General features: G+C 57.7%; 162 protein-coding genes and 3 pseudogenes. 65 read left to right on the forward strand and 100 right to left on the reverse strand.

Annotated elements, in window-relative coordinates; all coding sequences use genetic code 11:
• Positions 1 to 22: 22 nt before the first annotated feature.
• Together fahA and IPM39_03610 are read right to left on the reverse strand one after the other, a co-directional pair.
• Complete coding sequence (fahA, locus tag IPM39_03605) at positions 23 to 1294, reverse strand: fumarylacetoacetase (GenBank protein MBK8985156.1); 1272 nt, start codon at positions 1292 to 1294, stop codon at positions 23 to 25.
• Between the two features lie 77 nt (positions 1295 to 1371).
• Complete coding sequence (locus tag IPM39_03610; GenBank protein ID MBK8985157.1) at positions 1372 to 1569, reverse strand: hypothetical protein; 198 nt, start codon at positions 1567 to 1569, stop codon at positions 1372 to 1374.
• 257 nt (positions 1570 to 1826) lie between these two features.
• Between IPM39_03610 and IPM39_03615 the strand changes: the two genes are divergently transcribed.
• From IPM39_03615 to IPM39_03655, 9 genes are all read left to right on the forward strand, one after another.
• Entirely contained in the window at positions 1827 to 2816 is a 990-nt protein-coding gene (locus IPM39_03615; protein ID MBK8985158.1) for a DUF368 domain-containing protein, read from the forward strand.
• Between the two features lie 7 nt (positions 2817 to 2823).
• Positions 2824 to 3606 carry an HAD-IA family hydrolase gene (locus IPM39_03620; GenBank protein ID MBK8985159.1) on the forward strand — a complete coding sequence of 261 codons (783 nt, stop codon included), beginning with the start codon at positions 2824 to 2826 and terminating at the stop codon, positions 3604 to 3606.
• A gap of 156 nt (positions 3607 to 3762) precedes the next feature.
• Positions 3763 to 4581: an SEC-C domain-containing protein gene (locus IPM39_03625; GenBank protein ID MBK8985160.1), complete on the forward strand. Its 819-nt coding sequence runs from the start codon at positions 3763 to 3765 to the stop codon at positions 4579 to 4581.
• Positions 4578 to 5909: a 3-phosphoshikimate 1-carboxyvinyltransferase gene (gene aroA, locus IPM39_03630; protein MBK8985161.1), complete on the forward strand. Its 1332-nt coding sequence runs from the start codon at positions 4578 to 4580 to the stop codon at positions 5907 to 5909. The genes IPM39_03625 and aroA overlap by 4 nt, the downstream gene beginning before the upstream one ends.
• Positions 5910 to 5935: 26 nt before the next feature.
• Positions 5936 to 6814 carry a shikimate dehydrogenase gene (locus IPM39_03635; protein ID MBK8985162.1) on the forward strand — a complete coding sequence of 293 codons (879 nt, stop codon included), beginning with the start codon at positions 5936 to 5938 and terminating at the stop codon, positions 6812 to 6814.
• A gap of 35 nt (positions 6815 to 6849) precedes the next feature.
• Complete coding sequence (locus IPM39_03640; protein ID MBK8985163.1) at positions 6850 to 8454, forward strand: amidohydrolase; 1605 nt, start codon at positions 6850 to 6852, stop codon at positions 8452 to 8454.
• Positions 8455 to 8501: 47 nt separating this feature from the next.
• Positions 8502 to 9302 (forward strand): hypothetical protein, encoded by an 801-nt coding sequence (locus tag IPM39_03645; GenBank protein MBK8985164.1) that lies wholly within the window; start codon positions 8502 to 8504, stop codon positions 9300 to 9302.
• A gap of 121 nt (positions 9303 to 9423) precedes the next feature.
• Positions 9424 to 9705: a type II toxin-antitoxin system RelE/ParE family toxin gene (locus IPM39_03650; protein ID MBK8985165.1), complete on the forward strand. Its 282-nt coding sequence runs from the start codon at positions 9424 to 9426 to the stop codon at positions 9703 to 9705.
• Positions 9706 to 9713: 8 nt separating this feature from the next.
• The gene (locus IPM39_03655; GenBank protein ID MBK8985166.1) at positions 9714 to 10097 is read left to right on the forward strand and encodes a HigA family addiction module antidote protein; all 384 of its coding nucleotides are present in this window, start codon (positions 9714 to 9716) and stop codon (positions 10095 to 10097) included.
• Positions 10098 to 10316: 219 nt separating this feature from the next.
• On the opposite strand, the gene IPM39_03660 is transcribed toward IPM39_03655, so the two are convergent.
• Together IPM39_03660 and IPM39_03665 are read right to left on the reverse strand one after the other, a co-directional pair.
• Positions 10317 to 13004 (reverse strand): CBS domain-containing protein, encoded by a 2688-nt coding sequence (locus IPM39_03660; GenBank protein ID MBK8985167.1) that lies wholly within the window; start codon positions 13002 to 13004, stop codon positions 10317 to 10319.
• Between the two features lie 105 nt (positions 13005 to 13109).
• Positions 13110 to 15167 carry a cation:proton antiporter gene (locus IPM39_03665; protein ID MBK8985168.1) on the reverse strand — a complete coding sequence of 686 codons (2058 nt, stop codon included), beginning with the start codon at positions 15165 to 15167 and terminating at the stop codon, positions 13110 to 13112.
• 263 nt (positions 15168 to 15430) lie between these two features.
• Here IPM39_03665 and IPM39_03670 point away from each other — a divergent pair, with 263 nt between their 5' ends.
• From IPM39_03670 to IPM39_03685, 4 genes are all read left to right on the forward strand, one after another.
• Positions 15431 to 16807, forward strand: a complete 1377-nt coding sequence (locus tag IPM39_03670; protein ID MBK8985169.1) for a transposase — start codon at positions 15431 to 15433, stop codon at positions 16805 to 16807.
• 372 nt (positions 16808 to 17179) lie between these two features.
• Positions 17180 to 17413: a DUF433 domain-containing protein gene (locus IPM39_03675; GenBank protein MBK8985170.1), complete on the forward strand. Its 234-nt coding sequence runs from the start codon at positions 17180 to 17182 to the stop codon at positions 17411 to 17413.
• Positions 17414 to 17415: 2 nt separating this feature from the next.
• Positions 17416 to 17607: a DUF5615 family PIN-like protein gene (locus tag IPM39_03680; GenBank protein MBK8985171.1), complete on the forward strand. Its 192-nt coding sequence runs from the start codon at positions 17416 to 17418 to the stop codon at positions 17605 to 17607.
• A gap of 508 nt (positions 17608 to 18115) precedes the next feature.
• Positions 18116 to 20251, forward strand: a complete 2136-nt coding sequence (locus IPM39_03685) for an acetate--CoA ligase family protein (GenBank protein MBK8985172.1) — start codon at positions 18116 to 18118, stop codon at positions 20249 to 20251.
• Between the two features lie 39 nt (positions 20252 to 20290).
• Here IPM39_03685 and IPM39_03690 read toward each other — a convergent pair whose 3' ends face one another.
• The 44 genes from IPM39_03690 to IPM39_03905 form a co-directional block, all read right to left on the reverse strand.
• The gene (locus tag IPM39_03690; GenBank protein MBK8985173.1) at positions 20291 to 20875 is read right to left on the reverse strand and encodes an SH3 domain-containing protein; all 585 of its coding nucleotides are present in this window, start codon (positions 20873 to 20875) and stop codon (positions 20291 to 20293) included.
• A gap of 123 nt (positions 20876 to 20998) precedes the next feature.
• Positions 20999 to 22462 (reverse strand): nucleoside triphosphate pyrophosphohydrolase, encoded by a 1464-nt coding sequence (gene mazG / locus IPM39_03695; protein MBK8985174.1) that lies wholly within the window; start codon positions 22460 to 22462, stop codon positions 20999 to 21001.
• 163 nt (positions 22463 to 22625) lie between these two features.
• On the reverse strand, positions 22626 to 23030 hold the full coding sequence (gene rpsI / locus IPM39_03700) for a 30S ribosomal protein S9 (protein MBK8985175.1): 405 nt from the start codon (positions 23028 to 23030) through the stop codon (positions 22626 to 22628).
• An 11-nt stretch (positions 23031 to 23041) separates the two neighbouring features.
• Positions 23042 to 23470 carry a 50S ribosomal protein L13 gene (gene rplM / locus IPM39_03705; GenBank protein MBK8985176.1) on the reverse strand — a complete coding sequence of 143 codons (429 nt, stop codon included), beginning with the start codon at positions 23468 to 23470 and terminating at the stop codon, positions 23042 to 23044.
• Positions 23442 to 24215 (reverse strand): tRNA pseudouridine(38-40) synthase TruA, encoded by a 774-nt coding sequence (truA, locus tag IPM39_03710; protein ID MBK8985177.1) that lies wholly within the window; start codon positions 24213 to 24215, stop codon positions 23442 to 23444. Before truA ends, rplM begins: the two co-directional genes overlap by 29 nt.
• An 80-nt stretch (positions 24216 to 24295) precedes the next feature.
• Entirely contained in the window at positions 24296 to 24718 is a 423-nt protein-coding gene (gene rplQ, locus IPM39_03715; protein ID MBK8985178.1) for a 50S ribosomal protein L17, read from the reverse strand.
• 196 nt (positions 24719 to 24914) lie between these two features.
• Positions 24915 to 25874: a DNA-directed RNA polymerase subunit alpha gene (locus IPM39_03720; GenBank protein ID MBK8985179.1), complete on the reverse strand. Its 960-nt coding sequence runs from the start codon at positions 25872 to 25874 to the stop codon at positions 24915 to 24917.
• A gap of 55 nt (positions 25875 to 25929) precedes the next feature.
• Positions 25930 to 26568 carry a 30S ribosomal protein S4 gene (rpsD, locus tag IPM39_03725; protein ID MBK8985180.1) on the reverse strand — a complete coding sequence of 213 codons (639 nt, stop codon included), beginning with the start codon at positions 26566 to 26568 and terminating at the stop codon, positions 25930 to 25932.
• Positions 26569 to 26697: 129 nt separating this feature from the next.
• Positions 26698 to 27093, reverse strand: a complete 396-nt coding sequence (rpsK, locus tag IPM39_03730; GenBank protein MBK8985181.1) for a 30S ribosomal protein S11 — start codon at positions 27091 to 27093, stop codon at positions 26698 to 26700.
• A gap of 67 nt (positions 27094 to 27160) precedes the next feature.
• Positions 27161 to 27541: a 30S ribosomal protein S13 gene (gene rpsM / locus IPM39_03735; protein MBK8985182.1), complete on the reverse strand. Its 381-nt coding sequence runs from the start codon at positions 27539 to 27541 to the stop codon at positions 27161 to 27163.
• 12 nt (positions 27542 to 27553) lie between these two features.
• A complete protein-coding gene (gene rpmJ, locus IPM39_03740) occupies positions 27554 to 27667 on the reverse strand; it encodes a 50S ribosomal protein L36 (GenBank protein MBK8985183.1) in 114 nt (37 codons plus the stop codon).
• Positions 27668 to 27735: 68 nt separating this feature from the next.
• Positions 27736 to 28308, reverse strand: coding sequence for an adenylate kinase (locus IPM39_03745; GenBank protein ID MBK8985184.1), 573 nt, complete (start codon positions 28306 to 28308; stop codon positions 27736 to 27738).
• 2 nt (positions 28309 to 28310) lie between these two features.
• Positions 28311 to 29687 (reverse strand): preprotein translocase subunit SecY, encoded by a 1377-nt coding sequence (gene secY / locus IPM39_03750; protein MBK8985185.1) that lies wholly within the window; start codon positions 29685 to 29687, stop codon positions 28311 to 28313.
• Positions 29688 to 29719: 32 nt separating this feature from the next.
• The gene (gene rplO / locus IPM39_03755; GenBank protein ID MBK8985186.1) at positions 29720 to 30178 is read right to left on the reverse strand and encodes a 50S ribosomal protein L15; all 459 of its coding nucleotides are present in this window, start codon (positions 30176 to 30178) and stop codon (positions 29720 to 29722) included.
• Positions 30178 to 30360, reverse strand: coding sequence for a 50S ribosomal protein L30 (gene rpmD, locus IPM39_03760; protein ID MBK8985187.1), 183 nt, complete (start codon positions 30358 to 30360; stop codon positions 30178 to 30180). Before rpmD ends, rplO begins: the two co-directional genes overlap by 1 nt.
• Positions 30357 to 30881 carry a 30S ribosomal protein S5 gene (rpsE, locus tag IPM39_03765; protein MBK8985188.1) on the reverse strand — a complete coding sequence of 175 codons (525 nt, stop codon included), beginning with the start codon at positions 30879 to 30881 and terminating at the stop codon, positions 30357 to 30359. Before rpsE ends, rpmD begins: the two co-directional genes overlap by 4 nt.
• A 13-nt stretch (positions 30882 to 30894) precedes the next feature.
• Entirely contained in the window at positions 30895 to 31257 is a 363-nt protein-coding gene (locus IPM39_03770; protein ID MBK8985189.1) for a 50S ribosomal protein L18, read from the reverse strand.
• An 11-nt stretch (positions 31258 to 31268) separates the two neighbouring features.
• Positions 31269 to 31814, reverse strand: coding sequence for a 50S ribosomal protein L6 (rplF, locus tag IPM39_03775; protein MBK8985190.1), 546 nt, complete (start codon positions 31812 to 31814; stop codon positions 31269 to 31271).
• A 13-nt stretch (positions 31815 to 31827) separates the two neighbouring features.
• Positions 31828 to 32235: a 30S ribosomal protein S8 gene (gene rpsH, locus IPM39_03780; GenBank protein MBK8985191.1), complete on the reverse strand. Its 408-nt coding sequence runs from the start codon at positions 32233 to 32235 to the stop codon at positions 31828 to 31830.
• A 10-nt stretch (positions 32236 to 32245) separates the two neighbouring features.
• Positions 32246 to 32428: a type Z 30S ribosomal protein S14 gene (locus IPM39_03785; protein MBK8985192.1), complete on the reverse strand. Its 183-nt coding sequence runs from the start codon at positions 32426 to 32428 to the stop codon at positions 32246 to 32248.
• A gap of 13 nt (positions 32429 to 32441) precedes the next feature.
• Positions 32442 to 32987 carry a 50S ribosomal protein L5 gene (rplE, locus tag IPM39_03790; GenBank protein ID MBK8985193.1) on the reverse strand — a complete coding sequence of 182 codons (546 nt, stop codon included), beginning with the start codon at positions 32985 to 32987 and terminating at the stop codon, positions 32442 to 32444.
• A 131-nt stretch (positions 32988 to 33118) separates the two neighbouring features.
• Positions 33119 to 33451, reverse strand: coding sequence for a 50S ribosomal protein L24 (rplX, locus tag IPM39_03795; GenBank protein ID MBK8985194.1), 333 nt, complete (start codon positions 33449 to 33451; stop codon positions 33119 to 33121).
• A gap of 56 nt (positions 33452 to 33507) precedes the next feature.
• Complete coding sequence (gene rplN, locus IPM39_03800) at positions 33508 to 33879, reverse strand: 50S ribosomal protein L14 (GenBank protein ID MBK8985195.1); 372 nt, start codon at positions 33877 to 33879, stop codon at positions 33508 to 33510.
• Between the two features lie 12 nt (positions 33880 to 33891).
• A complete protein-coding gene (rpsQ, locus tag IPM39_03805) occupies positions 33892 to 34143 on the reverse strand; it encodes a 30S ribosomal protein S17 (protein ID MBK8985196.1) in 252 nt (83 codons plus the stop codon).
• 7 nt (positions 34144 to 34150) lie between these two features.
• Positions 34151 to 34552, reverse strand: coding sequence for a 50S ribosomal protein L29 (rpmC, locus tag IPM39_03810; GenBank protein ID MBK8985197.1), 402 nt, complete (start codon positions 34550 to 34552; stop codon positions 34151 to 34153).
• 26 nt (positions 34553 to 34578) lie between these two features.
• Positions 34579 to 34995 (reverse strand): 50S ribosomal protein L16, encoded by a 417-nt coding sequence (gene rplP, locus IPM39_03815; GenBank protein MBK8985198.1) that lies wholly within the window; start codon positions 34993 to 34995, stop codon positions 34579 to 34581.
• Positions 34996 to 35071: 76 nt separating this feature from the next.
• A complete protein-coding gene (gene rpsC / locus IPM39_03820; GenBank protein ID MBK8985199.1) occupies positions 35072 to 35743 on the reverse strand; it encodes a 30S ribosomal protein S3 in 672 nt (223 codons plus the stop codon).
• Between the two features lie 13 nt (positions 35744 to 35756).
• Positions 35757 to 36134, reverse strand: coding sequence for a 50S ribosomal protein L22 (gene rplV, locus IPM39_03825; protein ID MBK8985200.1), 378 nt, complete (start codon positions 36132 to 36134; stop codon positions 35757 to 35759).
• A 2-nt stretch (positions 36135 to 36136) separates the two neighbouring features.
• Positions 36137 to 36424: a 30S ribosomal protein S19 gene (gene rpsS, locus IPM39_03830; GenBank protein MBK8985201.1), complete on the reverse strand. Its 288-nt coding sequence runs from the start codon at positions 36422 to 36424 to the stop codon at positions 36137 to 36139.
• Positions 36425 to 36438: 14 nt separating this feature from the next.
• Entirely contained in the window at positions 36439 to 37281 is an 843-nt protein-coding gene (gene rplB / locus IPM39_03835) for a 50S ribosomal protein L2 (protein ID MBK8985202.1), read from the reverse strand.
• 121 nt (positions 37282 to 37402) lie between these two features.
• A complete protein-coding gene (gene rplW, locus IPM39_03840; protein ID MBK8985203.1) occupies positions 37403 to 37702 on the reverse strand; it encodes a 50S ribosomal protein L23 in 300 nt (99 codons plus the stop codon).
• Between the two features lie 3 nt (positions 37703 to 37705).
• Positions 37706 to 38371, reverse strand: a complete 666-nt coding sequence (rplD, locus tag IPM39_03845) for a 50S ribosomal protein L4 (protein MBK8985204.1) — start codon at positions 38369 to 38371, stop codon at positions 37706 to 37708.
• A 17-nt stretch (positions 38372 to 38388) separates the two neighbouring features.
• Positions 38389 to 39057, reverse strand: coding sequence for a 50S ribosomal protein L3 (gene rplC / locus IPM39_03850; protein MBK8985205.1), 669 nt, complete (start codon positions 39055 to 39057; stop codon positions 38389 to 38391).
• A gap of 81 nt (positions 39058 to 39138) precedes the next feature.
• A complete protein-coding gene (gene rpsJ, locus IPM39_03855) occupies positions 39139 to 39447 on the reverse strand; it encodes a 30S ribosomal protein S10 (protein ID MBK8985206.1) in 309 nt (102 codons plus the stop codon).
• 56 nt (positions 39448 to 39503) lie between these two features.
• Entirely contained in the window at positions 39504 to 40706 is a 1203-nt protein-coding gene (gene tuf / locus IPM39_03860) for an elongation factor Tu (GenBank protein ID MBK8985207.1), read from the reverse strand.
• 76 nt (positions 40707 to 40782) lie between these two features.
• Positions 40783 to 42861 carry an elongation factor G gene (fusA, locus tag IPM39_03865; GenBank protein MBK8985208.1) on the reverse strand — a complete coding sequence of 693 codons (2079 nt, stop codon included), beginning with the start codon at positions 42859 to 42861 and terminating at the stop codon, positions 40783 to 40785.
• 22 nt (positions 42862 to 42883) lie between these two features.
• Positions 42884 to 43357 carry a 30S ribosomal protein S7 gene (gene rpsG / locus IPM39_03870; protein MBK8985209.1) on the reverse strand — a complete coding sequence of 158 codons (474 nt, stop codon included), beginning with the start codon at positions 43355 to 43357 and terminating at the stop codon, positions 42884 to 42886.
• Positions 43358 to 43369: 12 nt separating this feature from the next.
• Positions 43370 to 43798, reverse strand: a complete 429-nt coding sequence (gene rpsL / locus IPM39_03875; protein MBK8985210.1) for a 30S ribosomal protein S12 — start codon at positions 43796 to 43798, stop codon at positions 43370 to 43372.
• 422 nt (positions 43799 to 44220) lie between these two features.
• Positions 44221 to 48156 (reverse strand): DNA-directed RNA polymerase subunit beta, encoded by a 3936-nt coding sequence (locus IPM39_03880; GenBank protein MBK8985211.1) that lies wholly within the window; start codon positions 48154 to 48156, stop codon positions 44221 to 44223.
• Positions 48157 to 48375: 219 nt separating this feature from the next.
• Positions 48376 to 49083 carry a glycosyltransferase family 4 protein gene (locus IPM39_03885; protein ID MBK8985212.1) on the reverse strand — a complete coding sequence of 236 codons (708 nt, stop codon included), beginning with the start codon at positions 49081 to 49083 and terminating at the stop codon, positions 48376 to 48378.
• 31 nt (positions 49084 to 49114) lie between these two features.
• Entirely contained in the window at positions 49115 to 49546 is a 432-nt protein-coding gene (locus IPM39_03890) for a glycosyltransferase (protein MBK8985213.1), read from the reverse strand.
• Positions 49547 to 49647: 101 nt separating this feature from the next.
• Positions 49648 to 50619, reverse strand: a complete 972-nt coding sequence (locus IPM39_03895; protein MBK8985214.1) for a prephenate dehydrogenase/arogenate dehydrogenase family protein — start codon at positions 50617 to 50619, stop codon at positions 49648 to 49650.
• A 110-nt stretch (positions 50620 to 50729) separates the two neighbouring features.
• Positions 50730 to 51254, reverse strand: a complete 525-nt coding sequence (locus tag IPM39_03900; protein ID MBK8985215.1) for an HD domain-containing protein — start codon at positions 51252 to 51254, stop codon at positions 50730 to 50732.
• On the reverse strand, positions 51254 to 51901 hold the full coding sequence (locus IPM39_03905; protein ID MBK8985216.1) for a site-2 protease family protein: 648 nt from the start codon (positions 51899 to 51901) through the stop codon (positions 51254 to 51256). The genes IPM39_03900 and IPM39_03905 overlap by 1 nt, the downstream gene beginning before the upstream one ends.
• A gap of 272 nt (positions 51902 to 52173) precedes the next feature.
• Here IPM39_03905 and IPM39_03910 point away from each other — a divergent pair, with 272 nt between their 5' ends.
• On the forward strand, positions 52174 to 52386 hold the full coding sequence (locus tag IPM39_03910) for a DUF951 domain-containing protein (GenBank protein ID MBK8985217.1): 213 nt from the start codon (positions 52174 to 52176) through the stop codon (positions 52384 to 52386).
• The gene (locus IPM39_03915; GenBank protein ID MBK8985218.1) at positions 52383 to 53849 is read left to right on the forward strand and encodes a glycosyltransferase; all 1467 of its coding nucleotides are present in this window, start codon (positions 52383 to 52385) and stop codon (positions 53847 to 53849) included. Before IPM39_03910 ends, IPM39_03915 begins: the two co-directional genes overlap by 4 nt.
• A gap of 78 nt (positions 53850 to 53927) precedes the next feature.
• On the opposite strand, the gene IPM39_03920 is transcribed toward IPM39_03915, so the two are convergent.
• Both IPM39_03920 and IPM39_03925 read right to left on the reverse strand, forming a co-directional pair.
• On the reverse strand, positions 53928 to 56309 hold the full coding sequence (locus IPM39_03920) for a PEP/pyruvate-binding domain-containing protein (protein MBK8985219.1): 2382 nt from the start codon (positions 56307 to 56309) through the stop codon (positions 53928 to 53930).
• A 101-nt stretch (positions 56310 to 56410) separates the two neighbouring features.
• Positions 56411 to 58774: a PEP/pyruvate-binding domain-containing protein gene (locus tag IPM39_03925; GenBank protein ID MBK8985220.1), complete on the reverse strand. Its 2364-nt coding sequence runs from the start codon at positions 58772 to 58774 to the stop codon at positions 56411 to 56413.
• Between the two features lie 376 nt (positions 58775 to 59150).
• Here IPM39_03925 and IPM39_03930 point away from each other — a divergent pair, with 376 nt between their 5' ends.
• The gene (locus IPM39_03930; protein ID MBK8985221.1) at positions 59151 to 59501 is read left to right on the forward strand and encodes an HIT domain-containing protein; all 351 of its coding nucleotides are present in this window, start codon (positions 59151 to 59153) and stop codon (positions 59499 to 59501) included.
• Positions 59502 to 59548: 47 nt separating this feature from the next.
• Here the strand turns inward: IPM39_03930 and IPM39_03935 are convergent, their stop codons facing one another.
• Positions 59549 to 61147, reverse strand: a complete 1599-nt coding sequence (locus IPM39_03935) for a peptidoglycan DD-metalloendopeptidase family protein (protein MBK8985222.1) — start codon at positions 61145 to 61147, stop codon at positions 59549 to 59551.
• A 139-nt stretch (positions 61148 to 61286) separates the two neighbouring features.
• On the opposite strand from IPM39_03935, the gene IPM39_03940 reads away from it, so the two are divergent.
• From IPM39_03940 to IPM39_03955, 4 genes are all read left to right on the forward strand, one after another.
• Positions 61287 to 61949 (forward strand): DUF2344 domain-containing protein, encoded by a 663-nt coding sequence (locus IPM39_03940; protein ID MBK8985223.1) that lies wholly within the window; start codon positions 61287 to 61289, stop codon positions 61947 to 61949.
• Positions 61950 to 62852: a phosphodiester glycosidase family protein gene (locus IPM39_03945; GenBank protein MBK8985224.1), complete on the forward strand. Its 903-nt coding sequence runs from the start codon at positions 61950 to 61952 to the stop codon at positions 62850 to 62852.
• A gap of 182 nt (positions 62853 to 63034) precedes the next feature.
• Positions 63035 to 63331, forward strand: coding sequence for a BrnT family toxin (locus tag IPM39_03950; protein ID MBK8985225.1), 297 nt, complete (start codon positions 63035 to 63037; stop codon positions 63329 to 63331).
• Positions 63309 to 63545 (forward strand): CopG family transcriptional regulator, encoded by a 237-nt coding sequence (locus IPM39_03955; GenBank protein ID MBK8985226.1) that lies wholly within the window; start codon positions 63309 to 63311, stop codon positions 63543 to 63545. The genes IPM39_03950 and IPM39_03955 overlap by 23 nt, the downstream gene beginning before the upstream one ends.
• A 296-nt stretch (positions 63546 to 63841) precedes the next feature.
• Here the strand turns inward: IPM39_03955 and IPM39_03960 are convergent, their stop codons facing one another.
• Together IPM39_03960 and IPM39_03965 are read right to left on the reverse strand one after the other, a co-directional pair.
• The gene (locus tag IPM39_03960) at positions 63842 to 64189 is read right to left on the reverse strand and encodes a hypothetical protein (protein ID MBK8985227.1); all 348 of its coding nucleotides are present in this window, start codon (positions 64187 to 64189) and stop codon (positions 63842 to 63844) included.
• Positions 64190 to 64331: 142 nt separating this feature from the next.
• Positions 64332 to 64469: a hypothetical protein gene (locus tag IPM39_03965; protein ID MBK8985228.1), complete on the reverse strand. Its 138-nt coding sequence runs from the start codon at positions 64467 to 64469 to the stop codon at positions 64332 to 64334.
• An 838-nt stretch (positions 64470 to 65307) separates the two neighbouring features.
• Here IPM39_03965 and IPM39_03970 point away from each other — a divergent pair.
• Positions 65308 to 65913: a hypothetical protein gene (locus IPM39_03970; protein ID MBK8985229.1), complete on the forward strand. Its 606-nt coding sequence runs from the start codon at positions 65308 to 65310 to the stop codon at positions 65911 to 65913.
• A 79-nt stretch (positions 65914 to 65992) separates the two neighbouring features.
• On the opposite strand, the gene IPM39_03975 is transcribed toward IPM39_03970, so the two are convergent.
• Positions 65993 to 66418 carry a hypothetical protein gene (locus IPM39_03975; GenBank protein MBK8985230.1) on the reverse strand — a complete coding sequence of 142 codons (426 nt, stop codon included), beginning with the start codon at positions 66416 to 66418 and terminating at the stop codon, positions 65993 to 65995.
• Positions 66415 to 66651 (reverse strand): hypothetical protein, encoded by a 237-nt coding sequence (locus tag IPM39_03980; GenBank protein ID MBK8985231.1) that lies wholly within the window; start codon positions 66649 to 66651, stop codon positions 66415 to 66417. Before IPM39_03980 ends, IPM39_03975 begins: the two co-directional genes overlap by 4 nt.
• A gap of 975 nt (positions 66652 to 67626) precedes the next feature.
• Here IPM39_03980 and IPM39_03985 point away from each other — a divergent pair.
• Entirely contained in the window at positions 67627 to 70095 is a 2469-nt protein-coding gene (locus tag IPM39_03985; protein ID MBK8985232.1) for a penicillin acylase family protein, read from the forward strand.
• A gap of 150 nt (positions 70096 to 70245) precedes the next feature.
• Here the strand turns inward: IPM39_03985 and IPM39_03990 are convergent, their stop codons facing one another.
• Together IPM39_03990 and IPM39_03995 are read right to left on the reverse strand one after the other, a co-directional pair.
• Positions 70246 to 70719 (reverse strand): DUF1232 domain-containing protein, encoded by a 474-nt coding sequence (locus IPM39_03990; GenBank protein ID MBK8985233.1) that lies wholly within the window; start codon positions 70717 to 70719, stop codon positions 70246 to 70248.
• Positions 70720 to 70805: 86 nt separating this feature from the next.
• Complete coding sequence (locus IPM39_03995; GenBank protein MBK8985234.1) at positions 70806 to 72065, reverse strand: hypothetical protein; 1260 nt, start codon at positions 72063 to 72065, stop codon at positions 70806 to 70808.
• A gap of 81 nt (positions 72066 to 72146) precedes the next feature.
• Here IPM39_03995 and IPM39_04000 point away from each other — a divergent pair, with 81 nt between their 5' ends.
• Complete coding sequence (locus tag IPM39_04000) at positions 72147 to 72989, forward strand: hypothetical protein (protein MBK8985235.1); 843 nt, start codon at positions 72147 to 72149, stop codon at positions 72987 to 72989.
• Positions 72986 to 73759, forward strand: a complete 774-nt coding sequence (locus IPM39_04005) for a hypothetical protein (GenBank protein ID MBK8985236.1) — start codon at positions 72986 to 72988, stop codon at positions 73757 to 73759. Before IPM39_04000 ends, IPM39_04005 begins: the two co-directional genes overlap by 4 nt.
• Positions 73760 to 73973: 214 nt before the next feature.
• Here the strand turns inward: IPM39_04005 and IPM39_04010 are convergent, their stop codons facing one another.
• Entirely contained in the window at positions 73974 to 75260 is a 1287-nt protein-coding gene (locus tag IPM39_04010; protein ID MBK8985237.1) for a citrate synthase, read from the reverse strand.
• Positions 75261 to 75515: 255 nt separating this feature from the next.
• On the opposite strand from IPM39_04010, the pseudogene folE reads away from it, so the two are divergent.
• The 3 genes and pseudogenes from folE to IPM39_04025 all read left to right on the forward strand — a co-directional run bounded on the left by folE (position 75516) and on the right by IPM39_04025 (position 87404).
• Positions 75516 to 76075, forward strand: a pseudogene (folE, locus tag IPM39_04015) (GTP cyclohydrolase I FolE).
• A gap of 177 nt (positions 76076 to 76252) precedes the next feature.
• Positions 76253 to 80956, forward strand: coding sequence for an LLM class flavin-dependent oxidoreductase (locus IPM39_04020; GenBank protein ID MBK8985238.1), 4704 nt, complete (start codon positions 76253 to 76255; stop codon positions 80954 to 80956).
• Between the two features lie 88 nt (positions 80957 to 81044).
• The gene (locus IPM39_04025; GenBank protein ID MBK8985239.1) at positions 81045 to 87404 is read left to right on the forward strand and encodes an SDR family NAD(P)-dependent oxidoreductase; all 6360 of its coding nucleotides are present in this window, start codon (positions 81045 to 81047) and stop codon (positions 87402 to 87404) included.
• Between the two features lie 114 nt (positions 87405 to 87518).
• Here IPM39_04025 and IPM39_04030 read toward each other — a convergent pair whose 3' ends face one another.
• The 6 genes from IPM39_04030 to rplU form a co-directional block, all read right to left on the reverse strand.
• Positions 87519 to 89156: an HDIG domain-containing protein gene (locus IPM39_04030; GenBank protein MBK8985240.1), complete on the reverse strand. Its 1638-nt coding sequence runs from the start codon at positions 89154 to 89156 to the stop codon at positions 87519 to 87521.
• 296 nt (positions 89157 to 89452) lie between these two features.
• Positions 89453 to 90013 carry a hypoxanthine phosphoribosyltransferase gene (hpt, locus tag IPM39_04035; protein MBK8985241.1) on the reverse strand — a complete coding sequence of 187 codons (561 nt, stop codon included), beginning with the start codon at positions 90011 to 90013 and terminating at the stop codon, positions 89453 to 89455.
• A 7-nt stretch (positions 90014 to 90020) separates the two neighbouring features.
• Positions 90021 to 90620 (reverse strand): thymidine kinase, encoded by a 600-nt coding sequence (locus IPM39_04040; protein ID MBK8985242.1) that lies wholly within the window; start codon positions 90618 to 90620, stop codon positions 90021 to 90023.
• A gap of 87 nt (positions 90621 to 90707) precedes the next feature.
• Positions 90708 to 91157 (reverse strand): 50S ribosomal protein L31, encoded by a 450-nt coding sequence (gene rpmE / locus IPM39_04045; protein MBK8985243.1) that lies wholly within the window; start codon positions 91155 to 91157, stop codon positions 90708 to 90710.
• Positions 91151 to 91426: a 50S ribosomal protein L27 gene (gene rpmA, locus IPM39_04050; GenBank protein ID MBK8985244.1), complete on the reverse strand. Its 276-nt coding sequence runs from the start codon at positions 91424 to 91426 to the stop codon at positions 91151 to 91153. The genes rpmE and rpmA overlap by 7 nt, the downstream gene beginning before the upstream one ends.
• Before the next feature lie 12 nt (positions 91427 to 91438).
• Positions 91439 to 91753, reverse strand: coding sequence for a 50S ribosomal protein L21 (gene rplU / locus IPM39_04055; GenBank protein MBK8985245.1), 315 nt, complete (start codon positions 91751 to 91753; stop codon positions 91439 to 91441).
• Between the two features lie 175 nt (positions 91754 to 91928).
• Here rplU and IPM39_04060 point away from each other — a divergent pair, with 175 nt between their 5' ends.
• The 12 genes and pseudogenes from IPM39_04060 to galE all read left to right on the forward strand — a co-directional run bounded on the left by IPM39_04060 (position 91929) and on the right by galE (position 111880).
• Complete coding sequence (locus IPM39_04060) at positions 91929 to 92684, forward strand: prepilin peptidase (GenBank protein ID MBK8985246.1); 756 nt, start codon at positions 91929 to 91931, stop codon at positions 92682 to 92684.
• A gap of 159 nt (positions 92685 to 92843) precedes the next feature.
• Positions 92844 to 93770: a sugar ABC transporter permease gene (locus IPM39_04065; protein MBK8985247.1), complete on the forward strand. Its 927-nt coding sequence runs from the start codon at positions 92844 to 92846 to the stop codon at positions 93768 to 93770.
• On the forward strand, positions 93760 to 94446 hold the full coding sequence (locus tag IPM39_04070) for a carbohydrate ABC transporter permease (protein ID MBK8985248.1): 687 nt from the start codon (positions 93760 to 93762) through the stop codon (positions 94444 to 94446). The genes IPM39_04065 and IPM39_04070 overlap by 11 nt, the downstream gene beginning before the upstream one ends.
• 205 nt (positions 94447 to 94651) lie before the next feature.
• Positions 94652 to 95953, forward strand: coding sequence for a sugar ABC transporter substrate-binding protein (locus IPM39_04075; GenBank protein ID MBK8985249.1), 1302 nt, complete (start codon positions 94652 to 94654; stop codon positions 95951 to 95953).
• 751 nt (positions 95954 to 96704) lie between these two features.
• On the forward strand, positions 96705 to 103811 hold the full coding sequence (locus IPM39_04080; GenBank protein MBK8985250.1) for a carboxypeptidase regulatory-like domain-containing protein: 7107 nt from the start codon (positions 96705 to 96707) through the stop codon (positions 103809 to 103811).
• Between the two features lie 181 nt (positions 103812 to 103992).
• Positions 103993 to 104874, forward strand: coding sequence for a GNAT family N-acetyltransferase (locus tag IPM39_04085; protein MBK8985251.1), 882 nt, complete (start codon positions 103993 to 103995; stop codon positions 104872 to 104874).
• Positions 104875 to 104927: 53 nt separating this feature from the next.
• Positions 104928 to 106047 (forward strand): annotated as a pseudogene (menC, locus tag IPM39_04090) (o-succinylbenzoate synthase).
• Between the two features lie 75 nt (positions 106048 to 106122).
• The gene (locus tag IPM39_04095; protein ID MBK8985252.1) at positions 106123 to 106959 is read left to right on the forward strand and encodes a pyrroline-5-carboxylate reductase; all 837 of its coding nucleotides are present in this window, start codon (positions 106123 to 106125) and stop codon (positions 106957 to 106959) included.
• 255 nt (positions 106960 to 107214) lie between these two features.
• Positions 107215 to 108927 (forward strand): aminodeoxychorismate synthase component I, encoded by a 1713-nt coding sequence (gene pabB, locus IPM39_04100; GenBank protein ID MBK8985253.1) that lies wholly within the window; start codon positions 107215 to 107217, stop codon positions 108925 to 108927.
• Positions 108928 to 108960: 33 nt separating this feature from the next.
• Positions 108961 to 109542 (forward strand): hypothetical protein, encoded by a 582-nt coding sequence (locus IPM39_04105; protein ID MBK8985254.1) that lies wholly within the window; start codon positions 108961 to 108963, stop codon positions 109540 to 109542.
• 47 nt (positions 109543 to 109589) lie between these two features.
• Entirely contained in the window at positions 109590 to 110234 is a 645-nt protein-coding gene (locus IPM39_04110; GenBank protein ID MBK8985255.1) for a hypothetical protein, read from the forward strand.
• 629 nt (positions 110235 to 110863) lie between these two features.
• Positions 110864 to 111880: a UDP-glucose 4-epimerase GalE gene (gene galE, locus IPM39_04115; GenBank protein ID MBK8985256.1), complete on the forward strand. Its 1017-nt coding sequence runs from the start codon at positions 110864 to 110866 to the stop codon at positions 111878 to 111880.
• A 52-nt stretch (positions 111881 to 111932) separates the two neighbouring features.
• Here galE and IPM39_04120 read toward each other — a convergent pair whose 3' ends face one another.
• The 6 genes from IPM39_04120 to IPM39_04145 form a co-directional block, all read right to left on the reverse strand.
• Positions 111933 to 112958 (reverse strand): XdhC family protein, encoded by a 1026-nt coding sequence (locus tag IPM39_04120; GenBank protein ID MBK8985257.1) that lies wholly within the window; start codon positions 112956 to 112958, stop codon positions 111933 to 111935.
• Positions 112951 to 113550, reverse strand: coding sequence for a carbon monoxide dehydrogenase subunit G (locus IPM39_04125; protein ID MBK8985258.1), 600 nt, complete (start codon positions 113548 to 113550; stop codon positions 112951 to 112953). Before IPM39_04125 ends, IPM39_04120 begins: the two co-directional genes overlap by 8 nt.
• Positions 113551 to 113594: 44 nt before the next feature.
• The gene (locus IPM39_04130; protein ID MBK8985259.1) at positions 113595 to 114164 is read right to left on the reverse strand and encodes a pesticidal protein Cry15Aa; all 570 of its coding nucleotides are present in this window, start codon (positions 114162 to 114164) and stop codon (positions 113595 to 113597) included.
• Between the two features lie 193 nt (positions 114165 to 114357).
• Positions 114358 to 114735, reverse strand: coding sequence for a phasin family protein (locus tag IPM39_04135; GenBank protein MBK8985260.1), 378 nt, complete (start codon positions 114733 to 114735; stop codon positions 114358 to 114360).
• A 63-nt stretch (positions 114736 to 114798) separates the two neighbouring features.
• Positions 114799 to 114993 (reverse strand): phasin family protein, encoded by a 195-nt coding sequence (locus IPM39_04140; GenBank protein ID MBK8985261.1) that lies wholly within the window; start codon positions 114991 to 114993, stop codon positions 114799 to 114801.
• Complete coding sequence (locus IPM39_04145; protein MBK8985262.1) at positions 114938 to 115189, reverse strand: phasin family protein; 252 nt, start codon at positions 115187 to 115189, stop codon at positions 114938 to 114940. The genes IPM39_04140 and IPM39_04145 overlap by 56 nt, the downstream gene beginning before the upstream one ends.
• A 275-nt stretch (positions 115190 to 115464) precedes the next feature.
• Between IPM39_04145 and IPM39_04150 the strand changes: the two genes are divergently transcribed.
• From IPM39_04150 to IPM39_04225, 16 genes are all read left to right on the forward strand, one after another.
• A complete protein-coding gene (locus tag IPM39_04150) occupies positions 115465 to 116145 on the forward strand; it encodes a hypothetical protein (protein ID MBK8985263.1) in 681 nt (226 codons plus the stop codon).
• Between the two features lie 39 nt (positions 116146 to 116184).
• Entirely contained in the window at positions 116185 to 117435 is a 1251-nt protein-coding gene (locus IPM39_04155) for a hypothetical protein (protein MBK8985264.1), read from the forward strand.
• Positions 117436 to 117572: 137 nt separating this feature from the next.
• Positions 117573 to 118736: a DegT/DnrJ/EryC1/StrS family aminotransferase gene (locus IPM39_04160; GenBank protein MBK8985265.1), complete on the forward strand. Its 1164-nt coding sequence runs from the start codon at positions 117573 to 117575 to the stop codon at positions 118734 to 118736.
• 71 nt (positions 118737 to 118807) lie between these two features.
• A complete protein-coding gene (locus IPM39_04165; protein ID MBK8985266.1) occupies positions 118808 to 119305 on the forward strand; it encodes an acyltransferase in 498 nt (165 codons plus the stop codon).
• A 1-nt stretch (position 119306) separates the two neighbouring features.
• Positions 119307 to 119981: a class I SAM-dependent methyltransferase gene (locus IPM39_04170; GenBank protein MBK8985267.1), complete on the forward strand. Its 675-nt coding sequence runs from the start codon at positions 119307 to 119309 to the stop codon at positions 119979 to 119981.
• Positions 119968 to 121461, forward strand: a complete 1494-nt coding sequence (locus IPM39_04175; GenBank protein ID MBK8985268.1) for an MOP flippase family protein — start codon at positions 119968 to 119970, stop codon at positions 121459 to 121461. Before IPM39_04170 ends, IPM39_04175 begins: the two co-directional genes overlap by 14 nt.
• A 47-nt stretch (positions 121462 to 121508) precedes the next feature.
• The gene (locus IPM39_04180; GenBank protein MBK8985269.1) at positions 121509 to 122666 is read left to right on the forward strand and encodes a glycosyltransferase; all 1158 of its coding nucleotides are present in this window, start codon (positions 121509 to 121511) and stop codon (positions 122664 to 122666) included.
• 14 nt (positions 122667 to 122680) lie between these two features.
• Entirely contained in the window at positions 122681 to 123352 is a 672-nt protein-coding gene (locus tag IPM39_04185; protein MBK8985270.1) for a hypothetical protein, read from the forward strand.
• A gap of 3 nt (positions 123353 to 123355) precedes the next feature.
• A complete protein-coding gene (locus IPM39_04190; protein ID MBK8985271.1) occupies positions 123356 to 124891 on the forward strand; it encodes an O-antigen ligase family protein in 1536 nt (511 codons plus the stop codon).
• Complete coding sequence (locus tag IPM39_04195) at positions 124888 to 126099, forward strand: glycosyltransferase (GenBank protein MBK8985272.1); 1212 nt, start codon at positions 124888 to 124890, stop codon at positions 126097 to 126099. The genes IPM39_04190 and IPM39_04195 overlap by 4 nt, the downstream gene beginning before the upstream one ends.
• A gap of 1 nt (position 126100) precedes the next feature.
• Entirely contained in the window at positions 126101 to 126856 is a 756-nt protein-coding gene (locus tag IPM39_04200) for an acyltransferase (protein MBK8985273.1), read from the forward strand.
• Positions 126853 to 127989, forward strand: coding sequence for a DUF1972 domain-containing protein (locus IPM39_04205; GenBank protein ID MBK8985274.1), 1137 nt, complete (start codon positions 126853 to 126855; stop codon positions 127987 to 127989). Before IPM39_04200 ends, IPM39_04205 begins: the two co-directional genes overlap by 4 nt.
• Positions 127990 to 127992: 3 nt before the next feature.
• Positions 127993 to 129216 carry an O-antigen ligase family protein gene (locus IPM39_04210; GenBank protein ID MBK8985275.1) on the forward strand — a complete coding sequence of 408 codons (1224 nt, stop codon included), beginning with the start codon at positions 127993 to 127995 and terminating at the stop codon, positions 129214 to 129216.
• Positions 129217 to 129444: 228 nt separating this feature from the next.
• Positions 129445 to 129855, forward strand: coding sequence for an SCP2 sterol-binding domain-containing protein (locus IPM39_04215; protein MBK8985276.1), 411 nt, complete (start codon positions 129445 to 129447; stop codon positions 129853 to 129855).
• Positions 129856 to 129911: 56 nt separating this feature from the next.
• Positions 129912 to 131081 (forward strand): iron-containing alcohol dehydrogenase, encoded by a 1170-nt coding sequence (locus IPM39_04220; protein MBK8985277.1) that lies wholly within the window; start codon positions 129912 to 129914, stop codon positions 131079 to 131081.
• Positions 131082 to 131095: 14 nt separating this feature from the next.
• The gene (locus IPM39_04225) at positions 131096 to 131929 is read left to right on the forward strand and encodes a patatin-like phospholipase family protein (GenBank protein ID MBK8985278.1); all 834 of its coding nucleotides are present in this window, start codon (positions 131096 to 131098) and stop codon (positions 131927 to 131929) included.
• A gap of 14 nt (positions 131930 to 131943) precedes the next feature.
• Here IPM39_04225 and ablA read toward each other — a convergent pair whose 3' ends face one another.
• The 20 genes and pseudogenes from ablA to IPM39_04325 form a co-directional block, all read right to left on the reverse strand.
• A complete protein-coding gene (ablA, locus tag IPM39_04230; protein MBK8985279.1) occupies positions 131944 to 133347 on the reverse strand; it encodes a lysine 2,3-aminomutase in 1404 nt (467 codons plus the stop codon).
• 182 nt (positions 133348 to 133529) lie between these two features.
• Positions 133530 to 133946, reverse strand: coding sequence for an OsmC family protein (locus IPM39_04235; protein ID MBK8985280.1), 417 nt, complete (start codon positions 133944 to 133946; stop codon positions 133530 to 133532).
• Positions 133947 to 134450: 504 nt separating this feature from the next.
• Positions 134451 to 139319 (reverse strand): glycosyltransferase, encoded by a 4869-nt coding sequence (locus tag IPM39_04240; GenBank protein MBK8985281.1) that lies wholly within the window; start codon positions 139317 to 139319, stop codon positions 134451 to 134453.
• A 66-nt stretch (positions 139320 to 139385) separates the two neighbouring features.
• Positions 139386 to 140339 carry a hypothetical protein gene (locus tag IPM39_04245; protein MBK8985282.1) on the reverse strand — a complete coding sequence of 318 codons (954 nt, stop codon included), beginning with the start codon at positions 140337 to 140339 and terminating at the stop codon, positions 139386 to 139388.
• A gap of 72 nt (positions 140340 to 140411) precedes the next feature.
• Positions 140412 to 145262: a hypothetical protein gene (locus IPM39_04250; GenBank protein ID MBK8985283.1), complete on the reverse strand. Its 4851-nt coding sequence runs from the start codon at positions 145260 to 145262 to the stop codon at positions 140412 to 140414.
• Positions 145263 to 145328: 66 nt separating this feature from the next.
• Complete coding sequence (locus IPM39_04255) at positions 145329 to 145646, reverse strand: hypothetical protein (protein MBK8985284.1); 318 nt, start codon at positions 145644 to 145646, stop codon at positions 145329 to 145331.
• Positions 145633 to 146900: pseudogene (locus tag IPM39_04260) on the reverse strand (baseplate J/gp47 family protein). Before IPM39_04260 ends, IPM39_04255 begins: the two are co-directional and overlap by 14 nt.
• Positions 146901 to 146997: 97 nt before the next feature.
• Positions 146998 to 147477 carry a GPW/gp25 family protein gene (locus IPM39_04265; protein ID MBK8985285.1) on the reverse strand — a complete coding sequence of 160 codons (480 nt, stop codon included), beginning with the start codon at positions 147475 to 147477 and terminating at the stop codon, positions 146998 to 147000.
• A gap of 50 nt (positions 147478 to 147527) precedes the next feature.
• Positions 147528 to 147818 (reverse strand): PAAR domain-containing protein, encoded by a 291-nt coding sequence (locus tag IPM39_04270; protein ID MBK8985286.1) that lies wholly within the window; start codon positions 147816 to 147818, stop codon positions 147528 to 147530.
• A 71-nt stretch (positions 147819 to 147889) separates the two neighbouring features.
• On the reverse strand, positions 147890 to 148696 hold the full coding sequence (locus IPM39_04275; GenBank protein MBK8985287.1) for a hypothetical protein: 807 nt from the start codon (positions 148694 to 148696) through the stop codon (positions 147890 to 147892).
• 100 nt (positions 148697 to 148796) lie between these two features.
• The gene (locus IPM39_04280; protein MBK8985288.1) at positions 148797 to 149792 is read right to left on the reverse strand and encodes a hypothetical protein; all 996 of its coding nucleotides are present in this window, start codon (positions 149790 to 149792) and stop codon (positions 148797 to 148799) included.
• Positions 149792 to 150520: a hypothetical protein gene (locus IPM39_04285; protein ID MBK8985289.1), complete on the reverse strand. Its 729-nt coding sequence runs from the start codon at positions 150518 to 150520 to the stop codon at positions 149792 to 149794. Before IPM39_04285 ends, IPM39_04280 begins: the two co-directional genes overlap by 1 nt.
• Before the next feature lie 14 nt (positions 150521 to 150534).
• Complete coding sequence (locus tag IPM39_04290) at positions 150535 to 154536, reverse strand: peptidoglycan-binding protein (GenBank protein ID MBK8985290.1); 4002 nt, start codon at positions 154534 to 154536, stop codon at positions 150535 to 150537.
• 59 nt (positions 154537 to 154595) lie between these two features.
• Positions 154596 to 155015, reverse strand: coding sequence for a hypothetical protein (locus IPM39_04295; protein ID MBK8985291.1), 420 nt, complete (start codon positions 155013 to 155015; stop codon positions 154596 to 154598).
• 133 nt (positions 155016 to 155148) lie between these two features.
• Positions 155149 to 155703 (reverse strand): hypothetical protein, encoded by a 555-nt coding sequence (locus IPM39_04300; GenBank protein ID MBK8985292.1) that lies wholly within the window; start codon positions 155701 to 155703, stop codon positions 155149 to 155151.
• Positions 155704 to 155789: 86 nt separating this feature from the next.
• A complete protein-coding gene (locus IPM39_04305; protein ID MBK8985293.1) occupies positions 155790 to 157061 on the reverse strand; it encodes a hypothetical protein in 1272 nt (423 codons plus the stop codon).
• The gene (locus tag IPM39_04310; protein MBK8985294.1) at positions 157058 to 157528 is read right to left on the reverse strand and encodes a hypothetical protein; all 471 of its coding nucleotides are present in this window, start codon (positions 157526 to 157528) and stop codon (positions 157058 to 157060) included. The genes IPM39_04305 and IPM39_04310 overlap by 4 nt, the downstream gene beginning before the upstream one ends.
• A 44-nt stretch (positions 157529 to 157572) precedes the next feature.
• Positions 157573 to 158130: a hypothetical protein gene (locus IPM39_04315; protein ID MBK8985295.1), complete on the reverse strand. Its 558-nt coding sequence runs from the start codon at positions 158128 to 158130 to the stop codon at positions 157573 to 157575.
• A 57-nt stretch (positions 158131 to 158187) separates the two neighbouring features.
• Complete coding sequence (locus IPM39_04320; GenBank protein ID MBK8985296.1) at positions 158188 to 159858, reverse strand: phage tail sheath subtilisin-like domain-containing protein; 1671 nt, start codon at positions 159856 to 159858, stop codon at positions 158188 to 158190.
• A gap of 101 nt (positions 159859 to 159959) precedes the next feature.
• Entirely contained in the window at positions 159960 to 161372 is a 1413-nt protein-coding gene (locus IPM39_04325; GenBank protein ID MBK8985297.1) for a hypothetical protein, read from the reverse strand.
• 181 nt (positions 161373 to 161553) lie between these two features.
• Between IPM39_04325 and IPM39_04330 the strand changes: the two genes are divergently transcribed.
• Positions 161554 to 162549, forward strand: coding sequence for an Rpn family recombination-promoting nuclease/putative transposase (locus IPM39_04330; GenBank protein ID MBK8985298.1), 996 nt, complete (start codon positions 161554 to 161556; stop codon positions 162547 to 162549).
• A 63-nt stretch (positions 162550 to 162612) separates the two neighbouring features.
• Here IPM39_04330 and recQ read toward each other — a convergent pair whose 3' ends face one another.
• Positions 162613 to 164964: a DNA helicase RecQ gene (gene recQ, locus IPM39_04335; protein ID MBK8985299.1), complete on the reverse strand. Its 2352-nt coding sequence runs from the start codon at positions 164962 to 164964 to the stop codon at positions 162613 to 162615.
• On the reverse strand, positions 164964 to 165449 hold the full coding sequence (locus IPM39_04340; protein ID MBK8985300.1) for a DUF488 domain-containing protein: 486 nt from the start codon (positions 165447 to 165449) through the stop codon (positions 164964 to 164966). The genes recQ and IPM39_04340 overlap by 1 nt, the downstream gene beginning before the upstream one ends.
• Before the next feature lie 392 nt (positions 165450 to 165841).
• Between IPM39_04340 and IPM39_04345 the strand changes: the two genes are divergently transcribed.
• From IPM39_04345 to IPM39_04355, 3 genes are all read left to right on the forward strand, one after another.
• A complete protein-coding gene (locus IPM39_04345) occupies positions 165842 to 166957 on the forward strand; it encodes a serine hydrolase (GenBank protein ID MBK8985301.1) in 1116 nt (371 codons plus the stop codon).
• A 184-nt stretch (positions 166958 to 167141) separates the two neighbouring features.
• On the forward strand, positions 167142 to 167999 hold the full coding sequence (gene rocF / locus IPM39_04350; protein ID MBK8985302.1) for an arginase: 858 nt from the start codon (positions 167142 to 167144) through the stop codon (positions 167997 to 167999).
• A gap of 57 nt (positions 168000 to 168056) precedes the next feature.
• Positions 168057 to 169877 (forward strand): ABC transporter ATP-binding protein, encoded by a 1821-nt coding sequence (locus IPM39_04355; protein ID MBK8985303.1) that lies wholly within the window; start codon positions 168057 to 168059, stop codon positions 169875 to 169877.
• Positions 169878 to 169924: 47 nt separating this feature from the next.
• On the opposite strand, the gene IPM39_04360 is transcribed toward IPM39_04355, so the two are convergent.
• Positions 169925 to 173722, reverse strand: a complete 3798-nt coding sequence (locus tag IPM39_04360) for a GAF domain-containing protein (GenBank protein MBK8985304.1) — start codon at positions 173720 to 173722, stop codon at positions 169925 to 169927.
• An 81-nt stretch (positions 173723 to 173803) separates the two neighbouring features.
• On the reverse strand, positions 173804 to 174424 hold the full coding sequence (locus IPM39_04365; protein MBK8985305.1) for a TetR/AcrR family transcriptional regulator: 621 nt from the start codon (positions 174422 to 174424) through the stop codon (positions 173804 to 173806).
• Between the two features lie 303 nt (positions 174425 to 174727).
• On the opposite strand from IPM39_04365, the gene IPM39_04370 reads away from it, so the two are divergent.
• The 5 genes from IPM39_04370 to IPM39_04390 all read left to right on the forward strand — a co-directional run bounded on the left by IPM39_04370 (position 174728) and on the right by IPM39_04390 (position 181644).
• A complete protein-coding gene (locus IPM39_04370; GenBank protein MBK8985306.1) occupies positions 174728 to 176185 on the forward strand; it encodes a PLP-dependent aminotransferase family protein in 1458 nt (485 codons plus the stop codon).
• Positions 176186 to 176390: 205 nt separating this feature from the next.
• On the forward strand, positions 176391 to 177560 hold the full coding sequence (locus IPM39_04375; protein ID MBK8985307.1) for an AI-2E family transporter: 1170 nt from the start codon (positions 176391 to 176393) through the stop codon (positions 177558 to 177560).
• 72 nt (positions 177561 to 177632) lie between these two features.
• Complete coding sequence (locus IPM39_04380) at positions 177633 to 180488, forward strand: PQQ-binding-like beta-propeller repeat protein (GenBank protein ID MBK8985308.1); 2856 nt, start codon at positions 177633 to 177635, stop codon at positions 180486 to 180488.
• A gap of 12 nt (positions 180489 to 180500) precedes the next feature.
• Positions 180501 to 181184: a nitroreductase family deazaflavin-dependent oxidoreductase gene (locus IPM39_04385; protein ID MBK8985309.1), complete on the forward strand. Its 684-nt coding sequence runs from the start codon at positions 180501 to 180503 to the stop codon at positions 181182 to 181184.
• A 145-nt stretch (positions 181185 to 181329) separates the two neighbouring features.
• A complete protein-coding gene (locus IPM39_04390) occupies positions 181330 to 181644 on the forward strand; it encodes a hypothetical protein (GenBank protein ID MBK8985310.1) in 315 nt (104 codons plus the stop codon).
• Between the two features lie 383 nt (positions 181645 to 182027).
• On the opposite strand, the gene IPM39_04395 is transcribed toward IPM39_04390, so the two are convergent.
• Positions 182028 to 182738, reverse strand: coding sequence for a hypothetical protein (locus tag IPM39_04395; GenBank protein MBK8985311.1), 711 nt, complete (start codon positions 182736 to 182738; stop codon positions 182028 to 182030).
• Positions 182735 to 183016, reverse strand: a complete 282-nt coding sequence (locus tag IPM39_04400; protein ID MBK8985312.1) for a hypothetical protein — start codon at positions 183014 to 183016, stop codon at positions 182735 to 182737. Before IPM39_04400 ends, IPM39_04395 begins: the two co-directional genes overlap by 4 nt.
• Before the next feature lie 564 nt (positions 183017 to 183580).
• On the opposite strand from IPM39_04400, the gene IPM39_04405 reads away from it, so the two are divergent.
• Positions 183581 to 187225 (forward strand): tetratricopeptide repeat protein, encoded by a 3645-nt coding sequence (locus IPM39_04405; protein MBK8985313.1) that lies wholly within the window; start codon positions 183581 to 183583, stop codon positions 187223 to 187225.
• A gap of 34 nt (positions 187226 to 187259) precedes the next feature.
• Here the strand turns inward: IPM39_04405 and IPM39_04410 are convergent, their stop codons facing one another.
• From IPM39_04410 to IPM39_04425, 4 genes are read right to left on the reverse strand one after another with little or no spacing between them, the layout of a single operon-like run.
• Entirely contained in the window at positions 187260 to 188081 is an 822-nt protein-coding gene (locus IPM39_04410; GenBank protein MBK8985314.1) for a glycosyltransferase family protein, read from the reverse strand.
• Complete coding sequence (locus IPM39_04415; protein MBK8985315.1) at positions 188074 to 188658, reverse strand: hypothetical protein; 585 nt, start codon at positions 188656 to 188658, stop codon at positions 188074 to 188076. The genes IPM39_04410 and IPM39_04415 overlap by 8 nt, the downstream gene beginning before the upstream one ends.
• Positions 188589 to 188930 carry a hypothetical protein gene (locus IPM39_04420; protein MBK8985316.1) on the reverse strand — a complete coding sequence of 114 codons (342 nt, stop codon included), beginning with the start codon at positions 188928 to 188930 and terminating at the stop codon, positions 188589 to 188591. The genes IPM39_04415 and IPM39_04420 overlap by 70 nt, the downstream gene beginning before the upstream one ends.
• Positions 188911 to 189102, reverse strand: a complete 192-nt coding sequence (locus IPM39_04425) for a hypothetical protein (GenBank protein ID MBK8985317.1) — start codon at positions 189100 to 189102, stop codon at positions 188911 to 188913. Before IPM39_04425 ends, IPM39_04420 begins: the two co-directional genes overlap by 20 nt.
• Positions 189103 to 189136 lie beyond the last annotated feature (34 nt).

Genomic DNA, 189136 nt, shown 5'->3' on the forward strand with positions numbered 1-189136 from the left:
CGATAGTCACCTTGTCACCTTGTCAGGTATAACCCTCTTTGGTCGGCAAAACCTGGCCGCGCACCTCACCAAAACCAACCCGGTAGCCATCTCCCTGGCTCCAGCCAGTCAGCGCCACTTCGTCGCCATCGGCCAGATAGCCGCGGGTTTGGCCGTCAGGCAGGCGCAGCGGCCGTTCCCCCCGCCAGGTTAACTCCAGCAAACAACCGGCCGAATCGGCCGTGGGACCGCTGATAGTCCCCGAAGCCAACAGGTCGCCAGGGTGCAAATCGCAGCCATTGCTGCTGTGATGGGCCAACTGCTGGCAAATGTCCCAATATAAATAATGATGGTTGGTGCGGCTGATGATGACCGGTTCACTCATTTCCGCGCTGCGAATATGCGCTTCCAGGTGAATATCCAGCGACCAATCGGCGGCGCGCTGCAAGTGGGGCAGGGGGGCGGGTTCCTGGGGAGGGCCAGGCTGCCGAAACGGCGCCAACGCTGCCAATGGTACCACCCAGGGAGAGATGGAAGTGGCGAAGTTTTTGGACAAAAATGGACCCAGCGGCTGGTATTCCCACCGTTGTATATCACGGGCGCTCCAGTCGTTCACCAGGACCAGGCCAAAAATATGGTCGGCGGCCTGGCTGATGGGAATCGGCTGCCCCAGGTCGTTGCCAGGACCCATAAAAAAGCCGACTTCCAGCTCAAAATCCAGCTCTTGGCTGGGACCAAATACAGGCGCGGCCTGGGGTTCGGGGCGGGTTTGCCCGTGCGGCCGCCGCACCGGCTGCCCGCTGACGACGATGGAACTGGCACGGCCGTGATAAGCCACCGGCAAATGACGCCAGTTGGGCATCAGGGCGTTGTCTGGGCCGCGAAACATGGTCCCCACACTGCGGGCGTGGTCCAGCGAGGCGTAGAAATCGGTGTAATCGCCAATCGCCGCCGGCAGGTGCATGGTGACGGCCGTTTGCCGCCAAAACGCCGCCGCCCGCAGCGGCTGGTTGTCGCGCAGGGTGGGGGTATCGGCGTGCAGCAGGGTTTGCAAGCGCGCGCGTGTTGGCTGCCAAAACGGCCGTCCCCCGGCCATAAACGCATTCAGGCTGCTTTGCCCAAAAACGGCCGCTGCCGTAAATGGTAAATCAGCCAGCAGCCCGGCTTGCGCCAGAACAAGCAGGTCCAGCACCCATTCGCCCACGGCCACACCCACGCGCGGCCGTCCACCACCTGGCGGCGTAAAAACGCCATAGGGTAAATTATGCCAGGAAAAATGGGAATCTGATTTTATCTCAACAAAAGAGTGGGACATAAAGCGGTGGTGAGGATAAAAAAAGCCCCGCTGATGCAACTGGCGGGGCTATCATCTGACTCAGCGCTGCGCTTGAATTAAGCAGCTTTTTTCAAAACGGGCAAACCATTGCGGCTTTCAGAAACCTGGTAGCCGGCCGGAACGTCATCAATAGCGCCATCTTTCACTTCTTTGGCGAAAAAATAAATCGTTTGCTGACGGCCGTTCTTCAACGTAGTTTCCCGCTTGTGCAGATAGTAAGTTCTATCTTTGGAGTTCTTGAAACTGTAAGCCATTTTTCCCTTCCTTATAGAATGAATTTCGTTTGACTGGCTGCTGTTTGCCAGCCAATCTCGTTGAAACGATTTTGCCGTCCTGACCCCATACTCCTCACAGGAGGTAGGATAGTGCAGCAGAGACACATCTTAAAACAAGATGGGCAACTTGGCAAGCAATTTGCGCCACGATTAAGAAATTACTACCAGAGAAGCTAGATTTGACACCCAACCGCTTCACCTGTGTTATAATGCTGCGTTTTATTCCAACAACCATCATGAGGTATAAACCTGTGACTAACACAACCGAACGAGAAACGGCCGTCGCCAGACCAACAAGAAGCCTCAAAGCCTACGCCGGGTTAACCCTGCGCGGCATGGCCATGGGCGCTTCAGACATCGTGCCCGGCGTTTCTGGCGGCACCATGGCCTTTATCCTGGGCATTTACGAAGAACTGATAGATTCTATCCGCACCATCGGCCGACCAGAATTTCTTAGCGCCGCGTTGCGCCTGCGCATTCGCCAGGCGCTGCAAATCCTCAACTGGCCCTTCTTACTGGCCGTTGGCCTGGGTATCTTCATCTCCGTACTCACGCTGTCTGGCTTGCTAGAATGGCTGCTGGTCAACCAGCCCGTCTACATCTGGAGCTTCTTCTTTGGTCTGGTTCTGGCGTCTGCCTTCACTGTGAGCAAGCGGATTCCCCACTGGACGGTACCGCTCATCCTCACCACCCTGGCCGGGGCGGCGGCGGCTTATCTGCTGGTGGGCATGGTCCCAGCGCAAACCCCCAATACCTGGTGGTTCCTCATTCTCAGCGGTGCGCTGGCAAGCTGCGCCATGATCCTGCCGGGTATCTCTGGCGCATTTATTCTGGTGATTCTGGGCAAATATGCCTTCATCCTCAACGCAGTGAATACCCGCGACCTTGTGAGCATCGGTTTGTTGGGCATTGGCGCGGCCATTGGTCTGATCTCATTCGCCCAGGTTCTCAGTTGGATGTTTAAGCAGCACCACAATCTGACCGTCGCTGTCTTGATTGGCCTGATGCTGGGCAGCCTGCGTAAGATTTGGCCCTGGCAAATCGCCATCGGCGATGGTCATGGCGCTGAAACCACCAGCCAACACATCAACATCTTGCCCAGTCTGGCTACGTCGGCCGACGTGCTGCAAGTGGTGGCGGCCGTGGCGTTGATGATCACTGGCATCGTCGCCATTGTGGTTCTGGATCGGGTAGCCAATCTCAAAGAACAAGTTGCCGAGGGGTGATGTAGCCGTGCCACAAAGACCGATTCAGGCTGTTTTGTTTGATTTGGATGATACCTTGCTGGATTGGTCGGCGCGGCGTGACGATGGGGCTGTCTATCACCGGCCACATCTGACCCGGTTATACGGCTATCTGGCCGAATGTGGCCACGATCTGCCAGCAGAAGCGGTGTTTTTGGGCGCTTTTGACACGGCCGTCACTGCTGCCTGGGCCGAAGCCAAAAAAACGTGGCAGGGCGTCAACTTCGCCAACACCCTGCAAACCATCTTCACCAACCTCGGTTTAGATACCGCCAGCATAGACATAACGGCCGTCCTCCTTGCCTACGACTGGCAACCCATTCCCGACGTTAGCCTCTACGCCGACGCCATCCCGGTGTTAGCGACGCTGCGCCAACAGAACTACCGGCTGGGGCTGATCACCAATTCCATGATGCCTATGTGGATGCGCGACATTGAACTGCAAGCCTATGGCATCCTCGACTATTTTGCGGCGCGCATCACTTCGGGCGACGTTGGGTATATGAAACCCCACCCCGCTATTTATACCCACACACTATCTTTGTTAAACGTCCGGCCAGAGCAAGCCGTATTTGTCGGCGACCGGCCGTCTAACGACATTGTTGGCGCCAACGCCGCCGGGCTTACCAGCGTGCTGATGGCCCCATCTCACCTGGGTCGTGAACAAAAAGAACTCGCCGCCGAAGCCCGGCCAGACTTTGTGATCACCACATTGACCGAATTACTGCCACTGCTAGACAGCCTGCAAGGTGGGTCAGGCAAAGATGGTTGATCCAGTGTTCAGTGTTCGGTGTTCGGTGTTCGGTGTTCAGTGTTCAGTGTTCGGTGTTCGGTGCGTGTTTTCCAGAGGCAACGCCGACTGAAAACTGGTCACTGAACACTGGTTACTGGTTACTGGTTACTGAATACTGATCCTCAGGAGGAAGACATGACAAAAATTGGTCGAAATGATCCCTGCTATTGTGGCAGCGGCAAAAAATATAAGAACTGCCATATGCAAGCCGACAACGATATCACCCGCGAAAAACGGGCCTGGGCAGAAGCCGGCCGCTTCCTACGGCGCGACATCATCCAATTTGCCCGGCAAGAACGTTTTGCTACGGCCGTCGCCGAAGCCCTACCCTTTTACTGGAACAACTTCTACGACGCGGCCACGGCCAGCGACATGAGCATGCCCGAAGGCGTGCGCTTTTTTGACTGGTTTGTCTACGATTATCAGCCCGACGGCCGTCGTCTGTTAGACCTCTACGCTGAAGAAAATCGAGACAGCCTCTCCCATCACCAGCAAATCACGCTAGATCGCTGGCTGACCGAGACCGTAACCGGCGCCTACGAGCTGACCGGCTACGACGGCCAGACACTCCATCTGCGCGACTTTATGACCGGCGAAACCTACGACATATTTGAAGCCGGCGGGCATGGCAACGTGGAGATCGGCGAGGTGATCATCACCCGCCTGGTTCCGGTGCATGATCAGTTGGAAATGAGCGTCTCAGCCGCCTACCTGCCCGCTGCCGAAATCGCCGACCTGGCCGACAAATTGGCCGCAGCCAAAGCCGCCGATGCCGAAACATATCCCGATGCCGACCACCAGGAGTTTATGCGCCGCCACAACTACATATTGGTACACCACGCCCTGGAACACGCCGCCATCCAGGGCCGCCCACCCGTCGCCCGGCTCAATCCCGACCGCGATGACCTGAAAACGCAGAAGCGCGTCACCAAAATAAAAAGACGTCTGCAATGAACCAGCTTCTCATTCGCCCGCAAAAAACGCCTTTGCGCGGCCGCATCCACGTGCCCGGCGACAAGTCCATCAGCCACCGGGCCGTTATGCTGGGCGCATTGGCCGAGGGCGTCAGCCGCATTCGCAACTGGCTGCCGGCCGGGGACACCATCGCCACATTGCAAGGATTTCAGGCTTTGGGTGTGCCCATTACCATCGAAGAACGCAGCCCGACAGCCTGGGATTTAACCATTGAGGGGCGGGGATTGTTTGGTTTACGGCCGTCAGCCCAGCCCATCAACTGCCGCAACGCCGGCACCTTCATGCGCCTGATGGCCGGTATTCTGGCCGGGCAGCGCTTCGCCGCCACCCTGGACGGCAGCGAGCAGCTTCGCCGCCGCCCTATGCGCCGCATCGCCGAACCGCTGCAACAGATGGGCGCAAACATCACCACCACCAACGGCCGTGCCCCCTTGCACATCCAACCGGCCAGCCTGCGCCCCACCGAATTCCGCCTGACCGTCGCCAGCGCCCAGGTGAAAAGCGCCCTGCTTCTGGCCGCCCTCTACACACCCGGCGAAACGCGCATCTACCAGCCCGGCCCGGCCCGCGACCACACCGAACGCATGTTACAAGCTGTCGGCGTAGACGTACAAGTCGCGGGTGACTGGATCAGCCTGCACAATCCGGGTGATTTGCGCCTGAAGCCGTTGGACCTCACCGTGCCGGGCGATATTTCCTCGGCCGCCTTTCCGCTGGTGGCGGCGGCCATCGTCCCCCATTCAGAAATCACCATCGCCAACGTGGGCTATAACGAGACGCGCACCGGCATCCTGGACATGCTGGCGCAGATGGGGGCGCAGTTTACGGTGAGCAATGAGCGGCTGACGGGGGGAGAAACGGCCGTTGACCTCACCATCACCTTCAACGAACTACACAGCGCCGACATCAGCGGCCCGGTAGTCGTGCGCGGCATAGACGAGTTTCCCATCCTGGCCGTGGCCGCCACCCAGGCCGCCGGCCCCACCACCGTGCGCGACGCCGCCGAACTGCGCGTTAAAGAGGTAGACCGCATCAGCGTGCTGGCCGGTGAACTGCGCAAATTGAACATCAGCATGGACGAGCAGCCCGACGGTTTCACCATTCACGGCCCCGTCCACCCCTACGCCGCCGCAGTAGACAGCCACGATGACCACCGCCTGGGCATGGCCCTGGCCGTCCTCGGCCTGGTCACCCGCGGCCACAGCCTCATCCATCACGCCGACTGCATGGCCGACAGCTTCCCCGGTTTCGTGGAAACCATGCAGGCGTTGGGGGCCGACATGACCTGGGTGGCGGCTGACGACTGACAGGTAAACATTCATCGCTCATCGTTATGACAACTATTTCCGGCAAAACCCAACTGCTCGGCCTGCTTGGTTGGCCGGTGGCCCACAGCCTCAGCCCGGCGATGCACAATGCAGCAGCGGCCGCTTTGGGGTTAGATGTAGTCTATGTGCCGCTGCCGGTGCGCCCGGAGGATGTAGGCACGGCCGTTCCTGCCCTTATCACCCTCGGCTTTTTGGGGGCCAACGTCACCGTGCCCTACAAACAAACCGTCATCCCCTACCTGGACGCTCTGGAACCCGCCGCTGAAGCCATCGGCGCAGTCAATACAATTGTGGTGCAGCAATCAGCCGTGAACAATCGCCAGACCCTCGGCGGCAACACCGACTGGTCCGGCTTTCTGGCCGATTTAGCTGAATTGGGCGTGCCGGTAAACGGCCGTGACTGTCTGGTCCTCGGCGCCGGCGGTTCGGCGCGGGCGGTGGCCTATGGGCTGGCGACGGCCGGTGGTCGGGTGCAGGTATTGGCCCGCCGCGTAGCCCAGGCGCAGGCATTGGTCGAAGCCATCGCCCCCCGTTTGCCCCACCCGCCAGACGGCTGGCTGAACGCCTGGCCGCTGGCCGAATTGGCAGCGGCCGTCACCGCCACCACCTCCCCCCTCATCGTCAACACCACCCCCCTGGGCATGATCCCCCACCTGGATTCTTCGCCCTGGCCCGCTGGCCTGCCCATTCCACCCGGCGCTTTTGTGTACGATCTGGTCTATAATCCGCCCATCACCAAATTCATGCGCCAGGCGCAAGCCGCCGGCTGCCAGACGACCAACGGCCTGGGCATGTTGCTCTGGCAAGGCGCAAAAGCGTTTGCCTTATGGACCGGGCGCGCGCCGGACGTGGCCGTGATGCGCGCGGCGTTGGGGACAAGATGACAAGGTGACAAGTGATGGGTTAAAAGGATTCTCTTATGACTGCGGACCTGATTTTACATAACGCGAAGATTTACACAGTGGATGAAAGACGGCCGTGGGCCGAAGCGGCGGCCATCGCCAACGGCCGTTTTGTGGCCGTCGGTGACAACAACACCATCGGTCAACTGGCCGGGCCACAGACAAAATGGATAGACGCCAACGGCCGTCTCGCCCTGCCCGGCCTCACAGACGCCCACGTCCACTTCTTGCAAGTCGCCATCCGGCGGCGGCAGGCCAGCCTGTTTGGCGTGGCCGATTTTGCCGCGGTGCAGCGGTTGGTGGCAGCGGCCGCAGCCCAAACCACGCCCGGCCACTGGCTGCTGGGTTGGGGCTGGGACGAAAACCTGTGGGACGTGGCCCCGACCGCCGCCCAACTGGACGCCATCGCGCCCGACATACCCATCGCCCTGGCGCGCATGGACATGCACACCTGGTGGGTTAATTCGGCCGCGCTGCGCCTGGCAGGCATAGACGCCACCACGCCCGACCCGCCAGAAAGCAAAATCGAACGAGACGAAAACGGCCGTCCCACCGGCATCTTGCGCGAGTGGAACGCCATCGAACTGGTCCAGGTCCACATCCCTGAACCCGACATGGCCGCGATGGAAACCTGGCTGCGCGAAGCCATCGGCGAAGCCCACCGCCTGGGCCTCACCGGCATCCACGACCAGCGCGTCGAGCGCGAAGGCTGGCAGAGCTTCCGCCTGTGGCAAACGCTGCGCCGCCAAAACAAGCTGAAACTGCGCGTTCACATGAACATCGCCGCCGATTATATCGGCGAGGCGGCCGTGTTGGGCTTGCAGCCCGGTTTCGGCGACGATACCTTGTGGATTGGTCACGCCAAGTCGTTTGCCGACGGCACGATGGGGTCGCGCACCGCCTCCATGCTGGCCCCATTTGAGCGCGAGCCAGACAACCAGGGCGTCATCGTCACCGGCGCAGACGAATTGTGGCAGATTGCCACCCAGGCCGCCGCCGCCGGTTTCGCCATGTCGGTCCACGCCATCGGCGACCGGGCCGTGCGCGAGGTGATTGATGTGTTGGGCGAGCGGCAAAGCGCCGACGCCGCCGCCGGGCCACTGCTGCCCCATCGCATCGAACATGTCCAACTGATCCACCCCGACGATTTGCCACGGCTGGCGCGGCACAATCTGGTAGCCTCCATGCAGCCGGTGCATTTGCTCACCGATTGGTCCACCGCCGACCGGGTATGGGGTGGACGCGCCCGCTATGCGTATGCCTTCCGCGCGCTGTTGGACGAGGGCACGCCCCTGGCCTTCGGCTCAGACGCGCCGGTTGCGCCCTTAAACCCAATGTTGGGCATCTACGCCGCCCTGACGCGCCAGGATGAACAGGGTTTACCGGCAGCCGGCTGGTACCCGGAGGAGAAACTGAAGCTGCCGGAAATTATCTGGGCCTACACGATGGGACCGGCGGCGCTGGCCGGCAAAACGGCCGTGCAAGGCTCCATCACCCCCGGCAAATGGGCCGACCTCATCCTGTTGGCCGACGACTTGTTCACCATCCCCCCCGCCGCCGTCAAAGACGCCAGGGTAGACATGACAATTTTTAGCGGCGAGGTTGTATTTCAGAGGAAGTGACCAGTAAGCGGTGAAGTATCTTCCACTGACCACTGAACACGCCACCTATGACCAACCATCCCCTCACCCCCGCCCCGCCGTCCTGGCAGCTTCGGGCGGAATTGGCGCAGGCGCAGCAGGCGTGGCGGCAGGCGGAAGCGGATTTGGCTGCGGAGCAGGCGGCCGTGAACGCCTTTCGGATGCACTGCCGCCTGAAATTAGATGACCTGGTAGACCATTTGCAGGTATTGGCGACGGCGAAACAATCGCTGCTGACGCGCCTGGAACTGCTGCGCCAGACGGCCGCAGCGCTGCCCGACGACGCTGATTCATTCTGGCAAACGGCCGTTCCCCCCGCCGACCCCGAAGCCGACCTGTCCGACCTGCTGCCCACCGCCACCCCCCGCGATAAAGCCGCCGAAAAACGGCTCTATCGGGAACTGGCGCGCCGCTTTCATCCTGATCTGGCGGAAACGGCCGTTGAACAAGCCTATCGCACGGCCATCATGGCCGCCGTCAACACGGCCTACGAGCGCGACGACGCCCAGGCCCTCTACGACCTGGCCGGGGAATTAGACCCGCGCGAATTGGCCGAATTACAAAGCATCGAATCCAGCGAAACGCGCCGTCTGCGCGAACAAATCATGAAGGTGCAGCGGCTGCGGCGCAAGGCCATCCAGCAGTTGCAATCACTGCGCCAGGAGAACACGGCCAAATTGTGGCGCAAAGCGCAAGAGTTGGAGCAAGACGGGGACAATTGGTGGGACAGCGTACGGCGGGAACTGGCAGCGGCCGTCGCCCGGCGGCAGGCGGTGGTAGACCACCTGGCGGCGCAGTTGGCGGCGCTGGAAGCATGGGCGGATGAGTAAAAAAATGGCAACGGCCGTTCCCGGCGCACAGATTGCCTGACACTTTATTGACAAGATAAGACGCCGCAAACCGATTTGTTTAACGATTGACGTATAACGCCGAACGTTACAAACTTCAAAAATGATTCAAAGCTTCAAAGGCAAAGAAGCTGAAAAAGTATTTCAACGTACCCGATCCCGTCGACTGCCACAAGATATTCAACAGGCGGCTTTGCGTAAGCTGCGTATGCTGAATCGGGCCACCGATTTGAACGATTTGCGCGTCCCGCCCGCCAATCGGTTGGAGAAGTTAAGAGGGGATCGGGATGGCTTAGACAGTATTCGCATTAACGATCAGTGGCGAATTTGTTTTGAGTGGCGCGATGGCGATGCTTACGACGTCGAGATCGTGGATTATCATTGAGGGATGTGATGAACGACGAAAAATTAGACCCGGTTCATCCTGGTGAAGTGCTGCTGGAAGAGTTTTTGACGCCTATGGGACTGAGCCAAAATCGTCTGGCGGTGGACATTCGTGTACCGCCACGCCGCATCAATGAGATTGTCCAGGGCAAGCGGCGTATCACAGCCGACACTGCCCTGCGACTGGCCCACTACTTCAATATGTCGGCCGAGTTTTGGCTAGGCTTGCAGATGGACTATGACCTGGATATGGCGATGGATGAAATCGGTCCACGCATCGCCAGGGAAGTAATCACATACGCTGTTTCTACACCGGCAACGGCCGTTCTTCACGACGCATCGGAAACGCTTTACCCGGCTGTCGCCACCACCAAGGTGGATGCCGAGATTTAACAAATCTGTACCAATTATCTCTCGATTTACGGCAATTCCAATTTTGGTAGGGGCGCGCGGGCAGCAGCCACAGCGGACGCCATTTTCCCGCGCCGTCTCGCCCATTTTCGCCTGAACCGGGCGAGACAGGCGGCCGCCGAGATGTTGGCGAATGGCCGAGACATTGGCCCGCCTGTCCCGCCACTACGAGCAGGTTCATCATTGGAATTGCTGCTCGATTTATCCATCTGGCGCTAAATCCGGCAGGATGGCCGCCAGCAGCGCCCGTTCCCCTGCTTCATCACAAACTTCACCGTCTAGCCGCGCCGCCAACAGCCGGTCTAGGATGACGGCAAACTGCGGCCCTGGCTTCAGCCCTATCTGGCGCAAATCGTCGCCCGAAACGGCCGTTTCCACCCGCCGCCCCTCACGCACATACCACTCCAACCAGCCAACTGCGGCCGCATCGGTTACGGCGATTCTGGCCGTCAGCAGCACGCGGGGAGGGAACGGCCGTAAGACAAAGGCCACCTGGCTGCGTCGCGCCGCCGCCGACAAACCGGACACCACATCCAGCAAACGGACCACCGCGGCCACATCGTCCCGTGTGGCTTTGCGCACCCGCAGGCGGCTCATCACCACCGTCTGTTCGGCTGGCGGCAGCGGCAGCAGCCACAGCGCAAAATACAAAAAGACCGGCGTATCATCCGGCAAAGCCGCCCGCCAGACCGGGTCGGCCAGGAGGATGGGGACGCGGGCAAAGGCAACGGCCGTTGCCGCCTCCCAACGCAGCGCCGGATGAATGTGGGGCAGCACCCCCATCGCCCACAAGCGGGCCATCACGTCCGCCGGAGAGCGTTCGCGCAGCGCCAGTTCCAACTCATGGCGGATGCGGTCGCCGGTCACTCGGTCCAGCATCGGTAGGCCATCGGCCAGCAGTTCGGCCGTGCGCGGCTCGATGACAAATTTCAGCCGCTGCTCGTAGCGTGCGGCGCGCAGAATGCGCGTCGGGTCATCAATAAAGCTGAGGCTGTGCAGCACGCGCACCAACCCCTGCTGCAAATCTTTGCGCCCGCCGTAAAAATCCAACAATTCACCCAAATGCGCCCCATCCAGCCGCACGGCCAGGGTATTGATGGTGAAGTCGCGCCGGTGTAAATCCAGCTTGATGGAGCCACGTTCCACCTGCGGCAGCGCCGTCGGTTCCTTGTAAAATTCGCTGCGCGCCGTGACAAAATCAATCGAATCGGGCAGCGGCCGGCCAGACACGGCCGTCCAACCCTCTGCTTGCGGCGTAAAAACGGCCACCACTTGCTGCCAAATGTCCGCGGTGACAAACCATTTGCCGGTTCCAAAACGGCGGTGGGTATGAAGTTCGCCGCCGAAGCGCGCCTGTAATTTTTTCACCAGGGCGATGGCGTCCCCTTCTACCACCATGTCCAAGTCGGTGGGCGCATGGCCCAGCAGCAGGTCGCGCACCAGCCCGCCGACAAAATAAAGCGGCATATCCAACTCGGCGGCGGCGGCGCTGACGGCCAGCACCATGCCCCACAGCGGCGGCGCCAGCGCGTCGCGCAGCAGCCGTTTCACGTCCGGCTCGGCAGCGTCACGCGGCGGCTGGAAGAGGAAACTGAGCAGATCGGTGCGGGTGACGACGCCGATGGGGTAGCCCGCAGCATTGTCCGGGCCGCCGTCGGCGACCACCGGAATCTGCCCCCAACCTTCGTCCAGCATCAACTGCTGCACGCGCTCAATCGAATCCGACGGCCGTACCGTCACCGCCCCCTTTTTCATCACCCGCGTCACCGGGAAGCGGCCCAGATCATGGCTGACAGCGCGGTCTACGCCGCGCCGGGTGAGCAGCCCTACCACCTGGCGCGTCTGCGGGTCTACCACCGGGTAGCCTTCGTGGCCCGAACGCTGCATCAAAACGGCCGCTTCGGCCACGGTCGCCGTCGGTTCCAGGGTTTGCACCCCAAAAGACATGATTTGGATGACGCGGACCATTGGCTCGACGGCCTGGGGCAGCAAGCTGTTTAACTCGGCCACCACCACCGCCAACGGCCGTCCGACAATCATCGCGGCGGCCGCCCGGCTGTGGCCGCCGCCGCCCAACGCCCGCGCCACCTGAGCCACGTCTACGGTGTCGTGGTTGCTGCGGGCTACCAACTGCACATCTTTGCCTAACTGTACCAGGGCAAACAGCCCGGCCGGCGTCAGCGCATCGCGCAGCCGGTGGACAACAGAGGAGATTTCGTCGTCAAAATCATCTGGAGCGGCGGCAGCGGCCACGACGATGTTTTGGCCGTGAATGCGCTGCCAGTTAGCGGCAGTCTGGAGGCGGTCGTAGAGTTCTCGCTGCACGGCCGTCAGCGGAATGTTCAAAAAGCGCCGCACCACCGGCAGCTGCGCCCCCTGATCCAGCAGCCAGGCGGCCGCCAAAGCGTCTCGACCGGTTGTTGTATCATAAGTCAACGAGCCGGTGTCCTCGTAAATGCCCAGGAGCAGCAAAGTAGCTTCCTCGGTCGTCAGCGCCAGCCCGGAAGCCTGCAAGCGTTCCACCAGCAGCGTTGTGGTCGCGCCCACCGCCTCCACCTGATACGTCCAGCCCGCCTGCTCGCCCCGGTCTAACTGGCCGACGTGGTGATCAATCACCAATACCTGCGGCTTCCGTGTCAGGCCACGCACGCTGGCGAGCGCCTGGGTATCCACCAACAGCACCTCATCTACGCGCCGTTTTTGCCAATCTTGCGGCCGGGTGTAGGGCAGCGCGTCCCAATACAATGTCAGGAACTGCTGCACGTTGCGGTTTACCCGACGGGGCAGCAGCGGGATGCCGTGCGGATACAACTTGTAGGCTCCCAATTGAGAAGCGATGGCGTCAAAATCGCCGTTTTCGTGGGTGAGGATGAGCAGCATAAGGCTCATTATACCTCAGGTGATCACCTTCTCAACTGGACACTGGGCGTTTTTGTCCGCCACTATCGCGTGACAACGCCAGAGGTCGGTGCATTGTCAAGGATATCCCATTGGTCAAGCCGTCATATACTCCAGGTTTTGCCCTTGCGGCCGTTGGCCGGTGGCGGGGTCAATGGCGTTTTGCTCTGGATAGATGATGATAAAGCTGGCCGATTGATGCTCGGTGGCTAATTTTTGGGGGATAGCATCGTGGTATTTGTGATGGGACAACGTGCTGCCGCGGGCGCTGATCACCAGCAGCAGATCGTCATCCGATACTTCTTGTAGAATGACCAAACAGTTGTCCCAATCTTCAAAATGGTGGTAAGTTGCGTCTACGGCCGGTTTACTGGAGTCCAAAACGGCCGTCACATGTTGCAGCGTCGTGGACGAACCCCAAAATTCAATGCCAGCGCCAATTTGCCGCGACAGGTTCCTGACCATGCGTACCCAGCGGATAAAGCCGGTTTCGCGTTCCGCATATTCTGGGATCAGGACCACAATTTTCTGGGTGATATTCAACGAGTGGACCAGCTTGCAGACCAACACCATCTGGCGCGACAAAGCAAGCAGATGGTCTAACACGCCACCCAACACCCGTTGACGCGCCGAAATCTGCCCATTCCAGCCGATGACCACTTCGGTAATCATCAATTCGGTGATGGCGCGGGCGATACCGGCGGCTATGTTCAGGTCCACGCGGGAGACAACCTGCACGGCCGTTTCCGTCGCTGACGCATGGGTGATTGCCTTGTCCAAAATTTTAAGATTGGTCGCCACCTGCTCCCGCGCATTGGCATCATCCCGCACCACCATCAGCGGAAAAATTGGCTCCGGCGACTGCGGGTTTTTAATCATGATGGCCACGTCTAGCAGTTGTTCAATGGTTGCCGGGTGAGCAATGGGAACCAGGATACGCTCCGGCACTTCACTCAGGTCAGGTCGGCGCTCGCTTTCAGTAATCGCCAACCGCCGCCCGGCCGATTCCACCACAAACGAGCTGATAAAGCAGGTGACCAAAATCATCAGGATCGTGCCGTTCAGCACGTTCTCGTTGAGCAGCCCCAGGTTAAAACCGACCAAAACGGCCGCCAGCGTGGCCGCCGCCTGTGCATTACTCAGGCCAAACATCACTTGGCGCTCGTCACGCGAATAACCAAACACCTTCTGCGTCGCCCAGGCGGCGGCAAATTTGCTGCCCGTCGCTACCACAATCATCACCAGGGCCACTTGCAGCGCTTCTGTGCCCTGAAACAACACGCGCAAATCCACCAGCATCCCTACGCTGATTAAAAAGAACGGGATGAACAAGGTGTTGCCCACAAATTCAATCCGGTTCATCAGCGGCGACGTGTGCGGAACCAAACGGTTTAGAGCCAACCCGGCCAGAAACGCGCCAATAATAGCCTCTACGCCGGCCAGTTCCGCCAAAAAAGCGGAGGCAAACACCATCGCCAGGACAAAAATGTACTGCGAACCGCCATCCCCCTGCCCATTGCGGAAAAACCAACTGCTGATTTTAGGAACCAGGACCAGCACAATCACCATGAACACGGCGAAGGCGATGCCCAGCCGCAGCCAAAAGACGCTGTTTAATTCGCCATTGGTCGAGCCGGCAATCACCGCCAACACCAACAACGCCAGTGTATCGGTAATCATGGTGCCGCCGACGGTGACGGTGACAGCCTCGTTGCCGGCAATGCCCAGGCGGCTGGCAATGGGATAAGCCAGCAGCGTGTGCGAAGCAAACATGCTGGCTAACAAAATGGACGACGGCCAGCCAAAGCCTAACACATAATGACCAACCAACGTGCCGACCGTTTGGGGGATCAAGAAGGTGAACGCGCCAAAAACCAGACTGCGATTGCGGTTCTTTTGAAAATCGTTCAGGTCAATTTCCAACCCGGCCAGGAACATGATGTAGAGCAGCCCAACCGTGCCAAACAGCACAATACTGGCGTCGCGCAGCAGCAAGTTCAGGCCGTTGGGTCCCACAATAACACCGGCCATAATCAGGCCGATCAGGCCGGGGATGCGCAGCCGTTTCATGATCATGGGGGCCAGCAGGATGATAAATAGAACAACAGCAAAAATCAGAACTGGGTCTTCAATGGGTAACGAGAAATGGTTCATTGGTTTATCCTGATAAAATGTATGGGTAGTTGTCCAGGCAAAACGGCCGTCAACACCTTCTGTTTGTTTTTACTCGCTCGCATGTTTTCTGGAGAAGGGTGGAGGACGATTAGAGACCGGTCATCGCCCCTGCTTGTTTTACCAAACACGACTTTTGCAGTGACATAATGTTTTGATAGCACCTTTACAAACGAATACGCCATAGAGCACAATACCAGGGGAAGGATGAATAGCGCAATTTACTACGCAGGAGGTGTTGAACTATGGTTCCCCTGGTTGAATTTCCACGATTGGTTGATCACTATGCACCACATTTCAGTTCGGTCTTTTCGGCCGATGCCTTCATCCAGTTCAAGCGGTACATCAGCGGTTTGATTGTTTCCGAAAACAAAACTGTTGAGGGAATCAACCGATTGTTTGTCCATGAAAGCCGTAACCAAAGCTCGCTCAACCGTCTACTAACGGAAAGCCCTTTTTCGCTCGACGAACTCAATCGTTGTCGCTTAGCTGTCATGAGCAGCCTACCGGGTACAGCCTTGAAAAAAGACGGGGTGTTGAGTTTTGACGATACGTTACTCACCCACTATGGACACCACTTTGACAAGATCGCCATCTTGTATGACCATGTGCAAAAGTGTTGGGTCTGGGCGCACAACCTGGTGACGTTGCATTACAGCGATGACCAAACTGACTACCCTATATTCTTTGGGCTGTGGCAACCGGCTGACCTGGTCAAGATTGAAGCAGGGTTACGCGCAGCGAACATCAAGTTGAAGGAAAGCAAGCTGGAGCTGAAAGAAAGCGATCCAACCAAGTGGCGTCAGTATTTGCTAGGCGTGTGGCGACGAAATGTCAAAAAACCGGGCGTAGCTGACCTGTATGACAGCAAGTTGCGCATGGCTGAGCAGCAGTGCCAGCAATGGCTGGCACAGTTCCCTGACTTCAAGCCGCCTATCGCTTTTGATAGTTGGTACACACAACCCAGCTTCTGCCGCTTTCTTGATGAGAAAGGCTTTGCTTATGTGGGCGCCTTGGGCGAGAGCGGTGAAGTGGCGCTGGCAACAGGTCGGGAACGATTAGACAAGTTTGCCCAGCGCCTCAAGGCGGAACATCTTGCGGCCATAAAAGCCGGTCAAACTCCTGCGTTTCAAACGACGACCATCACCTTTAAGGGAACAACCGAGACTTACTATACCTACTGCCGTACGCATCGGCTGCACAACTTTGGTAAAGTCCGTCTCGTCATCAGCTATCGTCGGGCTGACCTATCCGACAATCCAGTATTTCTCATCAGCAACCGCTTGCACTGGCAGGCCAAAGGCATGACGCGCATTTATCGCCATCGTTGGCCCGTTGAAGTGTATCATGAAGAAGGTAAAGCCGAAGGGCTGGACCAGTATCAGCTACGGAATTTCGCGGCTATTGAACGACATATCGCCCTGGTCGCCGTGGTGTACAGCTTACTGCGTGCCGCTCAACAGGATACAGACCTGCAACAGACGCTTCAACGTGAACTCGAGCTAGACCTCGACGGCAGCGTTCCTTTTTGGCGACGAGCAACTCAAGCCCAAAGTCTGTGGAGCCTCGCTTTGTTTATTACGGCGGGGCTGGCTCAGGGCAATCTTTGCAAGAAATCATGACGCCGCTTGTGCGAGCTGTCTGCCCGCGTTGACCTGAGCCTTTTCAGTCCTGGTTGTGATGCTGTCCAGCTAACTGATGATAAGCTGGAGATACTGGTTTGTTGCCACAGCCCGGACAGAGGTTGACAGGATGGGCGTTTTTTTGCTGTTTGGCGTATTAGTTTTTAAGGTGCAAAAGTCGTGTACCAAAGTTTGTGGCATTTGGGAAGCAACGGCCCCCCATTTTGCGGCCATATTTTCTACGACTGCTCATCTGCGGATGGTGGGGAACGGCCATCTTCTATTCTCTATTTCGCAACGTATAGTCCGCACTCTGCAATGGGTTAACGGCCGTTGGTTGTTTTCTGCTATAATCTGCCAGGAGAGGTTGATATGAATTGGCAAGACTATATTACGATTGATCCAGACGTATTGGGTGGCAAACCGGTTATCAAAGGAACGCGCTTATCGGTTGACTTCATCCTGGGCTTGCTGGCGCAAGGTTGGACGGAAAGCGAAATCCTGCGTAATTACCCTGGAATCAACGCACTTGATATTCGTGCCTGTCTTTCCTATGCCAGCGAAACGCTGCGTCTTGAAAAAGTATATCCCCTGGTTCTTGCCTGATGCTGCGTTTGTTAGCAGACGAGAACTTTCCTGGGGATGCCATTATTGCTTTGCATCGGGCTGGGTACGACGTTCTCTGGATGCGCACCGCAGCGCCGGGCAGCAGTGACCCTCAAGTAATGGCTCAGGCCCAGACAGAAGATCGTATTTTGCGACATGGTTTATTTCAGTCAATTTGTGCTTTACAAATTTAGCAAAAAAGCGTGTCATTGCTGAGGTCCTCCGAAGACTGCGCTCAGCATGACAATTTGCGGACTAATTTGTAAAGGACAACTTCTGCTTTTTGAACCATGCCTATTCTGCTAACCTTTGACAAAGATTTCGGTGAACTAGCGTTTCGTGCCGGATTACCGGCTGTAAGCGGGGTCATTCTGTTTCGCGTCTCCGCCAGGTCAGGGGACCATGTCGCCCGAATTGCCGTAACTGTGTTATCACAGCGCGTAGACTGGGCCGGACACTTCTCAATCATCGAAGATCAGCGAATTCGGATGACGCCTCTGCCCACACATTCCAATGATTAATAATTGGGGGAACGGCCGTGTTTTTCCAACTACTATGGTAAGAATGTGAGGGGTGGAAAACGGCCGTTCTCACCCAAAAGCCACAATCGGCGTGCCAAGATTTCCCCTGCGCAGCGCCGTGTCCTGCACATCACCATGATGTATCGTTCTTCTCCAAAAGTCGAACCCAGGAGTAAACCGCATGACCCCACAAGTGTCCCCCTCCCTGACGCCCTTTTTTAATCCCCAGGGTATCGTCCTATTCGGCGCATCGCCTAACCCCACCAAACTCGGCTTTGGTCTGGCGCGCAATCTGGTGCAAAGTGGCTACCGCGGCGCCATCCATTTCGTCAATCCACGCGGCGGCGCCCTGCTGGAGCGCCCCGTCTACCGCAGCCTGGCCGACGTGCCCGACCCGGCCGACCTGGCAGTGCTGCTGCTGCCGGCCGAACTGGCCCCAGAGACGTTGGAAGCCTGCGGCCAACGCGGCATCCGCGCCGCCATCCTCGCCTCCGGCGGTTTCCGCGAAACCAACGAGACCGGGGCGCAGCTGGAAGAAGCCTGTCTGGCAACTGCCCGCCGCCACGACATGCGCCTCATCGGCCCCAACTGCATTGGCCTGATCAACACCCATTTACCCCTGGACACCACCTTCCTCCCCCCACCCGGTCCCACGCCGGGCGATGTGGCCTTCATCAGTCATTCTGGGGCGATTTGCGCGGCCGTCATTGATTGGTCACGTGGGCAGGGATTTGGCCTGTCGCAGTTGGTCAGTCTGGGCAATCAGGCTGACGTGACGGAAACCGACGTGCTAGGCCCTGTCGCCGCCGACCGCCACACGCGAGTCATTACCTTATATCTGGAGGGAATTGGCAACGGCCGTCGCTTCGTCCAGCAGGCGGCGCAAATCAGCCGGCAAAAGCCCATCATCGCCGTGAAAGTGGGGCGCTTTGCCGCCGGGCAAAAAGCTGCGGCTTCCCACACCGGAGCGCTCAGCGGCAGCGAATCCGCCTTTAACGCCGCCTTTCGCCGCGCTGGGGTCATCCGCGCCGACAACAGCGAGGCGCAGTTTGATTGGGCGCGGGCGCTGGCCTGGTGCCCGCTGCCCAACGGCCCCAACGTGGCCGTGCTGACCAACGCCGGTGGTCCCGGCGTCACCGCCGCCGACGCGCTGGAAGCAGAGGGATTGCAGCTCGCTTCGTTGGGCGCAGACAGCATCGCCAAACTGCAAGCCATCCTGCCCCCCTTCGCCAGCCTGCACAACCCGGTAGACATGCTCGCCAGCGCGTCGCCGGAGCAGTACGCCGACGCGCTGCGCATCTTGCTGGCCGATCCGGGAGTGAACAGCGTTCTCATCGTGCTGCCACCGCCGCCGATGTATGCCACCGGCGCGGTGGCCCGCGCCCTGATCCCGGTCATTTACGCCACCGGCAAACCGGTGGTGGTGGCGCTGATGGGCGAGCGGCTTATTCAGGAGGCGGTAGAACATTTCCGCGCCGCCCGCGTGCCGGAGTTCCGCTTCCCGGAGCGGGCGGCCAGCGCGCTGGCCGTGCTGGCGCGCCGGGCTGCGTTTTTGGCGCAAGAAGCGCAGCCACCGGTTGTTTTCGATGACGTGCAGCCGGAGATTGTGCGCGCCGTTCTGGCGAGCAAACCACAAAATGACTCGACCAACCTGCCAACCGAGTCTCTCAATAAGATATTGGCGGCATATGGCATTCGCACGCCGCCGCTGGCGTTGGCCGAATCGGCGGCAGCGGCCGTTCACCGGGCCAATACTCTGGGCTACCCGGTCGTTCTCAAAATCGCCTCGCCGGACATCCAGCACAAATCGGACGTGGGCGGGGTTCTGCTGCACGTGACCTCACCAGAGGCGGTTGCCCAGGGATTTGCGGCGCTGGTGGGAAGGGCGCGGGCGGCACGACCAACGGCCGTTATCCAGGGCGTCTACGTCCAGCCGCTGATTCCTGGCGGGCAGGAAGTGATTATAGGAGCGGTACAAGACCCGCAGTTTGGCCCGGTACTCATGTTTGGCTCTGGCGGTGTGGAAGTGGAGGGTTTGCGCGACGTGGCTTTTGCTCTGGCGCCGCTGACGGCCGCCGACGCCGATTATTTGCTGGCCGACACCTGGGCAGGACGGAAGCTGGCCGGGTATCGCAACATTATGGCGGGGGATAGTACGGCCGTGCGCGACACACTCTTCCGCCTGGCCCAACTCGTTCATGACTTCCCCCAACTTGCCGAAATCGAAATCAACCCCCTGCGCGTGCTGCCCGGTCAGGGAGGTGTTTACGCTGTTGATGTTCGGGCAGTCACAAACGCAAATGGCAAAAGTCTATGAGACTTTTATCGTTTTGTTGGGGTGAAGTCTGGTCCGCCTTTAAGGGGTCAGTTCAATGAAAGCGGTAGCCACCCAACCTTCATTACCGGCCGGAGTGCGGACAAAAATCCAGGTGTACCCATCCGCTTCCGCGTCGCCGGGCAGCACAACAAGCTGCGTGCCTTCCAGCAGCCATTCCACGTCTGGGGCAGACGTGGAGGGTTCTGAACGCAAATAAACGCCAACAGGACTGGTGACAACGGCCGTTGCTGGCGCAGGTTCCGGGGTATGGGTGGGGGTAGCTGCCAGGGTGGCCATCACCGTTGGCAAGACAGTAACCTGGGAGGTGGGAAAAGGAACGGGGGTCACGGTAGCCGTGGCGGCGGGTGTAGCCGTGGCCGCTGCCTCAGCCGAGTCAGTAGGAGACAACGTCGGCACAAAAGCGGGTTCTGGCATCATCTCGCCGACTGAGGGCGCTACGGCAAACACGGCGAAAAAAATGAGACCCAACAAGACAGCCATAACGGCCCGAATGAAATCCATCTGCATTGCCTGACGCGCTTCCAACTGCCCAAAACCGTAAGACTCCTTACCGGTTTGGGAGCGGGCTGAAACAGCGCGCAGCAAAAAATAGGCGGCAGCCAAAAGGCTAATAGCTCCCAGTAATGGGATAATTATGCTAAAGACAACCTGCACAACAACTCCTTGTATTTCACAATGCCTACTTTAGCCAAGCCCGCCCACTTTGGCAAGTACCAGAACCCGTTTTCAGGCGTCTTCTGCCGAATTGGTGGTTGGCAAAGAGACCTTTACCTCCTGCCACAGAACCTCCAGAGCCGCCATATCTAGCTGCGACAAGTCTAGCTGGCGCGCCGCCGCCAGCCGTTCCACTTCGCGGAAGCGGCGGCCAAACCGCAAATTTGCTTCGCGCAGGGCGCTTTCGGCGTCTACGTCCAGCCAACGGGCCAGATTGGTAACGACAAACAAGATGTCGCCCAACTCTGCCTGACGCTCGGCGGGGGTAACGGCCGTTTGCAATTCCCCCACCTCTTCATGCAGCTTGTCGTACACGCCGGCCACGTTGGGCCAATCGAAGCCCACTTTGGCGACTTTATGTTGAATCTTCTGCGCCCGTGCCAGCGCGGGCAAAGCCGGAGGGATATTGTCTAACAACGAAACCGGCTGATTCCCCTTTTCATCTTGTTTGATTTGCTCCCAATTGCGCAAAACGGCCGCTGTATCCGCCGCTTCCCAATCGCCCCAGACATGTGGGTGTCGCCGCCGCAGTTTCGTCTCAATCCCGGCAAGCACATCGCTCAGGCGGAAGGTTTCCTCTTCTGAGGCCATCTGCGCCTGCATCACCAGGTGATAGAACATATCGCCCAATTCTTCGCACAAGCCATCGTCGTCGCCGGTGTCTAAGGCGTCCAACACCTCGCCGGCCTCTTCCAGGAAATCGGCGCGCATACTTTGCGGCGTTTGCTCCCGGTCCCAGGGGCAGCCGTCGGGGCTGCGCAAGATGGCTACCGTCTCAGCCAGGGCGGGCAAGGAGGCTTTGTAGGGTAGAGCCGGCACATATAGGCTGGTGAGATGGCTAATTTGCTCGCTGTGGTCAATGGCGTACAGGGGCACTTCTTCGGCTGTCTGCCCGGCCATACCGGCCGCGTGGATGAGGTGGACGGGGTGTTCTTCGGGGTAAACGGCCGTCAGCACCAACTTCAAATCGCTGGCAACCAGGCGGCTGTACACCTGGCCCAGGAGCAAGGGCACGTCTGGGTTAAGCGGCGGGTAATGAAACGCCAGCATTTCGACAGCGTCGAACAGCTGCAAGCCATCGAGACCATCGTAGCCAACGGCCGTCAACATCGGCTCGATAAAGCTCAGTCCGGGCACAATCCGCACGTCTACGCCGGCTTCTTGCGCCGCCGTTTCCAGCGCCGTCACCGTAGATTCGCCCACGTGAGGATGGCCGGGCACGGCGTAGACCACCGGTCCCGCCCCAGCCAAACGCAGCAGTTCGGCCACAATTTGGCTGTAAACTGCCTCGAAGTTAACGGCCGTTTCATAAATCCCATCAAAGCTCACCAACGTCACGCTGGCCGGTAAATCAGCCACCGCCGGGTGGCGTTTGGTGCGCAGGTAAACCGTGTCCGCCTCGGCTAACACCTGCCATGCTTCACGGGTCAGAAAACGGCCGTCGCCTGGCCCCAATCCCACAACAGTAATACCCATCACACAACCTCTACCCCAATGCGAATGACCATAGACCCGAAGGGTTTGGGCAATTGCCAATGCAAAGCAAAAAGGCGAGTTCCAGGACTCGCCTAACTTACTGTCTGATTAAACCAACAATGGTCAACAAGCTGCGGTAAGGCAGCCCATTGCCGCCACAAACCTAACGCTTGGTATAGGTCGGGGCCTTGCGGGCGCGTTTCAAACCGGGCTTCTTGCGTTCCTTAATGCGTGCGTCGCGTGTCAGGTGACCGCCAGAGCGCAGGACGCCGCGCAGGTTCTCATCATATTTAACCAGGGCGCGGGCCAGACCCAGGCGCACGGCGCTGGTCTGTCCGGTGATGCCGCCACCTTCAATATGCACCGTCACGTCCATCTTACCCAACATGTCCGCCGCCGCCAAAGGGCCGCTGAGGATTTCATGATCGCCAAAGCGCGGGAAATATTCCGTCACGTCCTTGTCGTTTACCGTGAACTGACCAACGCTGTCTGCGCCAGGATAAATGCGCACGCGGGCGGAAGCGCGTTTGCGACGACCGATTCCCTCAAAGTATTCTCTGTCTGCCATAAATCTATCTCCTAAAACTCCATCGGGACAGGCTGCTGCGCGGCATGTGGGTGGTCCGGCCCCGCGTAAACCTTCAATTTCTTGATCATCTGGCGACCCAGCCGGTTCTTTGGCAGCATCCCTCTGATAGCCAGTTCTACCGGGCGGGTAGGATAACGATTCAACTGCTCTTTCAGCGTTGCTTCGCGCAGGCCGCCGGGGTAGCCAGAATGGCGATAGTACATTTTCTGTTCCATGCGCCGTCCTGTCACCTGAATTTTATCGGCATTGACGATGATGACAAAATCACCCGCATCCACCGATGGGCTGTAAATGGGCTTGTGTTTGCCGCGTAAAACGGCGGCTACTTGCGAAGCCAGACGACCAAGCGTCTGGCCTTCTGCATCTACCACATACCAACTGCGTTCTATGTCAGCCGGTTTTGTTACGTATGTTTTCATGCTGTTCTTCTCCGTAAGTTACAGATACCAGGTAAAGGCCGTGCGCCGGGGCCGCCATGCCAGAGAGACGACGGTCGCACGCTGCAAATGCAGCCTTAAACTCGTCAGTGGACCAACGGCCGTCACCCACGGCCTTCATGCTGCCCACCAGACTGCGCACCATGCGATACAGGAAAGCGTTGGCTTCGATGAAAAAGACCAGCATCTCTCCCTGGCGCTGCCACTGAGCGGCAAAGACCTCCCGGATCGTCTGCTCACCCTGCGGTGGCTGACCAAAGGTGGCAAAATCATGCACCCCTGGCAGACATCTCGCCGCTTCATTCATCAGCGCCATATCAAGAGGTTGGCTGACATGCCAACTCCGGTAACGCTGTAATGGATGACGCACGGCCGTGTTGCTGATCTGATACACATAAGCTCTTCGCCGGGCATCAAAGCGCGGGTGAAACGTCGCCGTCGTTTCGTCTAGCTGTAAAATAACAATGTCGGCCGGCAAATTGGCGTTGAGGGCGCGCTGCAACTTGTCTAAACCATGCCGCCACACAACGTCAAAACCAATTACCTGGCCTGTGGCATGGACGCCACTGTCTGTTCGTCCAGCCCCGGCCACACGAACTGGCTGCCGGACAACCTGGGCTAAGGCGTCTTCTATTGCCCTTTGAATCGTGGGTTGATCATCTCGTTGGCGTTGAAAGCCATAATAACCCGTCCCATCATACTCTATTCGGGCGCAATACCGAGCCAAGCACACTCCTAATCACGTAAATGTTCAAATTGGTCAGGCAGGTCAGCGTTTACTAGTGCCGACCACCTGAACAGATATTGTTAATCAACCAGCATCAGTACAGCCATGTCGGCATTATCGCCGGGGCGCTTGCCGATTTTGACCATACGGGTGTAACCACCCGGCCGTTCCTGGTATCGGGGGGCGATCTCTTCAAACAATTTTTTGACTACATCCACTTCTTCCGTTGCTCCGGCCTCATCGGTGAAGGTACGGGTTTTGGGCAGGCGCGCAGCCGCCAGACGGCGGGCGTGTACGGCCGCGGCCGGGTCTGCACCCGCCTGATCCAGGCCGCGCTTGGCCAGGGTGATCATCTTTTCGGCCGCCGGACGGATGGTACGCGCTTTGGCTTCCGTAGTCAGCACCTGCTCATAACAGATCAGGTCGGCCACCAGATTTTGGCGCAAAGCCTTGCGGTGGGCAGAGCTACGATTTAGTTTACGACCAAATACTCGATGTCGCATAATTCTTACCTCTTACATACAGTCTAAAAACCGGGCCTGGCAAGCAAGCCCGGTTTTCAGGCAATTCCATCTATATCAGAAGAAACTCGTAGCCGTGTTCGGTAATCCGTATCCCGTAGTATTCCGTAGGGCGCGCCTGCGGCAAATGCCAACGGAAAACGGCATACGGACTTTGGTTTACGGCTACCAGGAACGATCAGGCTCCCAGTCCGCCATCTATATCGGCCAGAAAACCTTTGGCTTGAAGCTGCTGCTTCAATTCATCCAACGATTTTTCGCCGAAATTACGGATGGCTAACATCGTCTCTTCGCCACGTTCCAGCATATCCAACATTTCACCGACTTTGGTGATGCCTGTCCGTTTGAGCGAGTTGAAGACGCGCACACTCAGGTCGAGCTGCTCAATGGGTGTGTCGTAGATTTCGTTGGGGATGGACCCTTCTTCTTCCACTTCCATCTCAATCGGCAGGAATGTCTCTTCACTGACGCCGGCGATGGGACGCAGGTATTGCATGAGAATCTGCGCCGACTGCGCCAAAGCCTCTTCTGGCTTAATGCTGCCATCGGTCCAGATTTCCATCACCAGCCGGTCAAAGTCGGAGACCTGACCCACGCGGGTATTGTCAACTTCATAGCCCACCCGGCTGATGGGACTGAAGATGGCGTCTACGGGCAGTTCGCCAATAGGCAGCCGACCCCGGTCTTCGGCGGGCGAGTAACCGCGTCCTGTTTCGGCCGTCATTTCAATTTCCAGAAATGCGTCGTCAGAATCAACCGTGAACAGATACAGTTCCGGGTTGATAATTTCAACTTCGGGCGGCGTTTGCAGGTCAGCAGCGGTCACAACGCCGGCCCCATGAACTTCCAGGCGAAGGCGCGCGGTGTCGGTGTTGTGCAGTTTAATGCGCAGTTTTTTGATGTGCAAAATGAGCTGCATCATGTCCTCACGCACGTGAGGAATTGCGGAAAACTCATGGGGCACGTCTGTTACACGGATAGATGTGATAGCGGATCCCGGCAAAGAAGATAAAAGGACACGACGCAGCGAATTACCGACTGTTGTCCCAAATCCTCTTTCCAACGGTCCAACCACAAACCGCCCATATTCTAATGACATGGCGGTGCTTTCAATCTTGGGTAAAATCAAGTTGCTAATAGCCAAAGATATACCTCCCTTCCCTAACTAATCAAACCTACCGGCCTCACAAACTTTAGCGGGAGTAGTATTCAACGATTAACTGCTCATTCAAGGAAACATCAATGTCTTCCCGAACAGGCAAACTCAGGATTTTACCCGATAGGCTGCCGGTATCCAAAGATAACCAGCGCGGTACCTGACGGTCATCAATATTTTGCCGCAGGCCCTTGAAGTAGGGCCGACGGCCGCTTTCGGGACGAACAGAGACGATGTCTCCAGCCGACACGAGGGCGGATGGGATGTTGGTTTTACGGCCGTTCAGCATAATATGCCCATGGGCCACCAACTGCCGCGCATGGGGGCGCGACGTAGCCATACCCAGGCGGTACACCACATTGTCCAACCGGCTTTCCAGCAAGATCAACAAGTTAGAGCCTGTCAGGCCAGCACGGCGTTCAGCGCGGTTAAAATAAATGCTGAACTGATGCTCCATCAGGCCATAAATACGCCGCGCTTTTTGCTTCTCGCGTAATTGCAGCAAATAGTCAGAAGCGCGTCCACGACGGAACTGCCCCTCACGGCCGTGCTGCCCTGGCGGATAAGAGCGGCGTTCAAAGGAACACTTAGGCGTCAAACAACGTGACCCCTTCAAGAATAGCTTTTCGCCTTCACGGCGACAAAGCCGACACACTGGTCCTGTATACTTTGCCAACTTATGCCTCCAAATAGATAGATTTACGAGAGGTTTACAGGTGTGGCAACCTTTCGTCCCTCTCAAGCAAGCCCGGTACTCTTGTCGCCGAATTGTCAGACCACAAGGCTACCAGACAAATTGACTCAATTACACACGCCGTTTCTTCGGCGGGCGGCAGCCATTGTGCGGTACGGGGGTAATGTCACGAATCGCCGTGACGCGAATACCCGACGTTTGCAGCGCCCGAATGGCCGACTCACGACCTGGGCCTGGCCCCTTCACGATGATTTCCATCTCTTGCATACCATGATCTTGGGCAATTTTTGCCGCATTTTTGCTGGCCAAACCGGCCGCATAAGGCGTACTTTTGCGTGAACCTTTGAACCCGGAACTGCCAGCGCTGGCCCAGGAAACTGTGTTCCCTTTGGTATCCGTGATCGTCACAATCGTATTGTTGAAAGTCGCATGAATGTGGGCCTGCCCTTGCGGCGCCATCTTCTTGACCTTCTTGCGAACCTGCGTAGTAGTTCTTCTACGTCCCATAATTTCTCCCGCTTATTTGTGTATGCAGTCCGGCGGCTAAAGCCCCAAACACAAAACACAATAACTATTACTTACCCTTACGACGTCCACGGCCGGCAACCGTCTTCTTCGGACCCTTGCGTGTGCGCGCGTTTGTCTTCGTGCGCTGCCCATGCACCGGTAGATGGCGGCGATGGCGCAGCCCACGGTAGCACCCGATTTCTGTCAGGCGCTTGATGTTCATAGCCACTTCGCGGCGCAAATCACCTTCTACGATGTAACCATCGTCTATGATCTGTCGCAAACGGCCGACTTCGGCTTCGGAAAGGTCTTGCACCCGTGTGTCCGGATTAATGTTGGCCGAAGCCAGAATATTCTGGCTGGCCGTCTTACCGATGCCGTATATATAAGTTAAGCCAATTTCCACCCGCTTATTACGGGGAACATCTACACCAGCAATACGTGCCATAATTCCTCCAGCCTACCCTTGCCGCTGCTTGTGATTAGGGTCTACACAAATCACACGCACAATGCCTTTGCGCTTAATAATTTTGCATTTCGGACAACGACGTTTTACAGACGCTGATACTTTCATTTTTTCTTCCTCTGATTGTGCCGCTTATAAAATGCACAATCTCTTATCTACTCATCAACTATCTGATTCTAACTTGCTTGCGCCACCTGGAGCAATTCCTGAAATACTTCGTCAATGTCTTGCTCACCATTTACTGTAACCAGGAGATTTTTGTTCTGGTAATAGTCAAGCAGCGGTTGCGTTTGCTCGGCGTAAACCCGCATTCGGGTTCGGATCGTTTCCTCGTTGTCATCAGAACGACCTTCTATTTCCGCCCGCTTGAGCAGACGTTTTACCAGTTCATCCTGGCATACATGAATATAAGGAACAGCTTTGATCGCCCCAGAAAATTCGGCTAACAACGCCTCCAAAGCCTCTGCTTGAGCCGGATTGCGTGGAAAGCCATCCAAAATCGCGCCCTGTTCACAATCTGCTTGCGCCAGTCGGGCGCGAACCATAGCGATGGTCAAGTTGTCCGGGACTAATTGGCCCCTATCCATGTACGTTTTGGCGAGTTTGCCTAACTCCGTTTCGTTCTTCAGGTTGTAGCGAAACAAATCGCCCGTTGCTACTTGTGGTAAACCTAGTTTAGTTTCCAATTTCTTGGCCTGGGTTCCTTTACCGGCCCCAGGGGCTCCCATCAAAACCAGGTAAGTTCCCATGTCTAGATAAATCCCTCGTAATTACGCATGAGCAGTTGTGCTTCTAACTGCCTCATGGTGTCTATAACCACACCAACAATGATAATGAGGCCAGAACCATTTACCACCAAGACACTTTGCTCAATGCCAGGCAGCCCCAATATCGCCCCTAGTCCTTGCATAATGCCGGGCAAGATGGCGATAATGCCCAGGAAAACAGCGCCGGCGAAGGTAATTCGGCGCACAACAGCCATGATGTAATCGGCCGTGCGTTTGCCAGGGCGAATGCCGGGAATAAAGCCACCCTGCCGCTGCAATGTCTGGGGAATGTTCTGCTGCTGGACCATGACGTCTGTATAGAAGAAGGTGAACCCAACAACCAACAGGAAAAAGAACAGCCAGTAAAAGATGAACAACCAGGGGTTGAGCGTTGGGTCTTGTACGGACCCAAAGGAGGCGATGGTTTGAGCAATCTTATCCATCGTGCTGCCACTGCCTGAGACGAACAGCCCGGCGATCAAGGGCGGGAAGGTCAGGATGGATTGGGCGAAGATGATCGGAATCATGCCCGCAGTGTTAACCTTCAGGGGGATGTAGCTGCTTTGTCCTTGATAGACCTTACGGCCGCGCACACGACGGCCGTACTGCACCGGTATACGTCTTTGCCCTTCCTGCACAATCACAATCACCAAGACCGTCAGGAGGGTGATGACAATGAATGCCACAAAGGTGAAGATACGGGTAACGGTGTCTGATAGGGAAAACATGCTGGCAATGCTCGGCAAGATCCCGGAAACAATGCCGCCAAAAATGATCAGCGAAATACCTTGACCAATGCCATCTTCTGTGATCATCTCGCCTAACCAAATGGCAAACATTGTGCCACCCAACATCGCCATCAACGTGGTAAACGTTGCCAACAGTTGCGGCGGCGTAAAGCCAAAGTTCGGCATAATCACTTCCAGCCCACCAACCGATTGGTAGCTAAAACCAACCAGTCGAATCTGACCCACCGCATTCACCAGGGCCAGTGGAACTGTCAGGTAATAGGTGTAACGATTAATCTTATTACGGCCAGATTCGCCTTCGGAAGCCAATTCCTCTAGCTGAGGGATAATCGGCGTAATCAACTGGATGATAATGGAGGCTGTAATGTAAGGATACACCCCCATGGCCATCACCGAGAAATTACGCACGGCCCCACCGGACAAGAAGTCCAAAAAGGCAATCACCTGATTATTGCCAATTGGTTGGCTCGTAAACGCCAACCACGCTTCCAGGTTAACCCCAGGCACGGGAATATTGGCCACCAAACGATAAATCACCAACAAGCCGATGGTGAACAAAATGCGTCGGCGCAGATCAGGCAGCATGAAGGCAGAACGTACAGAATCAATCATGATTTTTCTCCGTGTTCGATGGTCGGCGTGAATTACCCCTCAAGAGGGAGAATTTCCACCTGACCACCGGCTGCCTCAATCTTTTCTTTCGCCGACTGGGAGAAGCGATGCGCTTTAACGGTCAACGCTTGCGTCAATTCCCCTTCACCGAGGATAACGACCGGATCGTTCTCTTTTTTGATGAGTCCTAAGAAAGCCAGCACTTCTGGCGTTACGTCTACGTCTTCGAACTCATAGTCAGCCAGGTCTTTTAAGTTAACGACCTTATAGTAGATTTTATTGTCGTTGGTAAAACCACGTTTATAGGGCAAACGACGGGCCAATGGCAGCTGGCCACCTTCAAAATAAACGCCTTTACCACCGCCACTGCGGGCGTTTTGACCCTTGGTACCACGCCCGGCGGTTTTGCCTTGCCCGGCGGAAATACCACGACCCACTCGCTTGCGCTTTTTCTTTGATCCAGAATTAGGGCGCAGATCGTGTAATTGCATTATTTCACCTCTTGCACAGAAACCAGATGTTCCACTTTTCTAACCATACCCCGAATGACCGGGTTATCGTCGTGTTCCACAGATTGGTTCAACTTTTGCAAACCCAGCGCTTTAATCGTTGCTTTTTGTCGCTCGTTGTACCCAATCACACTTTTGGTATAAGTGATGATCAACTTACTCATTGCTTACGACTCCAGAATGGCATAACCTCGGCCACATCTTTGCCTCGTTCGGCGGCCACCTGATTGACGTTCTTGAGTTGTTGCAGCCCGTCCATCGTGGCTTGCAGAACATTGAGGACGTTCTGGCTGCCTAACGACTTGGAGAGAATGTCTTTATACCCTGCGGCTTCAATAATTTGGCGAACGGCGCCGCCGGCGATAACGCCTGTACCGGGCGAGGCCGGCTTTAAGAGTACTTTGGCCGAGCTGTGTGTGCCGATTACCTCGTGGGGGATGGTGTTACCCATCATGGAAACAGCGTGCATATTTTTGCGAGCAGCTTCCAGCGCTTTACGGATAGCATCGGGCACAGAGCGGGCTTTACCCACGCCAACAGCAACGCTGCCTTTGTTATCGCCTACCACCACAGCGACGCGGAAGGCAAAGCGACGGCCACCCTTGATGACTTTGGCAACGCGCGTAATGTCTACAATACGCTCGTCTAATTCGCTACTTTGTTCGTATTGACGTCTTTGTCCCATTGTATTCTCCTGTTTAGAACTTCAGACCGCCTTCGCGGGCGCCGTCGGCTAAGGCTTTGATACGGCCGTGATAGAGAAAACCACCCCGATCAAATACGACCTGCTCAATACCGGCTGCCAGGGCGCGCTCGGCCACTGCTTTGCCTACCAATGTGGCCTGCTCACTCTTTGTCTTGCCCGCCATCTGGTCCTTCAGTTGGTTATCAATGGAGGATGCGGACACAATCGTGCGCCCAGATACGTCGTCAACAAGTTGTGCATAAATCTGTTCCGTGCTGCGGAACGCGCTCAAACGTGGACGCTCTGGTGTACCGGAAACCTTCATCCGAATACGGCGACGGCGTCGTTCACGTGTTATATGAGATTTTACAGCCATGATAGTACCTCTTAAACCTTGCCTGTCTTGCCGGCCTTGCGCCGCACGATTTCGTTGTCATAACGAATGCCTTTGCCTTTGTACGGTTCTGGCGGTCGTTGTTTGCGGATTTGTGCAGCAATTTCGCCTACCACTTGCTTGTCAATGCCGGAGACGATCACGGTTTTGTTACGGTTTTCTACCGCAAACTGCACATCGGCCGGCGGGTCGAAGTGTACCGGATGCGAATAACCAACATTTAACACCAGTACATTGCCGTTCATTTCGGCGCGGTAGCCAACACCTTCGATTTGCAACTTTTTAGAAAACCCGTCGCTGACACCCACAACCATGTTGTTAAGCAAGGCGCGGGTTAAACCATGCAAAGAGCGATGTTCTTGGGAATCAGACGGCCGTTTCACTATCATCATCCCATCTTCCATTTCCAGAAGCATTTGGGGATGCAGCGGCTGCGTTAAACTGCCCTTTGGCCCTTTAACCGTTACCAAATTCCCTTCCTCAACATCAATCTTTACTTTGTCAGGTATTTGGATGGGCGCTTTACCAATTCGAGACATGGATTACCTCCAACTACCAGACCCTGCAAACAACTTCACCACCAATACCCCGGCGGCGAGCTTGCTGTCCAGTCATGATACCCTGAGATGTTGTCACGATGGAAATGCCCATGCCGCTCAACACCCAAGGAATATTTTTTGTACCAACGTAAACACGACGTCCCGGCCGGCTGACTCGTTCCAGACCCGTAATCACGGACCGGCGATGGCGACGGTCGCCTACGTATTTTAACGTCACATTCAACACAGATTGTGGTTTTTCAGGAATAACCTGATAATCCTCAATGTACCCTTCCGCTTTCAACACACGGGCCACTTCCACTTTGATTTTGGAATTGGGCATAGACACAGTGGGGTGTAACCGCATCTGCGCATTACGAATGCGTGTTAGCATATCAGCAATTGGATCACTCATTGACATAATGCACCTCTTACCAACTTGATTTCACCACGCCAGGAACATTGCCCTTCAGCGATTCTTCGCGGAAGCAAATGCGGCATAACCCAAAGCGGCGCATGTAGCCACGAGGACGACCACAAAGCCGACACCGATTTCTGACCTGTACGCGATATTTCCGCTTGGTTTCCCGTGCGATCATTGATTTCTTCGCCATTTTTTCTCCTACCTCAACTCTGCCAGAACGGCATCCCTAACAAGGTCAACAAACGGCGACCTTCTTCATCCGTCTGCGCCGTTGTCACGATGGTTACTTCCATTCCCCGCAGTTTATCAATCTTGTCAAAATCAATTTCAGGGAAGATCAATTGCTCGCGCAGACCAAGCGTGTAATTGCCACGGCCGTCAAAGGAATCAGGCGAAATTCCCTGAAAGTCACGTGTACGCGGCAGAGCCACATGGATCAGACGTGTCAGAAAACTCCACATCCGTTCGCCACGCAGAGTTACCTTCACGCCAATAATTCGGCCTTCACGCAACTTGAAACCAGCGATAGATTTCTTTGCTTTTGTAACCACCGGTTTTTGCCCGGTAATCGCCGTCACGTCGCTGACGGCAAATTCTATGGCCTTAGCGTTGTCCAACGCCTCACCCAGACCCACATTGACGACTACTTTCGTCACTCGCGGCACTTGCATAACAGAACTGTACTCGAACTCTTTCATCAGAGCCGGGGCAATTTCTGTCTGGTACCGCTCTTTTAACGGTGTAAACATTTTTCCTCCAGGTTAAGTGGCAGGTCAACCAACGGTTCAGGCTTTCACCTAGGTGGTCTGGCAGTGGAGCACCCACTTATCACAACCACCATTTACCGTTTTAAAGCGCCTGGCTCACCATGGGTTGTTAATCAGGATTTATCAATAATGTCTTTGCCACTCACTTTGGAGTAGCGAATAGAACGGCCGTCATCATTGCGGCGAAAACCAACCCGCGTCGGTTTATCGGTATGCGGGCACACCAGCATGACGTTAGACAGGGAAATCGGCGCTTCAAACTCAATAATACCGCCCTTGGCCTGCGACCGACCACCGGTAGCCTGCGGCTTCTGGTGCTTCTTAACCATATTCACGCCAGACACCACAATGCGGTTCTTCTTAACGATCAAACGCTGCACTTCACCGCGCTGTCCCTTATAATTTCCGGCAATCACTTCTACTTCGTCACCGACTTTAATGCGCATCTCTTACCTCATTTCCTGCTAAACGATGGCGCTAAACCCCATCGTCTGACCCATGTCTACAGCGCCTCCGGCGCCAAAGACATGATGCGCCCAAACCCCTTGTCGCGCAGCTCACGGGCTACCGGCCCGAAAATACGTGTACCAACCGGGTTCGTGCCCGATGAATCCAGGATAACCGCCGCATTGTCATCAAAGCGGATGTAGCTGCCATCATCGCGTTTGTACTCTTTGCTGGTGCGTACAACCACCGCTTTGACAATAGACCCTTTCTTCACCGACGAATTAGGCGCAGCCTTCTTCACAGAAGCTGTCACAACCTCGCCAACGCCACCATAACGGCGCACAGAACCGCCCATTACCTGAATAACCAGAAGTTCACGGGCGCCTGAATTATCTGCCACTTTCAAACGACTTTCTTTTTGAATCATGACAATTCCTCGCTATTTTGCCCGTTCCAAAATGGAAACGACAGCAAATCGCTTATGGCGGCTAATTGGCGCAGACTCGATAATCTGCACGCGATCACCCGTGCGGCAATCATTGGCTTCATCATGCGCCTGATATTTCTTGCGCAAACGCAATACTTTGCCATAGACGGGGTGGCGTTTTGTTGTTGTCACTTCCACAACCACCGTCTTGTCCATCTTGTCACTGATGACCACGCCTACCAGACGTTTACGTTGTTCTCTCATCTTATACCTACCCTACAACCTCATAGCTGGTAACCAGGCGCGGTTGCGACTTTTGCTGCCGGGCACGTCGCCCATGAAGGCGTTTTTTGTTTAGATTCACCAAAGCAGAGGCTAATTCTCCGCCCCCTTGTTCAGCAAAAGCCACCCGCCAGGCGCTGTCTTCGTAATTGAAAGCGGCCGTCGCCTGCCACTCTTTGCCGGTCAACACCGATGCGATAGACGGTTCGGCAGCGGCGGCTTCAATGGCTAACTGGCGCATGTGCAGCACAGACTCAATCTGGGCGGTCTCCCGGCGCACTGCGCGAATGCGCGTGTAATCTTCCAGGCGCGCGCCAGCTTTCTGGAAGCGAAGATTAAACATCTCCTCTCGATTATTTTCGAGCATTTCTCCCAGTTTCTGATCACTCATTCCGCGTAACTCAACGATTTTAGCCATTAGAGCTTATCCTCCCGTGAAATAACCTGGGCACGGATAGGCAGTTTATAAGCCGCCAATCGCAGCGCTTCGCGCGCCATATCTTCCGGCACACCGCCGACTTCAAACATAATACGCCCAGGCTTCACAACGGCGACCCAATGATCGACCGAACCTTTACCTTTACCCATGCGGGTTTCGGCCGGTTTGGCGGTCACAGGTTTGTCCGGGAAAATCCGAATCCAATATTTACCGCGGCGGCGCATATGGCGCACCACGGTACGGCGCATCGCTTCGATCTGGCGGCTGGTAATCCAGCCTGGTTCCAATGCTTGCAGGGCGAAATCGCCGCTGAGTAAATCGGAGCCACCTTTGGCCATGCCTTGCATACGCCCTCGGAACTGTTTCCGATATTTCACACGTTTTGGCATTAACATGATTACAAAACTCCGCAAAATTAAAGATTTAGGTATGCGGCTCTTGCCCACATTGAACCTAATCTTTAATCCTCATTTATTCACTAATGTAGACGTCCATGGCCGATTCGGTTCGTTGTGGCAAAACTTCACCACGATAAACCCAAACCTTGACCCCAATTTTGCCAAATGTGGTCAGCGCTTCGGCAAAGCCATAGTTCAGATCAGCCCGAATGGTGTTCCGCGGAACACGGCCGTCCCAAACCTTTTCCTTGCGCGCCATTTCCGAACCACCCAAACGGCCGCCTACCTCAATACGTACACCTTCCGCGCCCTGGCGCATAGCCTGCTGTACAGCCCGTTTCATCGCCCGACTGTGAGAAATCCGGCGCTCTATCTGCCCGGCAACATTCTCAGCGATCAACTGCGCATCCGTATCCGGCTGCCCAATCTCTTCAACTTCCAGCTTCACCGCTTTGTCAGTCAGTTTGCGCAGCTTGCCACGCAGTTCTTTCACAGAAGCGCCTTTACGGCCGATCACAATACCCGGCTTAGCCGTGTGGATCGTTACCTGAACCTGATTAGGTGCAGCGCGTTCAATGTTTAACGCAGAAATACCGGCCTGAGCCATTTCTTTGCGGATCAATGCCCGAATGGCGAAATCTTCATGCAGGAGATCCTGATACTGCTGTTTTTCAGCGTACCAGCGCGTATTCCAATCACGGATTATGTTCAAACGAAAACCGACAGGATGTACTTTACGTCCCATTACACTCCTCCAGCTAATTGTCGTAATCAACGACTTCGCGCTCAGCCAACACAACGGTAATGTGCGACGAACGGCGAATGATGGGCCGGAAACGACCACGCCCGGCAAAACGACCACCATGCGGCGCTTTGCGGTGCTGCGGTCCTTTGTCGGCATAGATACGGCTCACGTAAAGCTCATCCATTTCCAGACCAAAGTTCTGTTCCGCATTAGCCACAGCCGATTCCACCAGCTTGTAAACGACGCCGGCCGCAGTCTGAGGCATAAACCGCAATGTTGCCAACGCTTCATCCGCATTCTTACCACGGACAACATTACATACCAGGCGTACCTTCTGTACGGCAATAGGTATATGATGAACACTCGCTTTAACTTCAAATGCTTCAGCCATGATTACCGACGCCCCTTCCCTTTCTTCTCAGATTTCGAGACGTGACCACGAAACATGCGTGTAGGAGCAAATTCACCCAGCTTATGACCGACCATGTTTTCTGTAACGTAGATCGGAATGTGACGACGGCCGTCATACACCGCAATCGTATGCCCCACCATCTGGGGAAAGATTGTACTCGATCGAGACCAGGTACGAATCACCTGACGGCTCTTCGCCACATTCAGTTTTTCAACCTTCTTTAGTAATTTAGGACTGACAAATGGCCCTTTCTTCAAAGAACGTGACATTTTCTTCTAACCTCCTACCGACGCTTCTTCGTGCGGCGACGGAAAATATATCGGTCCGTAGCCTTATTCTTGCGCGTCCGTCGCCCCTGCGCCGGTTGACCCCATGGCGTCTTAGGACCAGGCATACCAATTGGCGAACGGCCTTCACCACCACCATGCGGATGATCATTCGGATTCATCGCCGAGCCGCGCACTGTCGGGCGCACACCCAAGTGCCGCTTACGACCAGCCTTGCCCAGCTTCACGTTTCCATGTTCCACATTCCCCACCTGACCAATCGTCGCCAGGCAGTCCTGTGGCACATAACGCTCCTCACCAGAAGGCAAACGCAACGTCACATACTGCGGGTGATCCTTCGCCAACAACTGCGCCGACGTACCCGCCGCACGCACCATCTGCGCACCCTTGCCAACTTGCATCTCCACGTTGTGGACCATCGTACCCAACGGAATGTTGATCAGCGGCAGCGCATTTCCCGGCCGTATTTCAGCCTTTGGGCCACTCATCACCTGGTCCCCAACACGTAAGCCCAGCGGCGCAACAACATACCGCTTCTCGCCATCAGCATATGTCAGCAGTGCAATTCGCGCCGAACGATTTGGATCGTATTCAATAGACGATACCCGGGCCGGCACGCCAAACTTATCACGCCGGTTAAAATCAATCACCCGATAACGCCGCTTGTGACCACCGCCTTGATGGCGCATCGTGATCTTCCCACGATGATTACGTCCGCCTCGCTTCCGCAAACCGCGCGTCAGCGCAGGTTCCGGAGCTACACGGGTGACTTCCTCAAATGTCTGGCTGGTCATATCACGCCGGCCAGGAGAAGTCGGTTTATACACTTTGATCGGCATCTTACCTCCAGAGACGGACTTCAGCTCGCATAAACAATGGGAACATCAACCCCATCATCCAACAAACCTCGTCCCTGCTCAAAATATCTAAAACCACCAACCTAAATAGTCAGTGATTAAATTACACACCCTCAAACAAATCAATTGAGTCGCCAGGAGCCAAAGTAACAACAGCCTTCTTCCACCCTGGTTTCCGTGTTGCCACGCGACGCCAACGCCGCGCCCGCTTGGGCGGCATATTCGCCACCCGCACTTTTTCCACAGTCACATCAGGCCAGGCCAATTCAATCGCTTCCTTGATTTGCACCTTGTTCGCCCGCGAATCAACCGCAAACGTGTATTGGTTATTAATGTCGACCCGATAACTGCTCTTTTCAGTAATTACCGGCCGGCGAATAATCTCACGCCAATGAATCTGCATCGCTTATTCCTCCTCTTCAACATCCTCAAAATCATCAAAATAATCTTCTAAACCCAGAAAAGAATTGATGACATCAAGGGCTGCCAGAGGCATCACGAGCTTGTTATAACCTAACAAGTCGCGAATATTCAGATAAGTTGCCCGCAGAGCCTTTATTTCTGGCAAATTGCGAGCCGACAATTCAACATTCTCGTTACGCTCCGCCAGCAGCAGCAGCGCGCTCTTACTCACATTCAGGCGATCCATAACGGCCGCCATTTCTCTGGTCTTAGGAACATCCATGTGGATCTCATCCAGCACAATAATGTCCCCATTGCCCGCTTTTACGGAAAGCGCAGACCGCAGCGCGGCGCGGCGCATCTTGCGCGGCATTTTCTTCTCGTAGCTGCGCGGCAAAGGGCCATGCGCCACGCCACCACCTACAAAAATAGGGGCGCGCCGGCTGCCATGCCGGGCATTACCAGTGCCTTTTTGGCGGTAAATCTTACGCGTGCTGCGATTAACTTCAGAACGACCCTTCGCCTTATGTGTACCCAGCCGCCGGTTCGCCAACTGACGTACCAAAGCCTGGTGCATCAAGTCACGATTGATATTTGCTTCGAAGATGTCGGCCGGAAGCTCAACGTTGCTCACTTCCATACCAGACATGTTATAAACAGGAACTTCCATGACAGTGCCTCCGCCAGTTAGTTCTTCGCGGAATCTCGGATAACCACGAGACTCCCCTTATGGCCAGGAATGGAACCTTTAATTGCTAACAGATTCCGCTCCGGGTCAATCTTGACAACTTGTAGATTCTGAGCCGTAAAACGCTCGTTACCATAATGCCCAGACATCTTTTTACCTTTGAACACATGGGCTGTCCCTGACGTAGCGCCCACCGAGCCAGGCGCGCGCCAACGGTCAGATTGACCGTGCGTTTTAGGCCCGCCACGAAAGCCATGTCGCTTAATCGTACCCGCAAAGCCACGACCTTTGGTGGTTCCCATGACGTCAATGTGGTCACCGGCCACAAATTGTTCAACCGTCAGAACCTGACCAACTTTATAATCGGCCGTACTCTTCGTGCGGAACTCGCTCAGATGACGCACAGGGGGTATACCGTTGTTCTTCTTACGCTGGGGATGCTGCTTATCGGTTTTTAACAAACCCAAATGGCCCTTCTGCCCCTTGGTCAAACGCTTTTCAGAGATGTCTCCAAAACCTACCTGGATGGCGCTATAGCCATCCGTCTTTTCTGCTTTTACTTGTGTGACATAACAGGGTCCCGCCTGCACAATGGTGACCGGCGTAACCACACCCTTTTCATCAAAAACCTGGGTCATGCCCAGTTTGATGCCTAGTAATCCTTTCACGTTAACCTCCCGGGACTGTCAGCTACCAGGCTTAAGCTGCATCATCCCACGCTCGCAGATTCAACCTGCGGCCAAAATGGTTTAGATCGAAATTTCGATATCCACACCAGCCGGCAAATTCAACCGCATCAACGTGTCAATAGTCTTTGAATCAGGATTGATCACGTCTATCAAACGCTTGTGAGTGCGGATTTCAAAATGCTCGTGTGAATCCTTGTCAATAAACGTACTGCGACGCACCGTGAAGCGCTCAATTTTAGTTGGCAACGGCACGGGTCCCACAACATGGGCGCCAGTCCGCTCAGCCGTTCCTACGATACGCTTTGCAGATTGATCGAGAACACGATGATCGTATGCCTTCAAACGAATGCGGATTCTTTGCTTAGCCATAATTGCCTCAATATGAAGGGCGCTGCTGCCTGGCAACAACGCCCTTCCAAACTAATTTATTTGATGATCTGGGTGATAACCCCAGCGCCAACCGTCAGACCGCCTTCGCGAATGGCAAACTTGCTGCCCTGCTCCAACGCCACCGGCGTAATCAGCTTGACATTCAAGTTCACATTGTCGCCGGGCATTACCATCTCCACACCCTCCGGCAAGGTGATCTCGCCGGTCACGTCTAGCGTGCGAATGTAGAACTGTGGCCGATAGCCAGGGAAGAACGCCTTGTGCCGACCGCCTTCATCCTTGCGCAGCACGTACACCTCGCCCATGAACTCGGTGTGCGGCGTGATGCTCTTCGGCGCAGCCAATACCTGCCCCCGCTCAATGTCGTCGCGGGCCACACCACGCAGCAGCAGACCGGCATTGTCCCCCGCCTGAACCTTGTCCAGAATCTTGTGGAACATTTCCATCGAGGTCACCACCACTTTACGGGTGTCTTCGCGCAGCCCCACAATCTCCACCTCGCTCATCGGCGTCAACGTGCCCCGGTCTACACGGCCGGTCACCACGGTGCCGCGCCCTTTGATGGAGAACACATCTTCTACCGACATCAGGAAGGGCAGGTCTACCATGCGTTCTGGCTGCGGAATGTACTCGTCTACCACACGCATGAGTTCCCAAATGGGGGCGTATTCCGGCGCGTTGGGGTCTTTGCTTTCGCTTTCCAAAGCGGCCAGCGCGCTGCCGCGCACGATGGGCGTCTCGTCGCCGGGGAAGTCGTAGCTGTCCAGCAGTTCACGCAGTTCTAGCTCTACCAACTCCAGCAGTTCTTCGTCGTCCATCATGTCTACTTTGTTCAAGAAGATGACCATGGCCGGCACTTCTACCTGACGAGCCAACAACACGTGTTCCCGTGTCTGAGGCATGGGGCCATCGGGCGCAGCCACAACCAGGATAGCGCCATCCATCTGCGCCGCCCCGGTGATCATGTTTTTGATGTAGTCACGGTGCCCCGGACAGTCTACATGGGCGTAGTGACGATTTTCGGTTTCGTATTCAACGTGGGCAATCGCGATGGTGATACCACGCGCTTTTTCTTCGGGCGCGTTGTCAATCTGGTCGAAGGCCCGGAAGTCTGCCCAACCTTTTAAGGACAGCGTTTTGGTGATTGCCGCTGTCAGGGTGGTCTTGCCATGGTCGATGTGACCGATGGTGCCAATATTGCAGTGTGGCTTCTCGCGCACAAATTTTTCTTTGGCCATAATTTCCCTTTCCTCTCTAAAACTCGTATTTCTACCGGTTTGTATCGCAACTTGCTACCGGGCCAAGACCGTATTGTTAACGGCCGCCTCGTATAATCGCCTGGGCAATATCTTCACTAACCGGAGCGTAATGATGAAACTCCATGGTAAACGTGCCCCGCCCTTGTGTCATCGAACGCAAGCGCGTCGCATAACCAAACATTTCGGCTAATGGAACCATAGCCCTGATAGATTGAATCCCTTCCACGCGCAGTTCCATCCCTTCGATGGCGCCGCGGCGCGAAGACAAGTTGCCGATCACATCACCGGTATAGTCATTAGGGGTAACGACTTCTACCACCATGATTGGCTCCAACAAAACCGGTTTGCCTCGCTGCACGCCATCTTTCAACGCCATCGAGCCGGCGATCTTGAAGGCCATTTCCGACGAATCTACTTCGTGAAAAGAGCCGTCGTACAACGTTGCTTTAAGGTCCACCAGTGGATAACCAGCAATTGCACCGCTGCTTAAAGCCTCTCGTATACCAGATTCAGCTGGGTTGATATATTCCCTAGGAATAACACCACCTACGACGCCATTTTCAAAAACAAAGCCTGAACCAGGCGGAAGTGGCTCCAGACGTAAAATGACGTGACCAAATTGCCCGCGTCCACCCGTCTGGCGCACAAAACGACCTTCGGCTTTTTCGACAGGACGGGTAATTGTTTCACGGTAGGCGACACGCGGCTGGCCGACATTGGCTGCCACTTTGAACTCACGCATCAATCTGTCAATCAATACTTCGAGGTGCAGTTCGCCCATGCCGTACAGAACGGTTTGCCCGGTTTGGTCGTCAACGCGAATCTGGAATGTGGGGTCCTCTTCCGACAAAGCCTTGAGCGCGACGCCCATTTTTTCTTGATCCGCATTACTTTTTGGCTCAACCGCCAGCATAATAACCGGTTCTGGGAAGTCTATAGATTCCAAAACGATAGGCGCGTCCGGCGTACAAAGTGTATCGCCGGTAAAGGTGATTTTTAGACCCAACGTGGCCGCGATGTCGCCAGCACGTACTTCCTTGAGATCTTCTCGATGGTCGGCATGCATTCTCAGAATTCGGCCGATTCTTTCTTTTTTGTTTTTGGTAGTGTTAATCAGGGTGTCACCAGCGTGCAAAACGCCGGAATACACCCGAAAGTAAGCCAGACGACCAACGTAAGGGTCCGTTACAATTTTAAAGACCAGGGCAGACAATGGCTCGTTGTCGTCAGGCTTCCTGGTTTCAACATCACCCGTAATTGGGTTCGTCCCCTCAATAGGGGGCACATCTGACGGCGAAGGAAGGTAATGAACTACTGCATCAAGCAAAATCTGGATGCCCTTGTTCCGCAGAGCCGTGCCACATAATACAGGCGTCACTTCACCCCGTATAGTAGCCTGCCGCAAGGCAGCCCGAAGTTCTTCAGGAGAAATCTCTTCATCTTCCAGATAACGCGCCATCAATTCTTCATCTGTCTCGATGATGCGATCCAGAATCGCCTGACGAGCTTGCTCAGCATCTTCGCGCACATGGTCTGGGATGGGAACAGAGATAGGTTTCGCGCCCAAATCATCATCTTCCCAAACAATCGCTTCCATCGTTAGCAGATCCACAATGCCTTCAAAGTCAGATTCCTGACCAATGGGCCATTGGATGGCGATGGGATTCGCCTTCAAGCGGCTACGGATCATACCGATTGTGCGGTTAAAATCAGCGCCGACGCGATCCATCTTGTTAATGAAGCAGATGCGGGGTACGTTGTATTCATCCGCCTGACGCCACACAGTTTCCGACTGGGGTTCCACACCGGCAACGGCATCAAACACCACAACACCACCGTCCAATACTCGCAGGCTGCGCTGCACTTCGGCCGTGAAATCTATGTGACCAGGCGTATCAATGATATTAATTTGATGATCAAGCCAGGAGGTACTGGTGGCCGCCGAGGTAATCGTGATGCCACGTTCCTGCTCCTGCACCATATGGTCCATCGTGGCTGTGCCTTCATGCACTTCCCCCATACGATGAATGCGACCTGTGTAATACAAAACGCGTTCCGTCGTAGTGGTCTTGCCGGCATCAATGTGGGCAATAATGCCAATATTCCGAACGCGGTCTAACGGTAAACGACTCATTAATACGACCTATACAAAAGCATTAGAAACGGGAGAAGTGCGAGAACGCCCGGTTAGCCTCAGCCATACGATGCGTGTCATCACGTCTCTTCACCGCAGCGCCTTGATTGTTCGCCGCATCCATTAATTCAGCGGCCAATTTTTCAGCCATCGAACGGCCGCCACGATTACGCGCGGCCGTTAATAACCAACGCATTCCCAATGAGATCTGACGCTCTGGTTCCACAGGCATCGGGACCTGATAGGTAGCGCCACCGACACGCCGCGGTTTTACTTCAATGTGCGGCATGACGTTATGCAAAGCCTGATCAAACACTTCTAAAGGAGGACGCTTAACACGTCCTTCAATAATGGTGAAACTATCATACAAAATGCGCTGTGCCGTGCTTTTTTTGCCGCTTCGCATCAGGCGGTTCACAAACATAGAAACCGTGACGCTGTTGTAACGCAGGTCCGCTTCTACGACACGTTTTTCAGGGGTGTAACGTCTTGGCATTTCTCAATCTCCCTACTTCTTTTTTGCCTTAGGCATTTTGGTTCCATACTTGGAACGGGCCTTCTTGCGATTGTCTACGCCACCCGCATCCAGGGTACCGCGGACGATGTGATAACGAACGCCCGGCAAGTCCTTCACACGACCGCCTCGCACCAAGACGACGGAGTGGTCTTGCAAAGAGTGGCCTTCACCGGGAATATAGGCTGTCACTTCGATGCCATTTGTTAAACGGACACGCGCAATTTTACGCAGCGCCGAGTTTGGTTTTTTGGGTGTCAGGGTTTTTACTTGGGTGCAAACACCACGTTTTTGCGGCGCGCCTTTCGGCTGGCGGGTACGACGCTGTTTAAATGAATTTAATGTCCATTGAAGGGCTGGCGCTGTGCTCTTTTTGCCTTTGGCCACACGCCCCTTCCGTACAAGCTGATTAATTGTAGGCACGCTTGCTCTTCTCCTTAATCTATTTTGTAACTTCCACGACCTGATGGTAACTTGCTAGAGGATGTTATCTAACAGCAAATTGTCATAATATGGGAAATATGCCATTACTTACCGACAAATGGAGGCCATCGTAGTTATAATAACTCGATGGCCTCCATGCTAAAACCTTATTCGGTTGGTAACTTCGGTTAAGTTACCGGGCGAAGCTAGTTAGCAAACATACGAATGGCGATTCTACCACAAGTAAATTGATTGTCAACAGTATGTCACGAGGATCGAGACGCATGATCCTCGTGACAATTTCGATGTAAATCTTGGTGATGTTAAGCAAGACAAACCTGAGGTGTCTATACTCGCAAAGGTCATAATCTGACACTCTTTTCACCTTGTCAGATGTTACCTTGTCACCTTGTCAAGTATATCTAATGGTGGCTTCTAGCCAGGTCCATCAGCCCTGTGCCGGCCCAGCGGCGATTTTTCTTGTCGTCCTCTTTGCCGAAACGGATAACGTCGCCTGATTCGGTGACGGCTTCTACGGCCAGACCCAGGCTTTGCAGCTCTTTGACCAACACGCGGAACGATGCGGGCACGCCTGGCTCTTCGATAGGCTCGTCTTTGACGATTGATTCGTAGGTCTTTACCCGGCCTTGCACATCATCTGATTTGACGGTGAGCATTTCTTGCAGGGTATATGCAGCGCCGTAGGCTTCTAAGGCCCACACTTCCATCTCACCGAAGCGCTGACCACCGAATTGGGCTTTACCGCCAAGAGGCTGCTGCGTTACCAGGGAGTATGGGCCAGTTGAGCGGGCGTGGGCTTTGTCTTCGATAAGATGTGCCAGCTTGAGCATATGGATGATGCCGACTGTAACAGGTTGATCGAAAGGTTGCCCTGTTTTGCCATCTATCAGGCGTTCTTTGCCATAGACGGGTAATGGAATGTGGTTAACCAAGGTGATTTTATCAGCCAGTTTGCGCAATGTGTCTACGGCCGTTTCCAATGGATCAACCTTAACGCTCTCAGGCAGCATGTCGCTGTATTTTTCCAGCATCAGGGAGTACCACTCGCGGATACAGACTTCAATGGCATACTCGTCAAACTGACCAAAATCTTGCTTGCGCAATGCTTCCCGGCCACCAAACAGCAGTTTATCCGGATCCCAACCGCGTGTGCGCAGCCATTCTAGCCCGGCATTATAGCGGGCATAATGATAGTCCGTCTCCAGCCGGGGCACGTCGTAACCCATCTCGCCCAACCAGTTGGATAAGAAGAGGATACGCGCCTCGTGGTCATTCTCCAGGGATTCCAGGTTGTAGTTCATTTCAACCAACCAGTCCCAGGCCCACTGCGTGACAATATCCCAGCCCCGTTCGACCAGCCAGGCGCGGGCCAATTCGGCGCTGATTTCGATCTCTTTGGCGCCGTCAAACACGGGGGTAATCGCCCGGAAACCAAGCTGATGAGCAGCCCAGCCCAGGTGTGTTTCTAGCACCTGGCCGATATTCATACGGCCGGGTACACCCAATGGGTTCAAGATAATGTCAATTGGTGTGCCATCGTCCAGGTAGGGCATATCTTCAATTGGCACAACCTTTGAGATAACACCTTTGTTGCCATGGCGTCCAGCCATTTTATCGCCTTCTTGCAATTTACGGCGTTGGGCCACACTAACACGCACCATCGTTTCTACACCAGCAGGCAAGTCGCGGTCATGCTGGCGATCAAAGACGTGTACGTCTACCACCTTACCGCGCGCACCATGGGGCAGGCGCAAGCTGGAGTCTTTGACTTCACGGGCTTTATCACCAAAGATGGCCCGCAGCAGTTTTTCTTCTGGGCTGAGTTCTTTCTCGCCTTTGGGGGTAATTTTGCCGACCAGGATGTCGTTTTCTTTAACGTCTGCGCCGACACGGATGATGCCGCGCTCGTCCAAATCTTTTAGAGCGTCTTCGCTGACGTTGGGAATGTCGTAGGTAATTTCTTCGGGACCCAGTTTGGTGTCGCGGGCTTCAATCTCATGTTTTTCAATATGGACAGAGGTGAAACGATCTTCACGAACCAGACCTTCGCTGACCAGGATAGCGTCCTCAAAATTGCCGCCTTCCCAGGAGAGGAAAGCGACGACAACGTCTTGACCCAAGGCCAGTTCACCATTTTCAGTGGAGGAACTGTCGGCCAACACGTCCCCGATTTCGACCCGCTGGCCCTTAACGACAACGGGACGCTGGTCAATGCAGGTGCTTTGGTTGGAGCGATTGTATTTGCGCAGGTTATAGGTACGCGGGCCATTTTCGCCCACAACGGTGATTTTGTCGCCAGCAACGCTGACAACTTCACCGGGTTCCTTAGCCACCACAACCTGGCCGGTGTTTAACGCGGCCTGTTTTTCCATGCCCGTGCTGACGATGGGCACATCGGGCTGCAGCAGGGGCACAGCCTGGCGCTGCATGTTGGAACCCATGAGGGCGCGGTTGGCGTCGTCGTGTTCCAGGAAGGGGATGAGCGAGGCGGAGATACCGACGATCTGGCGTGGGGCGACATCAATGTAGTCTACTCGCTGCACGGAGGTGAAGCGGAACTGCTGGTTGCGCCGGGAGGAGACGCGCCGTTCAATTAGCTGACCACGCGCATCGCTGTGGGCGTTGGCTTGCGCGATGGTGTAATGGTCTTCTTCGTCAGCCGACATGTAGACGATTTCGTCGGTCATGAAGGGCCAGACTTCTATCTGGTCCATGCCAGCTTCGCGCATGGCGGCAGCGTGTTCGGCGGTGATGGTTTCGTCCATGGCGACAATGATTTCGCCGGTTTCGGGATGGACGATGTTTTGGAAGGCGTCGTGGCCCACCAGTTCGTCGCTGGTGGCAGGGATGATATTGCGCACGCGGCGGTAGGGAGTTTCGATGAAGCCGTATTTATTGACACGGCCGTATGTCGCCAACCGACCAATCAGACCAATGTTCGGGCCTTCGGGGGTTTCAATGGGGCAGATACGGCCGTAATGACTATGATGCACATCACGCACCTCAAACCCGGCCCGTTCACGCCGCAAACCACCTGGTCCCAACGCCGACAGCGTGCGCTTGTGGGTCAATTCCGCCAGCGGGTTGGCCTGCTCCATGAACTGGCTCAACTGCGAACTGCCAAAAAACTCACGCACCGAGGCGACCACCGGGCGAATGTTGATCAAATTCACCGGCGTCACCGTATCGCTCTCACGGATGGACATACGTTCGCGCACGACTCGTTCCATGCGGCGCAGGCCAACACGCAGCTTGGCTTGCAGCAGCTCCCCGACGGTCTTCACGCGGCGATTGCCCAGGTGGTCAATGTCGTCCGGCCCTTCCAACCCGTTGTTGATGAGGATCATGCGTTTGACCATGCGCACGATGTCGTGCTGGGTGACGGTGCGATGCTCTTCAGGAATGGTTGTTGCCAGGTCCAGGCGTTTGTTGAGCTTATAACGCCCTACTTTCGCCAGATCATACCGGCGGCGATCATACAGTTGTTCATACAGGTATTGGGTGGCGTTGTCCAAAGTTGGCGGGTCGCCGGGGCGCATCCGCTTATAGAACTCGATCAACGCCTGTTCAGCGACCGGTTTGTCCAGGTCCCAGGGTGGCTCTTGCTCAATGCTGCCCTGAATGTACAGATGCTCGCTGTTGGTATCTACATCTTCAAACAAAGCATACAGATCCGCGTCGTCCCCTTTGTTCAAGATGCTGTCACCCAGATCATCTTTTACCGCGGCCATGGCCCGCAAGAAAAGGGTAATGGGCACAGTACGCTTGCGGTTGAACTTGACGGTGATGTAATCGGTTTTGCGGGTTTCAAATTCCATCCACGCACCGCGGTCGGGGATGAGTTTGCTCATGGCTAACGGCCGTCCCGTGGTACGCTCTTCCACCACCTCAAAATACGCGCCAGGCGAACGAATAAGCTGGCTGACGACGACGCGCTCGGTTCCATTGATAATGAAGGTTCCGGCAGGGGTCATCAGGGGGAAGTCCCCCATAAAAATCTCTTGCACAATCGGCTGGTCTTGATCTGTGCTGTATAACAAGCACTTCACGTAAAGCGGCGCGGCATAACTCATATCACGCTCGACGCACTCTTCCACGCTGTATTTCGGCTCCCCAAACCAGTATTTCAGGTCAAATCCTTCTGTCTCCGGCCGGTCGCAAGGAAAATACAATTTCAAGTCGCCATTGAAGCTTTCAATGGGCGAAATCTCGTCGAACAGTTCGGACAGGCTTTCGTCTTTAAAGACGTCAAAAGAATTTAACTGAACATCAATAAGGGTGGGTAGTTCGAGTGGGTCAGTGGTGCGTGCATAGGTTTTTGTTGGCAGTCTAGACATTGATTCTTCACCTGTTCCCCAGATAAACACGCCAGTTTATCCTTAGAAAATTATGAAATTGCTCCACCTGATCGCGTTAGCAAACCGCAAACAAGGGGTGCAACACCTCTGCTGCACCCCTTGGGCTGTTCCTCTCAGGTCAACATACCATTCCGATTACTTGCGGTTCTATAAAGAAATTTCCACAAATACGCGAACGTGCATTATAGCTGCGGCATTTTATCTTGTCAAGGAATCGTAGATGGCGATGATGTGGCGGCCGGCGCGCTGCCAGCTATATTCCTGCAGGGCGCGTTGACGCAGTTGTTGGCCGAGTTCCTGACGCCGTTCTGGCTGGTGGGCCAACTGTCTGACGGCCGTTGCAAAACCGGCCACATCGCCCAACGGCACGTACACGCCCAGGTCGGCCAGGTATTCGCGGTGGACGGCCGAATCGTAGGCCACGATGGGTTGACCCAGGGCCATGTAATTGAGGACTTTGCCGCTGCCTTCGGTGCTGGACATTTTGGGGGCGACGGCGATGTCGCCGAGAGAGAGGTAGTAAGGCGCGTCGCGGTACTCTACTTTGCCGGTGAAGGTCATCGTGTCGGCTACGCCTGCTGCGTCGGCCATGCTCTGGTAGCGGGTGGCATCAGGATAGCCCATGACCAGGAAGTGCATGGCTTCACCGGCATCGCGACAGCGCACGGCCGTTTCAATCAAATGCGGGATGCCCTGGTAATCGGTGAGCAAACCGAGGTAGGCGACGATGAGACGGCCGTCGGGGATGCCCAACTGGTGGCGCAGTGTCTGTTTGGCTTCCGACGAGAATTTTTGCGGATCAAAGCGGGTGGTGTTGGCGCAGTCTGGCAGGGGATGGATGCGCGCCTGGGGGACGGCAAACTGCTCCTGCAAAAAGTGACTGGCCTGGATGGAACTGGTCAGCACGGCGTCTGGCAGGCGGCCGCTGATGGTTTCTTCAGGCGGCGGGCGTTAGGGTGGGACACGGGCCGTTGGGGTTCAAAAAGTGGTGGTCTACCATCTCTTCTGTCAGGCTGCCCTGGAAGTCAAACACCAGCGGAACGCGCAGCAGCTTCGCCACCACGCCGCCAATCAACGCCCCCTCGTGCATGTGTCCGTGAACCACATCCGGGCGGAAGCGCAGCCCTTCGGCCACGCTTTTGACCGCCAGATAGATGTCAAAAGCCAGCTTATGGCGGGAAGAGCCAACCTCGTAATCGGTGTGATAAGGCAGCGGCGGCGTGCGCCGAATGTCCAAATCCGGCATGTCGCTTCCTTTATAATAGGTAACGATGGCAACTTCCTGCCCCAATTCTTGCAGCGTGTAGGTTTCTTCCAGAATGCGAATATGTCCGCCATAGTCGCTAAAAAAGGACGTAGGCGCAATCATCAGCACGCGGAAACGGGGAGAGAGTGGGGGGAAGGCATGGTGTGGTCAGTGTTCGGTGGTCAGTGGTCAGTAATCAGTGTTCAGCAAATACTGAACACTGATTACTGGTTCCGTTTACGGCCAAAAACGCCCAAGAACTGAGAACCAATCGTATTGCCCTCAATTTCTGGCGCCTGGCCTTCGGCCCATTCATTTTTGGCCCGGTCGGCCAGCCAGCGCTGCCGTTCCATGTGCAGGTCGGCAAAAATCGAGGATACCATGTCTAAGTCGCCCTCATCCACCAGGCGTCGCAGCGCTTTCATCTCGTCAATCAGGGAATCCAGCCAGCGGAGGGTGGCGGTTTTGTTGGTGAACGCCTGGTAGGCCACATCGGCCCCGGCGCTGAGGGGTTGGGTGGTTTGGGCGAAGGACAGGCCGGCAAAACGGAGCATATCGCGCCAGCCAGGGGATTGGGTGATGGCGCGATACATGGCGGCGGCTAATAGGCCGGGAACCGTTTCTAGCCCCTGCGCCAGATTGTCGTACTCCAGTGGGTCCACAAAGTAGGGAACCGCGCCGAGCATGGAACCAAAGGCAACGGCCGTTGCCACAGCTTGCGGGTCGGCCTGGGGTGCGGGCATCAGGCAGAAGATGCTGTTCCTAAACAAATCGGCGCTGGCGGCTTCGATGTGGATACGGCCGTCGCTCAGCCAATCGGCCGCCAACACCGGGCTGGCCCCTACATAATGCCCCTGGCTCAGATGGGCCGCCGCCCACTTCAGACCAGGCTGCTTCAGGGTGGAAAAGTCCAAAATGAGGGTATGCGGTTGGATGGCGTCGCCGATGACCGACAGCAGCGGTTCCAGTTCAGACATGGGCACAGCCAGCGCCAGAATGTCGGCGCGGGCAGCCAGACTGCGGGCGTTGGCCTCTGCCTTGTCTATGGCGTGCAGCGAAGTCTGGGCGATGCGGGCCATGTCTGGCTGGCGATCATGGCCGATGATGGTGAGGGTGGGCGAAGATTGTTTGACGGCCAGGCCGATGGACGCGCCCAATCGCCCCAGGCCGATGATAGATACGTTTTGCGCTTTCATTGCCTTCCTCCTTGTTCCTTAGGGTTCATATGTTTTTAACCTGGTGAGATTGGACCAATCTCCAAGATTGGTCCAATCTGGAAACTCCAAAGTTAATTGCAAACGAACCCTTAGTTTTGGTCGTCGGCCCATTGCAGGTGGCGGAGCAGGTGGTCAGTTTCGGTAACGGCCGTTACCAACCCATTATCCTGGTGGCGGCGAATCAACTCAACGGCCAGCGGGCGGCTGCCAACGGCGGCGGCCATCTCCGCGCCCCAGGCGGGATGCTGCGCTTTGACGACAAACGGCCGTCGCCAGCCCACTGCTTGCCCCTGCCCCCAAACGGCCGTTTTCCGCGGGCACACCATCTGCCCCAATACCACCCAGGAGCGCTCCCAGACAGACAGCGGCGCGCGCGTTTTGCCCACGTCGTGCAGCAGCGCGGCCGTCCACAAATCGGGCTGATCGTGTCCGGCGGCCTGCAACGTTTTTAGCACCCGGTAGCTGTGCCATTGGTCGCTGCTGCTAAAACGTTGAAACAGCGCCAGTTCGGCCGGCGTCAGGTGAGCGGCGATTTCCGCCTGGGCAGCGGTGGGTAACGGCCGTGCCGAGACATTCCGCCAGAACTGCCGGAGCCGATAACCAAAGTCGCCCACTACAACCCAATCAAAAACGAAAGCAGCATGGAAGATGGGACCATAATCAAATTGCTAATAAGGTTGATACCCAACATCGGCAGGATGAAAATGGCAAACATCAGAATCAAGAAGCCATACTGTTCCAGCGGCCATAAGCGGGAGGCCATGTCGGGCGGCAAGATGCCCATCAAGATTTTAAAGCCGTCCAACGGCGGGATGGGAATCAGGTTAAAAAAGGCCAGAATCAGATTAATCCAGACAAATTGGAAGAGCAGCTCGCCCAAAGAAGGTAAGACGCTGGAACCGCCAAAAGCGGAAAAGCCAACCAGCCCCAATTGAAAGGGCAGGGCGAAGAGGACGGCCATAATTACGTTAGAAAGGGGGCCAGCCGCGGCGACAATTGCCATGCCAGTGCGTGGGTTGCCGCGAAAATTCATCGGGTTCACCATCACCGGTTTGGCCCAGCCGAAGCCAGAGACCAGCAGTAAAATTGTGCCGACGGGGTCCAGGTGGGCCAATGGATTGAGGGTGATACGCCCCATGCGGCGCGGCGTGGGGTCGCCCATGCGGTCGGCGGTGACAGCGTGGGCCAATTCATGAATGGTAAAAGCCACCAGCAGCACGATAGCTCGCGCAATCAGGGTGGCGGCGTCTAAACCTAACATACTTGCCTCATTTATGTGCAGATTGGTAATTGGGGGCAAGTATACCGTGCCCCTCTGGTGGTGGCGAATTGGCAGGTGGGGTGACGGCCGTTCCTCCCACCCGCCTCTCATCTGCCATAGGTGTCCAGAGAAATCTTCGCGCAATTTGTAGAACGATTTTCCAAATCGTTCCCTGGGCGATTTGGAAAATCGCCCTACCATCGCAGGAAAAGAGTTTTCTGGATAGCTGCATCACTTGCCTGTCTGGGGCGCTGGCCTATAATTCCCGCCCTATGTATATTGAAATTCACGTGGGCGATGTGGTGCGCCTGCGCAAACCCCACCCTTGCGGGAGCTTTGATTGGGACGTGGTCCGTATTGGCGCAGACATTGGCCTGGTATGCCAGAAATGTGGCCGGCGCGTGCTGCTGCCACGCGGTGAATTTAACAAGCGCCTCAAAACTATCTTACAACACGCGCCTCAAGACCCGCCCGAAAACGAATGACAACCCTCCTTGGTTTTGTTTATGTCACGGCCGTTGCTCTTTTGTCGCTGTTTGGTCTGATGGGCCTGTACACCCTCTGGCAGTATGGGCGGCATCGCCACGACGCCTTCCCCTGCCCGGTGGTGGACCCGGAAACGCTGCCGCCGGTGACGGTGCAGCTGCCTATTTATAACGAACGCTATGTGGTGGCGCGGTTGATTGAAACGGCCGTACACCTGCACTACCCGCCCGCCCGGCTGCAAATCCAGGTCCTCGATGACTCCACTGACGATACGACCCACCTGGCCGCCGACCTGGTAGCCGGTTATCAGGCGCAGGGTGTCAACATCCAGCTTATCCACCGCGACAACCGGCAGGGATACAAAGCGGGCGCGTTGGCCGCCGCCCTGCACCAGGCCAACGGCGACTTCATCGCCATCTTCGACGCCGATTTTCAACCACCGCCGGGGTTTTTGCTGCAAACCATCCCCCACTTCCTGCCCACGCCAAACCTGGGCATGATCCAGACGCGCTGGGGCCATCTGAACGCCGAAGCATCGCCGCTGACCGGCGCCCAGGCCATCGCCCTGGACAAGCACTTTGCTATGGAGCAGACGGTGCGCCATCGCGCCAACCTGTTTCCCAAGTTCAACGGCGCGGGCGGCGTCTGGCGGCGCGCCTGCCTGGAAGACGCCGGGGGATGGGAGACCGACACCGTCTGCGAAGATTTGTGCCTGAGCACCCGCGCTATTTTACGCCGCTGGCAGTTCCGCTTCCTCAACGACGTGACGGCCCCGGCGGAACTACCGGCGACCATCACCGCCTTTAAAATTCAGCAGGCGCGTTGGGCCAAAGGCTCTACCCAGTGTTTGCTAAAGTTCGGGCGGCAAATTGTGTCTAATTCCGGCCTCACACCGGCGGCGCGGCTGTATGGCCTGTTGTCTATGGCCGCTTATTCGGCCCATTTGCTGCTGCTGCTGCTGTTTTTGCTGCAAATCCCGCTCATTCTCGGCGACTACCGCGCTCCGAGTGGGCTGCTGCTGTTTTCGCTGATTGCCATCGGCCAGCCGCTGCTGTTTATCTGGGGGCAGCAGTCGTTGTATCGGGATTGGGTCTGGCGGCTGCGTTATTTTCCGACGCTGTTGATTGTGGGCGTGGGGCTGGCTCCCAGCAACAGCCGGGCGATTCTGGAGGTGTTTATGCGTCGGGGGCATCCTTTTTTGCGCACGCCGAAGCTGGGCGACGGCCGTTCTCTAGGCTACCGACTGCCTTTTGATTGGATTATTGGTGTGGAACTGCTGCTGGCGGTGTATGCGGCCGTGGGGTTGTATCTGGCGGTGAGCCGACAAAATTATGGCCCTATTCCGTTCCTGGCGACGTGCCTCTTGGGCTTTGGCAGTGTGGCATACCTGGGCCTGCGCGACTTTCTCCACCACCGGCGGCAAGAGCTGACGGCCAACGAGCCTGCGCCATACCATATTTAGCCCGGAATGGGTGGTTGAGTTGGTTAATTGGTGGGCTGGTCAGCCAACCGTCAAACCAACCCACTGATAAACTGCGCCTCAGAAAGTGGAGACTGTACCTTCTTTGCCGTTGACGTTCCAATGGCCGTCTACCAGAAAGCCAATCGCTTCGTCTCGTTCGCCATCCATGAGGATTTTCAGGCGGCGGCTGCCGCACACGGCCGCTAAATCTATCACCCGCAGGTAATCGCTCAGGGGAGCGTCGGCCGGGGAGAGGGCGGCCAGGCTGTTAGCTGACTGGCGGAAGAACTCCCAATTGAAACGGCCGTGTCCATCGCCCAAATGCAGTGGCAAAGAAAAGATTCCCGCCTCCACCAAATCCTGCAAAAAGTGGGTCCCGTAGGACAATTCCGGCATCTGTCCATCATGCGGCACACCTATTTCGATGAGTACCAGCGTGTTGTGAATGTCGGCATAGGTCACGCGCACGCCCAACTCCAGATTGGCGCTGCCCCAACGGCCTGGCCCCATCAAAATAAAACGCTCGTCGGCCAGCACATGGTTTAGTCGCCCAACGGCCCGCCCCAATTCCAATTTCATCGTCTGATCGGCAATCTGAGAATATGTCTCCGGGTCTACAAAGACAATGTAGCGAATGCCTTCCGCCTGACCATCAGGGATGAGTTTGTGGGCGGCAAAGAGGATGTCTTCCCGCGGGATGTCCGGCGGGATGCGTACTGTGCCATGCTCGTGGCGCTGGCTGAGGGGACGGCACTGAATCATGCTGAGCAGGTAGTCGGATCGGGGATGTCCAGTCTGAATCTGCACGGCAAATTCAATATCTACCGGCGTGCCATACACTTTTTCCAATCGTTTCAGGGCATGGCGCATCAGGTCTATGAACCTGGCGTCTTTGGTTAAATTGTTGAACGTAAGGACCAGCCGGGTATGCTCGTCCAGGGAGGCGGAAGACAAAACAGCCTGGAAGTAATCGCCCATGTCCACCGAAACCAGGGTGCGCAGATGGGGATACCGTTCGTCTAACACGTCGCCGACGGGCAGGGTTTTGAATTGGTTGTCGGCCAGGTCCAGCACATCTATGTACCATTGGGAATGCTGGCGGATGGCGGAAGCGGTGGTTTCCGGGCGCAGTTGGGGATGGCTCAGGCCGATCATGCGTGGGTAATCTTTGTCCACGCGGTCTACGGCGCGGGTTCCCAGCCCCCAGACCAAGCGCAAGAAGCCATCGTGGCGGCGGATGCGCGGGTTCCAGCGGTAGGGATTTTGGCTGAAGCCAACGCCGGCGAGGGTGGGGAAAAAGTAACGGCCGTATGCCTCCCCCTCCACTTTTTGCAGCAGCACCCCCATCCGTTCGTCGTAATCAATCATGCCGTGCTGCCCACGATACAGCAGCGCATCCGGGTTCAACGTGCTGGCAAACACCCGCCGGATGGCGTCCATGAGCGCCTGCAAATTCCCCTCCGGCGTGCCCTGGTTGGGGCAGAAAAAGCTGTCGTACTTACCGGCAAAGGCTGTGCCAAAATTATCCTCCAATAAACTCGACGAGCGCACAATAATCGGGCTGTTACCCATCTCCTCCAGGAACTCCACTAACCCTTCCATCACTTCGTCTGGCAGCACCCCCTCCAGATGCGCGGTCACGATGTCCGGGTATTCCATTTGCGTCTCTTCCAGCGACCGGTATTTCTGGTTCATCAAATCGGCCAGATTGTTGATCAGGTAAAAGTCGTAGATGACTTCTGTGCCGATAAAACAAGTCTCTGGCATCCTTACCTGGTCGCCCAGGTAAGGTCCCCATTCCGGGTTGTCTTGTTTGAGGATCTTGTAGGCCAGCATCATGCCGGCCGCTTTGCCGCCAATTTTGCCGCTGCCAATGCGCCGCCGGTAAATATCGCGCAAATCGGCAATGGTAAAAACGTTTTTGGCAACGCCAATGTAGGGCAGTTGGTCGCTGACCATGCGCTTAATCAGAACAACCTTAATTTCGCGCAGGTGGTGTTCCACGTGGTCGCGCTGTGGGCCGGTCATTGCCTCATAAATTTCGCCTTGCCGGAACAGCAATTCCCAAGGGGCGATTTCCGGGTTGAATGTGAGTTCGCTGGACAGGCTGGGGGATGGCTGATCGGCCAGAACTTCTTCAATGACCTGGTTGAGCAAAGCGACGCCCAGATTGTTGGCGAAGTAAGCGTCGGTATGAAAGTCGCGCACGCGGTCTTTACGTTTTTGCCAGGTGATGGTTTCCTCCTGGTAATAGGGGTCCATCAGACCCTCGCGCTGCTGCGAAGCCATTGCCAATTGGCGCACTTCCTGGTAGAAGGTTTCTTTGCTGACAATGCCGCGCCGGAATAACTCCTGGCGCATTCGCCGCCGGATTTTGTCGCACAAAATAGGGTATTGCGCCAGTCGAATATACACATCAATGGCTGGCGTCGTACTTCTTAATTCGTCCAGGTACTCCATAAGCCACCTCGTGGGAAATTGGGAAATGGGATAAAGGCAATGCGGTTCAGTGATGGCTAATTTGCTGGTTGGTTAGTTGGTTGGGGCGCTTTTACACCTTGTCACCTGTCATCCTGCTCACCCTGCGCCCAATCTCCTTCGGTCAAATAGCCGATGGCTTTGTCTACGGCGCCATCCATGATGATATTGAGGCGTTTGTTAGGGGTGACGGTTTGCAGGTCTATGACGCGCAGGTAGGAAGCCAACGGCGCATCGTCGGGGGAGAGGTCTGGCAAGGCGTTGGCGGATTGGCGGAAGAAGTCGAAGTTGAAACGGCCGTCACCGTTCCCCACCTCCAACCCCAACGAGTGAATGCCCGATTCCACCAAGTCCTGAAAAAAGTGTGTGCCATAAGAAAATTCCGCGCCGCCGCCCTCGGACAGATCGGCCACTTCGATCAACACTCGCGTGTTGTAAATATCGCCATACGTCACGTGGACGCCCAGGTCCAGATTCACGCTGCCCCAACGCCCCGGTCCAATCAAAACAAACAACTCGTTTTCTAGCAGCTTGTTTAGCCGGCCAATGGCCCGACCCAATTCCATCTTGGCGGTCAGGTCGGGAATGCAGCGGTACTCCTGGGGGTCCACATAAATCACGTAGCGAATGCCTATCGCTTTGCCATCGGGAACGAGGTGATCCGTCACAAACAGCGTATCTTCTTCCGGCACATTCTCCGGGAACGCGATGATGCCCCCCTCAGCTCGCTGGCTTAAGGGGCGGCATTGCAAAATATTGAGACGATAATGAGGGTATGGGTAATCGGGCACAATGTCTATGGTAAATTCCACGTCTACCGGCCGTTGGTAGCGCTCTTCGAGACGGCGCAGGGCCGTGCGCAGCAGCCGCACGAACTTCCGATCCTTAATGATGAAGCTAAAAGTCAGCACAAATCGCTCCCCATCGTTAGCCGACGCCGACACCATTTCCTGTAAATAATCCCCCTTGTCCACTGAGACCAGATAGCGCAGTTCAGGATAATTGTTGTTGAGGATGTATTGGATGGGCAGGGTGACAAAGGTGTTGGCTTCCAGGTCTATGGCGTCCAGATACCACTGGGCGTATTGGCGGATGGATTGGGTGTCGGTTTCTGGCCGCAGTTGGGGATGGCTCAGGGCGATCATACGCGGGTAATCGTTGGCGACGCGGGTGACGGCGCGGGTTCCCAAGCCCCAGACCAGGCGCAAGAAGCCATCTTCGCGCCGTATTTTGGGATGCCAGCGGAATGGGTTTTGGCTGTAGCCAACACCGGCAAGCGAGGGAAAGAAGTAACGGCCGTGCTGCTGCCCCAACACCGGTTGAATCAACACCGCCATGCGCTCGTCATAATCAATCATGCCATTCTTGCGCCGGTACAAAATGGCGTCCGGGTTCAGTGTACTGGCATACACCCGGCGGATCGCATTTTGCAGCGCCTCCAGATTCTCGTCCGGCGTGCCCTGGTTGGGGCAAAAAATGGTCTCGTACTTCCCGGCAAACGAGAAGCCAAAGCTGTCTTCCAACAAACTGGACGAGCGCACCACAATCGGGCGGCTGCCCAAATGAGACAGCACCTCGCGCAGTTGGTCCACAATGTTTTCGGGAAACTCCCCCGCCAGATGCGCCGCCACAATTTTGGGGTACATATCCCGAATCTCATCCAACGGCCGATACTTCTGATTCATAAAATGGTCCAACCGGTTCATCAGCCGAAAATCATAAATTACCTCCGTGCCGATGAAATGCGAGTCGGGAATATCCACCCATTGGCTGATATCTGGCCCATGCGCCGGGTCCTGTTGGTGCAAAATACGCCGCGCTAACAGCATCCCGGCCGCCTTACCGCCAATTTTGCCCGATCCAATGCGGTTGCGATAAATGTGGCGCAAATCGGCAATGGTAAAGGCATTTTTAGCCACGCCAATAAACGGCAGTTGGTCGCTGATCAGCCGTTTGATCAACACCACTTTAATCTCTTGCAGGTGGTGTTTCACTTTATCTTGCGCCGGTGCGGGCAAGGCTTCGTAGATTTCACCCTGGCGGAACAATAGTTCCCAGGGCGCAATCTCCGGGTTAAACGTTAACTCAATGTTTCGCGTGGGGGTGGGCTGGTCGTTCAGGGCAGCCTCAATCAACTGCGTCAGCAGCCCACTGCCCAGGTTATCGGCAAAATAAGCATCGGTAATAAAATCGCGCACCCGGTCTTTGCGCCGCTGCCAGATGCTCGACTCTTCCTGGATATAGGGGTCCTCCAAACCTTCGCGCCGCTGCGATTCAATGGCGCGCTGACGCACCCGCTGCTCAAACTCTGCCTGAGAGATGATACCCCGGCGAAAAAGCTCCTGGCGCATCATCACCCGAATTTTGTCACAGAGAATGGGGTATTGGGCCAGCCTGATGTAGATGTCAATGGCCGGGGTTACGCTGCGCAAAGGTCTGGTATTCATAGGCATCTCCATGACATGATTATAACAGGTTGTTGGCGGCGGGCGGGATATATACCTGACAAGGTGACAAAAATGTCAGATTATGACCTTTGCGCGTATACTTTCAGCAATTCCAATTATGAACCTGCTCGTAGAGGCGGCACAGGCGGGCCATTGTCTCGGCCATTCTCCAACACCTCTGCTGCCGCCTGTCTCGCCCGGTTCAGGCAAAAATGGGCGAGACGGCGCGGGAAAATGCCGTCCGCTGCGGCTGTTACCTGTCCGCGCCGTCCCGCCCCTACCACAATTGGAATTGCCGATATACTTTGAGGAGCGCCGACTTCCAGTCGGCTCGCTGCCAGCAGGATGCTGGCACTCCATTTTCAAGGAGGATGGCATGACAACGATTTTTGCCAAAATTGTGCGCGGCGAACTACCGGCGACGAAGTTGTATCAGGATGAGTTGGTGACGGCGTTTCGAGACATCAATCCCATCGCCCCAACCCATATTTTAATTGTCAGCAACAAGGTGATTCCAACGGTAAATGACCTGACCGAAGATGACGAAAAAATCACCGGCCGGATGCTGACCGTTGCCAAAAAACTAGCCGAGCAAGAAGGCATTGCCGAAAGCGGCTACCGCCTGATCATCAATTGCAACGGTCATGGCGGGCAAGAGGTGTTTCATTTGCACATGCACCTGGTGGGGGGACGGCCGTTAGGCCCCATGTTGTATCGGCAGAAGTAGGGAAGGGTCACACAGTGTTCAGTGAACTGGATACTGGATACTGAACACTACTCACTACTGATCGCATTCCCCTCTTCCCGGCAGGCGCACGCTTCCTTGCTTACGCCGCCGCGGGTCAGCAGGCCATCATATTCACGCCCCAGGCCAGATGTGACCCACCCGGCCATCTCCAGCGGCATCGAACCATCGGCGGAGACCCAACGGCCGTTATACAGCCGGGCCACATGCACATGCGTGCCATTGGAAAAGCCCCCCTCGCATGAGGGATGCCCCAACCGGTCGCCGGTCTGCACAAAACTGCCGACGGCGATACGGTCGCGGCTTTCCAGGTGCATATACACAATCGCCCAGCCCGTCCCGGCAAACCCATCGCCGTCCAGGTCTACCACCACCGCCCCCTTGTCGCTGCGCACCACCCGGCCATCGGCCATGGCCGTCACCCAGGCATCGGAGACCACACAGCCCAATTCGTCGGCTGGCGGCGCAAAATCAATCGCTGCCCAGGCGGAGCCAGAGGCCCAACCGCCGTGCGGCCCGCCGGTGTAATACCAGGTTTCGCCGCTGCCCCAGGGCAGTTGTAATGGCGGTTGGCGCAAATCAGCCGGCCACAATGGGTCCACGGTAAAGGCGAACGGGCTGCCAAACAGCCGGTCGTAGGTCGCCAAAAAGCCGGTCACGCCCACGTCTTGCAGCCAACTTTCATAAGTGACGCCGCTGAACGCGCCGAGGGCGTTTTGCACCCCGGCCGTGCCGTCGTTGATGTCGGCGGCAAAGGCGACGCGCGTGCCATCATCCAGCGTGGTGGCGCTGATGCCGCCTTCGGCACGGCCGTAATAGCCCCAGTTGAGCAAATTGGCCGCTCGGCCAAGCTGCTGATACAGGCCAGACAGCCCGGCCGCTTCATAGCCCAGGGGAAATGGCACGGTGTTGGCTCCGGTAACGGCCGTTTTTGTCACCCACCCCGCCCGATGTTCCACAAACGCCAGCAGCAGGCGCGGATTGACGCTGTAGCGGTCGGCCACCAACTGCACAATCTCCGGCCCGGCCATATAGACCCCTTCCACCTCTTCACCCACTGTCAGCAAATGGCCGCCATACGTTTCGGCAAAAGCGCGAATAACAAACTCCCTGGCCGCCGGACCATACACCAATTCGCTGTCGGGGATTAGCTTAAAGCTGGGGCCAGTGGCTTCCATCTGGCTGGGCACGCGGATTTCTTGCCCTACCAACAAAATAGCATTGGCGTCTAGCTGATTCAGTTCCAGCAAGTCGGCCACCGTCGCGCCGTAGATTTGGGCGATGTAACCCAACGTTTCACCCGCGCCGACAAAATGGCTGGCAACCGCGCTGCTGCCGGCCGCGGCCACCGCGTGCGGCGCGTCTGGTGTGGGCGTGCCCACATAGGCCGGGCGGGTAGGCAAAATCATCGCCGGGATGATGGGCGTCGGCAGCGCATCTCCCGACGCCGCAGGAATGGCGGGCGCGCCGACGGCCGTTGGCTGCGACTGATCGGCTGTGGGCACGGTCGGGTCGGGTCGTTCGCAGGCAGCCAACAGCAGCAGCAAGACGACCAGCGCTGCCCACCAAGTCCTGGCAGGTCTGCCCGTGTAAAACCATTTTCGGTACTGTCTGAGCTTCTCATTCATCAAGAAATTGTACCTCAGGGTGGCCCTTTACGGGGGCGGGGTTATAGCGATTTTTGATTGACGATTGACGATTGGTCCTGAGCTTGCCGAAGGATAGACGTTTTTGTACTGCACCCGATATTAAGGGAAAATGGGCGGTATGCAAGCAAATTATGTACAACGCCTACGATTGACCTTTAGAAAAGAGGGGCCGACGCGCTACATCGGCCATCTGGACCTGGCGCGGGTGATGGAACGGTCGCTGAACCGGGCGCGGATTCCTATGTCTTACAGCCAGGGTTTTAATGCCCGGCCGCGTATGCAAATGGCCGCCGCTTTGCCGCTGGGCTATACCAGCGCCTGCGAGTTGGCGGACATCTGGCTGCAAGAGGCGATGGCGCCGGAGGCGGCCCGCCAGCAGATGATGGCTCGCATGGCCCCCGGCATTGTCATCTGGCAGGTGGTCGAAGTGCCGCTGAAGGAGCCGCCGCTGCAAGTACAAACGGCCGATTCTACCTACGAAGTTACTCTGCTGGACCCAATCAACCGGGACGCGCTGCAAGCCGGTATCGCCGGGCTGCTGGCGGCCGACTCGCTGCCACGCATTCGACGCGACAAGGCGTATGATTTGCGTCCGCTGCTGCTGGACCTGGCGCTGGCCGAACCGGCTGGCGACCTGACGCGGCTGACCATGCGCCTGATGCTGCGCGAAGGGTTGACGGGCCGCCCCGACGAAGTCTTGGAAGCGCTGGCAATAGACCCGTTGGCGGCACGGATACACCGGGTGGCGATTGGGCTGCTGCCGTTGGCGGAGGCAGGCTGAGTGAAGGTTGTTGGACGTTGGTTGGTTGGTTGGTTGGTTTGTTTATTGGTGGGGTGTGGCACTGCCGTTTCCCCGCCACCACCACCCACGCCCATCGTCCCCCTAAACACAGCCACGCAGCCATCGGCGCCAGACACTGCCGTTCCGCCCGCCGAGCTATCCCCCACTGCCACGCAGCAGCCCACGATGCAGCCAACACGCCAGCCAACGCCCATACCGGATACCGGCTGGCAGCCGGTGCAGCCCGGCCTGGAGCAGCGCACGCTGCACCTGTTTGATGCGGCGGGCGTGGCCCGCGAGCGGCTGTTTGTTCTGCGCCTGGAGCCAGCGCAGTTCACCTTCGGCGTCGCCTACCGGCCGGGCGCGCCGCAGTTCATCCCGCAGTGGCAGGCGGAGACGGACGCGCTGCTGGTGGTGAACGGTGGCTACTTCACCCCGGAAAATGTGGCGACCGGCCTGATCATTGTGGCGGGGCAGGCCAGCGGCAGCAGCTACGGCGATTTTGCCGGAATGCTGGCCGTTGACGCGCGCGGCCCGGAAGTGCGCTGGCTGCGTGAACGGCCGTATTCCCCCGACGAACCCTTGCTGTATGCGCTGCAATCTTTCCCCATGCTGGTGCGGCCCGGCGGTGTATTGGGTTTTCCGGAGGAGGATGGCGTGGCAGCGCGGCGCACGGCCGTTGGGCAGGATGAGGACGGCCGTATCCTCTTCATCTTCGCCCCCTGGGGCAGCCTGACTCTGCACCAATTCAGCACGTTCCTGGCCGAGTCTGACCTGGGACTGGATGCGGCCTTTAACCTGGATGGCGGCCCTTCGACAGGGATGCTGCTGGTGGGGGAAACGGCCGTAGAGATTCCGGCCTTTGCGCCGCTGCCGGCCGTCATCACGGTGCTGCCGCGGTGAACGGTACGAACTCGTAGGACACGTAATCCGTTATCCGTCTTCGGTTTAAAACGGCCGTTCCCCACAACCAACTGAGAACAATGAGCGGTGAACGGCCGTTCCTTCACAATTCAAAACGGCCGTTCCCCATATTTCCATATAAACGTATTGCTATTTAACCATATTAACCATACAATTATCATATGCGTGCATCGGAATCTTCATCATTTGAGTGGGATGATGAAAAAGACAACTTGAATCGGAAGAAACACGATGTCTCGTTTATTTTGGTGCAATACGCCTTCGCCGACCCTAAGCGTGTCATCTTGGAAGACATTACCCACAGCACGGAAGATGAAAAACGGTATTTCTGTATTGGCAAGATCGGCGAAGGCATCATGACAGTTAGATTCACCTATCGCACTGACCGGATACGCATCTTTGGCACCGGTTATTGGCGCAAAGGAAAGCAGATATATGAGCAAGAAAATCATTTATGAGAAAGGTCCGATAAATGAAGTAAAAATAGTGACCGATTTTTTACCCTCACCAGAAGAGCTTGTTTTTCGCGAGGAAACTGTCAAAGTTACCATTGCTTTAAGCAAGGGCAGCGTGGAGTTCTTCAAAAACGAGGCTGATAAATATCACACTTCCTATCAAAAAATGATTCGCCGTTTGCTAGACGAATATGCGCTACATCATTCGGCATCGTAAATCACGGCCGTTACCTCACCACAAATCGCTAACTGTGAATGGGCACGGCCGTTTCCCAACACCACCCGCTAACAATGAATGAGGAACGGCCGTTCCCCACCACCACTCGCTAATAATGAATGGGGAACGGCCATTTTCTCCACAATCCACCCTGCTCTGGTAGACGGCATCAACCAGGACTAGAAAATGGGAAAGAAGGTGTGTCACCACGAGGACACGGGACACAATAGGCAGCAGACAGCAAACCCAAAAACCTCACCAATACAAGGTGTCCTGCCACAGTGAGCATATTATTTTTACTTTAATACTATGGATATTATCCATCTAAGTGCTGCTAAAAGGACGATTCCCCCAGAGTAAACATAAAGCGTGGTTTTTATCACACCATTCCCACCCCATAAACTTGCAGCTATCAAACAAACTACCAAATAAACGATAGACCAAATTTGAATGATCCCTGGACCTACATATACAAATTCTTTTCCTGGAGACAAGCCGAATAATACAACAATCAAACTTGTGGTCTTAAAGTGTAGTGCCTCTGATCTGCTGAGGTTTTCTGCTTTTTGTATTATAAACGCGAGCCCCCAAGGTACTGTAATAAGCATAGTGACTAAAAGAATTAGACTATATTTGTAAACCATTACATGATCTCCTCAGATAAATTTCGCTATTTTCAGTCTAGTACCTCAACTTTCTAATTTTGAGGGGTAATACCCCCTGCTGTGGCCGGTCTTCCAGACCGTGCCACCCCACCCCACCGTTGCCCACCGGAACTCGCCTGTTTTACCACGTCACGGCCGTCAATATCACATCGCTCTCTCCTGGGGGGTCCAACAGCCAATAGGTCGCCGACGAAAACCGCCAGGCCGTTGCCTCCCACACCAGCCCTTTGCGCACCGGGTTGTCGTGAACATAGTCCACTTTCGTCTGCCAGAAGGAGTTAGTAGAGAATAGCCCCCTCTTGAATCTGGTAGGTTTCCATGCCGCGCATTGTACGTCAGGAAGCAAGGCCGCGCGAAAAGTGACGCGGTAGTGGACGAAAACCAGGTTGGTGACTGGCAAGCAGCTGGGGCACGGTCTGGAAGACCGGCCCCAGCAGGGGGGTTGAAACTTTGGGGATTTGTCGGGTCGGGTATAACGGTGTCGGGAGAAACCATTCGGTATATATAAGACCAGCAGTTCTCAATCTGAAAAACTAGTGACATGAAGGGCAAAAAGTGATAGTGTCAGGCATTTGCCCAAAGGAGAAAACATGAGCCACGCACTATCACTAGATAAAATCATGGAACATTTTCAAGAATCCTGGCGCAAGTTGCCAGACTACCGGAAACCAATAACAACACTAAATACGAGGTAGCGGATGCTGCGTTGTCAGCCTACAGCGTCTGTTTTATTCAATCGGCTTCCTTTTTAGCCCACCAGCGGGTTATGAACCAACGTAAAGGTCAAGACTACGCAGGAACTTTGTTTTGCATCAGCAAGATACTCAGTAACAATCAGATACGAAACTTGCTAGACCCAGTGACACCTGACCACTTTCATGGAGATTTCTCTTGGATTCATGGGGAATTAAAGCAAAGTGGTTGTTTGGTGAACTTTCAGGATTATAAAGCACTTATCTGATCCCTTTGATGGAGTTGTCTTTCATTCCTCAGAAAATCCATTGTGATAAGGGATGGTCATGAGAAGCAAGATTGTGAACGAGCTGCAGTTAAGCGCTGGTTAAAGGCAGCATCAGGGTCAGTTTGAGGCCCAAAGTGTGACCTTTCTGGGTGATGATTTGTACGCTAACCAGCCGCTGTGTCAGTTAATTGACCAAACCTATCAACAATTCTTTATCTTTGTCTGCAAACCTGATTCCCATCCCACCCTTTATCAATGGGTAGACTCTCTGGCTGGTGTCGCGGGTTTAGAGACCATGCAAGAACGCTTTTGGAATGGCCGACATGGGGAAATCTGGTCCTATCGCTTTGTCAACCAGATACCCTTACGGGCGGGCGAGGATGCTATGTTGGTCAACTGGTTAGAGTTAACCATTACCCATGAAGGCACTGGCGAACAGATCTTTCATAATGCTTGGATTACCAGCCATCAGGTCACGCTCAAGAATGTGACTTCTTTAGCTAAGAGGGGGCGTACACGCTGGAAGGTTGAAAATGAAAACATCAATGTCCTCAAGACCAAAGGTTACAATCTAGAACACAATTTTGGTCATGGGCTGAATCATTTGTCTAATGTCTTTTTCTCGCTCAATATTCTGGCTTTTCTGACTCATACAGCCCAGCACTTGCTCAACAAGGCTTATCGTCTCTTACGAGATACGTTAGTTGTACGGCGCACTTTTTCAATGATCTCAAAGCCTTAACTCGCTATATCGTTTTCGATAGTTGGGATGCCTTGTTTGCTTTTATGATAGATGGGTTGGAGTTATCCCCTTGATTCTTTCATTTAATTTCAGATTGAGAACTGCTGATATAAGACACATAAAACCGTGCGTTCATGTAAATCAGCCCCAGGTCGTCGTTGTGTTTGTGCCCTGTGTACCCCCTGTCTGTCACCTCATTTGGCCCGCTGCCCTCGCGGTAGCCGCCAAAGGGATAGTAGCGCGTCACGTCGCCCACCAACTGCCCCGCTTGCGGGTGCGGGTCGCCATTACCATCCAGACCATAAGTCATGGCGCTGGCGCTGCCTAAATGGTCGCTGTAGAGATAGTACAGCCCATCATGGCCCTCCGGGTCGCCGGTGACGCGCACAGCTGCTGCCTGCCCCGCCAACATATACGTGCTGCGCCGGATGATGTCGCCCGCCGCCAGGTATTGCAGGTCAACATCGCCGAAGGCCAGGTGGCCCGCAGCCAGGGTGATGGTCAACTGCCGTCCCGCTGCCGCTGTGTGGCGCGTCCGCCCCGGCCACAGGCATGGGCCACAGGCATGGCCGGGAGCCGCTCATTGGTGACCTGCTCCCAGGTGTTCGTCATCTGCCAGGGCGTCGGCTGGGTCTGGTCAAGAACGGTGACGGCATCCACTGCCAGACGCAATTGTTCTACTTGCGCAAATTGCCAGTCATCGAATTCCGGGGCATCCCCTAGAACAAAACCAGCCATAAAATCTCCCCGATATAGCTTAACCGCCCTATCCAAATGCTCACACCGCTCATTCACAGAAATTTATGGTGCTGAAGCAGCTGCCAGGCTGCACTGAAAAGCGAATAAGTCAACGACAAGTGGTGCGTCCGGGGTTATGGTTACATAAGCCCGATCAACCCTTAGGGCCCGTAAATTTATTACTTCCCGCACTTCCTCAACTTTCTATGACCAGGGTGCGGGAACTTATTCTTTTACGGACCCTTACAAACTTATCCAAAATAGGGCATGGTTCATCGGGCGAAACATCTTCTTTACAAATTTACGCGGCATTGTCATGCTGAGCGGAGTCTTCGGAGCGAAGCATCCCGCTAACGCCAGAGGAACGGGATGCTTCGGAGGACCTCAGCATGACACGCTTCTTTGCAAAATTTGTAAAGCACAGATCAACTGAAATGAACCATGCCCAAAATAGTTTTTTGGAGAATTCAGCAGGTAGCTCCGAATGTAAGGGCGAACCTTTGGGTTCGCGCAAAGGTAGGGCAGATACACAGGTCTGCACCACCTGCTATAGCGCGATCTTCCGCTGGTTGCTGTGAACGGGCTGTGTTCCAGCCACACCCCGCCTGCCAGTTACCAATCAACGTTCAAACCAAATCACCACGCAGTCTAGCACAAAGCTCTTCCACCCCGCCTACAAATCAACTACAAATCACCTGCAAACTTTTTGGGTAAAACGGCCGTTGCCCACCGCCTGAAACAATTTCGTAAACTGCGGAGGAACGGCCGTTCCCCACCAACCAACCGAGACCAATGAACAAAGAACACGGAACACGGCCAATACACCCCCCGTCAAATCGCAGTTGTCAGTGAAAGCGCACAACGGGTATCATTGTTGGCTACACAAACGGTCACTGGCAAACAAAATACCCCCGGACACCGTCGCAGCTTGTCGGCAGCCGATCCCACATCCCATACTTTGTTGAAGGAGAGAAAATGAAACGCTTTACCCGTATTGGCTTGATCATTGTCGGCGTCTTGCTGCTGCTGCTTGTAATTATCTCTGTGAGCGGCGGGGTGATGGCCCGACGGCCGTTTCCCCAGACCGACGGCTTTGTCACTCTACCCGGCCTGAAGGAACAGGTAGAAATCTACCGCGACAACTTTGGCGTGCCCCATATCTACGCCCAAAATGAAGAGGATTTGTTCTTCGCCCAGGGCTACGTCCACGCCCAAGACCGCTTCTGGCAAATGGAATTCTGGCGGCACATCGGCCAGGGACGCATCGCCGAAATCGCCGGAGAATCGGCCGTCGAACAAGACAAATTCATCCGCACCGTGGGCTTTAATCGCATCGCGCAATCATATATTGATTATTACGAGAAAAATGCGCCCGATTATATGCGCATCATGGACGCCTACAGCGCCGGGGTCAATGCCTACATCCAGAACAACGGCGACAGCCTCGGCTTGCAATTCGACATCCTCGGCCTGGTGTTCGACCCGTGGGAGATCGAGCCATGGGAGCCGGTGGACACAGTGGCCTGGGGCGTGGTGATGTCTTGGGACCTGGGCGGCAACTGGCGCAACGAGATTACCCGCGCCCAGCTTTATCAAGAATTAGGCGAGGCGATGACCGCCACGGTGCTGCCCGGCTACCCTTACGCCACGCGCCCGGTCATCGCCCCCACCGCCGATCAGGTGAATAAGTTGGCGCTGGGGGAAACGGCCGTTCCCCCCACCCGCGTCAACTGGCAGCGCGTCAACACCAGCATCATCGGCCAGGCGCCGGCCAACGGCTTCGCTCTGGGCGGCGGCGAGGGTCTCGGCAGCAACAACTGGGTCGTTGGCGGCGACCACACCACCACCGGCCTGCCCTTGCTGGCAAACGATCCCCACCTGAGCGTGCAAATGCCCTCCATCTGGTATGAAGTGGGCCTGCACGCACCCGGTTGGGACGTGCGCGGCTTCTCCTTCGCCGGTGTGCCCGGCGTTATCGTCGGCCACAATGACCGCATCGCCTGGGGCGTCACCAACGTCGGCCCCGATGTGCAAGACCTCTACATCGAAAAGCTCAATCCCAGCAGCGCCAACCAATACGAATATATGGGCGAATGGCAAGAAATGGAGGTCATCGAAGAAATCATCAAAGTCAACGGCGGCGCAGACGTGCCCCTGACAGTGCGCATCACCCGGCACGGCCCCATCATCAACGACGTGGTGGACGACCTGACCGACCCCCTGGCCCTGCGCTGGACCGCCCAGGAGCCGTCGCGCATCCTGCAATCCGTCACCCTGATCAACCAGGCGCAAAATTACGAAGAATTCCGCGAGGCCCTGCGCTATTGGGACATCCCCTCACAAAACTTCATTTACGCCGACGTAGATGGCAACATCGCCTATCAGGCCCCCAGCCTCATCCCCATCCGCGCCAACAGCAATGGCCTGACGCCCGTGCCCGGCTGGACCGGCGAACACGAGTGGGAAGGCTTTATCCCCTACGACGAACTACCGGCGCTTTTCAACCCGTCCCAGGGTTACATTGTCACTGCCAACCACGCGGTGGTAGACGAAGAATACCCCCATTTCCTGAACTTCGACTGGGCTGATGGCGACCGGGGACTGCGCATTGAGCAGATGATCCAGGCTAAAATCGCCAATGGCGGCAAGATCAGCGCCGCCGATTTTGCCACGATTCATTTCGACGGCCGTTCGCTGCCCGCCGAAGCCTTTGTCCCCCTGCTGCAAGGTCTATCCAGCGACAACGCCCAGGCCCAGGCCGCCCTGGAGCGGCTGCGCGGCTGGGATTTGCAAGAAACGGTAGACAGTGTGCCGGCCACCCTATTTGAGATTTTCTACACCCAACTCCAACTCAATCTGCTGGCCGACGAAGTGGGCGAAGACAATGTGTTCACCATCACTGGCCGCGACATCTTCATGTTCCAACTGGCCGATGATTTGGATTCCGCTTTCTGGGACAATGTCAACACTCCGGAAACAGAGACGGCCGAGATTATTCTGCGGCAGTCGGTCGAAGACGCGGTGGATTGGCTGGCGGCCAATGTGGGCGGCAGCATGAATGATTGGACCTGGGGCAAGATTCACACCATCACTTTTGCCGATGGCGTGTTGGGGGCCAGCGGCATTGCCCCGGTGGAAGCGATCTTGAACCGGGGGCCGTTCCCGGTGGCTGGCGGCCTGGACCTGGTAAACGCCAACAATTGGTCGCGCAGCACGCCAGCCATCGTGCGCTCCCATCCTTCCATGCGCATGATTATTGACATGAGCAATTTTGCCAACAATCAATCGGTCATTCCGACCGGGCAGAGCGGCCACCCGTTTAACGCCCATTATGATGACCAGATGCCGTTGTGGTTGGCCGGGCAGTATCACCCCATGGTGTTTGCGCGGGCGGAAGTGGAAACGGCCGTAACCGATCTTCTGGTATTACGGCCGTCCCCATAAAGAATCGTTATCCGTTATCCGTTATCCGTTATCCGTCGGGTAAAGCATGTCGCATAAACGGTAAAAAGCAAAACGGGGCGATGACGCTGGTGAACAGCGTCATCGCCCCGTTTTGGCAAAGAGCGGGCGAGATGCCCACGCTGCCAGACTTTACAGCACGTCTTCGTCGTCTTCGACGAGATTTTCTGGCTCTTTTTCCACCAGATGATAAGCATCAGGATTCAGGATGATCGCTTCTTCGATGTCCTCAACCTGATCCAGGGGCAGCACCTGCCCCTCCACCACCGTCTCATACCCATCAGCCGCCCGAATATCATGCAAATGGCGGGCCACCGCGGCCGGCGGAGCCAGCTCAATAAATACCTTCGCGCCGACAATCATCGCCGTAATGTCATCCAACTGGCCGATAATCGGCGCAAAGTCGGTGATAAAATCAAAGGGAAATATCAAATACAACAGCCCCAAGAAGGGGACAAATTTCAGATAAAACGGCACTTCCGGATCACGCAGCAGCCGCATGACCAGGCGCATTTGCTGCCACACTTCACGCCAAAAACCCGGGTCTTTGGGCTGCGTTGTCAGAGCTGATTCCATGTCTTGTTCTTCCTTTTTATTTTGACTCATTTTATCCATCACTCCTTATTACGCAGATTGCAGCAAAAGGTTGCCGCGTTGAGGCAGACCTTCAGAAAATCGCCAACGCGGCCAGCTTACCGCTGGCCGACAACATAATCGGCCAACTGCGACAAGATGGGGCCGATGTCGTAAGGCTGCCATTGGCCGATGGCCCCGGCCGTAAACACCGTAAACCCAATAACATAGCCGTCCTGGCGCACGCCGTTGTCGTACCAATTTAGCTGCTTCACAAATGCCTCTTCCCCCGTAGCCGCCCAGCCCTGCTGCACCCAATACTCGCTAAAATCAGCCCAGCCCAGGCCGCTGGGACCAGGGCGATTGCCAATGATACCATCAATGCCCGCCTCAGAAATGACCAGGGGAATAACCAATCCGGCCGGTTCCAAAATTTCCCGGTAATACCAGCGATAACGAAACGTCAACGAACCGCGATCGGCGTAGGCGGGATAACCAGGCAGCGGACTGCCATAGAGGTAGGTCATTTCCGGCGCGCCATATTCATGCAGCGATAAAATGCCGCCATGCTCTTTCGCGGTGGCGATGGCCGGCACAAACAGTTCAAACTCGTCCATTTCCGGCACGCCAGTGGCAAAGCCACCTATGGCTGCTTTTAGTCCGTGGGAAGCCAACAGCCGGATCCGTTCCTGCTCGAAGCGAGCATACCAGGCCATATTATCAAGATTAGGGTCTGGTTCATTCCAGCCTTCCCAATAATCCACGTAGGGATTGGCCAGGTATTGCGCCAACTGATAGGCGACAAAATCGCGGGCGGTTTCTTCAGGCACACCGGCGTAAGTCTGGTCGCGGGCGCTGAGGCGGCCGATGGTGATGGTGCGGGGCGAGACAGCCTTCACTTCTTGCAGAAAGCCCAGGTCGTCTACGCCTTTGACAACGGCCGGTTGGCCGCGGCGCACAAATTCCAGGATGCCCGGATCGTTATTGCGCACGACGTGGATGCCGAGTTTGCTGGGTCCCAGTTGGTTGCTGGGCGGCAAATTGGGGATGAGGCTGACGTAGCGCGTCGGCGTCACGGAGGCTTCCGGGGTGGCTGTCGGCGTGGCGGTGCGCGAGGCAAAGGGGGAACTGGTGGGCAAGATAGGCGGCGGGGTAGGCGTGAGACTGGGTCTCAGGGTGGTCAATGCGTCTGGGGATTGCACGTGGGTAACGGCCGTTCCCCCTTCCGGTGTGTAGGTGAGCGGCAAATTAGCGACGGCCGTCATCTGCGGCGCAGCGGCAGCGGCAGCCAGGGTGGGTACGGCCGTTTCGCCGCCACACGCCGCCAAAAGCCAGACCATCAGCCAGGCCATGCCCATCAACCATTGTCGTTTATCCATGGCAAAATCATACCATCGCCACCAACCGCCTGCCACCTGTTGCAGTTTGCACCCTTACCCACGAGTGCTAAAATCAGCCCCATGACAATCATTTTAGCCGTTGAACTCCTGATTGTAATCGTTTTTCTGTTGATGTTTCTCAGACGCCCCAGTCTGACGGGCGGCATTGGTTTGTTGACGGTGACAACGGCCGTGCTGTTAGACACCTTTCTCAGCACCTTCAACCGCGCCGAAATGCTGGACGAGTTTGGCTTCTTCTTTTACCTGATCGCCGGTGTTTTGGTAGGTGGTATGGCGGTTTGGACCTGGGGTGTGCTGCATCCGGTGCGCGAAGCTGCGGCCGTGCCCGCCGCCGCGCCAACTCACACGCCACTGCCGCCTATGCCAGCCGGAACCATGACAACGGCCGCTCTCCCCCCGCCGCCGCTGCCAGAAATGCCCACCGACCAGGACGCCATTTTCGACCGCCAGATGTTGTACAACGAAATCCGCACTCGCTTCAGCCACGAAGACGTGCGCGACCTGATGTTCGACCTGGGCATCCATGAAAACGACGTTGCCGCCCTGGACCAGCCAGTCAACCAACTGATCGTCAACGTCATGGACGTGGCGCAGCAAAATGGGCAAAACAGCGCCCTAACCCTGGCCGTCGAGCGCATCCTCACCCCCATCTCGCCCGATTTGCTGCCCCGGCCAGAAAAAATCAGCGTCGCCTCACCGCCAACCATCCTGCGTTACTACCTATTAGCCAACTACACGCTCAGCGAATTACGCGAGATGGCCGCCCTGTTGGGCATTGATTGGGAGCAGATTGGCGGCGACAACAAAAAGGCCAAAGTCCGCAATTTTCTACTTTACCTGTACCGGCGCAATCGAATTGATGAATTGATTGGCCGTCTGCAACACAGCGAAGAGGAAGAATGAACCGCCTATCCCCCCATATCAGTGCATTAAACAAGTCGCGCCGCCAGATCACTTTCCTGTTGTTATATTTTCTGTTTTTTGTCTCTGCGGCTTTTGCCCAAACAGACGGCGCGCTGCAACTGAACCTGCGCCGCGACTTTGGCACGGGCATTGGGGCCAACATTCAGGGAACCTTTTCTTTGCGCGCCGAAGGCCCAGCCGATTTGGAGCGGGTGGTCTTTCTGCTAGACGACGAACCGATGGCCGAGGCCAATGCCGCGCCGTTTCGTTATCAGTTCCACACCGACGCCTACCCGCCGGGGGTACACACCTTCAGCGCCGTTGGTTATACGGCCGTCGGCCAGGAACTTTCCTCCAATACCATCACCCGCAACATCATGACCGGCGCGGAAGCCACTCGCGGCATGGTATGGATGATCGTCCCGGTACTGGTGCTGATCGTCGGCGGCAGTTTGCTGACCGGGTGGATTGCCAAACGAGGACAACGCGCCAATCCAGAAACGGCCGCCGTAAACGGCGCTTTTGGTGGGACCATCTGCCCGAAGTGCAAACGGCCGTTTGCCCGCCATTGGTGGGGTCTTAACATCATCGTTGGCAAATACGACCGCTGCCCCCACTGTGGCAAATGGAGCGTGGTGCAGCGCGTCCACCCAGACATCCTGGTCGCTTCGTTAGACGCAATGCGCCAGGCAGACACCCCAACCAGTCCCCCAGCCGACGAGGCCGATGCCCGCCAACGCCGCCTGGACGACTCCCGCTACGAAAACTAACCGATCATGACCGATGTCCTAGACCTTCCTTCCCATTGTCACGGGCGGCTTAAAAACCTATACTTTCTTCATAAGTAACGCGAAATGCTTTTTCGACTCGTTTTCCTCCTTCCTAAAGCTCCGGGCCTCCCCACCCGGAGCTTTTATGTTTAAAACAAAACGGCCGTTACGCGGGTAACGGCCGTTTCATACTCAAACCCAAACAATCACACGCTTACCGCGCCGACATAGGCACATAATCTCGTGTATCGTGGCCCAGATAAATCTGGCGCGGCCGGGCAATCTTCTGCTCATTGTCGCCCAACATTTCCTGCCACTGCGCCAACCAACCCACCGTGCGCGGAATGGCAAACAACACCGGGAACATCGAAATTGGGAAGCGCATCGCCTGGTAAATAATGCCCGAATAAAAGTCCACATTCGGATACAGATTACGTTCCACAAAATACTCATCTTCCAGGGCAATCCGTTCCAATTCCAACGCAATGTCCAGCAGCGGATTCTTACCCGTCACATCAAATACTTGTTCCGCAATTTCCTTGATAATCTTGGCCCGCGGGTCATAATTCTTATAGACGCGATGCCCAAAGCCCATCAACAAACGCTCGCGGTTCTTCACCCCCTTCACAAAATCAGGCACATTTTTCAGATCGCCAATCTCCAGCAGCATTCGCAGAACTGCTTCGTTGGCCCCGCCATGCAGCGGACCATACAGCGCAGCGGCCGCCCCGGCCATCGAAGTATACGGGTCTGTCTGGCTGGACCCAATGACGCGCATCGCCGCGGTGCCACAGTTCTGTTCGTGGTCGGCATGCAAAATAAACAGCACATCCAGCGCCCGCTCCAGAATCGGGTTCGGCTCATACTTCACCTGCGTCATCTTGTCCAACATACTGAGGAAATTGCCAGAGTAACTCAGATCATTATCAGGGTAAATATAGGGCAAACCACGCATATGCCGGTAAGAAAAAGCGGCCACCGTCGGCACTTTGGCGATCAGGCGCATAATCTGAATCAGGCGATTGTGCGGGTCGCCAACGTTCCGCCCTTCGGGATAGAAGGTAGACATGGCAGCGATGGTGGCAATAAACATGCCCATCGGGTGCGCATCATACCGGAAATGCTGCATGAATCGTTTGATATTTTCATGTACAAAGGTATGATGCAAAATTTCGTACTGCCACTCCTGGTAGGCGGCCTCGGTAGGCAGCTCGCCATGCAAGATGAGGTAGGCAACTTCCAGGTAATTAGACTTTTCGGCCAACTGCTCAATCGGATACCCTCGATAACGCAAGATACCTTTGGCCCCATCTATATAGGTGATGGTGCTGATGGTGGAAGCTGTGTTTTTAAATGCCGGGTCATAACTCATCATGCCAAAATCATCGGCTTTTATTCTGATCTGCCGCAGATCCATAGCGTTGATGGTGTCATGAGTGATGGGAATTTCATAACTCTGACCGGTGCGATTGTCAACAATAGTTAGGCTATCTTTCGTCATGTTTATTACCTCCAATGGTTGCTCCCAGGGTTCATGTGGGTGTTAAGGGATAAAATAGGGTCAATTCTGACCAGACGTGACGCACTATATGGGAAATTTACGGCCGTAATTATACCCCCTTTTCCTTCTTCAAGCAGGTACACAGCAGTTCTCAATTTGTCATGGTGTTTGGTAGGGGCAGGACAGAGCGGACAGGGAACAGAGCAGCAGTGGTGATATAATACCTCCCCTTTTAACTGAACGACGGAGTGAACAATGATTCAAAACAAGGTTGAGGAAGCCGTCCGCGCTTTACTGGAAGCTGTGGGAGAAACACCCGAAAGGGCAGGCTTGCGCCGCACCCCTGCTCGCGTTGCCGACATGTACGCTGAAATCCTGGCCGGCTACCAGATCGATCCGGTCGAGCTAATGGCTGAATCGGTGATGGAGGTAACTTACGACCAGATGATTCTGGTGCGCGACGTGGAATTTTTTAGCATGTGCGAACACCATCTGCTGCCTTTTTTTGGCCGCGTCCACGTGGCTTATGTACCTCAGGAAAAAATTATCGGCCTGTCTAAAATTCCGCGTATCGTGGAGATGTTTGCCCGGCGCTTGCAAGTGCAGGAACGGATGACACAGCAGATCGCCCAAACATTGGCCGATGTTCTGTCGCCGCAAGGCGTGGGCGTTGTCGTCGAAGGCGCGCACTTATGCGCCATGATGCGCGGCGTTAAAAAAGAAGAGTCGCGGTTAGTGACCAGCGCCATGCTAGGCTCTTTTAAAGCAATCCGGCGACACGCCAGGAGTTTTTGGCCTTGCTGCAACGGCCGTAATCCATCCGTCCATCCCCTTGCCCACAGCACATCTGTGGGCATTAAGCCTACTTGTAAGCAGTTATGAGTATTTTCTTAATGTTGGGGAATTAATTTTCAGCCCTGACACAGCTCCCATGTGAGACAAATCTATCTTTTTTCCACTTGCAGCAGCAGCTCCAGGTAAAGGTATGTGCCATGACAAACTTGAAATTCAACTGCTATCTGATCGGCGCTGAGTCCCTGTTGATCCAGTGCGCCGAGATTTTGCAGCAGCGCGGGCATCAGATAGAGGGCATCGTCACCACGGCCGTTCCCCTTCTGCAATGGGCGCAGGCCCAAAACATCCCCACATTCACCCTCAACAAAAACCTGACCGCCGAATTGCAGCAGCGTCCTCCCTTCGATTACCTCTTCAGCATCACCAACCTGGCTGTCTTGCCCGCCGACTTGCTGGCCCTGCCACGCCTGGGCAGCATCAACTTCCACGATGGCCCCCTGCCCAAATACGCCGGGCTGTACGCCACCTCCTGGGCGCTGTTGCATCAGGAAAAACAGCATGGCATCACCTGGCACACCATGACGGCCGTCGTAGACGAAGGCCAGATTCTGCGCCAACGCCTGGTAGACGTCAGCGAAACCGACACCGCCTTCTCGCTCAACATGAAAACCTACGAAGCGGGCATCGAATCCTTCCCCGTCCTGGTCGCTGACATCGAAAACAACAGCCTACAACCGCAAATACAAAACCTGGCCGAAAAAACCTACTTCGGCAAATACCAACGGCCGTCGGCCGCCGCCACCCTCCATTGGACCCAACCCGCCGCCGAAATCGCCGCCCTGGTGCGGGCGCTGGACTTTGGCGCATACGAAAACCCCCTCATTCTGCCCAAACTGCGCCTCGGCGAAACGGTCTATTACGCCGCTGAAATCACCATCCTCAACAATGGCGCAGCCGCCGTCCCCGGCCAGATCATCACCCTCAGCGCCGACAGCCTCACCGTGGCCACCGCCACCCAACCGGTGCAGTTTACCCGCCTGCGCGGTCTCGACGGCGCCGAAGTAGATGTGCAAACGTTGGGCCTGTCGGTGGGCAGCATCCTGCCTGTTTTGTCCGCCAAACAGCAGGAGCAATTGACGGCCGTCACCGACCAGACCGCCCGGCAGGAGGGCTTCTGGGTCAAACGCCTGGCGCAGCTCGCCGCCGTAGAAATCCCCTACGCCAACCACGCCGAAATCAGCAGCGGTCGTTACGCCCGCCAGCAAATGAACCCGCCAACGGCCGTCCAGTCCATCGCCGCCCACCTCCAGGCCACCCCCGCCGATGCCCTCACCACCACCTTCATCGCCTACCTGGCCCGCCTCAGCGACGCCGTCGCCTTCGACGTGGCCGTCAGCTACCCCGCCCTGGCGCAAAAAACAGCCCCCTGGCCCGCCTACTTCGCCGCCGAACTCCCCTTCGCGGCGCGGCTGGACCCCCACGCCCCGGCCACAGACACCCTGGCCGCCTGGCAGCGCGACCTGGACGACCTGCGCGCCAAACGCCACACCTTTGCCTGGGACGTGTTCGGGCGCTACCCGCAGCTAAAAGCCAGCCAGTCCAAAGCGGGCAAGGCGCTGCTGCCCGTCAGCGTGGCGCAGGTAGACGACACGGCCGTCGCCCAACCCCAACCCGGCAGCGAACTCAGCCTCTTTATCGGCGCGGCTGGAGAGATGGCCTGGGTGTATGATACGGCCGTTTACACCGCCACCGCCATCAGTGCCATGCAGTCCCAATTCCACGCCTTCCTGGACAACTTGGCCGCCACCCCCGGCCAATCGCTGGCGCAAACCTCCCTGCTCACTCCGACCGAATACCAACAGCTCATCCACGATTGGAACGCCACCGACGCCCCCTATGACCAGGCCGCCTGCATCCACACACTCATCGAAGCGCAGGCCGCCCAACGCCCAGACGCCATCGCCCTGGCCCACCAAAACCAGCAAATAACCTACGGCGAACTGGACCGGCGCAGCAACCAATTGGCCCATTACCTGCGCACCCTCGGCGTTGGCCCAGACGTGGTTGTTGGCGTCCTCATGGAACGCTCCATTGAATTGATGGTCGCCCTGCTGGGCATCCACAAAGCCGGCGGCGCATACCTGCCCCTGGACCCCGACTACCCGCAGGAGCGCCTGGCTTTCATGGCCGAAGACGCCGCCGTCACCGTCCTGCTCGCCCAGGAACGCACCCAGGCCGACCTGCCCACCGCCAACGCCACCGTCGTTCGCCTGGACGCCGACTGGCCGACCATCGCCGCCTACAGCGCCGCAAAAGTCCACAGCGGCGTCACCCCGGCCAACCTCAGCTACCTCATCTACACCTCCGGCTCCACCGGCAAGCCCAAAGGGGTGATGGTGCAGCATGGCAATGCCGTCAACTTCTTCGTCGGCATGGACCAGCGCATCCCCCACAACCCGCCGGGGATCTGGCTGGCCGTCACCAGCCTTTCCTTCGACATCTCCGTGCTGGAGTTATTCTGGACCCTCTCGCGGGGCTTCAAGGTGGTTATTTTTGATGGCTACAAACGGGAGGCAGAAACGGCCGTCACCGCCAGCACCGCCCACAAACCGCTGGACTTCAGCCTCTTCTACTTCGCCAGCGACGAAAGCGAAGAAGGCGTGGCCGACAAATACCACCTGCTGCTCGAAGGGGCCAGATACGGCGACCAACATGGCTTCGCGGCCATCTGGACGCCAGAGCGCCATTTCCACGCCTTTGGCGGCCTGTACCCCAATCCGGCCGTCGCCAGCGCAGCCATCGCCGCCATCACCCAACGCATCCAGATTCGCGCCGGAAGCTGCGTGCTGCCCCTGCACCACCCCGCCCGCGTCGTCGAAGAATGGTCTCTGGTAGACAACATCTCCAAAGGGCGCGTCGGCATCGCCTTCGCCGCCGGTTGGCAGCCCAACGATTTCACCCTGCTGCCGCAAAATTACGCCCGGCGCAAAGAACTGCTCTTTGAAAACATCGAAGTTGTGCGGCGGCTGTGGCGCGGCGAAACGGTGGCCTTCCCCGGTCCCAGAGGTGAAGATGTCCACATCCGCACCCTGCCCCGCCCTATTCAGGAAGAACTGCCCATCTGGATTACGGCCGCTGGCAACCCGGAAACCTTCCGCATGGCCGGGGCCGGTGGCTTCCACCTGCTCACCCACCTGTTGGGCCAGACGGTGGAACAGCTTGGCGAAAAGCTGGAGGTTTACCGCCAGGCGTGGCGCGACGCCGGTCATCCCGGCGAAGGCCACGTCAGCCTCATGCTGCACACCTTCATTGGCGACAACCTGGAGATGGTGCGCGACACCGTGCGCCAGCCGATGAAGGAATATCTGCGCAGCGCCGTAGACTTGGTGAAAGAAGCCGCCTGGCATTTCCCCACCTTCAAACAAAAAGCGGAGACGACCGGCAAAAGCCCCAAAGAAATCTTCGAGACCGAAGAGTTAACGGCCGAAGAGACCGATGCCCTGCTGGAGTTTGCCTTCAACCGCTACTTCGAGACCAGCGGCTTGTTCGGCACAACCGAGTCGGTGATGCCCCTGGTGAACCGGCTCAAACAAATCAACGTGGATGAAATCGCCTGCCAGATTGATTTTGGCGTGCCGTCGGCGCTGGTGCTGCAAAATCTACCCCTACTGAACCAGGTGAAGAACCAGGCCGCGCCCACCGCCGACGCCGATTATTCTATTGCCGCCCTGGCGCGGCAGCACCAGGTGACGCATTTCCAATGCACCCCTTCGATGGCCCGGATGCTGCTGCTAGATGAGCTTACGGCCGTACCCACTTTCGGCGCGCTCCAGGCGATGATGGTCGGCGGCGAAGCGCTGCCGGCCGCCCTGGCGCAGCAGCTTCAGCAGATCGTCCCCGGCGTGGTCGTCAACATGTACGGCCCCACGGAAACAACTGTCTGGTCTTCCACCTACCAACTGGCCGGCGGCGAAACGGCCGTGCCCATCGGCACGCCCATCGCCAACACCCAACTCTACATCCTCAACAGCCACAACCAACCCGTGCCCGTCGGCGTCGCCGGCAGCCTGTTTATCGGCGGCGCTGGCGTGGTGCGTGGCTACCTGAACCGACCAGAACTGACGGCCGAACGCTTCGTCGCCAACCCATTCCGGCCCGGCGAGCGCATGTACTACACCGGCGACCTGGCCCGCTACCGCCCGGACGGCTGCGTCGAATTCCTCGGCCGCGCCGATTTTCAGGTGAAGATGCGCGGCTACCGCATCGAGTTGGGCGAAATTGAAGCGCTGCTCAATCGCCACGAAGCCGTCAACGAAGCCGTCGTTGTGGCGCGGGAGGATGTGCCCGGCGATGTGCGCCTGGTGGCCTACATCACCCTGCTGCCCGGCCGTTCGGCCAGCGACGACAGCCTGAAAGCCGCCCTCAAAGCCGACCTGCCAGAGTTCATGGTCCCGGCCCATTACGTCGTCATGGACGCCTTCCCCCTGACGCCCAACAAAAAGGTAGACCGCAAAGCCCTGCCCGCCCCAGACCAGAGCCGCGCCATGCCCCAGGTGGCCTACGTGCCCCCCACCAGCCAACTGGAAGAGCAAATCGCCGCCATCTGGCGGCAGGTCCTCAACGTGCCGCAGGTGGGCCTGAACGACAATTTCTTCGACCTGGGCGGCCATTCGCTGCTGACGGTGCAAGTCCACCGGGAGTTAAAGGGACTGGTGGCAAAGCCGCTGGCAATTACCGACCTGTTCCGCTTCCCGACGATTCGCGCACTGGTAGAGTTTTTGGATGGGCAGAGCAATGGACAGAGCAATGGGACGGCAACGGCCGTTACTGCCGGTTCCGATCGCGCCGCCGCCCGCCGTGAAGCCCTGCAAGGTCGCCTGCAGCGCGGCCAACGTCGCTAATTCATTATGCCTCAGCGAGACACAGGCGCACAGAGGAAAGTCTTACATCCTCTGGTTCCCCGTGTCTCCGTGGTAAACGTATCAACCCATGAACAATGAAGAACTTCTAGACACACTCGTAGGCACAGAAATCGCCATCGTCGGCATGGCCGGCCGCTTCCCCGGCGCGGAAGATATAGACACATTCTGGCGCAATGTGCGCGACGGCCGTGAAGCCCTGCGCGCCTACACCGACGACGAACTACGCCAGGCCGGCGTCAGCGAAGCGCTGCTGCGCCATCCCAATTACGTGCGCATGGGCATGCCCCTAGACAGTATGGAACTGTTCGACGCCGCCTTCTTTGGCTTTGGCCCCCGCGACGCGGCCATCATGGACCCGCAGCATCGCCATTTCCTGGAAGTGTGTTGGGAAGCGCTGGAACACGCCGGCCACGACCCCGCCCGCTTCAACGGGGCGATTGGCGTCTTTGGCGGCTCCGGCCACAACGCCTACCTGCCCTTCAACCTGCTGACCAACCCCGACCTGCTGCAAACAGTGGGCTTTTTCTTGCTGCGCCACACCGGCAACGACAAAGATTTCCTGACGACCCGCGTCTCCTACCTGCTGGATTTGCGCGGTCCCAGCGTTAACGTGCAAACCGCCTGCTCCACCTCGCTGGTCGCCATCCATTTTGCCGTGCAAAGCCTGCTCAACCGCGAATGCGACATGGCTCTGGCCGGGGGCGTCACCCTGGAACTGCCCCATCGCCAGGGCTACCTGTACCAGGACGGCGAAATTTTATCGCCCGACGGCCACTGCCGCTCCTTCGACGCCGATTCCGAAGGCACGGTGTTTGGCAGCGGCGCAGGCGTAGTCGCCCTGCGGCGGCTGGCCGACGCCATTGAATCCGGCGATACGATTCACGCTGTCATCTTAGGCTCGGCTATCAACAACGATGGCGCGGGCAAGGTGAGCTATCTGGCCCCCAGCGTAGATGGGCAGTCGGCGGCCATCGCCGAAGCGATTGAGCTGGCGGGCGTTGCGGCCGATACCATCACCTACGTGGAGGCGCACGGCACGGGCACTCGCATCGGCGACCCGATTGAAGTACAAGCATTGACCCAGGCGTTTCGCCATTCCACCGACAAAACCGGCTACTGCGGCCTCGGTTCGGCCAAGACCAACATCGGTCACCTGGATACGGCCGCTGGCGTGGCCGGGCTGATCAAAACGGTGCAGGCGCTGAAGCACAAGCAGCTTCCACCCAGCCTGAATTACAGCAAGCCCAACCCGCTGATTGATTTTGACAGCAGTCCGTTTTATGTCAACCATACGCTGCAAGATTGGCGCGTGGCTGGCTCCCCGCGTCGCGCCGGGGTCAGTTCTCTGGGCGTCGGCGGGACCAATGCCCACATCATTTTGGAAGAAGCGCCAGAACTAGAGCCAACGGAGGGGGGGCGACGGCCGTATGAACTCCTGCCCCTCTCCGCCAAAACCCAAACCGCCCTGGACCGCGCCAGCGAACGCCTGGCCGCCTATCTGCAAGACCACCCGGGTGTAAACCTGTCCGACGTGGCCTACACCTTGCAGCTAGGTCGCCAACCCTTCGCCCGGCGGCGCATCCTGGCCGCCAGCAGCACAGCCGAAGCGCTGGAACTGCTGCAAGCCAACGACCGCAAGCGCATCCTCAGCCAATCCATCGTCGCCGAAAAACCGTCGCTGGTTTTTATGTTCCCCGGCGGTGGGGCGCAGTATCCCAACATGGGTCGGGAACTGTATGAGACCGAACCCGTCTACCGCGAACAGATTGATTTGTGTCTGGCCTGGCTGAAAGAGCAGTTAGACGTAGACTTACAGGCCATCATGTTCCCCCCACCGGGCGCGGAAGAGGCGGCGGCTCAAGATCTGCAAAGAGCCTCGCTCTCCTTGCCCGCCATCTTCATGGCTGAACTGGCCCTGGGCAGGCTGCTGCTCTCCTGGGGCATCGAACCGGCAGCCATGACCGGCCACAGCCTGGGCGAATACACCGCCGCCTGCCTGGCCGGTGTTCTTTCGCCCATAGACGCCCTGTCCATCGTCACCCTGCGCGGCAAACTGTTTGAATCGCTGCCCGAAGGGGCCATGATCAGCGTGCCCCTGCCGGAAGCGGAAGTACAGCCGCTGCTGATTGAAGATTTAGGCGTGGCCGTCATTAACAGCCCCGAGATGTGCGTGGTTTCTGGCCGCGTGGCGGCGGTGGCCCGCATGGAAGCGCTGCTGGCTGAGAAGGGCATCGAATCGCGCCGGGTAAAAATCCGCGTGGCGGCCCATTCGGCCATGCTGGACCCGATTCTGGCCGAGTTCGAGCGCCATCTGCAAACCATCACCTTCCACCCGCCGCAAATCCCCTTCATCTCCAACTACACCGGAACCTGGGCGGACCCGCAGCAGGTGACGACGCCCGGCTATTGGGTGACGCACCTGCGGCGCACGGTGCGCTTTGCCGCCGGGTTGGAGACGTTGATGCAGGAAAACGGCCGTATCTTCCTGGAAGTGGGTCCTGGCCAGACGCTCAGTTCCCTGGTGCGCCAACACCCGGCCAAACAAAACAGCCATACGGCCGTGCCCACCATGCGCCACAGCCAGGAAGAGATCTCCGACGCGCTGTTCCTGACAAACACCATTGGCCGACTGTGGCTGGCCGGGGCGGCCATACCCTGGGATAGGCGCTACGAAGGCGAAACACGGCGGCGCATCCCGCTGCCCACCTATTCATTTGACCATCAGCGCTTTTGGATTGAGCCGGGCAAGGTATTGGGTACGGCCGTCACCCCCGCCCCCGCCCCTTTGCGCAAACTGCCAGACATCAACCAATGGTTCTACAAACCAGAGTGGACCCGCAGCGAGATTTCCCTACCCGCCAACGCCGATACCCCACTGACCTGGCTCATTTTTACCGATGAATTGGGCGTGGGCGCTGCATTGGGCGCGAAGCTGCAAGCCACCGGCCACGACGTGGTGTTTGTCCGCCCCGGCGCAGCCTTTGCCCGCCCCACCCTGAACCAATACCAGATCGCCCCCGACCAGGTGGAAGATTACCAGCAGTTGTTAAGCGAACTGGAGAGCCAAAATCTGTTCCCACAGCGCATCTTGCACTTGTGGACGGTGAATGAACGGCCGGCGGGGCAAACGGCCGTAGCCGCCTACCACCACAACCAAACCCTCGGCTTCTACAGCCTGCTCCATCTGGCTCAGGCTCTAGCCGCCGAAGAACGGCCAGACAAAATACACCTGCGCATCCTCACCAACGGCGCGCTGCACGTCGGCCAGACGGCCGCCGCCGCGCCCGAAAAAGCCACCCTGGTTGGCCCGGCGCGGGTTATCCCCCACGAACTAGCCCACGTCGCCGGGCAGCTGCTAGACATCTCCCTCCCACCCACCGCCAAACCAGGCGCACCACACAGCGCCGACAGCCTGGCCCCCATCGTCGCCCGGCTCTTCGATGAGATTCGCGCCGACCTCGACGAACCCATCATCGCCTATCAGGCTGGGCAGCGCTGGGCGCAGCGCTTTGTCCCAACCTCCCTGGCGGCGCAAAAGGAGCTGAACAGTGTCATCAAAGATGGCGGCGTCTACCTGATCACCGGCGGGCTGGGCGGCATCGGCCTGGTCATGGCCCACAACCTGGCGCAGCAAGCGCGCGTCAAACTCGTCCTGACATCCCGCTCTGGCCTGCCCGACCGGGCGGAATGGGACAACTGGCTGGCCCGCAGCGGCGAAACCGACGCCGCCAGCCGGGCCATTCAGCAGGTACGCGCCCTGGAAGCGGCCGGCGCCGAAGTCCTGGTGGTCCAGGCGGACAGCGCCGACCGGGCGCAAATGGGCGCTCTACTGCAAACCGTGCGCCAGCGCTTCGGCGCTATTCAGGGCGTTGTCCACAGCGCCGGGGTCATTAACGACAGCCTCATCCCGTTCAAAACCCGCGAAGAAGCGCAGCGCGTGCTGCGCCCCAAAGTGGAAGGCGCGCTGCTGTTAGACGAACTGCTGGCCGGGACGCCGCTAGATTTCTTCGTTTTGTTTTCCTCCACCAGTACCGTGTTAGGCCCAGTCGGGCAGATTGATTACGTGTCGGCCAACGCCTTCCTCAACGCTTTTGCCGGCAGCTTTGCCGCCCGCACCCAGGTTCCAACCATCGCCCTGAACTGGGGGGTGTGGCAGGAAGTAGGCATGGCCGCCCGTGCGGCGCGGGGCGAACTGACCGAGCCAATTGGTGCGCCAATGCCCCATCCACTGCTGCGTCGGCTGGTGGTGGACGCCCCGGACCGCCTGGAGTACGTCACCGATTACCGCGTTAGCGATTATTGGCTGCTGGACCAACACCGCCTGAAGAACAACGAAGCGCTGCTGCCGGGAACTGGATATCTGGAAATTGCCAAAGCGGCGCTGGACAAAGGCGCGCCCAACGGCGCGGTGGAAATTCGGGACCTGGTGTTTATGCAGCCCCTCGGCGTAGAGGCGGATGAGACGCGGCGGGTGAAAGTGCTGCTGGAAAAAGAAGGGGATGAGGCGTTTGCCTTCACGGTGGCCAGTCAGAACGGCCGTAACCAATCCGATTGGCTAGAACATGCGCGAGGCATAGTCGCCCGCGCCGCCGGCGCCGCGCCGCTGCCCTGCAACTTGCAAGAAATTGTGGACCGCTGCCAGAAGCGCACCCTGACGCTGGGCCTGATGGAACAACAAACAGAGCAAGAGGCCTATCTAAACTTTGGCCCGCGTTGGAAAAATCTGCGCCGCCTTTATTTTGGTCAGGGTGAAGCGCTGGCTTACCTGGAACTGCCACCCCAATTTGCCGCCGATACCCAGGCGTACCTGGTGCATCCGGCGCTGATGGACCTGGCAACCAGTTTTGCCCTACCGCTCATTGATGGCTACGATGGGCAACAGTCGTTTTACGTGCCTTTTGTGTACCGGCAGGTGCGTATTGACCATCCACTGCCGGACAAAATTTACAGCCACGCCCGCCTGCGTGTCGGTAATGCACCCGACATGCCGGAATTTGACGTGACGATTTATGATGAAGCAGGACGGCCGTTAATAGACATCCGCAGTTTCACCCTGAAAAAGATAGACCCGACCGCGCTGCTGAAACCGGCGGCAGCACGGCCGTCGGCCGCCAAAACAACGCTGCTAGACCTGGCGCTTACCGATGGCATCCTGCCAGCCGAAGGGGCCGACGCCTTTAACCGCGTCCTGACCGGCGGTGCGCCGACGCAAATCATCGTCTCGTCGCTAGATTTGGCGGCGCTGATCGCCCAGGCACAAGAGAATGAAGCAGAAACGGAAGCTGAATCTTCCGGCAGCCTAAAGCTGGAACGACCAGACCTGCAAAGCGATTTTGTCGCCCCAAGCAACCCGGTGGAAAGAACGCTGGCCGGAATGTGGCAGGAGATGCTGGGCATCAGCCAGGTTGGTATTCACGATGATTTCTTCGATCTGGGCGGGCAATCGCTCATTGCCGTGCGCTTTTTTGCCCGGATTAAGAAAACCTATGGCCTGAATTTGTCGCTGGCGACCTTGTTCACAGCCCCGACTATTGCCGCGTTGGCCGAATTGGTGGTGGAGGAATTGGGGGATGGGGTGTTGGCAGAAACTGCCGTGCCTGAAATCCTAACCGCAAAACCCACCCCGCGCAAACGGCGCGAATGGTCGCCGCTGGTACTCATCGAAAAGGGACAGGCAGGCAAACGGCCGTTCTTCTGCGCCCATGGCGCTGGCGGCAATGTCTTAAACTTCCGCGACATTTCCCGTTTTCTGGGCAAAGACCAACCCTTTTATGGCCTGCAAGCTCTGGGTGTAGATGGCAAACAGGAACCGCTGTCTACCATCGAAGCCATGGCCGAACTGTACCTGCCGCCCATCCTGGAGACCCAGCCCAATGGTCCCTACATCCTGGGCGGCTACTCTGGTGGAGGTGTGATTGCCTATGAAATGGCGCAGCGCTTGCGCAGCCAGAGCAAACAGGTGGACATGGTTGTCTTCTTCGATACGTTCCACCCCGGGCTGGGGATGCTGCACAAAAGCCGGCCAGAACAGTGGGCTGATCTGCGCGCCAATGGGCCAGGCTACCTGACCAAACGGACGCAGCAGAAAATCAAGCGAGATTATGAACGGCTGAGCAAGGAAATACGACTGAAGTATTATACGCGCCAGGGTGGCGAACTGCCGTTTGAACTACGCGATTATAAGTTGACCACCAATTTTTTAAATGCGGCGTCGCGTTACCAACCACAACCGTATAACGGCCGTGTACTGCTGTTCACCGCCGCCGAGACGGCCGAAGTATACCGCCACGCCGGGTTGGACCGGGGCTGGAAAAATCTGGTCCCCAATCTGGAAATCGTCGTCATTCCGGGCAACCATGATAGTTTGATTTTGGAGCCTAACGTGTATACGGTGGTGGAGAAGTTACGCGAGGCGTTGAGGAGCTGATGTAGTGTTCAGTGTTCAGTAAGAGGTCTAACTGAGTATGGGAGCGCAGGCGTCCCGCCTGCCAATGCGGGCAAGATGCTCGCGCTCCGTTTCGATCTACTGATACTGAACTGACTACTGCTTACTATCCCACGCCAGGGCCAGGGCTTCTTCACGGCTGTGGATTTCCCCGGCGGCCTGGGCTTCGCGGATCAGGCGCAGCAGACGACCGATTTCCGGCCCAGGTTTTAGCTGCAATTGGCGCGCCAGTTCATGCCCGTCCAGCAGCGGCGGCGGGGCGATGGTGTCGGCGTGGTGGTCGAAATAATGGCGCAGCAGGCGGGCGACCACGTTTACCAGATGCGCCCATATCTCCATCGGGCCAGGACCGTCATAAGTTGCCAGGTGGTCGGCCAGACTGAGCAGGCCAATGTCCAGCCCGGCGGTTTGCGTGGCCTGGAAGTAGCGGTAAATAGCCCGGCGTGAAGGCAGCCCAGCAGTTCCGGCTAACTGCAACGGCCGCATATGCCCGGCGACAATAACTTCGACGTGTTTGATGGCCTGGTTGCTCAGGCAAAGCTGGCGCAAACGGCCGTTCGCCATCGCCGCCCCCACCCCATCATGCCCCAGAAAACGAATACGGCCGTCGGCCTCGATGGTTTGCGTCGCTTTTTTGCCCACGTCATGAAACAGCGCCCCCAAACGGAGCAGCACACGGCCGTCCAGACTGCCATCCACCGGCCGCGCCAGGTGTTCGGCCAGATGGGGGGCGTAAGGGGCCAATGCCTGCTGGGCAATGTGTAGGCTGTCATCGGGGGTGGGGATTTGGCTGACGACGGCCGTCTCCACCAGCGCCAGCCAGCGTAACACTTGAACAGTGTGGGGCAGCACAGCAAACAGGTGCGGCGGCGATTGGGCCACGCCGTCCAGCGCGGCAATTTCCGGCAGCACCTCGGCCAACACACCCAACTGCCACATGTCGCTGAGAGCCTGGTGTGGTACGGCCGTGTTGAACAGCTTCAGCAGTTCGTCGCGCACCCGTTCAATGGACGCCTGGGACAGCAGGGGGGCAGCGGCGCGCACGGCCGCGCCTGTTTCTGGCGTCAGGCTCAGATCCAGCGTCAGGCATTGGCGGATGGCGCGTAAGGCACGCACCGGGTCATGGGCCAACGCCTCTGGTTGTACCAGGCGCAGACGGCGGGCAGCCAGGTCTGCCAGCCCGCCGTGAGGATCAACGAGCGCGGCCTGGGTAACGGCCGTCGCCGGCAGAGCCATCGCGTTGACGGTAAAGTCGCGGTCCTGCAAATCGGCGGCCAGGTCTGGCCCGCGAAAGCGAGAAAAATCCAGGGTAGTATCCGCTTCGCGCAGCACCACCCGCCCGGCGTCGCGCTCCTGGTCCAGCACATAAGCCGGCCTATGCAGAAAATCGGCCACCTTAAAAGCCAGGCGAATGGCCTGGTCGGGCACGACAAAATCCAGGTCGTGGCCGGGGCGACCCAGTAAGGCGTCGCGCACGGCCCCGCCCACCAGGTAAACGGGGATGTCGAGTTCGGCGAAGAACGGCCGTAAATCGGCCAACAGCGGCGGCAAGGCCAGCGGTTCCCCACCCGACGCTTCCACGTAGCGCAGCGCCAGCCGCTCCTTGGGGCGGTTGTGCTGCGCCAATCGTCTGGCCGCCTCCGGCGTCTCGCCAACGCCAGCCACCTGGCCTTGAATCAGCGCCACCCAACGGCCGGCATAAGGGGTGAGGTCTATAGCAAAAGATGAAGTCATGGCAAACGATGAACGTATCTTCTCAATATCTTGGGGTAATCGGTAGCAAAGAGGTAAAAGCCGGGTTTACCCGGCGCTGTTTTATAGACCGGCGCTTTAGCGCTGGTCGTCGTCGGTGGTCCGCTGCGCCTGGAGCTAAAGCCCCAGGCTAAAAAACGACGCCCTGTAAACGGGGCTAAAGACGACCGTGGCGGCAGCGACAAACCTCTCATAGGCTCCCCCGATTTATTGAGATGTTACCGATGAACGATAAAAAGTCTCACCGAACACTGAACACCGAACACTGAACATGAACACTACGCCGTCAGATGGGCAAAGACGGCCGGTTTTAGCACGGCAATGCACGGCAGATTGCGGTAAAGTTCGTCAAAGTCCAGGCCATAGCCCACCACAAATTCATCGGGGATGTCGAAGCCGACATATTCGACGTGGACATCAATTTCGCGGCGCGAGGGTTTGTTCAGCAGCGAGCAGATGCGCAAGGAGGCAGGCGAACGGGCGAGCAAATTACGGCGCATGTAATCCAGGGTACGGCCGCTGTCTATGATGTCTTCGACAATCAGCACGTGTTTACCAGCAATGGGCTGTTTGAGGTCCATGATGATCTGCACCGCGCCGCTGCTGCTGGTCCCAGAGCCATAGCTGGAAATGCCCATGAAATCAAGGGTGTGCGGCCGTTTCAGAGCGCGGCTCAGGTCAGACAAGAATATATAGCCGCCTTTTAGCACGCAAATCAGCAGCAAATCTTCAATACCTTCATAATCTTCGGTGATTTGGGCAGCAATGGCCTCGATGCGACTCTGCAAAGCAGCCTCATCAATCAAGATGCGGTCAATGTCGGCGGATAGATTGCGGATAGTCTCATTACTCATGGCTGTTTGCTCCATTGCGCGGCGGCAAAACGGCGTGGCACTGCCGACAGCGCGCCTCGTAGGCTTCGGCCGCGCCCACCAGGACGACGGGATCGTCGTAGGCGGCGGGATGGCCTTCGACCAGGCGTTGGGTGCGGCTGGCTTCTTCACCGCAAACCACGCAGATGGCGTGCAGCTTGGTCACCTGTTCGGCGCGGGCCAGCAGAGCGGGCATGGGGCCAAACGGTTCGCCGCGAAAGTCCATGTCTAGCCCGGCGCAAATGACGCGCCTGCCTTGATGGGCCAGCGTTTCGCAGACTTCGACGACCTGGGCATCAAAAAACTGCACCTCGTCAATGGCGACGACGGTGGTTTGCGGTTGTAGTTGGTTTAGAATGTCTGCGGCGCGGCCGACCGGATGGGCTTCAAAGGCATTGCCGACGTGCGAGGTGACTTTTTGGATGTGAAACCGGTCGTCAATGGCTGGTTTAAAGACCTGAACCTGCTGTTGGGCGATGACCGAGCGGCGCAGCAGGCGGATGAGTTCTTCAGTTTTGCCGCTGAACATGCTGCCGCAGATGACTTCAATTTTTCCTCGTGTATGCTTTCCCATAATTGTCGTAGTGACGCTTAAACAAAGAAGGGCAGATACGTTACCGCATCTGCCCTTAGATTGTAACTCGAATGCAACGGCCGTTACTTACTCGATCAGACCCTCGGCGCGCAGGAAGCGTTTGATGTCAATCAGCGCTTTCTGACCAATGCCGGGCAGAGCTAACAGCGCGTCGTCGCCTTCTTTTAACAAGCCGAGTACATCGCCGACGGTGCTGAGATTGGCGTCTTCCAACGCTTTTTCAGCCCGTGTGCCCAGACCCATCGCGCCAACTTCCAAATTGGTGGGAATGGCCTGCTCTTCTTTGACGGCCTGGTCGGTAAGAATGGCTTCGCGGCGCTGCAAACGGCGCATGAAGCGATCAACCTGCCCTTCGGTGTCCAGCAGACGTTGGGTTCCGGTATAGAACGGATGCGTGCCGGACCAGATTTCCACGCGGATTTCGGGGCGGGTAGAGCCAACGGTCATCACAACTTCGCCATCAACGATGACTTTGGCATCGGGATACCATTTGGGATGAATGTCTTGTCTCATGATGCGACGACCTCTTGCGGGGTTGGGGGATAAACACTGACGTATTTACGGCCGTGTTTGGTCTCAAACGTCACCTGGCCTTCGACCAGGGAGTAGATGGTGTAATCTTTGCCCAGCCCCACGTAGTTGCCGGGGCGAATTTTGGTGCCGCGCTGACGAATAATGATGTTGCCGGGAATGACATGCTCGCCGCCAAATCGTTTGACGCCAAGGCGTTTTGAGTTGCTGTCACGGCCGTTTCGTGTCGAACCGCCACCTTTCTTATGTGCCATGATTCTCTCTCCTTAACCGGCGATGATCTCATCTATGCGTAATCGGGTATAGCTTTGCCGATGCCCTCTCCGCCGACGATACCGATTCTTCGCCTTGTATTTCCACACAAAAATCTTTTTACCACGATATTGTTCGACGACCGTCGCCTTTACCGAAACGCCTGCCAGTGTTGGCTGTCCAACTTTTACGCCTGTGCCATTGGCCAGGAGCAAAACATTTTCCAGCTCGATTTGGTCACCGACTTCGTAGGGCAGCTTCTCGACAGAGAAACTATGACCCTCTTCGGCGCGGTACTGCCGGCCGCCACTTTCTACGATTGCGTACACAACATACCTCCAAAAAGAACCGGCATACAAGATGCCGGCTGCTCTGATTATAAAATTGCCTGGGTAGTGGTCGGACAACCCACGCAGCGAAGGAGAATTATAGCCGCCCCATCTGGGGTTGTCAAAGAAGATGCTGTTTTTTCCACCTGCCGATGCATCGGCTATAATCACAGGGATGCTCAATTTGCTGTTTGGCGTGATTGGATTGTTGGTGGGTGGCCTGATCAACCTGTTGGCCGATGATTTGCCGCACCGGGAACGGCCGTCTCTTCTACCCCACTGCCCAAACCCAGAGTGTGACCACGTTTATGGGCCGGCTGGCTGGCTGGCGGTTGCCCGGCGGCTGGCGGACGGGGAACGCTGTCCGCAGTGCGGCCAACCGCCGCGCCGCCGCCCGCTGCTGGTGGAGGTGGGCACGGCGCTGCTGTTTGCCGCTTTGCCCACCCTGCTGACTCAGCCGCTCACCCTGGCAGTATACGCTCTGTACATCGCCGCGCTGCTGCTAATCATCGTCATAGACCTGGAAAACCGGCTGATTTTGGATGTGGTGACGCTGCCGGGAACGGCCGTTGCCCTGTTGTTCAGCCTCATCTTACCCGGCATCAACCTCATTTCCGCCGCCTTGGGGGCTGTCCTCGGTTTTGTCCTCTTTCTGGGCATCTACTGGCTGGCAAAAGTGACATTTGGGCCGGGAGCCATTGGGCAGGGCGACGTGAAACTGGCCCTGCTGATGGGCGCAATGTTGGGCGTACCCCACATTCTTATCGCCTTGATGATCGGCATCCTGCTGGGCGGCTTCGTCAGCGGGCTGCTGCTGGCGACGCGCCTGGTGAAGCGCAGCACCTATCTACCCTACGGCCAATATCTGGCCGCTGCGGCCATCATCATGCTGCTGTGGGGCCAGCAGATTACCAACTGGCTGTTAGGTTAACGGCCGTAAACCGAAGTCCGTAAACCGTTTTCCGTTGGCAATTGCCTGTGGCAGCGCCCGATGGATTGCCGATTGCGGATTGCCGATTGCGGATTGCGTACACTGGCAGCCTGTCGGAGAAGTCAAAATAGGACGCAGATAAACGCTGAAAACGCTGATATGGAAAGACCACAAACGCTGCCGATGCAGCTATCTAAAGCAAAATTTAACTGGCGACTGCCTTATAAAACGCAACTGCGTTTTTTTTTGCTGCCTTACCTGGTAGGCACGTTGATTTTGGTGGTGATCCCGGCCGTAGCCACCAGCCTGATCGCCTTTACCGAATACAAAGCGATTGGCGTGCCCCGTTTTGTCGGGCTGCAAAACTTCAGAGATTTATTGAGCTTTGGCCTGGTGCGGATGTCGCTGCGCAATTCGGCCATTTTTTTGCTGCTGGCGGTGCCGCTGCGGCTGTTGGGGGCGCTGCTGTTGGCGCTGTTGTTGCAGCGCAAAGGGCGCATGTTTGGGTCGTATCGCACGGCCGTCTACGTGCCCACCATCATCCCCGAAGCCGCCTACGCCCTGTTGTGGCTGTGGATTTTTAACCCGGTCTATGGGCCGCTAAACCTGGTTTTAGGCGGTCTGGGGCTGCCGACGCCCGCCTGGCTCACCGAACCGGGCACGGCGCGGCTGGCCATGGTCATTTTGTCGCTGTTCCAGATGGGCGAGGGGTTTGTGGTGCTGCTGGCCGGTTTAGCCAATATCCCCCGCTCCTTTTACGAATCGGCCAGGGTGGATGGGGCCAACAGCTGGCAATGTTTCTGGCAAATCACCCTGCCGCTGCTGACGCCCTGGCTGATGCTGCTGACATTTCGGGATTTGGTGATAAGTCTGCAAAATACCTTCGCCCCTTCCTTTATTATGACCTATGGTGGGCCTTATTACGCCACCACCTTTGCCCCGCTGTTGATCTACGAGTTGGCTTTCGATTATTTTGAGCTGGGGTTGGCGGCGGCGCTGCTGCTGCTGACTTATGCGCTGTTGGGGCTGATTGTGCTGGGGATTGTCAACATCCTTGGGCTGGGAGGAAGCACCGATGAGGCATAAGTTGGGTTGGCTGCTGCACCATGCGGCCGGGCTGGCGGTGGCGGTCTTGTTTTTGCTGCCGATTTATTGGATTTTTACGGCGTCCTTGCGCCAGCCGGGGCTGCCGCCGCCGACAAGCATTGAGTGGTGGCCGGAGTCGCCGACGTTGGCGAACTATCCTTTCATTTTTAATTTGCTGCCGATGGCCCGCTACATTCGCAATTCGCTGATCGTGGTGGGTACGGCCGTTCCCATCACCGTGTTCATCGCTTCCATCGCCGGCTTTGCCATGTCGCAGGAAGATGATTTGTGGCGGCGGCGGCTGCTCATCGCCAGCATTGTGCTGCTGATGGTCCCTGGGGCGTCGGTGTGGCTGTTCCGCTTCCAGATTTTGCGCTGGCTGGGCCTGATAGATTCGCTGTGGGCGCTGATTGCTCCGGCGTTTGCCGCCGGCAGCCCGCTGTATGTGCTGCTGTTTTTCTGGGCTTACCGGCGCATCCCGGTGGAGATTTTTGAAGCGGCCCGGTTGGATGGCGCGTCGGCCTGGGCAATGTGGCGGCGGTTGGCACGGCCGTTGGTGCGGCCGACGGCCGTTACCGTCATCATCCTCTCTTTCGTCATGTACTGGAGCGATTTTGTCAGCCCGGTGTTGTACATTTTTGATACCAAACTGTACACCCTGCCCATCGGTTTGTAAATTCTCAAGCAGTTAGACCCCACCAACTGGTCGCTGCTCATGGCCGCCTCGGCGGTGATCACCCTGCCTGTCTTGCTCTTGTTCATCATCTTACAGCGCTCTTTTCTGAGCGACCTGTCTATTGCCAGTTTGATGGACCAAAGCTAGCGGCAGGGTTCAGTGTACGGCAATCCATCATGGGAATCTGACAACGGGAGCTAAAAATATGTTGAAACGAATCCTTGTACTGTGTCTTGTCTTGGGGGTGCTGCTGTTGGCGGCCTGCCAATCCGCAAACACCTCAACCGAAAGCACGTCGCAGCCGGCGGTTATCAGCTTCTCCGTTTTTGGCGATCAGGCAGAATATGAAGCCTACGTCAGCCTGGTAGACGCCTTCAGCGCGGCGCACCCAGAGATTACGGTGCAGCTGCAGCATGTGCCCGGCCAGAGTGAATACCGCCAACGGTTAGCCACAGCCTTTTCGGCCGGCCAACCGCCGGATGTGATGCTGCTGAATTACCGCCGCTTTGGCTCTTTTGTGGCCGAGGGTGGATTGGCCCCGCTCGGCGACTATCTGGCCGCCAGCAGCGTGATTACCGAGGCTGATTTTTACCCGGAAGCGACCGAATCGTTTTACCTGGACGGGCAGTTGTGGTGCATCCCGCAGAATTTGTCCAGCCTGGTAATTTATTACAACAAAGATTTGTTTGACGCCGCCAGGCTGCCTTATCCGGCCAACGATTGGAGCCACGCCGACTTTTTGGCGGCGGCGCGGGCGTTGACCAAAGATGTGGATGGCGACGGCCGTACCGACCAATACGGCGTGGGCATCGAGCCGAGCATCTTCCGGCTAGCGCCCTTCATTTGGCAGTTTGGCGGCGAACTGGTAGACAACGAAGCGCGGCCCACCCGCCTGACCCTGGACAGCCCGGAAGCCCTGGCCGCTTTCCAATGGTTTGTGGATTTGCAGCTTAAAGAACACGTTGTGCCCGACGCGGTGGCCGAAGCGGCCCAAGACAGCGAAAGCCGTTTCTTAAACGGCACATTGGCAATGTATTTCAACAGCCGCCGCGGCGTGCCCACCTACCGCACCATCACCGGCTTTGAATGGGATGTGGCCCCGCTGCCACGCGGCCAACAGGCCGCCGGCATCTTGCACAGCGACGCCTACTGCCTGGCCAACGCGGCGGCCAACAAAGACGCCGCCTGGACCTTCATCGAGTTCGCCAATTCCGTCGCCGGCCAGACGATCATCGCCCAATCCGGCCGCACAGTGCCCTCCCTGATTGCCGTCGCCGAATCACCCGCCTTCCTCTCGCCGGACCTGCCCCCGGCCAACAGCCGGGTTTTCCTGGACACCGTGCCGCAAATCCGCCGCGTGCCCATCACGACCACCTGGGTGAGCATTGAGGAAACGGCCGGGCAGGAGATTGAACGGGCTTTTTATGGGCAGGTTGGCGTGGAGGAGGCGGCGGCAACGGCCGTTAGCCTCACCCAACCCTACTTCGACAAAGCCAACACGCCTTAACCCACCGCCCGCAGCCCTCGGCCGCTAAATATGGGGAACCCGACAAATTTTGCCCATTGTCAGGTTCGCCATATTTTTTACCAGCCTTTTGGCAGAATTTACGGTTGGCAAAAAAGCCGGTTCATGAGAGAATCATGAGCCATCAGTAAACGTGTCCCAATGCAGTAGATCAACGGGTGCAGGTTGCATGAACGTCGTTTCACATCAGCACAAATCAAATGGTCGGGATACGGCCGTTTCTCGATTTCAATTCTCCACGGGAGCTTTCTCCCTTCCAATTTCCCCACCGTCTAAACATCTTGCAGATGCCTCCCACTTCGGCTGGCATCCTCTATCATTCAGCCAAATGCACATTGCAACAAACCAGCTCTGGTGATTCCTATAATCACCTAATGTTTGTTGGTATGCACTTTAAGACATCACACCACAACAAGGTTGCCCGTATGAGTATAAGGAGGTGCTATTTTTAATAAAGACAAAAACCATATCTGTACAAACGACTGGATCTAAACCTTTTGCCAATAGGCCGGATTAATAATTACAGCGAGCGCCAACCTGGTTCACCAATCGGCAAGCTTGGGTAGTCCCGCGACATAAGGCGAACAAACTGGCATCTAGTTCCCAAAATCTAGGCCTATAAAAACACGAAACAGGCCAGCATCCTCGCACATTCGCGTCATTTAGCTGTCTGGCTGTTTAACAAAAGGCGACTCTTTTATTGTTGTTTCATTTGTATGCAAGGAGAAAAACAATGAAAATGGCTATGAGGATATTAGCCGGAATTGCTATTTTACTGGCAGTTTTCCTGTTAACCTCAACCCCCAACAGTCGGGCGTCTGACCAGGTCAGTTCACCGACAACGCAAGTTTTCACCAGCGAACCCGTCACCCCTGCCCTCAGCCGGCCGGTCCGCGAGATTGAACCGCAAAAACAAGAACAGGTTCTCGACCGTGAAATCAACCCCATTCGCAACCCGGGGTTGTTCATGGAAGACATGGGGCTGCCAGGGTCCAACACCACCAAACAAGACCCCCTGGAAGCTCTATCGTGGATTGATACCGGGCGCACGCCCAATCCCATTTTCACCTTTGAAGGGCTGGGAACCGATGGCTACACCCCGCCCGACACCATTGGCGAAGTTGGCCCCAACCACTACGTGCAAATGGTCAACGTCTCTTTTGCCATCTTCGACAAAAGTGGCAACGTCGTCCAGGGGGACACCCCCTTCAACGCGCTCTTCACCGGGAGCGGTCTGACCCAATGCGCCAGCCAAAACGATGGCGACCCCATCGTGGTCTGGGACAGCCTGGCCGACCGCTGGTTATTGTCGCAGTTTGCCGTTAGCAGCACACCTGAGCATATGTGCATCGCTATTTCGCAAACGCCCGACCCCACCGGCGCTTATTATCTTTATCAGTTTGCCATGCCGGACTTCCCGGACTACTTTAAGTTTGGCGTCTGGCCCGATGCCTATTACATGGGCACAAACACCGGTTTCCCCAACCAATATTACGCCTACGCCTTCGACCGCGTGCGCATGTTGGCGGGACAACCGGCCACGTTCCAATACTCTAACGGACATCCGAACTTCATGATGCCCGCCGATCTGGATGGTCCCACGGCCCCACCGGCCGGCAGCCCTGGCTACTTCTACACCATGCTTGCCGAAGGGTATCCGAACCATCCGGCCGGCGTAGACCGCCTGGTGCTGTATGAATTTGATGTGGACTGGGTAACTCCGGCTAATTCCACTTTTGGCATTGCCCAACAAATTCCCATCGCCGATTACAACTATACGGTGTGCGGTTTCTTCGTCGGCAACTGTATTCCGCAGCCGGCTACGGCACAGCGCATTGATTCGCTTTCCTACTGGCCGATGTGGCGCTTTGCCTACCGCAACCTGGGCGGCTACGAAGCGATGGTCGGCAACTTCACTGTAGACGTAGACGGCACAGACCGCGCCGCGATTCGGTGGTTTGAACTGCAAAACCAGGGCGCCGGCTGGATACTGCATCAGGAAGGCACACACGCCCCGGACAGCGATCACCGCTTCATGGGCAGTATTGCCATGGATGGGTCTGGCAACATTGCCTTAGGGTACTCCGTTTCCAGCAGCACGACGCGCCCCTCCATTCGTTATGCCACACGCCTGCGCACCGACCCGTTGGGTACGCTGCAAGCCGAAGCCTCACTGTATGCGGGTGTTGGTTCACAGACCGGCATTCATCGTTGGGGAGATTACAGTTCCATCAATGTTGACCCGACCGACGAATGTACCTTCTGGTATACCAACGAATACCACGACGTAGATGACGCCGGCTTCAACTGGAATACGCGCATTGGCGTTTTCCGCCTGCCAGAATGTACCGGCACGCTTGGCCCGGACTTTACCATTGAAGCCGATCCGGCCGAACGCAATATCTGCACACCGGCCGATGCGGTTTATGATGTTACCGTCAATTACTTCAGTGGTTACAACAGTCAGGTAAACCTGAGCGCGTCTGGTTTGCCACCTGGGGCGACAGCGACGTTTGTGCCATCTTCGGTTATCACGCCGACAACCGACAGTGTGTTGACCATTGGCACAACCGGGGCGACCGCTGGCTCATACAATGTCAATATTGTGGGCATTGGCGTACCCACACCCACCCACACCACCACGGTGGGACTGAATCTGTTCACGGCCGTTCCCGGCGCTGTCACCCTGGTAACGCCAGCCGACACAGCCACGAACATTGACCTGCTGCCAACGTTTAGCTGGAACAACGCCACCCAGGCGGGCAGCTACTATCTGGAAGTAGCCACCGATGGCGCGTTTAGCACCATCGTCTACACGGCCACCGTCAACAGCACTTCGCACCAGGCGACGACCGCGCTCAATCCCCTCACCACCTACTATTGGCGTGTCACCCCCAGCAACACCTGCGGCGGCGGCGCGGCCTCGGCGGTCTACAGCTTCACCACCCGCGACATCCCGCCCATCCTGCTGGTGGACGACGATGATAATGGGCCAGACGTGCGCAGCTATTACACGGACATTCTGGATAACCTGGGCCTCTTCTACGACGTGTGGGACACCAACAACAGCGACAACGAACCCACCGCCCAAGACCTGTCCCCTTACAGCATGGTCATCTGGTTCACCGGTGATGAGTTTGGCGGCGCGGCCGGCCCCGGCGCGGCCGGTGAAGCGGCCCTGGGCAGTTGGCTGGATGGCGGCTCCTGCCTCTTCCTCAGCAGCCAGGATTATCGCTACGACCGCAACATCACGCCCTTTATGACCACTTACCTGGGCGTCGCCACCATCACCAATGATGACGGCGATTACACCACGGTGACGGGGCAAAACTCGGTGTTTGGCGGGTTAGGGCCATACACCCTCACCTATCCTTTCACCGACTTCTCTGACCCGGTAAACCCAGACGCTACGGCCGAAGTGGCCTTTTTGGGCAACAACGCCAAGAATGCGGCCATCAACAAAGACAGCGGCGTCTACCGCACCACCTTCTGGGCCTTCCCGTTTGAGGCCATGACTGTTGCCGACCGGGAAGAAAGTATGCAGGTTGCCGTAGCTTGGTGTGGCACCGGCGCAGACACCGGCACGCTGGCAGGCAACGTCTCCAGCGCTGTCACCACCCTGGGCATTCAGGGGGCGACGGTAACGGCCGTTGACGGCAGCTACCAACGCACCGTCTCCACCAATGCGGCTGGCGACTACAACATGACTGTGCCTGTTGGGACCTACAGCGTCACCGCCGCGGCGACCAACTACGTTGCTGAAACGGTCAACAACATTGTTGTCCTCACCAACACCATCACCACCGTAGACTTTGTCCTGGATGGTTCGGTGCTGACCTACAGCCCGGCGGCCATCGAAGAGTATATGGACATTGGCGATGTGGTCAGCAACACTGTCACCGTCACCAACACCGGCCCGCTGCCCATTGATTGGAGCGCCAACATCAGCAACTTCGGTGGTCCGGCGCTGCAACTGCGACTGGTAGACATCTCCATCCCACGCTTTGAAGGCACGCTGCCGGCCGACACCGAGCCGCAGACAACGGCGCGCCCGCCGCAAGCCCCGACTCAGGCGGCAGCCGGCGATGTGTACCCGTTAGCGCCAATGGGCGAAATGGCGTATGCTCTGGACGTTTTCCCCGGTCTCAACCTGGTGCTGTTCCCCGATGTGGATGCGCCAGGAACCTGGACGGCCGTCGGCGGTGTGCCGCAGTTCCATCCCGCCGGTGATTTCCTGGGCAGTGACTTCTCCAAGTTGTACGCCCTGGATTACGACACCAACCAGTTTGTCAGCATAGACACGGCCACTGCCGCGCGGACAGTAATTGGCACGGCCGTTGGCAATGGCAATTGGGCCGGTATGACCGGCGCTGTGGATGGCACGCTCTACGCCGTATCCTCCGTCTGCGGTACCAGCTCTACCCTGTACACCATCAACCCGGCCACAGCCGCCCTGACCCAAATCGGATCCATCGGCGCCGGCACGTGCATCATTGATATCGCCATCAATGCCCAAGGCGAAATGTACGGCGTAGATCTCATCAGCGACGCCCTCTACCAAATTGACACGTCCACTGGCGTGGGCACGGTAGTAGGGCCGTTAGGCGTCGCCGCCAATTTCGCACAAGGCATGGACTTCGAGCAAGTCTCTGGCGTTCTCTACTGGGCGGCCTACACAACCGCCGGTGAAATGCGCGTGATTGATACCACCACCGGCGCCAGCGCGTTGGTGGGCGGCTTCCCCGGCGGCGCAGAAGTAGACGCCCTGGGTTTTGCCACCTTCCCTGGTGGCGCGGGCGGCTGGGCTTCGGCCGTGCCCAACAGCGGCACCATTCCCGCCAACAGCACCGCCACCTTTGAAGTCGTCTTCGACGCCTCCTCGCTGTATCAGACCGGCGACTACACCGCCGAACTGAACTTCAGCGGCACATTCGTCAACCAACCGCCGACCATGCCGCTGACGATGCACCTGGGCTGCCCCACCTGTGGTATCCTGGCCGGGGACATCACCGATGCCCGCACCGGTGACCCGCTCAGCGCCAGCATCCACATCACCGGCCCTGGCGGCTTCGACGTGACCCTGAACGGCAGCAGCTACAGCAACATCGCTGTGCAGCCCGGCAGCTACACCATCGCAGTCAGCGCCAATGGCTACTTCTCCGATTCGGCCACGGTGACCGCCACGACAAGTACCACCACCGTCACCGATTTCGCCCTGGTTCCCGAATATGGCGAACTGGTCTACAGCCCGGCGGCCATTGAAGAATTCATGTCCGTTGGCGACGTAGTCAGCAACACCGTCACTGTCACCAACACCGGCACCATTCCCTTCGACTTCAACGTCAACATCGGCAACTACGGTGGACCACTGCGGTTAATCCCGCTGACAGTGACCCCGCTGGCGGAAACGAAGGACGTTGCCCCCAACGCCAACTTCAGCACATTCGGTCGCCCGGCGGCGGTGGCTTCCTACCCGTTAGCCCCCTTCGCCGACGTCAACCTGGTGTTGGATGATGGCACGCGGGAAGACGCCATTGGTCTGACCAATGGTGGACAGTTCATCTGGCTCAACCGCTTCACGCCGGCCGCTGGCGACTTCCCCTTCACCCTCACCGAAGTACAAGTCCTCTTCGGCTCGGCTGTTGGTGTGAACGTCGGCGAACTGGTAGACATCTACGTCTATGAAGACACCGATGGCGATGGCAACCCCGGAACCGGGGCCAACTTTGTTGGCAGCATCCTGAATGCGGCCGTCCAGGCCACCAACGATGTCACCTGGTCCGTCTACCCGAGCACGGCGCCCATCGTCCTCAACGGTCCTGGCGATGTCCTCATCGCTGTGGTGAACCGTACCGCCGGTACAGATGCTGGTGAATTCCCGGCGTCTATAGACCAAACCGCATCCGTTGGGCGTTCCTGGATAGGTCTTTACACGGGCACGCCGGGCAATCCGCCCACTTTACCGGCCGATTCAGACTGGGGTACCATTGATTCCTTTGGTCTGCCCGGGAACTGGATGGTACGCGGTTACGGCAGCTTCGGCGCTGGCAGCGGTGGGTGGGCCTCGGCCGTGCCCAACAGCGGCACGGTTCCGGCCGGCAGCAGCGTCACCTTCGAGGTTGTCTTCGACGCCAGCGCTTTGCTGCAAGTCGGCACGTACACGGCCGATCTCAGCTTCAGCGGCAACTTCGAGAACACCCCGCCGGTGATGCCTCTCACCATGCACCTGGACTGCCCCACCTGCGGCTTCCTGGAAGGCAGCATCACCGACGCCCTCACCGGCGACCCGCTAACGGCTAACATCCACGTAACAGGCGGCAGCGGTGTAGACGTCACCGTCTCCGGCGACAGCTACTCCCTGTCTGTGCCTGCCGGTTCTTACGACATCGAAGTAACCGCTGCTGGTTACTTTGATGAAATGGAAACGGTGGCTGTGGCCCAGGGCGCGACGGTGACAACCGACTTTGCCCTGACCCCCATCTTCAGCGAACTGGTCTACGCGCCGCAAAGCTTTGAGGTAACAGTGGGTCTGGGCACAATGCTCACCGAAACGCTGCTCATCAGCAATACCGGCACGGCCGCTTTCGACTTCGTTCTCAGCGATGTGGAGACGGGTAACCCGCTCGCGGGCCGCTTCTACAGCCCGGCGACCACCTGCCCGCCCGATGCCTTTGGCTACACCTGCACCGACTCTAACGAAGCCGACGGACTGGTGGCCTACGACTTCGAGGACATCGCGGCGACTGGCACGGCCGTTGCGCTGACCGACGATTCCGTGAGTGCGGCGCTGCCAATCGGCTTTGCCTTCGATTACTACGGGACCGAGTACAGCGACATCTACATCAGCTCCAACGGCTTCCTGACGGTACTCTCCGGGTCGAGCAACGGCTGCTGCACCGGCGGTATTCTGCCCGATACAGGCATTCCCAACGGCGTGATTGCCGGCTGGTGGGAAGACCTGAACCCCAGCTTGGGCGGCACGATCCAGTACCAGACAATGGGCAGCGCGCCCAGCCGGTACATGATTGTGCAGTTCACCGACGTGCCTCACTTCGGTGGCGGTAACGCGGTGACATTGCAGTACAAGCTGTTTGAAGGCAGCAACAACATCGAAGTCCACTACCAGGCTGCGCCTTCCGACGCTGGCACGCATTCGGCCGGCATCGAAAATGAGACCGGCACGATTGGGCTGCAATATTACCGTGGCACAAGCGCTCTGCCGACGCCGTTGGCCGTTTGCTACCTCTATCCGGGGCAGTTTGCTTGCGGCAGCGGCGGCGTAGATGCGCCGTGGCTGGTGGAAACCCCCAACGCGGGCACAATTGCTGCCGGTGACGAGACGGCCGTCAGCCTGCTCTTCGACGCCAGTGTCATCACCCAAACCGGCACGTACACGGCCGAATTGTACTTCAATGGTACGTTCGACAACGTGGTCACACCGGCGACGGTGGTGATGCACGTGGAACAACCGGCAGCGGCCATCAACCTGGACGTAACGGTCAGCGCCACCAACGAGTGTGGCACGGCCAATACGCTGGAAGTGGCCCCCGGCTCGGTGGTCTACTACTGCTACACCGTCAGCAACACCGGCAATGTCATGCTGCCAACCCACACCATCACCGATACCGTCTTCGGGCACATTGCTACCTTCATCTACGACTTGCTGCCCGGCGCGAGCGAATCGGTAGTCTACACGCAGACCATCACGGCCAACACTGCTTCCACCGCCCGGTGGACAGCGTCGCACGCTGGTCTGGGTATGTCGGCCATGGCCGAGGACAGCGTGTCGGTTACGTTGGCGACTCGTTACATCTTCCTGCCGGTCATCGTAAAACCGTAACGGCCGTTCTTCATTGCGATAAGTTGTTCATCCGAGCAGCTTATCCGGTGAACCAATAAAAAGAAACCCCGCCACAAAAACTGTGGCGGGGTTTTTTTGTAACCAATAGTTGTGAACGCCGCCGGACAGTGGCACAATTGACGACTGATCCTGAGCTTGCCGAAGGGTTGACGATTGACTTATGATAACCATCCACCCTATCACCACACTGACCGACATGCGTCAGGCCGAAGCTGTGCAGCGCGAGACCTGGCAAATGGGCGACGATGAATTGATGTCGGCCCATTCGCTGCACGCTCTGGCCTACAACGGCGCGGCGCTGATTGGCGCGTATGACAACGGCCGTCTCGTTGGCTTAGTCCTGGGGACATTGGCGACCATGCCCAACCCGCAGCGCCCCGACCAACCGGCGGCCGAGCGGCTGAAAATGTATTCGGTGATGGCCGGGGTGCTGCCCGCTTACCAGGGGCAGGGCATTGGCCGCCAACTGAAGCTGGCGCAGCGCGAATTTGCCCTGCGCATCGGCATCCCGCTGATTACCTGGACGTTTGACCCGTTGGAGAGCAGAAACGGCCGTCTGAACATCGCCCTCCTTGGCGCAACCTGCCACACTTACCTGCACCATTTCCACGGCGACATGGGCGGCATCAACGCCGGACTGCCCACCGACCGCTTCGACGTAGATTGGTGGCTGGGCAGCGAGCGCGTGGACAGGCGGATGATGGGGGAGATACGGCTGCTGCCCCTCGCCGGCCTGTTACAGCGCGGCGCGACGATTCTGAACCCGGCCACATTCAACAACGCCGGGCTGCTAGTTCCAGCAGAAGCCGCCCCACAAATGCCCCGCAGCGATTTGCCTTTTTACCTGGTCGAAATTCCGGCCAACTTTCAGGCCATCAAAACGGCCGATTTTGCCCTGGCCCACACCTGGCGGCTGCATACACGAGCGCTTTTTGAAACCTGGTTCGCCGCCGGGTTCGTCGTTACAGAGTTTTATCACAAGAAGAGCGAAGACGGCCGTGCCCGCAGCTATTACCTCTTACAAACAAATCATGGGGAATAACGAATTGTCAATGGTCAATTGTCAACTCCCAACTATCAACTCCCAACTATCCAATGAAACTTCAACAAATAGACCTCTTTCAAATTCAAATGCCGCTGGTGACGCCTTTTGGCACCAGCTTTGGCATGACCACCAACCGCGACGCCATCATCGTCAAGGTAATGGCCGAAGGGCTGACCGGCTGGGGCGAGTGCGTGGCTTCCTGGGAGCCGGGCTACAGCTACGAGACCACCCATACCGCCTGGCACATCCTGACCGATTTTCTGATTCCGGCCGTATTGGGGCGCGCTTTGCAAGAACCGGGCGACGTGCAGGATTGGCTGCGCGGCGTGCGCGGCCATCCACTGGCCAAGGCCGCCCTGGACCAGGCCGCCTGGGACCTGACAGCGCAGCGCGATGGCCTCTCGCTGGCGCAGAAGCTGGCCCAGCCCTACCGCGAAGGCGCCAAAGAGCGGGTGAAGGTGGGAATCAGCATTGGCACGCAGCCTTCGGTGGCGGCGACGTTGGACGTGATGGCCGAAAGTGTGGCGAAGGGCTACGGCCGTATCAAGCTCAAAATCAAACCAGGCCACGACCTGGAACTGGCCCGCGCCGCCCGCCGCCTTCCCCGACACGCCCATCATGCTCGACGCCAACTCCGCCTACCGCCTGACAGACGCGCCGCTCTTCCAGGCCATGGACGACCTGAACCTGCTGATGATTGAGCAGCCATTGGGCCACGACGACATTTATGACCACAGCCAGCTACGGCCGTTGATCCAATCCCCCCTCTGCCTGGACGAATCCATCACCTCTGCCGACCACGCCCGCTGCGCCATCGCCTTGCAAGCGTGCGCCATCATCAACGTCAAACCGTCGCGGGTGTCTGGCTGGACCGAGGCGCGGCAAATTCATGACCTGGCGCGGGCGGCCGGATTGGGTCTATGGGTAGGCGGCATGTTGGAGACGGGCATCGGTCGGGCGGCGCAGTTGGCCCTGGCCGCCCTGCCCGGCTTTAACCTGCCCGGTGACATTTCGGCCACCGAGCGTTATTATCATCAGGACATCGCCACCCGTTTCACCCTCAACGCCGAAGACAGCACCATCAGCGTGCCCACCGGCCTGGGATTGGGCATAGAGGTAGATGAAAAGGCGTTAACGGCCGTAACCCAGCGCCACCAAACATTCCCCTAACCGGAGCGCGGGCGTCTCGCCCGCACAGATAGCGGGCGAGACGCCCGCGCTCCCAGAGTAGAAAAAGGAAACCGTATGTTTCAAGACAAAAAAATCTCCTTTATCGGCAGCGGCACCATGGCCGAGGCCATGATTCGCGGCCTATTAGACCAAAACATCGTCAGCGCCGACCACATCATCGCCGCCGACCCCTGGGAGGCGCGGCTGAAATATCTGCATGAGCGCCACGGCATCCACACCACCGGCGACAATACCGCCGCCGCTGAAGAAGGACAGGTCATCGTCTTTTCCATCAAGCCGCAAAATCTGGTGGAAGTCATGCCTACCATTCGCGGCCATTTGCGGCGGCAAGATTTGGTGCTTTCAATTATCGCCGGCGTGCCCATCCGCAAATTGGCCGATGGCGTGGCCCACGCCTCGGTGGTGCGCGCCATGCCCAACACCCCGGCGCAAATCGGCCAGGGCATTACGGTGTGGACGGCCACGCCGGAGGTAAGCGACCTGCACAAGCAGCAGGCGCAGGCCATCCTCGGCTCCTTCGGCGAGGAAATTTTTGTGGACGACGAGCGCTACCTGGACATGGCGACAGCGCTCAGCGGCTCCGGGCCGGGCTACGTGTTTATGATGATGGAGGCGATGATTGACGCCGGGGTCCACATGGGTTTTTCGCGCCGCATCGCCACCGATTTGGTGACACAGACGATGTTGGGGTCGGTGGAATTTGCCCGCCGTTCCAACAAACACGTCGCCGAACTGCGCAACCAGGTCACATCCCCCGGCGGCACGACAGCCGAGGCGCTGTACCACATGGAAAAAGGCGGCCTGCGCACGGTCATCTCGCGCGGCATCTGGGCCGCCTACGAACGCTCCATCGCCCTGGGACGCGGCGAAGAGGCCAAAGGCCCGCAGTGAGTATTGCGGATTTGGGATTGCGGATTTCGGAGGGACGCGGCAAATCCGCAATCCGCAATCAAAAATCCGGCATGGTTCATTTGAGGCAAAATGTGCTTTACAAATTCAACAAGAGGCGTGTCATGCTGAGAGCCTGTGCCGAGCTTGCCGAAGCATCCTCCGAAGACTCCGCTCAGCATGACCATGCAGCGTAAATTTGTAAAGAAGATGTTCCGCTCAATGAACCATGCCAAAATCCGCAATCAAAAATCTCCAATGGTAATTATTCAAGATGGTTCACGCTGGTTGCTGTTTCGGGAGCCGGTGCGGGTGATCACGGCCGTTACCTCCCATGAAGTCGTGGCGGCGCTGGTGGCGGTGGAAACGGCCGTTTCCACCCATTCTCTCCACGCCGCCGGTTTCCTCAGCTATGAAGCCGCCGCGGCCTTCGGTTTGGCCGTTCATCCGCCGCGCCCCGATGACCCACCGCTGCTCTGGTTTGGTTTATATGCCGCGCCTGAAACCCTGAGCAACCTGGACAATTTATCCATAACCGATTACACAATTGGCGACTGGCGGGTTGGGTTGGAAGAAACAGCCTATGCCACGGCCGTTACCCGCATCAAAAGCCACATCGCCGCCGGGTATACCTACCAGGTCAACTTCACCTTTCCGCTGTGCGCCCCATTTCGCGGCGAGCCGTGGGCGCTGTTCCGCCAATTGGTCCGCGGGCAGCAGGCCCGGTACGCCGCCTTCGTGGACACCGGGCGACACGTGGTCTGCTCCGTCTCGCCGGAACTGTTCTTGCGGCTGGAGGGCGACACGCTGACCTCGAAGCCGATGAAGGGCACAGCCGTGCGCGGGCGCACCCTGGCCGAAGACGAGTCCCAGGCCGCCTGGCTGCGCCAATCAGAAAAAAACCGGGCCGAAAATGTGATGATTGTGGACATGATCCGCAATGACATGGGGCGGGTGGCGGCCACCGGCAGCGTGGCCGTGCCACAATTATTCCAGGTGGAGCGCTATCCCACCCTGCTGCAAATGACATCCACCGTCGTGGCGCGTACCGACGCCTCTGTGAGCGATATTTTTCGGGCGATGTACCCCTGCGCCTCCATCACCGGCGCGCCCAAAGTGCGCACCATGCAGATCATCCGCGAGTTGGAGACGGGGCCGCGCGGCGTATACACAGGAGCGGTGGGGTTTATAGCGCCAGACAGACAGGCGCAGTTTAACGTGGCGATTCGCACGGTGGTGGTGGATAGGGAGCGGGAAACGGCCGTCTACCACGTGGGCAGCGGCATCGTGTGGGACTCTGACCCGGCGGCCGAATATGCAGAATGTTTGCTCAAGGCGCAGGTGCTGCGGGCGCGGCGGCCGGAGTTTGATTTATTGGAGTCGCTGCTGTGGGAACCGGAAGGGGGCTACTATTTGTTGGAGCGGCATGTGGCGCGACTGCTGGACAGCGCGGTTTATTTTGGTTTTGCGGTGACGGCAACGGCCGTGCGCGAGGCTTTGGGTCGTCTGGCGGTTGGGTTGACGGAGCCGTGTAAGGTGCGCTTGCTGGTGGGGCGAAACGGCCGTGTCCGGGCAGAATCCACGGCTCTGGCCCAACTGCCAGAGCCGGTGCGGCTGGCCCTGGCCGATGACCCAATCCATGTGGATGATGTGTTTTTATACCACAAAACAACGCATCGCCAGACCTATGACATGGCCAAAGCGTCGCGGCCAGATTGTGACGAGGTGATTTTATGGAACGAGCGCGGCGAACTGACCGAGACCAGCAGCGCCAACCTGGTGCTGGCACTGGATGGCGCGTTGTGGACGCCGCCGGTGGGCTGTGGGCTGTTGGCGGGGACGTTGCGGGCGGAGGAGTTGGCGAACGGCCGTATTCAGGAAAAAGTATTGACCCCGGCAGATCTGGCGCGGGCGGAGGCGATTTTTCTCATCAACTCTGTGCGCGGCTGGTGGAGAGGGGAGATTTTATGACAAAGAGACATAAGGGACAAAGGCCTGGTTCATTTGACAGCAATTCTAAATGTAAAACTTGCGAACAGAAGTAGATCGCGCTATACCATCACCAAAAGCCAAAAGGGTGATGTGATGGGAAAAAGAGCGCAAGTGAGTCGGTTTATCCAGCATCTGGGCGAGTTGACAGAGAAGATGCCTGACAAGCGGGCTGGGCGGCATAACCAGATATATGCTTTGCAAGACGCGGTACGCGGCGCCTTCTCTATCTTTTCATGCAAAGCGCTTCTTTTTCTGGCGCATCAACGCCTTATGGCGCAAAAGCGCGGGCGGAGTAATCTGGAAAGCGTGTTCCAGATGTCGCGCATTCCCACTGACAATCATATCCGTACCCTTTTGGATGGCGTGCCAGCCAGCCATTTTGCGGGAGCCTATCAATGGCTTTGGCAGCAGTTGGTGGCTGAGGAGAAGTTGGCCGGATTTCGGGCATTAGGGGGGCGGTTGCTAGTTGGTATCGATGGCATTCAATTCTTTAGTTCGACAAAGGTGCATTGCCCCCAATGCGTTCACAGAAGTGCGCGAAGGTGTCACCCACTACCATCATCGGGCATTGACAGCTTTGGTTGTTCATCCTGAGCAATCGGCGGTGCTGCCTCTGGCGCCGGAATTCCTGCTGCCACAGGATGGCAGTGATAAACAGGACAGCGAACTGGCGGCTGCCAAACGTTGGTTGCCGCAGCAGGCCCTGGCTGCAACAACAGAAGGCGGTCATCCTGGGAGATGACTTGTTCAGTCATCAACCGTTCTGTGAGTTGGTGCTGATTTACGGGCTAGACTTCATTCTCGTGTGTAAGCCCAGTTCGCACGAGACGCTCTATGAGTGGGTCGCGGCTATTGAGCGAGGGGCAAGCTGCCTGAAATTAGTCGTCGCGTCTGGAACGGTCGTCACGGGGAAATCTGGCGGTATCGGTATCTCAATGATTTACCGCTGCGTGCGGGGTGATGATGGTCTTCGCGTGAACTGGTGCGAGTTGACGATTACCCATGAATTGACTGGCGAACGCCTTTATCAAAACAGCTTTGTGACCAGTTTACGCCTGGACGCGCCTCTGGTCCAAGCTGTCACTCACGCTGGACGCGCCCGCTGGAAACATGAAAATGAGGGACATAATGTCCTGACCACCCACGGCTATCATATTAAGCACAATTTTGGTCATGGGCAAGAACATTTAGCGACCGTCATGTTCACGCTTAATCTACTCGCCTTTTCCTGCACACCTTTCTGGAGTTGGTGGATACGACCTACAAACGGATTCGTGCTGCTCTAGGTGCGCGTCGCACCTTCTTTGAGGATGCCCGGTCACTGATGCGTTGGCAAATCTTTGAAAATTGGGAAGCCCTGATTCAATTTATGGCCGAGGGTCTAGAGTTAGAACCCGCCCTGACTAACTGTTTCGTTTTCTTACGATTGGGCCATTGTTATTGGATGCTCACAAGTCGCCTCGGCAGAGAGGTGGCTAAATGCCGCGTTGCTATCATCTGGGTAATTACCTGGTTTTGAGGTCGTTACTGTACTCGGAACCGTGCCACATAACACTGCACTTTAATCTGATTAGCGCAGAGTGCGACTCCTCGCTGATACATCGGCATTGCGCCGCTATTTTCCCGATACCCGTTTTCTACATTTAGAATTGCTGTTCATTTGAGGCAAATTGTGCTTTACAAATTCAACAAGAGGCGTGTCATGCTGAGAGCCTGTGCTGAGCTTGCCGAAGCATCCTCCGAAGCATCCCATTCCTCTGGTGGGAGCGGGATGCTTCGCTCCGAAGACTCCGCTCAGCATGACCATGCAGCGTAAATTTGTAAAGAAGATGTTCCGCTCAATGAAACATGCCGGGACAAAGAAAGCCCTTTGTTTCTTTGTCCCTTTGTCTTAAATTCCTAAAAAGGTGGCATCATGCAAATTTTGGTAACAGGCGGGGCCGGGTATATCGGCAGCCATACGGTGGTGGAACTGCTCAACGCCGGGCACGACGTGGTGGTGGTGGACAACCTGGCAAACAGCAAGGAAGAATCGCTGCGGCGGGTGGCGGAAATTACCGGGCGGGCGGCCAGGTTTTATCGGGTGGATTTACGCGATAAGGCTGCGTTAACGGCCGTGTTCCGCCAACATACCATCCACGCCGTCATCCACTTTGCCGGGCTGAAGGCGGTGGGCGAATCGGTGGCCTTGCCGCTGGCTTATTACGACAACAACATCGGCAGCACGGTGGCGCTGTGCCAGGTGATGGCCGAACATGGCGTCAAAAACCTGGTGTTCAGCTCCTCGGCGACGGTGTATGGCGAACCAGAACGTGTGCCGGTGACGGAAGAGACGCCTTTGCAGGAGGCGACCAACCCATACGGCCGTTCCAAAGCCATCATCGAGAAAATCTTACAAGACCTGTACCTGTCTGACAAGGCGTGGAACATTGTCTTGCTGCGCTACTTTAACCCGGTGGGGGCGCACAGCAGCGGCCGCATCGGCGAAGACCCCAATGGGCCGCCCAATAATTTGATGCCCTATATTGCTCAGGTGGCGGTGGGCAAACGGCCGTACCTGCGCGTGTTTGGCAATGATTATCCTACCCCGGACGGTACCGGCGTGCGCGATTACATCCATGTGGTGGATTTGGCCGTCGGCCATTTGAAAGCGCTGGATAAAGTGGCCGAAAAGCCGGGTGTGGTCATCTACAACTTGGGAACAGGCGTGGGCTACTCCGTGCTGGAAGTGGTAGACGCCTTTGCCGAAGTCAGCGGGCGCGACATCGCCTACCAGGTGGTGGCGCGGCGGCCAGGGGACGTGGCCGTCTCCTACGCCGACCCGTCGCGGGCGGCGCAAGAATTAGGCTGGCGCGCCGTCAAAGGTCTGGCCGACATGTGCGCCGATGCCTGGCGTTGGCAGTCGCAAAACCCGAATGGTTATGAAGTTTGAATTGTGAAGTGTGAATTATGAAGCGCGGAGAAACTGTCTCCCCGTCTCCCCGTCACCTTGTCTCCTCATCTCCCCTATAAGTCTGAATAATTTCAGCCATGATTGACAAGGCGATTTCTTCCGCGGTTTGGGCGTGGAGGTTCAGACCGATGGGGGCGTGGATGCGGGCGATTTGCGTCGGACTAAGGCCGAGCGCTTGCAGACGTTCTACCCGTTTGGCGTGGGTTTTGCGGCTGCCCAATGCGCCGATGTAAAAGGCAGGGCTGTTTAGCGCAATTTGCAGGGCAGGGTCGTCTATTTTGGGGTCGTGGGTCAGCAGGACAACGGCCGTTTGCGGCGTCAGGTCCAGTTCGGCAAACGCTTTGTCCGGCCAGAGCGGCAGCAGCCGGTCGGCGTGGGCAAAGCGGGCCTGGCTGCCAAAAGCGCGGCGCGGATCCACCACGACAGTGCGAAAACCAAGCAGGCGGCCCATTGGCGTGAGGGCGATGGCAATATGGACGCCACCGACCAGCACCAGCGTCGGGGCGGGGTGATAGGTTTCGACGAAGAGTTCGACGTCTGGGGTGGGTTGGAAACGTTGGGTAGTTGGCTGGTTGGCTGGTTGAATGGTTGGGGTAAGTTCGGGGGGCAGGTGGCCGGCGGTACGGCCGTCGCGGCTGACAGCCAACTGCTGGCCCAGCAGATGTTCCGGGCCGCGAATGACGGTGTAGCAGGTTCCGGCCTGGTCGGTCTGGATGAGGCTGTGGAGGAAATCGAAAACGGCCGTGTCCAACCGCTGTACAAACACCTCAATACTGCCGCCGCAGGCCAGCCCTACGTCCCAGGCCGTCTCATCGGCCACGCCAAAGTGCAGCAGCTGCGGCGCGCCGGCTGCCAGCACCTCTTGTCCGGCGGCAATAACCGCGCCCTCAATGCAGCCGCCGCTGACTGAGCCGCTGACCAAACCAGAGGCAGCGAACGCCATCTTGCCCCCGGCCTTACGCGGCGCAGACCCCCAGGTCTGGATGACGGTAGCGACAGCGATATTCTGAGACGGCTGCTGCCGCCAGGCTAAAACGTCGGCGATGATTTCATTCATGCGCGGTGGCGCGCCGCCGCCGAAGCAAAATCCAGGCAGCCAGGGTGAGGAGGGCGAGGAGGAGGGCGATACGGCCGTAAGCCGCCGAGGACAGCGATGGCCGGGCGCTGTGGGGCGGCGACAGAAGATGAACCGGGGGGATGTCGGTTATCTGGCCGGTCTGGATGAGTTGGTCCAGGCGTTCCAGGCTTTGGCGCACAATGGCGCGGGCGCTGGTTTCCAGCAAGGGTGCGGCGTGCTGCTGCAAATCACCGCCCACTTCGGTCTGGGCTTCGTAATGAAGTACTGTGTGATTATTGTGCGGTTGCAGATGGAGACGGCCGTTGCCCGCCAATGTACTTTTGTCATTGTGGGCGGCAAAGGTAAACGCATAGCCGCTTTGTGGCTGCACGTCTGTCAGGTGAAAGATTCCTTCGTATGCGCCAGCCAGGGGGCCAACGCGGACAACCAAGTTGCCACTAAATTCATCTTCGCCCACGCTGGCGACGGACTGGCTGCCAGGCACTATCCGGCGCAAAACTTGCGCATCAAACAACAACGGCCAAAGGGCTTCTGGTGTGGCGGCAAAGGTAAAACTTCCCTGGATTTTCATCAAAACGGTCTCATTTGCTTGCCCGGCATGGACAGGTGGGTCGTTTAATCTGGCGCTTTGCTTTCCTGATCAGCCAGCGATTCAATTTTTCCGGCGAGTTCATCCAATTGGGTGATGAGCGTTTGCACTTCGTCGCGGGTAGGGATGCCCCTGGCGCGCACGATTTTTTCGATCTCGGTGGCGGTGGCGCTGAATTTTTCTTCGGCGATGCGGGCGGGATCGCTGAGGAGTTTTTCGCGCAGGCGGCTGGCTTCTTCTTTCGCCATATCGCCTCGTTCGGTCAGGCTTTGCAGGCGTTTGTCAATTTCCTGGTCTACGTGATTGAACAAATCCAGCGGAGAGGTGAGGCTGCGGCGCAGGGTGTTGACGGTTTGGCCGCCAGCCTGAACCAAACCGGTGAGGACGGCCGTTGGTAAAAACCCGCTGCTCTTTTTTTCTTGCTCAAAGATGATTTGGGTGAGGGTAACGGCCGTTAAATCTTCTTCCGTAATATGGTCCACAACCCGAACTTCTTCACCGTGGCGGATAAGTTCAGCGATACCATCCAGGGTGATATATTTTTTGGCTTCAGTGTCGTAGAGCTTACGATTTGGATAGCGCTTAATGACCGGCATGAACTTGCTCCTGTATGATACACTGCGTCATTTTGGTGGATTATAAGCCTGATCAGGCCGGATGCAAAAAACAGGGGGAGAAAACGATTTGTTTTCTCCCCCTTTAGCTCTTGCCCCAGAGTGATCCTATGCAGCTGCCCGTTTCTGCCGCCCAATAGCAAGGCGACGGCTTATGTGTGTTCTATAACGGATACTAGGCCATCGTTTTCTTCAGGTTTTCTACTTTGTCGGTCAATTCAGTAACTTTGACGTTGAGAGCGTCAATGTCGCTTTTGGTGGGGATATTGAGCCGATCGAGAATCCCTTCCAGGCGTTTGTCAACTTCTTCCTGGGCGTTGTGAGTGGTGTCTTGCGCTTTTTTCTTGCGCTTTTCGACAATTTCATTGATGAGTTTACGGCCGTCTTTTTCCGCAATTTCGCCGCGTTCAATCAATTTGTTGACAAATTCTTCCACTTCTTCTTGGGCCAGAACAACAGCGCCAATACCAGCCATCAAAACGCGACGCACTGCGTCTAGCAGGGCATTGGGTTCGTTGTTCACTTCTTCCTCGATAATTTCGATTTCAGCCATGATTCGATCCTCTTCCAGTGTGGACAACGGCTTTCTGTCGAAAGCGCGTCGTAAATAAGTTTATCAGGCGACTGTTTCCAGGTTCATTTCGTCGAGTTTCTTGGACAGCTTGGTGATCTTGGTATTCAAAGCACGAATCTCAGCGCGAGTGGGCATGTTGAGGCGATGGAGAACAGATTCCATACGCTTGTTGAATTCTTTTTCAGCCCGTTTGTTGGCTTTTTTCGGCCTCTTTTTTGCGATCGTCCACCATCTCATTGACGGAATCGAGGACTTTCTTTTCGGTCTCTTCGCCATGATCTACAAATTTTTCGACCAGGCTGACCAATTCATCCTGAGCCATCGCCGCAGCGCCCAGGCCAACGAGGAATACCTTGTGTACGTTGTCTACGACCATGGCAGGTAACCCACCATTTTTTTCTTCAGTCGTTTCGATAACTACTTCATTTTTCATGATTAAACCTCCCAGGTTTATTATTGTTGTATGTGTCTGTACTAGACACAATGGATTTTGCTGCTAAACTGATGCAAATGCTTATGACGCACTGCATCATGAAGGAATATAACACAGTGCGTCATGGATGTCAATACCTAATCAAGTTGGTCCGATCCGGTTTTTGGCCTGGTTCGGAAAAAGGTGCGAGCAGGGTATAATACAGGTTCGATTTTGGAAAATCGGGTGAGCGATTCTGGAAAATTGCTCTGCATTCATTCAGGAGGTAAATTGTTATGAGTCAGGATGTTGTTCGATGTGGGGCGATCACCCAGGCGGGGACGCAGTGTAAAAATTATGCCCAGGTCGGCTCGGCATATTGTCGCAAACACCAGGATGAGGCAACGGCCGTTGCGCCCAATCCGGCATCGGTGTCACGTCTGCAAGAACTGGTAGGTGAATTAGATGGCCTGGTGACCGATTTGAAGACCACCCTTGTCAAAGAGGAAACACCCAAAGACCCAACGATGTCTGATTATCCCGTGCGCCTGGTACGGCTGGTGCGGGAAAACTTAAGCCGTTTTTCGCCGGACGTGCAGTTGGGCATTTTGGAGGGGTTTGAAGGGATGACAGTGGAGGATCTGACAGACCTGGACACCTGGAAAGGCATGGCCTACATGTTCGCTTATTCAGCCCGTTTTCAGGCCACTCAGGTACGCGAGCGGGTGAGTGAACATTTACCTGAACCGCTGCAACCAGAATCCATGCTGCGTTTTGTGCGCAGCAACGTGGACCGTTTTGCGCCAGAGGTTGCCAAAGATTTGCTGAACAGCCTGGAAGGAACCAGCAAGGAAGATTTGCTAGACCCGGACACCTGGAAAGGCATGTGGTATATGGTGAATTATTCGCTCCAGTTTCAGGCGGAGCAGTTGAAGCAGCGATTAATAGGGTCGGAAGCTGAGGCTGAAGAGGAATAACAGTTCGCGTTTGGGCTGTTTTGCGGTTTGGAGGAAGGTTTGGAAGAAGAGATTGATGTACGGCCGTATATCGAAGCGGTGCTAAAAAATTGGAAATGGATTGTGGCTGTGGCTGTTTTAACGGCCGTTGTCGCTTTTATTATTACTTCTTTGTCGCCACCAAAGTACACAGCCACAGCGCTGGTAGCCGTCATCAAACCGGGGCAGTTGGTTCAATTTGATGAACGATTTGCGGCTTTGGCCGAGTCGCAACCACTAAAAGCATATCCTGAACTGGCGACCAGCGACGAAATTTTGCAGACGTTATTGGCCGAAATAGCCGACATTGCCCCGGATGTGCAATCCCTGGAAACCCTACGAGCGATGACCGAGGCCAGCGCCGGCGCAGACCCCAGCCTGCTGCGCCTTTCGGTGACATATGGTCAGCCTGAAACGACTGCCCAAATCGCCAATTTGTGGGCGGAACTCTTTGTTAACCAGGCGAACAAGATTTTTGGCAACCAGGGAGGCGAGCAGTTGGTTTATTTTGAGAGCCAGCAAGAAAGCGCAGCTCAGGAACTCGCCCGGGCCGAACAGTCTTTGATTGAATTCCAGGCGCGCAATCGCTCGTTGGTCCTGGAGAATCAACTGATGTCGTTGCAGCAGTCGCAAGCCAATCAGTTGGCAAAGCAGCAGCAAATCGGGACCATTTTGCAAGACATTCAAGGGCTGCAAAGCCAACTGGAGCAAGGCGCGAGGGACGCAGCGTCATCATACAGCGACCAGTTGACGGCGCTGCTGCTGCAAATTCGGGCTTTTGGCGGTAGTTTTAACAGTGAACTGGCCGTGCCCTGGCAGCTCCAAATTGACGCCAACCAATTTGCCAGTACCAGTCGCAGCGAGCAAATCGCCTTCTTAGCCGGTCTACAAACTGCCTTAACCGCGCAGTTGGCGGAGGTGGAGACGAACGCTGCCGTGTTGGAGCCGCAAATCCTGGTCTTGCAGCAGCAAAAGCAAGAAATGGACACGGAGAATAACCGGTTAACGCGGAATTATACGCTGGCTGAGGAAACATACACCGCCCTGGCGCGCAAAGTGGAAGAGGAACGGATCACGTCGCAGGATACAAACAGTGGGGTGCAAATAGCCAGCCGAACGGCCGTGCCGGAAGAAGCGGCAAGACGGGGGCAGGCGATGAACACGGCCGTTGCCGCAGCTTTGGGGGCATTTCTCGTCCTGTTTTGGGTTGTGGGGCGTACCTGGTGGTCCCAAGCAACGCAAGATCGGGAATCAGCTAACCGGCAGAGCTAAGATTTATATACTCGCAAAGGTCATGATCTGACATTTTTGTCACCTTGTCAGATAGAGCCGGTGGTTCTAAAGATCACCACAGCTTCTCTCACAAATATTCGACACGTTCAAATTTACACTGCCCAACGAGTAACTTTATGACTCATCCTATACGTGATTCCTATTTAGTCTTCGGCTCGCCCCTTATCGGCGAAGCCGAAATCGCCGAAGTAGTGGATTCCCTCCGTACCGGTTGGCTTGGCACAGGCCCAAAGGTTGCCAAATTCGAGGAAATATTCCGCCAATACATAGGTGCGGATTATGCCATAGCTGTTAACTCTTGCACGGCCGGTTTGCACCTTTCCCTCCTCGTAGCCGACCTCAAGCCGGGAGATGAGGTCATTACTACTCCCATGACTTTTGCCGCCACAGTCAACACCATTTTACACGTGGGTGCAACTCCCGTGCTGGTGGATTGCGACCGCGAAACGCAATTAATAGACCCTCAGAAAATCGAAGAGGCCATCACACCACGCACGAGAGCCATCATACCTGTGCATCTATGCGGACGGCCGTGCGATATGACTGCCATCACAGATATCGCCCGTCGGCACAATTTGGTGGTTATAGAAGATGCTGCGCACGCCATTGAGACAGTACATAAAGGGAGTAAGGTGGGCAATATCAGCGCCCTCACCTGTTTCAGCTTCTATGTGACCAAAAACATTGTCACAGGAGAAGGGGGGATGGTGACAACCAACAACCCCGATTATGCCGACAAAATCAAAATGTATGGGCTTCATGGACTGAGTCGAGACGCCTGGAAGCGATTCTCTGACAGCGGCTACATGCATTATCAGGTATTGTTTCCGGGCTTCAAATACAACATGATGGATTTGCAGGCGGCCATTGGCTTGCACCAAATGAGTCATGTGGAAGAATGGCTCAAACGGCGCAATGATCTGTGGAGAATTTACAATCAGGCTTTTGCCGGTTTGGAAATCGGGTTACCCGCAGAAGACGAACCAGATACCGTCCATGCCCGCCACCTGTATACCTTGATGATTGATAAGGAGCGCACAGGGTTGACACGAGATGAGTTCATGGCGAAGATGCACGAACTCAACATCGGCACGGGTGTGCATTACGTGGGCCTTCATCTGCATTCCTATTACCGCCAGGCATTTGGCTATCAGCCCCAAGATTTCCCCAACGCCACATGGCTGAGTGATCGCACAGTTTCATTACCTTTTTCGCCCAAACTGACAAACCAGGACGTGGAAGATGTGATTGAAGCAGTAACTCGCGTAATTAAACAATGACCAATCCGCTGCGAAATACACGGCAAGCAGCCAAAATCCTATCTAACCAGATCCAGTTATGGAGGTTAGAGATGATTCACCGAACGGTCGGTATTGAGGGTGTTTGCCATGCAATTCAATACCTAAGAAAGCCAATGCCAGCTTTGCGGCGATGGGGGGCCGAGATCGGTTATAATAGCCTGATATACCCTGGCATTACCATCCATGCGGCGCAGGACAATTTTTCGAACTTGCACGTTGGCGCAAATGTACGCATTGTGCGTGACTGCCTCCTTGATTTAACAGACAGCATACGTATAGAAGATGAAGCGATAGTCAGTTTTCGATGCAGCCTGGTAACACATCGGAATATCTTCCACTCGCCGCTTGGTCAGGCTGGTTATCCGTCTGATCACGCGCCAATTGTCATTAAACGCGGTGCGGTTCTCTTTGCCAATGTTACTGTGTTAATGGGGGTAACAATTGGGGAATGTGCAATGGTAGCCGCAGGGGCTGTTGTCATTTCTGATGTTCCGGCCTGGACACTGGTCGGTGGAGTTCCCGCCAGGGTGATAAAACAATTGAGATAAGATGGAAAGTAAATGGCAATCGGTAAACTGGCTCGTTCACAGTATTCACGATACAGCTCTAGAAGAAGTATTGCATCAATACGCCCACGGTGTCTTATTGGATATTGGGTGTGGGCAAAAACCATACCGGGTCTTGACTGAAGGGTTGGTTACAGCACATATAGGTCTCGACCATCCGGGATCTTTACATAGCAAACAACAGGTGGATATATTCGGCACAGCCTACGAAACTGGTGTGGCGAATAATTCAATTGATACAGTGCTCTGCACAGTGGTTCTCGAACATCTGGAGCGTCCTCAGGAGGCGATCAACGAGATGTATCGCATTCTCCATCCGGGTGGTCATGTTATTTTATCCGCTCCCCTCTTCTGGCATTTGCACGAAGAGCCGCGTGACTTTTTCCGGTATACAAAGCATGGACTTACCCATCTATTTATAACATCTGGATTTGAAATCATAGAGATAAAACCGTTGTCGGGATTTGTGGTCACATTCAGTCAAGAATTGGTCTACTTTCTTAACCGATTGCAAAGAGGCCCCCTGCGTTACCCTGTTAAAATCTTACAATTGTTGATTCAACAAAGCGCGTTTTGGTTGAACCGGTGGGACAAGTCTTACGGTTTTACATGGGCTTATTTGGTCGTGGCCCAAAAACGGATTGATGTCCCCGAATAATTCGCTGCTTACGGGCGATTCTTCTTTGCGCCAGCAGGCGGTGCGTGGTATAGGTTGGACGGCCGTTGCGCAGTTCGGCCGGCAACTCATCCAATTCATCATCCTCGCCTTGTTGGGACGCTTGCTTTCGACCGAAGAGTTTGGTCTATTGGGCATGACTGCGGTTTTTGTGGGTTTTGCTAATTTATTTGGAGAAATGGGATTCACGGCGGCCCTTATTCAACGCCAAGAACTCACGCCTCGCCACCTTTCATCTGTTTTTTGGCTCAATCTGGCAGGGGGGGTGATCATGGCTTTGTTGATGGCTTTTGGCGCGCCCCTCATCTCGCAGTTATATCAGGAGCCGCGCCTGACCCCCATTACCTTGCTCATTGCTGTCACTTTTCCAATTAATGCGCTTGGCCTTGTTCATCGTGCCATTCTCACCCGTCAGATGCGTTTCCGCGCTTTGGGTTTAAGCGAGTTATTGGCTGTATTGGCCTCTGGTCTATTAGCCTTGGGACTGGCGCTTAACCAATTTGGCGTATGGAGTCTGGTGTGGCAAGCTCTGGCCCTGGCTATTTTCACCACTCTTTTTCTGTGGGGCATGACACGCTGGTGGCCCACGGGTGGATTCAGTCGATCGGCCATTCGGGAATTATGGGGATACAGCTCTAATTTGTTGGGGTATCAGGCATTCAATTACTGGGCACGCAATGGAGATAACTTTCTGATCGGTCGTTTTTTGGGGGCAGATGCGTTAGGCTTATACACTCGTGCCTATACCACCATGCTGTTACCGGTGAACCAGGTAGTGGGTATTCTAGGTCGTGTTTTGTTCCCCACTCTTGCCAAAGTGCAAGATGATCACCAGCGGGTGAAGCGAATCTACTTGCAAACATTAGCTGCCATTGCTCTCATCTCTTTCCCAATGATGCTTGGTCTGATCATTATCGCCAATAATTTTGTGCTGGTGGTGTTTGGCCCCCAATGGCTGCCTATGGTCAGGACATTACAAATCTTATCGTTGGTAGGTTTACTCCAATCCGTTGGTTCCACTGTGGGGTGGTTGTACCAAGCTCAGGGACGAACTGATTGGATGTTCAAGTGGGGCATTGCAGCGGGCACGCTGTCTTTGATCAGTTTTGTGGTTGGGACTTATCTTGGTTCAATTGAAACAGTTGCCCTTTGTTATGCAATTTTGGCGTTGCCGCTGTCTTACTGGGGGTTTGCCATTCCAGGCCGCCTGATCCAGCTTTCTATGACGGAGGTTTTGCTTGCGCTGGCTCCAATTTTCGGTTTATCGTGTGTAATGGCCGGGATAACGGCCGTTACCACCTATTTCTTGCCACCCACATGGCCGGCATGGTTCCAGTTGGCTGTGCAAACGGCCGTAGGCGGAACCACCTACCTCGGCCTCATTTTACTTCTGAAACCAGCCGCTTATCGCCACCTGTGCCATGTTATCCTGCGCCAGCGGCGGGAAAACAGTCAATCGTGAGCAATGTTCAACACGTCGGCGCCTGGTAATTTACAATTCCTAATCCTATGACTCTATCTGTTGCCCATAGCTGTAACACATGGCTTCCTCTCACAGAAGGCTGGCTTGACCGCCAGATACGATTTTTGCCATTGGCCGAGATTGAAGCGCATATCATCTGCGAAAGTACCCAAAATTTAGACACATTTGCCTGGCCCAACATCCACACCTTACCGCGCCACTCTCTGCATGGAACCGTCTTAAAAGGATTGCGTAAATTGGGGATGCCTTTCTTCTTTCCGCACGCCAAACGAGCGATTGCGGCGCACAACATTAAGATTGTGCATTCCCATTTTGGCAATCGTGGTTGGTTGGATTTAGGCTTGGTGAAGCAAACGGGCGCAAAACAAGTTGTGACCTTTTATGGCTGGGATGTTAATCATTTACCGCAAAAAAGACCGATTTGGCGCCAGCGTTACCAGGAAATGTTTGCCCAGGCTGAATTGATCTTGTGTGAAGGCTCCCACATGCGTCAATCTCTCCTTAAGCTAGGGGCTAACCCTGATCGGACACGTGTCCAACATTTAGGGGTTGCGGTAGATGAAATCCTTTTTCAGACCCGACAGCGGCGGCTCGATGAGCCACTTAAAGTTTTGTTGGCAGCCACATTTACACCCAAAAAGGGCCTGCCCGATGGATTGGAGGCGATGGGACGTTTGCGTCAGGAACAGGGCATTCCCCTACAGATAACCATCATTGGCGACGCACGCGCCACGCAAAAAGACCAGGCAGAAAAACAAAAAATCTTGGCGGCGCTAGACCGTTGGAATTTACGGCCGTTCACGCGACTCCTCGGCTACCAACCTTATGCCACCCTCTTTGCCGAAGCATACCAACACCACATCTTCCTTTCCCCCAGTCGAACCGCGCCTGATGGCGACACTGAAGGGGGCGCACCAGTTAGTCTGATAGATATGCAAGCCACAGGGATGCCGGTTGTCAGCACCACCCATTGCGATATTCCTGAAGTTGTGCAGCACGGCCGTACAGGGCTGCTCGCTGCCGAAGGTGATATAGTTGGCCTTGTTCAGCATCTGCACTGGTTGGCCGAGAACCCTGACGCATGGGCCGGAATCGGTACTGCAGGTCGGCAGCACATCGAACAAGAATACGATGCCAGACGTCAAGGCCAGCGTTTGGCTAAGATTTATCAGGAACTTGGCTAAACGCCAACACCATCATGTCTTATCTACCACGACGTACACTTGCATTGATAGCTGTTTGTTTCTTTTTATTGCTGCCTACCGTTCAAGCAATAGCGCGCAATGCCCTCTACGTCCTGGGCAACAAAGCGTATACCGCCCCGGCGAATCAGCAAGAGCAGTTAGCGCGGGTCAACCAGGTAACATACAAGATGGGGATGTGCGCCAACCAAACCATAACGGACTCAACGGCTGCAATCATCCAAAACTTCGATGATTGCTATGCCAACCACCCGCTCCCACTACAGATCATCACCCATACCATTCAACTACCCGCCCATATTCTCGCAGAAGGCAGCTCCCGTCCCGGCGAATCAAGTGGTGATGTGGTTACGCTATTTGGGGTTGGGTATGTGCAAAGCCGTCTGTTTTTTCTGAGCGAGGAAACTGATTCATGGATTATTTCTGTTCACGCCAAACATGATGCGCCGGCTCCGGTCATATTGGAAATCTGGTTAGACGATCAATCCATCGGCCGGTTGGTTTTTGACAAAGGGGATGACACTTGGGAAACTTTGTCCCTGGCTGCGCCCATAAAGCCGGGATTTCACAATTTTTATTTCCGGTATGTAAACGACTTGTTTGACCAAGAACAAGGACTAGATAGAAACGCTTATATTGAGTACGTGCAAATAGCACGCAGGAATTAGGTCGTGGCAAATTTGGAAAGAGTAACGGAGATACCGCCTGGTTTAACAACGGCCAAAGGGCTGTGGTTTGTGCTTTTGTTGGCGGCTATGGTTGGCGCCATCATCGCACTCATGAGCCAGGAATATGTCTTGCTCATTGCGGTGTTGTTGGTCGGGCTGCCTTTTGCCACACTGGTTATCAGCCGACAGACACGGCCAACGGCCGTTGTCCTTCTCCTCGTCTTTGTCCCCCTTACCAGTATCCTCAAGGCCATCACAGGCTCCCGCTTTGCACCCCTTACCTTTGACCTGGCTTTCCTCCTCGCCTTTGGGCTGTACATTGGCGAAAGACTTATGCGGCACAAAATTCGTTGGGGGTGGCTCGATTTTTGCTTTGCCCTTTTTTTCTTGTGGGCCTGTATACAAATGTTCAATTCCAATGTGCCTGGTTTGCAAGCCGGGGTAGAAGGGCTACGCAAGTTTGCGTTTGCCAGTATTCTTTTTTATGTTGGCCGCCATTTTTTCAACGACCGAGAGATGGTTGTTTTTCAGAAATCACTGGTCATTATTTCGATCTTCATCGCCTTATATGGTCTAAAGCAATTTTTTTTCATGTCAGCCATTGATTATCGGATGATTGAAATGGCCTCGGCCAGCCCTACAACCTATTTAATGGGAGGGTGGGTTCGACCATTTTCCACCCTGCCTGGCCCCTTTCATTTAGGGCTATATTTGGTTGTAGTCAGTTTGCTTTTGCTCGCCCAACTTATGCTTAAGTATGGCCGCTTTTCTACCCGCGTATTGATTCTTTTTGTTTTGGTCTTACATTTAGTTGTGCTGTTTTTCACCCGCACCAAAGGCAATTGGGTCGGATTCATAGCGGGGATTGTCGTGTTGATGATTTTAAAGACACGACGGCCGTTAAAATTATCCATTCAACTTGCAGGAATTGCCTTAGCCGGCCTCTTGGTCGCGGCCGCTATTTTAGCTGTGGCCCCTGACAATACATTCAAGGTATTAGATGACGCCATCATAGCTGTTACAAACCCACTAGAAGCCCCCACATTCTTGTATCGTGTTCAGCTATGGGAAGAAATCATCGTTCCTGCCTTGCGTGAAAACCCATTCTTTGGCTATGGAACCAGCAGCGCGGGCGAAGGCTTATCGAATCTATATCAAGGCACAGACTCTATACATTTCCCCAGCCATAACCTATACCTGAAAGTATTCCTGGAGTTAGGATTAGCTGGATTATTTTTGTTTTTGGTTATTGTGGCTGGAAGCTTATGGCACGGCTGGAGATTTATTCAACGCCAGCAGACTATGCCGTTAGGAATCAGGTTAGCCCAATACTGGGGCATCGCTGCGGTAGTAGCCTTTTTAGTAGCAGGATTGGTCATTCCCACTCTAGATGCCTATCCGGCCAACTACTATTTTTGGTTGTTGCTAGGCCTTATATCCAGCCGTCAATTCACTCCGAAGCAGTCTATGAATCAACCCACTCCTGAGCAAAGCCACGGTGAAGCGTCAATAACTCCAGCATTATCTCTAGAAACATGAATCTTGTTGTCATCCCTTTTCACGATTGGAAAAAATGCGAGCATGAAGGTTTCCGTACCCGTGATGCCCATTTCATGCAAGAATTTGGTCAACATCCACAAGTGACCAAATTATTGGTTATCAACCGACCCCTTTCCTGGGCAGAAATGCTCATACTAAAGCGCCGCCGCTACCCCCAACACGGTCATTTGATTAGTCAGCATGGCGGTATGTACCTCTCGCAAGTAGGCGAAAAAACTTATACATTAGATATTGTTGTTCCTGAGCTGCTTCGCCCCCTTCGCATGAAGCGCAGTTGGATACCCTATATTTTTGGCAAACCACAAATCGCAGAGCGTGTCAAACAAGCCCTGGCCCAATTAGAAATGGATTCTTCTTATAACATGTTTCTCTCTGCGCCATTATTCGTACCATTGGTGCAAAATCTAGCGCCTGAGTTTTGGGCTTTTGATGCGCAAGATAACTTATTGAAACAAGCGCTGTACCGTCACGTGCCTGACCTGGAAAACTTTTATGATTTTTGCTTAACCAACGCCGACTTCATCTCAGCCAATTCAGCCGAAACAACACAATGGTTCCACGGTAAACGGCCTGATGCCCAGTGGATACCCAATGGCGTGGACACAGATATGTTTTCACCCCATCAGACATACCTACGTCCAACCGATTTAGACGGCATCACCCCTCCCATTATCGGTTATGCCGGCAAAATGCAAGAAATGTTTGATGTGCAAGCCATCACCCAAGCAATGAGGGCTTTGCCTGAGGCAAATTTTGTTTTTATTGGGCAGCAACTGAATCGGGAATGGGTAAAAGACATTTGGCAATATCCCAACGCTTACTATTTAGGTGATAAACCGTATCATTTGCTGCCACAATATCTGGCAGCGTTTGATATTTGTATCATTCCTTATAGCATTGAGCGACAACATGGGGGAGACCCTATTAAATTTTACGAATACCTGTCCATGGGCAAACCCATTGTTAGCGCGGATATTGGTGGCGTAGGTGTGTTTAAGGACTATCCACAAGTCTGTATTACGCAAACGGCAGAGCAATTTGTCGCCGGCTTATGCCAAATGGTGGCTCTGCTAAAAGATAAAAAGCCGCTTAAAGCGATGCCCGTGCCGCTAGAGTATGTATGGAAGACAAAAGCCGACCAAATTATCCAGGCCATATACCATCGGCGCTCCCCAGTGCAGGCGTAATATGCCCCAAAACCTATTCCAAAAAATAACTGAACGCACGATCCAGAAATTGAAGCATGATCCTGATTATCGGTTAGACACGAGCGTAAACGGCCGTATTCTATCCCAGGTCTTATGGCAGCGCGCCCTCGCCCAACTGCGTGGCGCCTATCGTCACATCTGGTTACAGCACAGCGATGGCCGTCTATTTGTTGGTCGCGCAGTTCGCCTGTTGCACCCCCAACTCATCAGCGTCGGCCGGGCGGTTATCATTGAAGACAATGTACTGATAGACGCCCTCTCCCAAAATGGCGTCGTATTGGGCAACAATGTCACCATTGCCAAATTCACCACCATACAATGCACCGGCGTCATCCGTCACCTCGGCGTTGGGCTAACCATCGGCGACAATTCGGCCGTTGGCGCTTATTCGTTTCTAGGGGCACAAGGTGGCATCGTGATCGGCAGCAACGTCATCATGGGGCCACGTGTTAGCTTTCACGCCGAAAACCACCGCTACGAGCGTACAGATATCCCCATCCGATTGCAAGGCGAGAGCCGGCAAGGGATTGTTGTTGACGATGATTGTTGGATAGGAGCCGGCACTATTATTTTGGATGGCGTACACATTGGCAAGGGATGCGTGATGGCTGCGGGCAGTGTTGTAACCAAAGATGTTCCACCTTATTCTGTTGCGGCCGGTGTTCCAGCTCGGATCATCAAACAACGGCCGTACCCCACTGCCACAGAACCACACACCAAGGAAGGGCAATCTTGAAAATCGCTTTATTAGGCACTCGGGGCATCCCGGCCAGCTACAGCGGCTTCGAAACATGCGTGGAGCAGTTGGGGCAAAGGCTGGTTGCGCGCGGCCATCACGTAACCGTCTACTGCCGCTCCCATCACATCACCTATGACGGCGATTCCTACAAAGGGATGCGCCTCATCAAATTGCCCACCATTTCCAATAAGTATCTGGATACAATGGTACACTCCTTTATCTCTTCGCTGCACGCTTTGCCCCGGCGTTATGACATTGGTCTATATTTTATTGCCGGCAACAGCCCGGTAACGTGGATACCCAGATTAGTAGGCACAAAGACCTTACTCAATGTAGATGGCCTGGATTGGAAGCGCGAGAAATGGCCGACGGCCGCTAAAAAGTACATTCAGTTTGCCGAATACTTAGCCACCAAATTGCCCAATATTTACCTGACAGACTCAGAAGTTGTGCAAAGCTACTACCATGATCGCTTTAACAGCCAACCACCGTACATTCCCTATGGCTCAGAGGTGGAATTGATGCCGCCTGGCGAAACGTTGGCTCAGTTCGGTCTTGAACCAGGCAACTATATTCTATTTGTTGGCCGGTTGGTGCCGGAAAACTGTGCCCATCATCTTGTGGAAGCATTCCGCGAATTGCCCACGGATATGAAATGCGTCATTGTGGGCGATGCTGCCTATGCAGATGATTACATCCGCTCGTTGAAAGCCAGCGCGCAAGGGGATGCGCGTATTGTGTTTACCGGCTACGTGTTTGGCAAAGGGTATCACGAGCTGGGATCCAACGCCTATATTTTTGTGGAAACATCTGGCGTTGGCGGAACGCACCCGGCATTGGTGGAGGCAATGGCTTTTGGCAATTGTGTTATTACCCACGATACACCGGAAAATCTGGAAACGATTGGCGATGCGGGCTTTGCCTATAACGGCCGTTCCGGGGCCAACAGCTTGCGTGACATTTTACAAAACCTCCTGGCCGATCCTGAAACGGTAGTACATTATGCGGACCGGGCGCAAAAACGGGCACAGGCTCACTATTCATGGGAGACCGTCACCGACGCCTATGAACGACTGTTCTTTCAACTCCGTAACCAACCTTTGCCGGAAAGATTAAAAACCTCAGACTGACTAATGTCCCGTTTACCGTTCAACTATTATTGGCTGGAGGGGATTCTTCTTTCAGTTGCCACGCTTCCTCTGATCTTCCCTGAACCGATTCCACCGCTCACGGCCGTCTCCCTCCTCCTCCTCGCCCTCATCAGCAGCCTCCCCCTCCTCACACACCACCGCCCCATCCTACCCAGCACCCCCCTCAACCTGCTCGTCTTGCTCTGGCTGGTTGGCCTGGGCGTTTCCTTCCTCATCACCGCCGACCCCGACAAAACCCTGCCCCAGGTCACCCGCTTCATCGCCAGCCTGGTCATCTTCTACACCCTCGTATTCAGCCTGCGCCAACGCCGCCATCTGACCTGGTTTGCCTACGGTCTCATGGGCCTGGCCGCCCTGTTCGCTCTCGTCGCCCCCTTCGCCGTCCAGTGGAACCTGGCGAAAGGCATCCCCATCCCCAACGCCATCTACGACCTGTTTCCGCTGCTCGTCGCCGACGCCATCCACCCCAACATCATGGCCTCACTCATGGTTTTGCTGCTGCCCCTGCCCCTGGCCTATGTTTTGCTGCACTGGCCGCGGCGCGGAGTGGCCTGGTGGCTGTGCTTGGCCGCCGCCGTGCTGCCCGGTTTTATCCTCCTGCTGACCAAATCACGTGCCGGCTACCTGGCGGCCGTCAGCGGTGTGTTGATTGTCCTCTGGCTGGCCCACCGACGCGCTCTGGCGTTGGCGCTGCTGGGAGCTGCGGCCGTTGCCATCCTCTGGCTTCTCAATACCACCGACCCTACCCTGCCCACGACCGCCAGCAGCCTGACCAACCCCGGAACCATGCAGTTTCGCCTGGAAGTGTGGCGCGTCGCCCTGGACATGTTGGCCGATTTCCCCTTCACCGGAGTTGGCATAGGGGCCTTCAACAATGTTGCCATGCGCCTCTACCCCCTTGCCGAAAACAACAACCCCGGCGCCCACAACATCTTTTTGCAAGTCGGCGTAGACCTGGGCTTTCCCGGCCTCATCGTTTACATGGCTCTTTTGATTTTGCTGGTTTACCTGGCCTGGACCAGCCTACAAACGGCGCGCCAAAGCCAAGATACAACGCTTCAAGCCATGCTGATCGGCGCGCTGGCGGGCATCGTCGCCTATTCGGCGCATGGCTTGTTGGATAATGGCTTATGGAGTACCCAGGTTTCTTTTGTGCCCTGGCTGATGTTTGCACTGGTAACGGCCGTCCATCGCCTGAAACAATAAGGGGTAACATGCAAGTTGGTTTGTTCCAACCCACCAGCCAACCAACAAACTGAGTAGCTGCGTCAGGTGACAAAACCAACACCCTGTGTTAATCTTTGCACCAGGGAAACATCGTCACTCGATTCCAACTGAGTCTATAACCATCACGGACAAAGAACACCTTCTCTATCGTGTTCACCTTATCCGTATCCAAAATCACAAACCAAATTGATACATGGGAGGCAAACAATGGGTGTAGCATTTGCAACAGAAGCATGGATCAAAGCGCTTCAAGTCGAGCTAAACAACAGCGCCGGCTATCAAGAAGCCGCCAAAACCTGGGAAGGCGACTTTTACTTCGTCGTCACCGCCGGTGATGGCATCCCTAATGATGTTTACATGTACATGGACCTCTGGCACGGCGAATGCCGCGACGCGATGGAAGTAAGCGACCCGGCCGCCAAAGACCCCGCCTTTGTCATGAGCGCCCCCGTAGATGTCTGGCGCAAAGTCGTGGACAAAAAGCTGGACCCCATCAAAGGAATGATGACCCGTCAGCTTAAACTCAAAGGCAACATGATGAAAATCATGAAAGCTCCGAAAGCCGCTATCGAACTCGTCGAATGCACCACCCGCATTCACACCGACTGGCCCGCGTAGCAAGGGCCAATTACCAATTACCAACGTCAATCGTCAATCCGAAATCCGAAATTCTTATGTGGTTCTTTCACTGTCCTGAAATCTCTTTTGGTGAAGATGCCCTGTCGCACTTGGCGACCATCCAGGGCCAACGCGCCTTTATTGTGACTGATGCGGTTATTCAGCAGCTTGGTTTTGTCACGGCCGTACAAGACCAACTAACCGCCGCCGGGCTAGAAAGCCAGGTCTTCGCCGAAGTCGAGCCAGACCCCTCGCTGCAAACCGTGCGCCGCGGCGCTGCCCAAATGCTGGCCTACGAACCAGATTGGATTATCGGCCTGGGCGGTGGTTCCAGTATGGACGCCGCCAAAGCTATGTGGATTCATTACGAGCGGCCAGACATTGAGCCAGAAGCCATCAACCCATTTGAGTCGTTGGGTTTACGCCAGAAAGCGCGCCTGATCTGCATCCCCACCACCGCCGGAACCGGCTCCGAAGCCGGCTATGGCATCATCCTCACCGATACGGAAAACGCCCGCAAATTAACCCTCGGCTCGCCGGAAGCCACACCAGACATCGCCATCGTGGACCCCTACTTTACCGCCAATCTGCCGCGCCAGGTCACGGCCGATACCGGCATAGACGTCCTTACCCACGCCATGGAAGCTTACATCGCCACCTGGGCCAACGATTTTACCGATGGCCTCTGTTTACAGGCCATCCGGCTGGTCTTTGCCTATTTACCACGCGCCGCAGCCAACGGCGTCAACGACCCAGAAGCGCGGGAGAAGATGGCGAATGCCGCCACCATCGCCGGCATGGTGTTGGGCAACAGCTCGGTGGCGTTGGCCCACGCCCTGGGGCACAGCGCCGGGGCGCTGCTTCATCAACTGCCACACGGCCGTATCACCGCCATCTTCCTGCCCTATACCCTGCAATTTGTGGCCAATGGAGGCTACGGCCGTTTCCAAGACATCGCCCACACCCTCCAACTGCCGGCTGCCAATGAAACCGAAGCCACCGCCAGCGTCATCCAGGCCATTTTCCACCTGCTAGACACCATTGGTCAGCCCAAAAGCCTGCAAGCGGCCGGCATTGCCACAGACCAGTTCGTAGAGCTGCTGCCCATCATGGTCGAACACGTGGAAATGGACGCCAACCTGCTGATGTCACCGCGCATTCCCGACACGTCCGAAGTAGAAAAACTGCTGCAATACGCCTACGAAGGGCGAGCAGTAGATTTTTAATGATTTCGTTGCCTATGACTGCCACCCGTCCCAAAATCGGTTTAGCTCTCAGCGGCGGCGGGACCAGAGGATTGGTCCACATTGGCGTTCTCTCTGTGCTGGTCAAGGCCGGCATCCCCATAGATTACGTCGCCGGGACCAGTGTCGGCTCGTTTGTCGGCGCGGTTTTTTGCGCCGGAATGCCGGTAGACCAGATGCGCGCCCTGGCCCTTTCCACCAGTTGGAAGCTGCTGTCGCGTCCGGCCCTCAGCCACAGCGCCCTCCTCAGCTTTCGCCCGCTGGAAACCTGGGTCGAGCAAATCCTCGGCGACGTGGACATCTGCGACCTGGGCATTCCCTTTGCCGTCATCACTGCGGACCTGGAGCGGGGCGAAAAGGTGGTGCTGCGCCGCGGTCCAGTGGCGCGCGCCGTTCATGCCAGCTGCGCCATTCCGGGCATAGTCGAACCGGTGGAAATTGACGGCCGTCTCCTCTGTGACGGCGGCATCGTAGACAACCTGCCCATACATGTGGTCCGCGACATGGGCGCCGATTACGTCATCGGCGCCGACATCTTCGTCCCCTCCCACTACCACCGCATGGGTCCCCTGGGCACAGGTCTGATGACCATCGAAACCCTGGTTCGCCACTCCGGCGGCCACGTCGGCGAAGCCGACTGCCTCATCACCCCCCAAATCAGCGGCCACGCCTACCACCGCTTTTCCAAGGCCCAAGAATTCTTCCACCTCGGCGAAGACGCCACCCGCCGCGCTCTGCCAACCATCAAGGCTGCGCTATCAGTATCCAGTATCCAGTATCCAGTATCCAGTGTTCAGTATCCACCAGCTAAACTGAACACTGATTACTGATTACTGAACACCACCTACTCCCCACCCTCCTCCAACTGCGCCGACTGGCTTTCAATCGAACCAATGCCCAGCGGCTGCCATTTTTGTTTGGTTTCACCACTGCGCAGGCGATGTTCCGCGCCGCCACGCGCCCGTGTTTCCTCAAACCCTTCTGGCTCAATAAACATTTTCTGCCCTTCCAGCAGGCCAAAAAGCCCAGCCTGGCCCGGTTCCGGGCGCGGCGCAATCAGCGCCTCCTGGCCTTTTATCGCGTCTGGGTCATAATCCAGCGGCTCTGTGTAGGTGGTAATAAAGCCTTCAAAGTTGCGCAGCACCACCTTCCCCGGCGCTTGTGTCAGCAGGTAATTGGGCATCACCGGAATTTTGCCACCGCCGCCCGGCGCATCAACCACGTAGGTTGGCACAGCGTAGCCAGAGGTGTGGCCGCGTAAACCTTCGATTATCTCAATGCCTTTAGAGACCGGCGTGCGCAGGTGGCCGGAACCGGCTACCAGGTCGCACTGGTATAGGTAATACGGCCGTACCCGAATTTTCACCAGGTCATGCACCAATTTGCGCTGAATGTGGACCGAATCATTGATCCCGGCCAGCAGCACACTCTGATTGCCCAGCGGAACGCCCGCGCGGCTCAATCGGTCCATCGCCGCCGCCAGTTCTGGCGTAATCTCTTTCGGGTGGTTGACGTGGATGTTAATCCACAGCGGATGATATTTTTCGATCATCTCGCAAAACTCAGGCGTGACGCGCATCGGCAAAAAGACCGGAACCCGCGAGCCAATGCGGATAATCTCGATGTGCGGAATAGCCCGCAGACGCGCCAGAATCATGTCCAGCAGCTTGGGAGCCAATACCATGGGGTCGCCGCCGGACAGCAGTACGTCGCGGATTTGTGGCGTGCGTTCGATGTATTCAATTTGCGCGTCGAACTCGGCGCGGCTAAACGTTTGCGTGGGGTCGCCAACGATGCGGCTGCGGGTGCAGTAGCGGCAGTAACTGGCGCACTGCGTCGTCACCAACATCAGCACGCGGTCCGGGTAGCGGTGGACCAGTCCGGGCACTGGCGAATGTTTGTCTTCGGCCAGCGAATCTTCCATCATGGACTCGAAGGGGACCATCTCGCGGGCGGTAGGGATAATTTGTTTACGTACCGGGCAGTCGGGGTCGTCCGGGTCCATCAGGCTGGCGAAATAAGGGGTGATGTCTACGCGGAACAGCCCCTTGGCGCTAAGCGCCTGCCGCTCAGAGTCGGTCAGGTTGATGACTTTCTCTAATTCAGCTTCGGAATTGAGGCGATGGCTCATTTGCCAGCGCCAATCCATCCATTGTTCGTCGGGCACATCGTGCCAGAAAGGGGCGCGCGTATAAACGGGATCGGTGATGGGTGTGGCTACGGCCGTTGCTGTCTGGGGTTTATTCATGAGGGAAATACTCCTTTTGACATTGCTTGATTGCGGGAAGCGTTTAAGACGAATGGTCGCCGTAAACCAAAGTCCGTATGCCGTTTTCCGTTGGCATTCACCAGAGGTATCGCCCGACGAAATACGAAATACGGATTATGGATTACCGCATACGGATTACTGCATACGGGTAGGGGAGCAATCTAAACCAGACTGGCTTGCAAAGAGATTTGCGCACCAGCCAACACTTTAGAGACCGGGCACTTTTCCTTTGCTGCCTGCGCTAATTCCTGGAACTTTTCGGCGGAGATACCCGGAACCTGCGCCTGGCACACCAGATCAATGTTGGTGATGGTTGGCCCTTCGCCCAGGTGTACGGCCGCCGAGGTTTCCACACGAACCGGAGGCGTCTCATTGCCCGTTAGCAGCGCTGAAAAGAACATAGAAAAGCAGCCAGCGTGCGCCGCGCCAATCAGTTCTTCTGGATTTGTACCGACGCCATCGCTAAACCGAGAAGCCCACGTAAACGGCCCATCGTAAGCGCCGCTTTGCAGCTTCATCACCCCTTTGCCTTCCTTCAATGTACCTTCCCACAAAGCATTGGCTGTACGAACTGTCATGTTAGTTATCTCCTTGTTTAATAGCTTGCCGCTTACCGACCATCGCTAAAGAAGAGTCCCGGCAAGCATGAGGGTTACTAAATAGCGTCCCCAAACTGTATCGCACCCAGGACAAATCGTAAAGAGAACTAACTCTTTGCTTAACAGTTCAACATGAACTGCGGTGTACCACGATGAAGGAAAATCAACAGATTTCGCAGAACTTATCCTGAGCCTGCCGAAGGATTACGCAGATTTATCTCTGTGCCTCTGCGTTAAATTATTTGAGCGTGTGTCAAATGAGTTGAGCAGGTAGGGGCGGGACAGTCGGGGTGACATCTTTGCCAATCACCAATGCCTCGCCCCGCCTGTCTCGCCATCTTCTTTGTCCGGCACAGGCGTTTGTTGGGCGAGATGGCGCGGAGAAAATGTTGTCCGCTGCGGCGAAGACCAACCCGCGCCATCCCGCCCCTAAGCAAGGCATAAATGAAATGGAACACATGCAAGTTAATTCATTCTCATTTCTTAATTCTTACCGGCGGCCAACCGGGCATAAAACGCCGCGTCAGCGCCCAGCAGCTTGTGCATCTCTTCCAGCGAAAACGGGAACCACAGCGGGCTGTCCGTCGGCTTCGGGCTGACATTGGCCTGGTGGATAATGTCTACCAGCCAGGTGATGGCTTGCAGCGGCACAATGTTGGCCGCCGCCTTTTGCCGCAAGAAGCGGATATCTTCGCCGGGCTGGATGTCCGGGAATGGGTTGCTTTGCCAGAACGCTCTGGTGTAACACAAGGTGCTGCCCGGCATCCAGGGCAGCCGACCAGACGGCCGTACCGAATGCCACGCCCGCCGCGCAAACGGATCATAATGCAGCAGGTTGTCCAAGCCCACCACATCCGCGCCAAACTCCGTCAGCGCCCCCACCTGATAACTGAGCCGCCACGGCGCGACCCACACATCGTCGTCCCAACTCGCCAGGATGGGGCCGCGCGCTTCCTCGCCGCCCAGGTTGCGCTTCGCGCCAATGCTCAGGCGCTGCGGCAGGCGCAGGTAGCGAATCCGCTTATCCGCCGGGACCAGGTCGCCCACCGCATCCTCGCCATCGTCCAGGATGATCAGTTCCCGGTTGGGGTAATCCTGGCGCAAAAACAGCTCAATCGCCAACGGCACAAACGGCCGTCTATCATACGTCGGCATAATGCAAGAGATGAGCGGCGCGGGCAGCGCGGCCACATTGCTGCTCAGCGCCTGCGCCTCGGCCACCATGCGTTCAGCCATCAGCAGCGACACACCGCGCACCGCGTTGGCGATGGTCTGCGGCGCGGCTGCCGCCAGCCGGGGAATAGAATCTACGCCCAGCCGCGCCAGTTCGCGCGTCCGCGCCCCGGCGATACCGTTGATGTCTGCCAGCGGGACCGAAGCAACCGCCAGCGCAGGCGAGCGGGCGGTCCATTCGGCCGGGGTGGCCGTAAGCAGAGGGGCAACGGCCGTTTCCACCAACCGAATCTCCGGCGCGGCGGCCACAACCACAGGCTCGCGCACCAACGCCGGCCGCGCCGCGATCACCGCCGCCGGGCGGCGCGGCGCACTGACCGCCAGCGGGCGCGCGACGGCCGTTGGCGCGGCGCTGTCTGTTGTTCCCCCATCATCACCACATGGCCCGCAGGGCGACGCGCACCAGTGGCAGCAGCCACCCTGTCCAGCGGCGCCCCGGCCAGGCGGCGTGGGCGGGCACAAACCGCCCGGCGGCAGCGGCGCGGCGGCCACATCGCCCACATCGTAGGCCACGTCGAAGCCGGTCACCGTCAGTTTGCCGGGCGCCTGCGCCAGGAAATGGATCGGGACCGTCACCAATTCCACCGGCACAAAAGCAAGCTGCCGCACAAGCAGGGTGGTTCCGGCCGGCAGCGCCAGGTTCAGGTCGGCGCTGGCGGCGGTGGGGGGCACGGCCGTTTCCAACTGATGTTCTTGCCGCCCCACCGCGATGGGCAGCCGGCTCGCGCCAACAACGTTACCGGCCGCGTCCAGCCAATCCAACCGCACCTCCGGCGCGCCGCCGGCAAGCTGGCGCACCAACGCGCCATCTAGCCGCAGCACAAACGGCTGCCCGCCCGTCACCGCAAACGACTGCATCAGCGAGACAGGCACGGCTTCCAAATTGGAGAGTTCCACGCCATCGCTCGTCACGTTCAAGGTCACGCCGGTCACCGAGGCCGGCGACAACTGCCAGCCCAGCAGCGCACCATTGGCCACCAGCAGCAAATCGCCGTTGGCAATGGGATCGCCGGTAGCCTGGAAGGAAACCGTGTCTACGGCGGCGTTATGCTCCGGCGGAACGACGAAGCGGATTTCCGCCTGAGTCGCCCCCGGCGGCGCTTGCAGCCGCGCCCGGTGGAACAGCAGCTCCGGCAGCCGCTGCGCCGCAGCCGCCCGCAGGTTCACCGTCTGCGCCCGGCCAAAGGTTCCGTCGGCAAAACCAGCTTGCGGTTGAATGCCCCCCGGAAAGGTTTGGGAGCTGCGCTTGACTCGTTCAGCAAATTCGGGGACCTGGATGGGGATGCGGTCGGTGCGCTGCACGGCGCACGCGCCGCCGCGCCAGATCACCTCGGCGACCGCTTCCAGGCTGCTGGCAATGCCCCAAAAGCTGAAATCGTAGGTGCAGCCGCCGACCGCAGCCGTGGCCTGCGACAGCGCCGAGGCGCGGGACGGCCGTATCGCCTGGTCGCCTGGGGTGAGAGGGCCTAACACGGCCGTCAGGTGGAATGGGTCGGTGAAGGGGATGGGCTGCACAAAGCCGGTGGTCAGCGTCCAATGGTCCGGCTGTTGGCGGCCCAACGGCAAAAAACGCAGACCGGCCATCTCTCCGGCCGGGTAAGGGTTTTGTAAGGTCACGTACAGCCGGTCGCCGGATGGCGTCGCTGCCAGGTCTATGTCGCCAAAATCGGGCGCACCCACAGCAACCGGATTGCGCACCGCCAACGTCAGCAGGTCTATCACGCTGATGGAAGCGTTTTCGCGGCTGGCGACAAAGGCGCGACGGCCGTTTGGCTCAATCTCCACGGCTACCGGCCACAGCATCGTGTCGTCCGGTTTGGGCAGGGAAAGGGTGCGCTCGTAGCGCAAGTGGGCGGCGTCTATCAGGCTGAGGCTGTCGTCATTGCCATTCACCACCAGGGCGCGACGGCCGTCGGGCGTCAGCGCCAGGTCTACCGGATTGCTGCCGGTAAAGAGGGGGTCTACCAGCGATTGCTGGCTGGCCGCGTCGAAAACGGCCAGGCTGCCGGACAAGGTCTGGCTGTGGGCGGTGGCCACAAACAGGCGGCGGCCGTCCGGCGACACGGCCAGGCTGACCGGCCGGAAGCCTTCCTCCAGAGGAATGGGGTCGCCAAGCAGCGCGTCCAGAATGTTGACGGGGGTATTGGCGGTCAGGAGTTGGCCGAGTACGGCCGTATCCAGCGCCAATACGTTACGAAAACCACCCAGATACAGGGTACGGCCGTCCGGCGACAGCGCCAGACAAGAGGCAATGCCTTGCAGCGGGACGGGACTGCCAACCGCCGCAAACGTCACCGCGTTTATCACCCGCAAATCGGTGGATTCGTAGGCTTCGCTGATCACGTATACGCGCTGGCTGTCCGGGCTGATGGCAACGTGCTGCCGCGACGCCGGGGCTGAAAAACCGCCGGCAAACGGACGATGCAGCGGCAGCCCGATGAAAACGCCATCACCCGTCTCCCGCCCGGCAAACGCCCATTCGCCGTTAGGCGCCACCACGATGCTGCTCAGGCCGCCGGAGATGTTTTCGGCGTCTTGCAGCGGCCCGAAGCTCTCGCCGCTGGTAGACCAGCGGGTGAAATCGCCATTTTGCAGCTGCTCGCCGCGGGCGCAAGAGGCCGCCGCCGCGCGCCGGGCGGCTTCGGTGATGGCCGCGGCAAATTCGGGGAAGTCAATGGTAAAGTCAATGCGCCCCAGCGGCTGGAAGCGGTCCAGGGAGACGGGTATGGCCGTTGGCCCATCACCCACCAGCACCGACAGCGGCATCTCGTACTGCGCCGGCGCGCGGCGCAGGCGGAAGTAGCCGGCCAGCGACCCGGCCACCCCGTCTACCTGAGTGGCGCGCCAGGAAAGGCCGCCGGTGGTGGAGTGCTGCAAGGCTTCGCCGGTAACGGCCGTCTGGCTGTGCCAGGCCGCTTCCCCGTTCCGCGCCTGGACGATTAACCAGAAGCGCGTTCCGGCGCGGAATTGAAATTCCTGCGGCAGCCGGGCGCTGATCCAGGTAGGGTTGGCCGCCAGGTCGCGGTCCAGCTCCAGCGGCACGGGGGCGGCCAACAGCGGGTCGGCGAACGGTTTGCCGCCCACGTCGGCCATCAGGTTCAGGTCCAGCACGGCGGCGCGGCTGACACTGGAGAGCAGCAGGTCTATGGCGGTAACGGCCGTGTCCGCGCTCAACAAAATGGGCTGGGTCTGGCTGATGGCGGCGCTGATGGGCACGGCCGTTACCGGCGTCAGCGGCCCTGTCGGCCCAAAGACAATGCGGCTCTCCTCAAATGCGCCGATGACTTGCACGCTGGCGGCCGTCACCGCCGCGCCTGCCGGCAGCGTCACCTGGAGCAGGGCGCTGTCGGCCTGGGGCACGCCGTCGAAGCCGTAAGGCAAGGCGGCTTCGCCCACGCCGGCCGGCAGGGCCGACTGCTGGCGGGTATATTCAATGTCTACGGTTACGTTCAGCCGGGTCAGGCTGTCGGAGTGGATGATGAGGGGGAGCTGGTAACGGCCGTCTTTCACCGCCGCTTCCTGCAAATAACGCTGCATGAAGTCGGCGAAATTGGGGGTGGCAATAGGGGCCGTGATCTCCCCCGGCTGCACCCAAAACGGCGGCATCCCTTCCAGCGCCAGGGTAACATTGTTGGCCGCCGTGCGCACCGTCACCTGGGTCACGTTCAACGTCGGCGGCGGATTGGTGACCGAGCGCAGCCGGAACTTGCCCACCAGCAGACCCGGCAGCGCGCCGCTGGCCGGTATCGCGTACAAGTCTACGTCTTCCGACGCCGCCAGCGCGCCATATTCATTAATGCCCATGAAGACGCCGCCGCCCAGGTCCACCACCAATTCGCTGTTGAGCAAATTGGAGCCACGCACAACCGCCAACGTGCGCCGGGCATGGAAATCCACCTCGACAATGCCGGGCTGCAAAACTTTAGTCATGCCAAAATCGCCGACATTGCCGCTGAACGTTAGAATCTCTTCAAACACAGGGCGGCCGGGAGCGGCGGCCGGCGTCAGGGTGATGGTGGCGTGTTGAATCTGCGCCCCTTCTGGTAAGCCCTGAATTTGCACCGTGCGGTCGCCCTCGAAACGAATGGCTTCGCCTGGGAAATCAGTGGTTAGTCTCATGGATGTTTACCTTGCAGGGTTAAAGATTGGTTCAATCTCTAAGATTGAACCAATCTAAACCCTGGATTATGCGCGCAGCAGCACCATCAATTTCAATTCCTGCCGGACGGCTTCAACGTCTCGCCCTTCCTGCCGCAGTCCTTCGATTACCTCTGGCGCGTAAGCTGGCGGGCCAAACAGCAGCAGACCTAATTTATTGAAGCTGAAATGGGTCACCTGCACCATGGTGGGCGCTGGCGTCACCGGCGGCATGTTGGTCATGGCAAAGGGCGGGTAGTTTTCTGTCCTACGCGGGATGAACTTCACCCACAAGTCGTCCCAATCCCCCTTTTGCTTCACGCTTTTCACCGAACGGTCCTCGCGGCAGCAGCGGTCGAACCAGGGGGAATGGGCATGTTGGTCATCGTCAAAACGATCGTTGGGGCCGGCAAACATCGCTTTCCACAGCTCGTTTTCAATGTCACTCAGGCTGGAGTTGTCGTTGTATTTCACCCGGTAGCGGGCCAGCAAATCGGCAAAAGCCACCCGATACTGCTCACTGCCCGTTGGCTCAATCTCTACGCTGATCGGCGTGCTTTCGCCGTCTGGCACAAAGCGGATGCGTTGTTCGCTGGAGTGGTAGAGGAAGAAATTGACCCAGGTCTGGTACTTGTGGTCATCTTCGGAAGCGACAACCCGGAAATAATCAAGCTGGTACAGGTCCACCAGGGGGCTGTTTTGCAGATTGTGCTCGACCACCGACTCTTTGCCGACCTGGAGCTTTTTGAACAGCTTCATGTAGCCAGAGTGCAAAGCCATCTGGCTGAGGGCCTGGTCAATAATGGCTTTGGTAATGTCGGCCAGGGATTGGCCTTCCAGGCGCTCGGCGTCTTGGGCGCTGGGGACCTGGGTGATGGCGTCCACGGCCGCCTGCGCCTGGCTGGCAATGTCGGCGCGAATCTGGGCCTGCATATCGTTCATAATCTCGGCGGCGATGAGTTCGCCCGGCTTGTACTCTACATAAGGTTCTAAAACTGACATTTGTAACACTCCTTTTGGGGAAAGTTGGTTTGCTGGTTAGTTGGTTGGTTGGTTTGTTAACCAACCAACCAACTAACCAACCTCTCTTGTACGTTCACGAATCACACGGACAGATACCCCGGCGGCTTTGGCCTGCAACACGCCAACGGGGCCGGGTTCCAGGGAATCGGTGGTGAGGGCGGACAGGGGTCTGCCCAGCACCGTCTGGCGGGCATTTTCAAAGGGCACGCCTTCATAAATAACGGAAAAGTCAAACATGGCCGGGCCGGAACTGCGGGCGGCGATGGCGATGTTGTTGCCAAATGCACCTGGTTCGCGCGCCTGGATACGCAGGAAGCCATCAATGCCCACATCGGTCAGGTAGATTTGCGCGGGATTGGCCGGGCTGCCCAGGGTGAGGTAGTGCGGGTCGCGGAAAGGCATGGGTACGGCCGTCCAGCCCAACGGCACACGCGGCACAATCTGCGCCTCCACCAGCGCCGACCGGGTGTTGAGCAGCTTGACGATGTACAGATCGTCGTTGGGCGGGTCGGTCACGGCCGTTTCATACACCTCCGGCCTGCCCTTGCCCTGCCCAAAGCGGGCCTGGTTAAACCGGCCGCCAAACCGCTCCGGCAAATCGGCCGGCAGCCGCACCAGAAACGCGCCGGGCTGGTAACGCTCATAGGCAAAGCTTACTTGCACCGGCGGATCGGGCAGGTCGTGGATGCTGGTGAACACGGCCACCACCGGCTCCGGCGGCGTATTGGCGAAGCGGCTGACATTAAACACGCCCCGGTCCAGACAGACGCCGCCGGGAAAACGGGCCTGGTCGAAACGAGCGTGGTTGAAGCGCGGGCCGTAACAATCCAGGAAACGCCACGAAGAGCGCCCCTGGGGCAGCGACAAGACCGTCGCCTTGGGCCAGGAAACAGCACGGACAAACGCCGACGGCCGCTGCCCAATTCGCCGTATCAAAGCCTCATCTGCCGCCGGGTCGCCGCCAATGGTCACACCTTCATACGCTTCCGTTATCGCGTCACCCTCGGCCGATTGGAAGCGCAGAGTCACGCTGAACAGCGCTTCCACCTGCTGCACCAGCAGCAGCGGTTGGGCATCGGCGTGGATGGTGGCGCGCAGGCGGACAACCCGGTCGGCAAAATCGGCCAGGGAGATGCCCGCGCCAGCACGCACGTCGGCGACAAAATGACCGTCGGCGTCTAGCAGGTGGCAGCCGGCTGCCGTGGGGTGGAGACGGCCGTTCACCACCACCACCTGCCCATCATCGCGCACCGCGTCCAGGGCGATGGGGGGAATGGCCGCCGCCGTCACGCTGACGCCCACGTCGCTGCCGGGCTGGATGGAGTGCCGCGCCACAAGCTGCACCAAGTTATCGGCCAGCGAGTTGTTCAGCTGCAAGGTCGGCGGGCCGTCGTCGTCGCCGCTTAACTGCCAGACGCCGTCGAAGGGAACCCACGTCTGCCCACCCAGCGGGCCAACGAGTATCTGGTTGCCGGGAATGGGACGGATTTCGGATTTCGGATTTCGGATTTCGGATTGGAGACGGCCGTCTTCAACCCACAACCGTGCCGTTTCATTGCGCGCCAGGGCCACCAGCAGGCGCACCTGCCAGCCCAGAGCTTCGTTCACCAGCGTCGGCGCGGCCACGCCCAGCGGCGCGGTAATGCTGACCTCAGCGTAACCCGCCGCCGCGCCGCTGTTGTCGGCGTGCCAGCGCCCGCCGTGCGTCACCTGCTGCGGTAGCAGCGGTTGGGCGGTGGGCGGATATTCAATCACGTCCAGCGCGCGCAGCGGCAGCAGTTCCAGACGGCTGTTTTGCCCGGCGCTGGGGGCGGTGAGGCGCAGATGGTTATCGGCTGTCACCGAGGCCATGTCTGGGAAGACGGCGTTGATGGCGTCGGCCATGTCGTCGGCAAAGGTCGTGGGTGGAAAGTCACCGGCCACGTCTATGTCCGTCGGCAGGCCGCCGTTGACGGCCAGGCGGATGTGCGAGCGGCGGCTCAGGTTGACCGGTGTCAACAAATTGGTCTGGCCTTCGAGGATCGCCGGCACGGGGTCGGCGCCGGTGGTTTCGTCGGGCACGCTGCCAAACAGCGCCGCGCGGGCGTCGCCGGAGGAATGTTCGGCCAGGATGATGCGCCCATTTTGCCCAACGGTGGGCGACAGGAGGCTGAGGAATTTGCCATCATGAGCGGCAACTTTAGCCTTGAGCGCGGCGTTGATAGCGGCGACGATTTCATCCAGGGTAACGGCCGCTGCGTCAGCCACATTGGGCAGCAAACAATCTACGTCAAGGGGCGGCTTGCCATCTATCCCCAGGCGCAAGAAGCGGATGACCCGCAAATCCACGCCGCCGCTTAAATCTTGCGCGCCAATTACCTGCGCCGGGCTGGCGTCGCGGCCGCGATACTCACGCGGGGCGGCGATGCCAAAGAGAGCGGCAGTGGCATTGGCGGCGGCCGGGGCGGCAAACAACAGTTGGCTGCCCGCGCCCACCGTCGGCGAAGTGATGATGAGATGCGCGCCATCGTGGGTGACGACATTGCGCCCCAGAGCCAGGTTGATGGCGATGACGATTTCGTTCAGGCTGGCGCTGGCCGGATCGGCGGCGTTGGCGGCGCACTCTATTTCGATGGGCGCGGCCCCATCCAGCCCCAGTTTGATGGCGCTGGCGCTGCTGAGATTCGCGCCGCCGCTGAGGTCCACCGTGCCGACAAAGCGCACCTGTTCCGCATTTTGGCCGCGAAATTCGCCGGGGGCGGCGTCCAGCAGCAGCGGCAGGGCGTCGGTGACGCGCGGCGGCGCGAAGGTGATGCGGCTGTTGGCCCCCACGGTATGGGAGCTGAGGATGAGGCGACGGCCGTTGCTGCTGGCAACAGTTGGCGTCCGGTTCAGGGCGTGGTTGATGGCGTCCACAATTTCCGGCAGCAGCGTGGCGCGGGGGCGCGTCCCGGCGCAGTCAATTTCTACGGCGTCGCCGCCGTCTATGCGCAGCCGTAAATAACGGTTCTGGCGCAAATCTACGCCGCGCTGCAAATCCACCTGGCCGACGACGCGGGCGTTCAGGGCGTCAGCGCCGCGAGCAATGGCGCGGGTAAAGCCAAAAATTGTCCCGGCAGCCTCGTCGGTAATGATGGCCCGGCTGACAAAACGGTCTCGGTGGCTTTCAACCAGTGGTTCGACCACCAGGCTGCTGCCGCTGCCTTCAGTGGCCGAGACCAGGATAAGGTGACGGCCGTCGGTGGCGGCCACGTCGGCGCCGACGGCGGCGTCTATGGCGTCGGCCAGTTGGCGCAGGGTGGCGGCGCGGATGTTGGCGGCGTGGCTGCGCAAGTTGATGGTCAGCGGACGGCCGTCTACCACCAGACGCAGCAAATAACGGGCCAACAAATCCACGCCGTCGCTCAGGTCGGCCGCGCCGACGATGCTGGCGGGCGTAGCCGCGCGGCCAAAAAAGTCACGCGGGCCAATGCCAAAGAGGGGCCGCGCCGCATCGCCGCCGTCCGGCGTCAGGAAGACAATTTCGCTGCCGCTGCCGCTGGTAGGCGAAGTAAGGGTGAGAAAACGGCCGTTATGCGCCGCAATTTGCCCGCCCACCCCTTCATTGATGGCCGCGACCAATTCGGGTAATTGGGTGTTGGCAGCGACGCCCCCCCGACAGTCAATGTCCGGCATGGTTGCGCCGTCCAGTCTCAGGCGCAGGAAGGGCTGCGTCGTCAGGTCCACGCCCCCGCTCAAATCGCGGCGGCCAATCACCTGAGCGGCGCGTGGGCCGCGCCCGACGTGGGTTTTGCTGATGGGGCCAAACAAGCGGCCCAGCGCCTGCTGCGCGGCGGCCTGCTGGAAGACGATGCTGCTGCCCAGGCCGGGCGTGGGTGATTGGAGGATGAGGAAGCGCCCATCGTGGGTGACGGCATCTTCCAAACCGAGCGCCGTGTTGATGGCTTCTACTACCTGATCGAGTAGGGTATGGGCCTCGTCGGGGCCAGCGACGTCAATTTCGGCCAGGCGGCTGCCGTCTAGCAGCAGGCGCAGGTAGCGGGCTTCGCGCAGGTCGAGGACGCCGCTGAGGTCTACTGTGCCGCGCACGATGGCTGCTTCTTCGTCACGGCCGTTGTAGCTGCGCGGCGGCAAGCCCAACAGGGTGTCGGCGGCGTCGTTGAGGGTGTCGTGGACTTCGATGACCTGACCTGCGCCGCGTTCGGGGGTGGCGAGGGTGAGGGAACGGCCGTCGAAGCTGGCAATATCCAGCCCTACTTCGGCGTTGATCGCAGCGGCGATTTCGCTGCCGCTGACGGCGGCAGGGTCGGCGGCTGACGCGGCGATGTCAATTTCAAAAGGACCGGTCCCATTGACTTGCAGGCGCAGGATGTTGGCGGTACGGCCGTCTACTTTGCCGCTGAGGTCGGTAGCGCTTTTGACCAGGGCGGCGGTGGCGGAACGGCCGTGTTCGCTGGCGGAACGCAGCCCCAGCACCAGTTCGGCAGCGTCGCCGCCGCCAGCTTCGCTGAGGGTGACAGCGTCATTGTCACGGGTCCACCAGGTATCCATCTCCTCGTAGGCGTCGGCGATGTGCAGCCCCAACGCTTCGGCGGTGATGCGTAAAACGCCCTGCACGGTGACGGTCCCATCGAGGAACGTGCGCACATAGCGTTTGAGATGCTCGCGGAATTCTTCCACGCCTTCATCGTCACGTGGGGCCAGGCCGTAGAGGGCGGCGATGCGCGCCAGGTCGTCAATTTCCTGGGCCAGCAGGTCGGCGTAATCCACCCAATGGGCCTGCATGACGGCGGCCAGGCTGTTTTCGCCATCTTGCAGTTGGCGGCCAAAGGCGTCTACCACAGCGCGCAGGGTGGGACCATGCGGCCGTTTCTGGAAGGTCGCGGGCAGGTAACTGATGATGCGGTCGGTTTTATTTGCCATAGGATTAGTTGTTAGTTGGGAGTTGATAGTTGTTAGTGGGGTCTATCCAGTAACAACTATCAACTATCAACTGCTCTCTTGCAGCACAATGTCGGCGGGTTCGATGTCCAGGACGACACAGCCAGGCTGGCCGTCTACCTGGGCGACGATTTGGAAATCGCCGGATTCGATTTGGGCGTCGGTGGCCGGGCTGCCATCAGTAGCTCGCAGCAGGGTGCGGTCGGCGATGCGCGTGCTGGTGGGGACGAGGGGCGGCGTTTGGGCAACGGCCGTGCCAATGGCGGCCCGTATTGCGTCCGGGTCTGTGCCTGCGCCTTGAACGGCCGTCACCAACGCATCCACCAACGATTCAGCCGCCGGGCGTCCCAGGTCAGACTTCCACACCAATCACGTCCACAATGGTCACCTCGCTCACATCGTCCACGCTCACCGCTTCGCAGCTTGGCCCACGGCCGGTTGGGCGCTGCAGCCGTCCACGTAGGCTTGCAAGGCGGCGATTATCTCGTCGGCCACTTTTAGTTTACCGGCGGCGGTAAGGCCGGGGGCGATGGTGGCGAAGATGCGCGGCTTAAAAAAAACGTAGCGGCTGACAATGGTCGCCTGCACGCCGGCGGCGCGGGTCTCCTGCACGGCGGCGTTCAGGCTGGGAAAACGCTCCGGCTCCGATTCAACGAGCAGGACCACCGTACCCAATTCTGAACGGTGATCGGGTGAGCTGTTGGGGTCCCACACTTCGGTCAGCTTGCCGCGCCCCTCAAAAACCACACGCTGCAGGGCGGCCAGGGTCGCTTTGCCCAGGGAACGCAGCGCCGCTTTGGCCCGGAGGCGCAGTTCGGTGTCGGTTTCGTCTTCCGCGCCCAGGAAGGTGGCGTCGAAATTGGTGACGCGGGCGATGCCGGCGATGGGCTGCATCATCTGGCTGATGGCCCCGGCGGCCACTTTGCCCTTGTCGCCCTTGAAGGCAGCCCCGGCGCGGATGGGGGCGTCTATGCGGACCTGCCCCTGCTGCAAGGTGCGCGGCTGGGTGGTCTCGAAGAGGACGTCCCCTTTGGCCGTCGCCAGCAGCGTGCCTTCAGGGATGGTGATGTTGCCGCTGCTGGCTGTGTCGCGGAAAAACGTCGCCAGACCAACGGCAAAATCTTTGGTCTTGCGGCTGACGCCGAGAATGGCGACAACCAGCTCCAGCGAACGGCCGGTGGCTGTGTCTATAAAGCCAGAGAGGTAGGCCAGGTTGATTTGGTTGTAAACGGTGGCAATCTCGCGGCTGACGGCTTCACTGAGGGTGCGGGTGACGCTGCCAACGTTGATGTCGGTGAGCGGTGAGCGGCTGCTCTGGCGGAAGTAGTCTACGTGGAAGGTGGTGTTGTCCTCGGGCAGTGTGCCGGTGCTGTCCCATTCGACAGCGTTGCTGCCGATGTTGAAGAGGAAGTCTACTTCTTTAAGGAAGGTACGATGACGGCCGTCGGCGATGCCGGTGATGCCGCGAATGTCCTGGGCCGGTTCGGCCAGGGGGTAGAGGTCGCTTTTGATATCGAAGATGATCGGTTCGTTGACCACGCCGCCGACGATGGCGGTGAGGACGTCGTCTACGATTTCTTGGTACGGCCGTTCAATTAAAGTGACAGTTTCATCATTCATGCAAGGGCCTCCTCGGAAAACAAGTGAACGCAAAGGCGCAAAGGAGCAGAGGCGCAAAGGAAGGTAACGAATAAGGGTTCTAATAGATAAACGAAGTTCATAACAATAATCCGCCACCGGCCAGGCCGGCTTCGATGAAAAACGGGAAAACCAGGTTGAGTACGGTGTCGCTGAAGATGGGGCGCAGGTTGACGCTGATGTCCAACCGGCCGCGATCGGCAGGGTTGGTTTCGACGGTGACGCGCAGCACTTCGGCGACGCGGGGTTCGGCGGCCAGCGCTTCCAGCACGTAGAGCTTGGCGCGGTTGCGGTTGGTGAGGGTGTTGGGTTCGCCAATGAGCTGGAAGAGCCGGGAGCCGTAAGTGGGATGACCCAGCGGCTCCAGTTCGCCCTGTTGGGTGAGGAAACGGAGGAGGAGGGCTTGTTGCAGGTTGGTAACGGCCGTTACCGTCTCCAAATCCACCAGCCCCGTCGCCAACCGCTCCTTCACAAACAGGTCATGGCCTGGATGCAGGTCATTCTGCTGCCGCAAGTCGCGCAGCAGGCGCAAATCTGTACCCCATCGTTCGTTTGTCATAAGTCGTTTTCCCAATGGAAAGTTGGTTGGTTAACAGCCAACCAACCCTATTACCCGCCAATCAATACCTGCGGCGAACCGGCTACAATCGTGCCGCCGTGCGCTGTCTGGTCGCCCATACGCGCGGCCGGCAGGTTGTTGATAAACACCGTCATCGAGCCGATGATGATGGTATCCGGCGGCCCGACACAGGTTGCCATGTCCGTCACCCGCGCCGCCGGCAGGCCGCCAATCAACACATTAAACGACCCCAGGATGATGGGGCCGCCCACGTGGGGCACGACGCCGTTCACCAAAGGACACACGTGCATGTCAGTTATTCGCGCCGCCGGTTTAGACATTCCTGTTCTCCTGCGAAACTGGGAGCGCGGACGTCCCGTCCGCCCCGGCAGGCGAAACGCCTGCGCTCCATCTAATTTATCTTCACCATCGCCCCACTAATTTCCGTGATGGCGCTGCTCTTCACCGAGGCCGATGCCTGACCTTCTAGTTTGGCTTCGACGCCGCCCTTCACTTCGGCCTGGGTTCCGGCTTCCACCATCACCTTCATTTGCCCCTTAATGCTGACATTCATCCCTTCCAGGCTCAGGTCGCCGTTGGCTTTGAGCGACATGCTGCCGGCCGCTTCGACCTTCACGTCACCATCCTGATTCATGGTGATTTTGGTGCGGCCGGTAAGCACTGTCACCGTGCCGCCGCTGCTGTGTGGCTGGTCCAGCACCATTTCCGTGTCGCCGGCGGTGGCCCGCACCGCACCATCGCTGATGCGCACCGTAATTTGCGGCGGCATTTCCAGAATCATCTCGCGTGGTTCGGAGCCGCTGCCGCTGTTGCGGATAGCGGCCATGATGGTCTGGTCGTCCGGCTCGGCCAGGGGCAGGCGAAAAATGATTTCGTTGGGATTGTTCAGCGGCGGCCGATCGGCATCGTTGTAAAGACGGCCGATAATGATCGGCTGGTTCACGTCGCCTTTGTCGAAGTTCAGCAGCACCAGGTCGCCCACGTTGGGAATAGAGACTGTGCCGACGTGGCCGGTGGCGACAGGAACCCGCTTGAGCAGCAGGCCGCTGTTTTTCAGGCGCACGTCGCAGCCGTAGTTGTCGTTGTCGCTGCCGCTGCTGTGCGGATAGACAGCTTCAACCAGGCCAAGTTCGGCGATGTGCAGCGCGCGCAGTTCGTGCCGGATGATTTGTTGGAGTGTGTTGACGATGGTGGTCATACGATTATCTGTAACCTGAAGTCCGTATCCCGTTTCCCGATGACGCTCACCGGAGGCAGCGCCCTACGGATTACCGAATACGGTTTACTGAATACGAGTCCTACAATCCTCGGAAGCCAATGCGGGTGGTGAAGCCGCCAGTTTTGTCTATACGGTGGGTGACGCTGCGCACCTGGTAGGTGGCGTTGCGGCTGGCGTCGGGCAGATTGCGCAGTTGAATGGCGTCACCCAATTTGACTTTGGGCTGGCCGGTACTGAGCAGGACGCCGCGTAGGGTTTGGCGGTTGAGATGGATATGGGCAGCTTCGGCGGCGGCCAGGGCGGCTTCGGCCGTGCGCAGGGCAGGCCGTTCCAGCAGGCGCACCGGCACGCCGGAACCGGCCGCGCCTTTGCGCCCGGCAAAATCTTTGGTCAGCCAGGCCCACGATTCATCCCCCTGACCACCGCCAGGACTTTCGCCCCAGGCTTGCACCTCGGCGGCGGCTAGAGGCGTCTGCAAAAATTCTAGCTCGACGATTTGTTTGGCGTAGTCGAAAATGTGAATGGCATTGCCGCTGAGGAAGCGGGCAAAAACCAGTTCGCCGTCGGCGTTGATGTATAGGTCGAAGCCGCACAGGTCGGCGAGTTGGCGCATGTGGTGGTAGAGGGAATTACGGCCGTCTACCCCATACGCCGGAAACGTGATGCCATCCTCGACGCGGGCCGTCTGGATGCCCGCCTGGTTTGCCAGGTCGCTGACGATTTCGCCGGCGGTCATCAACTCGTAGGTCCGGTCGGTGAAGGCGTTCAGCAGCTTTTGCGCCGGGCTGTGGCCGATGACGCGGCGGTGGATGAGGCTGGATTGGGCGCTGATGACCTGGCCGACGATGACCTGGGTCAGTTCGCCATCGCTAAAGCCCAACTCAATTTTGGCGTCCTCGTCGCGCTGGGGCTGGAAGCCGCCCACCTGCCCCAGCAGCAGGGTAAAGCTGTCGGCGGGGGTGTCCATGTCCAGGGCAACGGTGAGAGAAACGGCCGTGCTCGCCTGCGGTTCGTCGGTCGTGTCCACAATTTTGTCGCCGATGGTCAGCTTATAAGCGGGGTGTAGTAATGCCATTACGCCCTCTGCGCTTCCAGTTCTTGCAGCCGCTGCACCGCTTCTGTCGCCAAAAATTGGGCGATGTAATCCCGATAAGAGCGGCTGATGCTCGCGGCCGCATACTGCTCAGACAGGTCAATTCGCGCCACGCACTCGGCTGCCAGGTCGGGGTGGGCCTGCGACAACTGCCGCAGTTCCTGCTGCGACCAGACGGCCAACGGGTCGGTGGCGCTGCCCAGTTCCGTCTGCCCAAAAGAAATTGGATTCCAACCGCCTCTAAAATGGCTCAGGATATACTCAATTTGGGCTTGAGCCGTGTGCAATTGTTGGTATTCGGCCGCCAACGCCCGCAGCCGTTCAGCTTCGGCGATGGCCCCGCGGATCTGGTTATCGGCCGTTTGTGTTTTGATGGCGTCCAGCGCCGCCCGCGTTGGCGCGTCGTTTGGGCTGTGCGCCAGGATGAGGATGGAGTAATAAGCCAGCCATTTGTTGGCTTCGTGGGCGCGCGCATTGGCCTGAAAATAGGCTGGCGGCTCGCCAAGCTGCTCCAGACTGCGCAGCGCGTCATAGGTCACTTTGCGCCGGTCTTCGTGGGCGGTTTCTTCGGCAATGCGCTTGAGCAGCGCCGCGAAGCGCCGGCTGCCGGACAATCCGGCCTGCACAATGGCCTGTTGGACTTCCAATTCACCCGACTTGCCTTCCAGAGCCTGCCGGAGTTTGGTCTCAATTTGTTTGCTGCTTGCCATATTGATCTCTCACATCATTTCCTTTGCAGTAAAGGAGGTACCGTATCCGGGCCACTGACCAGGCGAGCGCGCGTATTTTGGGGTTCATCCAGACGCTTCGTGGCGTCAATAGCGTCGGCGATGCTGACCGTTGCCCGGAACAGGTTGGTCAGGGTCGGGCTGTGCAAGTTGTTGCTGCCATCAAAGATGGCGTGGCCCATTTCATGCCCGGCCAGGAACGGATGATTGGCGGCCGCGCCGTCCACACCTTCCTGGCGCAAAATGCACAGGTTGTGCCAGCCGGGCAGGTTGGCCGCCAGAAAATCGCCGCCGGTCGCGCCGTCGGTGGGCGCAGCCAGGACGTTAACTCGGCCGACAGCGATCATGTCAATGGTGCTGGGGTTGTCGTCGTTGAAATTCAGGCCCAACACACTGCCTTCTAGCAGGCTGATGGTGTCGTTGAAGTTGAGGGCCGGTTCCTGGAAGACAACGGTGGCGACGGTGCTGGCAATGTTGGCGAAGTTCACTTCCTGACGCCGATTGACCATCACGATGAAAATGTCGTCGTGGCGATGGTGCGTGGCGGACAGGCCGGGGTTGGTAGAGATGGCAGCAGCCAGGCGTTGGGCAATTTGTTCATCGGTGTCGCCGTTGTTGATGGGGGTGGTGACGGTGACAGCGGCGCCGCCTTGCGGCGTAATGTCTACACTGAGCTGCCCGGCGGCGTTGGCCGTGCCGTCTATCGTCAGGACGTTGGTCACCGGTATCACCGTCTCGCTGGCGACCAGGTTAAAGCGGATGGCTAACTGCGCCCAATTTTCGCTCATGCGCTCGACCGTTTGGGCGGGGTCGCTGCTGACGCCTTGCAGGGTGATGAAGTTGATGTCTATGGTGCGAATCGCTTTGGGGCCGTTTTCTAGCGGCGGCCGGCCGACCTGAAGCTGCATGGCGGCGATGTCTTGACCGTTAAAAACGGCCGTTGCCCGGACCACATCTTCCAACTTCACCCGCGCGGTCTGGTGGGCCAGGTGGCCGTCGTCTACGGCGTTGGAAACCAGGCGCACGTGCTCGTTCAGGCGATAGGTGGAACGGCCGGCGGCGACGCCCTGTACCATGTCGAAGGTATGGGTGTAGGGCACGGCCGTTCCCCGGCGAACTTCCAATCGCACCTGGGGTGTTTCGTTGGGCGGCAGGCCACCTATTTGCACGCGGAAGGTGTCTGGGTCCGGGTTGGCGCCGGGTGGGCCAACAAATGTGGCTGTGTCCGGCAAATTGACATTGGTGACAAACTTGCTCACCATCAGGCAGGCGTCGTCGCCAACCAGGGGGATGGCCGCGTTGGCGGCCGTGACCATTTCCAGCAAAATCACGGTCATCGCCACCCGGTCGCCGTCGTTATCCAGGTTTCTGATGCCCAACTGAAAGCCGGTATCGCCCAGATTGTTGCCCGGCGTCACGCCCTCGGCCCAGAAGCGGGCGCCGTTGGCGGGGATGCCGCCGTTGGCGATGACGTGCGGGTTCGCCAGCGGCGCTTGCCCAGCGGCCGGGACTTCGTCGGCTTCGGCAAACGCCTGGACCTGGGCGTTAAGCGGGACCAGGACCAGTTCGCCGTTGAAAGCGGCCGGCTGCGCCTGGCGCACGATCAGCATGGCGCGTTGGTGGCTGTTGTCGGCGGCGCGGGCACGGACAAAACGGCCGGGGTTGATTTTGTCGGCCTCCGGCAGCGGGACCGGGTCTACGCCAGGCGCAGTGCGCGGGGCGCAGATTTCCAGCGTCAGGGCAACGGCCGTCATCGTCGCCGTATCGGCTAACCCCGGCGTACCGTTAATGGTTAATGCCAGGCGCAGTTCCACATCGTCAACGGCCGTACTCGCCCGCGACCCTTCGGCAAAAATAGTGTGTCCGGCAGCCAGTTGGGCGTCGGTAAAGACATTATCCACGCCATTGAAGGTGATCTCGCTGCCGCCAACGGCCGCATCAAAAAAGCGAATGGCGTCGTTCGAGCGGGTAAATTCGCCGCTGCCGCTGAACGCCTGGTTGACGCTGAGGGTGACGGCCGGCCGCGCCGGGTTGGTATGTGGCTTCTTCACCAGCACCACCGGCGAGGCCAGGGTGATAGACGGCCGTACCGAAACCACCGCCCGGCCCACAACCACCACCACAAAATCGGCCGTGCCATCCAACCGCTGGCAAACCACCGGCCCTTTGGCCGCAGCAATGGGCTGCCCCTGGCTGCGAGCGACCACATCGGCCTGGATTTCCAGGGTGTAGACGCCGACGCCTTTGGGTTTGGCCGGGTAGCTGAAACGGCCGTCGCCATCCGTCCGGCCTAAAATAGGCGTGCCCTTGCGCCCGGCCTGGCCGCCGCACACCACCTCGCCATCCATAAATTCGCCATCAGGGGCGATGAGGATGTAGGGCGTGTTGGCTAAAGGCGTGCCATCTTCAAATTGGATACGGCCGTTGACAATCAATGTGCCCGGTTCGGCCGGCTGCACCAGCCAGCGCGTCTCGTCGTTGGCGTCGAATGTCAGGAAGCAGCATGGGCTGGATGGCGCTTCGCCCTGATTGCGGCCCAAACACCAGCCGGTGGGACTCAGCGGCGACGGTTTGATGTCCAGCGTCACCGGCTGTGGGATGTCGTCGCAGGGGAAGGCGTCGTCGTTGACAACGAGCAGGTCGGTGCGCCGGTTGGGCCGCCAGGCGGGGTCGGCACAGCCGCCGCGCGGCGTGGAGGCCACCGGCATTTTCTCGCCACAGCCCAGCCACTGCACCACGCCGTGGTCGCAGCCATTGGCTGCGCTGGCGTTGGGCATCAATTGGGATTCGGGCACGGCCAGGTTGTCTTGGGCCATGTAGGCGCGGATGAGGACCGGCCATGTCTGGTTGCCCACGTCGCCATCCACGTCCAGGCCGTTGGCTGCCTGAAAATCGCGCACCGCTTTGTCCGTGTCGGCGGTGTGGCTGTCGCCGATGGGGCCGGTGTAGAAGCCCAGGTCTTGCAGCATGGATTGGTATTGGCGCACGCCCCAGGTATCGTTGAGGGTGTGAGTGACGCCAACGGTGCGGGTTTTGCGCAGTTCATTCCATTCGGCGACGGCCGCATCAGCGTCGGCCAGGCTGCGGCCAAAGGTGAGGTAGGCATAGGCCCCGCGCGAGCGCCGTTCAGACAGCGATTGGTTGTATTGGTCGCTGCCCGATTCATCGGTGTGGCCGACAATGACCAGCTTGTGATCAGGGCGCTGCCAGGTAAATTCGGCTACCCGGCGCAAGACGTGGCGCATACAAGGTTCCACAAACGCTTTGTCGAACCAGTAATGGATGATGAAGGCGTTGGCGACGGCCCGCCCTTGCCGCAAAGTGATGACAATGCGGCGGCTCTGGCCCAGCGGTAAATTGGCGCTGCCGGAACCGGTCAGGCCATCGGCGGTGGTGGCGGTGGCCGTGTAATTACCCGGCGGGAAGGGATCGGCCGTCCAGACATTGTCCTGGCGGTTGGTAAGATCGGTGGCGATGGAACGGCCGTCATCCGTTGTGCCCTCCACCCGCACCCGCGTATTGGCGTGGTCGAATCCCGGCTGCCCCTCCACGATCACTTCCACCTCCAGCACCGACGTTTCAATCGGCGGCGGCGGCGGCGGTGGTGGCGGCGGGGGGATAATGATTTCGGTGGGCGTCGCCGGGCTAAATTCGCGCAAGGTGAAGGCGTACTCGAAGCGGGACGGTTTGCCGGCCAGTTCGCGCACGCCCATCTCCTCGATCAGCATCTTGTCCAGGCGGGTGGCGGTGGCGATGTCAGCTACAAAAGAAACAGGCTGGGCAGCGCGAAACTTGTCGCGCAAGTTCTTCAGACCATCGGCCACTTCCGCGCCGCTGAGGACGCCGGTGAGCGTGATCTGGCTGGCGCGGCGGCCCAACGCCTGGAGGAAATCTCCCTCCAGCGCCGGGATGCCGTGCTGCACCCACACCTGGTCGCCATCCAGTTCTATCATCTGCACCTGCTGCAGTTCCAGGTCGTCGAGCATGGGTCTGGTCATTGGGAATTGTTTTCAGTATTCCGTATTCCGTTTACGGCTCACGGTTTACGGCTCACGACTCACGCCGGCTTGAGCGAATTCAAATGGGCCACTATGGCGTCTATGGTGTCCAAAATCTCTTGTTTCACATCGTCCAGGCCGGAGAGTCCGCCAACGACATCGGCGACGGCCAGGACTTCATCAATGGTTGCGGCTTCGTCGGGCAGCAGGTTTTTGGCGGCGGTCAGGAAGCCTTTGACCATGTTGATGAATTCTGTCGCTTCGCTGAGGCCGGGAATGGCGCTGACGTCGAGGTTCTGAATCTCGGTCTTGAGCTTGCCCATCAAATCCACCAGCTTGTCAATCAGCTCAGTCACCTGGGGGATGAGCGAGGCGATGGCCTGAATGGCCGGTCGGATGGTGGGCACGTTGCTGTCGAGAAAGGTCTTGAATTCTTGCAGAACGTCGTTGAGTTCTTGAAATAAGTTGTTGTCAGCCATGGCTGTCTCCTTCATTTCGGAATGTGTCATTCTGAGGAGTCTTCGACGAAGAATCCCACTTGCTTATGCAGGCTGGAGGGATTCTTCGCTCCGAAGATTCCGCTCAGAATGACGCGCTTGACGCGGCATCTGGTTATTCACTGCCGCCGTTTTGCAGCGTTTGGTTGAACTGCTGCAAACGGCCGAGCATGTTGGCGAGCGGGGTGACAAAACGTTCCAGTCCGGTGGCAAAATCGAGGCCAATGTCCAGGCCGCCCAGCAAGTCATCAAAGAGATTGCCGGCATCGTCGAGAATGCCGCTTTCTAAAAAGGATGTGTCTTCCGGCTCTACCGGCTCAATAAATTCGCGCAGGGTGACGACGTAGCTGAAGCGGTCGGGCTTGCCGGCCAATTCCTGCCATTGGAGGTCATCTATGATCATCGTTTCAATCTCAGCGTCGGCGATGATGTCGGCGACAAAAGGGATGGGACGGCCGTCGCGGTATTTTTGCTCCAACGTCTCCACAAATTGCAGGGCGTCCGGCCCTGTTTTTACGCCCCACAGGGTCAGGTGGCCGGGGCGACGGCCGAGATTTTGCAGCAGGCTGCCATCCATGCCGGGCGGCTTGTGTTCGGCCAACATGCGCCGGTCGTAGGTGGTGATTTCCTGCACCTGTGGCAGTTCGAGGTCGTCGAGCATGGGTCGCATGGGGGTCACTTAGTTGGTAGTTGATAGTTGGGAGTTGTTAGTTGTTAGCGAGGCTAACAACTAACAACTCCCAACTCCCAACTGTTTTACACGTCTATTCCGTGACGGCGTGATTCTTCGTCTAAGATTTGTTTGATCTGGCGGGCCAGGGCGTCCAGGTCTTCGGGGACGGCATCGGCTTCGCGGCGGGCGCTGCGTTCGGCGGTGGCGGCGGCGATGGGCGAGAGATTGGGTGTGCCGGGTTTGGGCAACGGCCGTAACCGGGGCAGTACCTCAGCCATCTGCGGCGGCGCAAAGCGGGGGGCAGTTAACCAGCCATCGTCGGCGTCGGGCTGGGGCAGCCTGGATTCAGGCACGGCCGTCCCGTCGCGGTTAGCCGCTGCCAGAGACGGCCGTTCCCGGCTGTCGCGCTGGCGTGATAACGGTTGGGCCGCCTTCGCCCGTCCCTGAGCCAATGCACTGAAAGCGTCGGCGGCGGCCCGCTTTGGCGGTACACCGGTGGGCGCAGCGGTTTTCGCCGCTTGCTGGCCGGGCTGCTCAGGCGCAGCGCCGGGTGATTTAGCCGGTTTCGATGCAGCGGCGGTTTCAGCCACCGGGAGAGAATTGAGCTGTAAACGTTGCAGCAAAGCCAGCGGCGCGCGCTGACCGGCAAGGGATTGCTGCCACTGCTTTTCCAGGCTGGCGGGTGATGGCTCAACGGCCGGAGCGAAGTCTGAACGTTGACCTTTGGGCCTGGCGGTTGGTTCGCTGCCGGGGGGCTGGGTAACGGCCGTATTGTCTAATCCCGACCCAAACTGCCCGCGCATTCGTTGGGCCATCTGCGCCACCCATGCCCGTGTGTTCGGGCGGTTTGCCGGTAAAGGAACCAGCGCAGCGGCTCTGGCCGGCCAGGGCCGGCGGTTGGCGGCAGGATGGTGGGGTGGTTGGAAAACGGCCGTTTCCCCCGCCCACCGTCGCAGCAAATCCGGGCGCGCCTTTGCCGGTGGGAATGTTGGCAGCGATTCGCGGCGGGCGGGGCGCGGTAAAACAAAGGGCTGTTTCCTGGTCGCTGGCCTGGCGGCGTGGGGCGCGGGGCCAGCGCCGCGGGGGCGGTCGGCCGCTTGCCGGTCGGCAGCGGGCGGCGACTCGTCGCCGCCCACGGGGGCAACCAATTCGGCCAGGCAGCCACCCAGCAGCGGGCCGGGTTGGAGTTTGGGCGAGGGTTGTTTCACCATCTCGCCCAGCCAGCCACAGGTCCGCGCCAGGGCTTTCTGCCGTTCGGCGGAACGGGACACATGGCGCTGCCAGCAGAAGGAGGAACGGCCGTTGGCAAGGGACGCCGCCATATTGGGCACGCCTAAACCAGTCAGCTTGCTCATGCCGCCTCCCGACTGCCCTGTGCCATCTCCAGATAGAGCAAAATCTGGCCGATGGTCATGCCGCTGACTTCTTCCGGCGTCCAGCCAAATTCGCGGGCGAGGACAAAACAGGCTTTCGCCAGCGGGGCCTGCACCAGTTCGGCCAGTTCGTCGCGGGGCGTATCTATGCCACTGATGGTATTGATGCGCTCCACCAGGAAACGGGCCAACCCGGCCGGCAGTTGGGCAACCTCGTCAAATTTCAACGTCGGTTCCACCAACGACTGCTGGATCATCAGCGAAGCCGACAAGGTATCGTCGTCGCGGGCGGCTTTGGCAATACGTTGCAGGGCGCGCACGGTTAACGGCCGTAACATCACCTCACGTTCCGCCGGAGCCGACCCATTTCTGGGCAAAAACTCCGGCGGAATTTCCACCGTATGCGTCAACGCCCCACCGGCCAGCAGTTCTTCCGCTGTCAGACTCATATGTCCTCCGAGCTATCCGCTATCAACTCCCAACTACCAACTTCTTACGCTGTTTCACCAAAGCCTTCGGGAACCTGGGCCACGCCTTCACCGCCACCGGGAGGCGCTTCGCGGTCTAAGACGCTGATGGTCAGGGCCTGGAAAGTCAGGTTTTCCATCACAAAATCATCTTCGGGCATCCGGTAAGCCCAATTTTGGAATTTAACCCCTTTCAACTCCAGCGAGGCCGTCGTGCCGGGCACGGCCGGGTCGGTCAGGGCCACCGTCATGTTGAAGGTGGGCTGGACGTAGGGTTCAGCAATTTGGGTTGGGGCTGCGCCGCGACCCAGCAGCAGGTCCAGCAGCGCGCCATTGATATAAGCGCGGTCTACCTTACCGCTGATCCAGATGTTGCCCGGATGCAGCGACGTGGCATGGCGGCGGCCGATTTCATGAAACGCTTCCAGATCAGTCTGGACGCAGACTTCCACGCCGGTTACGCGGCCCACTGTCGTCATTTCATAGGCATCAATGACCGCCTTTGCGTCCTGCCCTTCCGGGGTGTCTTCATTTGCCAGGGTCAACGTGCCGTTGGCGCCGGTATAAACATTTGTCATAGCCATGGGAATTGCCTCCAATTGTCTAAATTGGTCCAATCTTGGAGATTGGACCAATTTCACTTACTCCAGGAACATCGTCACTTTGATGAAGTCAATGCTGAAGACCGGCCGCAGGACGATGGTAACGCGGGCGATGCCCTGCCGTTCTTCTTCGCGCGTGGCCGATACGTCCAGGTCGTAGCTGATGAGCATCTCGTCTTCCACCATCTCGGCCAGGAAGCTGTTGATGGTGGCGCGCATCGCTCCGCGCACGCGGGCGTTGTTCAGCAAACCGATGTAGGGATCGGCGGCCGAGCGCACGCCAAATTTGGCATAATCCACAATGCGACGGGTGGTAATCTGATGCCAGGCGGTGTTGGTGGACGTGGTGATGCCCTTCAGGACTTTAAAGCCCATCTTGTCTTGCAGCGCCAGCACCCGGTTTTGCACCAGCTGCGTCAGTTCGGCGTTGGTGAACTTTTCTTGCAGGTCTACGACGGGCAGCGGCTTGTTGGTCAGGCTGACGTGGGGCGAATAACTCGCCATCAATCCGGCGATGGCCGCTGCCGCATACGCGCCGGGCAGTTCTACCCGCTTGCCGGTGGCGGCGTCGGTCGCCCAGATGCCGGGGGCGACAAACACAATGCGGTCGCTGTTGAGATCGTGCCCGCGCAGCGCATCCACGTCGTCGTTCAAGGCGCTGCCGACAATGCCAATGCGCTCGTGTTTGTTCAGGTCAGACGAAGCGGCCGTCACATGAGCGGTCAGGTCTGCGCCAATGTCCGTGTGGCTTTGCCCGGCGGCAACCATGATGTGCGCCGGTTCGTTGATTAGCTCGTCCAGCCCGGCTTTGTAATCGGCGGCAGAGACGACGGCCCCGTTGTCGCCGCGCGTGTTGGCGCCGGTACCGAAGAACTGGAAGTCCAGGGCGCTGGCGAAGGCGGTGGGCAGTTGGGCGGCGTTGGCCGCCGGGGTAGCGCGCACCAAAGAAGACGCGCCGTTGATGTCGGACGTCAGATCGTTGCCGTTGGCGGCAATGTAGACCTCTTCTTGCTGGCCGTAGCGCAGGGTAACTTTGGCGCTGGCGCTCTGGTTGACGACGTAGGAGGCTGTTACCCGGTCGGCGGCGGCCGGTTCTTCGCCAGCGGCGAAGGTCAGCGCGCCAGTGTTGATGTCTATAAGTACCTGGCCAGGTCCGGCCGCGCCGGTGTAAATGAGGTTCAGAATACGGGTGCGCTGCTCGGCGTCTATGAAGTGGGTGATGCGGTTGCGGGCGCTCTGCACAGCAGGCGTGTAAGCCAGACTGATGGCCGCGCCGCCGTTGTGCTGCTCGTTGCTGACAAAACTGTGGGCGTCGGCAGCCGTGACGTTGACTTCGATGCCATTGCCCCAGTCACCGGCCGACTGCGCCCGCAAATTGACGCAGGCGCCGCCGGCCGAATTAAGCATCAAGCTGGCCTGGGCTTCGCCGTTGGCAATGCGCACGGCCAGGACGGTGGTGGCCCCATGGGTGAAAATTTGCTCCAGGGCACGAACGAGAGTCAATTCGTCTGAGGCCCCGTCTACCCAGGCGTCGTAATCGCCGAAGATTTCGCGGGCCTCGGTGTAGCTGCTGAGAATGACGGGGGTGTCTACGGGGCCTTTGGCCGCCGTCCCGGCGACGCCGACGTTGTTCACCGACACGCGGCCGGGCACAATGAGACCTTCGGGCCGTACTTCAATATAGGTTCCTGGCAAGATCATTTCGGACATATTGGTCTCCTTTGGGAATAGTTGTTAGTTGATAGTTGGGAGTTGATGGTTGGGTGGTGGGTTGACCGGTTGGCAAGCACCGAGCCATCAGACTAACGAACTTAAACTGCACGGATATAAAAAACGGCCGTCTGGTCAAAGTGGGGGTCGGTGCTGCCGGGTTGATAAACAAGCTGCAAGTGGTCGGCGCTGTCGGGCAGGAAGATGGGCGTGGCGAATTGGAGAAGGAGGGCGTCGTAGTCGTCGAGGGTGGCGTCCTCGTCCCAATCGCCCAAGGTGATAGGGCTGCCGGCCGGGTTGAAGGCGGCGAGAAAATCGCTGAAGGTGGCGAAGGTGAGTTGGGCGTGGCGGTCGGGCGTGGTGGGATGGGTAACGGCCGTTACCCATTGCCCCAGATCGGCAAAAGCGGTCGGCGCGCCGACTGCGCCAACAAACGTGCGCCGCAGTATGACGGATTCTGAGGGTGGTAAGCCGGGTATGAAACTGAGCGCGGTGAACCGGCTGACCGTCTGCCGGCCGCGTAAATCGAGCATTGGCGCGATGAGGTCATCCCAGCGGGCCAGGGCGTCGGTGATAACGGCCGTTTCTCGCTGCGGCGAATTCGGTTCTTCCGGGTCGGTATGGATGGGAATGCGGGCGATGAGGCTTTGCGCCCCGTCGCTGTCGGTGTAGCGAAATTCGTAGAGGAGGTCGTAATCGGCCGCGCGCCGCCAGATGTTGAGCGAGGGGATATGTTCGGCCAGGCTGGACCCGGCGGCCGTAAAGCGGAGAAAGCCGGCGATCCACAAGTCGTTTTTAGCGGTGAGTAAACGGCCGTGCAGGTCATCAATCGCCAGGTCCACGTCGTTGGGCGTGGTCGCCCATAGTTGGAAGCGGACGGTGGCCTGCAAGCGGCCGCCTTTCAAAACCAGGCTGAACTGATTCAACGATTCCTGGCCGATGTAATTGCCCAGACCGGCCGATTTCTCTTCCACCTGAATGATGGAGACGTTGGACGTGGGCAGTCCTACGCCGCTGACCGGCAGGTAAAACTCCAGGGCAGCGCGTAAGGCGGTTAAAACGTCCGTGGGTGAGGGGGCGTTGTGGGGGATGAACGGCGCGGAGAGGGCAACGGCCGCAGCGGCTCTGGGCATTGCGACGGGCGTCTCCAGGGCGGCTGGGCCAATGCCGACGCCGGTGAACAATGCACCAACAGTCTCTGTGCCGGCAGTGGGCTGCGGTTGTGTCTCTGGTTGATTATCCAGGTTGTCCGGCCGACCACGCAAAAAGGAGAAGATGGAACTCATGGAGTGTCCTCGAGTGTTTCCGGGCTGCACGCCCAGGACTTCCAGATAGGGCGCGATAAAGGCAATAATGTCGTTCAGGTCTTCAAAATAGCGGCGCTTTTGGCTGGGTACGTGGGTGATATGCCCGCGCCACAAGGCTTTATGGCTCGCTTCGAGCATTTCTTCTAACGTTTCTTCTAGCCATATCCTGACGATGAAGGAATGGGTTGTGGTCTCAGGCAACGCCATAGATTGCGCCTTTTCAGGTGGTCAGGATACCGTGTTGAGTGCCAAGTTTGTATAAGCTGGGGGTACAATACCAGCTGCCTGTATCACCAGGCGTTGTTGGCGCGTATTACAGATCGTTTTGCTGGGGGGAAAACGTGATACACTTTGTCTGGCAATAATTTCTTATGTCCTGATTGATACCATGAGCGAACTCAGCAATCCTCATGATCGCTTTTTCAAAGAGACGTTTGGCCGCCTGGAGATAGCGCGGGACTTTTTTGCCAACTATTTGCCGGAGGCGGTAACGGCTGTACTCGATCTGGACACCCTCAGCCTGCAATCTGGCAGCTTCATAGACCCCGACCTGCAAGAACAGTTCGCCGATCTGCTCTATCAGGTGAACCTGCACGACGACAGTACAGCCTATCTTTACCTGCTGCTGGAACATAAAAGCTACGCCGACCCACAAACCCCCTTCCAACTGCTGCGCTATCTGGTACGCATCTGGGAGCGTGACCAACGTGAAGGGAACGGGCTGCGACCAATTTTGCCGATGGTCGTCTACCATGGCCGGGAACGTTGGCGAGCAGCGACCAATTTTACCGATTTATACGTCGGTCCGGCGGCTCTGCGCCCCTACTGGCCGGCTTTTGGCTATGAACTGCAAGACCTGTCCACCCTCAGCGACGAGGACATTGTAGGCGCGGTGCAGCTTCAGATTGGCCTGCTGGTGATGAAATACATCTTTGACCCAGGGCTGCGCGGCCGATTGGGCGATATTTTGGAGCTGTTTAACAGATTAACGGAGGCGAAGACGGCGCTGGAATATCTGGGGACAGTATTGTATTATATCGGTAAGGCCAGCTCCCACATGGCCCCGGATGAGATGGTGACGATTGTCCGACAAGCATTGGCGGACAAAGGAAATGAGCGTATGCAAGTAGTAGCCGATTATTGGATTAATCAAGGCATCGAACAAGGCATCGAACAGGGCATCGAACAGGGGCGCATCCAGACGTTACAAGAAAACATTCTGGATCTGCTGAAAGTTCGTTTCGACCGGGTGACGCCTTCTATGACGCGCAGGATAACGGCCGTTACCGACACCACGCTCCTTCGCCAACTCCTACGTCTGGCCGCCAGCGCCGAGACTGCCGACGCCTTCACCCAGAGCCTCCTAGACCTTCAGAGCAATTAAGCGCTAACAGCCACCTTTGGATTCTCCGACAAGCTATCGTGTTGGGTCGGTTTGCGATTGCCGTTAACGGGCATTTTTTGTTGCCGCCACCAGGCGCAGCAGGTGTAGTTCGTCGTAGCTGATGGCCTCTTCCAGCGCTTCAAAGACGGGGCGCAAATAGTCGGTTCCCAGTTCGGCGAAGGCGGCCAGGGCGCGCTGCTGGTCGGCGGGGGAGAGTTGGCTGAGTTCCAGCAGGCTGTCGGGGCGTAACGGCCGTCCACCCTGCACGGCCGTCCACAAATGGTTCAAAATCGTGCGATCCTTCACGCCAAACTGGGCGGCCAACTCCGGCACAGAATGCCCGGCGTTGAACAAATCGGCCACTTCGTCGGCGCGGCCGCGGCTGCTGCCGGTGGCTGGGCGAGCGGCGGTGGGGATGGTAACGGCCGTTTTCAGCCGTTCGCCAATCCCCTTTTCACCACAGTAAGCCTGGATGATCGGCAAAAATTCATCGGCGTACTTCTCCAGTTTGGCCCCACCCACGCCATACATGCCGCCAAACGCGGCCACCGACTGCGGGAAATAGATCGCCATCTCCACCAACGACCGGTCGGAAAAAATGACATAAGGCGGCACGTTGGCTGCCGCCGCCAGCGCCGTGCGCCGGTCGCGCAGCCGGGCAAACAGGTCGGTGTCGTAATCCTGGGCGGTGACAGGACGCACAGCCTCCGGCTGTGCGGGCAGCAGGCCCCGCACCGGTTCCCCCTTGAAAACGGCGTAGGCTTGTGCTGTTAGCTTCAGGCTGCCATGTTCCATATCCTGAACCAACAACCCTTGTTGAATGAACTGCCGCGCCAGAAATTGCCATTCCTGCTTAGAATATTCGCCGCCAATGTTATAGGTCGAGAGCCGGTCGTGGCCGCGCGCCAGCACCTTTTGCGATTGCGAACCGCGCAGCACATCTATGATGTGGGTCAGGCCAAACATCTCGCCGGTGCGTTTGACGCAGGCCAGGAATTTTTGCGCCGGGATGGTCAGGTCGGCCAGTTCGCCCTGTTCGTTCTGGCAGTTATCGCACAGGTCGCAGTTGTCCTGGGTGTAGGTTTCGCCGAAGTAGGCCAGCAGCGGCCGTCGGCGGCACACCATCGTCTCCACAAAACCAATCATCGCCTCCAGCCGCGCCCGCGCCCCGGCCTGCTGCGACGGCTCTTGCTGTTGGATGAAGAAGTTGATGGTTTGCACGTCGGCGTAGCTAAACAGCAGCAGGCAGTCGGCGCGCAGGCCGTCACGCCCGGCGCGGCCAATTTGTTGGTAATAGCTCTCCAGGTTTTGCGGCAGGTCGTAGTGCAAAATGAAGCGCACGTTGGATTTGTTGATGCCCATGCCAAAGGCAATCGTCGCCACCATCACAACTCCCTCTTCCAGGGTGAAGCGCTTCTGGTTCTGGCGGCGCGTAGCGTCGTCTAGCCCGGCGTGGTAGGGCAGCACCGGCCAGCCCTGGGCGGTAAGCTGTTCGGTGATTTGGTCTACCTGTTTGCGGGTAGCGCAGTAGATGATGCCGGCTTCGCCGCGATGGGCTTGCAGAAATTCGGCCGCCTGGCGCAGCCCAGCCGATTTGGCGGCGACGGCCAGATGCAGGTTGTCGCGGTCAAAGCTGGCGATGAACTCATCGGCGGCGGCGATGCCCAGGCTGTGTTTGATGTCCTGGCGCACGCGGGCGGTGGCCGTGGCGGTGACGGCGATGCACACGGCCGTTGGCAGCCGCCGCCGCACAGCCACAAGTTGGCGATATTCCGGCCGAAAATCATGGCCCCAGGCGGAGATGCAGTGGGCTTCGTCAATGGTCAGGCAGTCTACGTGGGCCTGTTCCAGCAGCAGCAGGGTTTCCGGGCGCAGCAGGGTTTCCGGGGCGACGTAGAGCAGCTTCACCGCCCCGGCGCGAATTTGGTCGCTGGTCCACTGATATTCGGGGCGGCTAAGGGTGGAGTTGAGGAAAACGGCCGTGACCCCAACTTCCCTCAGCTGCATCACCTGGTCTTCCATCAACGAAATCAGCGGCGAGACGACGACGGTGAGGCCGGGAAAGAGCAGGGCGGGAATCTGGTAGCAGAGCGATTTGCCACTGCCGGTGGGCATGATGGTCAGGCTGTCTTGCCGGTTGAGGACATTTTGGATGACGTCGGCCTGGAGCGGGCGGAATTCGTCGTAGCCGAAGACTTGCTTGAGGGCGGTGAGGGGGTCGGAGAAAGAGGGCAGATGCGCTAGCGGCGGCGGCTCCGACCATTCCGGCGGCGGTTCGTCATCGGGCGGCGGGCCGTAGATGGCGTAGTCGGCAAAGTCGTCGTCGAAGTTGGGCGGCGGGGGCGGAACGGCCGTCTCCCGCTGGTCATCTTCCTTCGACGCAAACAAAGCGATCTGGTGGCCGTTTAACCGCATCAGGCCAGCACCGCCGTCTGGTCGGCCAGCTGGCCGGTTTCGTCGATGTGGGCGACGGGGATGGCGACGGCCGTGAGCGCCTGCCCAATCAGGTGCGTGCGGTGGCACTGCTCCGGTTTGCCCTCGGCGCACATCAGCGCCGCCCGCTGCTGCTGGCGAAACGCCTTTTCCACGCGAGCCAGGCCGGTTTGGAAGACGGCCGTTTGCCGCACCTTCTCATAATCGACCTTGCCATCGGTGAAACAGGCGGGGTCGTCCGGCTGGCCGCCCAGCGTATCGCCCATGAAGACGTAGCGAATGTTGGCCGCTTCCAGGTGGGCGGCCAATTCGCTCTTACCAAACTCCGGTTTGTAGCGCGAATAAGGCTTCGAGCGCACATCGAGCAGGTAGGCGATGTCGTAAGCGTACAGGACGGCGATGAATTCGGCTAGGCTGCGCGCACCGTAACCGATGGTGTAGATGGGAATCTGGCTGTTTGGCTGCATGGCGGATTTTAGGGCAAAGATGGGAGATTGCTGAGGCAAAGGCAATGGCGGACCTTGCAACCGACAATTGGGAATTGCCCATTGCAACCGACACAGAAACAGGCATCGTTCTGGCGGGCATCTTCCTTTTATTCCTGGTGGGCTAAATGGATCCATGATAAGCCGCCAACACGCCCATCCTCCTGGCGCAAACCACCCCCCTACCCACGCCCACCCTGGCGGCTACCGCCACGCCTGACCCGTCACCTGCCGCCCCTGGCCCGCCACCCGCCACGTCGGCACTGGTGGCCGAGCTGCCCCCAGCCCCTCAACCGCCAACCGCCCTACTCGTTTGCCTTCTACTCCGGACCGCTCTCTCCGGCCTGCGGCCAGATTTTGCCGATTTTGCAACGGTGGATTTGCTAACCAGCCTCACCCCAGACGCCAATGCCCTGAGCAGCCTGGAAGCCATCATGCCGGCCGCCGCCAAACCGGCTTGGGATTATTTATTAGCGAATCCGCAAAACGTGGCGCTGGTCGCTTTTCGCGCCGGGCAAGAAGCCAATGGCGTCTACCTGAACGCCGACGCGCCCATGCCCCTGGCTTCGGTGGTGAAAATTATCCACCTGGTGGCCTACGCCGAGGCTGCCGCCGCCGGAGAATTGGATCCTGCCAGTTACGTGCCATTGACCGAGTTGGAGCAGTATTACCAGCCTGGCCTAGACCTGGGCGCGCACCAGCAAGCCATCGCCGACCTGGAGGAACAGGGGGTCATTTGGGGCGACCCGCTGCAAATTCGCCTGAGCGACGTGCCCTGGATGATGATGCGCTATAGTTCCAATGCGGCCATGGATTATTTGCACAATCGGCTGGGGCAGGAGCGGATAGAGGCAACGGCCGTCGCCCTTAATCTGACCAGGCAAACCGCCCCATGCCCGTTCCTGGCCCAATTCCTGGCGATGAGCAACTTCACCCGCGCCGGCAGCGATTATGCCGCCGTGCAAACTTACCTGGCCGACCCCGCCATCTACGGACAAGAGGCTGTGCTGCTGGCCGACGCCTACGTCAACGATGCGGCTTTCCGAGACACACAAAATGCGTGGCGGCGGGCAGAAGCGGCGGCCCCTTGCCCGGTGCAGCGCCTGTTCAGCGATACGCTGAATCCGCAAGGTTCGGCCGGCGAATATGCGGCGCTGATGGCCCGCCTGGCGCAAAACGGCCTGAGCAACCCAGACAGCAGCTACATCGCCCGGCGCTACCTGGAGTGGCCGATGGTCTTTGCGGCCAATCAGGAGTTGTTCAGCAATTTGGGCTACAAAAATGGCTCCATGCCCGGCGTGCTAACCACCGCCTACTATGCTTACCCATTAGGCGAGGTGACGCCGATGGTGGTGGTGGTGTTTTACCGCGACCTGCCGCAGCGCACCTACCAGGCATGGCGGCGCAGTCTGCCCCACGACGAATTGGCCCGCTGGCTGTTGTCTGACCCGGCGGCGATAACGGCCGTGCGCGCCGCGTTAGGGCAATAGACACAACCTTGCGCTATAATCAGCCGACTTCAACATCATCAGTAGATCGAACTGATTTGGGAGCGCAGGCGTCTCGCCTGCCAATGCGGGCATCTTGCCCGCGCTCCGTTTCGATCTACTGATAATCGTCAATTAAACAAGGTGTCAGGTGAAGCAACGGACCATTCGCATTATTGGTGTGCCCATGGATTTGGGCCAGAGCCGGCGCGGCGTGGACATGGGTCCCAGCGCCGCCCGTTACGCCGGGCTGAAAGCGCGGCTGGAACGGCTGGGGCACGTGGTCCACGACGAAGGCAATGTGTCTGTGCCCAACCCGGAAGAGGAAGTGGCCGAGGGTGGCAGCCGGCGGCTGCAGGCGGTAACGGCCGTTTGCCAACAAATCTTCACCATCGCCAGCCAATGCGTTCAGCAGGGCGACTTCACCCTCTTTTTGGGCGGCGACCACAGCATCAGCATGGGAACCATCGCCGCCGCCGCCCAACGCCAGCCGGTGGGCGTCATCTGGATAGACGCCCACGCCGACTTTAATACGCCACAAACGTCGCCCAGCGGTAACATTCATGGGATGCCAATGGCCGCCCTGGTGGGGCAAGGCGCGCCGGAATTGGTCAACATCGGCTATCCCGGCCCCAAGCTGCAACCGGCGCAAATTGTGCAGATTGGCATCCGCGACCTGGACCCGGAAGAGCGCGACAATTTGCTGCACAGCGGCATCAACGTCTTCACCATGCGCCATCTGGATGAATTGGGCATGGCCGCTGTGGCCCGGCAGGCGCTGGACCGGCTGCGCCACCTACCCCGACTGCATGTCAGCCTGGACATGGACAGCCTGGACCCAGACGAAGCGGCCGGGGTGGGCACACCCGTGCCCGGCGGCCTGAGCTACCGCGAGGCGCATTTGCTGATGGAGATTTTGGGCGACAGCGGCCGGGTGGAATCGCTGGACATCGTGGAAATCAACCCTATTTTGGATGACCGCAACAAAACGGCCGAACTGGCGGTGGAGTTGGCGGCCTCGTTATTAGGACAGAGAATCCTGTAAAAGGGCGGGAAGACCCGAAGGCTGTAGCAAACCCTGGGGTCTATGTGGCGCTACATTATGGCAACTATCATGCGCGGCCTCGAGGGCGAGGCTTACGACCGACGGTATGACGACAAGGAACTGGTCCGGCGAATCTGGCGTTATTTTCAGCCACACACGCGGGAAACGGCCGTTGTCATTCTCACCGTCTTCCTGATGGCCCTGGCCAGCGCGGCGTTTCCCCTGCTGGTAGCCCAGGGCGTCAACCGCATGACCGGCCAATCCGACGGCACATTCATTGCCGTGTTGGGCGGCGGCGCCCTGGTATTGGGCTTTGGCGTCTGGGGGCTGAATTGGGTGCGCCGCCAGCTAACCGTCAACATCATCTCCGACGTGGTTTTGGCGATGCGGGAGGAAGCGTTTACGGCCGCCGCGCAACAAGACCTCTCCTTCTACGATGAATTTAGCTCTGGGCGGGTTGTCAGCCGCATCACCAGCGACACCCAAGAATTTGGCGAAGTCATCGTGCTGAGTACCGATGTGGTCAACCAGCTTTCTTCGGCGCTCATTCTCATCATTGTATTGTTCACCATTGAGTGGAAGCTGACGCTGCTGGTGCTGGCAATGACGCCCTTCATTGTAGCGGCGGCGCTGGGTTTCCGGCGGCTGGCGCGGCGGGTAACGCGCCAGGGTTCGCGGGCGGTAGGCGAGGTGAATAAAGCCATTCAGGAATCGGTGACAGGCATTCGGGTGGCCAAAAATTTCCGCCAGGAACAGGCCATCTACGACGAGTTCATGGGTGTTAACCAGCAGGCATACCAGATCAATGTGCGGCGCAGCTTTGTGCTGGCAAATATCTTTCCGGTGCTGAATGTGTTGGGCGGCATCGCCACGGCCGCGCTGGTCTATTTTGGCGGCCTCAGCACGGCCGCCGGGGTGATTACCGTGGCCGCCTGGTATCTGTTTGTGTCCACGGTAGACCGGTTTTGGTTTCCGATCATTAATTTGTCGGCGTTTTGGAGCCAGTTTCAGCAGGGGTTGGCGGCGGCGGAGCGGGTATATGCGCTGATTGATTCAGAATCGGCGGTGACGCAAACGGCTGATGAACCGGTGGGCGCTCTGCGCGGCGAAATTTGCTTTGACCATGTTTGTTTCCGTTATTCAGAGCAAGAACAGGTGCTGCGCGATTTTTCGCTGACGGTTGCGCCGGGGGAGAGTGTGGCACTGGTGGGGCATACGGGGGCGGGCAAGTCCAGCATTATCAAGCTGATCGCCCGCTTTTATGAGTTTCAGGAAGGGGAGATTAGGGTAGACGGCCGTTCCATTCGCGCCTTCAACCTGGAGCAATATCGGCGGCAGTTGGGCATTGTGTCGCAGACGCCATTTTTGTTTGCCGGTACGGTGGTGGAGAATATCCGTTACGGCCGTCCGGCGGCCAGCGATGCAGAAATAGAAGCGATGGCCCGGCTGATCGGCGCTGGTGAATGGCTGGAAACATTGCCCGACGGTCTGCACAGCGATGTGGGCGAACGGGGCGGGCGGCTTTCCATGGGGCAGCGGCAGTTGGTGGCGCTGACGCGGGTGCTGGTGCAAAACCCGCGCATCTTTATTTTGGACGAGGCGACGGCCAGCGTGGACCCCTTCACCGAATCGCAGATACAACAGGCATTGGATTTGATCATGAACGGCCGCAGCTCGATCATCATCGCCCATCGCCTGTCTACCGTGCGCGCCGCCGACCGCATCATCGTCTTACGCCAGGGGCAAATCATCGAAGAAGGCAGCCACGAGATGCTCATGGACCAATCCGGTCATTACGCCGAACTGTACGACACCTACTTTCGCCACCAATCCCTCGATTATATTCAATCTGAACAGTGGCAGCGGCAGAGGGGTTAGTCAGTGTTCAGTGTTCAGTGGACTGAACACTGGTCACTGGTCACTGGTCACTGATCTGGCGAGTCCAGTAAAGTCGGCAGGCGAATCTGGAACGTTGTTCCCTCGGCAGGTTTAGAACGCACAGTAATCCGGCCCCGGTGCGCTTCCACAATTTCCTTTACCAGAGCCAACCCCAAACCTGTGCCCTTGCCCTGATGGTGCTGCACCGAGTCGGCCTTCGCTCGATAAAAACGCTCAAAAATGCGCTGCATTTCCTCCGGGTCAATCCCGCTGCCCGTATCGGTGACCTCTATCAACACGTCACGCCCATCGGCCCACACCTTTAGAGAAATCAGGCCGCCGGCTGGCGTAAATTTGAAGGCATTGCTGAGCAAATTATCGAACACCCGCCGCAGGTGGAAGGGATCGCCTAAAATAACGGGCAACGGCCGTTGGATAGCTGTCGTCAGGCTAATCGCTGCCTGATTGGCCTGGAGCAAAAACTCTTCCTGGATTAACTGTACCAATTCGCCTGGGTCTATTTCTTCGCGCCGGAAATCCTGGGTCTCCGCTGCCAGCAAAGCAGACATATCATCCAACATGGTAATGAGCATCCGAATCCGCTTGATGATGATGCCCATAGACTGGGTTTGCATCGCCGTCAGCTCACCCAGCGCGCCGCTGTCCAACAGCTCCGCATAACCATAAATCAAACCCAATGGCGTGCGCAGTTCGTGTGACACATTTTGGATAAACTCGGTACGGGCCTCATCCAACTCTTGCTGACGCGCCAGGGAAACGGCCAGGACGGCAGCGCGTTCAGACAACTGCGAAAAGAGCCGCTGGTTTTGCAGGGCAATGCCCGCCTGACGGCCAATAGATTCCGCCAGAGCCAGATCGCGGCGGCTGAATTGTTTGCCAGGCGTGAAACTAAAAATCTGCATTGCGCCCAAAGATTCCTCACCGGCAATGATGGGGACGCCAATAAAAGCGCCCACGCCCACCTTCGTCAGAGCATGATACGCGCGCGGATGGTCCTGGTAGCGCTTCTTCATCACAGGTTGACCTGTTTCTACAATTTCCCAGCCGATGCCACTGCCCCGGCTGACAGGGCGCAAATTGACGCTGGCAGGGATGTTGTGTGGATAAAAGGTCATTATCTGATGGTCTATCACCAGCCCCAACAAGCCGGCGTCCGCGTCTACCAGATCGGTCGCCAGGCGGGTGACGTAGGCCAGAATGGTGGGCAAATCGGGCGCGCTGTTGAGGGTGCGGGTGATTTCGTTCAGACGCTGCTCCCGGTCCAAAGCGTGACGGATTTCGGTTAGCAGAAGGATGTTTTGGTAGGTAACGGAGACGATGTAGGCCAATGTTTGCCCGGCGGCCAGATCGTCGGCGTCGAAGGGGGCAACCTCATCTCGGTAAGTGACCAGAGCGCCAATGGGGTCTTGGGGCGACGATAGGGCGAAGACAGCAAAGCTGTAGAATCTTTCTTCGCGGATGAGGTCATGCAAAACGGCCGTGCGTGGATCCGTTTGCGCATTGTCCACAAAGACAGGCTGGCTGCTGGCCAAAAGCTGATTGGCCGGCATTTGCCGGAACTGTTGGGTAATGGCGTCAGTATATCGTTTGGACAGATTGTGGGCGTACAGGCAGTGGGCCGAAGCGGTGGCGCTGTTGTAAAGGTAAATAGCCACACGGTCGGCGTGGAGGGTTTGCCGGGCAACGGCCGTTACCGTTGGCCCCAATTCTTCTAGAGCGCGTATATCTAGCAGCGCGGCGGCCGCTTTTGTCAACTGCTGCTGCTGTTCGGCGCGCTGCTGTTCGGCGGCAAAAAGCCGGGCATTGTCAATGGCCACGGCCGCCTGGTCGGCAAAGGCAATCAGAAGCTGCAAATTATCTGGCGTAAACTGGTTTTTAACGTCTCGGCGCGTTACCGTCATCACCCCAATTACCTGGCTACGAATCGCCAGCGGAGCCAAAGCCATGGCCTCATCTTCTTCCGGCGTGCCCGGTATCTGGACGCCGCGCCCATCCTCCAACGTATTGCGGATAATCTCTGGGACGCCGCTCAGAGCAACCCGACCGGTAATGCCCACCCCCACCGCCAGCGAAAAATTCATGATGGCCTGCTCCGGCCGATCCGACAGAGCCACCACACAGCGCAGCATTTTGCCATCTGGAGCAATCAGATGAATGCGGCAGGTATCGGCTTTGAACAATCTTTGCGCTTCAGCGGCGATGGTGTTGAGGACGTGGTCCAGCTGCAGCGAAGAAATCGCTTTGCTGGTGGCTAACAAAGCGGCCGTTTCCGCCGCCTGATGCTGCGCTTTCTTGAACAAGCGCAGCTTTTCAATGGTGTTCGCCAACTGCCCGGCTATGGTCGTCAGGAGGCGTTCATCGGCTTCGCTAAAAGCGCCTGGCTGGTCACTTTCCGCGTTCATCACGCCAATGATCTGTTGGTCTAGCTTTAAGGGGACGCACAGCTCAGACCGGGTAAGCGAATCGCCCAAAAACGCTGGCTCTTGGGTCACGTCGGTGATGCGCCGTGGTTTGCCGGTGGCCACCACTTGTCCACAAACGCCTTCACCGGGGCGGATCAGTTGGAACAAATATTTGCTTTGCCGGCAGTGTAGCGACCGATGATAAGAAAGGCTGCCCGACTGCGGGTCCACAAAAGCAAAGCCAAACAGATCAGCCCGCAAAGCCTGGGCAATGATGGGTGCGACACGCGCAAACAGCGTGTCTTCGTCATTGGTTTCGGTGGCAGCGGTGGCGATGGCGTGCAGCAGCGTCAACTCTTCCACCAGCTGTTGGTTGTGGGCAAACAAGGCGGCCTTCGCCAGGGCGGTGGAAAGTTGATAGGCGACAATTTGCAGGATGCGAATCTCGTGCGCGTTAAAATGGTTGGGGTCTGTATGCTGCACGTCTAACACGCCAATTAACGCCAGTTCATTAATGAGCGGAATGGCGACTTCGCTGCGCGTATTGGGCAGGACGGGATTGGGCAAATGGTAACTTATCTCGCGCACGTCATCTACGCGCACAACTTCGCGGGTGCGGGCGGCGCGAGCAACAATACTACGCGAAGCGTTGATGGCAATGGTGTGCCGCTTCTGTTTCAGGCGCTCGCCCACAACGCCGGTTCCGGCCTGAATGACCAGATGGGTGGCCGCGCCGCTGTCGGTCTGGGCGGGAAGATTGTTGGCCAGGAAAATCTGTGTGTAGTAATAGCCCAAACCGTCACGCAGTTGGTTGGTGGTTCGGTTGAGCAGGGTGTCCTGGTCTAAAATGGTAGCCAATTCGGCGCCGAGTTCGTAGGCCAATTTCTCGCGCTGCTCGAAATCTTTGCGCTGTAAAGCGTTGGTAAAAATTTCGCCGACAATATGCAGCAGGGAAACCGTTTCGTTGGTCCAGATTTGTTCTTGCGCCAGAAGAACCAGCAGGCCAAAGCGGGTATTCTGGCGGACAAGTGGCACGGCCGTAAACGCTTGCCAACCCTGGGCAGCAAACAGACGTCTTTCCTGCACCGCTTCCGGCGGCAGATGCTCGCCATTCGGGACGTAGACAAAGCCGAATTGGTCCAACTCATCTAAAATCCAGCCCATATGGGCCGGGGGCATATCATGAATGGCGGCTCCTTCGCAAGCCGCGTCGGGAGCGCTCCACTCGTGGGTATTGGAAAGCAGGCGGTTTTTTTGTAAAAGTACCAACGCGCAGTCAGCCCTGGTAAACTGGCCGATCAAGCCCAGAACATGGTTGATACCGTTGTCTATCTCGTCGGGGGCCAGGTTAATGAGGTGCGTGGTAACGGCCGTTAACAACCGTGCAAACGGCGATGGTTGGTTCTGGCTTTCAACAGCCACCTTACCCTTAGAGACAGAGGGGCGGGTGCTGCTTGGAGGTAAATCCGCTTTCCCTTTCATAAGCCTTGAGCAATTGTTGCGTTAATGGCCGCCGGTATAGGCGCAGGCCCTTAACGCAAACTGAAACATATCTTGCACGGCCGCGCCCGCTTCGCGTTCTGTGTCGGGCTGATTCAGTAAATGCAATATCATCTCATCAAACGCGCCGGCAAAACCCTCGGCTGTGCGGCGGCTGTTTTGCGGCACAATCAAAGTTTGGGATAGGGCCTGGTCTAACGGCCGTTGCCACAGCGCAATCAACCGCTCTCGAAACGCCATCTGTTTATCCACCAACATCGGCGATGTCCCCACACCCCCCACCAGCAGCAGTTGGATGACCGCCGGTTCAAACACAGCAATGTTCACATAAGCCTGCAACCCGGCCTTTAACTGCTGCGGCAGCGTTACCCGCGACTGGATGGCTTGCTGTAAGGCTTGCAGCAAAAACTGGGCCGTCTCCTCATACAGATGAACAAACAAGGTCTCCTTATCCGGGAAATAAAAGTAAAACGTGCCCACCGCCACGCCGGCTTCTTCGACAATATCCCGAATGGTGGCCGCCTGATACCCCTTTTCGGCAAAAACGCGCACGGCCGCCTGCATCATCGCCGCGCGTTTAGAGTCCTTTTTCTGACGTGTTTTGTCGCTGCTGTGGTACGGCATATTTGCATCTCGTCTTGCTGCTAACCATGCGGTCAGCTTACAGGCAGATATAGCGCTTTGTCAATAAACCATTCAGACTACCGGGGTTTGCTGGTTGTTGGCAGCCAGCCTGATATACCTGACAAGGTGACAAGGTAACATCTGACAAGGTGATGAAAATGTCGGATGTTGATCTTTGCGAACATATATTGTAATTCAGGTTTGTGTTTTGTGCAGTCTGAATGAAAATAGAGCAGGTAGAAGAACAAACAAACATCTTTTCAGCGACAGGCAGTATCTGCCCTTCGGTTGAGGCAGTTTTTTATGTTTAGTTTCGTGTTACAGAAGAACGGCCGTTACCCCCTATATGCCCAACTCTACCGCCAGATTGCCGCGTTGATTTTGGGCGGTGAACTGCCGGCGGGGACAAAGCTGCCACCCAGCCGCCAGTTGGCCGTCAATTTGGGCGTGGCGCGGGTGACGGTAACGCAGGCATATGAACAACTTCAAGCAGAGGGTTATATCGCCGGGCGCATTGGCGCGGGCATGTTTGTGACCGAGGGGTTGGTGAATGCGCTGCTGCCAAAGAGGGAGGAGAAACGGCCGTTTACCCCCACCTTCTCCCACTGGGGCGAACGGGTCATGGCCGCCGAACCGGAGGTTGAATCAGCGGCGGCCCGCCCGGCCATAGATTTTGGCTTTGGCCGTTCCTTCGCCCAGATTTTCCCCTACGATGTGTGGCGGCGGCTGCTGGCCCGCTACCTGGGCGCCGACGACGCCATCCTGGCCCGCTACGGCTCCGTGGCCGGGTTTGAGCCACTGCGGGCCGCGCTGGCCGATTACCTGGCGCGGCAGCGCGGCGTGCGCTGCACCCCGGAGCAGATCGTCATTGTGAGTGGGGCGCAGCAGGTGCTGGATATTCTGGCCCGCCTGCTGCTCAATCCAGGCGACGAGGCGCTGGTGGAAACGCCTGGTTATACAGTAGCCTACGATTTGCTGCGCGTCTACGGGGCCAGGCTGGTTGGCCTGCCGGTGGACGACGAGGGCTTTCGGGTAGAGCTAATCCCACAAGACAGCCGGGCGCGGTTGGCCTTTGTGACCCCAACGCATCAATTCCCCCGCGGCGGCACGATGTCGCTGCCGCGGCGGCTGCGCCTGCTGCAATGGGCGCAGGAACGGGAGGCGCTGATTATTGAAGATGATTATGACGGCGAACTGCGGTATAACGGCCGTCCCCTGGCCGCTTTGCAAGGGTTAGATGAGGCTGGGCGGGTGGCTTACCTGGGCACGTTCTCGAAAGTGCTGTTCCCGGCGCTGCGCCTGGCCTATGTGGTGCTGCCCCCGGCGCTGCTGAACCCCTTCGTGCAGGCCAAGAGCCTGATAGACCGGGGCGCACCGACGTTAACGCAGGCGGCCGTGGCCGATTTCATCACCGAAGGGCATTTTGAGCGCCATTTGCAGCAGCTGCGGCAGGCGTATGGGCGGCGGCGGGCGGTGCTGATTGCGGCCATTGCGGCCTATATTGAACCCAACTTGCCCCAGGTGCGCTATGCGCCGATGGCCGCCGGGCTGCATGTGATGCTCTATTTGGGAACAGGGGTGAATGAAACGGCCGTAGTGCAGCAGGCGGCGGCGGCCGGAGTGGGGGTGTATCCTGGCGCGCCCTATCACCTGGAGCAGCCCGCGCCGCCTTCCATTTTGTTGGGCTTTAGCGGCCTGGAAGAGGCGGAAATTGAGGAAGGCGTGCGGCGGTTGGCAAAGGTGCTTCCAGCCCAGGCGTGATTCTGCTACAATCCCCGTCGGCGACACAAACAACCACATGAATGAGGTTAGAGTTGTCAAATCTTAAAGATTTGACAACTCTATTTTCACAGAAGACATCATGAGTAGGCGCACCGCCACGAATGAAAACCCTGGGAGCGCAGGCGTCTCGCCTGCCGGGGCGGACGGGACGTCCGCGCTCCCATTTTCAAGGGAGGCGAAAAAGATGGCAGACAAACAGTCCCCCGTTCCGTTTATCGAACAATCCACGGCCCCCTGGGCTGACTGGCAGAAACAACTGGCCGCCCTGGTTCTGCTGGCATTGGTCCCGCTAACTATCTACTGGCTGCGGCCGATACTGACGCCGCTCATATACCTGTTCCTGACTGCGTTTATTTTGCGCTATCCCATTAAGCTGCTGCAAACACACCTGAAGCTGCCATACCGCACGGCCGTGCTGCTGGTCTATTTTCTGTTTGTGCTGTTGGTGTTTGTGGCGCTGTATTGGTTGTTCGCATCGTTGGCGGGTACGGCCGTTACCATGTTCCAGGGCATCCAGGTCGTCCTCAATGCGCTCATCCCCTCGCCGCAAACAGTCACCATCGGGCCGATTGACCTGAGTCCTATTTTGCGCCCGCTGCAACGGATGGCGACGATTGGCGGGACGATCAGGTTGTTAGCCTCATCAGGTGGGCTGATCACGCAACTATCCTCTGTGCTGGGACTATTGGCCGGCTTCCTGAGCGACGTGTTTTTTGTGGTCATCATTTTGCTCTTTTTCTTGTTGGAAGCGCCGCGCACTGTCAATGCGGTGGGGCGGTTGATTCCAGAGACGTCGCGGCGTGAATACGCCATTTTGATCAGCCGCAGCGTGGATTTGTTCCAAAGTTATCTGGTGGGGTCGCTGGTGGTGGTCGGTTTTTATTGGCTGATAACGGCCGTTCTCTTTTGGATTACCGGCGTGCCCAATGCCCTGGTAAGCAGCTTTGTCATCGCGCTGCCCAAATTTATCCCCAGCATCGGCGGTCTGTTCTCGATCATAATGGTTTTCTTCTACGCGCTGGTGGCTGGCTCCAACAGCATCAGCCTGAATCCGCTGCTGTTTGCTTTTTTGCTGATGGCGGCTTATATGCTGATTTCCGGCGTGGCCTATTACTTTGTAGACGTGCGCGTATACTCGCGGTCGGTCAACATTCCGGTCTGGGTGCTGCTGGTGGGTCTGATTGTTTTTTCAGCCGCTTTGGGTGTGTTGGGCGTGCTGATTGCTGCCGCCGTGCTGGCGATTTTAGGTGAGGCGTTGACATTTGTGCTGAAGAAATTGCGCGGCGAAGATCCCTATCCCGGCGAACCAGAACCACCACTGTTTCCCGCAGGTAACGGCATGGTACAGTCATGATCTGGCTTTTGATCAGCGGTGCGCCAAACCTGACCACCGGCTGGCTAAAGAAAAGTTGACAAACAGATATTTATGAAACGTTTTGCTCACCGCATCGCCCACGCGCTAAAAGCCGTTTTACGCAATCGCTGGCTCTGGCTGACGGCAGCCATTGCCCTGACCGGCTGGTTCACAATCCGCCAACTCACGCCGGAGGTAACGGCCGTTCCCGCCATCCCCCCCGGCAGCCCAACCGTAACCATTGCCGGCGCGCGCCTCGGCCGGGGCGGGCAGGTCGTCTGGCGCGCCGCCGAGGGGCAGACGCAGGCGTTGGCCGTCGCCCACTGGTCGCCAGAGCAGATTATCGCCCAGCTGCCGGGCGAGTCAGCGGGCGGCGCGGTGCAGGTCAAACGGACGCTGTTCGCCAGCGACTTCACGCCGGTTGTTTGGCAAGCCGCCGGTTTACCATCGCAACCCTTTGACTATGCCAACCCCGTCGCCCCCGATGCGCCCTGGCCGACGTTTCGGCGCGACCTGGTCAACAACGGCCGTTCTCCCCTGCCCGCCCTCTACCACAACGACCAACCCTGGTTCTTCCAGACAGAAAAGGGCATCTTCTCTACGCCGGTCATTGACGAACAAGGCATCATTTACGTCGGCTCGGCCGACCACAACTTCTACGCGCTCCACCCGGACGGCCGCGAGAAGTGGCGCTTCACCACCGGCGAAATCATAGACTCGGCGGCGGCCATCCCCCGCCCCGGCCTGCTGGGCGACGAACCGGGCATCCTGGTCCCCTCCGGCAACGGCCACATCTATCACCTGAACCGGGACGACGGCCGTCTCATCTGGTCCTTCAACGCCCCCGACAAAGCGTTCAACTCCTGGTTCGAGGGCAACGTGCAAATTGGCTACGACGGCACGATTTACGCCGGCAACACCAACTTCAACTACTACGCCATCACTCCGGAAGGGACGCTCAAATGGACCTTCCCCACCGGCTCCAACGCCTGGTCGGTGGCCGGTATCGGCGAAGATGGCACGATTTTCTGGGGGTCCAACGACACCTTTGTCTATGCCGTCACCCCCGACGGCCAGCAAAAATGGGCCAAACGCACCCTGGGTTTCATCGCCGCCAGCGCGGCCATCGGCAGTGACGGCACGGTCTACATCAGCTCCTTCGACAGCCATCTCTACGCCCTGGACCCGGTCACCGGCGACACCCTGTGGCGCTTCCGCACCGGCGACCACATTTACAGTTCGGCCGCCTTGTCGGTGGATGAACAGGGGCAGACGACGGCCGTTTATATCGGTTCGGCTGACGGCAGTTTGTATGCCCTGGACCCGGCGGGCAGCCTGCTCTGGTCTTACGACACCGGCGATGTGATTCGCTCCTCGCCGGTGTTGGGGCGCGCCCCCGATGGGGTGGGCGAGATTGTCTACTTTGGCGCGGGCAACGGCCGTTTCTACGCCCTCAACGCCGCCGACGGGACGCGCCGCTGGTCGTTCGACACCACCGACCCCGACCCCGAACGGCGCGACCGCAACGATCTGAACGCCTCGCCCGCCCTGGGCCAGACCGGCGTCTACTTTGCCGGGGAGCACGGCCAGGTCTGGTACGTCCCCTACGATTACTGCCTGCACGCCAGCAGCGACGCCCGCTGCCAGACCAACCCCGGCAGCGACCTGCCCGCCGACGTCGCCGCCCTTTTTTACGTCTCCCCCGGCGGCAACGCCCAGGACGTCTTCCCCGACACCCTGCCAACGGCGACGATGATCACCTTGCGCCTCCTGGTGCGCGAGGCAGACCAGACGGTGGACGCCTGGGTTTGCAACAATCCGCTCTACTGCCCCGCCGACGCCCTGACCATCACCCTCAGCCCGGAAACCCCGTTCGCCTGGGAGAAATCGGCCGACGGCCGTTACCTCTACATCCGGCCTGAGGGTTTCCTGCAACCGGCCACCGCCTACACGCTCACCGTCAGCGGCCATTATTACACCGGCGGCCTGGCGCTGGGCAATTTGCAGCTTGGTGGCCGACAAAGCGGCTCTTTCGCCGACACCTTCACCTTCCAGACGACCGCGCAGAGCGGCGCACTGCCCTTAGCCATTGGGGACGATGAGGTCCAGGCGCTGGAGTGGACCCGGCTGGCTGTGCCCATCCCGCCGATGATGCCCAGCCTCAACCAGATTGGCTTCGACTACATGGACTGGATCATGACGCCGGTGGTCATCACCCCGCCGGACGCGCAGGGGCAGGGGCGATTTGTCCTCTGGGTCACCGGCGGCAAAACCAACGACGCCGGCCAGTTGGTCGCCGACCCGGAATCCGACTTTTTGCTGCCGTTTAGCGGCCGTTACCAGGGGCAGGACGTTATTCTGCAAAACAAAAGCGTCGTCATGGAGGTGACGGGCATCCCCATCCCCTTCAACCTGCTGGAGATGCGCGGCCGGCTGGGCGACGATTTCACGATGGACACAGCCACGCTCTACGCCGACACCGACGCCCTCTCCATCCCGAACTTTGGCCCCTACCTGGTGATTGGCGGGCTGGCCAATGACGTGTACAAAAAGCTGCTGGTCTCCGGCACGTTCATCACCCGGCCTTATCCAGATGGCGACCCGGCTAACAAACGGCCGTCAGACATCACCGTCACCAACCTGACCTTCACGCCGCCAGACGACAGGCGCGATGGGCAGGTGGTCGCCACCCTGCAGCTGCCCCCCGGCTATGACCTGACGCCCCATCGCCCGGCCATTTTGCTGCTGGACAGCGCGGCGACGGAAGCGGTCTATCTGAATTATCTGGAGCTGCTGGCGACGGCCGTGACCGGTGACACAGCGACCATCACCCTCACCATCCCGGCCGGGACCGCCCTGCCTGCTGCCTTACAGGGCGCGGTTCTCTTCGACGCCTACCCATTGGCGCTAGAGACGCTCAGTCCATAACGACGTCGACAGATCGGAACGAGATTTGAACAATTAACACGTTTAGATTGGACCAATCTTAAAGATTGGTCCAATCTCCCGTATGTTATTTATTTTTTATTCCTTACCTTCCCGTTTTGCGCGGTCCGCTGCCTATCCAGCCGTGGGCAACGGGATTCCGCCACCGGCGCGGTCAGGAGCGCCGGCCCAGCGACTCCAGCGCTGGCAAATTATCCGCCAGGACGATGGGGGCAATCACCCGGAAATTGCTCTTCCCTTTGGGAGGGGATTAAGGGGGGCGCTGCCCGCCCGCAAGCTGCTGCAAGATGGCGCGAACGATGGCACGGCCGTTTCCTCACCTCTGGCCGTCCTCTGGCTCCCACCCTGCTGCTCACCACCACCGGGCGCAAAACAGGGCAGCCGCGTACCACGCCGGTCTTTTATCTGCGCGACGGCCGTCGCCTCATTCTCTGCAACGTGAACCCCGGTTTTGAACGGCCCAACCCGTGGACGCTGAACATGCGCGCCCAGCCTGTTGTTGACGTGCAAATTGGGGGATGGAACGGCCGTTACCACGCCAGAGAAGCCACCGAGGAAGAGACAACCCACTACTGGCCGCAGTTGGTGCAAATGTGGCCGGCCTATCAGCAGCACTTTACGCGCAGCGGGCAGCGCTCGGTTTTTGTTTTAGAAGACGACGATCCGGCCGTTGCTTAGTTAGCCGGGTGGGTTCAGCCAACTGACCAACCAACCTTGCCACAAAGACCGAATTGTAATCCATGCAGAACACAACAGGCGTATCGCCAAACGTGTGAAGGCCATGTTATAATCCCTCCATTGCCAAACCAGCAACGGAGGAACCATGCCGCACGAATACCAGATCGCCCTTGACCCTGCCCTGCAACTCAGCCCGGCCGACTTTTTGGCCGCCTGGAATGCCAGCCCAGAGGCGCAGGCCGCCGGCCAACTCTGGCCGGACAGCGCCACGCCCAAGAGCTACCTGCCCCCGGAAGCCGTGACCCTGGTGCTGCAAACGGCCGTTACCATCGCCAGCGCCGTCCTCGCCGACCTCATCTACGACCTGCTCAAAGCCAGATACTACCCCCGAAAACCCAAAATCATCACCATTGACCAGGGCGACGGCCGTCCCACCCTCATCATCACCATTGAAGACTAACAATTGAAAATTCGGCATGATTCATTCCAGGCAATATGTGATTTACAAATTTAGCAAGAAAGCGCGTCATGCTGAGGTCCCCCGAAGCATCCCTCTCCTCTGCTGGGAGCGGGATGCTTCGCTCCGAAGACTCCGCTCAGCATGACAATTCAGCATCAATTTGTAAAGAAGATGTTTCGCTCGATGAACCATGCCGAAAATTCATTCACAATTCATAATTCACAATTCATAACACGACTTTTGCACCTTAAAAACTAATACGCCAAACAGCAAAAAAACGCCCATCCTGTCAACCTCTGTCCGGGCTGTGGCAACAAACCAGTATCTCCAGCTTATCATCAGTTAGCTGGACAGCATCACAACCAGGACTGAAAAGGCTCAGGTCAACGCGGGCAGACAGCTCGCACAAGCGGCGTCATGATTTCTTGCAAAGATTGCCCCTGAGCCAGCCCCGCCGTAATAAACAAAGCGAGGCTCCACAGACTTTGGGCTTGAGTTGCTCGTCGCCAAAAAGGAACGCTGCCGTCGAGGTCTAGCTCGAGTTCACGTTGAAGCGTCTGTTGCAGGTCTGTATCCTGTTGAGCGGCACGCAGTAAGCTGTACACCACGGCGACCAGGGCGATATGTCGTTCAATAGCCGCGAAATTCCGTAGCTGATACTGGTCCAGCCCTTCGGCTTTACCTTCTTCATGATACACTTCAACGGGCCAACGATGGCGATAAATGCGCGTCATGCCTTTGGCCTGCCAGTGCAAGCGGTTGCTGATGAGAAATACTGGATTGTCGGATAGGTCAGCCCGACGATAGCTGATGACGAGACGGACTTTACCAAAGTTGTGCAGCCGATGCGTACGGCAGTAGGTATAGTAAGTCTCGGTTGTTCCCTTAAAGGTGATGGTCGTCGTTTGAAACGCAGGAGTTTGACCGGCTTTTATGGCCGCAAGATGTTCCGCCTTGAGGCGCTGGGCAAACTTGTCTAATCGTTCCCGACCTGTTGCCAGCGCCACTTCACCGCTCTCGCCCAAGGCGCCCACATAAGCAAAGCCTTTCTCATCAAGAAAGCGGCAGAAGCTGGGTTGTGTACCAACTATCAAAAGCGATAGGCGGCGAAGTCAGGGAACTGTGCCAGCCATTGCTGGCACTGCTGCTCAGCCATGCGCAACTTGCTGTCATACAGGTCAGCTACGCCCGGTTTTTTGACATTTCGTCGCCACACGCCTAGCAAATACTGACGCCACTTGGTTGGATCGCTTTCTTTCAGCTCCAGCTTGCTTTCCTTCAACTTGATGTTCGCTGCGTAACCCTGCTTCAATCTTGACCAGGTCAGCCGGTTGCCACAGCCCAAAGAATATAGGGTAGTCAGTTTGGTCATCGCTGTAATGCAACGTCACCAGGTTGTGCGCCCAGACCCAACACTTTTGCACATGGTCATACAAGATGGCGATCTTGTCAAAGTGGTGTCCATAGTGGGTGAGTAACGTATCGTCAAAACTCAACACCCCGTCTTTTTCAAGGCTGTACCCGGTAGGCTGCTCATGACAGCTAAGCGACAACGATTGAGTTCGTCGAGCGAAAAAGGGCTTTCCGTTAGTAGACGGTTGAGCGAGCTTTGGTTACGGCTTTCATGGACAAACAATCGGTTGATTCCCCTCAACAGTTTTGTTTTCGGAAACAATCAAACCGCTGATGTACCGCTTGAACTGGATGAAGGCATCGGCCGAAAAGACCGAACTGAAATGTGGTGCATAGTGATCAACCAATCGTGGAAATTCAACCAGGGGAACCATAGTTCAACACCTCCTGCGTAGTAAATTGCGCTATTCATCCTTCCCCTGGTATTGTGCTCTATGGCGTATTCGTTTGTAAAGGTGCTATCAAAACATTATGTCACTGCAAAAGTCGTGTCATAATTCACAATTCATAATTCACAATTCCCATGACCAAAATCACCATCACCCAAACCTCCCCCTCCCCCACCGGCCCCTTCCCAACGGCCGTGCAATTCGACAACGGCCCCAGCCACCCCATCACCATCAGCGAGCCGTTTAGCGCCGCGGAAGAAGCGCGGCTGCAATGGTACTACGAAGAATGGCTGAGCTTCCCCTTCACCGGCCAGGTAAAAGCGGCCGAAGCCGCCGCCAGCGTGGCCGACTACGGCCACCGCCTCTTCGCCCAGGTGTTCCGCGAGAACCCCGATGTGCTGGCTGAATACCGCGCCGCCCTGCGCTACGAAGGCGGCCTCGCCAAGCTGGAATTTGAGATTCGCGGCACGCCCGCCTTCCATGCCCTGCATTGGGAAGCGCTCAAAGACCCGGCCAACGGCCGTCCCTTTGCCGCCGAATGCCCCTTCCTCCGCCAGAACGACAACCCGCCCGCCATCCACATCCGCCCGCAGCCTTCGCCCACGCTCAACGTGCTGCTGGTGACGGCGCGGCCCGGCGGGCGGCAAGACGTGGGCTACCGCACCATCTCACGGCCGTTGGTGAACGCCCTGCACAACAGCCGCCTGCGCGCCCGGATAGACATGGTGCGGCCCGGCAGCTTTGCCGCCCTGGTGGGCCACCTGGAGCAAAGCCGCGACGCCCACGGCGATGGCTATTACCACATCATCCATTTTGACGTGCATGGCAGTTTGCTCACCTTTGAGCAGTACCAGAAATTGGAAAAGGACGCCTCGCCCTTTCTTTTCAAAAGCGGCTACGGCCAGAGCGAGATTCAGCCCTACGCCGGGCTGCGCGCCTTCCTCTCCTTCAGCGGCGACGCACCGGGCAGCCATGATCTGGTCGCCGACGAGACCATCGCCAACCTGCTGCAAAGCCACCAGATACCCATCGCCATCCTCAACGCCTGCCAGTCGGGGATGCAGGTGGGCGAGAGCGAGACGAGTCTGGGCAGCCGCCTGATGGCCGCCGGGGTGCAAACGGCCGTCGCCATGGGCTATTCGGTCACTGTCAGCGCCGCCGTGCTGTTTATGACCCATCTCTACCAACATTTGCTGGCCGGGCGGCCCCTGCCCCAGGCCATCCGCCGTGCCCGGCTGGAACTGCTGAACGTGAAGGAACGCCGCGCCGCCTACAACCAGACCATCGAATTGGAAGATTGGCTGCTGCCCGTCGTCTACCAAAACCAGCCCATCACCCTGCCCCTCACCGATTTCGCCAGCCCCGCCGAAGAAGAAGCCTACCTGACGCAGCAAAGCGGCCGTTACCGCGCCCCGCTCCCCACCTACGGCTTTGTTGGCCGCGACGTAGACATTTTGGAGATTGAAACCCGCCTCCTCCCTGGGAGCGCGGGCGTCCCGCCCGCCTCTGCCTCTTCCGCCTCCAACCCCACCAACATCCTGCTCATCCAGGGCATGGGCGGCGCGGGCAAAACCACCCTCATCAAACACCTGTTGGAATGGTGGCAGACCACCCGTCTGGCGGAGCGTGTCTTTTACTTTGGCTACGACGAAAAAGCGTACACCCTGGCACAAATTCTGGATGGCATCGCCCGCGACTTGTACGGCCGTGACTACGGCCGCGCCTACTCCCCCCTGTCCGACGCCGCCAAGCAGCAAAAGCTGGTGGGCGAACTGCGCAGCCGCCGCCACGTGCTGGCGCTGGACAACCTGGAATCCATCACCGGCAGCGCCCTGGCGATTCAGCACACCCTGGACGCCGCCGAACAGGCCCGCCTGCGTGATTTTGTGGCCGCGCTGGCCGGGGGGCAGACGGTGGCGCTGCTGGGGTCGCGGGGGCCGGAGGAATGGTTGGTGGGGCAATTTGCCCAATCGCCTTACGAACTGCCCGGCCTGGACCCGGAGGCCGCCAGCGCCCTGACGCAGGAGATTTTGCGCCGCCTGGGGCGCAGCGGCCTGCCCGCCGACCCGCAGCACGGCCCGGCCCTGCGCCAACTGTTGAAGTTGCTGGCTGGCTACCCGCTGGCGCTGGAGATTGTGTTGGCGAATCTGGCGGCGCGGCCGGGACGGCCGCCGCAAAGCCCCGCCGACCTGCTGGCCGCCTTCACCGGCGGCGATGCCGGGCTGGACGCGGGCGGCAGCGGCGATTTGTGGCAGGACAAGACCAAAAGCCTGCTGCGCTGCATCGAGTACAGCCACAGCAACCTCTCCGCCGACGCGCAGGCGCTGCTGGCCTGCCTGGCCCCTTTTACCGGCGTGGTAGACCTGGCGCTGTTGGACAGATACACCGAAAAACTCCAGCAGCAGCCGGAGTTGGCCGGTTTGCCCTTTGCCAGTTGGGGCGACGTGTTGCAAGAAGGCATTAATTGGGGTCTGTTGATTCCCCAACAAATGGCCGGGCGAGTATACCTGCGCCTGCAACCGATTTTGCCCTACTTTTTGCGCCAGCGGCTGGCCGCGCCCGCGGACGCCGGCCAGGGCGAAAGCGCCGCCATCGAGCGCGCCTTCCGCGCCCACTACGACCAGGTGGGCCGGGCGCTGGCCGGGCTGCTGCAGTCCAAACAGCCCCAGGAGCGGCAGCTGGGCCAGGCACTCACCAACCTGGAATACGAAAACCTGATGACCGCGCTCAAGTTGGCGCTGGCGGCACATACCGGTTTCTTTAATACGTATGAAGCCTTGTTCCGTTTTTTGGATGGTCAAAAGGCAAACAAACTTGCTATTGAGCTATGTGAAACTGTTCTGAGCAACCAACATGAATACTCCCAAACCCAAATGGCTGGAGAAATCGGCACTGACTTTTACCTCGTTTATGCTCGATTGGCGACCATTCACCTGGCTGTCCAACAGTATAAGTTGGCACGCGAAGCTTATGAAAACAGTCTTGATGTTGTAAAGAATCTGAAAAGCATTACAAAAGAAGGGCGTGCAAACTACACAGCCATAATTTATCACCAGTTGGGCATGGTGGCGGAGGCGCAGCGGGAGTGGGCCACGGCCGTGGCCCATTACAACCAGGCGTTGGCCCTCAAAATCGAATTCAATGACCGCTACAGCCAGGCGTCCACCTACCACCAGTTGGGCATTGTGGCGCAGGCGCAGCGGGAGTGGGCAACGGCCGTGGCCCATTACAACCAGGCGTTGGCCCTCAAAATCGAATTCAATGACCGCTACAGACAGGCGTCCACCTACCACCAGTTGGGCAGGGTGGCGGAGGAGCAGCGGGAGTGGGCAACGGCCGTGTCCCATTACAACCAGGCGTTGGCTATCTACATCGAATTCAATGACCGCTACAACCAGGCGTCCACCTACCACCAGTTGGGCATGGTGGCGCAGGAGCAGCGGGAGTGGGCAACGGCCGTTGTCCATTACAACCAGGCGTTGGCCCTCAAAATCGAATTCAATGACCGCTACAACCAGGCGTCCACCTATGGGCAGTTGGGTTTGTTGGCTGAGGCGCAGGAAGATTGGCCGGAAGCAGCCAACCATTTGTTAAACGCCCTGGAAATCTTTGTGCAGTTTGGGGATCAACATTTCACTGCGCAGACGGTGCGCAATCTGGCGGCGGTGTGGCAGGCGGCCCCGGATTTTGCGGGCAAAACGGCCGTTCCCGGCCGGCTGGCCGCCATCCTCGCCATCTCCCCCGCCCAAGCCCTCGCCCGTCTCCAACCCCCAGAATAGATTTGACCAATCTCCAAGATTGGTCAAATCTAATCTAATCTACACACACGACGGCCGTGCGCGTCTGCGCCGCCGTGATGGTTCGTAATTCACCCAAATGGTGACGATACCAGTTCAGGCCAGCATACTCCTGATTGATGGCCCGCAGTTGGGGCCGCGCCTCTAGCAGCGTCAGAATATCTTGCAGACCAAAGCCGGGCTTTTGCGGATACAGCGCCGTGTAGACGGCGTTGACGAATTGATAGTCGGCTTCATAGTCAATGGTCCAGCGATGGGACATGGCATAGTTGCGTCCCGTTTCCCAGGTCACGCTGCCTAAACGAAACCGGTCCGGCCTTTCCCAGAGGAAAGGCGTGGTATGCTCGCGCTCGAAATCCCGCTGCGCTTCCTGCCAGGCCGTCGTCAGCGCCGCCATGCTCATCACCTCCACGTCGTTGCCGTCCGGGTAGGTGGCCGGGTGCAGGTTACTGACGTAATCGTAAGCCGCCGGCCGCGCCAGGTAGGCGCCGATGACGCGATCTATCACCGCCGGGTCAATCAGCGGGCAGTCGGAGGGGATTTTCACCACGACATCGGCGTCGAACCGCCGCGCCGCCTGGTAATGGCGGTCCAGCAGGTCGGTGGCGTGACCGCGAAAGCTGGGGAACTCTTCCCAACGGCAAATCATCTCGATCACGTCGTCTACGTGGTTGGTGGTGGTCGCCACGACCACCGTGCCGACCAGGCGGGCGGCCTGCACCCGTTCGACCATGCGCACCAGGAGCGGCTTGTTGATTAACGGCCGTAACACCTTGTCCGGCAGTCGTGATGAACCGGTGCGCGCTTGAACGATGGTCACAACGCGAAGGTTAGTCATACACGTATCCCCCTTGAAGCTGGGTCGCCGGTTTCGCTAGCGGCTCCGCTAACGGCTGCGTCTCGATGAGCGACCGGCAGACTGTGGCAATATTGCGCCCGGATAATCCGCCGTTTTGGCTGGGCGCGAGTCGGCGCAGCAGATTCACGTCGAAGTAAGAATGGACCTCTTTGCCTAAAGCCAGACCGATGTAGACGACGGTGGAATATTGGGTGATCAGCACATCGCAGTTGGCGATCAGGGGGCCAATGTCGCCCTGGGTCAGCACCAGGGCGCGCGGGGCTAAGGCCCGAATTTCGTCTATGGCCCGCTGCTTGTTCTCGTTGGGATGCAGCTTGAAGATGGGGAAACGGCCGTTGGCGATGACAAGCGCCTGCCGGATGAACGCCGCCCGGTCGTCGCGCTTGAAGGTTTCGCGGGCGTCGGAGGTAGCGACCAACACATAGCCCCGGTACGGAAAATCGTTGTGGCTGAATTGGGCGCAGTTATCGAAGTTGGGAATGCCGGTCACGATGAGTTTTTGCGGATTGATGCCCTTGGCGGCAAAAAATCGCGGCAGCCGGGCGAGGCGACGCAAAAATAATCATATTGCTGCGACAGGCCGTTGGTGGACGTGCTGGCCAGGTAGCGCGGCAGCCGGAAGCGCCGCACCAGGTGATAGGCCCAATTTTCCGGGTCGGTCATGCCTTCCTGGATGAGGATGACCTTTTGACTACGCAAATTACGGGGCACGATGAGATCGCTGGTGGTGACGTACAAGTCATAGGGGCCATGCTGCCCGCCGCGATAATCTACCGGCAGATTGTGCTGCGCCAGGTATTGGCGTCGGTCAGAGGCGGAAACGGCCACAAAGACTGCAAAAGTCCAGCCAGCCCCGTTTCGCCAGCCAGTCGTAAAGGCCGTCGGCGTAAAAGGGCGTGAAATAGCAGTCGTAGTCGGCTTGCAGGTGGACGGCCGTGGCATGGACCATCTGTGTCTGATTGAGCGAACCGCCGATGAACAGGATTTTCTTGTTAGTCATAGGTTAGAAGGAGCCGTAAACCGTATTCCGTAAA

The sequence above is a fragment of the Candidatus Leptovillus gracilis genome (assembly GCA_016716065.1).
In the GTDB taxonomy this organism is placed as follows: domain Bacteria; phylum Chloroflexota; class Anaerolineae; order Promineifilales; family Promineifilaceae; genus Leptovillus; species Leptovillus gracilis.

What these genes read in the sequence shown, in the direction of transcription:
- fahA (MBK8985156.1), bottom strand. Translation starts at nt 1,294, where the DNA reads ATGTCCCACTCTTTTGTTGAGATAAAATCAGATTCCCATTTTTCCTGG.
- IPM39_03610 (MBK8985157.1), bottom strand. Translation starts at nt 1,569, where the DNA reads ATGGCTTACAGTTTCAAGAACTCCAAAGATAGAACTTACTATCTGCAC.
- IPM39_03615 (MBK8985158.1), top strand. Translation starts at nt 1,827, where the DNA reads ATGAGGTATAAACCTGTGACTAACACAACCGAACGAGAAACGGCCGTC.
- IPM39_03625 (MBK8985160.1), top strand. Translation starts at nt 3,763, where the DNA reads ATGACAAAAATTGGTCGAAATGATCCCTGCTATTGTGGCAGCGGCAAA.
- aroA (MBK8985161.1), top strand. Translation starts at nt 4,578, where the DNA reads ATGAACCAGCTTCTCATTCGCCCGCAAAAAACGCCTTTGCGCGGCCGC.
- IPM39_03635 (MBK8985162.1), top strand. Translation starts at nt 5,936, where the DNA reads ATGACAACTATTTCCGGCAAAACCCAACTGCTCGGCCTGCTTGGTTGG.
- IPM39_03640 (MBK8985163.1), top strand. Translation starts at nt 6,850, where the DNA reads ATGACTGCGGACCTGATTTTACATAACGCGAAGATTTACACAGTGGAT.
- IPM39_03645 (MBK8985164.1), top strand. Translation starts at nt 8,502, where the DNA reads ATGACCAACCATCCCCTCACCCCCGCCCCGCCGTCCTGGCAGCTTCGG.
- IPM39_03650 (MBK8985165.1), top strand. Translation starts at nt 9,424, where the DNA reads ATGATTCAAAGCTTCAAAGGCAAAGAAGCTGAAAAAGTATTTCAACGT.
- IPM39_03655 (MBK8985166.1), top strand. Translation starts at nt 9,714, where the DNA reads ATGAACGACGAAAAATTAGACCCGGTTCATCCTGGTGAAGTGCTGCTG.
- IPM39_03660 (MBK8985167.1), bottom strand. Translation starts at nt 13,004, where the DNA reads ATGAGCCTTATGCTGCTCATCCTCACCCACGAAAACGGCGATTTTGAC.
- IPM39_03665 (MBK8985168.1), bottom strand. Translation starts at nt 15,167, where the DNA reads ATGAACCATTTCTCGTTACCCATTGAAGACCCAGTTCTGATTTTTGCT.
- IPM39_03670 (MBK8985169.1), top strand. Translation starts at nt 15,431, where the DNA reads ATGGTTCCCCTGGTTGAATTTCCACGATTGGTTGATCACTATGCACCA.
- IPM39_03675 (MBK8985170.1), top strand. Translation starts at nt 17,180, where the DNA reads ATGAATTGGCAAGACTATATTACGATTGATCCAGACGTATTGGGTGGC.
- IPM39_03685 (MBK8985172.1), top strand. Translation starts at nt 18,116, where the DNA reads ATGACCCCACAAGTGTCCCCCTCCCTGACGCCCTTTTTTAATCCCCAG.
- mazG (MBK8985174.1), bottom strand. Translation starts at nt 22,462, where the DNA reads ATGGGTATTACTGTTGTGGGATTGGGGCCAGGCGACGGCCGTTTTCTG.
- rpsI (MBK8985175.1), bottom strand. Translation starts at nt 23,030, where the DNA reads ATGGCAGACAGAGAATACTTTGAGGGAATCGGTCGTCGCAAACGCGCT.
- rplM (MBK8985176.1), bottom strand. Translation starts at nt 23,470, where the DNA reads ATGAAAACATACGTAACAAAACCGGCTGACATAGAACGCAGTTGGTAT.
- rplQ (MBK8985178.1), bottom strand. Translation starts at nt 24,718, where the DNA reads ATGCGACATCGAGTATTTGGTCGTAAACTAAATCGTAGCTCTGCCCAC.
- rpsK (MBK8985181.1), bottom strand. Translation starts at nt 27,093, where the DNA reads ATGGGACGTAGAAGAACTACTACGCAGGTTCGCAAGAAGGTCAAGAAG.
- rpsM (MBK8985182.1), bottom strand. Translation starts at nt 27,541, where the DNA reads ATGGCACGTATTGCTGGTGTAGATGTTCCCCGTAATAAGCGGGTGGAA.
- rpmJ (MBK8985183.1), bottom strand. Translation starts at nt 27,667, where the DNA reads ATGAAAGTATCAGCGTCTGTAAAACGTCGTTGTCCGAAATGCAAAATT.
- IPM39_03745 (MBK8985184.1), bottom strand. Translation starts at nt 28,308, where the DNA reads ATGGGAACTTACCTGGTTTTGATGGGAGCCCCTGGGGCCGGTAAAGGA.
- secY (MBK8985185.1), bottom strand. Translation starts at nt 29,687, where the DNA reads ATGATTGATTCTGTACGTTCTGCCTTCATGCTGCCTGATCTGCGCCGA.
- rplO (MBK8985186.1), bottom strand. Translation starts at nt 30,178, where the DNA reads ATGCAATTACACGATCTGCGCCCTAATTCTGGATCAAAGAAAAAGCGC.
- rpmD (MBK8985187.1), bottom strand. Translation starts at nt 30,360, where the DNA reads ATGAGTAAGTTGATCATCACTTATACCAAAAGTGTGATTGGGTACAAC.
- rpsE (MBK8985188.1), bottom strand. Translation starts at nt 30,881, where the DNA reads ATGGGACAAAGACGTCAATACGAACAAAGTAGCGAATTAGACGAGCGT.
- IPM39_03770 (MBK8985189.1), bottom strand. Translation starts at nt 31,257, where the DNA reads ATGGCTGTAAAATCTCATATAACACGTGAACGACGCCGTCGCCGTATT.
- rplF (MBK8985190.1), bottom strand. Translation starts at nt 31,814, where the DNA reads ATGTCTCGAATTGGTAAAGCGCCCATCCAAATACCTGACAAAGTAAAG.
- rpsH (MBK8985191.1), bottom strand. Translation starts at nt 32,235, where the DNA reads ATGTCAATGAGTGATCCAATTGCTGATATGCTAACACGCATTCGTAAT.
- IPM39_03785 (MBK8985192.1), bottom strand. Translation starts at nt 32,428, where the DNA reads ATGGCGAAGAAATCAATGATCGCACGGGAAACCAAGCGGAAATATCGC.
- rplE (MBK8985193.1), bottom strand. Translation starts at nt 32,987, where the DNA reads ATGTTTACACCGTTAAAAGAGCGGTACCAGACAGAAATTGCCCCGGCT.
- rplX (MBK8985194.1), bottom strand. Translation starts at nt 33,451, where the DNA reads ATGCGCATTAAAGTCGGTGACGAAGTAGAAGTGATTGCCGGAAATTAT.
- rplN (MBK8985195.1), bottom strand. Translation starts at nt 33,879, where the DNA reads ATGATTCAAAAAGAAAGTCGTTTGAAAGTGGCAGATAATTCAGGCGCC.
- rpsQ (MBK8985196.1), bottom strand. Translation starts at nt 34,143, where the DNA reads ATGAGAGAACAACGTAAACGTCTGGTAGGCGTGGTCATCAGTGACAAG.
- rpmC (MBK8985197.1), bottom strand. Translation starts at nt 34,552, where the DNA reads ATGAGTGATCAGAAACTGGGAGAAATGCTCGAAAATAATCGAGAGGAG.
- rplP (MBK8985198.1), bottom strand. Translation starts at nt 34,995, where the DNA reads ATGTTAATGCCAAAACGTGTGAAATATCGGAAACAGTTCCGAGGGCGT.
- rpsC (MBK8985199.1), bottom strand. Translation starts at nt 35,743, where the DNA reads ATGGGACGTAAAGTACATCCTGTCGGTTTTCGTTTGAACATAATCCGT.
- rplV (MBK8985200.1), bottom strand. Translation starts at nt 36,134, where the DNA reads ATGGCTGAAGCATTTGAAGTTAAAGCGAGTGTTCATCATATACCTATT.
- rpsS (MBK8985201.1), bottom strand. Translation starts at nt 36,424, where the DNA reads ATGTCACGTTCTTTGAAGAAAGGGCCATTTGTCAGTCCTAAATTACTA.
- rplB (MBK8985202.1), bottom strand. Translation starts at nt 37,281, where the DNA reads ATGCCGATCAAAGTGTATAAACCGACTTCTCCTGGCCGGCGTGATATG.
- rplW (MBK8985203.1), bottom strand. Translation starts at nt 37,702, where the DNA reads ATGCAGATTCATTGGCGTGAGATTATTCGCCGGCCGGTAATTACTGAA.
- rplD (MBK8985204.1), bottom strand. Translation starts at nt 38,371, where the DNA reads ATGGAAGTTCCTGTTTATAACATGTCTGGTATGGAAGTGAGCAACGTT.
- rpsJ (MBK8985206.1), bottom strand. Translation starts at nt 39,447, where the DNA reads ATGGCTAAGCAAAGAATCCGCATTCGTTTGAAGGCATACGATCATCGT.
- tuf (MBK8985207.1), bottom strand. Translation starts at nt 40,706, where the DNA reads ATGGCCAAAGAAAAATTTGTGCGCGAGAAGCCACACTGCAATATTGGC.
- fusA (MBK8985208.1), bottom strand. Translation starts at nt 42,861, where the DNA reads ATGAGTCGTTTACCGTTAGACCGCGTTCGGAATATTGGCATTATTGCC.
- rpsG (MBK8985209.1), bottom strand. Translation starts at nt 43,357, where the DNA reads ATGCCAAGACGTTACACCCCTGAAAAACGTGTCGTAGAAGCGGACCTG.
- IPM39_03880 (MBK8985211.1), bottom strand. Translation starts at nt 48,156, where the DNA reads ATGTCTAGACTGCCAACAAAAACCTATGCACGCACCACTGACCCACTC.
- IPM39_03890 (MBK8985213.1), bottom strand. Translation starts at nt 49,546, where the DNA reads ATGATTGCGCCTACGTCCTTTTTTAGCGACTATGGCGGACATATTCGC.
- IPM39_03895 (MBK8985214.1), bottom strand. Translation starts at nt 50,619, where the DNA reads ATGAAAGCGCAAAACGTATCTATCATCGGCCTGGGGCGATTGGGCGCG.
- IPM39_03905 (MBK8985216.1), bottom strand. Translation starts at nt 51,901, where the DNA reads ATGTTAGGTTTAGACGCCGCCACCCTGATTGCGCGAGCTATCGTGCTG.
- IPM39_03910 (MBK8985217.1), top strand. Translation starts at nt 52,174, where the DNA reads ATGTATATTGAAATTCACGTGGGCGATGTGGTGCGCCTGCGCAAACCC.
- IPM39_03915 (MBK8985218.1), top strand. Translation starts at nt 52,383, where the DNA reads ATGACAACCCTCCTTGGTTTTGTTTATGTCACGGCCGTTGCTCTTTTG.
- IPM39_03920 (MBK8985219.1), bottom strand. Translation starts at nt 56,309, where the DNA reads ATGGAGTACCTGGACGAATTAAGAAGTACGACGCCAGCCATTGATGTG.
- IPM39_03925 (MBK8985220.1), bottom strand. Translation starts at nt 58,774, where the DNA reads ATGAATACCAGACCTTTGCGCAGCGTAACCCCGGCCATTGACATCTAC.
- IPM39_03930 (MBK8985221.1), top strand. Translation starts at nt 59,151, where the DNA reads ATGACAACGATTTTTGCCAAAATTGTGCGCGGCGAACTACCGGCGACG.
- IPM39_03935 (MBK8985222.1), bottom strand. Translation starts at nt 61,147, where the DNA reads ATGAATGAGAAGCTCAGACAGTACCGAAAATGGTTTTACACGGGCAGA.
- IPM39_03940 (MBK8985223.1), top strand. Translation starts at nt 61,287, where the DNA reads ATGCAAGCAAATTATGTACAACGCCTACGATTGACCTTTAGAAAAGAG.
- IPM39_03950 (MBK8985225.1), top strand. Translation starts at nt 63,035, where the DNA reads ATGCGTGCATCGGAATCTTCATCATTTGAGTGGGATGATGAAAAAGAC.
- IPM39_03955 (MBK8985226.1), top strand. Translation starts at nt 63,309, where the DNA reads ATGAGCAAGAAAATCATTTATGAGAAAGGTCCGATAAATGAAGTAAAA.
- IPM39_03960 (MBK8985227.1), bottom strand. Translation starts at nt 64,189, where the DNA reads ATGGTTTACAAATATAGTCTAATTCTTTTAGTCACTATGCTTATTACA.
- IPM39_03980 (MBK8985231.1), bottom strand. Translation starts at nt 66,651, where the DNA reads ATGGCTGGTTTTGTTCTAGGGGATGCCCCGGAATTCGATGACTGGCAA.
- IPM39_03985 (MBK8985232.1), top strand. Translation starts at nt 67,627, where the DNA reads ATGAAACGCTTTACCCGTATTGGCTTGATCATTGTCGGCGTCTTGCTG.
- IPM39_03990 (MBK8985233.1), bottom strand. Translation starts at nt 70,719, where the DNA reads ATGAGTCAAAATAAAAAGGAAGAACAAGACATGGAATCAGCTCTGACA.
- IPM39_03995 (MBK8985234.1), bottom strand. Translation starts at nt 72,065, where the DNA reads ATGGATAAACGACAATGGTTGATGGGCATGGCCTGGCTGATGGTCTGG.
- IPM39_04000 (MBK8985235.1), top strand. Translation starts at nt 72,147, where the DNA reads ATGACAATCATTTTAGCCGTTGAACTCCTGATTGTAATCGTTTTTCTG.
- IPM39_04005 (MBK8985236.1), top strand. Translation starts at nt 72,986, where the DNA reads ATGAACCGCCTATCCCCCCATATCAGTGCATTAAACAAGTCGCGCCGC.
- IPM39_04010 (MBK8985237.1), bottom strand. Translation starts at nt 75,260, where the DNA reads ATGACGAAAGATAGCCTAACTATTGTTGACAATCGCACCGGTCAGAGT.
- IPM39_04020 (MBK8985238.1), top strand. Translation starts at nt 76,253, where the DNA reads ATGACAAACTTGAAATTCAACTGCTATCTGATCGGCGCTGAGTCCCTG.
- IPM39_04025 (MBK8985239.1), top strand. Translation starts at nt 81,045, where the DNA reads ATGAACAATGAAGAACTTCTAGACACACTCGTAGGCACAGAAATCGCC.
- IPM39_04030 (MBK8985240.1), bottom strand. Translation starts at nt 89,156, where the DNA reads ATGACTTCATCTTTTGCTATAGACCTCACCCCTTATGCCGGCCGTTGG.
- IPM39_04040 (MBK8985242.1), bottom strand. Translation starts at nt 90,620, where the DNA reads ATGGGAAAGCATACACGAGGAAAAATTGAAGTCATCTGCGGCAGCATG.
- rpmA (MBK8985244.1), bottom strand. Translation starts at nt 91,426, where the DNA reads ATGGCACATAAGAAAGGTGGCGGTTCGACACGAAACGGCCGTGACAGC.
- IPM39_04060 (MBK8985246.1), top strand. Translation starts at nt 91,929, where the DNA reads ATGCTCAATTTGCTGTTTGGCGTGATTGGATTGTTGGTGGGTGGCCTG.
- IPM39_04065 (MBK8985247.1), top strand. Translation starts at nt 92,844, where the DNA reads ATGGAAAGACCACAAACGCTGCCGATGCAGCTATCTAAAGCAAAATTT.
- IPM39_04070 (MBK8985248.1), top strand. Translation starts at nt 93,760, where the DNA reads ATGAGGCATAAGTTGGGTTGGCTGCTGCACCATGCGGCCGGGCTGGCG.
- IPM39_04075 (MBK8985249.1), top strand. Translation starts at nt 94,652, where the DNA reads ATGTTGAAACGAATCCTTGTACTGTGTCTTGTCTTGGGGGTGCTGCTG.
- IPM39_04080 (MBK8985250.1), top strand. Translation starts at nt 96,705, where the DNA reads ATGAAAATGGCTATGAGGATATTAGCCGGAATTGCTATTTTACTGGCA.
- IPM39_04085 (MBK8985251.1), top strand. Translation starts at nt 103,993, where the DNA reads ATGATAACCATCCACCCTATCACCACACTGACCGACATGCGTCAGGCC.
- IPM39_04095 (MBK8985252.1), top strand. Translation starts at nt 106,123, where the DNA reads ATGTTTCAAGACAAAAAAATCTCCTTTATCGGCAGCGGCACCATGGCC.
- pabB (MBK8985253.1), top strand. Translation starts at nt 107,215, where the DNA reads ATGGTAATTATTCAAGATGGTTCACGCTGGTTGCTGTTTCGGGAGCCG.
- IPM39_04110 (MBK8985255.1), top strand. Translation starts at nt 109,590, where the DNA reads ATGGCAGTGATAAACAGGACAGCGAACTGGCGGCTGCCAAACGTTGGT.
- galE (MBK8985256.1), top strand. Translation starts at nt 110,864, where the DNA reads ATGCAAATTTTGGTAACAGGCGGGGCCGGGTATATCGGCAGCCATACG.
- IPM39_04120 (MBK8985257.1), bottom strand. Translation starts at nt 112,958, where the DNA reads ATGAATGAAATCATCGCCGACGTTTTAGCCTGGCGGCAGCAGCCGTCT.
- IPM39_04125 (MBK8985258.1), bottom strand. Translation starts at nt 113,550, where the DNA reads ATGAAAATCCAGGGAAGTTTTACCTTTGCCGCCACACCAGAAGCCCTT.
- IPM39_04130 (MBK8985259.1), bottom strand. Translation starts at nt 114,164, where the DNA reads ATGCCGGTCATTAAGCGCTATCCAAATCGTAAGCTCTACGACACTGAA.
- IPM39_04135 (MBK8985260.1), bottom strand. Translation starts at nt 114,735, where the DNA reads ATGGCTGAAATCGAAATTATCGAGGAAGAAGTGAACAACGAACCCAAT.
- IPM39_04140 (MBK8985261.1), bottom strand. Translation starts at nt 114,993, where the DNA reads ATGAGATGGTGGACGATCGCAAAAAAGAGGCCGAAAAAAGCCAACAAA.
- IPM39_04145 (MBK8985262.1), bottom strand. Translation starts at nt 115,189, where the DNA reads ATGAAAAATGAAGTAGTTATCGAAACGACTGAAGAAAAAAATGGTGGG.
- IPM39_04150 (MBK8985263.1), top strand. Translation starts at nt 115,465, where the DNA reads ATGAGTCAGGATGTTGTTCGATGTGGGGCGATCACCCAGGCGGGGACG.
- IPM39_04160 (MBK8985265.1), top strand. Translation starts at nt 117,573, where the DNA reads ATGACTCATCCTATACGTGATTCCTATTTAGTCTTCGGCTCGCCCCTT.
- IPM39_04165 (MBK8985266.1), top strand. Translation starts at nt 118,808, where the DNA reads ATGATTCACCGAACGGTCGGTATTGAGGGTGTTTGCCATGCAATTCAA.
- IPM39_04170 (MBK8985267.1), top strand. Translation starts at nt 119,307, where the DNA reads ATGGAAAGTAAATGGCAATCGGTAAACTGGCTCGTTCACAGTATTCAC.
- IPM39_04175 (MBK8985268.1), top strand. Translation starts at nt 119,968, where the DNA reads ATGTCCCCGAATAATTCGCTGCTTACGGGCGATTCTTCTTTGCGCCAG.
- IPM39_04180 (MBK8985269.1), top strand. Translation starts at nt 121,509, where the DNA reads ATGACTCTATCTGTTGCCCATAGCTGTAACACATGGCTTCCTCTCACA.
- IPM39_04185 (MBK8985270.1), top strand. Translation starts at nt 122,681, where the DNA reads ATGTCTTATCTACCACGACGTACACTTGCATTGATAGCTGTTTGTTTC.
- IPM39_04195 (MBK8985272.1), top strand. Translation starts at nt 124,888, where the DNA reads ATGAATCTTGTTGTCATCCCTTTTCACGATTGGAAAAAATGCGAGCAT.
- IPM39_04200 (MBK8985273.1), top strand. Translation starts at nt 126,101, where the DNA reads ATGCCCCAAAACCTATTCCAAAAAATAACTGAACGCACGATCCAGAAA.
- IPM39_04210 (MBK8985275.1), top strand. Translation starts at nt 127,993, where the DNA reads ATGTCCCGTTTACCGTTCAACTATTATTGGCTGGAGGGGATTCTTCTT.
- IPM39_04215 (MBK8985276.1), top strand. Translation starts at nt 129,445, where the DNA reads ATGGGTGTAGCATTTGCAACAGAAGCATGGATCAAAGCGCTTCAAGTC.
- IPM39_04220 (MBK8985277.1), top strand. Translation starts at nt 129,912, where the DNA reads ATGTGGTTCTTTCACTGTCCTGAAATCTCTTTTGGTGAAGATGCCCTG.
- IPM39_04225 (MBK8985278.1), top strand. Translation starts at nt 131,096, where the DNA reads ATGACTGCCACCCGTCCCAAAATCGGTTTAGCTCTCAGCGGCGGCGGG.
- ablA (MBK8985279.1), bottom strand. Translation starts at nt 133,347, where the DNA reads ATGAATAAACCCCAGACAGCAACGGCCGTAGCCACACCCATCACCGAT.
- IPM39_04235 (MBK8985280.1), bottom strand. Translation starts at nt 133,946, where the DNA reads ATGACAGTTCGTACAGCCAATGCTTTGTGGGAAGGTACATTGAAGGAA.
- IPM39_04240 (MBK8985281.1), bottom strand. Translation starts at nt 139,319, where the DNA reads ATGAGACTAACCACTGATTTCCCAGGCGAAGCCATTCGTTTCGAGGGC.
- IPM39_04245 (MBK8985282.1), bottom strand. Translation starts at nt 140,339, where the DNA reads ATGTCAGTTTTAGAACCTTATGTAGAGTACAAGCCGGGCGAACTCATC.
- IPM39_04250 (MBK8985283.1), bottom strand. Translation starts at nt 145,262, where the DNA reads ATGGCAAATAAAACCGACCGCATCATCAGTTACCTGCCCGCGACCTTC.
- IPM39_04265 (MBK8985285.1), bottom strand. Translation starts at nt 147,477, where the DNA reads ATGACAAACGAACGATGGGGTACAGATTTGCGCCTGCTGCGCGACTTG.
- IPM39_04270 (MBK8985286.1), bottom strand. Translation starts at nt 147,818, where the DNA reads ATGTCTAAACCGGCGGCGCGAATAACTGACATGCACGTGTGTCCTTTG.
- IPM39_04275 (MBK8985287.1), bottom strand. Translation starts at nt 148,696, where the DNA reads ATGACCACCATCGTCAACACACTCCAACAAATCATCCGGCACGAACTG.
- IPM39_04280 (MBK8985288.1), bottom strand. Translation starts at nt 149,792, where the DNA reads ATGGCATTACTACACCCCGCTTATAAGCTGACCATCGGCGACAAAATT.
- IPM39_04285 (MBK8985289.1), bottom strand. Translation starts at nt 150,520, where the DNA reads ATGGCAAGCAGCAAACAAATTGAGACCAAACTCCGGCAGGCTCTGGAA.
- IPM39_04290 (MBK8985290.1), bottom strand. Translation starts at nt 154,536, where the DNA reads ATGACCAGACCCATGCTCGACGACCTGGAACTGCAGCAGGTGCAGATG.
- IPM39_04295 (MBK8985291.1), bottom strand. Translation starts at nt 155,015, where the DNA reads ATGGCTGACAACAACTTATTTCAAGAACTCAACGACGTTCTGCAAGAA.
- IPM39_04300 (MBK8985292.1), bottom strand. Translation starts at nt 155,703, where the DNA reads ATGCGACCCATGCTCGACGACCTCGAACTGCCACAGGTGCAGGAAATC.
- IPM39_04305 (MBK8985293.1), bottom strand. Translation starts at nt 157,061, where the DNA reads ATGAGCAAGCTGACTGGTTTAGGCGTGCCCAATATGGCGGCGTCCCTT.
- IPM39_04310 (MBK8985294.1), bottom strand. Translation starts at nt 157,528, where the DNA reads ATGAGTCTGACAGCGGAAGAACTGCTGGCCGGTGGGGCGTTGACGCAT.
- IPM39_04315 (MBK8985295.1), bottom strand. Translation starts at nt 158,130, where the DNA reads ATGGCTATGACAAATGTTTATACCGGCGCCAACGGCACGTTGACCCTG.
- IPM39_04320 (MBK8985296.1), bottom strand. Translation starts at nt 159,858, where the DNA reads ATGTCCGAAATGATCTTGCCAGGAACCTATATTGAAGTACGGCCCGAA.
- IPM39_04325 (MBK8985297.1), bottom strand. Translation starts at nt 161,372, where the DNA reads ATGGCGTTGCCTGAGACCACAACCCATTCCTTCATCGTCAGGATATGG.
- IPM39_04330 (MBK8985298.1), top strand. Translation starts at nt 161,554, where the DNA reads ATGAGCGAACTCAGCAATCCTCATGATCGCTTTTTCAAAGAGACGTTT.
- recQ (MBK8985299.1), bottom strand. Translation starts at nt 164,964, where the DNA reads ATGCGGTTAAACGGCCACCAGATCGCTTTGTTTGCGTCGAAGGAAGAT.
- IPM39_04340 (MBK8985300.1), bottom strand. Translation starts at nt 165,449, where the DNA reads ATGCAGCCAAACAGCCAGATTCCCATCTACACCATCGGTTACGGTGCG.
- rocF (MBK8985302.1), top strand. Translation starts at nt 167,142, where the DNA reads ATGGATTTGGGCCAGAGCCGGCGCGGCGTGGACATGGGTCCCAGCGCC.
- IPM39_04355 (MBK8985303.1), top strand. Translation starts at nt 168,057, where the DNA reads ATGGCAACTATCATGCGCGGCCTCGAGGGCGAGGCTTACGACCGACGG.
- IPM39_04365 (MBK8985305.1), bottom strand. Translation starts at nt 174,424, where the DNA reads ATGCCGTACCACAGCAGCGACAAAACACGTCAGAAAAAGGACTCTAAA.
- IPM39_04370 (MBK8985306.1), top strand. Translation starts at nt 174,728, where the DNA reads ATGTTTAGTTTCGTGTTACAGAAGAACGGCCGTTACCCCCTATATGCC.
- IPM39_04375 (MBK8985307.1), top strand. Translation starts at nt 176,391, where the DNA reads ATGGCAGACAAACAGTCCCCCGTTCCGTTTATCGAACAATCCACGGCC.
- IPM39_04380 (MBK8985308.1), top strand. Translation starts at nt 177,633, where the DNA reads ATGAAACGTTTTGCTCACCGCATCGCCCACGCGCTAAAAGCCGTTTTA.
- IPM39_04390 (MBK8985310.1), top strand. Translation starts at nt 181,330, where the DNA reads ATGCCGCACGAATACCAGATCGCCCTTGACCCTGCCCTGCAACTCAGC.
- IPM39_04400 (MBK8985312.1), bottom strand. Translation starts at nt 183,016, where the DNA reads ATGACCAAACTGACTACCCTATATTCTTTGGGCTGTGGCAACCGGCTG.
- IPM39_04405 (MBK8985313.1), top strand. Translation starts at nt 183,581, where the DNA reads ATGACCAAAATCACCATCACCCAAACCTCCCCCTCCCCCACCGGCCCC.
- IPM39_04410 (MBK8985314.1), bottom strand. Translation starts at nt 188,081, where the DNA reads ATGACTAACCTTCGCGTTGTGACCATCGTTCAAGCGCGCACCGGTTCA.
- IPM39_04425 (MBK8985317.1), bottom strand. Translation starts at nt 189,102, where the DNA reads ATGACTAACAAGAAAATCCTGTTCATCGGCGGTTCGCTCAATCAGACA.